Genomic DNA, 226984 nt, shown 5'->3' with positions numbered 1-226984 from the left:
CATGACCGCGGGACTGTCGCTTGGCCTGCTGTGGATTCTGGGGCTGATCAACGGGTTCGGCTTCGGCTGGGTGGGGGCGCTGAGCACACCGGGGAGCATCTGGATCTGGTACGCACCGATCGGCTACCTCGGGCTGGTGGTCGCCACCCTCGCCGGAGCCCTCGGGCTGGACGGGTGGTTCCTGGCCGACCTCGTGCACAAGGCGGCGCGGGTCGCCTCGCTGGCCATCATCGCCCACCAGATCTTCATCGGCAGCCATGCGCGCCTCGTGCGCAGGCTGGCCCTGGCGCTCGCCGCCGTCGTCCTCCTGGCGCCCATCATCCAGTCCTGGTACGTGGTGTGGCTCATCCCACTGTTTGCCGTGACAGGGATCCGCGAGGACTGGCAGGTGAAGACCCTGTACTTCACCGTCTCCTTCTTCATGATCTACGCCATTTCGGACCAGCTGGACATCTTCCCCTACTTCGAGCTCAGCCTGACGGTGGCACGCCAGATCGCCGCCGTGGTGGCCTTCGCCTTCGCCCTGTACCTCGTCTTCCTCGACCCGCGCACCAAGGTTCTCTTCCGCCGGCGGTTCCGGCCCCGCCGGCCGGGAATGCTGCGCTGAGGCCAGCGGATTCCGGGTCCGGTTGGACCCCGACCGGTCTGCGCCGACATCCTCCGGCATGCGGTCACCGTCATCAGCGGTGATACTTGAAGGATGACCGAATTCGAAGAAACCCTGTTCCGCGGCGAATATGAGATCACCGAATGGGACCCTCAGCCCTACGACGTGCAGGGGAGCAGCTGCGAATTGTCCCGGGTGCGGGCCGTAAAGGTGTTCACCGGGGAGATCTCCGGCACGAGCACCGCCGAACTGCTCATGGCGGGCAATAACGTCGGTGCTGGATACGTTGCCTCCGAGCAGTTCACCGGGTACGTGAGCGGACGATCCGGCTCAATGACCGTGCAGCACTGGGGCGTGGCGGAAGGCTCCGAGGCCGCCGCCTCCGGGCACATCGTTCCGGGCTCGGGAACCGATGGACTCGCGGGAATCTCGGGCAAGGCCACCTACTCGCAGGACCCTGACGGCCAGCACCGGCTCGAGTTGAAGGTTTCCTTCGGACCCACCGACTAGGTCCGGCTGCGGAACCCTCCGGCGCCGAATCTCTCCGGAGGGTCGCGCCCCGCATAGTAAACTGGCTGTGATGCCTCCGTAGCTCAGGGGATAGAGCAGGGGCCTTCTAATCCTCTGGTCGCAGGTTCGAATCCTGCCGGGGGCACTCAAGAAAGCGGCCCGACCGGGCGTTCGTCCGGTCGGGCCGCTTTTCGTTAATGTCGGGCCACAACGCCGGCCGCTGTCCGTCAGCCGCTGTCCGTCAGCCGCTGTCCGTCAGCCGCTGTCCGTCAGCGCGGTCCGTCAGCCGCTGTCCGTCAGCGCGGTCCAGCCGTCAGCGCGGTCCGACCACTGCGGCCTAGCTGCCTGCCGTAGCCTGCAGGATTCAGTTCGTCAGGCCGGCCAGCTGACCCCGGGCAGCTTCCGCCAGCAGGTCCGAGCCCTTCCGGTTGGAGTGGATCCCATCGTTGCTGAGTCCGGCGCGCCACGACCCGTCGGCCGCCGCCACCGGGGTGTAGACATCGAGCAGGGGCATGCCCCGGGCCTCCGCGGCAGTCCTGAGCAGCCGGTTCAGCTCGACGGCGAGGGCGGGCTGCGTTTCCGACGGCGGCACGAGGGCAGCGATGGGCGCGGCGCCGCGTGCGGTGATGCCGTCCCACAGCACGCGCACGCCCTCGGCGGCCTGTTCGGGGGACCGTCCCTTTCGGATGTCGTTGGTTCCGGCCTGCACCACCACCAGGTCCGCCTGGCGGACCGCCGCATCGAGGCGGTCGACCAGACCCACTGTCTGCGCCCCGGGGTGGGATTCATAGGGCCCGAGCCGAAGTCCGGGCACGGTGCCCGCAACGACCGTCTGGCGCCACCACGAATGTTTCCCGTGGGCATGGGAGTCCGAGAGGATGCCGATGGTGCGGGCGGCCGCACCCGCGGCGGCCGTGCGGGTGCTGGCTATTCCCGTGCCGGCGGGCAGGGCGACCGAAGCCCGGCGGGCGGCCCTGCGGCGGGCAGCCCGCCGTCGAAGCGCGGCTTGAAAGGCGATCAGTGCCATTGCCGCGGCGGCTCCTGCAGCGGGCAGGATTCCGGTTCTGTGGGTTCGTCCAGCCATAGTGTCCCCTTTCCAGCTCGGGTGTTTCCCCATGCTAACTTCCGGTGCCGGGCCCGGGTGCGCTGGGAAAAGCCAGCCCAGGGGAGAGCCCGTGCCCCACGGATGTCCACATACGCGGCCTGCCCCGGTCGGCCCCGCATGGTTCTGGGGAGACTTGCACCAGGGCCGGCGCTCTGCTGGCCCGGGAGATTCCGGGCGGAAGGAACAGCGATGAACGAGACCATCACGGTGCGGGGATACGTTGCCACGGAGGTGCGGCTGGCGCTCACACCCAGCGGCCTGCCGATCGCAGGGTTCCGCATGTGTACGACCGAACGGCGTTACGACCGGGAGGCTGGGGCCTGGGTCGACGGGCACACGAACTGGTACTCGGTATCGATGTTCCGCCAACTCGCCACGAATGCTTCGGCGAGCCTGAAGAAGGGCGACCGGGTCGTCGTCTTCGGACGGCTGAAGGTACGTCCGTGGTCAAAGGAAGACGGACGGACCGGAACCTCGGTGGAGATCGACGCGGAGTCCGTGGGCCACGACCTGATGTGGGGAACCGCCGCGTACCGGAGGAGTTCCGCGGAGAAGACCGAAAATACCGAGAATATCGAGAAGACCCAGGAACCCGGGGACGGGACGGATGACGCGGTGCCGGAGGGCGTCGACCCTGCCACCGGACAAATCCTTGATGCGCCCGACAACATGGGCACCGCAGAAGGCTCCGACGAAGGACAGGGGCCGGAAGGCGGGGAGGCCGATCTGGCAGACCGTGGAGGAAGGTCAGCTACGAAAGCCGGCGCCACCCACTGATACAGGATGGAGCACCAATTCGCGGAATGTGAGATATGCCGTGCCACGCACTAGCCTTGGTGGTATGGCGGAATTTATCTACACAATGACCAAGGCCCGCAAGGCCGTCGGCGACAAAGTGATCCTCGACGACGTGAGCATGTCCTTCTTCCCCGGTGCAAAGATCGGCGTGGTCGGCCCGAACGGTGCCGGTAAGTCCACCATTCTCAAGATCATGGCCGGTCTCGACACCCCCTCCAACGGCGAAGCCCGCCTGAGCCCCGGCTACACCGTCGGGATCCTGCTTCAGGAGCCCCCGCTCAACGAGGAAAAGACAGTGCTCGGCAACGTCCAGGAGGGCGTCGCGGAGATTTACGGCAAGATCGAGCGCTTCAATGAAATCTCGGAAGAGATGGCGAACCCGGACGCCGACTACGACACGCTCCTGACCGAGATGGGACAGCTGCAGGAGGCTATCGACGCCGCCGACGCGTGGGACCTCGACTCCCAGCTCGAGCAGGCCATGGATGCCCTGCGCTGCCCGCCGCCGGACGCCGACGTCTCGGTGCTCTCCGGTGGTGAGCGCCGCCGCGTCGCCCTGTGCAAGCTGCTGCTCCAGAAGCCGGACCTGCTCCTGCTCGATGAGCCCACCAACCACCTCGACGCCGAAAGCGTGCTCTGGCTTGAGCAGCACCTCTCCGCCTACCAGGGCGCCGTGCTGGCCGTCACCCACGACCGGTATTTCCTCGACCACGTGGCCGAATGGATCGCAGAGGTCGACCGCGGTCACCTCTACCCCTACGAGGGCAACTACTCCACCTACCTGGAGAAGAAGCGGGCCCGCCTCGAAGTCCAGGGCAAGAAGGACGCCAAGCTGTCCAAGCGCCTCACCGAGGAGCTCGAATGGGTGCGCTCGAACGCCAAGGGCCGCCAGACGAAGTCCAAGGCGCGCCTGAACCGCTACGAGGAAATGGCGGCCGAGGCGGAGCGGACCCGGAAGCTTGACTTCGAAGAGATCCAGATCCCGCCGGGACCGCGCCTGGGCAGCCAGGTCATCGAGGCGAAGAACCTGCGCAAGGGCTACGACGAGCGCGTGCTCATCGACGGGCTCTCCTTCTCGCTGCCGCGCAACGGCATCGTGGGCGTCATCGGCCCCAACGGTGTGGGCAAGACCACGCTGTTCAAGACCATCGTCGGGCTTGAGCCGCTTGATGACGGCGAGCTGCGCATCGGTGAGTCCGTCAAGATCTCCTACGTTGACCAGTCGCGCGGCGGCATCGATCCGAACAAGTCCCTGTGGGAGGTCGTCTCGGACGGCCTGGACTTCATCCAGGTCGGCCAGGTCGAAATGCCGTCCCGGGCCTACGTCTCGGCGTTCGGCTTCAAGGGCCCTGACCAGCAGAAGAAGGCCGGCGTGCTCTCCGGTGGTGAGCGCAACCGCCTGAATCTCGCCATGACCCTCAAGCAGGGCGGCAACCTGCTGCTGCTCGATGAGCCCACCAACGACCTCGACGTCGAAACTCTCTCCAGCCTCGAGAACGCGCTGCTTGAATTCCCGGGCTGCGCAGTCGTCGTCTCGCACGACCGGTGGTTCCTTGACCGGGTGGCCACGCACATCCTCTCCTACGAGGGCACCGAGGCCGAGCCGGACAAGTGGTACTGGTTCGAGGGCAACTTCGACGCCTACGAGGAGAACAAGATCGAGCGCCTGGGTCCCGACGCGGCGAAGCCGCACCGGGTCACCCACCGCCGCCTGACCCGCGGCTAAGCCAACGGTCGGCGGCGGACGCCGGCCGGCTCCGGCCGGTCGGCGCCGCGGTCGGCCTGAAAGGGCAGGCCGCACGAAGCATTATCGCAGAAGGACACGGACCGTCCGGTCCGTGTCCTTCTGCGTTGTGCCGGGAGCCGCGGTGCGGTCAGGGCGGAAGCGTCGTCCGGGCCGGCAGCGGGGCGGCCGCCGTGTCGAGCTGCGGTGCTCAGCCCTCCCGGGGGACGCGGACCATGCCCTCCTGCGCCACGCTGGCCACGAGGTCCCCGGCCCGGTTGTAGATTTTCCCGGCGGCGAGCCCGCGGGCGCCCGAGGCGCTGGGGGAGCTCTGCACATACAGCAGCCATTTATCGACCCGGACCGGGCGGTGCCACCACATGGCGTGGTCGAGGCTGGCCACGCTCATTCCGGGGTGGATCCAGCTCAGCCCGTGCGGCCGCAGGATCGGCTCGAGCAGCGTGTAGTCGCTCGCGTAGGCCAGGGCAGCCCGGTGCAGCCCGTCGTCATCGGGCATCGGGCCGAAGGTCTTCATCCAGACGGCGTTGCGCGGCTCGCGGACGCCGTCATTGCTGACGTAGAGCGGGGAGTCGAGGTGGCGGACATCGAAGGGGCGGTCGAAGGCCCAGGCCCGGGCCACCGGGTGGTCGAAGCCGCCCAGCAGGTCGGCGGTGCTCGGCAGCGATTCCGGGTCCGGCACGTCCAGAGGCATCGGGTCTTGGTGGTTCAGGCCCTCGTCGGGTTCCTGGAAGGAAGCGATCATCGAAAGGATCGGTACTCCGTCCTGGTAGGCGTGCGTGCGCCGGGCGGAGAAGGACCTGCCGTCACGGAGGCGCTGCACGCCGAAGGTGATGGGCAGGTCGGCGTCGCCGGCCCGCAGGAAATAGGCGTGCATCGAGTGCACTTCCCGGGTGGGCTCGACGGTCCGGATCGCCGCGATGAGCGACTGTCCCAGCACCTGCCCGCCAAACACCCGCTTGCCCGGCTGGGGGGCCGAGGTCCCAACGAAAATGTCCTCATCGGTCTGCGCGCCGTCGGCGCTGCTCAGGTCGAGCAGGGACAGCAGCGAGATCGTGGGGTCGGTTCGGGGCTCTGCGGCCATGGGGCGGTGTCTCCTCGGGGCGGGTGCGTTCTCCGGATCCTTGGCGCAGGCTTCCGGGCCTACTGCTGACCTTAGACGTACCGATACCGGCGCCTCAAGGCGGCACCCTGCGCTCCGGCCGCCGGTTCCGCCGAATGGTCCGCGGGCGGCGGGTTTGAGAGGATGGTGCCATGCCCCGTACCCTCCCAGTCCTTCTGCCGCCGCGCTGCGGCGACGGTGATACCAACGGACGCACCGCCACGGTCGTTCAGCTCCCGGCTTTCGGCGGACGGTCGGCCCGGGAGTGACGGCGGCACTCGAGTCAACGCATCTCGTCTTCCCCGATGCCCAGGTCTCGGCCGACCTGCGCACCTTCACGGCGCGGGCGCGGTCAACCGACGACGGCGCCGTACGGCTGCAGGCCTCGGGAAGCGTCCTGGCGGCCTACGTCTGCATGCTGCGTCCTGCTGTGCTCGGCGAGGCGATCCCCACGGTGCTGGGACTGCGCACCATGCCCCTCGCCGAGCCGGCCCGGGTCGATGTGACGGTGGCGCTTGCCTCGGTCTCCGACCGGCTGGCGCACATGCGGGACGACGTCGTCTTCGCCGTCCCGACGACGACACTGCGGCAGAACTGGGCCGGGGTGCTGCCGCCCCGCGCCGGCTGGGAGCCCGCTGGGACGCTTGCCACCGATGTTCTCGAAGAGGCGGCAAGGACGGGGATCGCCGACGTCGCCGGCAGCCTTCCCGACCGCGCGGGAGCGCTGATGGTCAACAACCGGCGCGGCACGGTGTGGGGGAAGGCGATCCCCGGAGCCCCCGCGGGCCTGCCGGCGGGAGCCGCCTTCGGCGCCTTCGCCCTGGGGTTCCTCGCCGACGGTGAAACCCCGTCGCTGTTCACCAACGGCCGGTGGACCCGGCTGAGCACGTCGCGGGGCCACGTGCTGGTGCGTGCCGCCGCGGTGCTCTAAACGCCCTCGAGAGGCACGCCTGCGGTCAATCCGCGGCGTTCACCATGGACTGCGCCGCCCGGTCGAGGTAGTCCCACAGGGTCGCTTCGTGCAGGGGAGCGAGGTCCAGGGAGTCGACGGCGGCGCGCATGTGGCGGAGCCAGGCGTCGCGGGCCTTGGGGGTGACCTGGAAGGGAATGTGGCGCATGCGCAGCCTCGGGTGTCCGCGCTGCTCGCCGTAGGTCTTCGGCCCGCCCCAGTACTGCTCAAGGAACAGCAGCAGGCGCTCCTTGGCCGGCCCGAGGTCCTCCTCCGGGTACATGGGCCGCAGGATCTCGTCCTGGGCCACGCCGTCGTAGAAGACGTCGATCAGCTTCACGAAGGTGGGGTGGCCGCCGACCGCCTCGTAGAAGTTGTAGTCGGGCTGGGTGAAGCCCTGCCCGACCTGGATCACCCGGTCCGCCGGCAGGGACGGGCGGCCCGGCGTCAGCGGGATGGTCTCCTGGAGCATCGGCTCGGGTTCGGTCATGGCTTCTCTCCTGCCGTCTCCGGCTGGTCCGCCTGCGCCGGCTCGATGTAGTTTCCCTGCGAGCGGTTGCCCACCTTGGTGATGTCGCCGTTGCGCACGTACCAGATGGCACCGTTCGCATCGACCATGCGCGTGATGCGCAGGCCGACGGACTGCACCACGCCAACGGTCTCGCCGATCTCGATGGTGTCCCCGATACCGTACTGGTCCTCGATGGTGATGAAGAAACCGAGGAACGCGTCCCGGATGACCTCCCGGGCACCGAAACCGATGGCGATGCCGACAATCCCGACGCTGGCCAGGATCGGGCCGATGTTCAGGCCCAGTTCCCCCAGCGCCATCATGATGGCGACGGTGGCAAGGCTCACGCCGGCGACGCTGGTGAGGAGTCCGCCGATGGTTTCGGCCCGCTGGCTGCGCCGGCCCGTGTCCAGGGAGCGGAGCACGGGCTGTGCCCACCGGAAATGGGGCTTCTTGAAGACGTTGTACCCGTTCCGGACCCGGGTCACCGAACGGTGCACCAGGTAGCGGACGATGAGCCAGAGGAGGAGGGCGGCGATCAGGATGAGGACGGCGCCGATGACACGCCCGCCGTAGCCGAGCTCCGGAAAAAGATCCATGCCGGTGTTTGCTGCTTCCTTCGTGGGTGCCGCGGGGCCAGCTCCCGCCCGGTGCGGGTGCCCGGCGGCGCTGCTGTTATTAGGCTACCGCCGGGTCCGCGAGGACCGTGACGGGTTCATGGTCGACCGGGAAGTTCACCGAACGGGCGATGAAGCACGTCGCAGCGGCCTGGGCGTGGATTCCGGTGGCCTTCTCGACGTCCTCCGGTGAGGCGACTGTCACCCGGGGACGGAGGAGAACGCGGGTGAATTCGCCGGTGCCGTCGCGGTTGAGCCGCATGAAGCCTTCGGCGTCGTCGTCGTAGGCGGTCACTGTCACCCCCGCCTTCACCGCCACGTGGAGGTAGGACAGCAGGTGGCACTGGGACAGGGCGGCCAGCAGCAGCTGCTCCGGGTTCCACCGGTCCTTCTGCCCGTGGAAGGTCGGATCGGCGGTGCCCGGAAGGAGCGGCAGCCCGGGGGCGGTGACCTCGTTCTCCCGGCTGTAGTCCCGGTAGCCCGAGGTTCCGGTGCCGAGGTTCCCCGTCCACTTCACCGACACGTTGTATCGGTGTTCGGAGAGGTTCACGGGCTACTGGTCCACGGCCTGGGCGCGCAGCGCCCGCTGCACGCCGTCGCGGTTCTCGAGGATCAGGCGCCGCAGCGACGGAATCTCGTCACCGAGTTCGGCCAGGAACGCGTCGGTCCGCTCGAGCGTGTCCTCGGAGACGAGCCTCGAGGGGTACAGGCCGACGACGATCTGCTGGGCGATCTCGTAGGTGCGCGAGTCCCAGACCTCCCGTACCGAGTCGAAGTATTCCGCGGCGTACGGCTCGAGCAGCGCGGTGTCGTGGACGCGGGTGAAGCCCTGGATCGCCGACCGCTGGGCGGCGTTGGGCAGGTCGCTGCGCTCCACGATGGCGCTCCAGGCGTCGGCCTTGGCCTCCGCGGTCGGCACCGCGGCGCGTGCCAGGGCGGCCGCGAGCTGGCCGGTCGCCGTGGAGTCGACCTCGAGTTCGGCGTCGATCTGCTCGTGCCCGTACCGGCCCCCGGCGACGAGTGAGGTGAGCAGCTCCCAGCGGAGGTCCGAGTCGACCGTCAGCCCTTCGGGGACGGACGTGCCGGTCAGGATCGCCTCGACGACGTCGAGCTGGGCGTCGGTCCGGGCATGGGTGGCAAACGCCTTGATGAACTGGAGCTGCGAGTCCGACCCGGGCCCTGCCGCCTCGGAGAGTTCGAGCAGGCTGTCGGCCACGGCGTCGCTCATGGCCTGCCGGTCCTCGGGGTTGACGTAGAACGTGAGCGTGGCGGCCAGCTGGCGGAGCAGCACGAGGACCACCGAGGAATCGGATTCCTCGCCGATGTTCTGCATGATCAGTTCGACGTAGTTCCGCGCCGGCGTCTCGCCGTCCCGCGCCGCGTCCCAGGCCGAGCCCCACACGAGGGTGCGGGCGAGGGAATCGGCGAAGTTGCGCAGGTGCCGGATGGAGGTGCGCAGCGACGCCGGGTCAAGGCGAATCTTGGCGTAGGCGAGGTCGTCGTCGTTCAGCAGGACCAGGGCGGGCTGGCGCTGCCCGACGGCCTCGGGCACCTCGGTGCGCTCACCGTCGACGTCGAGCTCCATGCGGGCCACCCGGGTCAGCCTGCCTTCGTCGTCGAGGTCGTAGAAGCCGACGGCGAGGCGGTGCGGGCGGATGGTGGGGTAGTCCTCGGGCGCTGACTGCGCGATGGAGAAGGCGGTGATCACCCCGTCCTCGGTCACGGTGAACTCGGGGCGCAGGGTGTTCACGCCCGCGGTCTCGAGCCACAGCGAGGACCACTGGGTGAGGTCGCGTCCGCTGGCCTTTTCGAGTTCGACGAGCAGGTCCTTAAGTTCGGTGTTCTTCCAGGAGTGCCGGGAGAAGTACTCGCGCACGCCCTCCATGAACTTCTCCTGGCCCACCCAGGCGACCAGCTGCTTGAGCACCGAAGCGCCCTTGGCATAGGTGATGCCGTCGAAGTTCACCTGGACGTCATCGAGGTCCTTGATCTCGGCGACGATCGGGTGCGTTGAGGGCAGCTGGTCCTGGCGGTACGCCCAGGACTTCTCGAGCGAGGCGAACGTGGTCCAGGACTGGGTGAACTCCGTCGCCTCCGCGGCGGCCAGGGTCGACATGTACTCGGCGAAGGACTCGTTGAGCCACAGGTCGTTCCACCACTTCATGGTGACGAGGTCGCCGAACCACATGTGGGCCAGCTCGTGAAGGATGGTGATGGCCCGGCGTTCGACCGTGGCCTCGGGGACGCGGGAGCGGAAGACGTAAGTCTCGACGAACGTCACCGCGCCGGCGTTTTCCATGGCCCCGGCGTTGAACTCCGGGACGAACAGCTGGTCGTACTTCTCGAACGGGTAGGGCGTGCCGAACTGCTTCTCGTAGAACTCGAAGCCCTGGCGGGTGAGCTTGAAGATGTTCTCGGCGTCGAGGTGCTGCATGAGGGATCGGCGGGCGAAGACCCCAAGCGGGATGGTGCGCCCGTCCGCGCTCGTCAGTTCGCTGCGCACCGCCTGGTACGGCCCGGCGATCAGGGCGGTGACGTAGGAGGACATGACCGGCGTCGGTTCGAACGACCAGGTGGAGCGTGCCGGTTCCTCACCGGCAGCGGCGGCGGCGACCGGCTCGGGGGTGGGGGAGTTGGAGATGACATCCCAGTGCGGCGGCGCGGTGACGGTGAAGCGGAAGGTCGACTTCAGGTCGGGCTGCTCGAACACCGCGAACACGCGCCGGGAGTCAGGAACCTCGAACTGGGTGTAGAGGTACACCTCGCCGTCCACAGGGTCGACGAAGCGGTGAAGCCCCTCGCCCGTGTTCATATACAGCATGTCGGCGTCGACAACGAGCTCGTTGGAGGCGGCGAGGTCCGGCAGCGCGATGCGGTGCCCGTCGGCGACCGAGGCGGGATCGAGTTCCACGCCGTTGAGGCTCACGCGTTGCACCGTGTCCGTCACGGCATCGATGAACGTTGAGGCGCCCTGGACCGCATCGAAGCGGATCACCGTCCTCGAACCGAACACGCGCTCCCCGCGCATCAGGTCAAGGTTGATGTCGTAGGAGTGGACTTGCAGGAGTTCGGAGCGGACGCTGGCTTCGCTGCGCGTCAGGTTCATGCCGGGCAAGGGGTCGCCTCCAGGGTGGGGAACAAGGACGCCGCGTCGGGGTCGCCCTGCGCAGCGTTTCGTATTCTCTCACTTTTTCCTTTTAAGCACCTCCCTTCGGGGTTCCCGGCCCAGCGCTGCCGGGGAACGGGAGGCCGCGCGGAGGCGGTGGCCGGAACCGGGGGAGACAACGCGGCGGTGCCGGAGCAGTAGGCTAGAAGGCGGAATCACCCCCGACCGAACGGATTGCTCATGCGTGTCCACCTCGCCACAGATCATGCAGGGATGGAGCTCAGCGCCCACCTTGTCGGCCACCTCGGCGCCGCCGGCTACGACGTGCTCGACCACGGCCCGACCGAGTACGACCCCGAGGACGACTACCCGCGCTTCTGCATCAACGCCGCCCTCGCCGTCGTCGCCGACCAGGCCGCAGGTGTGGAGGCGCTCGGGATCGTGCTGGGCGGGTCCGGCAACGGCGAGCAGATCGCCGCCAACAAGGTGCGCGGCATCCGCGCCGCCCTGGCCTGGAACCTCGACACCGCCCGGCTGGCCCGCAACCACAACGACGCGAACGTCATCGCCGTCGGCGGCCGCCAGCACAGCGTCGAGGAGGCGGCCTCGATCATCGAGGCGTTCCTCGCCGAGCCGTTCAGCAATGACAGCCGCCACGTGCGCCGCATCGGCAAGATCGCCGACTACGAGGCCACCGGGGACGTCCCCGACTAGGCCCGCCGGCCCGCGACTGGGCCCGCCGGCCCGGCCGCACCCGCAGCGCACACAAAAACACCCGGACGTCTAAGACGTCCGGGTGTTGTCGTTTCCGAGGGGATGACGGGAATCGAACCCGCGTAATCAGTTTGGAAGACTGAGGCTTTACCATTAAGCTACATCCCCGGATCCCGGGCCTCAGAGGCTCTCCGGAACGCATATAACTACACCACAGGTGGGCTGCATTCGCCAAATGTGCAACGGGGGTCAAAGTTACGTAGACTGGCTCTCGCACTCTCGGGGTGTAGCTCAGCTTGGTAGAGCGCCTGCTTTGGGAGCAGGAAGTCGCAGGTTCAACTCCTGTCACCCCGACTCCGTATGTCGAAGACCCTAGTATTTTCGGATACCGAGTCCTCGTTTTTCAATACGGAAACTATCCCAATCACTCAGGAGTCCTACGCTGTGAAGAGCGCTGTCGAAAACCTTTCCCCCACGCGGGTGAAGCTCAATGTCGAGGTCCCGTTCGAGGAACTCAGGCCGAACATCGACGCGGCTTACAAGACGATCGCCGGTCAGGTGCAGGTTCCTGGATTCCGCAAGGGCAAGGTTCCCCAGCAGCTCATCGACCAGCGCGTTGGCCGCGGCTACGTCATCGAGACCGCCGTCAATGACGGACTCGACGGGTTCTACCAGAACGCCGTCAAGGAGACCGGGATCCGGCCACTGAGCCGCCCCGAGGTCGAAATCACCGAGGTTCCGGACCCCGCCAAGAAGGACGGCCAGCTCGTCTTCACCGTGGAGCTCGACATCCGCCCCGAGGTCGAACTGCCCGACTACTCGGGCATCGAGGTCACCGTCGAGGCCGCCAAGGCATCGGACGAGGACGTCGACAAGGCCGTGGACGAGCTGCGCAGCCGCTTCGGCACGCTCAACTCCGTCGACCGCCCGGCCCAGGACGGGGACTTCCTGACGATTGACCTCAGCGCCAAGGTCGACGGCGAAGAGGTCGACTCCGCGCAGGACCTCTCCTACCAGGTCGGCGCAGGCACCATGCTCGAGGGCATGGACGAGGCCGTCACGGGCCTGAGCGTCGATGAGTCCGCCACCTTCGCGACCAAGCTCGCCGGCGGCGAGCACTCCGGCGCCGACGCCGAGGTCACCGTCACCGTCAAGGCCGTCAAGGAGCGCGAGCTCCCCGAGGTCAACGACGACTTTGCCCAGCTGGCCAGCGAGTTCGACACCGCAGCCGAGCTGCGTGAGGACCTCACCAAGCGCGCCGCCGAAAGCAAGATCGTCGACCAGGGCGTCGAAGCCCGCGACAAGGTCCTCGACAAGCTGGTCGAAATGATCGAGGTGCCCGTCCCGGAGGCCGTCATCACCGAGCAGCTCGAGCAGCACTTCAAGCCCGAGAACGCCGGCAACGCCGGCGAAGAGCACGACACCGAGGAGCACCGTGCGGAGGTGCGCACCAACACCGAGCGGGCCTTCCGCAACGAGATCATCCTCGACACGGTTGCCGAGAAGGAAGAGGTCTCGGTCAGCCAGGCCGAACTGATCGACTACATCGTCTCGACCGCCAGCCAGTACGGCATGGAACCGAACCAGTTCGCCCAGATGCTCGACTCCAGCGGCCAGGTCCCGATGATCGTCGGAGAGGTCCGGCGCCGCAAGGCCCTGGCCAAGGTCCTCGAACTGGCGAAGGTCACCGACTCCAACGGTGACGCCGTCGATCTCACCGACTTCGTGCGCCCCGGCGCCGACGACACCGAGACCGTCGACGTCGATGACACCGTCGAGGACGCGCCCGCCGCCGAGCCCACCGAGGGCGACGACGCACAGCGCGCCTGATCCTCGAGTTTCACCAGCGCGAAAAGACGCCGCGGCCCCCGGGCCGCGGCGTCTTTTGCGTTGCCCCGGCGGCCCCGATTCCGGCCGGAAAGGAGCCGTCCGGGCTGGTGCGCCGTCAGCGAACAGTTCCCGGAGCAGGAGCAAAAATCCGCCGGGCCGGGTTAGTGTCCAATGTGAGACAAACGGACGGGCAGCCCCTTTCGGGGAAGCGCCCGCCAGAGTGAGAGGTTAACGAGAATGGCAACCGAACCAACCACCCCCAGCATGGCGACCGCCGATCCGGGCGGACGCGATGACTACATCTTCAACCGGCTCCTCAAGGAGCGCATCATCTGGCTCGGTTCCGAGGTGCGGGACGACAACGCAAACATCATCTGCTCCCAGCTCCTGCTGCTCTCGGCGGAGGACCCGGAGCGGGACATCTTCCTGTACATCAACTCGCCCGGCGGCTCCGTGACCGCGGGCATGGCCATCTACGACACCATGCAGTTCATCCCGAACGACGTGGTCACTGTCGCCACCGGCCTCGCCGCCTCGATGGGCCAGTTCCTGCTGTCCTCCGGCACCAAGGGCAAGCGCTACGCCACCCCCCACGCGCGCATCCTCATGCACCAGCCCTCCGGTGGCATCGGCGGCACCGCCTCCGACATCCGCATCCAGGCCGAACTGATCCTCCACATGAAGCGGGTCATGGCTGAGCTGACTGCCGAGCAGACCGGCCAGAGCGTCGAGACCATCCTCAAGGACAACGACCGCGACAAGTGGTTCACCGCCCAGGAAGGCCTCGAGTACGGGTTCTTCGACCACATCTCGGCTCACGCCGGCACGGTGTCCGGCGGCGGCGGAACCCACCGCCCGTAAGTGCCTGCAGTTTCCTACCTTTCACAGCCTTTCCACCAGGAGACCCCCATGAACACCAATTTTTCGGCCACGGCCGGGTCGCAGGCACCCCAGATGCCCACAAGCCGCTACATCCTGCCGCAGTTCGAGGAGCGCACGCCCTACGGCTTCAAGCGCCAGGACCCGTACACGAAGCTGTTCGAGGACCGCATCATCTTCCTCGGCACCCAGGTTGACGACGCCTCGGCCGATGACATCATGGCCCAGCTGCTCGTGCTCGAGTCCACCGACCCGGAGCGCGACATCACGCTGTACATCAACTCGCCCGGCGGGTCGTTCACGGCCATGACGGCGATCTACGACACCATGCAGTTCATCCGTCCGGAGGTGCAGACGGTGTGCCTCGGGCAGGCCGCCAGCGCCGCCGCCGTCCTGCTGGCCGCCGGTGCGCCCGGCAAGCGCCTGGCGCTGCCGAACGCCCGCGTCCTGATCCACCAGCCGGCCCTCTCGGGCGGGCAGGGCGGACAGGCCTCCGACCTGGAGATCCAGGCCAACGAGGTGATGCGCATGCGCACCTGGCTCGAGGACACCATCGCCCTGCACAGCGGGCGGGACACCGAGCAGGTCAACCGCGACATCGAGCGCGACAAGATCCTGACGGCGGCCGAAGCGGTCACCTACGGTCTCGTTGACGAGGTTTTGACCTCGCGCAAGATGGTCCAGCCGATGATCAACACGCCGTAAGCTCCACCGGCCGCTCCCGGGCCGGCGCCGATGCCCGTAGTGCCAGGTTTGGCACTACGGGCATTTTGGTACTGAATCGCGGGATCATGTGGCCTAGAGTGGAAACAGCATCCAAGTACCACGTAAGGGGACTGACACATGGCTCGCATTGGTGAGAGCGCGGATCTGCTGAAGTGCTCTTTCTGTGGAAAAAGCCAGAAGCAGGTGCGGAAGCTCATTGCCGGCCCCGGGGTCTACATCTGCGATGAATGCATCGACCTCTGCAACGAGATCATCGAAGAGGAGCTTTCGGAGGTCGCGGACCTCGGCACGTTCGAACTGCCCAAGCCCCGCGAGATCTTCGACTTCCTGCAGGAATACGTGGTGGGCCAGGAGCCCGCGAAGCGTTCCCTCGCCGTTGCCGTCTACAACCACTACAAGCGGATCCAGTCCGGCAGCGCCCCGCGCACGGCCGGAACCCTCACCGGCACGCCCGGTGCCGAGGAAGTGGAGATCGCCAAGTCCAACATCCTGCTGATCGGTCCGACCGGCTGCGGCAAGACCTATCTGGCCCAGACCCTCGCCCGGCGGCTGAACGTGCCGTTCGCGGTCGCCGACGCGACGGCGCTCACGGAGGCCGGATATGTGGGGGAGGACGTCGAGAACATCCTCCTGAAACTGATCCAGGCCGCGGACTATGACGTGAAGAAGGCCGAGCAGGGCATCATCTACATCGACGAGATCGACAAGATCTCGCGGAAGAGCGAGAACCCCTCGATCACCCGCGATGTCTCGGGCGAGGGCGTCCAGCAGGCCCTGCTGAAGATCCTCGAGGGGACCGTGGCGTCGGTTCCGCCGCAGGGCGGGCGCAAGCACCCCCACCAGGAGTTCATCCAGATCGACACGACCAACGTGCTGTTCATCGTGGCTGGCGCCTTCGCCGGCCTCGAGGAGATCATCGGGTCGCGGGCCGGCCGGAAGGGCATCGGATTCGGTGCGCCGCTGAGCTCACTGAAGAACGAGGAAGTCAGCTACGGCGACGTCATGCCCGAGGACCTCCTGAAGTTCGGGCTGATCCCCGAGTTCATCGGCCGGCTTCCGGTGATCACCACGGTGACCCACCTTGACCGTCCGGCGCTCATGCAGATCCTCACCGAGCCCAAGAACGCGCTGCTGAAGCAGTACCAGAAGATGTTCCTGCTCGACGGGGTCGACCTGTCCTTCGAGCCCAAGGCGCTCGAGGCGATCGCCGACCTCGCCCTGGACCGCGGGACCGGCGCCCGTGGGCTGCGGGCCATCATGGAGGAAGTACTGCTTCCGGTCATGTTCGACCTGCCAAGCCGCGACGATGTCGCATCGGTCGTCATCACCGCCGAGGTCGTCGCCAAGCGCGCGGAGCCGACGCTGATTTCGCACGACGTCGTCGCCAAGCGCCGCACCAAGTCCGCGTAGTTCCCCCATCCCCATCCCATAGAAAAACCGCCTGTACCCGGCGTCGGCGCCGTGCCCTACGGGGCCCGGCGCCGCTCTCTTCTGCCGCGGTCCGCCGCGTTCGAATCTGTCCCAACCCCAAAAGGAGTATCCCCATGCAAAATTCCGTAGCCGACAAGGCCGACTTCTGGTTCGACCCGGTGTGCCCGTTCGCCTGGGTGACCTCCCGGTGGATGGGTGAGGTGCAGCAGGTCCGCAGCATCAGCATCGACTGGCACGTGATGAGCCTTGCGGTGCTGAACGAGGGCCGCGACCTTCCGCCGGACTACCGGAGCCTCATGGACTCGGCCTGGGCGCCGGTGCGTGTCCTGATCGCGGCGGAGACGCTGCACGGCGCCCAGTACATCAAGCCGCTCTACGATGCCATGGGCACCCGGATCCACGTCGACGGAAACCGCGACTTCGAACTGGTCATCAAGGAATCCCTCGCGGAGGTGGGGCTTCCGGACGAGCTGGCGGACTATGGTTCGACGGACGAATTCGATGCCCAGCTGCGCGCCTCGCACCAGGGGGCCATCGACCGGGTGGGTGACGACGTGGGAACTCCGGTCGTCGCCTTCAACGGCACCGCCTTCTTCGGCCCGGTCCTCACCCGCATCCCCAGGGGGGAGGAAGCCGGCCGCATCTTCGACGCCGCGGTGCAGCTCGCCGCGTTCCCCGGCTTCTTCGAGATCAAGCGCACCCGCACCGAGGCCCCCAGCTTCGAGTAGGGGGTCGACGCCGCCCTCCCGGCGGCAGACACACAAACGGCCCCGCGCACTGCGCGGGGCCGTTGTCGTTGCGGGTGCCTGGACCCGATGCAAATGCCTACGCGTCGGCGGGCGAGACCTCGGCGGGGACCAGTTCCACCGCGGAGACGGTCAGGTCGCCGTCGCCCTCGGCCAGGGTGAGGTCGCGCGCATTGCCGGCGGCGAGGAGGTCGGGAAGACCAGCCCGCAGGTGCGCCACGCGGGCCGGTGACGCGGTGACGACGGCGGTGGCCACCTCGGTGCGCTGCTTGACCTTCGCCTCGGACTTCGCCTTGCGCACGCCGCCCAGGGCCAGGGCGACGGAGGTGAGCAGCTCGGGATCTGCGCCGTCGAGGCCCTGCAGGGCGTCGGCGGACGGCCACGGCGCGCGGTGCACCGAACCCTGCCGCCACCAGCTCCATACCTCTTCGGTGGCGAAGGGCAGGAACGGGGCGAACAGCCGCAGCAGGGCATCGAGCGTCGTGGCCAGGGCCGTGAGCACCGACTCCTTCGCGTCCTCGCCCGCCGCACCGTAGGCGCGGTCCTTCACCAGTTCCACATAGTCGTCCGTGAAGGTCCAGAAGAAGGACTCGGTGAGCTGGAGCGCCCGCGCGTAGTCGTACTTCTCGAACGCCGCCGTCGCCTGCGCCGTGACCTCGCGCAGCTGCGCCAGCAGGGCGAGGTCGATCGGCTGGGTGACCCGCGGCAGGGCCGAGGGGGAGGCCGAGGCCTCGGTGGCCCCGAGGTTCAGCACGAACTTCGACGCGTTGAGCAGCTTGATGGCCAGCCGACGGCCGATCTTCATCTGGTTGATCTCGTAGGCGGTGTCGGCGCCCAGCTTGGCCGAGGCGGCCCAGTACCGCACCGCGTCCGAGCCGAACTGCTCAAGCACGTCGGTGGGGACCACCACGTTGCCCTTGGACTTGGACATCTTCTTGCGGTCCGGGTCGAGGATCCAGCCGGAGAGCGCCGCGTGGCGCCACGGCGGGGAGTCCTGCAGGGCATCGGCGCGCACCGCGGTGGAGAACAGCCAGGTGCGGATGATGTCGTGGCCCTGCGGGCGCAGGTCGAAGGGGAAGACGCGGGAGAACAGTTCCTCGTCCCGCGACCAGCCGCCGACGATCTGCGGGGTCAGCGAGGACGTCGCCCAGGTGTCGAGCACATCGCTGTCGCCGATGAAGCCGTTCGGCTGGTTCCGGGCGCTCTCCTCGAAGCCGGGGGCCGGCTCGCCGGCCGGGTCCACCGGCAGGGACTCATTGGAGGGCACGATCGGGTTCTCGTAATCCGGTTCACCGTCGGCATCCAGGCGGTACCAGACCGGCACGGGCACCCCGAAGAAGCGCTGCCGGGAGACCAGCCAGTCGCCGTTGAGCCCCTCGATCCAGTTCTCGTACCGGGAGCGCATGAACGCCGGGTGGAAGTCGATCTCCCGGCCGCGGGCGAGCAGCCGCTCGCGCTTGTCGGCGTCGCGGCCGCCGTTGCGGATGTACCACTGGCGGCTGGTGACGACCTCGAGGGGCTTGTCGCCCTTCTCGTAGAAGTTCACCGGGTGCAGAATCTTCGTCGGCTCGCCGTCGAGGTCCCCGCTGGCACGCAGCAGCTCGACGACGGCCTCCTTGGCGCTGAAGATCGTCTTGCCCGCCAGGGCCGCGTAGTTCTCCCGGGCGCGGTCGGTGGCGATCCACTCCGGGGTCTCGGTGCGGATGCGCCCGTCGCGGCCGACCACAGCGCGGGTGGGCAGCTGCAGTTCGCGCCACCAGGTGACGTCGGTGAGGTCGCCGAAGGTGCAGATCATCGCGATCCCGCTGCCCTTGTCGGGCTTGGCCAGCGGGTGCGCCTTGATCTCGACCTCGACGTCGAACAGCGGGGAGGTGACGGTGGTGCCGAACAGCGGCTTGTAGCGCTCGTCGTCGGGGTGGGCCACCAGCGCCACGCAGGCCGGCAGGAGCTCGGGCCGGGTCGATTCGACGTGGATCTTCTGCCCGTCGGGGGTGGAGAAGGCGATGCGGTGGTAGGCGCCGGGCTGCTCGCGGTCCTCAAGCTCCGCCTGGGCCACCGCGGTACGGAAGGTGACGTCCCACAGGGTCGGCGCCTCGGCGAGGTACGCGTCCCCGGCGGCGAGGTTCGCCAGGAAGGCGCGCTGGGAGACGGCCCGGGAGGTGTCGTCGATGGTGCGGTAGGTCAGGTTCCAGTCAACGGAGAGGCCGAGGGTGCTGAAGAGGTCCTCGAAGACCTTCTCGTCCTCGACCGCGACCTGCTCGCAGAGTTCGATGAAGTTGCGCCGGGAGACGGCGTCGAAGTCCCGCTGGTTCTTCGGGGGCTGGGCCGGCGGGGTGTAGCCGGTGTCGTAGGGGACCGAGGGATCGCAGCGGACCCCGAAGTAGTTCTGCACCCGGCGTTCGGTGGGCAGGCCGTTGTCGTCCCAGCCCATGGGGTAGAACACGTTCTTCCCGCGCATGCGCTGGAAGCGCGCCAGCACGTCCGTCTGGGTATAGGAGAACATGTGCCCGACGTGCAGCGAACCCGACGCCGTGGGCGGGGGAGTGTCGATCGAGTACACCTCCTCCCGGGTGGTGTCCCGGCGAAACGCGTACGTCCCGTTGTCTCTCCACTGCTTGGCCAGGCGCGGCTCAAGGCCCTCGAGGGCTGGCTTGTCGGGAACGGTGACGGGCTGGGGGGCGGGCGTGTCTGTGCCCTGAATGTTTTCGGCCATGGTGTCCATTCTTCCATGACGCCCGTGCGTCCCGGCCGCCGCGCCGGGCGCCGGCCGGGGGTTGCTGGCTAGAGTGGGGGAATGAGCACCGAACCAGCGCCAACTCCTGCCATCGGGTCCCCTTCGCGCAGCGCGGACGGGCCCCTGCGCGCCGTCGTCACAGGCGCCAGCTCCGGGATCGGCGCCGCCACGGTGCGTGCGCTGCGCGCCGCCGGGTGGGACGTCACCGCCGCGGCCCGGCGGGCCGACCGGCTCGAACAGCTCGCGGCCGAGACGGGGGCACGGGCCGCCGTCGTCGACGTGACCGACCAGGACTCGGTCGACGCCCTGGTGCGTGAGGTGACCGCCGCCGGGGAGGTGAATGCGGTCATCAACAACGCCGGTGGTGCGTTCGGCATGGAAACAGTGGCCGAGGCACGCACCGCCGACTGGGAGTACATGTACAACGTGAACGTACTCGGGTCGATGCGCATCACCCGCGGGTTCCTTCCGGCGGTGCGCAGCAGCGGGCACGGCAGCTTCGTCTTCCTCACCTCCACCGCGGCCCTCGCCGCCTACGAGGGCGGGGCCGGCTACGTGGCTGCGAAGGCCGCCCAGCAGGCTGTGGCGCGCACCCTGCGCCTCGAGGAGGCCGCCAACAACGTGCGCGTCATCGAGGTGGCCCCCGGCATGGTCCACACCGAGGAGTTCTCCCTCAACCGCCTCGGCAGCTCCGCGGCCGCCGATAAGGTCTACGAGGGCGTCGCGAACCCGCTGAGCGCCGCCGACGTCGCCGACGCCATCGTGTACGCGCTGAACGCGCCGCTCCACGTCAACGTCGACACCCTGGTGCTCCGCCCCCTCGCCCAGGCCGCGAACCACAAGGTCATCCGCGCCACCTGAGGGGCACCAGTTCTGAGGGGCACCGTTTCTAAGGGGCACCGGTTCCCGGGGCTCCAGGCGCGTTTTCCGCGGCCCCGGCGGCGCCCCGGCGTAACCTTCGAACCGGCGCCCGGGCCCCTTTCGACACTCCCGTGCGCGGGCGGCTAGACTTTGGACCATAAGCGTCGAACCGGCAATCACCGGGGAGCTTCCGGAAGAACAGCACGGCGGACCCGCAGGGGCCGCACGGCCCAGTAGAACCGGACGGGTGGGCCCGTCACCGCCTGAAAATGAGTGGCAGCCCTGCGGGGCCGGCCTCCCCGCGGAGGCCCGGCACGCAGCGGCGGCAAGTGAGGTGGTACCGCGGGTTCCGCTCCCGGAGGCCGGCATCCCCGGCCTCCAGGTTCAGAGCACGTCCTCGCAGCAGGATAACCGCCCCTTGTTCTGTCTCCACCGTTGTTCAGGATGAATACATGCCGCAGATCTACCCCAAAGCCACCTCAGCCACCGACTCCGCCCCGGACGGTCAAGGCCAGCCCGAGGGCGCCGGCGCCTCGCCGCGCTTCCCGGAGATCGAAGAGCGGGTCCTGAAGTACTGGGACAAGGACGGGACCTTCCAGGCCTCGATCGACGCCCGCGACGCCGGCGAGAACGGCTCCAACGAATTCGTCTTCTACGACGGGCCTCCCTTCGCCAACGGACTGCCGCACTACGGCCACCTGCTGACCGGCTACGCCAAGGACCTCGTGGGCCGCTACCAGACCCAGCGCGGCCGCCGCGTCGAGCGGCGCTTCGGCTGGGACACCCACGGCCTGCCCGCCGAACTCGAGGCGATGAAGCAGCTGGGCATCACCGAGAAGCGCCAGATCGAGGCGATGGGCATCGATGCATTCAACGACGCCTCCCGCGCCTCGGTGATGAAGTACGCGGGGGAGTGGAAGGACTACGTCACCCGCCAGGCGCGCTGGGTCGACTTCGAGAACGACTACAAAACGCTCAACATCGAGTACATGGAGTCGGTCCTGTGGGCCTTCAAGACCCTTTACGACAAGGGCCTGCTCTACAACGGCTACCGGGTGCTTCCGTACTGCTGGAACGACGAGACCCCGCTGTCCAACCATGAGCTGCGCATGGACGACGACGTCTACCAGGACCGGCAGGACCAGACGGTCACCGTCACCTTCCCGATCCTCGCCGGCGACTCCGAACTCTCGAAGGAACTGGCCGGCACCGCCGCGCTCGCCTGGACCACCACGCCCTGGACCCTGCCCACCAACGCGGCGCTCGCCGTCGGGCCCGACATCCGGTACGCCGTCGTGCCCGACGCCAGGGAAGCCGCCGGCGGGTCCCCCGGCCGCTTCCTGATCGCCGAGGACCTCCTCGGCGCCTATGCCAAGGACCTCGGCTACCCCGACGCCGCCGCGGCCGCAGCGGCCGTCACCGCCATCTACGCCGGCACGCAGCTCGAGGGGCTCACCTACGAACCGCTCTGGGACTACCTCGCCGACCCCGAGGCCGGCGGCTACCGCAACGCCTTCCGCTTCCTCGTCGCCGACTACGTCACCACGACTGACGGCACCGGCATCGTCCACCAGGCCCCCGCCTACGGCGAGGAGGACCAGAAGATCTCCGAGGCCGCCGGCATCCAGGTGATCCTCTCGGTCGACTCCGGCGCCCGCTTCCTGCCCCTGTTCGGCACGGGCCCGCTTGCCGAGATCGCCGGACAGCACGTGTTCGCGGCGAACAAGCCCATCACCCGGGTGCTTCGGGAGCAGGGCCGCCTCGTCCGCCAGGCCAGCTACGTGCACAGCTACCCGCACTGCTGGCGCTGCCGCAACCCGCTGATCTACCGCGCCGTGTCCTCCTGGTTCGTCGAGGTCACCAAGGTCAAGGACCGCATGGTCGAGCTGAATAAGGAGATCAACTGGATCCCCGGCAGCGTCAAGGAGGGCCAGTTCGGCAAGTGGCTCGCCAACGCCCGCGACTGGTCGATCAGCCGCAACCGCTACTGGGGCAGCCCCATCCCGGTCTGGCAGTCCGACGACGCCACCTACCCCCGCACCGACGTCTACGGTTCCCTGGCCGAGATCGAGGCGGACTTCGGCCGGCTGCCCCTGAACAAAGACGGCAAGCCCGACCTGCACCGCCCGTTCATCGACGAGCTCACCCGGCCCAACCCGGACGATCCGCGCTCCCCGGAGGAGGGCGGGTCGACGATGCGCCGCGTCACCGACGTCCTGGACGTCTGGTTCGACTCCGGCTCGATGCCCTACGCGCAGGTCCACTACCCGATGGAGAACGCCGACTGGTTCGCCTCGCACAACCCGGGCGACTTCATCGTCGAGTACATCGGGCAGACCCGCGGCTGGTTCTACACCCTGCACGTCCTGGCCACGGCCCTGTTCGACCGCCCGGCGTTCCGCAATGTGATCAGCCACGGCATCGTGCTGGGCTCCGACGGGCAGAAGATGTCAAAGAGCCTGCAGAACTACCCGGATGTCTCCGAGGTCCTGGACCGCGACGGCTCCGACGCGATGCGCTGGTTCCTGATGTCCTCACCGATCCTGCGCGGCGGGAACCTCGTGGTTACCGAACAGGGCATCCGTGACGGCGTGCGCCAGGTCATCCTGCCGCTGTGGAACGTGTGGCACTTCTTCAGCCTCTACACCAACGCCGCCAACGGCGGTGCCGGCTACGAGGCACGCGCCGTCAGCGCCGAGGCCGCGGCGGGGCTGCGCGAACCGCTCGACCAGTACCTGCTGGCCAACACCGGCAACCTGGTGCGGGAGGTCACCGAGGCCCTCGACGCGTTCAACATCAGCGACGCCAGCGAGTCGCTGCGCCGCTACCTCGACACGCTGACCAACTGGTACGTCCGGCGCAGCCGGCAGCGGTTCTTCGACGAGGACACCGAGGCCTTCGACGTCCTCTACACCTGCCTCGAGGCCGTCTGCCGCGTCGCGGCCCCGCTGCTGCCCCTGATCTCCGAGGAGATCTGGCGCGGGCTCACCGGCGGACGCTCGGTGCACCTCACCGACTGGCCCTCGGCGTCGGAATTCCCCGGCGCCCCGGACCTGGTGGAGCGGATGGACCGCACCCGGCAGATCTGCTCGGCCGGCTCCAGCCTGCGCAAGGCCGCCAACCTGAGGGTCCGGCTGCCGCTCTCGGAACTGATCGTCGTTGCGCCCTCCGCGGAGGGCCTGAGGGGCCAGTTCACTTCGATCATCGCCGACGAACTGAACATCAAGTCGGTGCGCCTGATCGACGCCGACGACGCCTCGCCCGAGGAATTCGGCATCACCCAGCGCCTCGCCGTCAACGCGCGCGCCGCCGGGCCGCGCCTCGGGAAGAATGTCCAGACCGTCATTAAGGCCGCCAAGGCCGGCGACTGGTCCGTTGACGACGACGGCGCCGTCACCGCCGGCGGGGTGGCGCTGGAGCCGCAGGAGTACACGCTGGAGACCGTCGTCGAGAGCGCCGACTCCGACGAGAAGGCCGTCGCTGTGCTCCCCGGCGGCGGGTTCCTCGTCCTCAGCACCGCGGTCACGGACGAGCTGGCCGCCGAGGGCACCGCCCGCGACGCCATCCGGGCCATCCAGCAGGCCCGCCGCGACGCCGACCTGTCGATCAGCGACCGCATCACCGCGGTCGTCGAGACGGCTCCGGCCAGCGTCAAGGCCCTGCAGGACCACGCCCGGCTCATCCAGGACGAAACCCTGACCAACGAACTGATCGTGCGGGCCGGCAACGGCTCGGGCGAGGACTTCCGCGTCACCGTTGAAAGGCACAAGTGAACCCGAACGACGAAGCGCCCCTTGACCAGTTCTCCGTCGAAAGCGTCTACGCCGAGCTGCTGAGCCGCGCCCCCGAGAACAAGATGGAGCCGCGCATGGCTCCGATGTTCCGGGCCATGGACATCCTGGGGGAACCCAACAAGGCGTTCCCGATCATCCACATCACCGGGACGAACGGGAAGACCTCGACGGCGCGGATGATCGAGTCGCTGCTGCTGGCCCACGACCTGCGCACCGGGCGCTACACCAGCCCGCACCTGTCCAAGGTGACCGAACGGATCAGCATCGACGGGGAGCCCGTGCCCGACGAGACGTTCGTGCGGGTCTGGGACGAGATCCGCCCCTACCTCGACATCGTCGACGCCGAACTCGAGGCCGCCGGCGAGCCGCGGCTCACCTACTTCGAATGCGTCACGGTGCTCGCCTTCGCCGTCTTCGCCGACGAGCCCGTGGACGTCGCCGTCATCGAGGTGGGACTGGGCGGGATCACTGACGCCACCAACGTCGGCGACGGCGCAGTCTCGGTGGTCACCCCCATCTCCCTTGACCACACCGACCTGCTCGGGGACACCGTGGAGGACATCGCCTACGAGAAGGCGGGCATCATCAAGCCCGGCGGGTTCCTCGTCAGCGCCGCCCAGCCCCGCGACGCCGCCCAGGTGCTCCTGGAGAAGGCCCGCGAGACCGGGGTGGAGTTCCGCTTCGAGGGTGTCGAATTCTCGGTCGACTCCCGCAGCGTGGGCGTCGGCGGGCAGGTCGTCTCCATCACCGGCATCGCCGGACGCCGGTACGAGGAACTGCTCGTCCCGCTCCACGGCGAGCACCAGGCGCAGAACGCCGCCGTCGCCGTCGCGGCCGTCGAGGCGTTCCTGGGCGGGGGAGCCCGCCAGCTTGAGCCCGACGTCGTGCGTGCCGGGCTGCGGGCCGTGACCTCTCCGGGCCGGCTCGAGGTGGTCCGCACCGCCCCGAGCATCCTCGTGGACGCGGCCCACAACGCCGACGGGGCGCGGGCCGCCGCCCGCGGCATCGCCGAGGCCTTCCAGTTTCCCCGCATCGTGCTGGTCATCGGGGTCCTCCAGGACAAGGACGCCGCGGCCATCCTGGCCGAACTCCACGAGGAGCTGGCCGGGGTGCTTGAGGACGTCGTCCTGACCCAGTCCACCTCGCCGCGCGCGATTCCCGCCGCCGACCTGCTCCCCGACGCCCTGGCGGCCGGCTTCGCCGAGGAGAACATCCACATCGCCGAGCGCCTCGACGACGCCCTCGAATGGGCGGTGATGAAGTCCGAGGAATCCGGCGACCTCGCCGGCGGCATCCTCATCACGGGCTCCATCACCGTCGTGGGCGAGGCCCGGACCCTCCTAGGAAAGTAGGACCATGGCCCGCCTGACCAAGGCCCAGCGCGAGTGGCGTCCGGGAATGCCCAAGAAGCGCCGCTCGATCAAGATCATGTTCGCCTCGACGGTGCTGCTGCTCGAGGCGTTCGTGGTGTTCTTCGGGACCCTCGTCGTCTTCGGCCTGCGCCGCGACGAGATCAACCCGGCCCTCATCCTGGGCTCTGGAGTGGTGCTGAGCCTGCTGCTCGTGTTCACCTGCGCGGTGCTGACCCGCCCGTGGGGCATCGCCGTCGGCTGGGTCCTCCAGCTCACCATCATCGCCACCGGGTTCCTCGAGCCCACCATGTTCCTCGTCGGAATCGCCTTCGCCCTCACCTGGCTCTACGGGATCCGCACCGGCAGGAGGCTGGACCGCGAGAACGCCGAGCGTGACCGCGCCCAGGCCGAGTGGGAGAAGGAGCACCCGGAGGCGGCCGCCGGATAGGCAGCACCCTGCCCGTCTTTAGTAGAGTTCAAGACGGAGCACTTCGATTCCTTTTTCCCACGAACCACTGGAGGACCGCGTGAGCACTGAACGCACCCTTGTACTGATCAAGCCCGACGGCGTCGCGCGGAACCTGACCGGCACCATCCTCGGCCGGATCGAGACCAAGGGCTACACCCTCGTGGACCTGAAACTGATGTCTGCCACGCGCGAACTTCTCGAGGAGCACTACGCCGAACACGTGGGCAAGCCCTTCTACGAGGCGCTCGTCGAGTTCATGCTCAGCGGCCCGATCGTCGCCGCCGTCTTTGAGGGCCAGCGGGTCATCGAAGGGTTCCGTTCGCTCGCCGGGTCCACGGAGCCGACGGCGGCGGCCCCGGGCACCATCCGCGGCGACTTCGGCCGCGACTGGGGGCTGAAGGTGCAGCAGAACCTCGTCCACGGGTCCGACTCGGCCGAGTCGGCCGTCCGGGAAATAGGCATCTGGTTCTCAGCGTCCTGATCCCGCTCCACCGGACTCCCCGGGAAGGGTGAGTGCATGACTGAATACCGACGGCTCGGGTCTTCCGGCCTGAGTGTCTCAACCGTGGGGCTCGGCTGCAACAATCTCGGTCGCCCGGGCACCGCCACGGAAACCCAGCAGGGGACCGACGCCGTCGTCCACGCGGCCATCGATGCCGGGATCACCCTGTTCGACGTCGCCGACATCTACGGCGGGCACCCGGGCCTGAGCGAGGAAATGCTCGGTAAGGCCCTCGGGAAGCGCCGGGACGACGTCGTGCTGGCCACGAAGTTCGGCGCGGACATGCGCGGCGCCAACGGACCCGACTGGGGTGCGCGCGGCTCCCGTCGGTACATCCTGCGCGCCGTCGAGTCGTCCCTGAAGCGGTTGGGCACCGACTGGATCGACCTCTACCAGTTCCACGTGCCCGATGCGGGGACGCCCATCGAGGAAACACTGTCGGCGCTGGATACCCTCGTGAGCGACGGAAAGGTCCGCTACCTCGGGCACTCGAACCGGGCGGGCTGGCAGATCGCCGAGGCCGAGTTCACGGCGCGGCTTGAGGGGCTCACCCCCTTCGTTTCGGCCCAGAACGCGTACAGCCTGCTCGATCGGGAGGCCGAGAAGGAAGTGATCCCTGCCTCCGCCGCGTACGGGCTGGGGCTGCTTCCGTACTTCCCGCTCGCCAACGGGCTGCTGACCGGCAAGTATTCCTCCGGGAAGGCGCCCGAGGGCAGTCGGCTGACCCGGGTCCGCACGCACCTGCTCGAGCAGGCCGATCGAGAGCAGCTCGCGGCCTTCGGTGCCTTTGCGGCGGCCCGCGGGCTGACCGAGGTGCAGGTGGCCTTTTCCTGGCTTGCGGCCCAGCCGACGGTGTCGAGCATCATCGCCGGGGCCACGACTCCGGAGCAGGTGGCCCAGAACGCCGCGGCCGCCACCTGGACGCCGTCGCCGTCGGACCTCGAGGAGCTGGACCGGATCTTCCCGCGAGGCTGAGGTAAGCCGTCGGGCGTCCGTGTCACTGGCTGCGCGGCCGAATGCGACAGCGGTGCCCGAATGTGACGGCCGCACCCGAAAACGACGAACGCACCCGAAAACGACGAACGGACCCGATTTATCGGGTGCGTTCGTCGTTTTGAGGCCCGTGCGTCGTCATGTGGCTTGCCCGTCGGCGTCCGCACCCCGGCCTTGCGCCTGAAAGCGACGGCTGCATCCAAGAACGACGGCGGTGCCTGAAGACGACGGTGGGGCCAGAAAGCGACAATGGGACCCGATTTTGCGGGTATTTTCGTCGCTTTCTGGCTCGGTGACCGATGTGCGGTGTGTTCGTCGCTATCAGGCCCGCCCGTCGACGTCTGTCCCCGGTCTCCTACCTCGGGCGGCCGCGGTGTCAGGAAGCGACGGCTGCACCCGAAAACGACGAACGCACCCGATATATCGGGTGCGTTCGTCGCTATCGGGTGCGTGTGTCGTTATGTGGCGCGTTTGTCGTAATCGGGGGCGGTCTAGCGGAACGTCCGGCCGCGGACCCGCTCGGAGGCCCCCGTGCGGTCGAGGTACGGCGTGATGCCGCCAAGGTGCATCGGCCAGCCGGCGCCCATGATGACGCACAGGTCGATGTCCTCCGGGGCGGCGACGACGCCCTCGTCGAGCATCCTGCCGATCTCGTCAGCGAGGGCGTCCTGCGTGCGCCGCAGGATCTCCTCACTCGACGACGGCGAGGAACCGCGCTCCATCAGGGCCAGGGTGGACTCGGGCACCGTTTCCCGGCCCGACTCGTCCCGAACCCACAGCCCCTTGATGCCGGCGTCGATCAGCTTCTGCTGGTTCGCCGAGACGTGGAACCGGTCGCCGAAGGCCGCGTGCAGCGACTCCTGGACGTGCTGGCCCACCGGCAGGCCCACGAGGGCCAGCAGCCGGAACGGCGTCATCGGCAGGCCCATGGGCCGCAGCGCGTTGTCGGCGGTCTCGGCGTCGGTGCCCTCGTCGAACACCTTGGTGATCTCGCCGAACATACGCCCCAGGATCCGGTTGACGACGAACGCCGGGGCGTCCTGGACCAGGACGGCGTTCTTCTTCAGCTGCTTGGCCAGAGCGAAGGCGGTGGCAAGCACGGCGTCGTCGGTCTTGGGGGCCCTCACGATCTCCAGCAGCGGCATCGCGGCCACGGGGTTGAAGAAGTGGAAGCCGACGACCCGCTCGGGGTGGGCCAGGTCGGTGGCCATGTCGGTGACCGACAGGGAGGAGGTGTTCGTGGCGAGGATGCACTCGGGGGATACGACGGCCTCGACCTCAGCGAAGACCTGCTTCTTGACGCCCATTTCCTCGAAGACCGCCTCGATCACGAAGTCGGCGTCCGCGAAGGCCTCCTTGGAGACCGATCCGGAGACCAGCGCCTTCGTACGGTTGGCAGCATCCTGCGAGAGCTTCTTTTTGCCCAGCAGCTTGTCGACCTCGGCGTGGACGTAGGCGACGCCCTTGTCGACGCGGGCCTGGTCGATGTCGGTCAGGACCACCGGCACCTTCAGCTGGCGGGCGAAGAGCAGCACCAGCTGGCTGGCCATCAGGCCGGCCCCGACGACGCCGACCTTCGTCACCGGCCGGGCGAGCTTCGCATCCGGTGCCCCGGCGGGCCGCTTGGCGCGCTTCTGCACCAGCTCGAGGAACGCGTACACGGTCGCGTGGAACTCGGGGGTCTGCATGAGCTCGGCCAGCGCGATGCATTCGGCCTCGGCGGACTGCTCACGGGTCAGCGTCTTGCCCGCCTCGAACAGGTCGAGGACCCGCGATGGGGCCGGCGCGGCGTTGCCGGTGCGGGCCTGGATGAAGGCCCGTCCCGCGGCGGCGGCGGCATCCCAGTCGGCGTCGCTGTAGGCGGTGAAGCCCGCACGGCGCGCCTCGACGGCCTGCACAGTGGCGGGATCGCCGGCGACGACGCGGGCGGCCCAGGCCAGGGACTGCTCGAGGAAGTCCGCGGGTTCGAAGAGCGCGTCGGCGATGCCGATCCCGTAGGCGGCGGAGCCGTCGAGCATCCGGTTGTTGCTCAGCGGGTTCTCGATCATCACCTTGACCGCGGAGGCTGGCCCGACCAGGCGCGGCAGCCGGTACACCCCGCCCCAGCCGGGGACCAGGCCGATGAACGCTTCGGGCAGGCCGAGTCCGTTGGCTCCGGTGGAGACGGTGCGGTAATCCGCGGCGAGGGCGATTTCGAGGCCGCCGCCGAGGGCCACCCCGTTGATGAAGGCGAAGCTGGGGACCCCGAGGGAGCCGAGCAGGTCGTAGGCCGCGTGGCCCAGCTCGGCCATCGCCCGGCCGTGCTTTTCGGCCTTGAGGGACTTCACCGTCGAGAGGTCGGCGCCTGCGACGAGGAAGTAGGGCTTGCCGGTGATGGCGACAGCGGCGATCTCCCCGCGGCTGCTGCGCTCCTTGAGGCCCTCGAGGGTGCGGCCGAACTCGATCAGGGTGTTCGGGCCAAGGGTGGTCGGCTTGGTGTGGTCCTTGCCGTTGTCGAGGGTGATGAGCGCCAGGGTGCCGGCTCCGCCGGGCAGGGCGACGTCCTGAACCAGGGAGTGGGTGACGATCTCGTTGGGCACCAGCCCGGCAAGTTCCTCAAAGCGTTCGAAGCTCATGCTGCGTCCTGTCCGTAGTCGGCGTGGTGGGGGTTTTCCCAGATGACGGTGGCGCCCATTCCGAGGCCGATGCACATGGTGGTCATGCCGTAGCGCACCGAGGGGTCCTCCTCGAACTGGCGGGCGAGCTGGGTCATCAGCCGGACGCCGGAGGAGGCGAGGGGGTGCCCGACGGCGATGGCGCCGCCGTAGCGGTTGACGCGCGGGTCGTCGTCGGCGATGCCGAAGTGGTCCAGGAAGGAGAGCACCTGCACAGCGAAGGCCTCGTTGATCTCGAACAAGCCGATGTCCTCGATGCCGAGGCCCGCCTGGCGCAGGGCCTTCTCGGTGGCGGGGACCGGGCCGATGCCCATCACCTCGGGCTCGACGCCGGCGAAGGCGTAGGCCACCAGCAGCATGCGCACCGGCAGGCCGAGCTCGGCGGCACTGTCGGCGGAGGCCAGCAGCGCGGCGGTCGCGCCGTCGTTGAGGCCCGCGGCGTTCCCGGCCGTGACCCGGCCGTGCGGGCGGAAGGGGGTGCGCAGCTGGGCGAGGTCCTCCACCGTGGTGCCGGGCCGCGGCGGCTCATCGACGCTGTGGAGGGTCCAGCCTTCGCCGGGCTTCCGGCCCGCGACGGGCACCAGGTCCGGCTGGATCCGGTTCTCCGCGTAGGCGGCGGCGAGCTTGGCCTGGCTGCGGACGGCGTAGGCGTCGGTGCGGTCCTTGGTGATGGCGGGGAAGCGGTCGTGGAGGTTCTCGGCGGTGTTGCCCATGTTCAGGGCCGCCGGATCCACGAGCCGCTCCGACAGAAACCGCGGGTTCGGGTCGGCGCCCTCGCCCATCGGGTGGTTGCCCATGTGTTCAACGCCGCCGGCGATCGCGACGTCGTAGGCGCCGAAGGCGATGCCGGAGGCAGTGGTGGTCACGGCGGTCAGGGCGCCGGCGCACATCCGGTCGATGGCGAAGCCCGGCACGGTGCGGGGCAGCCCGGCGAGCAGGGCTGCGGTGCGGCCGATGGTGAGTCCCTGGTCCCCGGTCTGGGTGGTGGCGGCGATCGCGACGTCGTCGATCCGCTCGGGGGGCAGGGAGGGATTGCGGCGCAACAGGTCCCGGATGCACTTGACCACCAGGTCATCGGCCCGCATCCCGGCATAGATCCCCTTGTCGCCGGCCTTGCCGAACGGGGTCCGTACGCCGTCGACGAAGACGACGTCCCGCACGCTGCGGGCAGCGGCACGGGCAGGGGTGGTTGCTGCTGGTTGGCTCACACTGTGCTCCTCTTTGAGATGTTGATCCGACCTCATGTTACTCATCAGTAACTTAGCGGTGCAAGCGGAGCCGAAACCTTCGCTACCCGGCGGCCTCAACCGGGCCAGCGTCGGGCGCCGCCTTCGGCGTCGAGGCCTTGATGGGAAGCGGGTCGGGCTCCAGGAAGGCCACGGTGATGACCGCCGCAACGCGGTCGATCTGCCAGCGCCGGGCACCCAATTCCGCAAGGGCGGCGCTGATGGTCTCCAGGGTGATCTCGGCGGGCGGACGCCAGGCGATCCGGCGCAGGAAGTCCGGCGTCAGGAGGTTCTCCACCGGCATGTCGAGCTTCTCGGCCTGCGCCGCGATCCGCGGGCGGGCGGTGATGAGCCGGGCGGCCGCCTCGGGATCCTTTTCGGCCCAGACGCGCGGCGGCGGGGGAGTGTTGCTGGAGATGTGAAGGGGTGGGAGGTCCTTGGCCCGGCGCGCGTCGTTGATGCACCGCATCCAGCGGGGTGCTTCCTTCTGGGCGGCGCGGCCGTGGAAGCCCTTGGTGGACAGCAGTTGCGGCACCGTGGCGGGCATCGCCTTGGCCGCGGCGACGATTGCGGAATCCGGGATCAGCCGGCCCGGTGCGACGTCGCGCCGTTGGGCCAGTTCCTCGCGTTCGGTCCACATCCGCCGGACCGCCTCGAGCTGGCGGCGGTCGCGGATCTGGTGGAGCCCCGACGTGCGGCGCCAGGGGTCGGTCTTGGGTTCGGCCGGCGGAGCCGAGCGGATGTGCTCGAACTCCTCCTCGGCGATCTCAAGCTTCCCCTGCCCGTCCAGCAGTGCGGCGAGCTTGCCGCGCAGTTCGCTGAGCACCTCGACGTCGAGGGCGGCGTACCGCAGCCACGGTTCGGGCAGCGGGCGGGTGGACCAGTCGGCCGCAGAGTGTTCCTTGGCGAGGGTGAAGCCCAGCTGGGACTCGATCACCGCGGCGAGCCCGACGCGCGGGAGCCCGGCCAGCCGTGCGGCCAGTTCGGTGTCGAAGAGGCGGTCGGGCCACATGCCGAGGTCCGAGAGGCAGGGAAGGTCCTGGCTTGCGGCGTGAAGGATCCACTCGACGCCCTCGAGGGCGTCGTCGATAATTTTCAGGTCTCCGAAGGGCTCCGGGTCGATGAGCCAGGTGCCGGCTCCCTCCCTGCGGATCTGCACGAGGAAGGCCCGCTGGCCGTACCGGAAGCCGGAAGCACGCTCGGCGTCCACGGCGGCCGGGCCGGTGCCCGCGGCCAGGGCGGCGGCGGCCCGTTCGAGCCCGGCGGGAGTGTCGATGACGAAGGGAACGCCGTCGCGCGGTTCCGTCAGCAGCGGCAGGTCCCCGGCCTCAGGTTCCGTGCCGTTCTCGGGCGTCTCGGTGGGCGGGGCGGCGTCGGCGGGCAGGTCCTGCCGATCGGAATTCTCAAAGCTCATGGTTGTTCCAGTCTATCGGTCGGCCGGACGGGCCTAGCTGCGCCGGTGCGGCAGGGACAGGACGCCCTCGGGGAGGGGCGGCAGCCCCGCGAAGGTGCACACCATGTCGGACCACGCCTCGAGGTGCCGTCGGATCTCCGCGCTGTCCGGTGTCCAGGAGGCCCGCAGCTCGATGTCGATGGTGTCCGGCCGGTCCTCGAGCGTTCCGTAGCTCTCGGAGAGGATGCGGGTCGCCGTCCCGCCGGCGTTGTGGTGGGCGGCCCCGTGGTTTTCGAGCGCCTCCGCGAGCCAGGTCCAGGCCACCGAGCCGAGCAGCGTGTCGTTGCCCATGTCCGGTTCGAGCTGGGCGCGGATGTAGGTGACCACCCGGAACTTGCCGTCCCACACCGCCGAGCCCTGCGGATCGTACAGCAGGATGAACCGCCCGGTGGCGAGCTCCACCGGTTCCTGCGGGAGCAGTTCCGCGCCGGCGGGCCCGTGGACCGGACGCCGCGCCGGCTGGGCCGGCTGGTACACCTCCGCGCCGAGGGCGACCGCGAACGGTGCAAGGCGCGAGGGGGCAGGAATCTCCTCGAGGCGCAGCTCGGTGCGGCAGCGGGCCTCCTTGAGACCGGCAAGAGCCGTTCGGAATTCGTCGGGTGCCTGCGACAGGCCGCCAAGTGCGCTCACCCCCGCAGGCTATGCCATCATGTGCGGCGTGTCGCGGGGGGACTCGCCGCGGTTACCTTTTCGTAACCATAGGCAATGAGCGCCTACGCGCCGACTTCGCGCGCGATGGCCGCCGCGAACGCGTCGACGTCCTCCTCGGTGGTGTCGAACGAGCACATCCACCGCACCTCGCCGGTCGCCTGGTCCCAGTCGTAAAAGCGGAACTGCTTCCGGATGCGGTCGGCGGCTGCCGGGTCGAGGATGGCGAAAACGGCGTTCGCCCGGGTCTCCTGGGTGAGCCGGACGCCGTCGATGCCGCGCACCGCCTCGGTCAGCCGTGCGGCCATGGCGTTCGCGTGGGACGCCGAGCGCAGCCACAGGCCGTCTTCGAGCAGGGCGATGAGCTGGGCCGAGACGAAGCGCATCTTCGAGGCGAGCTGCATGTTCATCTTGCGCAGGTATTCAAGCCCCGTCGACGCGGCGGGGTTGAGCACGACGACGCATTCGCCGAACATCAGCCCGTTCTTGGTGCCGCCGAAGGAGAGGATGTCGACGCCGGCGTCGCGGGTGAAGGCCCGCAGCGGCAGGCCCAGCGCCGCGGCGGCGTTGGCCAGCCGGGCTCCGTCCATGTGCAGGTGCATCCCGCGGTCGTGGCAGTGGTCGGCGATGGCCCGGATCTCTTCGACCGTGTAGAGCGTGCCGAGTTCGGTGGTCTGGGTGATCGAGACGGCCAGCGGCTGGGCCCGGTGGGCGTCCCCCCAGCCCCAGGCCTCGCGGTCGATCAGCTCGGGGGTGAGCTTGCCGTCCGGGGTGGGAACCGTCAGGAGCTTTATGCCGCCGACGCGCTCGGGCGCGGCGTTCTCGTCGACATTGATGTGGGCGGTGGCCGCGCAGATGACGGCGCCCCAGCGGGGCAGGATCGACTGGAGCGACAGGACGTTCGCGCCGGTGCCGTTGAACACGGGGAAGGCCTCGATGCCCTCGCCGAAGTGCTCCTCGAGGAGTTCCTTGAGCCGGGCGGTGTAGACGTCATCGCCGTAGGCCACCTGGTGGCCGCCGTTGGCCGCCGCGATGGCGGCGAGCACCTCGGGGTGGATCCCCGAGTAGTTGTCGGAGGCGAAGCCGCGCTCGTTGATGTCGTGCAGCGGGCGGAAGGTCGAAAGAGTCTCAGTCACTGTCCTATTATCCCCTAGCGGCGCTCAGCCGTCGGCCCTGGCCAGCAGGTCTGCCGGTGTGGTGCGCTGCCCGTTGATGTCGGCGGCGGGCGCGTCGAAAAGTGCAGCGGCGGCCCGGGCGAGGTCGTCGACGTGGGTGTAGCCCGGGAAGCGCCGCTCGGGCTGCGCTTCCCGCATGGCGTCGTCGAGCAGCGCCTTGACGACCAGCGCGGTCGACGCCGCCGCGGACCCGTCGCGGGTGAAGCCGTCGGCGACGGCGCGCAGCCAGGTTTCCACCGAGGCCTTCACGGCGGCGTAGGAGGCGCTGCCCGCGGTGGGGGAGTCGACGGCGGTGGCCGAGACGGCGGCGAGGCGGCCCCGGGGTGAGCGCGCGAGCTGGTCGTAGAAGGCGCGGCTCGTGTTGAACAGGGTGCGGAAGACCGAGTCGTGCAGGAAGGCGTAGTCCTCGTCCGACTGGGTGGTGATGCCCTTGGCGCCGCGCCAGCCGCCGACGAGGTGGATCAGCCCGTCGGCGCCGCCGGTGTCCGCCTCGACCGCGGACGCGAGGGCGTTCACGGCGGCGGCGTCGGTCAGGTCGCACACCCGCTGATCGACGCCGTCAAGGTGTCCGAGGGCGTCCTGGAGCCGGCCGGGGTGGGAGCCGACGGCGATCACGCGCGCGCCGCGGGCGGTGAGCTCCCGGGTCACGGCCACGCCCGAGGCGCTCGTTGCCCCGGCGACGACGACCGTGAGGCCGGCGGGCGCGGGTGCGCCCGCCGGCGAAACGGCGTCCGTCACGCCGATGCTCCGGTGATTCCGGCCGTCGACTCGATGACCGGCTTCATCTTGCGGTCGAGGGCTTCGAAGAACATCGACAGCGGGAACTCGTCGTCGAGCACGGCATCGGTCAGGCCGCGCGGCGGGCCGCTGAGCGGAAGGGCGTCGGGTCCCTTGGCCCAGACCGAGGCCGGGTGGGGCGTGACGGTCTTGGAGACCAGCTCGTAGGCGGCGAGCCAGTGTGCGATCTTGGGGCGGTCGATCGAGCGCCAGTACAGCTGCTCGATCTCCTCGCCCAGGGCCACGACGACGTCGGCGACTTCGTCCCAGTCGATGGTGAGCTTGGTGTCGGTCCAGTGGAGGACGCGGTGCTGGTGCATCCAGGCGAAGAGCAGCTGGCCGCCGAGGCCGTCGTAGTTGCGCACGCGGGAGCCGGTGATGGCGAAGCGGAAGATCCGGTCGAAGATCACCGCGTACTGCACCAGGCGGGCGTGGCGGCGGGTCTCGGGCGAGGCCTCCTCGTCCTTCGCGATGCGCACCGATTCGCGGAACGCGGTCAGGTCGCAGCGCAGCTCCTCGAGGGAGTACAGGAAGAAGGGCATGCGCTGCTTGATCATGAACGGGTCGAACGGCAGGTCACCGCGCATGTGGGTGCGGTCGTGGATCAGGTCCCACATCACGAAGGTTTCCTCGGCCAGCTTCTGGTCGGCCAGGAGTTCGCGGGCCTCCGCGGGCAGGTCGAGGCGGGTGATGTCGGCTGCGGCCTCCACCACGCGGCGGAAGCGGGCGGCCTCACGGTCGGCGAAGATCGCACCCCAGGTGAAGGTGGGGGTTTCGCGGACGGCGACGGTCTCGGGGAAGAGGACGGCGGAGTTGGTGTTGTAGCCCTCGGTGAAGTCGATGAAGCGGATGGGCACGAACAGCCCGTTGGAGTAGTCGCCGGCCTCGAGGTCGGCGATGAACTCGGGCCAGATCACTTCGATCAGCACGGCCTCCACGAGGCGGTTGCTGCTGCCGTTCTGGGTGTACATGGGGAAGAGGACCAGGTGCGCCAGGCCGTCCACGCGGTGCTGCTGCGGCTGGAAGGCCAGCAGTGAGTCGAGAAAGTCGGGGACGCCGAAGCCGGACTCCGCCCAGGCCTCCAGGTCCTTTACCAGGGCGGTGTGGTAGGCGGCGTCGTGCGGGAAGGCGGGGGCGAGTTCGGTGACCGCCTCGATGATCGTTGCGTTGAACTCGGCGGCCTTCGGGCGGTCGGCGGGTTCAGGGACCGATCCGTCCTTGATCTGCAGTTGCTGCAGGGCGCCGGCCGCCGCCTTCAGGCGGAGCCAGGCGGGGTGCTCCGCAAGGGTGGTGGAGCCGAGTGGTGAGGATGCCAGAGTGGTCATGGATGGCTGCTTTCGGAGCGGGCCCCGGCGGGCGGGGCGGTGGATCGGATGCTGATGCGAGCCTAGCAACAAAAAAGCATTGCTTACTCCAAGCAAGCCGTCCAATTAGACACTCTTATGCTGGCGATGCGCCGCCGCGGCCCGAGACCAAGAGGACCTGCGGCTGCCCGCACAAGGCGGCAACCGCAGGTCCTGTTAGCTGTCTCCGGTGGCCAGGCCCGCCCGCCTACTCGGCCGGAACGAGCTTCATGGAGATGGAGTTGATGCAGTACCGCTGGTCGGTCGGGGTCGAGAAACCTTCGCCTTCGAAGACGTGGCCCAGATGAGAATCGCACCGGGCGCAGCGCACCTCGATGCGTTCCATGCCAAGGGTCCGGTCGTGGATGTAGCGGACCTTGTCCTCGGCAAGCGGGGCCCAGAAGGAGGGCCAGCCGCACTGGGAGTCGAACTTCTCGTTGCTGGTGAAGAGTTCCTGGCCGCAGGCCCGGCACTGGTAGACCCCGGCGGTGTAGGAATCGGTGTATTCCCCGGTCCAGGGGCGTTCGGTCCCGGCCTTCCGCAGCACCTGGAACTCCTCGGGGGTCAGTTCCTGGCGCCACTCGTCATCGGTCTTGAAGATTTCGGGCTGAGCGGCGTTTTCTGATGTGGTCATACCTTTGGCAACGATTATGAGTCGCCAATAAATCCCGAGCCGGAATAGAGGTGCAGCACAGGGATCCCCAGGTGGCTCTGCGCACGGTTGGCCCAGTCGGTGTGGAGGGTGTCCGCCACGGCGTGCGGGCGGGTGATCACCACGGCCTGCGCGGCGCCCTCGTCGGCCGCGGCCCGCACGAATTCCTCGACGGCGTTGTCCCCGACGGTGTAGCCCCGTGCCCTCAAACCCGACGCCGCCGCCGTCCGCAGGGAGGCCTCCAGCGCGTCGGCGGCGGTGTGCTCCGGCCGGTGGCCGGAATCACTGCCTGCAACGTCCCGGAACGCCTGGGCGAACTCAAGCATGCTCAGGTGGTGGAAGAACTCGCCGAGCATGCTCTTGTTCCGGTCCGCCGGAACGAGAATGATGAATTCGGCCTCCTCCTCGCCCTGCAGTGTCCTCAGGTTCGCCACATCCGCGTCCTGCAGGGCTTCCTCGGTCAGCACCAGAATGGTTTGAGTCATACCGCCAACAGTAGACCCGGCCCGCCGGGTGCGGGAGGACCGCGGGACGGACCCTGTCCGGCGCCCCGGCGGCGGCGGCGCGCGGAGCGGCCGGACGCACCGGCTTCGACGAAATTGCCCGCTGGACGCCGGAACAGGTGAGAATGGCCGTATGGCATTCCCACCAGCATCACAGGCCACCGCCTCCGCCCCCGCCCCCTGGGTGAAATGGACGGCGTTCGGGATCGGCGTGGGTGCTCTCCTGACGTCGTCGGCGGCCACGGCCGCATCGGCGCTCGCCGCGTACTTCGCGCGCCGGGTCGTGACGCCGGCCCGCACGCGCGAGGAGAACCTGGAGATCCTCGCCGTCACCGGCGCCGGGCAGGACCAGCGGGTGATCCTGCCGGCCAACGAGGACACCACGGTCGAGGGCACCTACAGCCTCTACTTCAACCGGGGGGCCGGCCACGCCCGGATCGGCGCCATCCGCTCCTACAGCCCCCGCGAGGGAACCGTTGAGCGCGACGTCGAGGAGGTGTACGCAGGGGACCTGCGCACCGCCCGGCGCGGCTGGTGGAGCGGGAGCGTCTACCCGACGCCGTCGGGCCTGGGGTTCGCCGACGAGGAGGTCCAGGTGCCGGTGGACGGCGGGTCGGCGCCGGCGTGGCTGATCCGCGCCGAGGCGCCGGCCGAGACCTGGGCGATCATGATCCATGGCAGGGGCGCCCAGCGCACCGAGGCACTGCGGGCGGTGCGCACTGCGCGCAGCGTGGGCCTGACCAGCCTCGTCATCTCCTACCGAAACGACGGCGACGCGCCGTTCGCCCCGGACGGGCGCTACGGCCTCGGCGCGACCGAGTGGCGCGATGTCGAGGCGGCCATCGACTACGCCATCGCCTCCGGCGCCCAGGAGGTGGTGTTGTTCGGCTGGTCGATGGGAGGCGCCATCGCCCTGCAGACCGCGGACCTCTCCCGCCACCGCCGGCGCATCGGCGCGCTGGTGCTCGACGGCCCGGTGGTGAACTGGATCGAGGTGCTCGCCTACCACGCCCAGCTGAACCGGATCCCGGCCCCGGTGGGCCGGCTCGGCCAGTGGCTGCTGGCCAACGACGCCGCCAAGCGCATCACCGGCCTGGCCGCACCCCTCGACCTCAAGAGCATGGACTGGATCTCAAGGGCGGAGCAGCTGACCATCCCCACCCTCATCCTGCACAGCGAGGACGACGAGTTCGTTCCGGTCGCGCCCTCGGTCGAACTCGCCGAACGGAACCCGGCCTTCGTCACCTTTGAGCGGTTCCACCGGGCGCGCCACACCAAGGAGTGGAACGTCGATCCGGCCCGCTGGGAGGAGACGGTCTCACGCTGGCTGGACCGGGTGCTGCACCAGCGCACCCTGCCGGGCGGCAGGCACCCCGGGGCGGAGGCTAGGCCGCAGTCGCCCTGATCTGACGCTTGATCCGGCCCAGCATCGCGCTCATGCCGCGCATGCGCAGCGGCGTGATGGCCCGGGTCAGGCCCAGCCGGTCCGGCACGTCGTCCGGGACCGCAAGGATCTCCTCGGCAGGCAGCCCGTCGAGGCCCTCCATCAGGACTCCGGCGAAACCACGGGTCGTCGGAGCCTCCGGCGGAGCCGAGAAGAAGAGGTTCACCCGGCGCTCGGGCCCGTCGCCCACCTCAAGGGTGAGGAACACGGGGCTCTGGCACTCGACGACCTGCTCGAGCAGTTCGGGATGCTCCCGGAGTCGCTCGGGGAGCTCCGGAAGCTCCCGGGAGAAGTCGAGGAGCAGCTGAAGCCGGTCCGGTTCCGTCAGGTCCTGGAAGTCATCGATAATCTCGGCCAGCTGGGCCGGCAGGGCCGTGCTCATCGCCGGGCCTCCGCCGGACGAACCGGAGCCTCGCCGCGTTCGGGGCCGCGGACGATCGGCACACGCACCGCGTTGCCCCACTCGGTCCAGGACCCGTCGTAGTTGCGCACCCGGTCGAAGCCCAGCAGGTGGGTCAGGACGAACCACGTGTGGCTCGAGCGCTCACCGATGCGGCAGTACGCCACGACGTCGTCGCCGTCCTTTAGGCCCGCCTCGCCGCGGTAGATCGCGTCGAGCTCCTCCCGGCTGCGGAAGGTGCCGTCCTCGGCCGCAGCGCGGCCCCACGGGATGGACGCCGCCGTGGGGATGTGGCCGCCGCGCATGGCGCCCTCCTCCGGGTAGGCGGGCATGTGCGTGCGGGCACCGGTGTATTCCTCGGGGGAGCGGACGTCGATGAGCGGGTTGCCGAAGTGCTCAAGCACGTCCCCGAGGTAGGCGCGCACGCGGGGATCGTTTCGCTCGATCACCGGGTAGTCGCCGGGGCGGACCGCGGTGGCCTCCGTCGTCAGCGGCCGTCCCTCGGCGATCCACTTGTCGCGTCCGCCGTCGAGCAGCCGGACGTCCTCGTGGCCGAACAGTTCGAAGACCCAGAGGGCGTAGGCGGCCCACCAGTTGCTCTTGTCGCCGTAGATGACCACCGTGGTGTCGCGGGAGATGCCCTTGGCGGACATCACGCGGGCAAAGGCCTCACCGTCGACGAGGTCGCGGCGCACCTCGTCGTTGAGTTCGGTGTGCCAGTCGATCTTCACGGCCCCGGGGATGTGCCCGGTCTCGTACAGCAGGATGTCCTCGTCGGACTCAAGGACCACCAGCCCGTCCGTGCCGAGGTGGCCGGCGAGCCAGTCCGTCGAGACGAGCCGGCCGGGGTGGGCGTAGGCAGCGAACTTTTCGGACGAATCTGTTTCGAGCGGCATTAAATGGCTTTCTGCTGGGGGCGGCTTCTCTCTCTTAGCCTAACCACGCCCGGCGCGAATTGCTTCCGGCGCGTAGGAGTCCGGTGCCGTAATGTTGCCTGACGGGCGCGCCGTCGCGCTCCCCATCGCATCCTTCGGCCGGCAAGAGAAAGCACCCCAGATCCGTGGCATCCGTAGAGCACCTGACCGACCGCGCCCCGAAAGTTTCAGTCGAGGACCTGCTCGACGGGTTCTACCCCTCGCCGCGCTTCAAGGACGTGTCGTTCTCCAGCTACCGGCCCGACCCCTCCCAGCCCTCGCAGTCGGCCGCCGTCCGCGGGCTGCGGGCGTTCGCCGCGACCGTCGACGAGCCGGAGCCCAGCGGACTGCGGAAGCTCTTCGGGGCACGGAAGGCGCCCTCCCGTGCGGGGATCTACCTCGACGGCGGTTTCGGCGTCGGAAAGACCCATCTGCTTGCCTCCCTCTGGCACGCGACGCAGGGGCCCAAGGCCTTCGGCACGTTCGTCGAATACACGAACCTGTGCGGTGTGCTTTCGTTCCGCAAGACCGTCGAGTCGCTCAGCGGCTACAACCTGGTCTGTATCGACGAATTCGAACTCGACGATCCCGGTGACACGGTGATGATGTCCCGGCTGATGCGCGAACTCGCCGACGCCGGCGTCAAGCTGGCCGCCACCTCCAACACACTGCCAGGCTCCCTCGGGGAGGGCCGGTTCGCGGCGGTCGACTTCCAGCGGGAGATCCAGGTGCTCGCTGACCAGTTCGACGTGCTGCGGATCGACGGCGAGGACTACCGCCACCGTGGGCTGCCGCAGCCGCCGGCGCCCCTGACCGAATCCGGCCTGCGCGACCACGTCCGGGACTACTCGGGCAACGGCGGGGTGCTGGCCGAGGATGACTTCGGCGACCTCATCCACCACCTCGCCGGCGTGCACCCCAGCAAGTACCGTCAGTTGCTCGACGGTGTGGAGGCGGTGGCATGGCACCGCGTTTCGACGATCACCGAGCAGTCAGTGGCCCTGCGTTTCGTGGTGCTGGCCGACCGCCTCTACGACCGGGACGTTCCGATCTTCGCCAGCGGTGTGCCCTTCGACAACCTGTTCACCGATGAGATGATGCACGGCGGGTACATGAAGAAGTATTACCGGGCGGTCTCCCGGCTCACGGCGCTGGCCCGCCAGGGCGGTTCCGGGGCGTAGCCTGCGGGCCGGAGCCTGGTCCGGCTTAAACAAAAGCGCCGGTTCCGCCTCACGGCGGGACCGGCGCTTCCTTTTTGCGGTACTTAAAGCGATGAGGCCGGAGGAGGTGTAGGTCCGGTCGTGCCGCCGCGCTGCTCGCGTTCGATCTTGTCGACCATCGCCGAGGCCTTCGACTGCACCCCGCGGATGCGCCCGGAGTACTTGCCGCCGGTCCTGCCGTCGACAAAGCCGCCGGCCTTGGTGATGCCGGTCTTGACCTTCTCCGAGTTGGCGCCGATCAGTCCGGTCGCCTTGTCCTTCAACCCACCGGCCTTGCCTTTGAGCCCGTCAAAAACAGACACAGGCACCTCCTTTCCTACCCGGGAACCTGGTGTTCCCTTCGTCACAATCGTAGTGCAAACGGTGCCGGAGCGTCCGGTGCGGGTGCCTTGGCCGGAAGTAGCTTCGGTCGAGGGCGCGGATCGCCGGAAGCGTCCGGGCGGATGGCCGCCCCTCCGAGGGTCCCCTCCCCGTTGAGTGCGCAGCTCACCACGCTTTGAGTGGGACTTAACGGGGTGAGCTGCAGTTTCGCCGGGAGGGGTGCTGCCAGGAAAGCAGGGGAGCCTCGCACCGTGGCCGACGTCGAAGGCGCTGCGGTCACGCTCGAGTGTGCAGGTAACCACGCTTTGAGTGGGACTTAACGGGGTGAGCTGCAGTTTCGCCGGGAAGGATGCCGCGAGGGGCACTGCCTGAAGTGAATGAGAGCGGCACGCAGTGGCCGACGTCGGAGGCGCTGCGGCGGGGCAGTCCCGGCTGTGAGCCGGAAGCGGTGGAGCGGACGACGGGATTCGAACCCGCGACATCCACCTTGGCAAGGTGGTGCTCTAGCCAGCTGAGCTACGTCCGCAAGAGGGCGTCCCTGCGCGGGACCCCGGGTGATATGTGCCTGGCCCTAAGGGGATTCGTTGGCGGGAGGATATTTCCGCTCGCGAAGCCGGGTTGAACCAGTGGTTCAACAATATCGCGCAGTGAAGGGGGAGCCAAATCCAGATCCGGCGGTCTGGCGGGAGCCGCTGGACCGCTTCAACGGGTGTGGAAAGGTGCCGTGGAGCCGGCGGTGGGCCGGAGGGGAGGAAGTGTCCTCCCCTCCGGCAGGAGCATCACGCGATCGTGATGTCGCTCAGGTCGATCTCGATCGGAACCCAGGACAGATCGGGGGTCCGGTCATCGTTGCGGATGTGGATGTGCCGCTTGGTGGGGATGATGAGTCCGTCGACCTCGGCCTCCCCGCGGATGTAGTGGGCGACGGGGGAGTTGCCGTTCACCTCCGGCTGGTAGTCCATCCGGCGCAGGTGGCCCGACGCATCGAAGTAGTACAGCTGAGTGGTGGTGTGGGTGTCGATTGAGGAAGGGAAGGTGACGCTGAGTACGCGCCAGGTCTCGCCGTTCTCGGTCCAGGGCTCCACTTCCTGGGTCTCCACGCCCGGCCAGGTGAAGATGTAGGGCTCCACGAGGTAGTGCCAGGTGGCGTAGCTGCGGAAATAGTACATCTGGGCGAGCGACCACTGCGTTTCGGGGGTGTAGCCCTCAAAGCTGGCCCGGGGGTTGTTCAATTCCTCGACGAGCGTGCCGTCGGCGGCCGTGATGGTGACGCGGTCGGCCTTCCGGTCGTACTCGACGACGCGGCCGGTGCCCTCCTGCGTGTGGCGGGTGCGCTGCTCCTGCAGGTTCGCCTCGACGAGGTCGGTGCCGACGACGTCAGGCTGTCCCTTGAATTCCCAGAACGGACCGCCGTAGGTGATGCGGGCGGTGAAGGTGCTGAGGCTCTTCCAGCGGTCGAGACCGCCGTTCGCTTCAAGGACCTGCTCAAGTAGTGCCGCCATGTAAATACTCCTTTAGGACTAATAGGTACTATTTCGAAATCAACTGGTGGGACCGGCGGATAATTCCCCGTCGGCACGTCGGCACGTCGGCACGTCGGCACGTCGGCACGTCGCAGTGGCTCAGGGGTACCGGAGGCCGGAAGGCGCTCCGCTGGCCTCTGTGTCACTCGTCCAGCGGCTGTCCGACGTGGTGGCCCAGATCCAGTTCGACCCCGTCGGCCTGCTGCAGGCCCCGGGCGAACAGGCTGCGGATCAGCGGCTGGCTCCCAGATCGGCCTGCTGTCGCAAAGAATGCCTGAAGACCCGGCGCGAATTCCTGGTCCTCCGGCAGCGTCGCCCTGTCGACGAGCGCCTTTGTCCGGGACAGGGCCGTCTTGTCGAACCCGGCGATCCGGCGGGCAAGTGCATCGACCTCGGCCTCAATGGCCGCGTCGCTGATGACCCGGTTGACATAGCCGTAAGCGGCGGCGTCCGTGGCATTGACATCATCGGCTCCGAGGAGAATCTCCAGGGCCCGGCCGCGCCCGATGAGGTGTCCTAGCCGTGCCATGGGGCCTCCCCCCGGCACGGCGCCGATACCCACTTCGAAATGGCCGAGAACCGCATGCTCCGACGCGAACCGCATGTCGGTGGCCAGGGCGAACTCACTGCCGGCTCCGCGGGCCCGTCCCCGGATGACGGAGATGGTTGCCACGGGGAGCCTGCTGAGACGGACGAAATTGTCGAGGTACGGGTGGAGGCCCGTCGGTCCCGGCGCCATGTTCGCCACCCTGGTCTTGTCGCTGAGGAGATCCCAGTGCGCCATGAAGAAATCCGGGTTGTCGCTGCGGAAGACGATCACCCGAAGTTCGGGATCCTGCTCGGCGGTGGTGAGCAGGTGGGCGAGTTCGTCGATCGAATCCGGGTCGAAGAGGTTGACGGGACCATTGGCGAAGGTGACCCGCCAATAGGACGGAGAGACGGGGTCGACGGTGAACTGTTTCGTCGTCATGGGCTGACGCTGGCTCCTTGGGTCCGCGGAATTGAGGAGTTCCGGATCGGTTGCGGCTTCGCGGGTGGGGAGGGGGAAGACCGCTTTGGATCGTTCTCGCCGGGATGGGGGCGGCGGATCCGCCGCCCCCGGCCGGTGCTAGTTTCCTGCGCTTTGCCCGCCGTCGACGTGGAGGAACTCGCCGGTGACGAACTGGGCCTGCTCAAGGTAGAGCACGCCGTGTACGACGTCGTCGATGGTTCCCATCCGGCCGACCGGGTGGAGTGCTCCATAGGTGTCATGCGTCTCCTCCGCGTGCAGCGGGGTCTTGATGATGCCGGGGGACACCGCGTTCACGCGCACCCCGCGGGCTGCGTACTCGATCGCGAGTGACTTCACGACGGAGGCGAGGCCGCCCTTGGTCAGTGAAGCGAGGGCGGACGGGACGTTGGAGTTCGCGTTTTCGACCAGGGTGGTCGTGATGTTCACGACGTGCCCCGAGCCCCGCTCGACCATGTTCGCCATGGCCTTCTGGCTGATGTGGAAGAAGCCGCCGAGGTTCACGCGCAGGGCGTTGTCGTAGTCCTCCTGGGTGTAGTCCGCAAACGGCTTCGCGATGAAGATGCCCGCGTTGTTCACGAGCGTGTCCACGCGGCCGAACCGCTCAACGGCCGTGGCAATGACGCGCTCGGCAACCTCGGGGTCCGAGATATCTCCGGCAACGGTGACAAGGTCGAAGTCTTCGGACGGGGCGATCGAACGGGAGTTCGCGACAACCGCATACCCAAGCTTGCGGTAGCCGTCGACGAGGCCCGCGCCGATGCCCTGTGATGCGCCGGTAATGACGGCAACTTTACGTGTTTCCATGGTTTCGATTCCTTTGGTAGACAGTCGGTCAACTACCGACCCGTACAGTTATAGCCGACCAGTCGTTTAATAGCAACCCTACGGGGGGAAACCGAGAACCGGACTCCGGCACCGAGCGGGGGCTGCGGAAGGACGGGATACTGAACGGCAGGGCGTCCTGGCAGCCCCGGCGCCGCAGGAAAGCGCATCCTCCGGCTTCTCCCGGTGGCAACGAAGCTGCGGACCGTACCGTGCACGCGCCTAGGGGTGATTCGAATCACGTCCATCCGGCAACCCGCGGAGCGTGCCTTCTAAAACAAAAGACCCCCGGTTTCCCGGGGGTCTTTCTCGGTGGGCGATACTGGGATCGAACCAGTGACCTCTTCCGTGTCAGGGAAGCGCGCTACCGCTGCGCCAATCGCCCAATTTCCTGCTCTGCAAATCACCTACTGGAGGTGGGGACGGGATTCGAACCCGCGTGCACGGCTTTGCAGGCCGCTGCCTAGCCACTCGGCCACCCCACCGCTATCCAACAAACAGACAGCCGGTTGAACCGGCCATGCAGTGACTTGCGAGCGGACGACGGGATTCGAACCCGCGACATCCACCTTGGCAAGGTGGTGCTCTAGCCAGCTGAGCTACGTCCGCAGAAAGAAAATTTTGAACACCGAAACCCTTGAGTTCCTCGTGTTTTTCTGTTTTCCAACGAGAAAAAACTCTATAGGACTATTCGGGGTTCGTCCAATCGGGCGCGTCTTCGGGTCAACGGCGCGGCACGGGAGTGTCACCGGAGAGTGACAGACTTAAGCCATGACTGAACCGCTGCTCGCCCACTCCACTCCCTACGGACGGATGTATGCGAGGTCGACGTCGGACAAGCCCACCGTCCCGTCGATCACGACCGTCATCGCCCAGGCGCCGTCGTCCCTCGGCGGCTGGTTCGGGCACATGGCGGCGAACGCCCTGGCTGCCGATCCGCGCCTTCCCGGATCGCTGGGCAAACCTGCCGAGCTGAAGCAGGCCGTCCGGGACGCCTCGCAGGCTGCCGAGCGGTACCGTGACGACGCGGCGCTCCGGGGCACCCGGGTGCACAACTACTGCGAGCAGGTGGCCCTGCGTGCCCTCGGCCGGCCCCACACGCTCGACGCCGCGCGGCTCGCCCTCGTGGAGAACGGGGAGGAGGGTTTCGCGGCCCGTTTCGACGAGTGGTGGGAACTCTATGATGTCCGGCCGATCGCCCCGGAACTGACCGTCTGGAATCAGGAGCTCGGGTATGCCGGAACCCTCGACCTTGTGGCCACCATCGGAGGCCGGCTGTGCCTCATCGACTACAAGACCAAGAACACCGACCGCGACGGCTTCGTCAAAGGGCTCGATGACAAAGTGGTCATGCAGCTGGTCGCGGGCATGAAGGCGCAGGAAAGCCTCGTCAACCCCCATCAGGGCGAATGGGAACCGTGGAAGTACGGCGAGCAGCCCCTCCTCCTCGGTGTTGCCGTCGGCCAGACGGAGGTCCGTGCCCTCCGGGCCAATCCCGAGGTGCTGAAGGAGCACTGGTTTCGATTCTGCGCGCTGCGCCGTGCCTGGGAGACCGGCCGGAACGCCGAAACGGCCGGACGGGCGCTGCTTCCCATCGGGCCGCCGCCTCCCCGCGCCGCGGCCGGGGCACCGGCGGCAGCTCCGGCTCCGGCCGCCGGTGCGGACGCCCCGGGCCCGGCCGCGCCAGCTCCGGAAGCGCCGTCCTCCGTCGCGGCCGGCTGACGGTTACCGCAGAGCCCGGGCCGGCTCCCGCCCCGGCCGCGGGTAGGGCAGCGGGCAGGGCAGCGGGCACGACACCTGCCCTGCCCGGACGCGGCCGGCACTTCCCCGGCACTTCCCGCAGCGCAGCGGCGCCGGGGACCGCAGGGCGGCGCGGCGTTCTAGAATGGCTCGAGGGCTTTCGCTTATGGGTCCGAGCCCTCCGCGCACGCCGCAGACCCCCGCAGCGCCCACCCGGGCATCCGCCCGCCGCGCCCAACCAGGTGAAGGAATCCGAACCGAATGGCTGTACTGAGTATCAGGATCATCGGCGACCCGATCCTGCGCACCCCTGCCGCGACGGTGACGAACTTCGGCCCGGAGCTCGAAAAGCTGGTCGCGGATATGACCGAGACGATGCTCGATGTGCAGGGCGTCGGCCTTGCTGCGCCCCAGATCGGTGTGGGCCTTTCGGTCTTCACCTACAGCATCGACGGTTTTGAGGGCCACGTCGTCAACCCGGTGCTCGAGGTGGGGGAGACCCTGCAGCAGGATGGCGCCGTCGAAGGCTGCCTCTCAGTCCCGGGGCTTGGGAACTTCCTTGAGCGTGCCGAATGGGCGAGGGTCCGTGGGCAGGATGTGCACGGGGAGCCGGTCGAAGTCGAAGGCACCGGCATGCTGGCTCGGTGCCTGCAGCACGAGACGGACCACCTGCGCGGAACGCTCTACATCGACCGGCTCCGGGGCGAGGAGAAGAAGGTTGCCATGCGCGCCATCCGCAGCGCTGACTACAACAGCGTGGCAGGCCAGACGGCGGCACAGCGGGCCAAGACCCTCGGCTCGAGCTTCATCAGCGCATCGGCCGCCGGGCCTGCGGGCGCACAGGGGCGTGCGGAGAATTCGGGACGCCGGCTGTGAGGATCCTGTTCGCCGGCACTCCGGCCGTCGCCGTCCCCTCCCTTAACACGCTGTCGGACGCAGGCTTCGAGATCGCCGCGGTGCTCACCCGCGTCGATGCCCCGGTCGGGCGGAAGAGGACCCTGGCCCCGAGCCCCGTGGCCGCCCGGGCCGAGGAGTTGGGGCTGCCCCTGATCAAAGCCAACCGGTTCACTGACGAAGTGGTCGAGCAGCTGGCCGCGCTCGACCTCGACGCCGCGGCAATCGTCGCCTACGGAGGGCTTGTGCCGGCGCGGGCGCTCGAGCTTCCCCGGCATGGCTGGATCAACCTTCACTTCTCGCTGCTGCCGGCCTGGCGCGGCGCCGCACCGGTGCAGCACGCTGTGCTTTCCGGTGATGACATCACCGGGGCGTCCACCTTCCGCCTCGAGCGCGGACTCGACACCGGCCCCGTGTTCGGAACCGTGACCGAAGCGCTGGCACCATCGGACACCAGCGGGGAGGTCCTGGACCGGCTTGCGGACAGCGGCGCCGTCCTGCTTGCGCAGACGCTGACGGCGCTCGGACAGGGCACGGTCGAGGCGGTTCCGCAGCAGGGGGAGGTCAGCCTCGCCCCCAAGCTTTCGATCGATGACGCCCGGATCGACTGGATGCAGCCGGCCGTCGCCGTCCGGCGGCGGATCAATGCCATGACCCCCGAGCCGGGGGCCTGGACGCTCCTTGCGGGCCAGCGCGTGAAGATCGCGCCGGTGCGCCCGGCGTCCGAACTCCGGCCGGCGCGGCCGGACACCGGGTCCGGCGTTCCGGTGGACCTTGCCCCCGGTCGGGTTGAGCTCCGGGACGGCGGCGTGCAGGTCGGCACCGGATCGGAGCCGGTGGTGCTCGGCCGCCTGCAGCCCGCCGGAAAGACAATGATGGACGCCCGTGACTGGGCGAGGGGCGCCCTGGCGCGCGGAGAGTTGGTTTTCGATGTCTGATACCCCAGGAGCGGGTCAGCGGCCGGGCCAGCGCCCGCGCCGTAATGAAAAGGGCAGGGAGCGGAACCGTTCGGGGGAGCGCAGGTTCTCCCAGGCCGCGCCCTCCCAGCGGACCCGGAAGGCCGACCCGGCGCGCCTTGTCGCGTTCGAGGTGCTTCGGGCGGTGGCTGCGGAGGACGCCTATGCGAACCTCGTCCTGCCGGTGAGCATCCGCAAGCACCGACTCGACCGCCGAGACGCAGGGTTCGCGACGGAACTGGCCTACGGTGCCCTGCGCGGGCAGGGGACCTACGATGCGGTGCTCGCCCGCTGCGTCGACCGTCCCCTGGCGCAGCTCGATCCGGCCGTGCTCGACGCACTGCGCATCGGTGCCCACCAGCTCCTCGGGATGCGCGTGCCCGCCCATGCCGCGCTCGATCAGACGGTCGGCCTGGTCCGTGCCGTGATCGGCGCCGGGCCCGCTTCCCTCGTCAACGCGGTGCTGCGCAAGGTGGCCGCCCGCGACCTCGCCTCCTGGATCGGCGATCTGACCGCCGGCCAGACCGACGGCGTCAAGATCGCCTCCCTGACGCACAGCCACCCGGAGTGGATCGTGCGGGCCTTCCGGCAGTCACTTGTTGCCCACGGACGCACCGTCGAGGAGATCGACGAGCTGCTCGAGGCCGACAACGCCGCGCCCGTGGTGAACCTCGTGGCGCTTCCCGGCCTGGGCTCCCTCGACGAAGCCCTGGCCGAGGGCGCCGAACCGGGCCGCCTGGCCGAAGGGTCCGCCTACTTCGCAGGAGGTGACGTCGGACGGCTGGCCGGGGTGCGGGAAGGCACGCTCCGCGTGCAGGACGCCGGTTCGCAGCTGGTCGCCCGCGCCCTCGCCGCCGTCGACCTGCTTCCCGTCGGCGGACCGGAGACCGGAGCCGGGGCCGGCTCCGTTCCGGCGCCCGACGCCGGATCCGAGCGCTGGCTCGACCTGTGCGCCGGGCCCGGAGGCAAGTCTGCGCTCCTCGCCGCGCTGGGCCGCTCGGTGCCCGCGACCCTTGTCGCCAATGAGCCGGTGCCGCACCGCGCGCAGCTCGTCCGTCAGGCCCTGCGTCCGGTGGACGGCGGGACCTGGACGGTGCGCGTCGGCGACGGCCGGGAGGTCGGGCAGGAGGAGCCGGAAAGCTACGACCGGGTCCTGGTCGATGCGCCCTGCACCGGGCTCGGTGCCCTGCGGCGCCGCCCCGAGGCCCGGTGGCGGCGCAAGCCGGCGGACCTCGTGGAGCTCGCCCCGCTGCAGCGCGGCCTGCTTGAGTCCGCGCTCGAGGCCGTGCGCCCGGGCGGCGTCGTCGCCTACGTGACCTGCTCGCCGCACCATGCCGAAACCCTCGCTGTCGTCGAGGACGCCCTGCGCCGTCGGCCGGAGATGGAACTGCTTGACTCCGGTGCGGCCCTCGACGCGGTCAGCATCGGCGGACCGTTGAACTCCGCCCGGCCGGCCGCGTCCGGGACGGGCTCCACGGCGCAGCTGTGGCCGCACCTTCACGGCACCGACGCCATGTTCCTGGCCCTGATCCGCAAACCCCTCTGACTTCCGTTCCGGGACGCAGCGCGCTCCCGCCACCACCAACCGCAAAGGACACCTGTGGGAGCCTGCCGCATCAATCCGAGCATCCTTTCAGCCGACTTCGTGAACCTCGAGCGTGAACTCGGGCGGATCGGCGCGGCCGACGCCGTGCACGTGGACGTGATGGACAACCATTTCGTGCCCAACCTCACGCTGGGTCAGCCGGTGGTGAAGCGGATTCAGGAGGTCAGCGGGCTCCCGCTCGATGTCCACCTCATGATCGAGGACGCCGACCGGTGGGCGCCCGCGTACGCCGACCTCGGTGCGGCGTCGGTGACCTTCCACGCCGAAGCCGCGGCCGCCCCGGTCCGCCTGGCCCGCGAGCTGAGGGCCGGCGGCGCGCAGGCGGGCATGGCGCTGCGGCCGGCCACGTCGGTTGAGCCCTACCTCGACATGCTTGGGGAGCTCGACCTGCTCCTGATCATGACCGTCGAGCCCGGGTTCGGCGGCCAGTCCTTCCTCGATCTGACCCTGCCCAAGATCCGGCGGGCGGCCGAGGCGGTCCGCGGCGGGTCGCTTCCCCTGGCGATCCAGGTCGACGGCGGCATCACCGAAGAGACCATCCTGCGCGCAGCGGAGGCAGGGGCCACGGTCTTCGTCGCGGGCTCCTCGGTCTACGGAGCGGAGGATCCCGGCCAGGCGATCGACCGCCTCCGCCGCGCGGCCGAAGCCGCGGCTGCCGGCCGGTAACCGACGCCGTCCGACCCGGGCGCCTGCCCGGATCGACCTGCCCGGATCGCCCTGCCCGTGGCCTGACCGGGCGGCCGCCATCGCCGACGCCCGCGGGCGGGTGCCCCCAAGGACCGTGCCCTCAACACTGGAGCCGCCGTCGTCGGAAGACGCGCGGCGCCGGGGTGGCTGCCGGGCGGACGGGCCTAACCCGCGGCCGCCTCCGGCGGGTCAGTGATGGTGATCCGCACCGACATGGCCTCCGCCGCCGCCCGCTGCAGCACGGCCAGGCGCGGATCGGGTACGGCGGTGAACGGCAGCCGGGGCAGGTGGGCGTACTGCGCAAGCGCCGGGTGGGCGAGCACTTCGAGGGCCAGGGTGCGGTCGCCGCCCAGCTGGACGCAGTCAATGGGGTGGGCCGAGAAGACCGCCGAAGCGTGTTCCGCCGCCGCCTGGACGAGCGAAGAGGCCTGATTGGCCCGGCGCCGCGCGAACCGCTGCTGCGACCAGCCGCCCGCCGCCGTGCGGGACTGGACATACCGCGTGCCCGTCTTGGAGGCGAGCAGCCTGCCGTGGCGGGCCACCCCCACCGAATAGCCGCCCCGGCGGACCAGGATCAGCGCCACCGCCCGCGGTTCCCCCGCGGCGGCGGTCAGTGCCTGAACCGAGGGCGCCCCAGCGGCCTCCGGTGCCGGAGGAAGGGGTGGAACCAGGACGGCACGGCACCCGTTGGAGGCGTTCAGGGTCAGGGCTCCGTCGGGGGAGCCGGCGTCGATTGTGTATCCGCCGTTGCGCTGTGCGAACCGCTCCAACCAGCCGGCCAGGCGCTCGCCCGAAACGAGGACGGTTCTCGGCTCTGCCATCGTGTCCTCCGCTCCGCCCCGGCCATCCGCCGGCGTCAGTGCTACACAGTAGCCTTGGCAGTGTGAATGATCTATTCAGCGCCGCCGCCGAAGATGAGGACGACGGCTTCCCCGGCGCCGCACCGTCGACCCTTGCCGGTGTCGGTTCCCAGCGGCCGCGGAGCCCCCTGGCCGTGCGGATGCGTCCGCGCTCCCTCGATGAGGTGGTCGGCCAGCAGCACCTCCTCGGCCCCGGGTCGCCGCTGCGCACCCTGGCCGGCGACACCGCCTCCGGAGGACCCGCCGGCCCGTCCTCGGTTGTGCTGTGGGGTCCGCCCGGAACCGGAAAGACAACCCTCGCGCACGTGGTCGCCCGGGGGCAGGGGCGGCAGTTCGTCGAGCTTTCGGCGATCACCGCCGGCGTGAAGGACGTCCGCCGGGTGATGGAAGAGGCCCTGACCGCGCGCGACCTCCACCGCCGGACCACCATCCTGTTCCTCGATGAGATCCACCGGTTCAACAAGGCCCAGCAGGACGCGCTGCTGCCCGGGGTCGAGAACCGGTGGGTCGTCCTGATCGCGGCCACCACCGAAAACCCCTCCTTCTCCGTCGTCGCTCCGCTGCTCTCCCGATCGCTGCTCCAGACCCTCCGCCCGCTGACCGAGGCCGACATCGCCGGGCTGCTGCAGCGGGCGGTCGAGGACGAGCGGGGCCTGGGCGGAACCGTCCGCCTGAGCGAGGAGGCCCTCGAACACCTGGTGCGCCTCGCCGCCGGCGACGCCCGCCGCGGGCTCACCGCACTTGAGGCGGCAGCCGGCGTCGCCCAGTCCGCCGGCGACGGCGCGGGGCCGGTCGTGGTGGAACTCCAGCACGCCGAAAAGGCCCTCGACGTCGCGGCGCTGCGCTACGACCGGGCGGGCGATCAGCACTACGACGTCGCCAGCGCCTTCATCAAGTCGCTTCGGGGGTCGGATGTCGACGCGTCCCTCCACTACCTCGCCCGGATGCTCGAGGCGGGGGAGGACCCGCGCTTCGTCGCCCGCAGGATCATGATCTCGGCCTCCGAGGACGTGGGCATGGCCGATCCGACGGCGCTGCAGACAGCGGTGGCGGCGGCGCAGGCGGTGCAGCTCGTCGGGATGCCCGAGGCGAGGATCATCCTCGCCGAGGCAGTCGTCCACATCGCCACGGCCCCGAAGTCCAATGCGGCGTACAACGGCATCAATGCCGCCATCGCCGATGTGCGGGCCGGGCGGGGCCAGGGCATCCCCGCCCACCTGCGCGACGCCCACTACCCTGGGGCCTCCCAGCTCGGCCACGGCAAGGGATACGTCTACTCCCACGACGAAGCGCACGGCATCGCCGCCCAGCAGTACGCGCCCGATGACCTGGTGGGCCGGGACTACTACCTCCCCACCGACCGGGGGGCCGAACGGGACATCGGAACCCGCCTCGGCCGGCTGCGCAGGATCCTGCGGGGCCGGTAGGCCCCGGCGGAGGGCCCGCCGGGAGGCGCGCTCAGGTGAGGGCGCGCCGCATCAGCACGCGCGGGAAGCCGTTTGAGACCGAGGTGGTGTCGGCGGCCTTCGCGAAGCCGGCCTGCTCGAACAGCGACCGGGTGCCGACATAGGCCATCGTCGTGTCGACCTTCTGCCCGCCGTTGTCCACCGGGTAGCCCTCGACGGCGGGCGCCCCGGAGTCCCGGGCATGCTCCACGGCGCCCTGCAGCAGCGCCGCGGCAACGCCCTTGCCGCGGTGCCCGCCCCGGACCCGAAAGCACCAGACGCTCCACACGGGCAGGTCATCGACGTGCGGGATTTTCGTGCTGCGCGCGAAGGAGTTGAGCTCGGCCCGGGGCGCCACGCCGCACCAGCCCACCACGGTGTCGCCGTCGTAGGCCAGGATCCCGGGCGGAATGGCCCGGCCGCAGAGCTCCTCGACGCGCTCGGCGCGCTGGCGCCCGGTCAGCTCCCGGTTCTCGCGGGACGGCAGCCGGTAGGTCAGGCACCAGCACACCGGAGAATCGGGGTTGCGGGGGCCCAGCAGCACCGCGACGTCCCCGAACCTGTCTCGAGTCGCCGGACGGATCTCGTACTCCATGCCGGTACCCTAGCCGCCCGGGGGCCGGGGAACCATCGGGCGCCGGGCCGGTGGGGGAAGCGGCCGCTGACCATCCCGGGGCCCGCGGACTGCTAGGATTGTGGGTTGACTGGCAAGTAGCGCCGTGCCCGTGCCCCTTCCCTCGAATTTCGAAGGCGGAGGAGCGTGCGCGGAGCTGACTGTAGTACCGGGAAGCGGCCAATCCCGGCTCTCCGCACAAGGAGGCCAGCAACACAGAGAAAGTGCCGTGCATTCAACCGATGCGCCAGGCTCTTTGCCGCAGAAACAGATGAAAGGTAAACGTGGCTAACAACACACGTGCCCGCCGGAAGGTCCGCATTTCGCGTGCCCTCGGCATTGCTTTGACCCCGAAGGCCGAGAAGTACCTCGAGCGTCGCCCGTACGCTCCCGGCCAGCACGGACGCGCCCGCCGCAAGCAGGACAGCGATTACGCCGTACGCCTGCGCGAAAAGCAGCGTCTGCGCGCCCAGTACGGTATCCGCGAAGCGCAGATGACCCGCGTCTTCGAAGAAGCACGCCGCACCTCGGGCCTGACCGGTGAGAACCTCATCGAGCTGCTCGAAATGCGTCTGGACGCCCTCGTGCTCCGTGCCGGCTTCGCCCGCACCATCGCCCAGGCCCGCCAGCTGGTCGTCCACCGCCACATCATGGTCGACGGCGCCCGCGTGGACCGCCCGTCGTTCCGCGTTGCGGAGGGGCAGCTGATCCACGTTCACAGCCGCAGCGAGACCATGGTCCCGCTCCAGGTTGCAGCAGCCGGCGCCCACCGCGATGTCCTGCCGGCCGTCCCGGGCTACCTCGACGTCTCGCTCGAGAAGCTCCAGGCCCGCCTGGTCCGCCGCCCCAAGCGCTCCGAGGTCCCCGTGACCTGCGAAGAGCAGCTCGTGGTCGAGTACTACGCCCGCTAGTTCCGGCTCCGGCGGCTAGCCCGCCGGTTTCGAACAGCAGCCATCCCAATAGCCCGCGGCTCCGGCCGCGGGCTATTGGGTCAGGCACCCCAAATCTTTGCCGCCCGAGGGCGGTTACCTGTGTATGAAGGAGACCGTCCATGTCCGGTGGAGATATTGCCGGCCTCATTGCAGCCGGCGTGTTTGCCGTCCTGGTCGCATTGCTGGCTGTGCCCGTGCTGAAGCTCGGCAGGGTGTTCGACGAGCTGCGCACCGCGATCCGCACCGTGACGGACGAGACGACGCCGCTGATCACCGAGGTGACCAGCACCGTCAGCACCACGCACCAGCAGCTGAAGAACGTCGACGGCATCACCTCCAACGTGTCCGACGCCTCCGCGAACCTTTCCGCGCTGTCCTCCCTGGTCGCCGCGACGCTCGGAGCCCCGCTGATCAAGGTCGCAGCGTTCTCCTACGGCGTCCGCACCGCCTTCGCCGGCCGGAAGACGTCGGCCGGGCGGCGCCGCAGCCGCTGAGCCACCCCACCCGGGCCCGCGGTCCCGGATCAGCAAAAACCGCCGTCAGCACTCGACGAGGAGGATCCCATGATCAGAAGAGCCCTATGGATGGCAGCGGGAGTGGCCATCGGTGTTCTCGCAGTACGCAAGGTCACCGCCGCGAAGGCAGCGCTGGGGCCGGCCGGCCTCAACCGCGCCGTCGGCTCGGCCTCTGACAATATCGCCGGATTCGCCGACGCCTTCCGCTCCGGGATGCGTGAGCGCGAGGCGGACCTCCGCTCGGCGCTCGGCGTCGAACAGCCGGTTACCCCGGCCCCCGCCGCAACGCACCGCTGACGCGGCCGGTGCGCCCCGAACCTGAACCGCACCGGCTCGCCGCGGGCAGCACCGCCCCTGCCGGTCCGAACCCACCTGTCGAACCCGAAGGATCCCCCCGTGAAGTCCCATGAGATCGCAAGCCGCTGGCTGAGCTACTTCGAGAAGAACGGGCACACCGTCGTGCCGTCGGCGTCGCTGGTCTCCAGCGATCCCTCGCTTCTCTTCACGGTGGCGGGCATGGTCCCCTTCATCCCGTACCTCACCGCCCGCGAGCAGGCCCCCTACGACCGGGCGACGAGCGTGCAGAAGTGCATCCGCACCGGTGACATCGAGGAGGTCGGCAAGACCGCACGCCACGGCACGTTCTTCCAGATGGCCGGAAACTTCTCCTTTGGGGACTACTTCAAGCAGGACGCCATCCGGATGGCATGGGAGCTGCTGACCTCCAGCGTCGATCAGGGCGGATACGGCCTGCCCCCGGAGAAGCTGTGGATCACCGTCTACCACGAGGACGACGAGGCCCTGGCTATCTGGCGGGACGAGGTCGGCATTCCCGTCGAGCGCATCCAGAAGATGGGCAAGAAGGACAACTACTGGTCCACCGGACAGCCGGGCCCTGCGGGCCCCTGCTCGGAGATCTTCTACGACCGCGGCCCGGCCTACGGCGTCGAGGGCGGACCCGAGGCCGACGACTCGCGCTACGTCGAGATCTGGAACCTCGTCTTCATGCAGTACCAGCGCGGCGAGGGAACCGGCAAGGACGACTTCGAGATCCTCGGTGAACTGCCCAAGAAGAACATCGACACCGGTCTGGGCCTCGAGCGCCTCGCCATGGTGCTGCAGGACGTCGAAAACATGTACGAGACGGACCAGGTGCGCCCCGTGCTCGACAAGGCGGCAGAACTCAGCGGTCGCGAGTACACCAGCGCCGAGAGCCCCGACGATCCCCACCACACCGACGACGTCCGGATGCGCGTCGTCGCCGACCACATCCGCTCCTCCCTGATGCTCATCGCCGACGGCGTCACCCCCTCGAACGAGGGACGCGGCTACGTGCTCCGCCGCCTCATCCGCCGCGCCGTGCGGGCGATGCGCCTGCTCGGGGTGGAAAAGCCCTGCCTGCCGGAACTGCTGCCCGCCTCCCGCGATGCGATGAAGGGCACCTACCCGGAGGTCGAGAAGGACTTCGAGCGGATCGCCCGGATCGCCTACGCCGAGGAAAAGGCGTTCCTGCGCACCATTGCCTCCGGCACCGCCCGGCTCGAAGAGGCCGTCAAGGAGTCGAAGGCCGCCAACCGGCCGCTGTCCGGATCGGACGCCTTCGCCCTTCACGACACCTACGGCTTCCCCATCGACCTGACCCTCGAGATGGCGGAGGAGGCCGGGCTGGCCGTCGACGCCGAGGGCTTCCGGACGCTGATGCTCGAACAGCGCCAGCGCGCCCAGGCCGATGCCCGCGGCAAGAAGGCGGGGCACGCCGACCTCTCCGTCTTCAACGAGATCCTCGCCACCGGCGAGACGATCTTCACCGGCTACGACGAGCTGACCACCGAGGGCGTCGTCACCGGCCTGCTGCGCGACGGACAGTCGATTCCGGTGGCCTCCACGGGCGCGGAGATCGAACTGGTCTTGGACCAGACGCCGTTCTACGCCGAATCCGGTGGACAGGCCGCCGACGTCGGGCTGATTACCGGCAACGGCTTCGTGGTCGAGGTTCTGGACGTGCAGCGCCCGGTGAAGGGCCTCCACGTCCACCGCGCCGTCGTCCGCGAAGGCGAGATCACCTCCGGCGCCCTGGTCACCTCCACCGTCGACCGCCAGCGCCGCCATGCCGGGGAGCAGGCCCACTCCGGAACGCACATCGTCCACGCCGCGCTGCACCAGATCCTCGGCCCCGAGGCGACCCAGCGCGGGTCCTTCAACAAGGCCGGCTACCTGCGGTTCGACTTCGCGTGGGGTGAGGGCATCAGCTCCGCCGCCCGCAGCGAAATCGAGGAGGTGGCGAACCTCGCCATCCGCAGCAACCACGCGGTCGAGACCAAGATCATGCCGCTTGCGGAGGCCAAGGCCCTCGGTGCCATGGCGCTGTTCGGGGAGGCCTACGGCAACCGGGTGCGCGTCGTCCAGATCGACGGCGACTGGTCCCGTGAACTGTGCGGCGGAACGCACGTCGAATCGACGTCCCTCATCGGGTCCCTGACCCTGCTGGGGGAGCAGTCGGTCGGTTCGGGTAACCGGCGCGTCGAGGCGCTCGTGGGCATGGACGCCTTCCGCCACCTCGCCGCCGAACGGGCCCTGGTGAGCGAGCTGTCGGACATGCTCAAGGTGCCCTCCCAGCAGCTGCCCGAGCGGCTGTCGCTGACCCTGCAGAAGCTGAAGACCGCGGAGAAGGAGCTCGAGCGCCTGCGCAACGAGCAGCTCGCCGCGGCCGCGGCTTCCCTCGTCGGCACGGCGCAGGACGTCGACGGGGTGCGGCTCATCGCCCACGACGCCGGGTCCGTGGCCGGCGCCGACGCGCTGCGTACGCTGGCGCTCGACCTGCGCGGACGCCTGGGCTCCTCAGCGGCGGCCGTGGCCGTGGCCGGCGTCGCCAACGGGCGACCGCTCATCCTCATCGCCACGAACGAAGCGGCCCGGGCCGAAGGCGTCAAGGCCGGTGCGCTGGTGCGCACCGCCGCGGGCGTGCTCGGCGGCGGCGGAGGCGGCAAGGACGACGTCGCCCAGGGCGGCGGTGCGGACCCGGAGAAGGTAGCTGCGGCCCTCGAAGCGGTGCGCGCCGCCGTGGCCGCGCGCTGAAGTGCCTGCTGAGGTGACGGGCGGGTACCCTGCGGGGCCGAAGCTGGGGGTCGACGTCGGCCGCGTCCGCGTCGGCCTGGCCGGCAGCGACCGTGACGGCCTGCTGGCCACGCCGGTCCGCACGCTGTCCCGCGATGCCAAGAAGAACTCCGACGTCCGGGTCCTCGTGCAGGAAGCGCGGGACCGCGGCGCGGTGGAGGTCTTCGTCGGGCTGCCGAAGAACCTAAGCGGCCGCGAATCGGAGTCGGCGGACATGGCGCGCGAGTACGCGCAGCTGCTGGCCGATGCGCTTGCGGCGGCCGGGCTGGAGCTTACTGTGCGGCTGATCGATGAACGGCTCAGCACCGTTTCGGCGCACCGGTCGCTGCGGCAGGCTGGATTGAGCACCCGTGATCATCGTAAGGTAGTGGATCAGGTGGCAGCCGTGGAGATCCTCCAGCATGCCATCGACATGCAACGTTCGCTTGGACGGGACGTGGGGGAACAGGTCAGCGCACGTCTTCGGAGCAGTTCCGGGAACGCATCGGTGGCCGCTATCGAGGAGCCGGTCATTTCGGAGAGCACTTTGAGTGGGAAGGACCAGGAACTGTGAGTTCCCGTTACCCGCAGTCACCCGCGTCCCAGGAGCCGGAAGGCTGGCACGACCCGGACGCCCCCTACGCCCGAGACGGAGCCGAACCTGTCCACCCCGAGCCCGTCGAGCAGTTCTTTGCGAGCCAGGACGTGAGCCGCCGCAGCCGCGTCCGGCGTCCGTCCAAGGCACGCCAACGCCGCCGCCAGCGCCGCACCGTCATCCTCCTTGTTGTCCTGCTGGTCTTCGCCGGCGTGGTCTTCGGCGTCGCCATGATGCTGAGGGACCTCCTCGGCCTCAATGACCTCAAGGACTATCCCGGCCCCGGAACCGGCGAGGTGGTCTTCACCGTCGCCGAGGGCGCCGGGCCCCTGGCCATCGCCGACGCCCTTGAGTCCGAGGACATCGTCGCGGACTCCGGCGAGTTCATCTCCGCGCTCGAGGGGGTCCTCGACGGACGGGAGGTCCAGCCCGGCGAATACGAAATGCGCTACCAGATGGCCTCCGACGACGCCGCGGCCATCCTGGTCGGCGAGGAGTCTGCGAAGGTTTCCTACGCCGCGGTGGCGCGGGACCTGCGCCAGGGCGAGGTGTTCACCATCCTCGCCGAGTCCACCGGGATCCCGGTCGCCGAATTCCAGGCACTCGCCAAGGAACCGGCCCGTTTCGGCCTGCCGGAGCAGGCCCGCAGCCTCGAGGGCTACCTGCATCCGGGCGAGTACCGTTTCAGCGTCGACGCCACAGCACCGGAAATCGTCCAGGAGATGGTCGACAACACCTTCGCCCAGCTCGAAGAGGACGGCATTCAGGATCCTGCCGAGCAGTACCGGATACTGACCATCGCAAGCATCGTCCAGGCCGAGGCCGGGGAGGCCGACTACGCCTCCGTCGCCGGTTCGATCATGAACCGGCTCAAGCCGGACAACACCGAGACCTCGGGGCTGATCCAGTCCGACGCCACGGTCACCTACGGTCTCGATCGGAAGAGCTACGACATCACCCCGGAGGAGAAGGCCGACACCTCCAACCCGTACAACACCTACGCCAACCCGGGGCTGCCGGTCGGCCCGATCGGATCGCCCAGCGAGGAAGCCATCGATGCGGCCGTCTCGCCCGCCGATGTCCCGTTCTACTACTGGGTCACAGTGGACCTCGATTCCGGTGAGACCAAGTTCTCCGAGACGCTGGCCGAGCACGCCAGGTACGTCGCCGAGTACCAGGCATGGTGCGCCGACAACCCCGGCCGGTGCGAGTAGCCGCAGCCGGGGCGGGCGCCGGCCCGGCGCGCGGCGCCGGGCGGGCCGCCGTAATCGGACACCCGATCGCGCACTCGAAGTCGCCGCTGCTCCACGCCGCGGCGTACTCCGGGCTCGGCCTCGACTGGTCCTACACCGCACGGGACGTCGCGCCGGAGGACCTCGCAGCCTTCGTCCGCTCCCTGCGGGCCGACGACCGGTGGCGGGGCCTGTCGGTCACCATGCCGCACAAGGCCGCGATGGCGGCCCTGACCGACGCCAACACGGCCCTCGTTGGGACGCTCGGTGTCCTCAATACGGTCACCTTCAGCGGCGGCCCCGGCCGGCGCGTCCTCACCGGGCACAACACCGACGTCGCCGGGATCACCGGTGCCCTCGCCCATGCCGGTGCGTCGACGCCCCGGAACTGCGTGATCCTCGGCGGGGGCGGCACCGCGGCGGCGGCGGTCGCCGGACTGGCCGGTCTCGGCGCGGACCGGGTCCGGGTATACGTCCGGCAGCCGGAACGGGCGGCCGGTCTCGCCGCCACCGGTGCGGCGCTCGGCCTGGCGGTCGAGGTGCTTCCCTGGGACGGCGCGCCGGCCGGCGTGCGCGGCGCCGACGTGGTCGTCTCAACCCTGCCGCCCCGCGCCGCGGATTCCCTGGCGGCTGCGCTTCCGGCGGACGGCCGGGACGCGGAAGGCCCGGCCGGGGTCCTCCTGGACGTCGCCTACGATCCCTGGCCCAGCGTACTGTCCGCCGCCTGGGCGCGCGCCGGCGGCGTCGTCGTGCACGGCCTGGAGATGCTCCTGTACCAGGCGATTGAGCAGGTGCGCCTCTTCTCCCCGGACGCCGGGCCGCTCCCGCCGTCCGTCATAAACCGGATGTGTGAAGCGATCGGCGTTCCCCTGCGCTGAAGCACTCCCCGGGCCGTGGCAGTATTGAAGGCATGTTGCGTTGGTTGACGGCCGGAGAATCCCACGGCCCCGCTGGAGTCGGAATCCTTGAAGGCATGCCCGCCGGAGTCGAGGTGACGAGCTCCGATATCCAGGCCGCCCTGGCCCGGCGCCGGCTCGGCTACGGCCGCGGGGCGAGAATGAAGTTCGAACAGGACGAGGTGCGCATCCTCGGCGGCATCCGCCACGGGCTCACGCAGGGCGGACCCATCGCCATCGAGGTCGGCAACACCGAGTGGCCCAAGTGGGAGCGCGTCATGTCCCCGGATCCGGTGGACCCCGAGGAGCTGGCCAGCCTGGCCCGCAACGCCCCGCTCACCCGGCCGCGCCCCGGCCACGCGGACTTCACCGGCATGCAGAAGTACGGCTTCGACGAGGCCCGCCCCGTGCTCGAACGCGCCAGCGCCCGCGAAACGGCCACCCGGGTGGCACTTGGCACGGTCGCTGCGCGGTTCCTCGCGGCCCTGGGCGTGCAGCTGGTCAGCCACACCGTCTCCATCGCCTCTGTGTCCGTTCCCTCCGGGGCCCCGGTGCCCGGCCCCGGCGACGTCCTGGCCCTCGACCAGGACCCCCTGCGGTGCTTCGACCGCGCCACCTCCGACGCCATGGTCGCCGAGGTGGATGCCGCCCACAAGGACGGCGAGACCCTCGGCGGCGTCGTCGAGGTCATCGCCTACGGCCTGCCGCCGGGACTGGGCAGCTACGTCCACTGGGACCGGCGCCTCGACTCCCGCCTTGCCGCCGCCCTCATGGGCATCCAGGCCATCAAGGGCGTGGAGGTCGGCGACGGCTTCCTCACCGCCTCCCGCCGCGGCACCGCGGCCCACGACGAGATCCTCCGGAACGGCTCGGGACGCATCGTGCGCGACACCAACCGCGCCGGCGGCATCGAGGGCGGAATGAGCATCGGAGACACCCTGCGCGTCCGCGCCGCCATGAAGCCGATCGCCACCGTGCCGCGTGCCCTGCGCACCATCGACGTCAGCACCGGCGAGGCCGCCACGGCCCACCACCAGCGCTCCGACGTGGTCGCCGTCCCGGCGGCCGGCGTGGTGGCCGAGGCCATGACGGCGCTGGTGCTCGCCGAAGCGGTCACCGAGAAGTTCGGCGGCGACTCCGTGGCCGAAACAGCGCGGAACCTCCGCAGCTACCTCGACGCCATCCCGGAGTCCCTGGGCTCAGCCGCGCACTGATGCCCGGCAACTCTTCACCGGTCGTCTTCACCGGCCCCATGGCGACCGGCAAGACGGCCGTGGGGCGCTCCTTCGCCGCCCGCCGCGGGCTCGACTTCGTCGACACCGACCGCCGCATCACGCAGCGGCACGGCCCGATCCCGGCGATCTTCGAGGCCGAGGGCGAGGACGGCTTCCGGCGGCTCGAGGCGGACGTGGTGCGGGAGGTCCTGGCCGGGGGAGGGCCCGGCGTCGTGGTCTCCCTCGGCGGAGGCGCGGTGCTCGACGCTGGGACCCGCGCGCTGCTCAAGGCCGCACGGGTCGTGTTCCTCGACGCGGACCTTGCGACGGTGCTGCCACGGCTGAACGCCGGAGCGTCACGGCCGATGCTCGCCGGGGACGCCGGCGAACGGTGGGCCACCCTGTACGAACAGCGCCGGCCGCTGTATCTCGAGGTCGCTGACTGCGTCGTCGACACCCGCGGGCGCACGGTCCGCCAGGTCGTCGACGACGTCGAGCGGATACTCGGACCCCAGAAACCTACCGAAAGAAGGACCACCGGACATGGCACCTGAGCCCACGATCATCCCCATCACGGGGAGCACCCCCGAAGCCGCCTACGACGTCGTCGTGGGCCGCGGGCTCCTGGGCCGGCTCCCGGGCATCCTCGGCGAACGCGTGCGCCGGGTCCTGGTCATTCATCCCAGGGCGCTGCGCACCACCGGCGACACGGTGCGCGACGAACTCGCCGACGCCGGATTCACCGCCGTCACCGCGGAGATTCCCGATGCCGAGGAAGGCAAGCACATCCAGGTGGCCGCGTTCTGCTGGCAGGTGCTCGGGCAGAACGACTTCACCCGCTCTGACGCCATCGTCACCGTGGGCGGGGGAGCGGTCACCGACGTGGGCGGCTTCGTCGCCGCCACCTGGCTGCGCGGGGTCAAGGTCGTCCACCTGCCCACCAGCCTGCTCGCCATGGTCGACGCCGCGGTCGGAGGCAAGACAGGCATCAACACCGCCGAGGGCAAGAACCTCGTGGGCGTCTTCCACCCGCCGGCCGCCGTCCTGGCCGACCTTGACGCCCTCGACACCCTGCCGAAGAACGAACTCGTCACCGGCATGGCCGAAGTGGTGAAATCCGGCTTCATCGCCGACCCTGCCATCCTCGACCTCATTGAAGCGGACCCGGCCGCGGTCTCCGATGCCCGCTCCGAGACGGTGCGGGAACTGATCGAACGCACCATCTCCGTCAAGGCCGCCATCGTCTCCGAGGACCTCCGGGAGTCCGGCCGGCGCGAGTACCTCAACTACGGCCACACCCTGGGGCACGCGATCGAGCTGGCCGAGCGGTACTCCTGGCGTCACGGCGCCGCGGTCTCCGTGGGCCTGGTTTTCGCCGCCGAACTCTCCCGCATGGTCGGCCGGCTGAACGACGCCGACGCCGACCGGCACCGCAGCATCCTCGAGTCGCTGGGGCTGCCGGTCACCTACCGCAGGGACCGGTGGCAGGCCCTGCTCGACGGGATGCGCCGCGACAAGAAGGCGCGCGGTGACCTGCTGCGTTTCGTCGTCCTCGACGGCATCGGACGTCCCGGCATGCTCGAGGTGCCCGACACGTCGCTCCTGTTCGCCGCTTACCAGGAAATCGCCTCTTAGGGACGCCCCTGCGCCGCTTTGACCCCAGAGGGTAGACTTGCCTCTGGACTTTTACGCGCTGCGCCGTGCCCTGCGCCCGGGCGCAGCCATCCATTTCCCCGATCGACGAAAGTGAACCTGTGGCCACCACGAATGACATCAAGAACGGCACCGTGCTGAAGCTTGAAGGCAACCTCTGGAACGTGCTCGAGTTCCAGCACGTCAAGCCGGGCAAGGGTGGTGCCTTCGTGCGCACCAAGATGCGCAACATCCTGTCGGGCAAGGTGGTGGACAAGACGTTCAACGCCGGCCTGAAGATCGAAACGGCGACCGTCGACCGCCGCGACTACCAGTACCTGTACAAGGACGGCGAAGACTTCGTCTTCATGGACACCACGGACTACGACCAGATCACCGTGCCGGGCAAGACCGTCGGTGACGCCGAGAACTTCATGCTCGAGAGCCAGATGGTCACCATCGCCATGCACGAAGGGTCCGCCCTGTACATCGAGCTGCCGCCGTCGGTTGTCCTCGAGATCACCTACACGGAGCCCGGCCTGCAGGGCGACCGCTCCACTGGCGGCACAAAGCCTGCCACCGTTGAGACCGGCCACGAGATCCAGGTTCCGCTGTTCCTGACCACCGGAACCAAGGTCAAGGTCGACACCCGCACCGGCGATTACCTGGGACGCGTCAACGAGTGAGTGCACGCAGCAAGGCCCGCCGCAGGGCACTGGACGTCCTCTTCGAGGCCGAGCAGCGCTCGGTGACCCCGCTCGAGGTGATGAAGGCCCGCCGGGAGAAGACCGACATGGTCATCGCCGACTACACCGTCGACATCGTCGAGGGTGTGCTGTCCCACCGCGAGCAGATCGACGAGTACCTCAGCACCTACTCGCAGGGCTGGACGCTTGAGCGGATGCCCGCCGTTGATCGCATGATCCTGCGCATCGGCAGCTGGGAGCTGCTGTACAACGAGGATGTGCCCGACGGAGTCGCGGTCAGCGAGGCCGTGGAACTGGCGAAGATGCTTTCGACCGACGAGTCCCCGGTGTTCATCAACGGACTGCTCGGCCGGCTCCAGCAGCTCAAGCCGACCCTGCTGGCGTAGGCCGGAAGCCAGCGCCGGCACACGGCTGAGAGCGCGGTCCGGCCGTCCTTCGGGGCGGTGGGGCCGCGCTCTCGGTGGTTTCGGGCCCGATCAGCGGCCCAAGAACTCCTTCAGGGCGCCGGCCGTCTCCGCCGGCAGCTCCTCGGGGATGAAATGGCCCGACGGCAGCGCTTCCCCGGTGACCCGTCCTTCGCGCTGGGCCTGCCAGCGTTCCAGCGGCCGGAACAGCCGGTTCACCACGGCGCGCTCGCCCCAGAGCACGTGGGTGTCGCACCGGATCCGATGGCCGCGTTCCCTGTCCTGACGGTCGTGGTTTGGATCGATGCCAGCGTCGGCGCGATGTCGATGACGCACAGCTTCTCCAGCCGGTCGGGGAAATCGAGTGCCAGGCGGTGACCGACCCGGCCGCCCCGGTCATGGCCGCACAGGAAGAAGCGTTGACGGCCCAGGGCGTCCACCACCGCCACGAGGTCCTGGGACGGGCGGCAGCCGCCCTGGCGCCGCAGCATGACGCCCGCCGGCAGGACAAAGGCCGCACGAGCCGGTTACGTCCCCGGCGGCGTCCCCCCGCCGGTGGAGTACCGGCCCGTCCTGATCTGGATATGGCCGCCGCGCACCGAGGCGCGCCGGAGGTCCGACAGCCCGCGCTCGACGGCGGTCCACGGGTGGGCGGCAATGTCGGAACCACCCAGCCGGCAGGCGAGCCGTGCCAGGGGCGCGGCCGCGGCGAACGGCCCGGTGGGCTCCTGCATGTCCACCACTGCGACGGAGGCGCCCGGGGCAACGAGCGCCAGCATGCGCTCCCACGCGTCCTGCCAGGAGGGCATCAGGGAGAGGGAGTAGGTGGCCAGGGCGGCGTCGGACAGGGCGCGTCCGCCGTGGGCGGCCGCGCAGGCGCCGACGGCCGCGGGCCGGAGGGTCGTCGCATCCGCCTGGACCAGAAGGACATTGGCCCACCCGGAACGCTCCGCCCGCCGGCGCGCCCGCCGGAGCATCCCCGGGCTGCGGTCGATGCCAAGGATCATTCCCGCCGGCCCGATCCGCTCCTGGAGCAGGGCGAAGTTGAGTCCGGTGCCGCAGCCGACGTCGAGCACCTGGGCGCCGCGCTGCAGGTCGAGCAGATCCACTGCTTTTCTCCTGCCCGGCCCGTAGACGGGGAATTCGCCCGAGAGCAGGTCGTAGAACGGAGCGAGGACGCTGTACCTGTCGGCGATGGGATTCCTCCTCGGGCCCGGCGGCCGGGACGGCCGTGGGTACAGCATAGGCTGGACGGAAATCCCGGGCCCGACGACGATGGAGGAAGTCAATGGACGTAAGCGGTGAGCCCGTCGACCTGCTGGTGATCGGCGGGGGGACGGCCGGGCTGGTGGGTGCGCGGACGGCCGCCCGGCTTGGAGCCCGCACGGTGCTCGTCGAACGGGCCCGGACCGGGGGAGACTGCCTCTGGACCGGCTGCGTTCCCTCCAAGGCGCTCCTGTCGGCCGCCGAGGGACCGGATGCGCGCCGGCCCGGGTCCGGCACGGCCACCGACTTCGCCGCCGTGCGCCGGCGGGTCGCGGACGCCATCGCGGCCATCGAACCGGAGGACTCCCCGGAGGCGCTCGAGGCCCTGGGTGCCACGGTGGTCTCCGGCACCGCCCGGTTCACCGGACCCCGTGAGGCGGAGATCAACGGCACGAAAATCCGCTTCCGGCAGGCCCTCATCGCCACCGGCGGCGCGCCGATCCTGCCGCCGATCCCGGGGTTGGAGGCGGCACGTCCGGTCACTTCGGAAACGGTGTGGGACCTTGAGGAGCTGCCCGGCCGGCTGGTCGTCATCGGCGGGGGACCCGTCGCCTGCGAGCTTGGGCAGGCCTTCGCGCGGCTGGGCTCCACGGTCACGCTTTTGTCGCGGTCCGGCATCCTTCCCCGGGAGGACCGCGACGCAGCGGCCCTGATCCGCTCCCGCCTGACGGCGGACGGGGTGGAGGTGATCGAGGGTGCCGCCGTCGAGAGGGTCGGCGCCGGGGAAACCGGCAGCACGGTCCATGCCTCGGGCGGACGGAGCTTTGACGCCGATGTCATCCTCGTCGCCGTCGGCCGGGGCCCCCGGACCGCCGGTCTCGGGCTCGGTTCGGCAGGGGTGGAATGCGACGACGCGGGATACGTGCGGGTGGATACCTCAATGCGTACGTCCAATCCGGCGGTCTGGGCCGCCGGCGACGTCACGCCCTACCCCGACTTCACCCACCTGGCCGGAGTCCACGCGAGCACGGCCACCCTCAACGCCGTCCTCGGCGGCCGCCGGACCGTCGACACCACCATTCCCCGCGTCACCTTCACCTCACCCGAGGTGGCGGCCGTCGGCCAAACCTCGCCGTCCGGCAGGGGCTCCACGACGAGGACCATCGAGCACGCCGGCTCGGACCGGGCGATCACCCAGCAGGAGACCAGCGGGTTCACGCGGATCGTCCTCGATCGGCGCGGAAGGATTCTGGGCGGAACCATCGTCGGCCCCCGGGCCGGGGAGTCCCTGGCCGAACTCACCCTCGCCGTGCACCAGAAAATGACGACCCGGGCGCTGACAGCCGTCACCCACCCCTACCCGACCTATAACGACGCCCTGTGGAACGCCGCCATCGCCGAAACCTACGCCCGGCTGGAGAGGCCGCTTCCGCGGGCTGCCCTGAAGCTCCTCGTCGGGCTCAACCGCCGCAGGTCCCGGCGCGCCCGAAGGGACGGACACGGGATTGATTGAATCGGCTGCCATCCTGCTCGCCGGCTTTGCGGCGGGGATGATCAACGCGGCGGTGGGGACCGGAACGCTCGTGACCTTTCCCGTGCTGCTGCTCCTCGGCTATCCCTCGCTGGTGGCCAACATCTCCAACAACATCGGCCTCGTGGCAGGGGGACTTTCGGGGGCGTGGGGATACCGCAGGGAGCTGGCCCCGAACCGGCGGCTGCTCCTTCGGCTGCTGCCGGCATCCGCGGCCGGCGGGGTTGGCGGCGCGCTGTTGCTCCTGGTCCTGCCGGCGGAGGCCTTCGCCGCGATCGTCCCGGTCCTCATCGGCCTGGGCCTGCTGCTGGTCGCCTTCGGGCCGGCTCTCCAGCGGCGGACGGCTCAGCGGAACCGGGAGGGCCGGGGTCCGCAGCCGGGCAGGGGGCACGCCGGGCTGCTGGCCGGGGTCCTGGTCCTCGGCGTCTACGGCGGGTATTTCGGCGCCGCCCAGGGCGTCCTCGTCGTCGGCCTGATGAGCACCGTGACGGCGCTCGCGCTGCAGCAGATCAACGCGGTGAAGAACGTGCTGGTCACCGCGGTCAACGCGGTCGCCGCGGGGATCTTCATGCTCGCAGCGTGGGAGCTCATCGACTGGATGGCGGTGCTGCTGATCGCCTGCGGCTCGCTTGCAGGAGGCTTCATCGGTGCGCGCTACGGGCGCAGGCTTCCCCCGGTGGCGCTTCGAAGCATCATCATCACCGTGGGAACTGTGGCCCTGGTGCGGATGGTTTTCTTCACCTGACGCCGGCGGCTGGGCCAGAGGATGGGGCGGCCCGCTGCGGCCCGGGTCACGATCCGGGGCCGATTCCGCCGAACACGTTCCGCCGCCCCTAGGAATCGGGGATCATATCCGCATGAGCTTCAGGACGTTGATGTCCCTTGGCGCCGCCGCGGCTGTGGTGGTCGTCCTTTCGGGCTGCGGAGCCGATGCCCCGCGCCGGCAGGCTGCACCGGCGGATTCCGTCTCCAACGTGTCCGCCTCCGCCGAGCTGGTAGGGCAGGGAACCGTTCTGCAGAAGGACGGCAGCCCGGCCGAACTGTGCCTGGGGCCGGTGGCGGAGTCCTACCCGCCCCAATGCTCGGGACCGGTCATCAACGGCTGGGACTGGTCCGCGGTGGAGCAGTCGGAGAGCGCCTCGGGGGTGACCTGGGGGACGTATGCGGTGTTCGGGACCTGGGACGGCACGGAGTTCACCTCGACGCGGGCGCCCATTCCGCTGTCCCTGTACGACGCGATGCCGTTCGAGGACCCGCGGTTGTCCGGGGGCAGGACCGGCGCGGGCGACGAGCCGCAGCTCCAGCGCATCCAGCAGGAACTCCACGCCTCCGGCGACCCCGCCGTCCTGAGCTCCTGGACCACCCAGGGCTTCCTGGTGGTCAGCGTGATCTACGACGCCGGCGACATCCAGCGCTCACTCGACGAACGGTTCGGCCCCGACCTGATCCTGGTCCAGCCGGCGCTGCGTCCGGCAGGTTAGGCCGGCCGGCCTCCTGCCGGGTCCCGGCCGGGCTTCGATACTCTAATTGCCGAAAAAATTGCCCGTTGTGCATCCCTACGGGGCCGCCTCCGGGTAGTACCGGTGTCAGCAGAAACGCGCCCGGTCGGGCGACACAAAGGAGTTGTCATGCGAAGAAGCTTGTATACCGTTGGAACCGTGCTGGTGATGGGCGCCGCGGCCATGGCCGGTCCGGCCTCGGCAGCCGAGACCCAGTCCCAGGCATCGTTGTCAGTGTTGCACGCGGTCCCCGACCTGACGGTCGACGTCTACGTCAATGGGGCTCTCACCCTCGATGATTTCACTCCGGGCCAGCTTGCAGGTCCGCTCCCGCTGCCCGCCGGAAACTACCAGCTGGCGGTGACGGCTGCGGACGCCCCGGATGCATCGGCGCCGGTCATCGGTCCCGTTGACGTGACCCTTGAGGCCGGCGGCAACTACACCGCCACTGCCAACCTCGACGCCGCGGGGAATCCGACGGCCAACTTCTACACCAACGATGTCTCCCCCGTGGAAGCGGGCAAGGCCCGGCTGACTGTACGGCATGTTGCCGCTGCTCCGGCGGTGGACGTCCTCGCCGGCGGTGCACCGATCGTCCCGAACCTGAGCAACCCGGGTGAGGCGTCATTGAGCACCGCTCCGGGGACGGTGTCGGCAGCGGTCGCGGCCGCAGGCACCACCGAGCCCGTGATCGGCCCAGCCGACCTCAACCTCGCCGAGGGCACCTCGACGATCGTCTACGCGTGGGGAAGCCTCGAAGGCGGAAACCTCGCGCTGGCCACCCAGGTCATCGAGGGCCTTCAGTCCACTCCGGGGGCTGTCCCAGGCGGCCAGTCCGGTCTGGCCGCACAGAGTGCGGAGAACAATGACGGCGCGGCGCTCGGCCTCGGCCTCGGTGCACTGCTGCTTGCACTTCTGGGGGGCGCCGCGGTGGCAGGCCGGAGGCGCACCGCCCGGGCCTGACACGTTGCGGGGTGTGCGTTGCAGACGGACGCACACCCCGCCCAGCGCACGACCGAGGAACCCATCCTGTGCACCAACAACGAAAATCCTTCGCACTGACTGCGGCGTCGGTCGCGGCCGGCGTGCTCACCATCTGCTGCTCGGTGAGCCTCTGGTCCGCCCCGGCGCCGCAGCAGGGCATGACGGCCGCGGCCGAGGTGGCGTCCCCGCGGGAGGCCGTGGGCCCGGCGTCGCCGCCCGTGCTGCCCGAAACAAACCCGACGCGGAAGCCGACGGGCGCGCCGCCGCCCCCTGTGCCCGTGCTGCCGCCTCCCGAAGAGATCCCGGTCCGGCCGGCCAAGGCCGACGCCGAGCCGCCCCCCGTGCCCCCCGTGTCCCTTGACATCCCCAACACCGGCATTTCCGTCAACGTGGTCGATGTGGGGGTCGACAAGAACGATGCCATGGAGATCCCGAACAGCTTCTGGGAAGCGGGCTGGTACCGCTACGGGCCCGCGCCCGGCTCGAAGGCCGGGAACGCCGTCATCGCCGCCCACGTCGACAGCCAGACCGAGGTGCTGCCCTTCGCCCAGCTCAGGGCCGTGGAGCCGGGCACCGTCATCACCGTCGGCCTCGCCGACGGGCGGTCACTGCGGTATGAGGTGACAGAAGTGAAGAACGTGCCGAAGGCCACCCTCAACGGATCCGAGGTGTTTCGGCGTGACGGCCCCGCCCAGCTCAAGATCATTACGTGCGGTGGAAAATGGCTGCCCGAGAAGGGCGATTACGAGGATAATGTTGTCCTTACAGCCTTGCCCCTCTGAACGCGGTCTCAGTGCAGTCCCTCCGCTGATCAGTTGAACCCCACACCTCCCACACGCCGGGAGGAGGCAGTGAAGGACAGCAGGCCGTCTTTTGGCGCGGTGCCGGGCCCGCACTGCGCTAGAGGAGTGAAGCGTGATCTCTCCAGGCTTCGAGTGGACACCGCAGCTTGACGCACAGTTCTTCGCCGGGGACGAGGAAGCCTTGATCGCTGCCTATCGGCGGTTCGCCCCCTTGGTCTACACCGTTGCCCTGCGGTCCGTGGACGACCGCGCAGTGGCCGCCGACATCACGCAGGACGTGTTCGTGCGGGCCTGGCGCTTCCGGGACAGCTTCGATCCGCGGTCCGGCACGGTGCCGAGGTGGATCTTCGGCATCTGCCGGAATGTGGTCAACGACAGTCTCTCCGCCCGGAGCCGGCACAACCATCTGGTGGCCCGGTGGGGCATGCACACGGATCTCCGGAATTTTCGGAACCGCGCACGGGAAGTGGACGCCGTGACGGACCGGGTGGCCCTCGACACGGAGCTTCAGCTGCTGGGGGAGCCCCGCAGCTCCATCCTGCGGCTCGCCTTCTACGAGGACCTGACGCACCAGCAGATCGCGGCGCTGCTCAATCTTCCGCTGGGGACCGTCAAGAGCCATATCCGCAGGGGGCTCACACACCTTCGCGGGCGGTTGGGCGCCTGGCATGCGGCCTGATACCGGTGCCGTCGGCCGCGCACCCACCGCCAGGGTGGCCCTGCGCAGCGTGGCCGATCCCGCGCATCCGTTGATCGCCTCACACGAGGCCGAGGTACGCGCACGCGTCCTGAAGGCCGCCAGCGCCCTGGTGGACCGGCTGACCTACGACGCCGTCACCATCGATGCCGTTGCCAGGGCCTCGGGGGTGAGTAAGTCGACCCTGTACCGGCACTGGCCATCCCGTCAGCTGCTCGTCCTCGAGGCCTTCACCTACAAGACGAACCTGCTCACCACGGTCGAGGACACCGGCGATGTGGGCCGGGACCTCCACTCCTACCTGGTGTCGCTGACCTACTGCCTGAAGGTCGGCGGGGCGGCGTCCACCGTGGCGAACCTCCTGGCGGAGGCCATCCGCAGCGAGGAATTCGCCGTCCAGTTCCGCCAGACACTGCTGCGCGAACGGCGGCATGGGTTCCTGGTGATCCTGCGCCGGGGCCAGCTCCGCGGCCAGGTCCGCGACGACGTGGACCTGGTGATGGTGATCGACGCGGTCTACGGGGCCCTGCACCACAGGTTGATCGCCACCGGGCAGGACGTCGACGGGCCGTTCCTGCGGGCACTGGCCCGCTTCGCTGTCGAGGGGACCGCCTCCGCACCGTACCGGGAGTCCTACAGGTCCCGGAACTAGGCCGCCGGGTGGAACGATCGGTGCCTCTTCATCCCATTCCTGCCTCGGTCCGGGCCCCGCCGCGCGATAGTGGAACCAGCGCACCACCAGGCGCCGGAACTCCAAGCCATCGAAGGAACCAACAGCATGACGATCAAGGCACAGCCCGGGCGGACGAACATCGGATCGGAGCACCCGGAGCCGTACAAGGCACTCACGGCGGTGGCGAAGCGTGCGGACGAGGCCGCGCTCGCCGAAGGGCTCTCACCCCTGCTGATCGAAATGGTCAAGATCCGGGTCTCCCAGATCAACGGGTGCGCGTTCTGCCTCCGCATCCACACACTGGACGCCCTCGGGAAGGGCGAGAGCGCCGAGCGGTTGAGCCTGCTGCCCGCATGGCGGGAAAGCGGGTACTTCGACGAAAAGGAACGTTCGGCACTTGCGCTGGCCGAGTACATCACGGACATCCGCGACTCCCACTCCCACACGGGTCTCTACGAGTCCGCCGCGGCCCACCTTTCCCCGGGGCAGATGTCCGCGGTGTCATGGGTGGCCCTGGTCATCAACAGCTACAACCGCATCGCCATCAGCAGTGCCTATGAGGTCAACCCCTGACAGTTCGCGGCGGGAGCGCCACCGCGCCGACGCCGGCCGCCACGGCCCGGGGGCAACCCCGGTTCTCTCCTCCGACCCGCAAGGCCGGAGCTCCGTCCCACCGCCCAGCGGGGACGGGTCTTCCGCCCGGGCACCGGCGCACCAGGTGCCCATTCCAGCAGTACCAGCATGAAATTGGAGGCGCAGGTCAATGCGCAGAATCCTCATTATCGGCGGCGGTTACGCCGGTTTCTACGTCGCCTGGCGGTTGGAGAAGTACCTCCGCCCCGGCGAGGCGCAGGTCACGATGGTCGATCCGCTGCCCTACATGACGTATCAGCCGTTCCTCCCGGAGGTGCTGGCCGGGTCGATCGAGGCCCGGCACAGCGTGATCCTGCACCGCCGGCACCTTCGGAAGACCCGCCTGCTGACCGCAAAAGTCAGCTACCTCGACCACGCGGCGAAGACCGCCACGCTCCAGTTCCCTGACGGGCACGAGGACACGGAGACCTACGACATCGTGGTCGTCACCGGCGGCGCGGTCACCCGCACCTTCCCCATCCCGGGGGTCGGCGCGCAGGCCGTCGGGCTGAAGAATATCGAGGAGGCCGTGTTCATCCGGGACACGCTGCTGCGCAATATCGACATGGCCGCGTCACTTCCCCCGGGCCCGGCCCGGGAGAAACTGCTGACCGTCGTGTTCGTCGGCGGCGGATACGCAGGGATCGAGGCCTTCGGCGAGCTGCGGGCGCTGGCCACGGCCACGCTGAAGCGCTACCCGGAACTGAGTCCTGCCGAGACGCACTTCCACCTGATCGAGGCGACCGGCCGGATCCTGCCCGAGGTCTCCGAGGAGACCAGCCGGTGGGTGCTCAGGCATCTTGCCGCCCGCGGGGCGCAGGTCCACCTGAACACCCAGCTCGACTCCGCCGTGGAGGGGACTATCCGGCTCTCCACGGGCGAGGAATTCGAAACAGGGCTGTTGGTGTGGACCGCCGGAGTCCTTGCGAACCCCGCCCTCGCGCGGCACACCGACCTTCCGATCGACGAGCGCGGACGCCTGAGGGCGCGGGCCGACCTGCGGGTGGGCACCGACGACACCCCGGTTGCCGATGCCTGGACGGCCGGAGACATTGCGGCCATCCCCGACCTCTCCGGAGGCGGCGTCGGCGGCTTCACCGTCCCGAACGCCCAGAACGCCATCCGTCAGGGCAAACTGCTCGCCCGGAACCTGCGGGACACCCTGCGCGGCGGCGAGGCGACGAGGTACTTCCACCGCAACCTTGGGGCGGTGGCCACCCTGGGCCTTGGCTCCGGGGTGTTCCAGTCGGGCCCGATCGTGGTCAAGGGATTCCCCGCCTGGGTGATGCACCGCGGATACCATGTGCTGGCCATTCCGACCTGGGAGCGGAAGTGGCGGGTGCTGTGGGGGTGGTGGAACAACCTCTGGCTGGGGCGCGACACCGCCGGACTGCGCGGGCTGCAGACCCCGCGCGGGACGTTCGAGGAGGCCGAATCCTACAGCAGGCCCGCACCCCAGGCGGCTCCGGGAGCGAGCGAAGCACCAACCGTCCGGTAAGCGGGCCCTCCGGGATGGCCTCCTGACCGGCCGGGGCACTTCGCCGCGGCCGGCCCCGGCGCCGGCCCGGGCGGGAACCTACACTGGGCCGATGGATGAGGTCCAGGTGGTGACGACGTCCCTGGGGGCCGTCGAAATCCTGTACCTGCCCGGCGTAAAGCCGCCCGTCCTGTTCTTCCCCGGAGGCCACTGCCGGGCCGGCAGCGACTGCGGGTGGAGCCTCTACACCTCGCTGGGCTACGGGGTGCTCGCGTTCTCCCGCCCCGGGTACGGGCGCACCGACGTGGGTCCGCTGACCGCCGCGGAGTTTCTTCCCGCTGTGGCCGAGAGCGCCCGGCGCCTCGACATCGAGAAGGCCACCGCGGCGGTCGGGGTCTCCTTCGGGGGCCTGCAGGCCATCGCGACGGCCGTGTCGCTTCCGCACCTCCCACCCCGGCTGGTGCTTCACAGCTGTGCCCCGTCGACCCACCCGTACCCCGACTCGCCTCTGCAGGCCCGGATCGCTCCGGTGGTTTTTGGGCCGGCGCTTTCAGGCCACACCTGGAAGGCGGTCGCGCGCAGCGTGGCCACCGACCCCGGGCTGCGGCGCATGGCCGGAACGCTCTCGGACCTTCCGACCGGCGCATGGTGGGACACCTTCCCGGCCGGGGACAGGCAGCGGGCCCGGGAACTGTTCCAGTCAATGGCGTCCGGGTCCGGGTTCGCCAACGACCTGCGCCAGGCCCGCCGTGCCCGATCCTCCTACCGCCGCCGGACCCAGGCCCGCGTCGGCTGCCCCACGCTGGTGACGGCCTCCCGCCATGACGGCGGCGTCGCCTACGCCCACGCCGAGGACTTCCGGGACACCATCCCCACCGCACGGCTGGTGGAGCTTCCGGCGCCTAGCCACCTCTTCTGGCTCGGGCCCAGCCGCGGCGAGGCCGCGGCAGCGGTCCGGGACTTCCTGGCGCCGTCCTGATTCCGCTGAGCCAACCGGAGGTCCGGCTGGAGGGCCGGCCGGAGCGCCGGCCGGAGCGCTGAACCCGGGCCGGTGGCCGCGGTCCGGGTGGAGAGGAACCTACACGGAGAGGAACCTACACGGAGAGGAACCTACACGGAGAGGAACCTACACGGAGGGGACCCTACACGGAGAGGTCGCGGCGGCGGAACGCCGGGACCGCCGCCGCCAGCAGCACCAGGGCGGTGAGGCCCATCAGGAGCAGCGGGTTGCCGTTCAGCGGCACCGACGGCACCGCCGGCACCAGGCCGAAGGGTTCGGCATCAAGAAGGGCCTCCGGGAGCCGGAGGATCGGTCCGTAGAGGCCGATCAGCAGTGAGGCGATCAGGATCAGCCACACCCACCACGATCCCGTCCTCAGGCCGTAGGCCAGCGCCGTCAGGGCCGCGAAGCAGGAAACCAGGGGAAGGTAGGCCAGGGACGCCGCGGTGAATTCCAGCGCCAGGTTCCCCGCACCGGGCCCGACGGCGGATGCCGCCCCGGCTCCCAGGCCGAAGCCGGCGGCCAGCAGCAGCAGCGCGTCCGCTGCGAGGGTGACGGCGAGGCAGTGGAGCAGCAGTCGAGCCCGCCCGGCGCCGGCAGCCAGCAGGAGCGCGGTGCGACCCGAGTCCTCCTCCCGGCGAAGCCGGTTCACCGTGACCACCGCATGGACGGCGACCGCCATCGCGAAGTACCTCAGGAACGCCGAAAGGGTTGCCCTCAGGGCATCCCCGCCCGTCGAACCCCCGATTACCACGGCGAGCTCGGGCCGGGCCTCGAAGCTCTCGACGATGGTCCGGCCCATCGACCCGGTGAGCAGGGCAAAGGCGAAGAGGCCGAGGCACCAGCTGAGGATGCTGCCGCGCTCGAGCCGAAGTGCCAGCCCCGCGGGCGAGGCCAGGGCCCGCGTGGCGCGGCTGGGGCCCGGGCGGGCGGCGAGCAGGCCCGCCCCGAGGTCGCGCCGGGAGGCCAGCAGGTACGCGGCCAGGCAGAGCAGCGCGGCGAGGACCGCCGAGGGCAGCAGCGGCCACCAGCGCAGGTCGACGAAGGCCCGGGTCTGCTGGCTCCACCCGACGGGGGAGAGCCAGGACAATGTGCTCCCACCGACGCGCTGCGCGTCGCCGATCCCGCGGAGGAGGTAGGCAAGCCCGAGTGCCCCTCCCGCCAGGCCCGTGGCGCCGCGGGCCGACTGGCTGAGCTGGGCCGTCACGGCGGCTCCTGCGCCGAAGACAAGGCCGACGGCCGCGACCCCGGCGGCAAGGGCGAGGGAGTCGGCACCGGCAAGTCCGTTGCCGAGCATCGCGGCGGCCAGGACGACGGCGACGGCGCCATTGGCCACCAGCAGGGCGCCGAGGGCGGCCGTAAGCGGGGCGTACCGCCCCACGACGCCCGCCCGCACCAGTTCCGCCCGCCCGGATTCCTCCTCGGCTCTGGTGTGCCGGACCACCAGGAAAATCGACATCAGCGCCGCCGCGACCGCCAGCATGCCCAGTACTTCGTTGGCCAGCATGGCGCCCAGCGTATAGTTCTCCAGCCCGTACCCCGGGCCGGAAAGCAGGGCGCCGGAGGGGTCCTTCAGGATCGCCGCGCGGGTCTGCAGGGCTGCCTGGTCAGGGTAGGCCAGCGGAAGGACCGCGCCGAAGTAGCCGACGAGTCCGCCGAGCGCCAGGGCCCAGAGCGGGACCCGGAGGCGGTCCCGCAGCAGGGCAAAGCGGAACAGCCTCCCCGTTCCGGTGAGGTCGCCGGCGGCGCGGGCATCCCGGAACCCGTCCCGCTGCCCCCGGGGAGGGGCCGCCGTGCTCATGAGCGTGCGCCCTGCGCGTCCGGACTGTACTGGTGGACGAACAGTTCCTCGAGGGTGGGCGGCGTCGAGGTGAGGCTGCCTATGTCCAGGGGCAGGAGATGCTCAAGCACCGCGGGCAGGGCGCCGTCCTCGACGCTGAAGAGCAGGCGCTCGCCGTCCCGGCGGACGTCGTGGACCCCGGGCAGCAGGGCGACACCCGACGGGTCCTTCCCGCACACCACGGACACCGCCGCTCGGGCCAGGTGCCGCAGCTCACTGAGGGCGCCGGATTGAACGGTCTGCCCCTGACGGATGATCGTCACCCGGTCGCAGAGGGTTTCCACCTCGGCGAGGAGGTGGCTTGAGAGCAGCACGGTGCGTCCGGCCGCCTTGGCCTCCCGAACGCAGTCCTGGAACACCCGCTCCATCAGGGGATCGAGGCCGGAGGTGGGTTCGTCGAGCACGAGAAGTTCGACGTCGCTGGCAAGCGCCGCGACGAGTGCGACCTTCTGCCGGTTTCCCTTGGAGTAGGTGCGGGCCTTCTTGCTCGGGTCGAGATCGAAGCGCTCGAGGAGTTCGCTGCGGCGCCTGCCGTCGGCGCCCCCGCGCAGGCTCACGAGGAGATCGATCGCCTCGCCGCCGGTGATCTTCGGCCACAGGTTCACATCCCCGGGAACATAGGAAAGCCTGCGGTGGAGCCGCACAGCCTCGGTCCACGGGTCCTCCCCGAAGAGCCGAACCGTCCCGGAGTCGGCCTTCACTGCGCCGAGGAGGACCCGGATGGTGGTCGACTTGCCGGCTCCGTTGGGGCCGAGGAAGCCGTGGACCTCGCCGGCCTCAAGCCGCAGGTCCAGTTCGTCAAGTGCCCGGACGGCACCGAAGTTCTTGCTCAGTTTGTGCACGTCAATGACGGGGCTCACGGGATGCTCCTGGTGGAAGGGCCGGGGTCAGCGGGGGGATTCTTCCTGCGGAGGGTCCGGAACGTACATCAGGTAGGAGTCGAGCATCGAGCGGTCGGTGGTGAGTCCCTGGGAGAAGAGTTCGAGGGTCGGCGATGCGTGGCGTTCGAGGTAGCCGCGGAGGATCGCGGAAAAGTCGTGGGGGTCCTGCGGCGGGTGCACGCTGAGATCGAGCAGCACCGAGCCGAACCCCTGCAGGGCCAGGCAGCGGGCACGGGCCTTCTCGTCGCGGGAGGGGCGGATGGTGCCCGCTGCCACTCCTTCGGCGAGCCACCCCTCCACCTCCTCGGCGAAGTGGTCGAGGAAGGACCCGGCGGCGGATCCGCCCTCCTGGAGGCAGCGGATGGCGTAGGCCAGGAGGTGGGCGGACTCCTCGACGGTGGCCAGGCCCATCAGGCCCTCGACCGCCGCCGGCCCGCCCGTTGCCTGGGTCTTGTAGGAACGGATCTGCTCGAGGACGTAGCCGTCGCAGGCTTCCCGGAGCCCGTCCTTGGAGCCGAAGTGGTGAAGGACCAGGGCCGGGCTCACCCCGGTCTCCCTTGCGATGGCACGCAGTCCCACCCGGAAGCCGTCGCGCCCGTACAGCCGGACCGCGGCGTCGCGGAGGCGCGCCCTGGCCGTCCGGTCCTCCGGGCGGTCAGCTCGAACGAAAGCGCCGGCTGAACGCATGTTCAGCATGCTAACCACCTGCACAGCGGCGCACTAGGGCCGAAAGGACCGGTCCTGTCCCCGGCCGGGCCCGGCAGGGCTCAGGGGCGTGCCGAGGCCAGCGAGAAGAGCCGAGACCGGTGGTGGGTCGCCGAATCTAGGAGAGCGCGTTCCTCGGCGGCATGCGCGGCCCGTGGCCGGCCGTTGACCATCCGCTGGCGGGTGAAGGCGAGCCGGGTGGCAGCCCGGATGAAGGCCTTCATCTCGCTGCGGGCGCCGAACGACCCCGCCCAGGCGAGGGCCTGGGTCCGCCCCGGACCGGTGGCGAGCATCGACACCTCCTGGGGGGTGAACCAGCCGGCGTCGACATAGTCACCAAGCCGGGATTCGGTCAGCCGGCGCTCGGCCCGCCGGATCAGCACCACCGCGACGATCGCCACGCAGAACAGCGGGACCTGGACGAGCAGGTAGAAGGAGAAGAAATCGTCGAACAGCAGCACCGTCCCGCCGTTCCAGAGCATGTGCCCGGCGATGGCGGGAACTAGGCCCAGGAGGAAGGCCGGCAGCAACCGGGCCGGGCCGCCGCCCCGGCTGACTGCCCGGCCCACCACGAAGCCCAGGGCGGCGGTGAACATCACGTGGGCAAACGGCGAGAACAGCCCGCGCAGCACGAACACGCCGACGACCGCACCCAGGGTTCCCGACTCAAGGATGGCCGAACTGAAGTACAGGATGTTTTCGGTGAAGGCGAACCCCGCGGCGATGGTGCCGGCATAGACGATGCCGTCCACCGGCCCATCGAAGTGGCTGCGCTGGGAGTAGACGAGGATCAGCACCCCGAGTCCCTTCGCGAATTCCTCGACGACCGGGGCCTGCAGGACCGGGCCGATGATGTCGGTCGAGGTTGAGTCAAGTGCCACGCTGAGCAGGCCGAGGACGTAGTTGCCCAGCAGCAGCGTCACGACCACCGAGATTCCCGCACCCCACAGGAAGGCGAACAGCAACGCCCCGCGGGGCTCCGGATCCCAGCGGTCGATCCAGCCGATGCCGAGGGCGCAGATAGCCAGCGGCACCAGTGCCAGCACCGCGCACAGCACCAGCGCCGTCGTACCAAGGGACTGCGACAGGAACCAGGCGAGCGCCGCGAGCACCAGCGCGGTGACGAACAGCAGCACGACGTTGAGGGCGCCGGATCCGCGCCTCACGGGCCGGTTCCACACCGGAGGCGGGGGAGCGGGTTGGTCCCACTGGGGCGCCGGCGGTGCCGAGCGCTGGGTTGAGGCCTCCCACCAGGAAAGCCCCTGGGGGCCGGGGCGGGCCGAGCCGGACGGATCGTAAAGCGACATACGCCCAGACTATTCGCCCGAAGTCCTGTGATACTTTTGAGAACGCAGCCAACCTTTAAATGCCGTCCTGTGAGGCGGGGAAGGAGGAAGCGTGATATGACCGTGCCCGCACCGCATGCCGGAGCCGCACCGCGCGTTGTTCTCGCCGAAGCCGATATAGACCGCGCGCTCACCCGCATCGCCCACGAGATCCTCGAAGCCAACAAGGGCTCCTCTGACCTTGTGCTCCTCGGTATTCCCCGCAGGGGCTTCCCGCTGGCCCAGCGCCTCGCCCGCCGCATCGGCGCCGTCGATCCGTCCATCGACCCCCGGGCCATCACCGGCCAGCTCGATGTCACCATGTACCGGGACGACCTCCAGCGCAATCCCACCCGGCCGCCGCGGGCCACCCAGCTCCCGCCGACGGGGATCGACGAGAAGGTCGTGGTCCTCGTCGATGACGTCCTGTACTCCGGGCGGACCATCCGGGCCGCCCTTGACGCACTGGCCGACCTGGGCCGGCCCCGCATCGTGCGGCTCGCCGTCCTGGTTGACCGCGGGCACCGGGAGCTTCCGATCCGCGCCGACCATGTCGGCAAGAACCTCCCGACCTCCTCGGCCGAACGGGTCCGGGTGCACCTCGAGGAGATCGACACCGTCGCCGGACGCCCGGTGAACGAAGTGGTCATCGAGGGCGGCGCATGAAGCACCTCCTCTCCACCCATGACCTCGCCCTGCACGACGCGCTGCGCCTGCTCGACACCGCCGAGGAAATGGCGGCCGTGGGCGAGCGCGAAATCAAGAAGCTGCCCGCCCTGCGCGGGCGTACCGTGGTGAACCTGTTCTACGAGGACTCGACGAGGACCCGGATCTCCTTCGAGGCCGCCGCCAAGCGGCTCTCCGCGGACGTCATCAACTTCGCCGCCAAGGGCTCCTCGGTCTCCAAGGGCGAATCGCTCAAGGACACCGCCCAGACGCTCGAGGCGATGAGCGCCGACGCCGTCGTCATCCGCCACCCCGCCTCCGGCGCCCCAGCCCGCCTGGCCGCGTCGGGCTGGATCGACGCGGCGGTCCTCAACGCCGGCGACGGAACGCACGAGCACCCCACCCAGGCGCTGCTCGACGCCTTCACGCTCCGCCGCCACTGGGCGAAGGTGGCCGGCACCGGCTCTCCCGGCAGCGACCTCACCGGCATGCGGGTCCTGATCGTGGGGGACATCCTCCACTCGCGGGTTGCCCGCTCCAATGTGTGGCTCCTGAAGACCCTCGGCGCGGAGGTGACGCTGGTGGGCCCGCCCACCCTGCTCCCCGTGGGGGTCGACACCTGGCCCTGCACCGTGCGGTACAACCTGGACGAGGCGCTCGCCGACCGGCCCGACGCCGTCATGATGCTCCGGCTGCAGGCCGAACGGATGAACGCAGCGTTCTTCCCCTCCACCCGGGAGTACTCCCGGCGCTGGGGGTTCGATGACGCCCGCCTCGCGGCGCTGGACACCCTGGGCCTCGGCGACACGGTCATCATGCACCCCGGACCCATGAACCGCGGCCTGGAGATTTCGGCCGCCGCCGCCGACTCGGTCCGCTCAACCGTGCTGGCCCAGGTGCGCAACGGCGTCTCGGTGCGCATGGCCGCGCTGTACCTGCTGCTTGCCGGCGGCACCCACGACGACCCGGCCGCGCCGGCCGTCCGCGAGAACCCCGCACTTTCCCCCACGAAGGAGCCCGCAGTATGACCGGTGCAGAACCGACACCCGGACACGGGTACCTGATCCGGGGCGCCTCCCCGCTGGGCGGACCCCGCCAGGACCTGCTGATCCGGGACGGACTCATCGCGCGGGTCGGCCCCGGCGCCGCCCCGGATTCCGGAACGCAGGTGATCGACGCCGACGGGCTGATTGCCCTGCCCGGCATGGTCGACCTCCACACCCACCTGCGCGAGCCCGGCCGCGAGGATGCCGAAACCGTTGAAACCGGCTCCCGCGCCGCTGCACTGGGCGGTTTCACCGCGGTTCACGCCATGGCCAACAGCTCGCCGGTGGCCGACACCGCCGGCGTCGTTGAACAGGTGTACAGCCTCGGGGAGCGCGCGGGCTGGGTCGAGGTCCGCCCGGTCGGCGCCGTCACCGTCGGCCTGGCGGGGGAGCGGATGGCCGAACTCGGCGCCATGGCCGAATCCCGCGCCAGGGTGCGTGTCTTCTCCGACGACGGCATCTGCGTCTCCGACCCCGTCCTGATGCGCCGTGCCCTCGAGTACGTGAAGGCCTTCGACGGTGTGATCGCCCAGCACGCCCAGGAGCCCCGGCTCACCGAGGGGGCGCAGATGAACGAGGGGGAGGTCTCCGCCGTCCTGGGCCTGACCGGCTGGCCGGCGGTCGCCGAGGAGAGCATCATCGCCCGCGACGTGCTCCTGGCCCAGCACGTGAACTCCCGGCTGCACGTCTGCCATGTCTCCACCGCCGGGTCCGTCGAGATCCTGCGCTGGGCCAAGGCCCGAGGCATCCGCGTCACCGCCGAGGTCACCCCGCACCACCTGCTGCTCACCGACGACCTCGTGCGCAGCTACGACCCCGTCTACAAGGTGAACCCGCCGCTGCGCACCGCCGACGACGTGCAGGCCCTGCGTGAGGCCCTCGCCGACGGCACCATCGACGCCGTCGGAACCGACCACGCCCCTCACCCCAGCGAGCACAAGGAATGCGAGTGGGCGCAGGCGGCCATGGGCATGACTGGCCTCGAGACCGCCCTGTCCGTGGTGCAGCACTCCATGGTGGAGACCGGACTGCTGGACTGGGAGGGGTTCGCCCGCGTCACCTCCACCCGGCCCGCGGAGATCGGGCGGCTGGCCCACCAGGGCAGGCCGCTGGCCGAGGGCGAACCGGCCAACCTCATCCTGGTGGACCCCGCGGCGCGCTGGACGGTCGACCCGTATCGGATGGCGACCATGGGGCGCAACAGCCCCTTCGCCGGGCTCCAGCTCCCCGGCCGGGTCCAGGCCACGTTCTACCTCGGCCACCCCACCGTCCTCGACGGCGCCCTCAATGCGCCGCTCACCCCTGCTGCAAAGGAAACCGCGTGGACTGGCTAGGCCCGCTCAGCCTCACCCTCCTGATCGTCGGTGCCGTCTTCGCCCTGATGGCCGTGGGCTGGCGCAACCGGCTGCGCCGGCAGGCCGCGGTGCCCGCCCCACCGGCCGTCCCGGCCGACCCCGGCCCGGAGCTGTACCGGACCGAAGGCCAGTACGTGGCCACGACGACGGCGGGGGACTGGCTCGACCGCATCGCCGTCCACGGCCTGGGAGTGCGTTCCGAGGCTGTCGTCACGGTGCACCCCGACGGCATCCTCCTGGCCCGCCGGGGCGCCCCGGACGTGTACGTGCCGCGGAGCGACCTCACCGGGGTCCGCCTCGAATCGGGCATGACCGGCAAGTTCGTCGAAAAGAACGGCCTGGTCGTGCTCTCCTGGCGGCTCAACGGCGAAGGCGTCGACACCGGGTTCCGCACCCGCCACGCCACCGACAAGGCCCAGCTCCTCGCGGCGGTCGCCGCCCTCACCCCAGCCACCCCACCGTCGAACGATTCCCCGACTGATCTCGAAGGCAGGAACTTCAAGTGAACCAACCCCCCACGTCCCCGGCAGCGGCGGTGCTCGTCCTCGAGGACGGCAGGTCCTTCCGCGGCCGCAGCTACGGCGCCGAGGGCACGGCCCTCGGTGAGGCGGTGTTCGCCACCGGCATGACCGGCTACCAGGAAACCATCACCGACCCCTCCTACGCCCGCCAGCTCGTGGTCCAGACGGCACCCCACATCGGCAACACCGGGGTGAACGCCGCCGACGCCGAATCACGGCGCATCTGGGTGGCAGGCTACATCGTGCGAGACGCGGCCCGCCGCCCATCCAACTGGCGCTCCGAACTCAGCCTCGACGCCCAGCTCCGCGACCAGGGTGTCGTCGGGATCGAGGGCGTTGACACCCGCGCCGTCACACGCCACCTGCGTGAGCGCGGCGCGATGAAGGCCGGGATCTTCTCCGGCGCCGCGGCCGCCCTGCCCGCCGCACAGCTGCTGGAGCAGGTCCGGGCGCAGCAGTCGATGGCCGGAGCGCGCCTCGCGGAGGAGGTGAGCGCCGAGGCGGTGTACACCGTCGAACCGGCCGACCACGGGTGGGACGGCGAGCCCCGATTCACCGTCGCCGCCCTGGACCTCGGGATCAAGACTATGACGCCTCGACACTTCGCCCAGCGCGGAGTGCGCACCGTCGTCTTCCCTGCCGACACCTCCTTCGAGGAACTCACCGAGGCCGGCCCGGACGGCGTGTTCATGTCCAACGGCCCCGGGGACCCGGCCACGGCCGACGTGCAGGTCGAGCTGCTGCGGCGGGTCCTTGAGCGGCGGATCCCGTTCTTCGGCATCTGCTTCGGCAACCAGATCCTGGGCCGGGCGCTGGGCTTCGGCACCTACAAGCTGCGCTACGGCCACCGCGGCATCAACCAGCCCGTCCTGGACCGGCGCACCGGCCGGGTCGAGATCACCTCCCAGAACCACGGGTTCGCCGTCGACGCCCCGCTCGAGGGCCCCGTCGAGGCGCCGCACGGCGGCTTCGGCCGCGTCGAGGTCAGCCACATCAGCCTCAACGACTCGGTCGTCGAGGGGCTCGCGTGCCTTGACCTTCCCGCCTTCTCCGTCCAGTACCACCCCGAAGCGGCAGCCGGCCCCCACGACTCGGCCTACCTGTTCGACCGCTTCATCGACCTGATGGCTGCCGCTCAAGGCACGCAGATCAGCCCCGCAAGCACCGCCCCGAGCACCCCCCAGGAAGAGAACTGATGCCCCGCAGAACCGACCTCAAGAGCGTCCTGGTCATCGGCTCCGGCCCCATCGTGATCGGGCAGGCCGCAGAATTCGACTACTCGGGCACCCAGGCACTGCGCGTGCTCAAGGAGGAGGGCCTGCGGGTCATCCTCGTCAACTCGAACCCGGCCACCATCATGACCGACCCCGAGTTCGCCGACGCCACCTACGTCGAACCCATCACCCCCGAGGTGGTCGCCAAGATCATCGAGAAGGAACGCCCCGACGCGCTCCTTCCCACCCTCGGCGGGCAGACCGCGCTGAACACCGCCATCGCCCTGGACAAGAACGGCATCCTCGAGAAATTCAATGTCGAGCTGATCGGCGCGAACATCGCTGCCATCGAGCTCGGCGAGGACCGGGAGAAGTTCAAGGGCGTCGTCGAACGCTGCGGCGCCGAATCGGCCCGCTCGGTGATCGTCCACACCCTGGATGAGGCCCTGGCCGCCGCCGGCGACCTCGGCTACCCCATGGTGGTGCGGCCCTCCTTCACCATGGGTGGACTCGGCTCCGGCCTGGCCCACACCGAGGCCGACCTGCGCCGGATCGTCGGGCAGGGCCTCCAGTACAGCCCCACCAGCGAGGTGCTGCTCGAGGAGAGCATCCTGGGCTGGAAGGAATACGAGCTGGAGATGATGCGGGACAAGAACGACAACGTCGTTGTGGTCTGCTCCATCGAGAACTTCGACCCGGTCGGGGTCCACACCGGCGACTCGATCACCGTGGCCCCCGCACTCACCCTGACCGACCGCGAGTACCAGCGGCTGCGCGACATCTCCATCGCCGTCATCCGCGAGGTCGGCGTGGACACCGGCGGCTGCAATATCCAGTTCGCCATCGAACCCTCGACCGGCCGCGTCGTCGTGATTGAGATGAACCCCCGCGTCTCGCGCTCCTCGGCCCTGGCCTCCAAGGCCACCGGCTTCGCCATCGCGAAGATCGCCACCAAGCTCTCCCTCGGCTATACCCTCGACGAGATCCCCAACGACATCACGCAGAAGACGCCGGCCTCCTTCGAGCCGACCCTCGACTACGTGGTGGTGAAGGTTCCGCGCTTCGCCTTCGAGAAGTTCCCCGCCGCCGACACCACGCTGACGACCACCATGAAGTCGGTCGGCGAGGCCATGGCGATGGGCCGCAACTTCACCGAGGCGCTGCAGAAGGCCCTGCGCTCTCTGGAGCAGAAGGGCTCCCAGCTGTCCTTCGCCCCCGTGCCCGCCGGGGAGGTCCCCGGCCTCATCGAGGCGGCGAAGCGGCCGACGACGGAACGGCTCTCCCAGGTCCAGCGCGCGCTGCTGGGCGGGGCGAGCGTCGAACAGCTCCACGAGGCCACGGGCATCGACCCGTGGTTCCTTGACCAGCTGGTCCTGCTCAACGAGACCGCCGAGCAGGTGCGGACGGCCGGGAACCTGAGCGAGGACGTCCTCCGCCTCGCCAAGCGCCACGGCTTCTCCGACGAACAGGTCGGCGCCCTGCGGCACATCCCCGACGCGGTGGTGCGAGGGGTCCGGCACGCCCTCGGGGTGCGCCCGGTCTTCAAGACCGTCGACACGTGCGCCGCCGAGTTCGCCGCCTACACCCCGTACCACTACTCCTCCTACGACGAGGAGGACGAAGTGGCCGATCACGCCCAGCCCTCGGTGATCATCCTCGGGTCCGGGCCGAACCGGATCGGGCAGGGCATCGAGTTCGACTACTCCTGCGTGCACGCCTCCATGGCGCTGCGGCAGGCCGGGTACGAGACGGTGATGATCAACTGCAACCCCGAGACGGTCTCGACCGACTACGACATCTCCACCCGCCTCTACTTCGAGCCGCTCACGCTCGAGGACGTCCTCGAGGTGATCGCCGCGGAGCAGCGGACCGGGGGAGTGATGGGGGTCTTTGTCCAGCTGGGCGGGCAGACGCCGTTGAAACTGGCGCAAGAACTGGCCGACGCAGGCATCCCCATCCTGGGGACCTCGCCGGAGGCCATCGACCTGGCCGAGCACCGCGGGGCCTTCAGCCGGGTGCTCGACGCCGGCGGGCTGATCGCCCCGAAGAACGGCACCGCCGTGTCCTTCGAGGACTCCAAGAAGATCGCCGACGAGATCGGCTACCCCGTGCTGGTGCGCCCCTCCTACGTGCTGGGCGGGCGCGGCATGGAGATCGTGTACGACGAGCCGAACCTCTCGCGCTACATCGCCAACGCCACCGAGATCACCGCCGACCACCCTGTGTTGATCGACCGGTTCCTCGAAGACGCCATCGAGATCGACGTCGACGCCCTCTACGACGGCACCGAGATGTACCTGGGCGGAATCATGGAGCACATCGAGGAGGCCGGCATCCACTCAGGAGACTCCGCCTGCGTGCTGCCGCCGATCACCCTCGGCGCCGACGTCCTGGAGCGGGTCCGGACGGCGACGCTGGCCATCGCCGAGGGCGTGGGGGTGCGCGGGCTGATCAACATCCAGTTCGCCCTGGCCTCCGACATCCTCTACGTCCTGGAGGCGAATCCGCGTGCCTCCCGCACCGTGCCGTTCGTTTCCAAGGCCACCGGCGTGCAGCTCGCCAAGGCGGCGGCGCTGATCGGCGTCGGGGTCAGCATCGCCGAACTGCGCAATGAGCACCACCTGCTGCCGCAGCGGGGCGACGGCGGGTCCCTGCCCTTCGACGCCCCGGTGTCGGTGAAGGAAGCCGTGCTGCCTTTCAGCCGGTTCCGTACCCCCGAGGGCGTGGTCGTCGACTCGCTGCTCGGCCCGGAGATGCGCTCCACCGGTGAGGTCATGGGAATCGACAAGTACTTCGACACCGCCTTCGCCAAGAGCCAGGCCGCGGCGAACGCGGCCCTGCCGATCGCGGGCAAGGTCTTCGTCTCCGTGGCCAACAGGGACAAGCGCTCAATCATCCTGCCGGTCAAGCGCCTCGTCGACCTGGGCTTCCAGATCGTCTCCACCGGCGGCACCGCCGATGTGCTCCGGCGCAACGGCATCAGCGCCACTACGGTGCGGAAGGTCGCCGAGGGCGCCGGGGCCGACGGCACGGGCACCGTCGTCGACCTGATCACCAGCGGCGGCATCGACATGATCATCAACACGCCCTCCGGCGGGCAGGCCCGCGGCGACGGGTACGAGATCCGGGCGGCGGCGACCTCCTACGGGCTCCCCGTCGTCACCACCATCCCCGAGGTCGGGGCCGCCGTGCAGGCGATCGAGGCCATGCGCTCCTTTGAATGGTCGGTGACGAGCCTTCAGGAACACGCGGCGAACCTGCGCGCCTCAACGGAGGCCCAGCATGCCTCCTAGCACCGGCACCCGCCCCGAGGGCGCGCCCCGCGAACCGTTCGGGGTGCGCCTTGCGGCCGCGCGGCGGCGACGCGGCGGCCTGTGCATCGGGATCGACCCGCACCCTGCCCTGCTGGCGGCCTGGGACCTGCCGGACAGCCCGGCGGGCCTTGAGCGGTTCTCGCTGACGGCGCTGGAGGTCCTCGGGCCCGAGGCTGCGGCCCTGAAGCCGCAGGTGGCCCTGTACGAGCGGCACGGCTCCAAGGGCCTGGCCGTGCTCGAGACGCTGCTGGCCCGGGCGGCGGAGGCGGACGTGCTGACGATCGCCGATGCCAAACGGGGCGACATCGGCTCAACCATGACCGCCTACGCGGAGGCCTGGCTGGCAGAGGGCGCGCCGCTCGCCGCGGACGCCGTCACCCTCAACCCGTACCTCGGCTTCGAATCCCTGCGACCGGCCCTCGACCTGGCTGAAGCCACCGGCCGGGGGGTGTTCGTCCTTGCGCTCACCTCCAACCCCGAGGGGGCCTCGGTGCAGCACGCCGGCGGCGCGGAATCGGTGGCGTTGAGGATCGTGCGGGCCGCCGCTGCGGAAAACCGGGCGGCGTCGGCGGCCGGAGCCCCCGGGTCCGTCGGCCTGGTCATCGGCGCGACCGTCGGGACCGCCGTGAAGTCCCTCGGCCTTGACCTCGGTGCGCTGAACGGGCCCATCCTGGCCCCCGGCGTGGGGGCCCAGGGCGCGGGCCCCCGCGAACTCGAGGCGAGCTTCGGCGCCGCCCGTCCCCTGGTGCTGCCGACCTCGAGCCGGGCCGTCCTCGCGGCGGGGCCGGATCCGGCACGGCTGCGGGAGGCTGCGCGGACCGCCCGCCGGGAACTTGATCCGCTTCCTGCAGCGGATTGATTTCGGGCCGAGCGAGGCGATAGGTTCAAAGCCAGCCCAATCCACCAGACCAGCGGTGACCGGTACTTCGCCGGCCGCCGTCTACTGCAGGGAGCACTTGTGAGCCTGAAGCCTTTGACGGACGTCGAACGAACTCAGGCGCGGAAGAAGGCCACCGCCGCGCGGGCGGCCCGCGCGGAAATTAAGTCGAGCCTCAAAGCAGGTAAAGTCTCAGTAGCGGAAGTCATCGAGAGCAGCACCGATGACGAGGCCGTGGGGCGGCTGAAGGTCCTGGACCTGCTCAAGGCCCTCCCGGGCGTGGGCGACGTACGGGCGGCGGCCATCATGAGCGCCGTCGGTATAGCCCCCACCCGCCGCGTGCGCGGGCTGGGAATCCACCAGCGCAAAGCGCTCATTGACCATTTGAACGATTCGAACCCTGGCTCCGCCAGGAAGTGAGGAACTACGTGTCGAAGCCGCGGCTGACAGTACTGGCCGGGCCTACGGCCGTGGGCAAGGGGACCGTCTCCACCTATATCCGGGACAACTATCCCGACGTGTGGCTGTCGGTGTCGGCCACCACCCGGCCCCCGCGCCCCGGCGAGGTCCACGGGGTCCACTACTTCTTTGTCTCCCCGGAGGAGTTCGACGCCCTCGTCGCCGACGGCCAGCTGCTCGAATGGGCCGTAGTGCACGGCCGGAACCGGTACGGCACCCTGCGCAGCACCGTTCAGGAGGCCATGGACGAGGGCCGGTGCGTGCTCCTGGAGATCGACCTGCAGGGCGCCCGGCAGGTCAAGGAGACAATGCCGGAGGCCAATTTCGTGTTCCTGGCCCCTCCCACGTGGGAGGAATTGGTCCGCCGGCTGATCGGACGCGGCACCGAAAGCACCGAGGAACAGCAGCATCGGCTGGAAACAGCTAAACTGGAGCTTGCCGCCGAACCGGAGTTTGACCACACCGTGGTCAATGACAGTGTCGAACACGCGGCTGACGAGCTTGTTTCGCTGATGGGACTGCGCCCCCTGCAGCGCTAAAGCGCAGGCCATGAATAAGTAACAGCTCAAGTAACAGCTAATTTTTGGAGATATTCCGTGTCAACACAGCCCGAAGGCATCATCAACCCGCCGATCGATTCGCTCCTTGAGGCATCCGACTCGAAGTACGCCCTGGTCATCTACGGTGCCAAGCGCGCCCGCCAGATCAACGCCTACTACTCGCAGCTCCACGAGGGCCTCTTCGAGTACGTCGGCCCCCTGGTCGACACCCGGCTGAACGAGAAGCCGCTGTCCATCGCCCTGCGCGAGATCGACGAGGGAATGCTCGTCGCCGCCCCCATGGAGCAGGCCGAGTAACGGCCCCGACGGGCAGGATCCGAACGTGAGGGTAGTCCTCGGCGTTGGAGGAGGGATCGCGGCGTACAAGGCCGCATCCCTCCTCCGCCTCTTTACCGAGGCAGGCCACGAAGTCACAGTCATCCCGACGGACAATGCCACGAAGTTCGTCGGCGCCGCGACCTGGGAGGCCCTCTCCGGGCGCACTGTGAGCAACAGCGTCTTCGACGACGTGGAAAAGGTGAATCACGTCCGGCTCGGGCACGAGGCCGACCTGATCGTGGTTGCCCCGGCCACCGCGGACATCCTCGCGCGCGCCGCCGCCGGGCTGGCCAACGACCTGCTCACGGGCACGCTGCTGATGGCCTCCGGGCCGGTGTTCATGGCCCCGGCGATGCACACCGAGATGTGGCGGCATCCCGCAACCACCGCGAACGTTGCCCTCCTGCGCTCCCGCGGGGTCCACGTGATGGAGCCGGCCACCGGGCGCCTGACCGGGTCCGACTCCGGGCCCGGGCGGCTCCCCGAGCCGGCCGACATCTTCGCCGCCGCCCTCGCTTTCCACCGCCGCCGCACCGGTGCCGCCGCCGGCCCGCTGGCCGGACGCACCGTCACCATCACCGCGGGCGGCACCCGAGAGCCGCTCGACCCCGTGCGCTTCCTCGGCAACCGGTCCTCCGGCAAGCAGGGGATGGCCCTGGCCGAGGCGGCGCTGGCCGCCGGCGCGTCGGTGAACCTCATCGCCGCCGCCGTCGAGGTGCCGGCCCCTGCCGGGGTGCACCTGACCCGCGTCGAGACGGCCCTTGAGCTGCGCAGCGCCGTGCTTGCCTCGCTCGCGGACTCCGACGTGCTCATCATGGCGGCCGCCGTCGCCGACTTCCGCCCGGCGGAGGTGGCGGAGTCGAAGATCAAGAAGACCGACAACGCGGTCGAGCCCGTCCTGCAGCTGGTGCGCAACCCCGACATCCTCGCCGAGAGCGTGCTGCGGCGCACCGACTCGGGAGGCCCGGCGGTGATCGTGGGTTTCGCCGCCGAGACGGGTGACCCGGACACGGACCCGCTGACGCACGCCCAGCTGAAACTCAAACGCAAGGGCTGCGACCTGCTCGTTCTCAACGTCGTCGGCCGGGACCTGGTCTTTGGTTCCGACACCAGCGCCGCGCTCATCCTGGCGGCGGACGGCAGCGAACCGGAGCCGGTCCAGGGCAGCAAACGCGAGGTCGCCGAGGCGGTCCTCGCCCGCGCCGCGGCGGCGCTGAACGCCTGAACCCGCGCGGTTCCTGTTACGCCGCCCGCACCTTACGAACCCGAACCAAGTAGAGTGAGCACGTGAATCCTGCCAGCCCCAATCCTGCCGCGCTGCGGCTTTTCAGCTCCGAGTCGGTCACCGAGGGCCACCCGGATAAGATCTGCGACCAGATCAGCGATGCCATCCTCGATGCCATGCTCCAGGCGGACCCTGACGCCCGGGTGGCCGTGGAGACACTGGTCACCACCGGCCTGGTCCATGTCGCGGGCGAGGTCACCACCGAGGCGTATGTCGAGATCCCCGAGATCGTGCGCAACACGATCCTGGGGATCGGCTACGACTCCTCGGCCAACGGCTTCGACGGCGCCCGGTGCGGCGTCTCGGTTTCCATCGGTCAGCAGTCCCCGGAAATCGCCTCCGGAGTCTTCCACTCGCTCGAGGTGCGCGAAGGAAAAGGCCTCGACCCCTATGACGCCCAGGGTGCCGGCGACCAGGGCATCATGTTCGGCTACGCCAGCGACGAGACCCCCGTGCTCATGCCCGCGCCGATCTGGCTGGCGCACCGGCTCTCGGAGCAGCTGACGGCCGTGCGCAAGGACGGCACGCTTCCCTACCTGCGGCCCGACGGCAAGACCCAGGTCACCATCGGCTACGACGGCGACACCCCGGTCTCGGTCGACTCCGTCGTCATCTCCTCCCAGCACGCCGCCGAGGTTTCCCTCGACGAGCTGCGCGCGGACCTCGTTGCCCATGTCATCAACCCGGTCCTCGAAACCTCCGACCTCGATGCCTCCTCCGTGCGGCACATCCTCAACCCGGGCGGCGCCTTCGTGATCGGCGGTCCGGTCGGGGACGCCGGCCTGACCGGCCGGAAGATCATCGTCGACACCTACGGCGGAAGCGCCCGCCACGGCGGGGGAGCCTTCAGCGGCAAGGACCCCTCGAAGGTCGACCGTTCGGCCGCCTACGCCATGCGCTGGGTCGCCAAGAACGTCGTGGCCGCAGGTCTGGCCCGCCGGGCCGAAATCCAGGTCGCCTACGCCATCGGCATGGCGCATCCGGTCGGGATCTACGTCGAGACCTTCGGCACCGAGACGGTCGACCCCCTGGGGATCGGCAGGGCGATCCGGGAAATTTTCGACCTGCGCCCGCTCGGCATCATCAACGCCCTCGACCTCAAGCGGCCCATCTACCAGAAGACCGCGGCCCACGGGCACTTCGGCCGGGAGGACGAAGGGTTCAACTGGGAGCTGACCGACCGCGTCGACAAGCTGCGGAGCTACTTCAACGCCTGATCGGCGGCATAATTTCCCTATGACCACCAGCACGGGCGCCGACGGCGGGCAGCTGTCACTGCTCCATGGCTTCGGCGCGCCGCGCCTGCCCTCGGGCAGCCCCGGCGCGGCGAAGACCAACCCGGTGGCGCAGGTGATCCTCGAATCCCCGCTGCCGCACCTCGACCGGGTCTTCGACTACTACGTGCCGGAGGAACTCGACGGCGAGGCGGTGCCCGGCGCCCGGGTGAAGGTCCGCTTCGCCGGGCGGGAGCACACCGGGTACATCGCCGGCCGCATCCCGTCCTCGGAGGCCAAGGCCACGCTGCTTCCCCTCGCGAAGGTGGTCTCCTCCCACCCGGTCCTGACCCCTGCCGTCCTGGAGCTGGCCCGGGCAGTGGCCGCGCGCTTCGCCGGGACGGTCAGCGACGTCCTGCGGGCGGCGGTGCCTCCGCGGGCGGCGCGCGTGGAGAAGGAGTTCGACGGCATGCCGGCCGCGGCCGCGGGACCGGTGCAGCTGCCCGCTGTAGTTCCCGCCCGCTCCGCCGGTTCGGGCAGCTACAGCCGGTACGTGCACGGGGAGGCGTTCCTGCTGCACCTTGCGGCCGGGGAGTCCCCGCGCGCGGTGCTGACGACGGTCGGCGGGTACGGACCGCAGTCCTGGCCGGAGGAGATCGCCGACGCGGTGGCCGCGGTGGTCACCAGCGGCCGAGGCGCCGTCGTCGTCGTTCCCGACCAGCGCGACCTTGCCCGAGTGGAGGCGGCGCTGGTGCGCCGGCTGGGTGAAGAGGCGGTGGCCCGGATGACGGCGGAGGACGGGCCGACACCGCGCTACCGCAGTTTCCTGCGCCTGCTGCATGGGCAGGCCCGGGTGGCCGTCGGCACCCGGTCGGCGGCCTACGCGCCCGTGCGGGATCTGGGCCTGGTGGTGCTGTGGGATGACGGCGACGACCTTCACTTCGAGCAGCGGGCGCCCTACCAGCACGCCCGCGAGGTGCTGCTGCTGCGCGCCGAACAGGAGGGGACGGCGGCGCTGATCGCCTCGGTCTCCCGCAGCACCGAGGCGCACCGGCTCGTCGAGACGGGGTGGGCGCGGTCGATCCACGCCGAGCGCTCCGAGATCCGCCGCCGGGTCCCGCGCGTCCAGCACGCCACCGACGCCTTCCAGCTCGAGCGCGACCCCCTCGCCGCGCAGGCACGGATCCCCTCGGCCGCCTGGCGCGCTGCCCAGGACGGGCTCACCCGGGGCCCGGTGCTGCTCCAGGTGGCCCGCACCGGGTTCTCCCCGGCGACCGCCTGTGCCACCTGCCGTCAGCCGGCCCGCTGCCGGCACTGCACCGGTCCGCTGGCGCAGCAGAGCCGCGGAGGCATCCTGGGCTGCCGGTGGTGTGGGCGCCCCGACCCGAACTGGCACTGCCCCACGTGCGGGGGCACCGCGATCCGGGCCACCGTGGTCGGCGCCACCCGTACCGCCGAGGAGCTGGGTCGGGCCTTCCCCGGAACCGCCGTCGTCTCCTCGGCCGGCGAGCACATTGTCGACACCGTGCCGGACACTCCGGCGGTGGTCATTGCCACCCCCGGGGCCGAGCCCGTCGCCGAGGGCGGCTATGCCGCCGTCATCCTGCTCGACGGCACGGCTATGCTCAGCAGGGAGTCGATGCGGGCCGGGGAGGACACCCTCCGTCGCTGGTTCGCGGCGGCCGTGCTGGCCCGTCCGGCCGGCGAGGGCGGCCTGGTGGTCGTTTCGGCCGACGACGACACGACCGCGGGGCACCTCGTGCGCTGGGATCCGATGGGCGCTGCGGCCCGCGAGGCGGCGCTGCGCCACGAACTGGGCCTTCCTCCGGCGGTCCGGTACGCGGCGCTGACCGGAAGCCGTGAGGCACTGGCGGCCTTTATGGAGGGAATCGAGCCGGACCTGTTCCTGCGCACCGTCGGGCCGGTTCCGGCGCCGCCGCCGCCGTGGCGGGCCGCCGAAAGGGATCCAGGCCACCTCGCCGGCGATGGGGCGAGCCGGCTGCTCCTGTTCTTCAACTACCGCGGAGCCGCTGCGGCGGTCGGGGCGCTGCGAACCCGCCGCGCGGTGCTTTCGGCCCGGCGCACCACCGAGCCCGTGTCCATCCGCTGCGACGCCCTGGACCTGCTGTAGCCGGGCGGGTCCGGCGCCCGCAGGCGCCGCGCCTCAGGCCGAGATGTCGGCGACCGTGGCCTGCAGGCCCGCGATGAGCTGATCGGCGTCCACCACGGCCCCGACACCGTGTTCGCCGCTGCCCATGCCGATCCGCCGGCCGGCGATCCGTTCGTCGGCGAACACCGGCCAGGTCATGGCGCTGCCGAGCGGGGTGATGGTGCCGCGTTCGTACCCGGTCACGGCAAGGGCCACGGATGCGTCGGGGAGCAGGAGCTTGTTGACGCCCACCACTGCCCGAAGCTTCGGCCAGGCGATCTGCCGGTCCAGGGGGACCAGCGCGAAGAGGAAGGTGCCGTTATGGCGCTTGACCAGCATCGATTTCACGAAGTCTGCCCGGTCGAGCCCGAGCTCGGCGGCGTGTGTGCGCTCCACGAATTCGACGGAGATGCCCCGTGCGGCCGCGTCGGCTTCCACCCGTTCCCGTCCCGTTTCCACCAGGAACCCCTCCTTCTGCTGCCCGGCGGGATCCGCAGCTTCGCGGTCCCGCCGGGCTTGTGTCCGACAGACTGGGCGGCACGCCGCCGGTTGCGGCTCAGGCGCGCCGACGCCTAGGCATCGCCCATCATGAGGCCCTCGATCGAGTGCTTCTGGGTGATCGGCGTCAACTCGTCCACGATCGGGCAGCTCAGGTGGTTCCGGACGCGCTCGGGGAGCGCGTCGGAGAACTTCCGGGTGACCGCCATGTCGTGGTGCTCGGCATTACCCGCGCCGGGGGCGTCCACCCCGAGCACCAGGACCGGCCGCGACTTCTGTGAGAAGTTCTGGGTGCCCCGGTGGATGGTCAGCGCCGAGCGGGCGGAGATGTCACCCATCTTCGGGTACTTCCGCTGCGCCAGCGCTTCGTAGCGGCCGTAGGCCGACTTCGGGGGGAACATCTCGTGGTCGAATTCCTCCGGCAGATCCCACTGGGTGGTGGGGGCCACCTCGAAGGGCCCCATGTCCTCCTCGGTGTCGACGGCCGTGAGGTTAAAGGCCAGCGAGGTCAGGCGTCCGCCCTCCCGGGTCTCCTCCGGCATGGGGAAGTCCCGGTGCCACGGCTGGTTGACGGCGCCGGCACCGGGGATGTCGAAGCCGAGCTCGACGAACTGGTAATCCGGGCCGAGCACGGACTCGCAGACCATCCGCACCCAGGGGTGGTCGACAAGCTCAAGCCAGCCCCGCATCTGCTCAGGGTGGATCTCCACGTAGTGGCGGTTCGGTCCCCGGCCGACGGCGCCGCCGGGCCGGGAGAGGGCCTCCTTGAAAGCGACGTCGATGTCTTCGGCCATCTGCTGTGCCCACTCGCGGGAGAAGGCGCCCTTCCGGGCGATGATTCCGTCCGTGTAGAGCCCGCTCACGGCGGCCACCACTTCCGCATCGGCGCCGTCGGGGATCGGGATGTCCAGCGGCTCAACGCTGTTGGCGAGATTTGTCATGAGGTCCTTTTCCATTGACTGCTGTGGCATGAAAGCCTCAATCTTATCCGTCAGGCGGAGGCAGCGAAGAGTTCGCAGGCGGTGTCGTAGTACCTCGTGGACACCCCGAGGTGCCGCATTCCGATCCTCCCGCACACCCGCTGCGAGCGCAGGTTCAGCGGATGGGTGACCGCGACGACCCGCTGCAGGCCCTGCGCGAAGCCGTGCTGCAGCACGGTGGATGCCGCCTCGGCTGCATAGCCCCGGCCCCAAAAATCCGGGTGGAAGTGCCACCCGATTTCGGTCTCGCCGTCCGGATCGGGCACTCCGGTGGACAGGGGAATCGGTTTGAGCAGGAGCACCCCGGCCAGCCGCCGGCTTTCCTTTACCTCCACCGCCCAGATCCCGTGCACCCCGTCGTCCCGCCGGCGCCAGGCCTCGAGGCGCTCACGCGCTTCCGCCGGGTCCGCCATGAGCTGCGGCGTTCGGCCGATAAAGCGCTGGACCTCAGGGCGCGAATAGAGGTCGAGGACGAAGCCGGCATCCTCCTCCGTCCAGTTCCGCAGGGCCAGGCGGTCCGTGGAGTAGGTGAGCATTTCTCAAGTCTGTCACTCCCGCCGAAAGCGGGCGGCGGAGATCCAGCCGCCCGAAAGGCCCGGCCGCCGGCCGGGCGTCCAGCACGGTTCCGGGGGCAAGAAAGTAGTAGACAGAGCAGTTCGCTGCTCCGTAGCCTCATGTGGGTCAGATGTGAAACATGAGCAAGATGTCACAAATTGAGACATTGGCAGAGCCGCCGGAGCATGGTCCGGAACAGGAGACCAGTTGCGTATCCCTTCCCCCCTTCGATCCGTGCTGACCGCTGCCCTGGTGGTCCCGGTCCTGCTGTCATCGACGGCTCCGGCCATGGCACTGCCGGCGCCCCCGCCGCCCGCCGCCCCACCGCCCCCCGCCCCGGCCGGTTTCGCCAGCGCCGAGCGGGACGGCGCCCCGACCCGATACCTTGTCCGGTTTGCGCCCGGCTCCGACGTTGCCGCGCAGGCGCGGGACCTGCGCTCACGCGGCGTCGGCGTTGGGCGCACCTTCTCGACCGCGGTGCGGGCCGCCGTCGTGACTGCGACCCCGGGCCAGGCCGCCGCACTTGAGCGGAAGGCCGGGGTCGCCGCCGTTGAGGTTGACGCACCGGTTCGACTCTCCGCAACGCAGTATTCCGCCCCGTGGGGCCTCGACCGCATCGACCAGCGGGCCCTTCCGCTGTCCGGAAAGTACTCGGCTTCAGCAACCGGTGCGGGCGTGAGCGCCTATGTGATCGACACCGGCGTGCTGGGTTCGCACAGGGACTTCGGCACCCGCGTCGCACCCGGCTGGAGCGCCGTGCCGGACGGGTTGGGCGCCGAGGACTGCAACGGACACGGGACGCACGTCGCCGGAACCGTCGCGGGGGCCTCCTACGGTGTCGCCAAGTCCGCAACCATCATCCCGGTGCGGGTGCTCGACTGTGCCGGGTCCGGCTACACCTCCGACGTGGTGGCGGGGCTTGACTGGGTCGCCGCCCACCATCCGGCGGGCACCCCAGCGGTGGCCAACCTCAGCCTCGGCGGCGGAGTCAGCACGACCGTGGAGGCGGCCCTGCAGGGAGTCATCAATGACGGCGTGACGGCGGTCGTGGCGGCAGGAAACTCTGGGGAGGACGCCTGCGACGCCTCCCCGGCGCGGGTCCCGGCCGCACTGACCATCGCCGCCAGCGACCGTGCAGACGCGCAGGCGACCTTCTCCAATGTCGGCACCTGCGTCGACCTGTACGCACCGGGAGTGGGCATCACCTCCGCCTGGCACACCTTGTCGACCGGCGTCGCCGCGGTCAATGGCACCAAAACCATCTCCGGGACCTCGATGGCGGCCCCGCATGCCGCCGGCGCCGCGGCCCTGTTGCTTTCACGGAACCCCGCGCTCACCCCCGCCCAGGTGTCGGCGTCACTGATCGGCAATTCAACCCCCGGGCGCATCACCGGTGCGACCACCGGCACGCCCAACCGGCTGCTGTACTCCGACGCGGTCGCCCCCGCCGTCACCGCGCGCACCCCCGGAATCAACGCCGTCAGCGTTCCGATGGCGAACAACCTATCGGTGACCTTCGGTGAGGCTGTCCAAGGCGTCGGTGCCGGCTCCTTCGTGCTGAAGGACGCCGCAGGGTCCGTTCTTCCCGCGGCGGTGACCTACAACGCCACGACCCGCACAGCGGTGCTGAATCCGGGTTCGGACCTGGCAGTCGACCGTAAGTACACGGCGACGCTAGCCGGTGGCACCTCCGCCATCCGGGATGCCGCCGGCAATCCGCTGGCGACCTCGACGTGGGTCTTCACCACCGGGCCCGCCCCCACCGTGACTGCCCGCATCCCGGGCATCAACGCCGTCGGGGTCAAGCGCGGCGCGAACATCGCGGCCACCTTCAGCGAGCCGATTCAGGGTGCAGGGACCACCACGGTCCGGCTGAAGAACACGGCGACCGGCGCAGCGGTGTCAGCGACCGTTACACCGAATGGCACCACGAACCAGTGGATCCTCAATCCCGGGGTCACCCTGGCAGCGAACACGCGGTACACCGTCACGCTCACCGGAGGAACCACGGGCATCCGGGACGCGGCCGGAAACCCGTCGGCCAGTTCGAGCTGGACCTTCACCACCGGCTCCCTCTAGGCGCCATCCGACCGGCCGGAACCTCGACCGGCCGGAACCTCGACCGGCCGGAACCCCGGCCGGTCGAGGTTCCGGGAAAGCCCTCGTCGGCACGTAGACTCTCCTCGCGCCGTTCATGCCACGGCGCGCCACGAGCAACACGATGGGGGAATCAGCGGTGCGGAAGTTTACAAGGATCGAACGAGGCACGCTTTGGGGCGCGGTCTGGGTCTCACTGGCCGTTGCCGCCGGCGTAGTGATCGGCACCGGCGTGCAGGTGGCCTCGCTGTGGCAGGGCGACTTCACCGGGTCAGTGCCGCTGGTCAACGGTCACGTCCCGGAGTTCGCTGAGGAGAATCCGTTCGTCGTTGCCGGCGGGTACGAAAGCGCCTTCATCACCGTGCAGGATCCTCCGATCGGCGCGCTGGTCATGCTGACGGTGGCGGCGGTGATCCGGTGTGCCGCGGGCGTGGCGGTCTGTGCCGCGGCCGCATTGCTGAGCCACCGCCTCCTTCAATTCCGTCCCTTCGCCAAAGCGGTCTCCTCCTCCCTGGCTGCCAGCGGGGTTGTTCTGATCCTTGCCGCGGTGATCCCGGGCATGCTCGAGGCGATGGCGACCACCACCGTCGCAGACTCCCTCGGGTTGCTTGTGCCATTCGCGGATGGTGACGTTGAAGGGATCGCACTGACGGGCCCGGCGGTCGAGCTCCCCGGGCTCACGGTAGGAGTTCTCCTGATCCTGGTTGCCACGGCCTTCCAGCTGGCTGAGCGCACCCGGCAGGCGGTCCCCGCCCCGGCTTGAGTCGGGCGGAGGCCTCTCCAGAGGGCGGCGCCGTCAGGTTTGTCGTGAGCCTTCGTTCGGTTCGACCAGCGCCCTCTCCGGGCTTCCCGTACTCCGCAGGGCGTCGAGGGAGATCCTGCCTGCCCAGAACAGCAGGACGCCGACGGCGAGCCCGGTGAGGGAGAAGAGGTTGTTCCCCACGATCAAGGAGTAGCTGCTGAGCAGGATCAGCAGGACGGGCAGGAGGAGAGCCGCCGCGCCGAGAGCCATCGACGGCCGGCGCGGGCCCGCCGGCCCTGAGGTGCGGAGGTTGTCGAGGGTCGCGTTGAGGAGCTGGGCCGCGAACGCGAGGAAGATGGCGGCCAGGACACCGGCCGTCACCGGGGCCGGCTTCCAGCTGGTCAACCAGCCGGTCACCGCCGTCAGGACAAGGATTCCGACCAGCGGTTCGGTGCGGACCAGGCCCGAAGGCGGTCCTCCTGCCTGAGCTCCGCGCGCAGCATCTCTCGTCCCCACCGGTTCCCCCTGACCGTGCGGGAATCCCCAGTGACCCGCCGCGTGCAGCCAATGTAGCACCGGGGCGCCCAGATGCAAGGAACCCCCGCCGCCGGCCTCAGTAGCCGGCCGGGGAACCGCCGGTGGAGTCGTCCGCGGTGTACTCGGCGGCCAGGGCTTCGGAACCGCGCGCCAGGAGGGCGACGTCGGCCCCGACGAGGAGAAAGGAGGCACCGGCGTCGAGGTAGCCGCGCGCCGTTTCGGGCCGGAAGGCGTTGACGCCGGCCGGCGTGCCGGCGGCGTGGGCGGCGCGCAGGCACTTCTCGACGGCGGCGCGCACGTCCGGGTGTTCCTGTTCCCCGAGGTGCCCCATCGACGCGGCGAGGTCCGACGGGCCGAGGAAGATCGCGTCGACCCCGTCCACGGCGAGGATGTCCTCGACGGCGTCGACCGCCGCCGTGGACTCGATCTGGACGGTGACGCTGATGGTTTCGCCTGCGCGCGCCAGGTAGCCGGGGATCCGGTTCCACCGGGCGGCCCGGGCCAGGGCGGAGCCCACACCGCGCACGCCGGAGGGCGGGTAGCGGGTTGCGGCGACGGCCGCCGCGGCCTCGGCGGCGGTGTTCACCATTGGCACGAGCAGGTTCTGCACGCCGAGGTCAAGGTACTGCTTGATGAGCACCGTGTCGTTGGCCGGTGGGCGGACCAGGGTGGTGATTGGGTACCCGTTGATGGCCTGGAGCTGGGCGAGGATGGATTCGAGGCCGTTGGGGCTGTGTTCGGCATCCACCAGGAGCCAGTCGAGGCCGGACCCGGCGCAGATCTCGGCGACCAGGGGGCTGCCGGAGCAGACCCACATGCCGGCCAGCGGGCGGTCCGCGGCGGCCAGTGCCTCCCGGAAGGTGGCGTCGGGTGCTAGTCGAAGCGGCATGTGATGCTCCCCAGGGGTCCGTAGTCGGCGTGGATCGTATCTCCGGGGTCGACCCAGAGCGGCCGGGTGAAGGAACCGGCGAGGATGGTGTCTCCGGCCTTCATGCCCTCCCCATGGGCGGCGATCTTGTTGGCGAGCCAGTGCACCCCGGCGGCGGGATGGTTCAGGACGCCGGCGGCCACGCCCGTCTCCTCGACCGTCTGGTTCTTGTAGAGGATGGCGGCCACCCAGCGCAGGTCGACCGCCTCCGGGCGCACCGGATTGCCGCCGAGCACCATGGCGCCCATAGCGGCGTTGTCGGCGATGGTGTCCACAATCGTGCGTCCCTCCATCTCGATCCGGGAATCGAGGATCTCCAGGGCGGGCACGACGTAGTCGGTGGCGTTGAGGACGTCGATGATCGTGCAGCCCGGTCCGGCGAGGTCGGTCTTGAGTACGAAGGCCAGCTCCACCTCCACCCGGGGACGGGTGTACCGGTCCCACTGCACCGAGCACCCGGATTCGAAGACCATGTCGTCGAAAATCGCACCGTAGTCGGGCTCGGTGATGCCCGTGGCCGCCTGCATTGCCCTCGAGGTGAGACCGATCTTCCGGCCCACCAGCCGGCGGCCGGCGTCCTCGCTGCGCTGTCGCCACAGGCGCTGGACGGCGTAGGAGTCCTCGACGGTCATGGCGGGGTAGCGGGCCGTGAGCAGGGGAACCGGGGTGCGGGACCGTCCAGCTTCAAGCAGTTCGTCGGCTATCGATTCGATGGTGGCCGGATTCAGCATTCGGTGCTCCATTCAGCAGCAGGAAGGGGAGGCGCCCTCGGCGGGCCCCGGGGTCAGAGCTGGGCGCCGACCTTGAATCCCTTGTCCTCCCCGCCAGGCTGGCGGGTGTAGGAGAAGCCGTCGGCGCCGACGGTGACAGCCATTTCGCTCTTGTCCTCGCGGGCCACGACGGGCTGGGGGTTGCCGTCGAGGTCGAGCACGAGAGAGGCCTCGGTGTACCAGCTGGGGACGACGGGGTTTCCCCACCAGTCCCGGCGCTGGTTGTCGTGCACATCCCAGGTCACCGTGGGGTTGTCGGGGTCGCCCGTGTAGTAGTCCTGCGTGTAGATCTCGATCCGGTGCCCGTCCGGGTCGAGGATGTAAAGGTAGAACGCGTTGGAGACCCCGTGCCGGCCGGGCCCGCGTTCGATCCGGTCCGAGATCCGCAGGGCCCCCATCTTGTCGCAGATCTGGATGATGTTGTGCTTTTCGTGCGTGGCGAAGGCGACGTGGTGCATGCGCGGGCCGTCGCCGCCGGTCAGGGCGGTGTCGTGGACGGTCTGCTTGCGGTGCAGCCAGGCGGCGTAGGTGACGCCGTCGGAATCCTGAATGTCCTCGGAGACCCGGAAGCCGAGGTCCTCGAGGTATTTGCGGCCGCGGGGGACGTCGGGGGTGACCTGGTTGAAGTGGTCGAGACGGACCAGTTCTCCGGCGGAGTAGAGGTCGTAGCGCTGGGTCAGGCGTTCGACGTGCTCGGTCTCGTAGAAGAATTCGTAGGGGAAGCCCAGCGGGTCCTCGACGCGGACCGAATCGCCGATCCCCTTGGTGAACCCTTCCGGGCGGCGCTCGGTGCGGCAGCCCAGTTCCTTGTAATACGCCTCCGCGGCGTCCACCTCGGCGGGCGACTTCACCCGGTAGGCGAAGGCGGCGACGGCCGCCACGGGCCCCTGCCGCAGGACCAGGTTGTGGTGGATGAATTCCTCGAGGGAGCGCAGGTAGATGGTGTTTTCGTCCTCCTCGGTGACATGGAGGCCGAGGACGCCGACGTAGAACTCGCGGGACCGTGCGAGGTCGGTGACAACGATCTCCATGTAGGCGCAGCGGACGATGTCGGGCGCCGGGAGGGTGGGGGTGGGAACGAAGCCGGTCATTGGAGTTCTCTCTTCTTCGAGCAGGTGAGGGAGGTGCGGTGGGTGCTGGTTTCAGCCTTCGTTGGCCGCGGAGGCCTCGACGTTTCCGAATTTCGGGGTGTGGACCGGGCCGAGGCTGATGTGGACCGCCTGCTGGTCGGTGTAGAAGTCGATGGAGCGGTACCCGCCCTCGTGGCCCAGCCCGGAGGCCTTCACCCCGCCAAAGGGTGTGCGCAGGTCGCGCACGTTGTGGCTGTTGAGCCAGACCATGCCTGCCTCGACGCCCTGGGAGAAGGTGTGGGCACGCGTGAGGTCCTGCGTCCAGATGTACGCGGCGAGCCCGTAGCGGGTGTTGTTCGCCAGGGCGAGGGCCTCGACGTCGGTGTCGAAGGCGGTGATCGCGACGACGGGGCCGAAGATTTCCTCCTGGAAGATCCGGGCGTCGGGGGAGACGTCGGCGAACACCGTCGGGGCGATGTAGTTGCCCTCCGGCAGGTGCTCGGGGCGGCCGCCGCCGGCCAGGAGCCGGCCTTCGGTCTTGCCGATCTCCACGTAGGAGGCGACCTTCTCGAAGTGCACTGGGTGGACGAGGGCCCCGACCTCGGTCTTCGGATCGTGCGGATCGCCCACGACGATGTTCTTCGCCCGGGCGGCGAACCGTCCGCAGAACTCCTCGTACACGGCGCGTTCGACGAGGATCCGGGAGCCTGCCGTGCAGCGCTCGCCGTTGAGGGAGAAGACGCCGAAGAGGGCCGAGTCGATGGCGGCGTCGAGGTCGGCGTCGGCGAACACCACGCAGGGGGACTTCCCGCCGAGTTCCATCGACAGGCCCTTGAGGCGGTCGGCGGCGTTGCGGAAGATCGTCTGTCCGGTGGTGGTCTCGCCGGTGAAGGAGATCAGCGGCACGTCCGGGTGTTTCACGAGGGCGTCCCCGGCCTCCTCGCCGAGGCCGTTGACGAGGTTGAACACCCCGTCGGGCAGGCCGGCGTCCCGGAAGATCTGCGCCCAGAGCGACGCCGACAGCGGGGTGAACTCGGCCGGCTTCAGGACGACCGTGTTGCCGGTGGCCAGGGCCGGCGCGAGCTTCCAGGATTCGAGCATGAAGGGGGTGTTCCAGGGGGTGATGAGGCCGGCGACGCCGATCGGTTTCCGGTTCACGTAGTTGATCTGGGAGCCGGGCACCTTCATCGCGTCGTCGAACTGGGCCACGATGAGGTCGGCGAAGAAGCGGAAGTTTTCCGCCGCGCGCAGCGCCTGCCCCTTGGCCTGGGTGATCGGCAGGCCGGTGTCGAAGGTTTCGAGTTCGGCGAGCCGGGATTCCTGCGCCTCGACGGCGTCGGCGATCCGGTTGAGGACCCGGGCGCGTTCGCGCGGCTTCATCGTCGGCCACGGGCCCTCGAGGAAGGCCCTCCGGGCGGCGGTGACGGCCCGGTTGACGTCCTCCTGCTGACCGGCGGCCGCGGTGGCGTAGGTGGTGTTGGACACCGGGTCCAGGACGTCGAAGGTCTGCCCGCCGAGCGAGTCAACGAACTCCCCGCCGATGTAGTGCTGGATATGCGAGGGCAGCCCCTCCGGAACGTGCTGGCCGAGTGCTGTGCTGCTGGAGGTCGTCATTGGAGGTTCCTAACTGGAATCGGCGGCAGAGGACTGCGCGAGGTAGGCGTCAAGGGTGGCACTGCGGTGGAGGCGGGCGGCCTTCTCGATGGCGTCGGCGTCCGCCTGCGACTCGATGAGCCGCAGCAGCGCTTCATGCTCATCGACGGACTCGGTGGCGCGGCCGGGAACGAAGCGGAAGGTCGAGGATCGCAGGGAGGCCAGCCGGTTCCAGCCGCGGTGCACGAGGTCAAGGATGTGCGGGTTGGGGCAGTGCTCGAACAGGACGCTGTGGAACTCCTGATTGAGCCGGGTGAAGCGCACCGGGTCAAAGTCCTCCAGGCAGGCGCGCATCTCCTCGTTGACGCCCCGGGCCCGGGCGATGTCAGCGGCCCCGAGCAGGGGTGAGGACAAGGCGGTGGCCGCGCCCTCGATGATGCTGAGGGTCTGCATCGTGTAGAGGTATTCGGTGGGATCGATTCCCGCCACGGTGGCACCGATATTGCGCTCGAAGGTCACCAGGCCTTCGGCCTCGAGCCGGCGGATCGCCTCACGGATCGGCACAACGCTCACCCCCAGGTCCCCGGCGATCCGCGCGAGCACCAGCCGGTGACCGGGGGAGTAGGTGCCCTCGACGATGCGGGCCTTGATGAGCGCGTAGGCCTGCTCGGACTTGCTGCCGGCGGGCGCCGCCGGAACGGCCTCAGCCACGCTCCGCCGCCCACTGGTCATACCGGGTGCGCCAGGCGGCGTTCAGGGGGTAGAGCCCGTCGACGCTGTGGCCCTGTTCGACCATTTCGGCGATAAACGCTTCCTCGCGCTCCTGGGCGATTGAATCTCCGGCGAGTTCCCCGGCGAGTGCCGGCGGGATCACCAGGATGCCGTCGGCGTCCGCGACGATGATGTCGCCGGGCTGGACCGTGGCGCCGCCGCAGGCGATGGTGATGTCGGTGTCCCACGGGATGTGCCGGCGGCCGAGGACGGCGGGATGGGGATTGGCGTAGTAGGTGGGCATGTCCAGGGCGGCCACGGCGGAGACATCCCGGACCCCGCCGTCGGTGATGATGGCTGCGGCGCCGCGGACCTGGGCGCGCAGGGCCAGGATGTCCCCGACGGTGCCCGTTCCCTTTTCCCCCCGCGCCTCCATCACCAGGACCTCGCCCTCGTTGACGGAGTCGATTGCCCGTTTCTGCGCGTTGTAGCCTCCGCCATGGCCGGCAAAGAGATCCTCCCGGTTGGGCACGTACCGCAGGGTGCGGGCCAGCCCCACGATCCGCTTTTCCGGGCGGGTGGAGGTGAGCCCGTCAATGCTCACGTTATTGAGCCCGCGCTTGCGGAGCTGGGAGGACAGGGTGGCGGTGGAGACGCTTTCAAGCGCCGCCTTCAACGCCGGGGTGAGGACCGGTTCCGGTGTCGGCAGGCCCGCGGCTTCGCGGGATCCATACGCTTCCTCCCGCTGGAGGTCATCGGCCCGGGGGAGAGCGCCGAAGTCAGCGAAGTGAACCGATCCCTGCTCGACGCGGGTGAGCAGCCGCCCGGAGGTGGGCCCGGGGCTCCCGTCCGCCGTCCGGGCGTCCGAGACTTCTACCTCGATGACGTCGCCGGGCGCGGCGACCGAGGCCCCCGCGGGGGTGCCGGTGAGGATGATGTCACCGGGCTCAAGGGTCAGCAGCTGGGACAGGTCGGCGATGAGCCGCGCGAAGGGAAAGAGCAGGTCCGCGGTGGTGTCGTCCTGGACCAGGGCGCCGTTGTGCCAGGTGCGGATGCGCAGGGAGGCCGGATCCACAGAGTCCGCGGGAATGAGGCCGGGGCCGATGGGGGTGAACCCGTCGCCTCCCTTGGACCGCAGGTTGGAGCCCTTGTCCGCGTACCGCAGGTCGTAGACGCCCAGGTCGTTGCCGGCGCTCACCCAGCCGACGTGGCTCCAGGCGGCGTCGATGCCGACGCGGCGTGCCGGCCTGCCGATGATCAGCGCGATCTCGCCCTCGAAGCCGAGGAGTTCACAGCCGGCCGGGCGCTCGACGGGGGATCCGCTGAGCGCCAGGGAGGACGGCGGCTTGAGGAAGTAGGAGGGCTGCTCCGGGGTGCGTCCCCGCTGGGCGGCCCGGCTCGGATAGTTGAGGTGCACGGCGATGACCTTGCGGGCCGCGGCCAGGGTGGATTCGGTGGCCAGTTCCAGGGGGCGCTCCTCAGGCAGTACGAAATCGTATACGAAGCCTAGGAGGAGCCGGAGGGCACGTCAAGGACCGGAGGTACGCCGCTCCGACCAGGGAAATGGAGAGCCACCGCCCGGTCCGCCGTTCGACCCCCGGAGTGCCGGGAAGCCGGGCCTTGTCCGCTCACCGGCCCGGCAGTAGCATCAGCCGTACGATAGTCGAACGAGGCGTTCGATAATCGAACTTTCACCACAACGAAGTGAGGAAGCCCGTGCAGTTCCACCACCACGGATACGTCTCGGGTGATCCCCGCATCCAGCCGGCGGCCGGTACCGGCATCGACCGCCCCGAAGAGCTTCCCGACGAGGTCGACGTACTGATCGTCGGCACCGGCCCCGCCGGCATGATCACCGCCGCCCAGCTGTCCCAGTTTCCCGGGATCACCACCCGGATCGTGGAGCGGCGCGATGCCCGGCTCGCCATCGGCCAGGCCGACGGTATCCAGGCACGCAGCGTCGAGACCTTCCAGGCCTTCGGCTTCGCCCAGCGGATCACCGAGGAGGCGTACCGCATTGTCGAGATGGCGTTCTGGAAGCCGGATCCCGCTGATCCCGCGCGGATTATCCGCACCGCCCGCCCCGAAGACGACCCGGCGGTGATCAGCGAGTTCCCCCACCTCATCGTCAACCAGGCGCGCGTGCTCGACTACTTCGCGGAATTCATGAGGAACTCCCCGACTCGAATGACCCCGGACTACGGCTTCGAGTTCGAGGACCTCGAGGTCACGGGTGACGGGGCGTACCCGGTGAAGGTGACGCTGACGCACACCGCGGGGGAGCGGGCGGGCACTCCGCGTACCGTGCGGGCCAAGTACGTGGTCGGCGCCGACGGTGCCCGGAGCCGGGTGCGCCGGGCGATCGGCTGCACCCTGGCCGGCGACCAGGCCCGCCACGCCTGGGGCGTGATGGACGCGCTGGCGGTCACCGACTTCCCCGACATCCGCCTCAAGTGCGCCATCCAGTCCGGTGGGGGCGGCAGCATCCTGCTCATTCCGCGCGAGGGCGGGCACCTGTTCCGCATGTACGTCGACCTGGGCGAGGTCCCACCGGACGACAACGGTGCCGTGCGCCGGACCACCCTCGAGCAGATCATCGCCAAGGCCAACACGATCCTCAGCCCCTACACGCTCGATGTGCGCCACGTCGCGTGGCACAGCGTGTACGAAGTGGGCCACCGCCTCAGCGACCGGTTCGACGACGTCCTCCCCGAGGAGGTGGGACTCCGCACACCGCGGGTCTTCATCACCGGGGACGCCTGCCACACGCACAGCGCCAAGGCGGGCCAGGGCATGAACGTATCGATGCAGGACGGGTTCAATCTCGGCTGGAAGCTCGGGCATGTGCTGGAGGGGCGCAGCCCCGAGGCCCTGCTGTCGACCTATTCGGCGGAGCGCCAGGTCGTGGCGAAGAACCTCATCGAGTTCGACAAGGAGTGGTCGACGCTCATGGCCAAGAAGCCGGAGGAGTTTGAGGACCCGTCCGAGCTCGAGGACTTCTATGTGCGCACCGGCGAATTCCCGATGGGCTTCATGACCCAGTACTCGCCCTCCCTCCTGGTCGCCGAACCAGCGCACCAGGACATCGCTTCAGGATTCCCGATCGGCAAGCGGTTCAAGTCCGCGCCCGTCGTGCGCGTGTGCGACGGCGTTCCCCTGCACCTTGGCCACCAGGCGACCGCCGACGGCCGCTGGCGGATCTACGTCTTCGCCGATGCGGCCGCACCGGGGGCCGGATCCGGTGCGGCGGCGCTCGCCGACTGGATGGCCAATGCGGCGGAATCCCCGCTCGCGGCCACCCCGCAGGGCCTCGACCCCGACGCGTGGTTCGACGTCGTGGTCATTCACCAGCAGAAGCACACCCAGATCGACATCGGGGATGTGCCGGGCGTCTTCCAGCCCCCGGTCGGGCCTTTCGGGCTCACTAACTACGAAAAGGTCTACGCGGTGGACCCGGCGGCGGACATCTTCGACCTGCGGAGCATCGACCGGGCCGGTGCGGTCGTCGTCGTCCGTCCGGACCAGTACGTGGCGAACGTTCTTCCGTTGGCGGCCACCGCCGAGCTGGCCGCGTTCTTCGCACCCCAGCTCCTCGCCCGCCCGGTCGGGAGCGCGTGAGCAGGATGGGCATCGGGGAATCGGCGGTGTCCCCGGGCGTCACCGCCCCGAAGGCCACGGCGTCGTCCACGTCCCAGACCCTCTCGCGCGGCATCCGGGTCCTCGAAGTGCTCGCCGAGTCCACCGCCGGGATGACCATTGCCGAGATCGCCGGCTCCCTGGGGGTCCACCGCTCCATCGCCTACCGCATTCTCCGCACCCTCGAGGATCACTCCCTCGTGCTCAGGGACGACGGCGGACGGTTCTGGCCCGGCCCGGGGCTGGCGGCCCTGGCCAGGGGGGTGGCGCGGAAGCTGCAGAGCGCGGCGCTGCCCGAGCTCACGGCGCTGTCCACCTCCCTCCAGATGAGCGCCTTCATCGCCGTGTGGGACCGCCGCCAGTGCGTCACCCTGGTGGCCGTCGAACCGCCCCGCGGCGAAGGGGCGCTCGTGCAGCGGCCGGGCACCCGGCATTCCTTCACGGCGGGAGCACCCGGGATCGCGATCCAGTCGGCGCTGACCGAGGAGCAGTGGGAGCAACTGGCGCCGGGGGAGCCGTACCGGAAGGAGTCCCGGACGGCGGCCCGCACCGGCTTCGCCTTCAGCCGGGACGAGGTGATTCCCGGTGTCAGTTCGATCGGCGCCCCTATCCGCGTCACCGGGCAGCTTCCGGCAGCCCTTGCGGTTGTCTACCTGAGCAGCGAGGTGCCGGCTGAACAGATCGGCGCCCGCGTCTGCGTTGCCGCGGCCGCCATCGAGCGGATCCTGAGGTAGCCGGAACGCCGGGCCCGGACCGCTGTCGGGCCGCAGGGCCCCACCGTGCCTTGTGCGGCGGCCGGTGCACCCAATCACGGCAGGCGGACCCGAAAACGACAGGCGCGCCTGATATTTCCCGTTCGGTCGTCGCATTCGGGGGCGCTGGTCGCATTTTGGTTCGCGGTGCACCCGGAACTGACGAATGCACCCGGAATTTCGGGTGCGTTTGTCACTTTTCCCTGCGCGGCAATTGGGCTCTTCTTGAAAATTGGGCCGACAAAGTCCTGTCATCCTCCTTGAGAGTCCCTAGGCTAAGGGATATGGCCATCCTTCACAGAGCAACGCTGCGCCCGACCAAACTGGAGCTCCTCGCCGACTGGCTGCCCGCCCAGCCCTGGTGGAGAAACAACAGCGTCACCGATCTGCAGAAGGTCGCCTCGTTTCGGTTCGACGACCCGGACGGCGAGGTCGGCGTGGAAACCCTCCTTGTCACCACCGGCCGGGAGGTGGTGCAGGTTCCCCTGACCTACCGCTCGTCACCCCTCTCCGGAGCGGAGATCGGTTTCGTCGGCGCCATGGACCATTCGGTCCTGGGGCAGCGGTGGATCTACGACGCCTGCGTCGACCCCGTCTACAGTGCGGTGGTTTTGGCGGCGCTGCTCGGCGGCCCCGCCCAGGCTGATGAGTTCGTCGACGTCGACGGCCGCCTTGAGCCGTCCGTCCAGTCGGCGAGCACCACCGTGCTCCGCGGTCTCCCCGTGCCGGATCCCGCGCCCGGTGACGGCCTGGCAGGGATGGAGACTCCTGTTACCGGACGGGACCTCGACCTCGTCCTGTTCCGGGTGCCCGACCTCTCCGGGCGTATCCGGGGACCGCTCGCGCTGGTGGGCACCTGGCCCGGCCAGGAACCGCCCGTGCAGTTCCTCGCCGGCACTCTCCGCACGGCCTGATATCCCAGCGATGGCCCCCGTCCGTGTCCCCGGCGGTGTGAAGGACGTCAGCTCAGGGCGTCGCAGAGAGCGTCCGCGGTCTCCAAGGTGGTGGTCCTGAACCCGCAGTACGCGCTGAGCTCCTCATCGACAACCACGGCATCGGCGTCGGAAACCAGACGGAGGGGCTCCGCCGTGCCGCAGGCGCCGCGGCGGGCGGAATGAATTTTCCTCAACTCCCGAGCCGGGAAAAGAACGGGAAATGCGCGCCGTTACGGGTGGGACTGGGCCTAATTGCTATATCGACATGCCTTCTGTACTTTTGGACGCACAGCGGTCTTCCGGGTGAAACTCAGACGATTCCCAGTTCTCTTTGAGTCCTGATGCATCAAGACCAGCGGCCACTCTTCCAATCGGTGTCCACGGGCATTGCAGCGCCCGTATTCGGGCGCCGAATGGAGGGTGCCGCAAGCTGGCACCGCGGGGACGGCCCGCGGGGCATTTCCGGGCTTCAGGAGAATAAACAGTGATGACTTCAAGGAAATGGGCCGCAGCGGGTTCCGCGGCGGCCGTCTTAGCCGGAGGGCTTTTCCTCGGCACGCCGGCAGCCACGGCCGCGCCGGGGGACGCCGGATGCCTGACGGCCGCGGGCGCGTTCAACTCGGCGCTGGCCGGGGCGGGAATCACCGCGGCGTCCGTGACGCGGCTCGAAACGGCCGCCGCCGCCATCACGCAGGCCGAAGGGGCCTACTCCGCGCTCGTCGAGGTCGCCGCCGCGGAAACCGGCCCGGCTCTCGAGGCCGGTTACCTGGAGTTCGACGCCGCCGCACTGGCGCTTGAGGACGCCGAGCTGAAGCTGGCAGCGGCCGTGAAGTCCGGGGACCCGCTGGCGATCGAAGCCGCCACGGCGGCCCTTGCCCCGGCCCAGACACGCTTCGACCAGGCGGAAAGCGCCCTGCCCGGCCTCGAGGCGGCCTTTGACGCCTCAATCGATACGCCGGAGATCGCAGCGGCCGAATTGGTTCTGGACCAGGCGTTCGCCGAGTTCGAAATGGCCCTCGCCGGGATCGAGATCGACGAGGCCACCATGACGAACCTCCTTGCGCTGTTCAAGGTATTCCTCGCCGCCTGCGAGGGGCAGACCGGGCTGCCGCCCGTCGTGGTTCCCCAGCCCGTCCTTGCTCCGGCGGCCCCGCCCGTCGTTGCGCCGGCTCCCGGAAAGACCAACGTGGGGCTGAACATCCAGACCGCTGCGGTCTCGACCTCCGAGGACAATGCGGGCACTGCCCTGCTGGCGGGCCTGCTCGCCGCGGGCATCGCCGTGCCGGCCGCGGCCGCCCTGCGGATCCGCAGCCTCAAGCGCGGCAGCTAGCCCCAGCGCCGTTCCGGTGCCCGCGGCGGCACCGGGACGGCGTTTGCGCTGCGGCTTCGCCGGTGCCGGCGTCTCAGCGGCTCCGATGCTCCTTGATCGCCGCCTCGGCCGCGTCGATCAGCTGCCGGGCCGAGCGGTCCCAGGTGTAGGTGGCGGCCTGGGCCAGGCCGTCCGCGGACGCCCGGGCCCACCGCCCGGGGGAGCCCAAAGCGCGGACGGCGTCGGTGAGGGCCGCCGGGTCGTCCGGGTCGACCAGGAGGGCAGCCCCGCCGCCCACCTCCCGGAAGATCGGGATGTCGCTGGCGATGACCGGGGTTCCCGCCGCCATCCCCTCGATCACCGGCAGCCCGTAGCCCTCGGCCTTTGACAGCGTGATCAGCGCCGTCGCGGTGGCCAGGAGCCGGTTGTACTCCTCGTCGCTGACGCCATTGTGGAAAACGACAGTGGCGCCGGCCGGGATCAGGGCCTCAAGCTCGGCCTGGCGTTCGCTCGAGATCCTGCTGAGCAGGTGCAGGGTGTACTCCCCGAGTCCGGCCATTCCCGCCAGGAGCGTTTCGACGTTCTTGTAGGGCATGAACGAGCCCATGTAGAGGAGGGATTTCTCCGGTTCGACCGCTGGGTCGCGGACGACGTCGGCCTCCTGCGGGGCGTTGCCGACAATGTGAACGGGCCGCCGGGTCAGAGCGTGCTCACGGATCAGGGAGGCGGTGGTCTCGGAGATGGTCGCCACGACGTCTGCGCGGTTCAGCAGCAGCCGCTGCGGCCAGTAGGCCAGGTGGTAGAGGCGCCACAGTGCCCGCACCGGCAGCGGAAGAAAGGGCGGGGGCGCGGGATTGGTGTAGTAGATCAGATCGTGGAGGGTCAGGATCAACGGGTACTTCCGGCCCCAGGTCCCCATGGTCTGCAGGGGGCTGACGACGACGTCGGGGCGCAGGCGGTTCACGGTCCGCGCCACCAGGAGCTCGGCGGGGGAGAGTGGGCTGTTGACCAGGACGTACGGCACGTCGGGAAGCAGCGCCAGCTGCCGCGGATCGCTGATGAGCATCGTGACCTCGGCCAGCTTGGAGACGGCACCGATCAGGCTTGCCCCATAGCGGCTGATTCCATCGTGGTGGTCGGTCCGCGTGAAGCGCGCATCGATGAGGATTTTCACTGCCGGCCCTCCTTCAGGAAGGCCGTGATCAGGGCCGCGGCCTCGAGCGGCTTTTCGTAGTGCACGAGGTGTCCGGTACCCGCAAGGACCTCCAGCCGCGCCCCGGGGATCATCGCCGCGAGGCGGCGCTGTCCTTCGAGGGACCCCAGGTCGTCGAGTTCGGCGGCGATCAGCAGGACCGGGCCCGTCAGATCGGTGGCGCTGTCCCGGACCGTGGCACCGATCGAGGCCCGGAAGGCCTCGAGGACCACCCTGCGCTCCGCGAACGCACTGAAGTAGCGGGCGTGCTGGTCATGGATGTACGCGCGCAGCGCCCGGTCCCGGGTCTTGGCCATGAAGATGCTCATGACGCGCACGATCAGGGGGTTGGTCAGGAGTGCCATGCCGGTCCGTTCGGGCAGGCGGGCGCCGGCGGCGTAATACAGTTCCGCGGCCCGGGACGCCAGGCGGCTCGATCCCTCGAGGGCGGGTTCGCAGATGGGGTTGACCAGGATCAGGGCGGCGGTGCGGCCCGGGTTGTCCGCGGCGAACCGAGCCGCGATGACCGAGCCGAAGGAGTGCCCCAGCAGGACTGTTGAGGGCCCGAGTCCCAGCACCTCGAGGCTGTGGCGGACAAACCGGGCATAGGCGGTAACGTCGTGGCGGCCGGCCAGCGCCTCCGACGCACCGAAGCCGGGAAGGTCGGGCACGATCACGCGGTAGCCGGGCAGCCCCTCGACGATCCGCAGCAGCCCGTGGTGATCGCCCCGGAAGCCGTGGACCAGAAACATCACCGGTGCCGCCGCATCCTGGCGGGCGGCAGGCCGGCCGGCGTGCCCGAGCGGTGCGAAGTCCCAGTACCGCTGCAGCCTCCCCTCCCAGGGAACGGTCCGTACCTGTGCGGTCCGCGGCGCGGCAGCCGGCGCGGCCGGTTCGGCTGCGGCGGGCCCGGTCCCGGCATCAGGGCCGCGGCGCCTCACGAGTTCACCCGGTCGGGGTGGGAGCCGAACCGGTGGCCCCGCTCCAGCCCGTCGAGGGCCGCGCGGTGGTCCGGGGCGAGGGTGAAATCGAAGAGGTCGAGGTTGCCCTGGATCCGCTCGGCGCTGCTCGCCTTGGGGATGACGAGGTTCCCGCCGTCGAGGTGCCAGCGCAGGATCACCTGGGCCGGAGTGCGGCCCAGGTCCGCAGCGATACCGGTGATGACCGGGTCGGTCAGCACGTGGCCCCGTCCGAGGGGACTCCACGCCTGGGTGGCGATGCCATATTCGACGTGGAAGGCTCGGAGCTCGTGCTGCTGCAGGTAGGGGTGCACCTCGATCTGGTTCAGTGCGGGCACCACCCCGGTTTCGCCGAAGAGCCGCTCGAGGTGGGGCCGCTGGAAGTTCGACACCCCAATGGCCCTCACCCGGCCGTCCCGGTAGAGCTGCTCGAGGGCCCGGTAGGTCTCGACGTACAGTCCGCGCTCGGGCATGGGCCAGTGGATGAGGTAGAGGTCGAGATACTCAAGGCCGAGGAGTTCGAGGGAGGAGTCGAAGGCCCGGAGCGTCGAGTCATAGCCCTGGTCCCGGTTGAAGACCTTCGTGGTGACGAAGATGTCGCTGCGCTCCAGTCCGCCGGCCAGCGCCCGGCGCACCGCCTCGCCCACTCCCGCCTCGTTGCCGTACATGGTGGCGGTGTCGAGGGTGCGGTAGCCGGCCTCGAGCGCCAGCGTGCAGAGGTCGGCGGTGTCGGCGGGAGGCACCTTGTAGACGCCGTACCCCACGGCATCGATTTCCACGCCGTTGTTCAGGGGAACTTTGGGGGCTCGTTGCATGGAACGACTCTACCGATCTGCGCGGGACGTGCCGGCCAGCCGCGCTGGAGCACCGGGCTGCTCGTCGGCCGCGAGCTGCACCAGCCGGCGGGCGGAGGCCTCATCCAGGATCAGGTCCGTTGCAAGGCCCGCGGCCAGTGCCCCCCGCAGTCCATTGATCTTCGTCTCCCCGGACACCACGCAGATCCGACGCCGGACCTCCCGGAGGCGGTCGAGGTCGGGGCCGGTGCTGCGCTGATTGAGCAGGATGTCCCGGTGGCTGCCGTCCTCCCGAAAGAACATCGTGGCCACATCCCCGACCACCTCGTCCTCGGCGAGCTGCGCGAGATCCTCGTCGTCGAGGTATCCGCCGCTGTACACGTGGCTGGGGATGCCGGCGTCGATCGAGCCCACGCCGAAGACCGCCACCGTCATCCGGTGCTGGAGGTCGAGGATGCGCCGCACACTGCGCTCGTTCCACATGGCCCGCTTGGTTTCGGCGTGGTCGAAGAAGGCGGGCACAGGGAACTGCTCAACGCGCGCGCCGTAGGCCTGGCCGAAGCGCCGCAGGATCTCACTGGCGTAGGTGATGCCGGTCGTCTGGGTGTTTCCGGCCCCGTTGAGCTGCACGATCGTGCTGTCGTGGATGTCCTTGCGGGTCAGGTGGTGGCTGACGGCGCTCAGGGTGGAACCCCAGGCGACGCCGATGATCGCGTTGGAGTCCATCAGCGGGCTGATCGTGCGCGCCGCCTGGATGGCCACGCGCTCGAGTGACTCGGAGTCGCTCACGCTGTCAGCGACCGGCACCACGTGCGCCTCCACGCCGAAGCGGCGGCGGATCTGCTGTTCAAGGACGGGTGCGCGTTCGGCGGGGTTGTTGACCGAGATCTGCACCAGGCCGGTCTGGCGCGCCAGGGACAGCAGCCGGGACACCGTGGAGCGGGACGTCCGCAGCTCCCGGGCGATGGCGTTCATCGTCAGGTCCTGCAGGTAGTACATCTGGGCCGCGCGGAGGGCGTCCCCGGACCGGGGGCCGGCGCCCTCCCCGTCGATCGGGATCCGGCGGGGGCGGGGGAGTTCACGGGGTTCCACGTGTCCATTCTCACCCCGTTCGTGCACGTTTGTGCAATCTGGTTGACTGCTATTCTCAAACTTCAAAGAATGGGTCGGGCAGTCCCCCATCAGCAGCAATCTTTACGGTTACGGAGTAGTGCCTTAATGAACACCGTCGACAGCAACAGTGCCACCGGCAATGTCAGCGAACCGCGGAGCGAGGTGAAAAAGCTTCAGGAGCGCCCCCGTGCCTCGGTACTCATCATCGGCGGAGGGATCAACGGCGTCGGCACCTTCCGCGACCTTGCGCTGCAGGGCGTCGACGTCGCCCTCGTCGAGCGCGGCGATTACTCCCAGGGCGCCTCGGGCGCCTCTTCCCATATGATCCACGGCGGCATCCGGTACCTCGAGAACGGGGAGTTCCGGCTGGTGCGCGAATCCGTCGTCGAACGCAACCGCCTCCTGCGGGTCGCGCCCCACTATGTGAAGCCCCTCCAGACGACCATCCCCATCTTCAGCACCTTCTCCGGCATCCTTGCGGCCCCCATGCGCTTCCTCACGCACAAGCAGGGAAAGCCCACCGAACGCGGCGCCTTCCTGATCAAGGTCGGGCTGAGCCTCTACGACTCCTTCTCCCGCGACGGCGGCTCGGTGCCCCGGCACAAGTTCGTCGGCCGGAAGAAGTCGCTGGCCCTCATGCCGGACCTGCGCCCCGACGTGAAGTACACCGCCACCTACTTTGACGCATCCGTTCACAACCCCGAGCGGCTCACCCTCGACGTCCTGCGCGACGGCCAGCTGGCCAATCCGGAGGCACGCGCCGTGAACCACGTCAACGCCATCGGCGCCTCCGACGACGGCGTGGTGCTGCGCGATGAACTCACCGGCACCTCCTTCACCTTCGAGGCCGACGTCGTTATCAACGCCACCGGGGCGTGGGTCGACGGCACCAACGCGGCCCTCGGCGCCGAAAGCTCCTTTATGGGAGGCACCAAGGGCTCGCACATCGTCATCGACTCCAAAGCGCTCCTCGAGGCCACCAACGGCCGCGAAATCTTCTTCGAGCACACCGACGGACGCATCGTGCTGATCTACCCCATGGGCGACCGCGTGCTGGTCGGAACCACCGACGTCGACGCAGACATGAGCGTGCCCGCCGTCACCACCGACGAGGAGATCGACTACTTCTTCGACCTGGTCCACCATGTCTTCCCGACGATCAAGGTCGGCCGGGAGGACATCGTGTACAGCTTCTCCGGCGTCCGGCCGCTGCCGCGCCACGATGACACCTCGCCCGGCTTCGTCTCCCGCGACTACCGCATCGAGAAGCGCGAGGAACAGCGCGGCGGCCGCAAGGTGACCACGCTGAGCCTCGTGGGCGGCAAGTGGACGACGTTTCGGGCGCTCTCGGAGCACCTGGCCAACGACACCCTCGCCGTCCTCGGGCTTGCCCGGAAGACGTCGACGGCCAACCTCGCCATCGGCGGAGGCAAGGGCTTCCCGGCCGGTGAAAAGGCGGAAAAGCAGTGGATTGCCGCCGCGGTCCGGCCCGGCTACGACGAGGAGCGCGTCGGGGTTCTGCTCACGCGCTACGGTGCGCGTGCCACCGACGTGCTCGAGTTCCTTGCGCAGGGAGAAGATTCCGTGTTCAGTTCCACTAAGGAACTAAGTTCTCGGGAGGTGGAGTACATGGTGCGCAACGAGCAGGTCGGTCATTTGATCGACATCCTGATCCGCCGCACCTCGCTTGCTTTCCGCGGTCTGGTGACCGCCGAACTCCTCGCCGAACTGGCCGCGGTGCTCGCACCGCTGCTGGGCTGGGACAAGGAGGCCGCGGCAGCCGAGATCCGCCACGCCGAGGCGGTCCTCGCCGACGCGCACCGGGTCGAGGTTCGAAGCTTGATCGCCTAGCGGAAGGTCCGCGGGGGGATCGGCCCCGCCGCCCTGGGCGGTGGGGCCATCCAACGGCAGGTGTTGCCGGGGGAAGGGGGCCGCTCAGGCGGCGGCACCTGCACACAAGTAAATACACACAAGGAGTCAAAGATGTCTCTTGAAGTATTTGTTGCCGAAACGTTCGGCACCATGATGTTGTTGCTGCTCGGTTGTGGTGTCGTAGCCAACGTTGCCCTTGCAAAGACAAAGGGTAACAACGGCGGCTTCCTGATGGTCACCTTCGGGTGGGGGCTCGCTGTCTTCGCCGGCGTCTACGTCGCGGCCCTGTCCGGGGCCCACCTGAACTTCGCCGTCACCGTGGGCCTGTGGGTGAACGGCGACGTCGAGTCCTTCGCCTCGGGCGTGGACAAGAACTTCGGCAACGCGCTGGGGTACCTCGCCGCCCAGATGATCGGATCCATCCTCGGTGCAATCGTCTGCTGGCTGGCGTACAAGCAGCACTTCGATGACGAGCCGGAACCCGCCAACAAGCTGGGTGTCTTCTCCACCGGTCCCGCCATCCGCTCCTACGGCTGGAACCTCGTCACCGAGATCATCGGCACGTTCGTCCTCGTTTTCGTGATCATCGCCTTCGGTTCGACGCCGACGGGGCTTGGCCCCCTGGCTGTCGCCCTCCTCGTCGTGGGCATCGGTGCCTCCCTCGGCGGACCCACCGGGTACGCCATCAACCCGAACCGCGACCTCGGCCCCCGCATCGCCCACGCCATCCTCCCCATCAAGGGGAAGGGCGGCTCCGACTGGGGCTACGCCTGGGTGCCGGTGGTCGGCCCCATCATCGGCGGCATCCTCGCCGGCCTGATCGTCCAGCTGGTCGAGTTCCCCGCGCTCCCGGCGTAGGGTCGACGTCCGCCCGCCCGGTGCCGTCCGCACCGGGCACAATCCGACATCATCTCAACAAAGGAGTAGGAAATGTCGCAGTACGTTATCGCTATCGACCAAGGCACGACATCGAGCCGGGCCATCGTGTTCGACCACAAGGGGGACATCGTCTCCTCGGGTCAGAAGGAGCACGAGCAGATCTTCCCCAAGGCGGGGTGGGTCGAACACGATCCCGCCGAGATCTGGGACAACACCCGTGAGGTCATCGGCAGTGCCCTGTCCAAGGCGAACCTGACCCGCCACGATATCGCCGCGGTCGGCATTACCAACCAGCGCGAGACCGCCGTGGTGTGGGACAAGACCACAGGCAAGGCGGTCTACAACGCCATCGTGTGGCAGGACACCCGCACCCAGAACATCGTCGATGAGCTGGCGGCCAACGGCGGCGTGGAGCGCTATAAGGACAAGGTCGGGCTGCCCCTGGCCACCTACTTCTCCGGCACCAAGATCAAGTGGATCCTCGACAATGTCGACGGTGCCCGCGAGAAGGCGGAGGCCGGGGACCTCCTGTTCGGCAACACCGACTCCTGGGTCACCTGGAACCTCACCGGCGGCACGGACGGCGGCGTGCACATCACCGACGTCACCAACGCCTCGCGGACCCTGTTCATGGACCTCGAGACGCTCTCCTGGGACGAATCGATCCTCGCGGACTTCGGCGTTCCGCTGTCAATGATGCCCGCCATCAAGTCCTCCTCGGAGGTCTACGGAAAGGTCCACGGTTCCCAGCTGCTGCGCGAGGTTCCGGTGGCCGGCATCCTCGGTGACCAGCAGGCGGCGACCTTCGGCCAGGCCGCTTTCGCCAAGGGCGGTGCCAAGAACACCTACGGCACCGGCAACTTCATGATCGTGAACACCGGCGAGGAGATCGTCCACTCGAAGAACGGCCTGCTCACCACGGTCTGCTACCGCCTCGGGGACGCCAAGCCGGTCTACGCGCTCGAAGGTTCGATCGCCGTCACCGGGTCGCTCATCCAGTGGCTCCGCGACAACCTCGGCCTCATCAAGAGTTCTCCCGAGGTGGAGCAGCTCGCGACGACGGTTGATGACAACGGCGGCGTGTATATCGTCCCGGCGTTCTCCGGCCTCTTCGCCCCGTACTGGCGTGCGGACGCCCGCGGCGCGATCGTCGGGCTGACCCGCTTCGTGAACAAGGGACACATCGCCCGTGCGGCGCTGGAGGCCACGGCCTTCCAGACCCGCGAGGTGCTGGACGCGGCCAACGCCGACTCCGGGGTGGACATGGAGGATCTTCGGGTCGACGGCGGCATGGTGGCCAATGACGCCCTGATGCAGTTCCAGGCGGACATCCTCGGCATCCCGGTGATCCGGCCGAAGGTCACGGAGACCACCGCGCTCGGTGCCGCCTACGCGGCGGGCCTCGCCGTCGGCTTCTGGAAGGACACCGACGAGCTCGCCACCAACTGGTCCGAGGACAAGCGCTGGAACCCCTCAATGGACGACGCCGAGCGCGAGCGCCAGCTGCGCCTCTGGAAGAAGGCCGTCACGAAGACCTTCGACTGGGTCGACGAGGACGTTTCCTAGCGCCGGATCCCCTCGGCAGCACAGGCGCCCGTCCACCAGCGGTACCGGTGGGCGGGCGCTTCTGTGCTCCTGCAGCGAAATCGCCGGGGAAGCCGGGAGTTCTGCGCTAAGGTTGTTCCATGTCAACTCGGCGACTTCTTCCCTAGCCGCACGCGATCAGCGTGCGGCGGCCCCTCCCTGGACGAGGGGCTTTTGTGTGTCCGGGCCGGAATTCGACGCGGCCGGCACGCGGGAACGAATGACGATGAGGCAATCGCGAAGAATGACAGGACAGGGTTCAAGACAGTGAGCACACCTTCCGAGGCGGGACAGCCCGACGAGAACACCTACGACTTCGCCGCCATGGAGGCCCGATGGCCGGCGGTGTGGGATGAGCTGGAATTGTTCAAGCCGCTCGACGACGGCTCACGCGAGCGCCGGTACGTGCTCGACATGTTCCCCTACCCCTCGGGTGACCTTCACATGGGCCACGCCGAGGCCTTCGCCATGGGCGACGTCGCCGCCCGCTGGTCGCGGCTGCAGGGCTATGACGTGCTGCACCCGATCGGGTGGGACTCCTTCGGGCTCCCGGCGGAGAACGCGGCCATCAAGCGCAACGCGCACCCGGCCGAGTGGACCTACGCGAACATCGATACGCAGGCCCACTCCTTCAAGCGCTACGCGATCAGCGCCGACTGGTCCCGCCGGATCCACACCTCCGATCCCGAGTACTACCGCTGGACGCAGTGGTTGTTCACCCGGTTCTTCAACAAGGGCCTCGCTTACCGGAAGAATTCGCCGGTCAACTGGTGCCCCAAGGACCAGACGGTGCTCTCCAACGAGCAGGTCATCAATGGGGCCTGCGACCGCTGCGGGACGATGGTCACCAAGAAGGACCTGAACCAGTGGTACTTCAAGATCACCGACTACGCCGACCGCCTGCTGCGGGATATGGACCAGCTGAAGGGCCACTGGCCCGAGCGCGTGCTGGCGATGCAGCGCAACTGGATCGGCCGTTCCGAGGGCGCCACCGTGCGCTTCACCATCGAGGCAGCCGATGACCGGCCGGCCCACGACGTCCCGGTGTTCACCACCCGCCCCGACACCCTTTACGGGGCGACCTTCTTCGTCGTCGCCGCCGACACTCAGCTGGCCCTCGACCTGGTCACCGCCGAGCACCGGCCGGCCCTCGAGGAGTACCGGGAGCAGGTCAAGAAGCTCTCCGAGATCGAGCGCCAGTCCACGGAACGCGAGAAGACCGGCGTGTTCACCGGCCGGTACGCCGTCAACCCGCTCAACGGGGAAAAGCTGCCCGTCTGGGCCGCCGACTACGTGCTGGCCGACTACGGCACCGGCGCGATCATGGCCGTTCCCGCCCATGACCAGCGCGACCTGGACTTCGCCCGGGCGTTCGGCCTGCCGGTCCGCACCGTCGTCGACACAGGCGCTGAGGACCCGGCGGTCACCGGCACCGCGACCGCCGGCGAGGGCGTCCTGGTCAACTCCGGCGAGCTGACCGGGCTGGACAAGTCCGCCGCCATCGCCCGCGCCGTCGGGCTGCTCGCAGCGCAGGGCACCGGCGAGGAAACGGTCAACTTCCGGCTGCGCGACTGGCTGCTCTCGCGCCAGCGGTACTGGGGAACCCCAATCCCCATCATCCACTGCGCCACCTGCGGCGAGGTTCCGGTGCCTGACGAGCAGCTGCCGGTCACCCTGCCCGAGGGCCTTCACGGCTCCCAGCTGAAACCGCGGGGCGTCTCGCCGCTGGCCGCCGTCGAGGACTGGGTCAACGTGGCCTGCCCGTCCTGCGGCGGGCCCGCCAAGCGGGACACCGACACCATGGACACCTTCGTGGACTCCTCCTGGTACTTCCTGCGGTTCATCACCCCGGACCTGGAGACGGCTCCGTTCGACACCGACGCCGTCAACCGGTGGATGCCGGTCGGCCAGTACGTCGGAGGCGTCGAGCACGCCATCCTGCATCTCCTCTACAGCCGGTTCTTCACCAAGGTGCTCTTCGACCTGGGCCTGGTGGACTTCACCGAGCCGTTTTCCTCCCTGCTGAACCAGGGGCAGGTGCTCAACGGCGGCAAGGCCATGAGCAAGTCCCTGGGCAACGGGGTGGACCTCGGGGAGCAGCTCGATAAGTACGGGGTGGACGCCGTGCGCCTCACCATGATTTTCGCCTCCCCGCCGGAGGACGACGTCGACTGGGCCGACGTGTCGCCGTCGGGCTCGGCCAAGTTCCTGGCCCGCGCCTGGCGCCTGGGCGCCGACGTCACCAGCGCCGCGGGCGTCGACTTCGCTGCGGGCGACAGGGGCCTGCGCTCGGCCACCCACCGCACGCTGGCGGACGTGCCCGAGCTCATGGGCGCCAGCAAGTTCAATGTCGTCATCGCCCGGCTGATGGAGCTGGTCAACGCCACCCGCAAGGCCATCGACTCCGGCCCGGGCGGCAGCGACCCGGCCGTCCGTGAGGCGGCCGAGACCGTTGCGGTGCTGCTGGGCATGTTCGCCCCGTACACCGCCGAGGATCTGTGGGAGCGGCTGGGCCACAACCCCGGGGTGGCCACCGCCGCCCTGCCGGCCGTCGAGCAGGACCTGCTGGCGCAGGAGTCCGTCGTCGCCGTCGTGCAGGTCCAGGGCAAGGTCCGCGACCGGCTCACCGTGTCACCCGACATCACCGAGGACGAGCTGCGGAGCCTGGCCCTTGCCAGCGAGCAGGTTTCCCGGATCCTCGACGGCAGGGGCATCCGCACGGTCATTGTGCGGGCGCCCAAGCTGGTCAACATCGTGCCCAGCTGAGCATGGCAAGCGACGGACTCCCGGCCGCAGTCGTGACCGACTCGGCGGCCGGGTTCCCGCCGGGCTGGCTCGACGGGCCGGGGCGCGCAGGGGGAGTCACGGTGGTTCCCCTGCCGGTGCTGATCGCCGGCCAGATCTACAGCGACGGCGGGGACTCCCTGGTTGAGCCCCTGACCATCGCGCTGGCGCAGGGCTCGGAGGTGCGTACGTCCCGCCCGTCGCCGGGTCAGTTCGAGCGTGCCTATCGGGCCCTGGAGGCCGAAGGCCATTCGGGGATCATCTCCATCCACCTCTCCGGGGCCCTGTCCGGGACGGTCGACGCAGCACGGCTGGCGGCTTCCTCGGTCGGCATTCCCGTCGAGGTGATCGACAGCCGCACCGCCGGGATGCCGCTGGGCTACGCCGCCGTGGCCGCGCTGCAGTCCCTGCGGCGGGGGGCGAGCCTTGAGCGCAGCGCCGCCGCCGCGGCCATCGTCTGCCGCACCTCGGAGCTCTATTTCTACGTGCCGAGCCTTGACCAGCTGCGCCGCGGCGGGAGGATCAGCGCCGCGGCGAGCTGGCTGGGCAACGTCCTCTCGGTCAAGGCGCTGCTGAAGATCCAGGACGGGCGGGTGGTCCCCGTGGAGAAGGTGCGCACGGCCGACCGGGCCCTCGACCGGCTCCTCGAGATCGTCCAGGGTGCCGCTGCCGCCCGGTCAGGCGGCAGCGAGATCACGGTTCATCACTTCGGGAACGACGACGAGGCCGCCGGGTTCGCCGCCCGGCTCGAGTCAGGCCTTCCCGGCACCCCTGTCTCCCTGGCCCGCTGCCCGGCGGTCCTGGCGGCGCATGCGGGCCTCGGCGTGATGGCCGTGGCTGTCGTTCCCCGCCCGTTGTCCGCCTAACGCCAGGGCGGCGCCCTTTCGCCTGTGGTTCCTGCCAGCCAGCCCGGAGGGACAGCCCCGTGGTGACGGGCGGGACCTTGGGTTGGCCCATCGGCCGCCACACCATCGGGCGGTGAGCGCCGGGGTCACCGCGGAGGCGGGCGGTGGCTCGACTCTCCGGCCCCGTCGTAGAGCGCAGCCGGATCCTGCCCGCCCTGGTCAAGACGGAAGGGAGGGTACTCGTCGCGCATGAGGGCCGTGTAGGTGATGGTCCGGTAGGTCCAGCGGTTGATGCCGAGAATGAACTCAAACAGGGGCCGGTGGTACCGGCCGGTGAACAGCAGGATGAGCACCGCGACGAGGACAAGCAGTCCCAGCAGGGACGGCCCCGCACCGGTTTCATAGGTGACCCCCAGGTCTTCGGTCTCAATCCAACGGGTCGTGTTCGAACCCGTGAAGGCAGCCACGATCAGCAGGTGCGGTATGGCCAGGAGCCACCACTTGACCAGCACCAGGCCGCGTGAGAGCCGTGCCGGGTACTCGACGTCGTAGTCGGCTGGATAGTCCGTCTTGGCCAGGGTGAAGGGTGGATATCTGTCCGTTCCCGCAGCCGCATATGCGTAGAACGCCACGCGCCAGTTCCAGCGCACCACCCCCACGTTGAAGTAGAAGAGCGGCCGCGGGTAGCGGCCGGTGAACAGGATGGAAAAGCCGGCGACGATCGTGATGATTCCGAACGCGAACCAAAGGAAGAACAGCAGGATGAAGTGCGGGATGGCCAGGAACCACTTGATCAGCCACTTCCATCGGGAAAGGACCGGGTCCAGCTGTCCTACGAGCCTGGCAGGGTAATACCGGGATCCAGCGACGACGTCGGGAGCCTCGACGGGCCGGGCAGGTGCCGCACCGGCTACTGCCGCCCGATCCACTGCCGCCCGGGCGGGCCCCGGCCCGGGCAGGGCCGCCCCTTGTCCTGTCGCCCCTTGTCCTGTCGCCCCTTGTCCTGTCGCCCCTTGTCCTGTCGCCCCTTGTCCTGTCGCCCCTTGTCCTGCTGATCCAGGTGCCGCTGATGTCCCTGCCGGTCCGGCCACCCCGCCGGGCGCGACCGGAGGGGCGGCGTCCCGTCCCAGCCCCATGGCTCCGAGGATCAGCAGCGGAATGCCGACGAGGAGCAGCACGGAGCCTGCGATGAGCAGCCCTCCGGCGAGAGGGCCGAAAAGTTCGGACCGGAAGCCTGCCTGCAGATCCGCCGCCACACCAGCACTGGCATCGGCGTTCATCACGACAACCGTCCAGGACCCCGGCTGGATGTTCCAGTCGATCTCCTGCTGGCCGGGCCCCGAGCCGGCAGCAACCCAGAAATCCTGCTCCGCCGGCGGTTCCGGCTGGGCCGCTCCCTCCACCTCCCTGTACTCGACACGGAAGGGCCGGTTTTCCACCTCCAGCACCTGGGAATAGTTGGAACCGGCAAGGTAACGCTCCACCTCCTCCCGGGGAGCAATACCGACGAAAATTTCATGTCCCGGGTTGGCCGACTGCGCCAGCACCCTGATGCTGCCCACGTCAAAGGGCAGTGAGCCGGGCAGGTCCTCGTTCCGGAGCTCCTCGACCTCCCCGGCGGTGATGGCGCGCGAATCGACGGAGAAACGCTCCTGAGGAGAGCTGAGGTACCCGCCGTCGTTCTGCGCGGCACTCACCAGCGACGAGCCGATGCCGCCAGCGAGCAGGCCCAGTCCGGTCATCGCCAAGAGAATGCCCGCAACGAGCAGGATGATGGAACGGGTTTTCATCGACTTCCTCCTTGCCCCACGGATTCCCTGATGTCCGATACGGCCCACGGGTCCACACCGCCCGGGAGAGTGGCCGCAGCGCGTTCGCCCCTGATCCGTTGGAAGCGGGAGTTTCCCTCGTCCGGGATGCCCGGGCCCGACGGCCACGTGATGGATTCGGACGTGGACACCGGTGCCCGATGGGCGGGTGACCAGCAAGCGCCATGCGCGCCCGGGGCTGGTCCTGGCGTCGCGGCCCCTCTCGGGGCGCCCCCTTCAACCTGACGTACTTTCAGCGTCCGCTCCCGGACCGGCTCCTGCTAGGGCCGAAAGTCACGGTCGGGGCCCGAACCTTCGCTTGGATGATTCCCGGACGCCCTCCGTGTCGTTGCCTACCTCCAGATGGCCGGATGCGCCGCACGGCAATCCACGATTCGGTGACGTGCGTCCAGAGGGTGGAGCCGACGGCCGCGGACAGCAATCCATCCCGCCCGTTATCCACATAGCGCCAGCGCGGGGCCGCCCCACTCGGGGCTCGTGCCTACCGTGGCCTATGCCACGACACCGCTGGGCCACCACCGCTGCCACTTTCCCTCTGCGACCTGCCGCGGGCGGGGGCGGTGGCTCAGCCGGCGCCTTTCCGCCGGGCCGCGCGGGTCGCGCCGCCGCTACCAATGCCGGCGGCACCGCAGAGCCGGGACCGGCGGCCGGCACCGTGAGCGAGGCGTCGAGCGGCACGTCCGCTTCAACCGCCGACAGTTCCGACGATTCGTCAGATACCGTCGTCGCCGTGACCGGCGAGGCTGCCGGAACGTCATCCGGCCCGGGTGGCCCGCCGCGCCGTGGCAGTCCGGATGACCTAGCCGAGGTCGGGGCCGAGGTGGCGCCTCCGCGGACCCGCCGGTGGGCTGCGGCTCGCGGGGCCTCCCTGGTGTTCCTGGCTCTGGCGCTGACCCTGGGCGCTGGACTGTTTTTCGTCCGCAGCGAGGCTGCGCCGCCGGTTGCGACCATCCCGCTCTCGTCCGAGGAGCAACGGTCAGGCTCCGGGGAGGAGACGGAGCGGGGTAGGGTGCGGAGCACGGAGGCAGCGTCCGGTTCCACACAGGGACCAGCGCCGCCAAGCCCGCCGTCAGCCGACGGGGTTGCGCCAGGAACCGCCGGATCCGAAGGTCATTTTGCCGACGGCAGCGGGGTGACGCCCCGCGAAGGGGATGACCCGGCAGACGAGACGGGTGGCGTCTTTGTGCATTTGACCGGCGCGGTGGTCTCGCCCGGGGTGCGGGAGGTTCCGCAGGGCTATCGGTTGTACCAAGTGCTCGAGTTGGCCGGGGGTGCCACTCCGGAGGCGGACCTCGCCGCAGTGAACCTGGCCGCCGTCGTGGTGGACGGGGGCCAGGTCCACGTGCCGCGGAAGGGCGAAGCGGCTCCGCCGGGGCCACCGGCGGTCTCCGGCGGGCCGGTGACCGGCGGCCGGATGCCGGGAGGCGGAACGGGGCCCGGGGGCGCCGGCGCCGGGATGCCTGAGGGCATGGTCAACCTCAACACCGCCGATGCCCCCGCCCTGGAGATGCTGCCCCGCGTGGGCCCGGTCCTCGCGGAGCGGATCATCGCGTGGCGGACCGAACACGGGCCGTTCGCAAGGGCCGAGGATCTCGACGCCGTCCCGGGGATCGGGCCCGCCCTGCTCGAGGCGATGCTGCCCCTCGTGGTGGTGCGGTGACCTGGCGTGCACTACCGCGGGCCTTCCTCGGCATCGACGCATCGACCCAGGCCGTTCCGCCGCGGGAACCTGACCTCCCGACCGACTTCCGCCTGGCCCCGGCCGCCGCCGCGGCATGGACGGCCGCGGCGCTGGCGACCCGGCTGCCGGCGGAGGAAGCCTCAGCCTGGGGTGCCGTGGTCGCGTATGCGGGCCTGACCGCCGGTCTGCTTTGCTTTGCATATCGCGGGCGGGTCGCTGCGGCACTGCTGGTCCCGCTTCTCCTGCCGCTGGCCGCGGGGTGCCTGGTCATGCTCGCGGCCAGCGGAAGCCTTGCAAGGTTCACTGCGGGTCCTGTGGACGAGGCGGCCCGCGAGAAGGCCTTCGTCACCGTCATCCTCCGCCCGTCCAGCGATGCCGCTCCTGTTCGGGCCGACTACGGGGAAGCTCGCTATATCCTGCGCGCCATAGTGGCCGCGGGCTCCCGCTCCGGGCGATCCTTCACTGCGGCGTCGCCCGTGGTGGTATTCGGGGACGGGCATTGGGAGCGGATCGGCAGGGGCGACACGGTGCGCTCCCTGGGGAGGCTGCGCTCTCCTGACCGGCCCGGCAGGGAGGTGGCGGTGTTCCTTCCGGCCGCTCCACCCGTGGTGGAACCTGCACGGGGAGCGGAGAACTTCACTCGGGACCTCCGCCGCGAATTCAGCAGCCGGGCTCTCGCCCGTGAAGCGCAAGACGGCGGGCTGCTTCCCGGAATGGCCATCGGAGACCGCTCGGTGCTCGATGATCGGCTTGAGGAGGCGATGAAGGCCACCGGTCTGACCCACCTCACCGCGGTGTCCGGCACAAACTGTTCGTACGTGCTGGCCTTTGCCTTTTTGGCTGCCCGCGCGGCGAGGTTGCCCCGGCCGGCCGCCGCAGGTGCCGCGCTCCTCGCGCTGGGTGCCTTTGTCTTCCTCGTCCGCCCCGAACCGAGTGTGCTGCGCGCCGCGGTCATGGGAGCCATCGGGATCTTCGCTGTCTTGACCGGCAGGGGGAGGATGTCCCTGCCGCTGCTGTTCCTGACAGTGATCGTGCTCCTGGCCGCGGACCCGTGGCTGCACTCCTCCTATGCCTTCCTGCTGTCCGTGTCGGCCACAGCGGGGCTGATCCTCATCGGGCCGCTCCTCTCCTCGCGCTTCGCAGCGGTCCTCCCGGTCTGGGCCGCCAGGCTGCTCGCTGTGCCGGTGGCGGCCCAACTGGCCTGCACGCCGCTGCTGGTGATGCTGCAGCCCTCCCTGTCCGTCTATGCGGTGCCCGCCAATGTCGCCGCGGCGCCGGTCGTGCCGTTCGTGACGATCGCCGGGATGCTCGCTGTTGCCGCCATCGCCGTCTGGCCGCCCGCCGCGGAACCGCTTCTGGCGCTCGGGCAGCTGGGGTCCGGCTGGGTGGCCACCGTTGCCCGGGTGGGCAGCGGTGTGCCCTTCGCGCAGGTGCCCTGGCTGCCGGGGGCGCCCGGCGCCGCCCTCGCTGCCGCACTGTCCCTGCTGGTCGTGCTCGCCGTCGCCGCCGCCGTGCGCCCGCAGCGTGCAGCCGGACCACGCCGGGCGGTGGTCCGGTTCGGAGCCGCGGCTCTGTGCCTGGTGATCGGCTGCGCCCTGGGGGCCGCCGGAGTGATCCTGCTCCAGCCCCGGTCGGGTGTCCCGGCGGGCTGGGTGGTGGCCGCTTGCGACGTCGGGCAGGGCGACGCGTTCGTGGTCAATACCGGGCCCGGGCGCGCCCTTGTCATCGACGCGGGTCCCGATCCCGGTGCAGTGGATGAATGCCTTGCGGATCTGGCGGTCACGGTGGTGGACCTGCTGGTGGTCACCCACCTCCACGAGGACCACTACGCGGGGGCGGCCGGGGTGTTCGAGGGACGGCAGGTGGGGGAACTGCGCTACTCATCGGGTGAACCGTCACTGCCCCGTGAGCTCAGTGTCCTCGCCCGGGCCGCAGGGCTCGAACCGGTGCGCATCGCCGCCGGAGACTTCGGCCGGGCCGGGGGAGTGCAGTGGGAAGCGCTGTGGCCGCCCGGGCCGCGCACCGGTCCGGCCGATTCGGGTCCGTCGGCCGGGGCTTGGTATGGCAACGAGAACGACGCCAGTGCCGTGCTCCTCGTCGAGATTCCTGGTCCCGTGCGGCCGGCTACCGTGCTGTTTACCGGCGACATTGAGCAGGAGGCCTCGCGGCGGCTGCTCTCCGGGTATCCGGAGCTGGCCCGGGCCGGGGTGGACGTCCTCAAGGTTCCGCACCACGGCGCCCGGAACGGCGGCACGGCGATCATCAAGGCGCTGCGCCCCGGTGTTGCCCTCATCTCATCGGGGGAGGGCAATGACTACGGCCACCCGCATCCGCAGGTGGTGGCCGACCTGCGCCGGCAGTCCGTCTACGCGGCGCGCACCGACCGGCTCGGCACCTTCACCATTGCCCTCGGCACTGCAGGCCTGGAGGTGAGGACCCTGACCGACTGAGTAATCGACCGGGCTTCGAAGAGTCGAATTGAATGGGCAACCCTGTGCCACGCCCGCTGAGAACGGCAGGGTCACGACGGCAATCGCCCTTACTTCCGGGGAGGATGGCGCCTCTCAGCTCATGTGGATGATGAGCCCGGACAAGCTGCATCTCGTCTGGCTTCACTAGTTCCCGCTCGCAGGAGGGCCTTGACCCCGGTCGAGCGGCGTCTGCAGGCTTTGCACTTCGCCTGCCGGATCCTACTGTGGAATGGCCCACTGCCCGCCCGGCCATTCCACCGCTAGGATCCCCATGTCGTCGCCCACGTCCCGACCCTCCCTCATGCGCTCACGCTCGAACGCTGAGTCGCACCGGGTGTCATTCGTCGAGTTGTTCTTCGACCTCGTCTTCGTCTTTGCCATCACACAGATCTCCCACGGGCTCATCGAACATCCGGACGGCGGAACTTTCACCCGGACCCTCGTGCTGACGATGGCCATGTGGTGGGTGTGGGTGTACACGACGTGGTCGATGAACTGGTTGAGTCCGGAGCGGTCGCTGATCCGGGTGGTGCTCATCGCCGCGATGCTGATCGTCCTGCTGATGTCCAGCGCCATACCGGAGGCCTTCGACGAAGGTCGGGGGCTGATCTTCGCACTGGGCTATACAAGTCTCCAACTCGGTCGCGCAGTATTGATGGTAACCGCGCTACGTCACCATGATGCAGCGCTGAGCCTGAGCTACATCCGGACGTCGACCTGGTTCGCGATGTCGGCCGTGCTTTGGATCCTCGGCGGCCTCGCTCCATCCGAGGATCGCCTGTACTTCTGGGCCGCGGCAATCGCGATCGACCTGGTGGCACCCCTCTTCCGCTACTGGCTGCCGGTCTTGGGATCGACAGCGCCGTCCGTATGGACCGTCTCCGGGGAGTACATGGCCGAACGCACGGGCCTATTCATCATCGTGGTTCTGGGGGAAACGATCATCGTCACGGGCACGGCATTCGGCGAGCTCGAGGGCAATCCGACGCAGGTGAGCGCCTTCCTCTCGGCTTTCGCAAGTACTGTTCTGATGTGGCTGCTGTACTTCGCCCACGACGAGAGCCGGGGCCGGCGCTTCATCAACGCCTCCCAGAACTCGGCCATGGTCGCCCGATCGGCGTACACCTGGGCTCCCGTGGTCCTCGTCCTCGGGCTCGTGCTTACCGCAGTTGCAGATGAACTCGTCCTGCTTCACCCAAGCGACAACATCGGGACTGAGGATCAGTACATTCCGACGAACCTGCTGATTTTGACGGCATCATCCGTCTATCTGCTCGGCAACCTCCTGTTCAAACGAGCCATCGGCCGGCCGTGGCTGGTATCCCATATCGCCGGGATCCTCGCGCTCGCAGGCCTCGTCGCCGCCTCGAATGCTCTTTCGCCGCTGGCCATGAACTGGACGAGCAACGCCGTGCTGCTGGCAGTCATCGTGTGGGACTACCGCACCCGGTCCCTCGACGACAGCACCAGTGAGGACAACGGAGAGAACTCTGCAACCATCGACTAGCCGCGCTGCGGCGGGTGGGCCTGTGGGTAGCTTTGCCGGAGGTCGGCGGCATGGCACAGTGGGTCGGTAAGCAGTTCGAGCAGGAATGAAGGTATCGTGGCCACCAAGTCAAGCAGCAGCCGCCCCTCGGGGAAATCCCAAACGGTGTCCTGGCGGGAGGCACGCCCGGCGCCCGTCGTCCTGCTCAGCGGACCGGAGGACTACCTGGCCTCAAAGGCCTCCGAGCTGATCCGCACCCAGGTGCGTACCGCCCAGCCCGGTGCGGAACTCGTCACCCTCGATGCCGCCGCCTATGGTGCCGGCAGTCTCGGCCTGCAGTCCAGCCCGTCGCTGTTCGGGGACTGGAAGATCATTGAGGTCGCCGGGCTCGCTTCAATGAACGATGACTTCCTTCAGGATGCCCTCGCCTACCTCGCGGATCCGGCGCCGGACGTGGTGCTGGTGCTGCGGCACAGCGGCGGTAACCGCGGCAAGAAGCTCCTTGACGCCATTGCCGCGAGCGGCGGAGTCAGCGTCGACTGCCAACCGCTGAAGAAGGACGCAGACAAGGCCGACTTCGTCTCCGCCGAGTTCCGGCTCGCCCGGCGCCGGATCGACGGGGACGCCGTCCGTGCCCTGGTCGCCGCCGTCGGATCGCAGCTTTCCGAACTCGCCGCGGCGTGTCAGCAGCTGATTGCCGACACCGTCGGGGACGTCACGTCGGAAGCGGTGGAGAAGTATTACGGAGGCCGGGTCGAGGCGACCGGCTTTAAGGTCGCCGACGCCGCCCTCGCCGGGCGGACGGCGCAGGCCCTGTCGATGCTGCGCCATGCCCTGGCGACGGGGGCCGATCCGGTCCCGCTGGTGGCGGCCCTCGCCATGAAGGTCCGTGCCGTCGCAAAGGTCCACGGGGCGTCGGGCTCCTCCGCCCAGCTGGCGCGATCGCTGGGCATGGCTCCGTGGCAGGTCGACCAGGCACGCCGGGAAGCCCAGCGGTTCTCCTCCGAGTCCCTCGCACGGTGCGTGCGCGCCCTCGCCGACGCCGATGCCCAGGTCAAGGGCGGGTCGCGGGATCCGGTGTATGCGGTGGAACGCGCCGTCACCATCATCGCCCTCGGGGACCGCTGAGCGCCGGAGGCAGCCCGGCGCAGTCCGTCCGGCCGGACCCCGGCTTCCTTGGCGGCCGCTGTGCCGGGCCGTCATTGGGCGGGCCGTGAATGAGCAGGACCCTAAATGGGCCGGACTCTAAGCGGGCAGGTCCGTTAAAGACCTGTGGCCGGTCCCGAGGGACCGGCCACAAGCGTAAAAACCATGGGAACGCTTAGAGCGCGTTGACCTTCTTGGAGATGGCCGACTTGCGGTTCGCTGCGTTGTTCTTGTGCAGCACACCCTTGCTGACAGCCTTGTCGAGCTTGCGGCTGGCAGTCTGCAGCGCGGCCGCGGCGGCGTCCTTATCAGAGGAATCCAGGGCGGTGGTTACCGCGCGGATCGCCGTCTTGAGCTCGGACTTCACCGAGTTGTTGCGCTGCCTCGCCTTTTCGCTGGTGAGGATGCGCTTCTTCTGGGACTTGATATTTGCCACGTATGAGAACTTTCTTTGTATTGCGGACTGGTCGTGAGGGAATTTCGGTCCAACCATGAACTGAGCGGCGTGGGGATACCGTGTGGCGATTGGTCCAAAGTGCCCGTCGACCTGCGCGGACACACAGCTAGCTATCTTAGCAGAGTTCGACCGGTCCTGCGGTGGGCGGAGCCTGGCGGGCCCCGTCAGGTGCGCGGGATGCGCCCGACGACGGCGTCGAATGCGGCTCTCGGGAGGACAGCGCCGTTGCGCCGGATGGCCGCCGGCTCGATGCGGAGGATCCGGTCCACCCGCACCTCGCTCGGGCGGCGCTTCGGATCCCAGGGTCCCGTGCCGATGTCCACGTACCGCGCGTCGGCGGAGCGCCCGTTGTTGCGGTCCCGCGAGGTGAGCGCAAGGCCCAGAAGCTGCCGCCGGTCCCGCCCGATGAGTAGAACGGGACGGTCCTTGCCCTGGCTCGGGTTCTCCTCGTAGGGCACCCAGGTCCAGACGATCTCGCCCGGGTCGGGGCGGCCGTCGGGCCGCGGCGAGTAGGTGAAGCGCCCGCGGGCAGGAAGCCGCCGCGTCGCTGCGGGGCCGGACTTGCCCGCCGGCGTCGTGGGGGAGGACGCGCGCCGCAGCAGGCGCGCTGCCGCCCGGGACCATCGGAGCAGTGCGGAAGCATCGATTGCCATGGATCCACAGTAGCGGGGCACTGCCCGTTGCCCCGGGCGCTGCGTTCGGCCGGTAAGGACAGGGCGTGGGACACTAGTAGGGCAACGGATGCCCGACGACGATCGGTCCCTTGTCAACCGTCCCGCAAGAGTGAGGAACCCACGTGTCACCCATGGCCCGCACCGCTCCGGTGCCCGCCGCCACTGATCCGGCGATCATTCGGAACTTCTGCATCATCGCTCATATCGATCATGGGAAGTCCACGCTGGCGGACAGGATGCTCCAGCTCACCGGCGCGGTGGAGCAGCGTGACATGAAGGCCCAGTACCTGGACCGGATGGACATCGAACGTGAGCGTGGCATCACGATCAAGTCCCAGGCCGTCCGGCTCCCATGGGAGGTCGACGGCACCGCGTACGCCCTCAACATGATCGACACGCCCGGCCACGTCGACTTCACCTATGAGGTTTCCCGGTCGCTCGCTGCGTGCGAGGGCGCGATCCTGCTCGTCGACGCGGCGCAGGGCATCGAGGCGCAGACGCTCGCAAACCTGTACCTGGCGATCGAAAACAACCTCACGATCATTCCCGTACTGAACAAGATCGACCTGCCGGCTGCCCAGCCGGAGAAGTACGCGGCGGAACTGGCGAGCCTCATCGGCGGGGAGCCCGAGGACGTGCTGATGGTGTCCGGGAAGACCGGCGTCGGCGTCGAGGCCCTGATGGACAAGATCGTGCGCGACCTTCCGGCGCCGACCGGGGATCCCAACGCACCGGCCCGTGCCATGATCTTCGATTCGGTGTACGACACCTACCGCGGCGTCGTGACGTACGTGCGGGTGGTTGACGGGAAGCTCAGCCCCCGCGAACGCATCCAGATGATGTCGACCCGCGCGAGCCATGAGCTCCTCGAGATCGGCGTCAGCTCCCCGGAGCCCAAGCCGTCCAAGGGATTGGGCGTTGGCGAGGTCGGCTACCTGATCACCGGCGTGAAGGATGTCCGCCAGTCCAAGGTGGGGGACACGGTTACCAACCTCGCGAAGCCTGCGGCGGAGTCGCTGGGCGGCTACCAGGACCCGAAGCCGATGGTCTTCTCCGGTCTCTACCCCCTCGACGGTACTGACTATCCGGTGCTGCGTGACGCCCTCGAGAAGTTCACCCTCAACGACGCCGCCCTCGTCTACGAGCCCGAGACGTCAGCGGCGCTGGGCTTCGGATTCCGCGTCGGGTTCCTCGGGCTGCTGCACCTTGAGATCACGCGCGAGCGCCTCGAGCGTGAGTACAACCTCGATTTGATCTCCACGGCGCCGAACGTCGAGTACGAGGTGACCCTTGAGGACAAGCGTGTCCTGAAGGTCACCAACCCCAGTGAGTACCCGGCGGGTAAGATCGCCGAGGTGCGCGAGCCCATGGTGTCGGCGACCATACTGGCGCCGTCGGAATTCATTGGCGCCATCATGGAGCTGTGCCAGCAGCGGCGCGGCGTGCTTGGTGGAATGGACTACCTGTCGGAGGACCGCGTCGAGATCCGGTACCGGCTGCCCCTGGCCGAGATCGTCTTCGACTTCTTCGACCTGCTGAAGTCCAAGACGCGCGGCTATGGGTCGCTCGACTGGAAGGCCGACGGCGACCAGGTGTCGGACCTCGTCAAGGTCGACATCCTCCTGCAGGGCGAGCAGGTCGACGCCTTCAGCGCTATCACCCACCGTGACAAGGCCTACGCCTACGGCGTCATGATGACGGGCAAGCTGCGCGAGCTCATCCCGCGCCAGCAGTTCGAGGTGCCCATCCAGGCAGCGATCGGATCGCGCATCATCGCCCGCGAAAGCATCCGCGCCATCCGCAAGGACGTTCTGGCCAAGTGCTACGGCGGCGATATCACCCGGAAGCGCAAGCTTCTCGAAAAGCAGAAGGAGGGCAAGAAGCGCATGAAGATGGTCGGGCGGGTCGAAGTACCCCAGGAGGCCTTCATTGCGGCTTTGTCCTCCGATGAGTCGAAGGACAAAGCCAAGAAGTGACGATTGGAAACACCCCCTCCATCCGGAGGGGATCCGGTGCCTAGCGCACTGCCCCTCGGACTCCCGGCGCCGTCGGACGGAGTCCTGCCCGAGCAGGCGCGCGAGGGCGCGGCTGAACGGAATTTCGGACTCTACGTCCACATTCCGTTCTGCGCCGTCCGGTGCGGCTACTGCGACTTCAACACCTACACCGCCACCGAACTGGGCGGCGGCGGCTCCCAGGACCAGTACGCCGGGACAGTCCACCAGGAGCTCACTTTGGCCGGCCAGGCGCTTGACGCCTCCGGTGTGCCCCGGCGGCCGCTCTCGACGGTGTTCTTTGGCGGCGGCACCCCGACCCTGCTTCCGGCGTCGGACCTCGCCGGCATCCTCTCCGAGGCCGTGGCCCAGTGGGGGCTGGTCGAGGGCGCGGAGGTCACCACCGAGGCGAACCCCGATTCGGTGACCGAGGAATCGTTGCAGATCCTCGCGGCGGCCGGTTTCACGCGGGTGTCCTTCGGCATGCAGTCGGCTGTTCCCCATGTCCTGAAGGTCCTCGACCGGACCCACTCGCCCGAGCGGGTCCCGCAGGCCGTCGATTGGGCGCGGCGCGCCGGCCTGAAGGTCAGCCTCGACCTGATCTACGGCACACCGGGGGAGTCCCTTGAGGACTGGCGGCATTCGCTGACCACGGCCCTGTCCTACGGGCCGGACCACATCTCCGCCTACGCCCTCATCATCGAAGACGGGACGAAGCTCGCCGGGCGGATCCGCCGCGGCGAGGTGCCACCGATCGACGACGACGACCACGCCGAAAAGTACGCCCTCGCGGACGAACTGCTCACCGCCGGCGGCCTCCAGTGGTACGAGGTCAGCAACTGGGCCCGCACCCCCGCCGACGAGTGCCGCCACAACCTGGCGTACTGGCGGGGAGACGACTGGTGGGGCGCCGGACCGGGCGCTCACTCACACGTCGGCGGCGTCCGCTGGTGGAACGTGAAGCATCCCCGGGCCTACGCCGCCGCGCTCACGCCCGGCACCTCCCCCGCAGCGGGCCGCGAGGTGCTGAGCGATCACGACCGGTACGTCGAGGACGTCTTGCTGCGGGTGCGGCTGCGCGAGGGGCTTGCGGTCGACCGGCTTGAGCCGGCGGGACGGCACGCCATCGCAGGGCTCATCGCCGACGGCCTCATCGAAGGGGCGGATGCCATCCGCGGCCGGCTGCGGTTGACGTGCAACGGCCGGCTGATGGCCGACGCCGTTGTGCGCCGCCTCCTGCCGGACTAGGAGCGCAGGGACGGTTTCCCGGCTTTGGCCGGGAGGCGGAACGGGTCAGCGCAGCGGGCGCAGGTTCAACGCGTACCGGTAGGGCCTGCCCCGGTTGACCTGGATGCCGGCGGCTACGGAGCACACAGCGATACCGACCCAGATCAGCGCGTTGACGACCGCGAACACCCCACCGAGCACGGGCATCAGCGAGAGCAGCCACGCCACGAAGGCCAGGAGAGTGGGGGGAAGCGTGAAGTTCAGCGCCTCCTTCGATTCCTGGGCGGTGAAGGGGCCGCGGTCCTTAAAGATCAGGTAGATCACCAGGGACGGCACAAACCCAAGAATGCCGCCGAAATGCGCCAGCGTCGCAAACTGCCGGTCCTGGGGCGCCGTGAGGGGCAGGGCCGTGGCGGGTGCTCCTTCATAAGCAGACCGGTTTCCGCCAGTTCCGGAGTTCTGGGGTTGATCGGCAGTGTTTGGCAACGAGTTTCTTCCTTTGCAGCGAGGCGGGTTGACCCCGGGACTTACTCTAAGGGTACTTGCTGCCGCGCGCCGGCGGCATCAGGATCCGGGAGAGCCGGCGGTGAGGAAGTCGATGACCTCCTCGACCCGGCCCAGCAGGGACGGCTCGAGGTCGGCATAGGACTTCACGCTGCCGAGGATCCGCTTCCACCCGTGGGCGACGGCGGCCTGGTCCGTGGAGGGCCAGCCGAGTCCGGCGAGGATGCCCGTCTTCCAGTCCTGCCCGCGCGGGACCACCGGCCAGGCGGCGAGCCCCAGCGCGCCGGGCTTGACCGCCTGCCACACATCCACGTAGGGGTGCCCCACGATCAGGACGTTGCCCCGGGCGCCGGGCAGGGCCATCGCCTCCTGGGCGATCCGCGACTCCTTCGTTCCGGGCAGGAGGTGGTCCACCAGGATCCCGAGCCGCCGCTGCGGACCGGGATCGAAGGCCCTCACCGCCCCGGCCAGGTCGTCCACACCATGAAGGGGTTCGACGACGATCCCCTCAAGCCGCAGGTCCTCGCCCCACACCTTCTCCACCAGTTCGGCGTCGTGCTGGCCCTCGACCCAGATCCGGCTCGCCCGGGCGACACGGGCCCGGGCGCCCTCAACCTTGACGGAACCGGAGGCGGTCCGCGTGGATGACTTCACCGGAGCGGCCGTAGGGGCGACGACTTTCACGGGGTCGCCGTCGACGAGGAAACCGTGCCCCAGCCGGAAGGTCCGACGCTTGTCGCGGCGGTCCTCGAGGACCATCACATGGAGTCCGCCGGACTTTTCCACCCGCACGACGGCGCCCACGAAGCCGCTCTGGACGTCTTCGAGGACGAGGCCGGGCTCGGCCGGAACCTCCGGCAGGACAGTGCGTTTGGGGGCGGAAATGTCCTGGGCCCCCCAGGCGAAGTCGGCCACCCTGATCTCGCTTCCGTGTGCGCCGACGCACAGTTGCTGCCGGTCTTTCCAATGCTAACAATCGTCCTGAACGTACTAGACTTAGCACTTAGGTGTGTCGAGTGCTAACCAGGGACGGGGCGCTCCGCCCAATTTCAACGCGACTGCGGAGGTGAACGAGATGAGCGAACCACGACGGCTCGAAGTGCTGCAGGCCATTGTTGAGGACTACGTGCATACCCGGGAACCGGTCGGGTCGAAGGCCCTGGTGGACCGGCACCGGCTCGGTGTCTCCTCGGCGACCATCCGAAACGACATGGCCGTGCTTGAGGAGGAGGGGCTGATCACCGCCCCCCACACGAGTTCGGGACGCATTCCCACGGACAAGGGCTACCGGACGTTCGTTGACCGAATCTCCGACGTGAAGCCCCTCTCGGCGGCCGAGAAGCGGGCCATCCAGACGCTCCTCGAGGGCGCCGGCGACCTCGACGACGTCATGGACCGCACCGTGCGGCTGCTGGCGCAGCTGACCAACCAGGTGGCCGTGGTCCAGTTCCCCCGGCTCGGCGGTGCCGCCGTCCGGCATATCGAATTCGTGCTCCTGGCGCCCCGGCAGATCCTCGTGGTCCTGATCGCCACCAACGGCACGGTGCAGCAGCGGGTCGTCCCCGTCTCCTCGCCGATCGAGGAAGCCGAACTGGCCGAGCTCAAGCAGCGGATCCTGGCCCGGGTGACCGGGGTGGCGCTGTCCTCCCTGCCCAAAGAGCTCGCCGCAGCGGCCGCCGTCCTGCCGCCGGCCCTTGGTGCCGCCGGAGCGGCGCTGATCTCCACCCTGGAGAGTCTCGGCGGAATGAGCCGTGAGGACCGCATTGTGATGGCGGGGACAGCGAACCTGGCCCGATCCACAGTAGACTTTCCCCTCAGTATCGGACCGGTGCTCGAAGCCCTCGAGGAGCAGGTGATCATGCTTCGGCTGCTCTCGGAGATGGATCAGGACGCCCGCGGCATCTCGGTCCGGATCGGCAGCGAGAACCCCTACGGAGGTCTTTCGGAGGCGTCGGTGATCGCCACCGGCTACGGGCCGGACGCCACAGCGAAGCTCGGCGTCCTCGGTCCCACCCGGATGGATTATCCCGGGACGATGGCGGCGGTGCGGGCGGTGGCGAGGTACCTGTCGCGGGTCCTCGCCGAATAGCGCATGAACCAAGCCGGATAAGCACAGTAAAGCAAAACAAGGCCGGATAACACGGCCGGATAGCAAAGGCTGACACACGACGTCGGCCGGACCCGGAACCCGGGCCGGCAGGTACGCCGGTCAGCCGAACAACGTGTTCTACAGGAAGAGATGTGCAGGAGTGAGTAATCACTATGAGGCGCTCGGTGTGTCGCAGGGCGCGAGCAGCGAGGAAATCAAGAAGGCCTACCGGAAGCTCGCGCGCAAGCTCCACCCGGATGTGAACCCGGGCCCGGATGCCTCCGAGGAGTTCAAGCGCGTCAGCCACGCCTACGAGGTGCTCTCCGACCCGCAGAAGCGGCGGGTCTACGACACCACCGGCAATGAGAACGGAACCGACAACGGCTTCGGCTCGGGCTACTCCGGCTCTGGATTCGCCTTCCAGGACATCTTCGAGACCTTCTTCGGAGGAGGGGGCCCCAGCGGCCCGCCCTCGCGCACCCGCCGGGGCCAGGACGCACTGATCAACGTGCGGATCGACCTCAAGGACGCGGTCTTCGGCATCAATAAGAAGATCGAGGTCGACACCGCGGCCGTCTGCCCCACCTGCGACGGGACCTGCTGCCAGCCCGGCACCTCACCGCAGACCTGCGACATCTGCGGCGGCTCCGGCCAGGTCCAGCGGGCCGTGCGCTCCATCCTCGGCCAGGTCATGACCAGCGCCACCTGCGGCACCTGCCAGGGTTTCGGCACCGTCATCCCCAACCCGTGCCACGAGTGCAAGGGCGAGGGCCGCATCCGTGCCCGTCGCAGCCTGACCATCAAGATTCCGGCCGGCGTCTCGACCGGCACCCGGATCCAGCTCAGCGGCCAGGGCGAGGCCGGCACCGCCGGCGGCCCGCAGGGCGACCTCTACATCGAGATCCGGGTCAACACCGACAGCACCTTCCTGCGCGACGGCGATGACCTCCATGTCACCATGAGCGTCCCAATGACGGCGGCCGCCCTGGGCACCTCGGTGAACCTCGACACCTTCGACGGGGAGCAGGAGCTCGCCATCAAGCCGGGCACCCAGTCCGGTGAGGTCGTCACCCTCCGCGGCCTCGGCGTCACCCACCTGCGCGGGCAGGGACGCGGTGACCTCCAGGTCCATCTCAACGTGGAGACCCCACGCAACGTCGACGCCGCCCAGGAGGAACTCCTGCGCCGCCTCGCCGAGCTGCGGGGCGAGGAGTCGACCGAGGGTCAGCTGGCCAGCAGCGGCTCCGGGGTCTTCGCCCGGCTGCGGGAGCGGCTGGGGAACCTCTAGCAGTGACCTATCCGCTGTTCTTCGGCGAGCCCGCCGCCGTGCGGTCCGCCCGCGTGGGTTCGGTGTTCGTCCTCGGCGGCGACGAGGGGCGCCACGCTACGACGGTACGCCGCCTCGCCCCGGGTGAGTGGGTCGACGTGGCCGACGGCGCCGGTTTCCGGCTCCGGGGCACGGTGACCGACGGGAGTGCGGGCACGCTCGCGGTCCGCGTCGAGTCCGCCGAACAGGAGGAGCCTCCACGGGAAAAGCTGGTACTGATCCAGGCCCTGGCGAAGGGCGACCGTGATGAGCAGGCCATCGAGGCCGCAACCGAGCTCGGCGTCGATGCGGTCGTGCCGTGGCAGGCCGAGCGGAGCATCGTGAGGTGGCGGGCGGAGAAGGCCCTCAAGGGGCAGCGGAAATGGGAGGCGGTCGTCGCCGGTGCGGCGAAGCAGTCCCGGCGGGCGTGGATTCCCGAGGTGTACCCCATGCTCGACTCGGGGCGGCTCCCCGCCTGGTCCGCACGCTTCGACCGGGTGTTCGTGCTCTCGGAAACCGCGGGAGAGGGCCTGGCCCTGCTCGCGGCAGGACCCTCCCAGGGCGGCACGACGGCGGTCATCGTCGGGCCCGAGGGCGGGATCAGTGAGCGCGAGCTGCTGGCCCTGCAGGAGGCCGGAGCGGCCGCCGCCCGGCTGGGTCCGCACGTCCTGCGTTCATCCTCGGCCGGTCCCGCCGCCCTGGTGCTGCTGAACCACCTGCTGGCCCGCTGGTAGGGGCAGGGCCACCCGGCCGTTCACTTGATTTCGATGGTCTTGGTGTCGGCGAATTCCTCGGCGTCGCCGGCGCCGAGGCGGAACACCGCGATTTCGTAGCGCCCCGGCGGCAGCGCCACCGTGAACTCGTACTCCCCGGTGGTGCCCGGGGAGCCGTCCAGCTCGGCCTTGCCTTCCTTCACCGTCGCCCCCGGCACGCGCTGGCCCGGTGTGGGCATGATCCCGCCCTTGAGCCGGTCAAGCGAGGTGATCCGCCAGTTCAGCGTGGACGAATCCGACCGGCCGGAGCCCGACACGACGACGGTCGAAGGGTCGCGGACGTCGCCGTCCTGCGGGTTGATGATCCATACCGGCGCAACCAGGGACGGATCGCGACGCAGCTCGCCGTCGAGGGCCGCCCCGGCAGGACCGCTGGAACCAGCCTTGCCGTCGACGAGCAGCACCACGCTGCTCGTCTCCCCGGCGCCGATCAGGCCGGCATTGGCGGCCGCCGCCGTGGCGGTGAAGACAAGCTGCTGGATGGCCAGGTGGGCCCGTGAGCTGTGGAGCCCCGGCCGGAACGCGTCCGCGGACAGGTCGACGGTGATGACGTTCCGCGCGGAGATCGAGGTCGTCACCATGGAGGCGGGCTCCCACAGGCTGTGGAAGTCGGGGTCGAATGGGCGGCCGGCGGTCATCAGGCGCACCGCGTCGGCGATGGGGTCACCGACGCTTTCCGGCGCCGCCTCACCGGTGAACTCGCGGTAGAGCAGGGCCGATCCGCTGCTGTCTCCCACCCAGTACACGGGCAGGATGCCATCGGAACCGATCTGCTCGCCGGAGGCGCTGCCCGCTTCGGCAAGCGGCCCGGCGGGCAGGACGTTCGACGACCCGGACTGCGGGGGAGCCGGAGGATCGGGGGTGCAGGCCGGCAGGAGCAGCACGCTGGTGCACAGCAGGACGCCGGCTGCGGGAACGAGGAGGCCGCGGAGGCCGAGGCGGCTCCGCCGAAGGGGATCCCGTGAATTCATGCTGAGGGCCTCCTTCACCGATCGGTATGCTGTGCGCCGTTCCGGTGAAGCCGTTGTGCGGCACGGACTGCGGGTTTCTGCGCCGGTTCCTACGGGGACGGCGTATAGGTCAAGCGTTGCACAGCGCGGGGCCGTCGAAGCCTCTGAGTCGGTCCATTGCGCGGACTGAAACGGTATCGATACCGAGATGTTGCGGACTTGGTATGTTCGCTCCAGGCAGCGCCCCCGGTGCCTGCCGGACCCATAAAACAGTCACTGCCGCCACACCATGACGTAAGATTAGGGGGCGGGCGAGCATGCTCCGCCGGAGCTGGGACACCGGAACCGGCAGGAAGCGGACCCCGCGGCAGGGGCGGAATCCATAACAGCGCGGGGCACCAGCAGCCGTGGCGGAAGACAGCGACAAGGGGCGATTGAAGGCCGTACGGCCGTACTATGAGCGAATCTTCAACCGGTATAAACGCAGCGGGGCTCGATACGAGGGTTGTGCACTTCGACTCCGGGGAACAGATGGTTCAGGCCCTGGGCACCAACGACGAAGCGCTCAAGCTGATTGAGGCGACCTTCCCCGGGATCAACCTCCAGGCCCGCGGCAACGAACTGTCGATCACCGGACCCGCCGCCGACGTCCTGCGCACCGAACGGCTGATGTTCGAGGTCCGCACGATGGCCCTCAACAACACCGTGGTCAATCCGCAGGTCCTCGAACAGCTCATCACGATGCTTCGGACCCAGAGCGTGGGCCGGCCCTCGGATGTGCTCTCGATGAACATCCTCTCCTCGCGCGGACGGACGATCCGGCCGAAGACCCTGAACCAGAAGAGCTACGTCGATGCCATCGACCGCAACACCATTGTGTTCGGCATCGGACCGGCAGGCACCGGCAAGACCTACCTCGCCATGGCGAAGGCCGTCCAGGCCCTGCAGCAGAAGGAAGTCAACCGGATCATCCTGACGCGCCCGGCCGTCGAGGCGGGGGAGCGGCTCGGCTTCCTCCCGGGAACGCTCAACGATAAAATCGACCCCTATCTGCGCCCGCTCTACGACGCGCTCCACGACATGATCGACCCGGATTCCATCCCGCGGCTCATGGCCGCAGGCACCATCGAGGTGGCACCCCTGGCCTACATGCGCGGCCGGACCCTCAATGACGCGTTCATCATCCTCGACGAGGCGCAGAACACCACGCCCGAGCAGATGAAGATGTTCCTCACCCGCCTGGGCTTCGGATCGAAGATGGTCGTCACCGGCGACGTCACCCAGGTCGACCTTCCCGGCGGCACCAAGTCGGGCCTGCGCATCGTCAACGACATCCTCCGGGGGGTCGACGACGTGTTCTTCAGCGAACTCGACGCCTCCGACGTCGTCCGGCACCGCCTCGTCGGCGACATCGTCAGCGCCTACAGCCGCTGGGACGAAGCGCAGACGGCCGAGCGGGAGTCGGCCGCCGACGGTGCTGTGACGTCGGTGCGCCGCGCTAGGACGGGGACCAAATGAGCATCGAGGTCAACAACGAGTCCGGTGTCGCGGTCGACGAGGAATCGCTTGTCCGGCTTGGGAACTTCCTGATCGACAGCCTGTTCGTCCACCCCGACGCCGACCTGTCGATCATCCTTGTGGACACCGAGGCGATGGAGCGCCTGCACGTCGAGTGGATGGACGAACCCGGCCCCACCGATGTGCTCTCCTTCCCGATGGATGAGCTGCGCCCGGGCACGCCGGGCCGGATCACCCCGGCAGGGGTGCTGGGTGACGTCGTGCTGTGTCCGGAGGTCGCCAAGTCGCAGGCCGCCGCCGCGGGCCATTCCACCCAGGAGGAGCTGCTGCTCCTGACCACCCACGGCATGCTCCACCTGCTGGGGTATGACCACGCGGAACCCGAGGAGGAGAAGGAGATGTTCGGACTGCAGCGCCAGCTCCTCAGCGACTTCCTCGGCCGGCAGGCTCCCCGGGAGACCCGGGCTTGATCATCTCGCTCCTTGCCGTCATGGCGCTGGTCTTCCTGTGCGTGGCGGCGCTCGTGACCGCTGCCGAGGCGGCCTTCACCTACCTGCCGCGGCACGAAGGGGAAACGCTCGTCCAGGAATCGCGCAGTTCGGCGCTGCGGGGAATCCTCGCTTCGCCCGCTGCGCACATGCACGCACTGCGTTTCTGGCGGGTCTGGTTCGAGATGGCCGGAGCGGTGGCCGTGGCCATCCTCTTCCACGATGTGCTGGACAACGTGTGGCTGGCAGGCCTGCTCGCCACCGCGGTGATGGCCGCCGTCGGCTTCGTCCTCGTCGGTGTCTCGCCGCGCCAGTTCGGGCGCGCCCACGCCACGGCCGTCGTGCAGTTCACCGCCGGTTTCGTCGCCTTCCTCTGCGGCATCCTCGGCCCGGTGCCGCGCTGGTTCGTCGCCATCGGCAGCATGGTGACCCCCGGTGCCCCCCGCGACGAGGCCGCGTTCTTCACCGAAGAAGAATTCCGCGAGATGCTCACGCGGGCATCCGACGCCGAAATGATCGAGGACAGCGAGGCCGAACTGATCCACTCGGTGTTCGAACTCGGGGACACCAAGGTCCGCTCGGTGATGGTCCCGCGCACCGACATGGTTTCCCTGGAGAGCGGCTCCAGCCTCGACGAGGCCCTGTCCCTGTTCCTTCGCTCCGGGTACTCCCGGGTGCCCGTGATCGGGGAGGACTCCGATGACATCCGCGGCATCCTCTACCTCAAGGACGTCGTGGCCGAGCTGCACGGCCGGGCCCCGGAGCGGCAGAGCCGCACCGTTGACGGCATCTGCCGGGAGGCGCGCTATGTCCCCGAGTCCAAGCCGGTCGGGGATTTCCTGCAGGAACTGCAGCGGGAGTCGACCCACGTTGCCATCGTCATCGACGAATACGGCGGAACCGCAGGGCTGGTGACCCTTGAGGACCTGATCGAGGAGATCGTCGGGGAGATCGTCGACGAGTACGACTCGGAGGTGCCCGAACAGGAACAGCTTTCCGACGGCGGCTACCGCGTCAGCGCCCGCATGAGCATCGACGACCTGGGCGAGCTTTTCGGCGTCGAACTCGAGGACGAGGAGGTCGACACGGTGGGTGGACTTCTCGCCAAGACGCTGGGGAAGGTGCCGATTGTCGGCAGTGAGGTCACAATTGAAGGTATCGGCCTGCGGGCCGAGCGGCTTGAAGGCCGGCGGAACAGGGTTTCACACATCATCGCCTTCGCGCGGGACAACGACCGCGGCGGGAATTTGCAGATCGACGAACAGGAAACGGCGGAAGAATATGAGCGGCGATAAGCACCGGGCGGGATTCGTGTCCCTGGTGGGGCGGCCGAACGCCGGAAAATCAACGCTGACCAATGCGCTGGTGGGGCAGAAGGTCGCGATCACCTCGGCCAAGCCGCAGACCACCCGCCACACCATCCGCGGCATCGTCACCCGGGAGGACTCGCAGATCGTCCTCGTCGACACCCCCGGCCTGCACCGTCCGCGGACCCTGCTGGGCCAGCGCCTCAATGACCTGGTGGCGGACACCCTCGCCGAGGTCGACGCTGTCGGCTTCTGCATTCCCGCCAATGAAAAGATCGGGCCGGGCGACCGGTTCATCGCGCAGCAGCTCGCCCGGCTGAACCGCAAGCCCCTCATCGCCGTCGTCACTAAGACGGACCTCGTCGACCGGGCGGCGCTCACCGAGCAGCTTCTGGCGGTGGCGGCCCTGGGCACCGAGGTCGTGGGCCCCGAGGGCTGGGCCGACGTTGTCCCGGTGTCGGCCGCCGACGGGTACCAGGTCGACACGGTGGCCGATGTCTTCAGCAAGCACATGCCCGAGTCGCCGGTGCTGTATCCGGGCGGGGAGCTGACCGACGAGCCGGAGGCCGTGATGATCGCCGAACTGGTCCGGGAGGCCGCGCTCGAGGGGGTGCGGGACGAACTGCCCCACTCGCTGGCCGTCGTCGTCGAGGAGATGATCCCCCGGGAGGGCCGCAGCGAGGACAACCCGCTGCTGGACATCCACGTCAACCTCTATGTTGAGCGTCCCTCCCAAAAGGCCATCATTATCGGCAAGGGCGGCGCCCGGCTCCGGGAGGTCGGCACGAACGCCCGGCGCGGCATCGAGGCGCTGCTGGGCACGAGGGTCTACCTCGACCTCCACGTGAAGATCGCGAAGGACTGGCAGCGGGACCCGAAGCAGCTGGTCCGGCTCGGATTCTGACGGGCACATCTCTGACCGGGCACGTCCTGGCTTAAACTCTCGTTGGTCCTGTAGGACCTCTGGTGGCGCACGGCGCCGCCCGTACTATTCTGAGCCCAAGGAGGCTGTATCCGTGAGTGAACAAAGCGGTTTATCGGCGCCGGTTCCTGCCGGTCCGCCGCCCGGCCGGCACCTGCGCCGGTCCAAGGGCCGGCGGGCGCTGCAGGCGGCGGCCTTTGCACTTTCCGCGATGCTCCTCGCGGCGGCGGCCTTCGCCGCGGTCCAGGTCTTCCGTCTGCAGTCCAATGTGGAGACGCAGCCGCTGAACCTCGGTGCCGACCAGGAGGATAAACTTCCCGTCGACCTCAGCACCGACCCCGTGCAGATCCTCATCCTCGGCAGCGACACCCGCACCGGGAACAGCGGCGAGTTCATCGGGGGAGAGGACCTCTCCTCCGGCAGCGGCAACTCCGACGTGATGCTGCTGGTGAACCTCCCGGCTGACCGTTCGAGCGTCTCGGTGGTCAGCCTCCCGCGGGACCTCCTGGTTCCGCTGCCGAGCTGCGAGGACCCTGAGACCGGCGAACCGTCCCCGGCCATGGATCTGGGCCAGCTGAACACGGCCCTGAACTCCGGTGGACCCGGCTGCACCGTCGCCGCGGTCAATGAGCTCACCGGGCTCAGCGTCGACCACTTCATGAACGCCGACTTTAATGCGGTGAAGGAGCTGTCCAAGGCCGTCGGCGGCGTCGAGGTCTGCGTCACCGAACCCGTTGAGGACGAATACTCCGGGCTGAGCCTGCCCGCCGGAACCAGCGAGGTGGAGGGCGACCAGGCCCTGGCGTTCCTGCGGACCCGCCACGGATTTGGCGACGGCGGGGACGAGGGCCGCATCCGCGCCCAGCAGTCGTTCATGGCCTCCCTGGCCCGGAAGGTCCAGGAAGAGGGAACCCTGACCAACCTGCCCCGCCTCTACTCGATTGCCGAGACCCTCACGAAGAACCTCACCGTCGACGAAGGCCTGTCGCAGGTCACCGAGATCCTCAAGCTTGCCGACCGTGTGAAGAACGTGGACCTGGCCGACATCGCCTTCGTGACGCTTCCGACGATCCCGTGGGACCAGGATCCAAACCGGCTGGTACTCGATCCCGGGCCCGCCGAGGAGCTGTTCGCGGCCCTGCGCGAGGACCGGAGCCTCACCGGCCCGGAACCCACGGCCTCAGCCTCGCCCGGGGCCGGAACCGCCCCTGCCTCCCCGCCGGCCTCACCGGCCGCCCCCGCGGCCCCGGCGTCGCCGGAGGCTCCGGCGATCGACCCGGCGTCGGTGCCCCTGCTGGTCGTCAACGGCACCGACAGTCCCGATCGGGCCGCAGAACTGCAGCAGATCCTCCGCGGCGAGGGCTACACGCTGGCCAACACGCTGCAGTCGACCGAAATCCCGTCCACCCAGGTGCTCTTTGGGCCGGGGTACGAAGCGGCGGCGGCAGAACTTGGGACCCGGTTCGGCATCGCCGATGTCCAGCTCGTGCCCAGCGCCGCGGTCACCGGCATCGAGCTGTCGGTCGGCGCCGACTTCGCCTCAGGGTCGAAGGTCGCCTCGGCGGGCCTCGACGACGGCCTGAAGGGCCAGACGGCGGAGCAGGCCACCTGCCAGGCGGCCTCCGGACTCTAGGACGGGAACGCGCGGCACCGGCCTTCGGGGCCGGTGCCGCTCACGGTCACCAGATGCGCACCCGCTCCTCCGGCTCGAGCCACAGTCCGTCCCCGGGCCGGACCGAGAACGCGTCGTGGAACTCATCGAGGTTGCGCACCACCTGGTTGCAGCGGAACTCGTTGGGGGAGTGCGGGTCGACGGTGATACGGCGCGACGCCTCCTCCGGGCGGATCTTCTGGCGCCAGCACCGCGCCCATGAGGCAAAGAACCGCTGGGTCCCAGTCTGCCCGTCGATCACCGGAGCGTCCTGCCCGCCGAGGCTCAGCCGGTAGGCGGTGTAGCTGATGCCCAGGCCGCCGAGGTCGCCGATGTTCTCGCCGAGTGTCAGCTCCCCGTTGACGGTGAGGTCCGGCGCCTCTGTGGGGGACAACGCCGCGTACTGGTCCACGAGCCGCGAGGTGAGGGCGTCGAATGCGGTCCGGTCGGCGTCGGACCACCAGTTCTCAAGGGCTCCCCGGCCGTCGAACTGGGAGCCCTTGTCGTCGAAGCCGTGGCCGATCTCATGGCCGATCACGGCCCCGATCGCTCCATAGTTGTCGGCGGGGTCGGCGTCGAGGTCAAAGAACGGCGGCTGCAGGATGGCCGCAGGGAACACGATCTCGTTCATCGTCGGCATGTAGTAGGCGTTGACCGTCTGCGGGGTCATCAGCCAGGCTCCACGGTCGATCGGGCCGCCCAGCCGGTTCAGCTGGCGTACGTGTTCAAACTCGTAGGCCCGGCACACGTTGCCGTAGAGGTCCCCGGCCTCGATCACGAGCGGACCGTAGTCGATCCATTCGTCGGGGTAGCCGATCTTGGTGGTGAACAGTGAAAGCTTTTCCTGGGCCCGGGCGCGGGTCTCGTCGGTCATCCACTCGAGCGAGTCGATGCTGAGCTCGTAGGCCTTGATCAGGTTCGCGACAAGCTCCAGCATCTTCTCCTTGGCATTGCCGGGGAAGTGGCGCTGAACGTACTCCTGGCCGACCGCTTCGCCCAGTGCCCCCTCGACCAGGGACACCGCGCGCTTCCACCGGTCCTTCAGCTGGGGGGTGCCTCCAAGGTGCGTTCCGTAGAAGGCGAAGACGGCATCGACGAAGCGCTCGTCGAGGTAGTCCGACGCATGCAGCAGCACCCGGGTCGTCAGCCAGTGCTTCCAGGTGGACAGCGGGACCTCGGCGAGGGCGGCCTCGACCGCTGCCAGGTAGGCGGGCTGGGAGACCACCAGTTCCGCGGCCAGGGCCGGATCGCCGGTCACCGTGTCGAGCCACGGCCCGGTGAAGGGAGCCAGCCCGGCCGCCTCGGCCAGGGTGGAGAGGTTGTAGGTCTTCTGCGGGTCGCGCCTGTCCACGGTGCTCATCGACGCGGCAGCGAGGCGGGTCTCGAGGGTGAAGACGGCAGCCGCAGCGGCACCCGGGACGGCGGTGCCGGCCAGGCCGAGCAGCGTCTCCAGGAGCTCCGTGTACTTCGTCCGAGATTCGGCGAAGCGCTCCTCCCGGTAGTACGACTCATCCGGCATGCCCAGCGCCGACTGGTAGAGGTGCAGCAGGTAGCGTTCGGGGTTTCCGGCGTCGTTGCTCACGTAGGGCGCGGTCAGGCCCTGCACGCCGCTGCGCGTCAGCTCGGCCGAGAGGCGCACGAAGCCGCCGATGTCGGTCACCGCTTCGATCCGGGCCAGCCGCTCCTGCACCGGGGTGATGCCCAGGGCCTCGACGCGGTCGGTGTCCATGAAGTCCGCGTAGAGCGTGCCGATCTTCGCCAGCGAACCGTCAACGTCGGAGGCGGAGGCCGCGGACTCGACAATCCCGCGCACCGCGAGCTCGGCGGCGTCGGCCAGCTGGGTGAACACCGCCTCCCGGGCACGGTCCGCGGGTATCTCCGTGTTCCCCAGCCACTCGCTGTTGACGTACCGGAACAGGTCGTCCTGTGCGCGGACGGGGTCCTTTGCGGCGTGTTCTTCGCTGCCGGCGGGCTTCATCGCTACTCCCTCTTCTGAATGTTCGACGTGCGGCGCGCCCGGGGCGGCGGGCCGGCCATACGGCGGCGGAGCCGTTTTCCGGAGGCGCCGGACGCCCCTTAAAGCCATCCTATGCGCGTGCTATCGTGAGATTGTGCGCGCAAAGACGACTCTTCTTATGTGCCGCGGCGAGGCCTCCTAGGACTTTCGAGCTACAGGCCAACCCTCGCTGCGGTGTCTGTGTTGCCCGGCCGCCAGCCTCTAAACGGTTCAAGAGAAAAGGCCCATCGTCATGCAAAACGCACAGCTGAGTTCGGGAATGCCGTTCTGGAAGTACACCCCGTTCCAGGATCAGATCACCGTTGAACTCCCGGACCGCACCTGGCCGGACAAAGTCATCACCAAGGCCCCGCGCTGGTGCGCGGTGGACCTGCGGGACGGCAACCAGGCACTGATCGACCCCATGAGCCCCGAGCGCAAGCACAAGATGTTCGACCTGCTGGTGAAGATGGGCTACAAGGAGATCGAGGTCGGGTTCCCGTCGGCGTCGCAGACCGACTTCGACTTCGTCCGCCAGCTCATCGAAGGCGACCGCATCCCCGACGATGTCAGTATCCAGGTCCTCACCCAGGCGCGCGAGCACCTCATCGAGCGGACCTACGAGTCCCTTGAGGGCGCCGACCGCGCGATAGTGCACCTCTACAACTCAACCTCGATCCTGCAGCGGCGTGTGGTGTTCAACCAGGACCGCGACGGCATCGTCGACATCGCCCTGACCGGCGCGCGGCTCTGCAGGAAGTTCGAGGAGAGCCTGAAGAACACCCTGGTCACCTACGAATACTCGCCCGAGTCGTTCACCGGGACCGAACTCGAGTTCGCCGCCCGCATCAGCAACGAGGTGGCTGCGGTGTTTGAGGCCTCGGCGGACCGCCAGATGATCCTGAACCTGCCGGCAACCGTGGAGATGGCCACCCCGAACGTGTACGCGGACTCCATCGAATGGATGAGCCGCAACCTGGAGAACCGCTCCAACATCATCCTCTCGCTCCACCCGCACAACGACCGGGGCACCGGCGTGGCGGCGGCGGAGCTCGGCTACCTCGCCGGCGCCGACCGCATCGAGGGCTGCCTGTTCGGCAACGGGGAGCGCACCGGCAACGTCGACCTGGTGACCCTCGGCATGAACCTCTACAGCCAGGGCATCGACCCCCAGATCGACTTCTCCGACATGGACTCCGTGCGGCGCACCGCCGAATACTGCAACCAGCTCTCCGTGCCCGAGCGATCCCCCTACGGCGGGGACCTCGTGTTCACCGCCTTCTCCGGCTCCCACCAGGACGCCATCAAGAAGGGCTTCGAGGCGATGGAGCGCGACGCCGGGGCCGCCGGCGTCAGCGTCGACGAAATCCCGTGGGCGGTTCCCTACCTGCCGATCGACCCGAAGGACATCGGACGCAGCTACGAGGCCGTCATCCGCGTGAACTCCCAGTCGGGCAAGGGCGGGGTCGCGTACCTGCTGAAGCATGAGCACAGCCTCGACCTGCCGCGGCGGGCGCAGATCGAATTCTCCGCCGTTGTGCAGCGGCGCACGGAGACCGTCGGCGGGGAGATCAGCGGTTCCGAGCTGTGGACGGTCTTCCAGGACGAGTACCTGCCGGCCCGGGCCGACGGCGGCACCCGCTGGGGCCACTACGAGCTCACTTCGGTCAACACCGACACCGCCGGAGACGGCTCCCTGAAGCTCACCGCCACGCTGATGGTCAACGGCGTGCAGCAGCGGCGCTCGGCCGAGGGCACCGGGCCGATCGACGCGCTGCTCGACATCCTCGGGCAGGACGGCGTGGACGTGCGGGTCCTCGATTACACCGAGCACGCCCTGTCTGCTGGCGGGAACGCACGCGCCGCGGCGTACGTCGAGTGCGCCGTCGGCGGGCGGGTGCTGTGGGGTGTCGGCATCGACGCGAACACCACGATGGCGGCGCTCAAGGCGGTCATCTCCGCCGTCAACCGCGCCGTGCGGGACAGCGCCTAGGGCCCTTCCTCCCCCGTTGGTGGGAGACTTGGAGTATGTCCAAAATGTCAGCTTCCCGTACCTACCGCGCCGAAGGCGTGGTGCTGCGGACCTACAAGCTGGGGGAGGCGGACCGCATCATCGTCCTGCTCACCCGCGAGCACGGGCAGGTGCGGGCCGTCGCCAAGGGCGTGCGGCGTACCAGCAGCAAGTTCGGCTCGCGGCTTGAGCCGTTCATGGCGGTGGACCTGCAGCTGGCCTCCGGGCGGAACCTCGATGTGATCACGCAGGCGCAGACCAAGGGCGCCTACGGGCACGGCATCGCGGCCGATTACGGCCGGTACACCGCGGCGGCCGCCATTGCCGAGACGGCCGAGCGCCTCACCGACACCGACGGGGAGGCCGCCAGCGCCCAGTACGGCCTGGTCGCCGGCGCGTTCTCTGCGCTCAGCCGCGGGCTGCACCCCTCCGAACTGATCCTCGATTCCTACCTGCTGCGGGCCCTGGCCACGGCCGGCTGGGCGCCGAGCTTCACCGACTGCGCCCGGTGCGGAGAACCCGGTCCGCACTCGGCGTTCTCGGCGCCCCTCGGCGGGGCCGTGTGCTCCGCCTGCAGGCCGCCCGGGTCGGCGTCGCCGGCGCCCGGCACCATGGAGCTGCTGGCAGCCCTGCTGTCGGGGGACTGGGCCGCCGCCGATGCCTCCGAGAACCCGGCCCGCCGCGAGGCGGCCGGGCTCGTGGCGGTGTATCTTCAATGGCACCTTGAGCGGGCCGTGAAATCCCTTCGACATGTGGAGCGTGTGTGACCCCGAACCGAACCCCTTCCCCTTCGCCGACGGCACCCTGGCCGCACCCGAGCGGGGCGCGGCCTCCGCGCCTGCCCGCGGAGCTGGTGCCGCGGCATGTCGCCATCGTGATGGATGGGAACGGACGCTGGGCCAACGAGCGCGGCCTGCCCCGCACCGAAGGGCACCGGGCGGGGGAAGCCGCGCTGCTCGATGTCATGGCCGGGGCCATCGAGATCGGCGTTCAGCACGTGTCGGTGTACGCCTTCTCCACCGAGAACTGGAAGCGCTCCCCGGAGGAGGTGCGGTTCCTGATGGGCTTCAGCAAGGACGTGCTGCGCCGGCAGCGTGACCAGCTCAACGAGTGGGGGGTGCGCATCCGGTGGGCCGGACGGCGGCCGCGCCTGTGGCGCTCGGTGATCGCAGAGCTCGAAGAGGCCGAGGAACAGACCCGGGGCAACTCGACGTGCACGCTCACCATGTGCGTCAACTACGGCGGCCGGGCGGAAATCGCCGACGCGGCGCGGGCCATCGCCGAGGAGGTTGCCGCGGGGAACCTCCGGGCGTCCTCGGTGAACGAGAAGACCATTCAGCGCTTCCTCGACGAACCCGACCTTCCCGACGTCGACCTCTTCCTGCGCACCTCCGGCGAGCAGCGGCTTTCGAACTTTCTGCTGTGGCAGTCCGCCTACGCCGAGATGGTGTTCATGAACACGCTGTGGCCCGACGTGGACCGGCGGACCCTGTGGCGGGCCATCGAGGAGTATGCCTCCCGCGACCGCCGCTACGGAGGCGCCGTCGACGCCGCCGCGGGCCTGCCCGCCTGAGACCCGGCCGCCCGACGCCCGCCCGACGCCCGGACCCTTACCTCCGCGCGGCCGGGCCGGCGTACCGCAGCCAGCGGTCGAGTTCGGCATAGACCTCGGCACGCACCTCCGGGCGGGACAGCAGGACGTCGTGAAGGGCGCCGTCGAACCGTGAAAGGGTGACCCTGCGGCCCAGGCCGGTGGCCCGGCGGACCATCACCGACACGTCGAGGATGCTGTCCGCTTCGAGCATTGCCGTACTCCAGGTCGGGCTGACCGCCGAGCGGGCCGAGGCGAGCACCAGCACCGGCACCTCGAGGGACAGCCCCCGGGCGACGGCTGCGTGGCCGGCGAGCACCGCGGTGAGCCACCCGGCCCGGATCGGGAAGCCGAACTCCGGGCGCCACCGTCGGTCAAGGTTCCACTCGCCGTCGGCCTCACTGCTGATGCTCCGCCAGTAGTAGCCGAACTCGGGCAGCCGCAGGCGTGCCTTGGGCCGGAACCTCACGAGGGGTTCGAGCAGGCCCTGGGTGGTGTTGCGGAACAGCGCGCTGCCCTGGGTGTCGAGCCAGGGACTGTTGAGGATCAGGGAGGCGACCCGGCCGGGATGCCGGTCCGCCCACAACACCGCGGTCAGGGCACCCGTCGAGTGGGCCATCAGATTCAGCTCCACCACCGCGCCGGGCCCGTGGCGCGACCGGATCTCCTCCTGCACCGCGGCGAGGGCCGCCTCCAGGTCCGAGTCGTATTCCTGCAGGTCCCGCACGTAGCCCGGCGTCTGCCACTCCCGCAGGCTCCTGCCGTACTTGCGCAGGTCGAGGGCGAAGAACTCGATGCCCCGCTCCGCGCAGAACTCGGCCAGTTCGGTGTGAAAGAAGTAGTCGCTCCATCCGTGAAGGTAGAGCAGGGCCGGAATCCGCCGCGGCTCCGGGGTCCGGCCGGAGGCCCGGGCCAGCGCCGCCCCGAGGGCCCGGCGGAAGCGGTCCGCGGGCCGGCGCGCGGGCACACCACGGTGGGCGACAAGCGTCGCGCAGCAGGGCCCCTCCTCGTCGGGCTCAAGATCGAGCGTGAGCCTGCCGTAGGCCGGGCCGAGGTGATCGGGCTCCCACGTTCTCTCCATTGCCCCCGGTTCTTCCGAAAAGTCCCGTCCGAGTTGTTCGGGCGGCTGTCCTCATGGGAACTTTAGAGCATGCAGATCTATCCGGCCTTCTTCCGCCTCGCCTTCTCCCGCATGGACGCGGAGCGCGCGCACCGGATCGGCTTCGGGCTGATCCGGCTGGTGGGCCGGACTCCGGCCGGCTGGCTGCTGCGGCGCTACTGCAGCCCGCGCGCCGACCTGCAGACCACCGCCTTCGGCGTCGTGTTCCCCTCACCCTTCGGCCTGGCCGCCGGCTTCGACAAGGGCGGCCACGGCATTTCGGCGCTGACGGCCCTGGGCTTCGGGCACATCGAGGTGGGGACCGTCACCGGCAGGGCCCAGCCCGGCAATCCGAAGCCGCGCCTGTTCCGCCTCGAGGCCGACCGCGCGGTCATCAACCGGATGGGCTTCAACAACGACGGCGCGGCCGCCGTGGCCCCCCGGCTCGCCGCGGCGCGGGCCCGGCTCGAGCGCACCTACCGCTCGAACCGTCCCATCGTCGGAGTGAACATCGGCAAGACCAAGGCCGTCGACCTCGCCGACGCCGTCGGCGACTTCCTGCTCAGCACCGAGGCGGTGGCGCCGGCGGCGGACTACCTCGTCGTGAACGTCAGCTCACCCAACACCCCGGGCCTGCGGCTCCTGCAGAACGTCGAATCGCTGCGCCCGCTCCTGAAGGCGGTGCGTGCCAAGGCCGACGAGGCGGCGGGCCGGCACGTGCCCCTGCTGGTGAAGATCGCTCCGGACCTGATGGACTCCGACATCGACGACATCGCCGCCCTGGCCCTCGACCTGAAGCTCGACGGCATCGTTGCCACCAACACGACCATCACCCGCAGCGGACTCACCACCGACGACGCAACCGTGATGTCCAAGGGCGTCGGCGGGCTGAGTGGAGCGCCCCTGAAGCAGCGCTCCCTCGAGGTGCTCAAGCGCCTCCGCGCCGCCGCCGGGGAGGACCTTCCCATCGTGTCGGTGGGCGGGGTGGAGACCGCCGAAGATGTCCTTGAACGGCTCGACGCCGGCGCCACCCTGGTTCAGGGCTATACCGCCTTCCTCTATGAGGGTCCACTGTGGGCGGCGCGGATCAACCGCGGGCTCGCCCGGGCCTTCCGCAGCCGCCGGGACTAAACAACGCCCGAATTCGAACCACCCGGGTTAACCAACCGCGCCCGGCCCCTGCAGGGACCGGGCGCGGACGAGGGTGCGGGCGCGGGGCGCCGGATCGGACCCGGTCGAACTGCCGGCTAGACGGGGTAGTCCCCGCGCTTGACCTGGGGCTTGGGGAGCCGCAGCCGGCGCAGCTGCAGGGCCCGCGTTACCCCGTACCAGAGGTCACCCGCGTTCGGGGCCCCGAATTTTGCCGTGAGGCGCTTCTTCAGCGTGCGGCGCAGGAAGAAGCAGTCGACGATCACGGCCATGATCAGCACCCAGAACCCGAGCAGCACGGCGCTCTGCACCTCGACGGTCTGGATGAAGCTGAGCACGACGAAGATGAGCGCGGCGATCATGAGGAACTCGCCGAGATTCCAGCGGGCGTCGACGAACTGCCGGATGTAGCGGCGGTTCGGGCCCTTGTCCCGCAGCGGCAGGTACCGCTCCTCGCCGGTGTTCAGGGCCTCCCGGATCCGCAGGCGCTGCTCGGCGGCGGCGTTGCGGCTCTGGCTGCGCGCCGCCCGGCGGTCCTCGGGAACCAGCGGCCGTTTGCGGGCGGCCTGCTGGACGCTGCGCTTCGGCGTGGGCGCGCCCTTGCCGGCGCTGCGCTGACGGTCCTCCCGCTCGCGGCTCGCGCGGTCAATGACATCCTGGGCCACGGGGGCGTCCTTCTTTCGTCCAAACACCCCCTCAGGATACCTGTCGGAGGGCCCTCACCTGTACGGGTAGCCCACCCGCCGGCGCGCTCCCGGGGACGCCCGCCCGGGGCTGCGGGGCCGGCAGGAGCGTGTGTAGGGTCGAGACATGACTTCTCCCGAACCGGCCAACGCGCCGTCCTCCCTCCCCGACCATCCGGCGGAGGAGCTGCGCCGCAGCGTCTCCGCCGCCTTCCCCGCCACCGTCGACCAGCTCAAGGCCCTCGTCGGCATCCGGGGCATCGCCTGGGAGGCCTTCGACGCGAGCGAACTCGACCGCAGCGCCGAGGCCATCGCCGCGCTGATCCGTGACTCCGGCGTCGAGGACGTGCAGATCCTGCGCGTCGACAACAACGGCGTCCCCGGCGGGCCCGCCGTCGTCGCCCGCCGCCCGGCGGCACCGGGCCAGCCGACCGTGCTGCTGTACGCGCACCACGACGTCCAGCCCCCGGGCGATCCGGACCTGTGGGAGAGCGACCCCTTCACCGCCGTCGAACGCAACGGCCGCCTCTACGGCAGGGGAGCGGCCGACGACAAGGCAGGCGTCATGGCCCACGTCGGCGCCCTCCGCGCCCTCACCGAGGTGCTGGGCGACCGCTTCGGCGTCGGGGTCACCCTGTTCATCGAGGGGGAGGAGGAGGCCGGGTCGCCGACCTTCCGCACGTTCCTGGAGACCCACCGCGACCTGCTGGAGGCCGACGGCATCGTCGTCGCGGACTCCAGCAACTGGAAGGTCGGCGTTCCCGCCCTGACCACCAGCCTCCGCGGCCTCGTCGACGGCACTATCGAGGTCCAGGTGCTCGACCACGCCGTCCACTCCGGCATGTTCGGCGGCCCCGTCCTCGACGCGCCGACCCTCCTGGCCCGGCTGATCGCGACCTTCCACGACGACGCCGGCGACATCGCGATCGCCGGCCTGGCCGGCGGCGACAACGCCACGGTCGACTACAAGGAGGAGGACTACCGGGCCGACAGTTCCGTCCTCGACGGTGTGCAGCTCGCGGGCACCGGGTCGATCGCCTCCCGCCTGTGGCACAAGCCGGCCCTGTCGATCATCGGCATGGACATGCCCAGCGTCGCGCTGTCCTCAAACACGCTCCTGCCGCGGGCCCGTGCCAAGTTCAGCCTCCGGCTGGCACCCGGGCAGGACCCGGAGCAGGCGATGCAGGCGGTCCGGGCCCACGTCGAGGCCGCTGCGCCCTTCGGCGCCCGCGTCACCTTCACCCCCGGCGAGACCGGCAGCCCGTTCTCGACCGACACCTCCGCCCCCGCAGCGCGGCTCGCCCTCGCCTCACTGGAGGAAGCCTGGGGCGTAGAGGCCGTCGAAGCCGGAATGGGCGGCTCCATCCCGTTCATCGCCGACCTGACCGAACTCTTCCCGGCGGCCCAGATCCTGATCACCGGGGTGGAGGACCCGGATTCGCGGGCGCACAGCGCCAACGAATCCCTGCACCTTGCGGAGTTCGAGCGGGCCGTGCTCGCCGAAGCGCTGCTGCTCGCCCGCATCAACGCGGGCGGCCTCTCCAACTCCTGACCGGACCGCCCTGCTCCTCCGCCGGCAGGCCACCGCTGCGGCCGGGGGAGCAGGGTGTCCCCACTCACGCGCCTCCGGTGTTAACCGCGCGGGATGCGCGGCGTACCATGGAAGGGACTCCAGAACGCCGCAAGCGGTGTTCAGCAACGGATCCAGGCTAGGAGAGACACCATGAGCACCACCACGCCAGAGACCACCACGGCCCCCGACGAGACGACGGCTTCGCTTCCCGAGCACGATGTGCAGCTCTCCGAGGTCGCCGCAGGCAAGGTGCGCAGCCTTCTCGAGCAGGAAGGCCGGACCGACCTCCGCCTCCGCGTGGCCGTCCAGCCCGGCGGCTGCTCCGGCCTGATCTACCAGCTGTACTTCGACGAGCGGGTCCTCGACGGCGACGCCGTGCGCGACTTCGACGGCGTTGAAGTAATCGTTGACAAGATGAGCGTTCCCTACCTCTCCGGTGCCTCGATCGACTTCGAGGACACCATCTCCAAGCAGGGATTCACCATCGACAACCCGAACGCCGGCGGATCCTGCGCCTGTGGTGATTCCTTCCACTGACCTGCGGTTTTGGGGGGCCCGTGGCACGCTGAAAGGCACGCCACGGGCCCTTTCGCATGTCACACGATGGCTTCGACGGCGGGTAAGCTCTACAGTGAGTAGTAAAACTGGAGGGGCACCCCGAACTGCATCAGATCGCGGGTGGCAACGCACGTAGAAAAGGATGGTCCGTCTGTGAGTTCGCAGGACCGAACCGGCGGCAAGAGCGCCAGGATCGCAAAGATTTCCAGCATTTCGCTGGCCGGGGCGCTGTTGCTGTCCGGTTGTTCAACGGAAGCCCAGAATGGCTGGCTGCCGGGGGACAGGAACACCACCAACCACACCGGGCTGATCACCGACCTGTGGGTGAATTCATGGATCGCGGCTCTCGTGGTCGGCGTCATCACCTGGGGCCTCATCATCTGGTGCATGGTTGCCTACCGGCGCCGGCGCAATGACACCGGCTACCCGCGCCAGCTCAGCTACAACCTGCCACTCGAGATCTTCTACTTGACCATCCCGCTGTTCATGGTGCTGGTGTTCTTCTACTTCACCCAGCGCGACCAGGGCATCATCGACACCCGCGTTGAGAACCCCGACGTGATCATCGACGTCCGCGGCAAGCAGTGGTCCTGGGACTTCAACTACGTGAAGGAAAACAAGTACTCCACCGGAGTGCAGGCCGAGCTGACCGGCGAGCCCGGCATCCCGGACAAGCTGCCCACCCTCTACCTGCCGGTCAACAAGAGCGTCGAGCTTCAGCTCCGCGCCCGCGACGTCCAGCACTCCTTCTGGGTGCCGGCCTTCCTGCAGAAGCGTGACCTCTACCCTGGCCGCGTCAACTACATCAACCTCACCCCCACCCAGGAGGGGACGTTTGATGGAAAATGCGCCGAACTCTGCGGCCAGTACCACTCGGAAATGCTTTTCAACGTGGCAGTCGTCTCTCAGGAGGAGTTCGACGCCCGGATGGAAACCCTCGAGGACGGCCAGCTCGGTGACGAGTATGACCGCGACTCCTACCCGGACACCGACCCCGACTTTGACCCTGCCAGGAGCAGCTGATGTCCACCTACGAATACACACTTGAGGAAGCCGGCACAGTAGCCGCTCCACGCGTCGTACCGCGCTCCAAAGGCCGCATCGTCGTCAACTGGATCACCTCGACCGACCACAAGACCATCGGGTACATGTACCTGATCGCCTCCTTCGTCTTCTTCTGCTTTGCCGGGGTCATGGCGCTGGTGATCCGGGCCGAGCTGTTCGAGCCCGGTCTGCAGATCCTGCAGACCAAGGAGCAGTACAACCAGCTGTTCACGATGCACGGCACGATCATGCTGCTGATGTTCGCCACCCCGCTGTTTGCCGGGTTCGCGAACGTCATCATGCCTCTGCAGATCGGCGCACCCGACGTCGCCTTCCCGCGCCTGAACGCGCTGGCGTTCTGGTTCTTCCTCTTCGGCAGCACCGTCGCCGTCTCCGGCTTCATCACCCCGCAGGGGGCTGCGTCCTTCGGCTGGTTCGCGTACACGCCGCTGTCGAGCACGACGTTCTCGCCGGGCGTCGGCGGTGACCTGTGGGTGTTCGGCCTCGCGCTGTCGGGCTTCGGCACCATCCTCGGTTCCGTCAACTTCATCACCACGATCATCTGCATGCGCGCCCCGGGCATGACCATGTGGCGGATGCCGATCTTCACCTGGAACACCCTGGTGACGGCCATCCTCGTCCTCATGGCGTTCCCGCCGCTGGCCGCCGCGCTGTTCGCCCTTGGTGCGGACCGCCGCTTCGGTGCCCACATCTTCGACCCCGAAAACGGTGGCGCCATCCTCTGGCAGCACCTGTTCTGGTTCTTTGGACACCCCGAGGTGTACATCATCGCCCTGCCGTTCTTCGGCATCGTCTCCGAGATCTTCCCGGTCTTCAGCCGCAAGCCCATCTTCGGCTACAAGGGCCTCGTCTACGCGACGATCGCCATCGCCGCCCTCTCGGTCACCGTGTGGGCCCACCACATGTACGTCACCGGTGCGGTGCTGCTGCCGTTCTTCGCCTTCACCACGATGCTCATCGCCGTCCCAACCGGCGTGAAATTCTTCAACTGGATCGGCACCATGTGGCGCGGTTCGATCACCTTCGAAACCCCGATGCTGTGGAGCCTCGGCTTCCTGGTGACGTTCCTCTTCGGCGGCCTGACCGGCATCATCCTGGCCTCGCCTCCGCTGGACTTCCACGTTTCGGACACCTACTTCGTGGTCGCCCACTTCCACTACGTGGTCTTCGGCACCGTCGTCTTCGCGATGTTCGCCGGTTTCTACTTCTGGTGGCCCAAGTTCACGGGCAAGATGCTCAACGAGCGCCTCGGCAAGATCCACTTCTGGCTCCTGTTCCTCGGCTTCCACGGCACCTTCCTCATCCAGCACTGGCTGGGCGTCATCGGCATGCCCCGCCGGTACGCGGACTACCTGCCCGAGGACGGCTTCACCGCGATGAACCAGTTCTCCACCATCGCCTCCTTCGTCCTCGGCGCCTCGCTGATCCCGTTCTTCTGGAACGTGTACATCACCTGGCGCACCGGCAAGAAGGTCGAAGTTGATGATCCCTGGGGCTTCGGTGCCTCGCTCGAGTGGGCCACCTCCTGCCCGCCGCCGCGCCACAACTTCACCTCGCTGCCCCGGATCCGCTCGGAGCGCCCGGCGCTGGACCTGCACCACCCGGAGCTCCAGCAGCAGCACACCGACGAATCCGCCGCCGGCAAGTTGCTCGGCGCCGCTTCCCGGAAGGACGCCACCCAGTGAAAATTGAGACACGCCTCTTCTCCCTCCTCGCGCCGTTCTTCTTCCTGGTCGGCACCATCTACGGGTTCCTCGTGGAATGGCAGGAACCCGTTGGGTTCCTCGGGCTGTACCTGACCGGTGGCCTGGCGCTCATGATCGGGTTCTACCTCGGGTTCACCGGCAAGAGGGTCGGCATGCGGCCGGAGGACCGGCTCGACGCCGAGATCCACGAAGGCTCCGGCGAGCAGGGGCACTTCAGCCCCTGGAGCTGGTGGCCCCTGTTCCTCGGCCTGTCGGCCGCGGCCGGATTCCTCGGGCTGGCAGCCGGCTGGTGGATTCTCTACATCGGCCTTGGCTTCACCGTGATCGCCCTGGTCGGCTGGGTGTACGAGTACAGCCGCGGGGCACACGCCCACTAAGCTCCCAACCCCGCAGAACCCGAAGGACCCGCACCCCGGTGCGGGTCCTTCGGCGTTTCGGGGCACCGCCGCCGCGGAAGAATTTCGATAGACTCGGAACCACCCGGCGGTCGGCTGCCGGGCCCCGGAACTACCACCATGGAAAGCTGGCAATTGTGGCGGCGACCGCTCCTAAGCTCCTAGGGGTGCCGGTCCTCGATGAGGCCTCACCCGTGGCCAAGCACGTGCAGTTGCGCGAAATACTGAGGTCCTACATCCTAGAGCGGGCCGCGCCCGGCTCGCCGATTCCCTCCGAGCGCCAGCTGTCCATGCACTTCGGCGTCGCCCGGATGACGGTGCGCCACGCGATCGACGCCCTGGTCGCCGAGGAAGTCCTGGAGCGGATCGTGGGCCTGGGGACGTTCGTGGCCCATGCAAAGGTGGACCTGCAGATGAAGCTCACCTCCTACAGCGAGGAGATGCTCCGCCGGGGCATGGTCCCGGATGCGCACGTGCTCAGCTTCGAGCAGATCGGCGCCACACCCCTGATCGCGCGGGAACTGCAGCTCGAGCTGGGGCAGCCGGTGGTGCGTTTCCGGCGGCAGCTGCTCGCCGACGGCGAGCCCATGAGCGTCGACGAGAACTTCATTCCGGCGCACCGGGTGCGGGGAATCCTCGATGACCCTCCGCCGGCTTCCCTCTACAACGTTCTGAGCGAGAAGTACGGGCTGGTCATGGAGTGGGGGGAGGACACCATCGAGGCGACGGCGGCCTCACCGTCCATAGCACGCCTCCTGAACGTCGAGATGGGTGCTCCGCTGCTCAAGATCCAGCGCCACGCCTACGTTGCCCGCGCCATGGTTGACTACTCCGTGTCCTACTACCGGGCCGACCGCTACAAGCTCTGGGTGCCGCTGCAGCGCCCCGGCGTGCGCACGCCACGGGCGTACACCTCCAACAGGCTGCGCTAGGCCACCTCCGCCCTCCCGGTAGCTCCTGGGGCTTGTAGGGTCTTCCTGTGCGCTCCTCTCGCGCCTCCCTGCGCCCTCCTCGCGCCCTCCTCGCGTCCTCCCGTGCGCTCCTCGCGTCCTGCCATGCGTTGGGGACTTCGGGCGCGTTGGGGACTTCGGGCGCGCTGGGCCGCCGGCCGCGCGTCCTGGCGTCGCAATATCCCCGCCGAGTTGGCACCTAACCACGCTCAGATCGCGCGGAAGCGTGGTCATCTGCAGTTTCGACGTCGTGTGCGCTCTCGAATAGGGAGCGCCGGCAAGCAACATCCGTCGAGTTGGCAGATAACCACCCTTAGAACGCGGGGAAGCGTGGCGATCTGCAGATTCGGCGTCATTTGCGCTTAGGGGCGGTGGTGTAGGGCGGGCCTCGACGTCGCCGTCGCCGGCGCCGGGCGCCGGTGGACGTCGACGGGTCGCGCGTGGGAGCGCTGGCACAGCAACAGCCCCGTCGATTTGGCAGACGACCACCCTTAGAACGCGCGGAAGCGTGGTGATCTGCAGAGTCGGCGTCATCTGCGCTTAGGGGCGATGGTGTAGGGCGGGCCTCGACGTCGCCGTCGCCGGCGCTGCTGACGGGGACGGAAGTCGACGGCCCACGCGTAGGCAGCGCTGGCACAGCAATAGCCCCGCCGAGTTGGCACGTAACCACGCTCAGAACGCGCGGAAGCGTGGTGATCTGCAGTTTCGACGCCGGGGGGATGCAAAAGGGCCCGGACAGCGAATGCTGTCCGGGCCCTTTCAGGCTGGCGGTGCGGCCGGCCTAGTGGCTTGCGATCGACTCCCGGTCCTGGGCGCCCGCGATCTCGCCGTGGTGACCGGAGTGCGCCGCGGTCAGTTCCGACGGAGTGACCGGGGCGACCCGGTCCTCGAAGAAGAACCGTGATGCGCGGCTGCGCAGCTTCTCCGAGCGGCTGACGTGGCCGTTGGCATCCGCCACGGGGGCGTAGACCTGCGGGGACTCAAAGCTGACCAGCTGGTAGCGCTTGTACTCGTCGACCGGCTCGTGCACCTCGATGAACTCGCCGTGCGGCAGGCGGACGATGCGCCCGGTCTCCCGGCCGTGCAGGGCGATCTCGCGGTCCTTGCGCTGCAGGGCCAGGGCCACGCGGCGGGCGATCATGAAGCCGATGATCGGGCCGACGACCACGAGGATCCGCAGCCAGTAGGTCACGTCGTTCAGGGAGACGAGGAAGTGCGTAGCGATCAGGTCGGAGCTCGCAGCGGCCCACATGACGCAGTAGAACACGACGCCGGCGACGCCGACCCCGGTGCGGGTGGGGGCGTTGCGGGGACGGTCGAGCAGGTGGTGTTCCCGCTTGTCCTTGGTCACCCAGGACTCGATCCAAGGCCAGGCGAGCATCAGGGTGAAGACGATGCCAGCCGGCACGAGCGCCGGGAAGAGCACGTTCAGCGAGAGCGTGTTGACGCCCCAGGGGAACGGAATGTTCCACTCGAAGTCCCAGTTCCCCACGGTACCCGGCATGAGGCGCAGCGCGCCGTCGACCCAGCCGATGTACCAGTCGGGCTGCGTACCTGCCGACACGGGGGAGGGGTCGTACGGGCCGTAGTTCCAGATCGGGTTGATCGTGAACGCTGCGGAGATGGCGGCGACGATGCCAAAGACGATGAAGAAGAATCCACCGGCCTTTGCGGCGTAGACCGGGCCGACCGGGTAGCCAACGACGTTGGTGTTGGTGCGTCCCGGGCCGGGGTACTGGGTGTGCTTGTGGATGACCACCATGAACAGGTGCATACCGATCAGCAGCAGGATGACGGCCGGGATTAGGAGGATGTGAAGGACGTAGAGACGTCCGATGATCGCGGTGCCGGGGAACTCTCCACCGAAGAGGAAGAAGCTGATGTAGGTTCCGACCACCGGGATGGACTTCACGACGCCGTCGATGATGCGCAGGCCGTTGCCGGACAGCAGGTCATCGGGGAGCGAGTAGCCGGTGAAGCCGGCGGCCAGGCCCATGATGAGAAGCGTGGTGCCGACGACCCAGTTGAGCTCGCGGGGGCGGCGGAACGCACCGGTGAAGAAGACGCGGAGCATGTGCACGGCGTTCGCTGCAACGAACAGCAGCGCCGACCAGTGATGCACCTGGCGCATGAAGAGGCCGCCGCGGACGTCGAAGGAGATGTCCAGCGAGGAGGCGTAGGCCACCGACATCTCAACACCACGCAGGGGCAGGTAGCTGCCGTCGTAGTGTGTCTCCGCCATCGAGGGGTCGAAGAAGAAGGTGAGGAAGGTCCCCGAGATCAGCAGGATGACGAAGGTGTACAGCGCCACCTCGCCGAACATGAAGGTCCAGTGGTCCGGAAAGATCTTCCGGCCGAACTCCTTGACCATTCCGGAGCCGCCGACCCGTGAGTCGACGAAGTTGGTGACCCGGCCGACGCGGGTTTTTGGTTGGTAGGCGTTTATCGCGGTTGAGCTGCTCATGGTCAGCCTCGCTCCCAGAAACTAGGTCCTACGGGTTCTTGGAAATCGCTCCTGGCAATGAGGTAGCCCTCATCGTCAACGTCGATGGGAAGCTGGGGGAGCGGTCGTGCGGCCGGGCCGAAGATGACCTTGCACTCTTGTTCGAGGTCAAAGGTCGACTGGTGGCACGGGCACAGCAGGTGGTGGGTCTGCTGTTCGTAGAGCGCTACCGGGCAGCCAACGTGCGTGCAGATCTTAGAATACGCAACAATTCCGTCGTATCCCCAGTCCTCCCGGCCTTCCGAGGGGTTCAGGGATTCGGGGTCCAGGCGCATCAGCAGGACAACAGCCTTCGCCTTCTCCTCGAGCTTGTTCTCGGCCTCGTTGAGGCCTTCGGGGATGACGTGGAAGGCCGAACCGACGGTGACGTCCGAGGCCTTGATCGGGGTTCCGCTGGGGTCACGGGTGAGGCGCATGCCGGCGTCCCAGAAGGTGTGCTTCAGGGCGTCACCCGGCAGCGGGCCGAGATCGCGGAAGATCGCGATGGCGGGCAGCGGGGCCAGGAGCGCCGCACCGATGAGGGTGTTGCGGATCAGCGGGCGGCGCTTGATGCCGCTCTCGTCGAGGATCGTGCCGACGATCTGCTCGGCCTCCGCGCGGTCCTTCTCGTCGGTAACGGCGTGGCGTTCCTCGGTCAGCTCGTGGTCAGGCATGAGCGTCTTGGCCCAGTGGACGATGCCGACGCCGATGCCCAGCATCGCGAAGGCGGTGCCCAGGCCGAGGGCGAGGTTCTGAAGCCGCAGTTGCTCGATAGTGTCGTTCAGCGGAATGAAGAAGTAGGCAAAGAAGAACAGGAGCGTGCCGAGTACGGAGATGAAGAACAGGAGGGCAACCTGCCGCTCCGCCCTCTTCTCGGCACGTGGATCCGTGTCCGCAAGCCGCGGGCGGTGCGGCGGGAGGCCCGGGTTGGTGAACGTGTCGACCCCGCCCTGGCCCGGCGTAGCTACGGTGACCGACGTATCCGGGCTGCCGTGACTATTGTCGGCCATGATCCCTCTTATCCTTCTTTAGATGCTTCAATGTGTAATTCGTGTAAACCGGGGTGCTGGATGGGTCCAGCAGATCAGGACGACCGCGACGTAAGCCAGACCGTGAAGGCGATGACGACGCCAAGGCCGGCGACCCAGATGAACAGGCCTTCGGAGACCGGGCCCAGCGACCCGAGGTCGGCTCCACCCGGGGAACCCTGCTCTTCGATGGTCTTCAGGAACGCGATGACGTCCCGCTTGTCCTCGGGGGAGATGTTCGCGTCGTTGAAGACGGGCATGTTCTGCGGGCCGGTGACCATGGCCTCGTAGATGTGCTTCTCGCTCGAGCCTTCAAGCGAGGGGGCGAACTTGCCGCGGGTCAGGGCACCGCCGGCTGCCGCAGCATTGTGGCACATGGCGCAGTTGACGCGGAAGAGTTCTCCACCGTTGGCGGGATCACCTTCGGAGGCGTCGAGGATTTCCTCGTCGGGGATGGCCGGACCGGCGCCCAGGGTGGCGACATAGGCGGCGAGCTGGCGGGTCTGCTCTTCGGTGAACTGAACCGGCTTGACCTGCGCCTGCGGGCCGTCCATCTGAAGCGGCATGCGTCCGCTGCCGACCTGGAAGTCAACCGAGGCGGCACCAACGCCGACGAGGGAGGGGCCCGCCGAGGAGCCCGAGGCGCCCAGGCCATGGCAGGAGGCGCAGTTGGCGGCGAAAAGCTTTTCGCCTTCCTCGGCGTCATTCGCGGAGAAGGACTCGGTCTGGGCCTGGGCCTGGTTGGCTGAGCTTGCTGCGGAGTAGATTCCGCCGACCATGAGCAACGCCATCAGCAGCAGGGCGATTGCTGCTAGGGGGTGGCGCCGCCTCTGAGATAGTGCCTTCACGCGATGGTTCCTGTCTTCTGTAATGCCATGGCTGCTGTGCTTCCTCGTCGAATTCTACCTCTAGTAGAAAAGTCTACCTCAGGAGGCTATTTGAGGAAGTAAATAATGATGAAGAGTCCGATCCACACGACGTCGACAAAGTGCCAGTAGTAGGAGGTCACGATGGCCGACGTCGCCTCGAAGTGGCCGAAGCGGCGGGCGGCGTAGGCGCGCCCGATGATCAGCAGGAATGCGATGAGGCCGCCGAGTACGTGTAGGCCGTGGAAGCCGGTGGTGATGTAGAAGGCCGAGCCGTAGGAGTCCGAGGACAGCGACACACCCTCGGAGACTAGCTGGGCGTATTCGTAGGCCTGGACGGCGACGAAGATGCCGCCGAGGACGAACGTGAGGAAGAACCACTCAACCATGCCCCAGCGGCCGACGGAGAAAAGCCCTCCGGTGCGCCGCGGCTGCAGGCGTTCGGCGGCGAAGACGCCGAACTGGCAGGTGACGGAGCTGGACACCAGGATGATGGTGTTGATCAGCGCAAACGGCACGTTGAGCTTCTCGGATCCCTCGGCCCACATCTCGCCTGAGGTGGACCGGAGCGTGAAGTACATGGCAAAGAGGCCGGCGAAGAACATCAGCTCGCTCGAGAGCCACACCACGGTTCCGACGGAGACCATGTTGGGACGGTTGAGCGCGGGATGTGGGGCGGCGCTTGGGGCTTGGGTCGCAGATGTCACGAACTCATTATGGCTCTAAAAGTTCCCACTTCACCAACGACTGAGGCCTTGCGGCGCGTCCAAATCGGCACCTAAGGCCGCGTGATCCGCATAACGGCGCGGAAGTAGGAGGGTGATGACTTTCTACAATTCGTAGATAACCTAGGAGTGTGACCACTACTTTGCGCGCTGACGAGGCCAAACAGTCATGGCCGCCGCTGTTCTCAGCCCTCATTTCGGGGAGGGATCTGACCGCCGCGGAGGCCGGCTGGGCGATGGAAAACATCATGTCCGGCGAGGCGACCCACGCGCAGATCGCAGGCTTCCTGCTCGGCCTGCGCGCGAAGGGGGAGTCGGTCGGCGAGCTCACCGGGCTCGTCGAGGCGATGCTAGGGCGCGCCCGGCGGATTTCGGTCACCGGCCCGGCCCTTGACATCGTGGGAACCGGAGGCGATGGGCTGAACACGGTCAATATCTCCACCATGGCGTCCCTGGTGGCCGTGGGCGCCGGGGCGAGGGTGGTGAAGCACGGCAACCGGGCGGCGTCGTCGTCCTCCGGGGCTGCAGATGTGATCGAGGCGCTTGGGGTCCGGCTGGACCTGAGCCCCGAGGACGTGGCGCAGTGCGCCGAGGAGGCGGGGATTACCTTCTGCTTCGCCCAGGTCTTCCATCCCTCGATGCGGCATGTTGCGGTGCCGCGGCGCGAGCTCGGGGTGCCGACCGCCTTCAACTTCCTCGGGCCGCTGAGCAACCCCGCCGGGGTGCAGGCCCAGGCCCTTGGCTGCGCCGATGCGCGCATGGCGCCGCTGATGGCCGGTGTCCTCGCCGCCCGGGGCGTGCGGGCGCTGGTCTTCCGCGGCAGCGACGGGAGGGACAAGCTGACGACGAGCGGATCCTCAACCATCTGGGAGGTGCGTGGGGACCGGATCACCGAGCAGGTGGTTCATCCCGGGGACTTCGGCGTCGCCGAAACCGGTGTCGACGCCCTCCGCGGCACCGATGCCGCCGGCAATGCGCAGATCGTGAGGCGCATGCTCTCCGGCGTGGAGGGGCCGATCCGCGATGCCGTGGTCCTCAACGCAGCGGCCGGCCTCGTGGCGCTCGATGAGGACCACGAGGGGCCGCTGGTTGACCGTATCCGGGCCGCCACCGTCCGGGCGCGCGAGTCGATTGATTCAGGCGCCGCGCTGGCCGCCCTTGAACGCTGGGTCGAGGTCAGCGCCTCGCTCTGAGCGCCCCCGCCCTCAGGAAGGGGCTGCGGTCGGCGCGTCGATGCGGGCGCGCGGTGGCCCGCCCTGGCCGGTGCTAGCTGTCGAAGCCGAGGGAGAAGGCGGCGTCCAGGTCGTGCTTGGAGTAGGACCGAAAGGCGATCTGCGTCGTCGTTGACTCCACTCCCTCGACCTTCGAAAGGCGGTCGGCGATGACGTCGGCGAGGTCCTCATGGCGGGACACCCTGGCCATGGCGATGAGGTCCCATTCGCCGGTCACCGAATACACCTCGCTGATGCCTTCGATTTCGGAAATTTCCTGCGCGCACTCGGGGATGCGCGCCGAATCCGTCTGGATGAGGACAAAAGCGGTGATCATGGTCGGCCTTTCCACTGAGATGGGTACTTCCTCACCGTACCGCTTGGTTTCCGCGACGGGCGTGGGCACGCCCGCGGCCCCGCACGGCGGCGGCCACCAGCAGGCGCGGCAGGAGCAGCAGCAGTCCCAGCACCACGAGGGTGACCACCTGGAAGCTCAGGGCCACACCGCCCCCGGTGAGGAACCGCAGCAGCAGGCCGCCGGCCACGGTGGTGATCCAGATTCCGACACCCGTCGGCCACAGGCGCCGCGGCGTCCGCCAGGCGCGCAGGCCCATCCATCCCGCGAAGCAGGCGACGACGAAGGGCGCCGCCGTTGCCGCGATTCCCGCGACGCTCAGGCCGTGCTCGTGGGTGCTGCGGCCGGAGACCGCGAAGAGGATGATCGCGGCAACGTCGACCGCCAGCCAGGGCCAGAGCCCGTGCATGGGTCGGGATGCCGTGTGCGGGGATGCCATAGGACAACTTTAAGGCCTCCTCGGGTCCGGGTGGCGCGCTAACCGGCCAGTCCCGCCAGCGCGAAGATAGCTGCGGCGATCACGAAGCCCATCACGCCGATCAGGGTTTCCATGACCGTCCACGTGGCCAGGGTGGTCTTGACGTCCATGCCGAAGAAGCGGCCGACGAGCCAGAACCCCGAGTCGTTGACGTGGGAGACAACCACCGATCCGGCGGCGACAGCGATCACCAGCGCGGCCAGCTGCAGGCCGTTGAACCCCGCATCGGCGACCGCCGGTGCGATGAGCCCCGCAGTGGTGGTGAGGGCGACCGTCGCGGATCCCTGGGCGATGCGCAGGATCGACGAGATCATGAAGCCGGCGACGATGAGGGGAATGCCCACCCCGCCGAGCACGTCGGCGAGGGCCGCGCCGATTCCGGACGTGCGGAGCACCCCACCGAACATGCCGCCCGCGCCGGTGATGAGGATGACCGAGCAGACAGGACCCAGCGAGGATTCGAGGAGTTTCTCGAGGTTGCTCCCGGTGGTGCCCCGGCGCCGGCCCAGGACGAACATGGCGACGAGGACCGAGATCAGCAGCGCCACGGGAGTCTCACCCAGTGCGCGGAGGATCTGGTACCAGGAGGCGTCTACCGCAGAGGCGGGCAGCAGGCCGCCTGCGGCCGCGGTGTTCAGGCCGGTGTTGAGGAAGATGAGAACCAGCGGCAGCAGGAGCACGCCGACTACCGTGCGGAAGCGCGGCGGGTGTGTTTCGGCCTCCGCGTCCGCGTGGCCGAGCAGTTCCGGAACGGGAAGCACAAGCTTGCGGCCGGTCCGCAACCCGTAGAGGTAGGCGGCGACGAACCAGGTGGGAATTGCGGTGATGAGTCCGGCGATGACGACGAGGCCGACGTTCGCTTCGAAGAACGTCGATGCGGCGACCGGGCCCGGATGGGGCGGCAGGAAGATGTGCATCACCGAGAACGCGCCGGCCGCAGGGAGGCCGTAGCGCAGTACGCCGCCGCCAAGGCGGTGGGCGACGGCGAAGACGACCGGCAGCATTACCACGAGGCCGGCGTCGAAAAAGATCGGGAAGCCGAAAATCAGGGACGCCAGTCCGAGCGCGAAGGGAGCCCGGTGTTCTCCGAATCTTCCAATGAGAGAGTCGGCGAGCGATTTCGCGCCGCCGCTTGTCTCGACGATCCGCCCCAGCATCGCGCCCAAGCCGACCAGCAGCGCGACCGTGCCCAGCGTGGTGCCGAAACCGTTGATGAGGACCGGCACCACCTGGTCCGCCGGGATGCCCGTGGCGAAGGCGGTTGCGAGGCTGACCAGGATCAGGGCGAGCAGCGCGTGGAGGCGCAGCTTGATGATGAGGAACAGCAGGACGGCGATGGCTGCTGCCGCGATGAGCAGCAGCGGACCTGCACCGAGTGTTTGGGTCCAGCCTTCGATCTCCATGAATTTCCTTCCAATCACCTGGGCAGGTTGTACCGGGCAGGGCGTGGCGCCGCAGGCCGGATCGAACCGGCAGCCTGCGCGTCGGTTGATCCTACCTTTCGGGCAGCCGCTGTCCCGGACGCAGGGCCGGTGTCCGCACAATCCTGCCGGCACGCCGACGGCAACGGGCAGGTTCGGAGGGTCCGCACCTGAGGATTGCCGGTGGGTGGCGCACCCCTAGCCCACGACAGGGAAAAGCGGATAGGTCCTGCGAATGTATTGATGAAGTGCAGGTGCAGGTGTTCAATGATCCCAGTGCTCCACGGTCAGTGGATCCGTCAACGACGACGGCCCTGTCGAGCACAGGCCGGGCCTTACCTCCCGCGCTGACCTCGACCGAAGGAGGCACGATGCTCAATCGACGACTGACCGCCGGGTCGGTGCTCATGACGGCCCTGCTGGCCGTCACCGGGTGCACCGGCTCCGGGGAAACCTCGGAGGACGACGGCGCCCTGATCGTTTGGACGACGGAGGACGTCGCCGAGCGGGTGGCGACCCAGCAGGCGATCATGGACCGCTTCACCGAAAGCACGGGCACTGAAGTCGAGCTCGTCGCGATCGCCGAGGACCAGCTGTCGTCGGTGCTTTCGTCGTCCGCAGCGGCCGGGGAGCTGCCCGACGTGATCGGCGCCCTGTCCCTGAACGGAATGAACCAGCTGTACACCGACGGCCTGCTGGACACCGGTGCGGCAGCCGACGTCGTCGAGGAGCTGGGAGCCGATACCTTCTCGGCCCGTGCGCTCGAGCTGACCTCCGCGGAGGGCGAGCAGCTCTCGGTACCCAGCGACGCGTTCGCGCAGCTGCTGTACTACCGCAAGGACCTCTTCGAGGAGGAGGGCCTGGACGCGCCCGACAGCTACGAGGCCATCGAAGCCGCCGCCAAGGCCCTCGACGCCGAGGGAATGGCCGGGATCGTGGCCGCAACGGCTCCCGCCGACTCGTTCACTCAGCAGACCTTCGAGCAGATTGCCCTGGCCAACGGGTGCGAGCTGGTCGATTCCGAAGGTGAGGTCACCCTGGACAGCAGCCAGTGCGAGGACGCATTCAGCTTCTACGGAAACCTCATCCGGGACTACTCCGTTCCGGGCAACCAGGACGCGGACACCACCCGTGCCAGTTATTTCGCCGGCGAGGCAGCGATGACCGTATGGTCCTCCTTCATGCTCGACGAGCTGGCCGGCCTCCGCAACGATGCCCTGCCGACCTGCCCCGAGTGCGGGGATAACCCTCGATTCCTTGCGGAGAACACCGGGATCGTCAGTGCGATCCAGGGCCCTGAGGGGGAGGAACCTGCCGGGTACGGGGAGGTCGTCTCCTGGAACATCCTCAACGACGCATCGGCCGAGGCTACGGATCTGGTGACGTTCATGATGAGCGAGGGCTATGAGGACTGGCTCGGGGTGGCACCGGAGGGCAAGCTGCCGGTGCGCCTTGGAACCGCCGATGCTCCCACCGAGTACGTGGACGCCTGGCAGTCCCTCGAGGCGGGGGTGGAGACCCGGGCGCTGCTCTCCGATATCTATCCTGCCGAAACCCTGCAGGCGCTGACGGAGAGCACCGACACCTTCAAGCGCTGGGGCATTCCCCAGGGCCAGGGAGCCCTGGCCGCGGCCGTGGGCGGCCAGTTCATCGCCCCGCAGATCGTGGCCCAGATGATTAGTGCGGGCAGCAGCGGCGCGGACGCCGCCGCACAGGCGCAGGAGGAGGCCGAAGGTCTCAAGGCCGATCTGGGCCAGTAGCTTGCCACCACCTGCGCGGTCGCCATTCGGTATCCGCCCGCTGTAAGGAGCGCTATGTCCGCACTTCCCCTTCGGCCACCCCGACGACGCACCCTGGCCCAGCGCGACGCCCGCACCGGTATCGCCCTGATGTCGCCCACCCTGATCATCGTGCTCGCGGTCGTCGTCGTGCCGCTGCTGTGGTCGATCCTGATTGCATTCCAGCAGCTCAAACTGCTGGAAATTGGCACGGCCAACCCGTTCCGGTCCCTGACCCTGGCGAACTTCGAGCGGGTCTTCGCCTCCGGCGGGCTCTGGGCGAGCCTCGGCACCACGCTCATCTACACGGCAGGGTCGGTCCTGCTGTCCATCGGCATCGGGCTGCTGGCGGCAATGGCCGTGCGGCGGCCGTTCCGGGGACGGAACTTCGTGCGGGCTGCGTTCCTGCTGCCGTACGTGGCCCCGGTTGTGGCGGTGACCTTCGTGTGGCGCACCATGCTCAACCCGCAGTTCGGCATCGTGAACGAGGTGGGCCAGTCCACCTTTGGGTGGGCCGACCCCATACCGTTCCTTTCCGAAGCGCAACGCACGGTGGAGTTCCTCGGAGCGCAGTTTCCGATCCCCACCGCGCTGCTGACCGCCATCGCCTTCGAGGGCTGGCGGTACTTCCCCTTCGCCTTCCTGTTCCTCATGGCCCGGCTTGAGGCACTGTCCGCGGAGTCGGAGGAAGCGGCGCTCGTGGACGGGGCGAGCCCCCTGCAGACCTTCCGCTACATCATCCTGCCCCAGCTGATGCCCGTCATCGCGCTGCTCGCGGTGCTGCGCACCATCTGGACGTTCAACGAGTTCGACGACATTTTCCTGCTGACCGGCGGAGCAGCCGGAACCGGGGTCGCCAGCGTCCGGGTGTACGAGTTCCTCACTGTCCAGCGCAACGTCGGTGCCGCCGCGGCACAGTCGCTGGTCCTCGCGGTCGTGCTCGTCCTGATGCTGGCCGTCTATCTGTATCTGATGCGCAGGAGGGGAGAACGGCTGTGAGCGCACCCACCACACCCGGAACACAGACAAGTTCGGTGCCCGCGCCGAGGCCGCCGGAGGTTCAGCGGGTCCGGGGGTCCCGCCGGCACGAGATCGAACGGCGCAGCCTGCGCATCCTGCGGTGGGTGGTCATCATCGGCCTACTCATCGTCACGCTGTTGCCGTTCTACTACATGGTGCTGCTCTCTCTCCGGCCGATCGAGGCACTGCTGCGCAACCCCAGCTCGCTCATCATTCCGCCGGCGGAGTTCACCCTGTCCTCCTACCAGCAGGTGCTCACCTCGACCGCCGCCGGTGGCCAGGGTTTCGGACGGTTCATCGCCAACAGCGCCCTGGTCGCGGTCAGCGCCGTCATCATCTCCCTGATTGTCGCCGTCCCCGGGGCCTATGCGATCGCCCGCCTGCCGTTTTTCGGCCACCGGCAGGTGAACGCGCTCTTCCTCGCCGCGTACCTGTTCCCCGCCATCGTCATGGCGATCCCGCTCTTTGTGCTCTTCACCCGAGTGGGCCTGCGCGGCTCGCTGGTGGGCTTGGTCCTGGTGTACATCGCGCAGACGGTGCCCGTGGCGATCTATATGCTCCGCAACTACCTCGACACCGTGCCCGTCGCCGTGGAGGAGGCAGGGCTCGTCGACGGGCTCACCCGGATCGGGGTGCTGCGGCGGATCAGCCTGCCCCTCGTGATGCCCTCGATCATGGCCACCGGGCTGTTCATTTTCATGATCGCCTGGAATGAGTTCCTTTTCGCGCTGCTGTTCCTCGTCGAACGGCGTGAAAGCTGGACCGTCTCCCTGGGCCTTTCACAGCTCTCGGGCAGCGCCGAGATTCCCACCACGGTGCTGATGGCCGGCTCGGTCGTCCTGACCCTGCCGATTCTCATCCTGTTCTTCTCGACCGAGCGGCTGCTGACCGGCGGGCTCACTGCCGGTGCAGAAAAGGGCTGATCCGCAGCGGCGGGAATCAGGCGGTGCCGACCCTCCGACCGGAGATGGCCTGCGGCCGGAATCCGATGAACCGGGTCCGGAAGCCTCCCGCCCAGGGCTCCTCCGTGGAACGGCCCCACAGGGTCTTCAGCAGGTCTTCATCGTCGACCGATTCCGGGCGTCCCTGCGCGAGCACCGTCCAGCCGGCCATGGCCTCGGGCTGCACATCGTCGACCTGGAAGGCGGATGAACCGAGCGGTGCCCGCCCGAGCTCGCCTTCCTCCGACGTCCTGAAGTAGATTCCGCCGTCGTGGGTCAGGTAGTTCACGGGGAAAATGTAAAGCGATCCCTCTTTCATGAACCCGATGCGGCCGGTCCGCCGCGTGGAAAGCAGCGCCCAGCATTCGTCGGGGGAGAGATCAGCGGAGGCGTGGAGGGTGCCTGGCATTTCCCAGTATTCGTTGTCGAGGTGTTCCACCCGGAGTCCTCTCGGAAGGCTTGAGCCAGGAGCAGACGCCCCCGGCCGTGGCTAGCCCTCCCTAGGCTACCCACCCCGGGCCTCCCTGTGCAGTCCCGGCCGGGGCCCTTTCTCCGGCCCCGTGCGCCGACCCCTCGGAGGCCATCCGGAGGCCTCCGGCACCAGAGGCCGTTGGACCCTGTGCGTGCCGGCGGTGCGGTGGGACCCTCGAGGCAGCGCGGGGACCGTCGGTGTCCGGGACGCCGGCCGGTGAGGAAGAGAAGGGAACCACGATGACGGCGCTGGAAAGTCCACGAACGGGGACGCCGGGGCACCGCGCGGAGCCTCCGGCACCGGGACCCGGACCCGCGGGCAGGGCGGTGGGGGTGCCGTTCCGTGGGTGAGGTGCTTCCGCTCGTGGTCGGCTTCGACGGGTCTCCGGCCGGCCGGGCCGCGGTGGAGTGGGCCGCACGGCGCGCCGGGTCCTTGGGCAGTCCGGTGACGCTTGTCCATGCGGTTCATGAGTACTGGATGACTCCTCAGTCCGGGAGCTACGGTGTGGTGATTGCGGCGGCGCGCGAACTCCTTGAAGACGGCGTGCGCCTGTGCGCGGCGGTCGCCCCCGGGGTCCTGGTGCGGACTCACACCCACAGCGGGGACGTGGTCCGCGCCCTCAGCGATTTTTCGGAGGCGGCGGAGATGGTCGTGCTCGGCTCCGACAAGAGCGACCCGGCCTCCGGCCAGTTGATCGGTGCGGTGAGCCAGCAGGTCGCCGTGATGAGTCTTTGCCCGGTGGCCGTCATCCCCGTCCCCGACGGCGGTGAACGCTCCGGCGTGGTGGTGGGCACCGATGGGTCCCCCGAAGCGGTGCAGGCGGTCGACTCGGCTGCCCGGGAGGCGGCGTGGACCGGCCAGGACCTGCTGATCCTTACCTCCTGTGCCGTGCCGTCGTCCGAGACCTGGGCGGAGCGGCCCGGTGGGGAAGCCTTTGAAGCCCTCGTGGAAGAGCACCGGAGGCTCCTTGACCGCGCCTCCGCAGCGGTCGAAGCGGAATTCCCCGGGGTGCGCGTCCGGGTCCACTTGGAGACTGTGGAACCGGCGGCGGAAGCGCTGCTGCGCGCCGCCGCCACCGCCCAGCTGCTGGTGGTGGGAAGCCTGGGGCGGGGCGGGCTTCGACGCATGATGCTCGGCTCGGTGAGCCACAGGGTCCTGCTGAACCTCAGCTGTCCGACGCTCGTCACCCGTCCGGCGGTGCCGGCCCCTGCCTGACCTGCCTCGCTACTCGTCCCGCGCGGCTGCGCGCGAGGCGGTCTGGGGGGCCTCGGCGACGGTGAACCTGCGCCCGGTGACGCCGTCCGGCGTGACCCGCACGAATCGGTCCTTCCGCCCGGACTCCCAGGGGTGGACGGGCAGGTCGATGGTGTCAAGCAGTTCCTTGGTTGTCGAGATGGAGCGTGCTGTGCCCTTGACGACCACACTCCAGGCCTTGGTTCCGCTGTCGTCGAGCCCGTCGGCTTGAACCGCGATGGGCGCCTCGTCAATGGCTGCACGCGCCTTGGTTCCCTCGGAGGTTCGGAAGACCACGGTGCCGTGATCGACCTGGAAGTTGACCGGGAAGATCTCGGGCTGGCCCTCGACGCACAGGGCCAGCCGTGCCACCGAGGTGGTGCGCAGGAGGCGCCAGCACTCGTCGGCTGTAAGGACTTCGGTCTGCTCCGCTGCGGGTTCCATACGGCCAGCCTAGGAGCCCGGCCGCCGGTTGGACAGCGCTAAATCTCCCTCGTTCGACGGCGGGGCCACGCAGCGGACCGGGAGGTCCGGAAGGGCGGCACCGACGCACAGGACCAAAGTCCCTTTCCACGAAGGGGCGGGCACTCGATGCTTGAAGGGTTCGATGCTTGACGCGGCGACCAGGGTGCAGGAGGAACCATGGAAGGGAAGGCAGGCGGGAAGGCCCGCGCAGAATGTCCTCGAATGGGCAGGCCGGGGCCAGCCGCGGCGGTGGCGGCATGAACGGCCCCGCACTCCCGGTCCTCGTAGGCTACGACGGATCCGACGAGGCCGGCACGGCCGTCCGGTGGGCCGCACGGTACGCCCAGAGCAGCTCACTGCCGCTGACCGTGGTGCACTGCTGGATCTGGCCGCTGTTCACCCACAACCTCGGCCCTGTCCGGGGCGTGGAGGGCAGCGGTCTGCGCCACGCCGCGGAGGCCGCTCTGGAGGAGGGTCGGGAGATCGCGGCGGAGGCAGCCCCCGGTCTGGGGGTCGACACCCGCCTGGTGACCGGGTATCCCGCCGCCGTGATGACGACCCTGTCCCGAAACGCCTCCATGGTGGTCTCCGGCAGCCGTGGGCTCGGCGGTTTCCTCGGCCAACTGGTGGGTTCGGTCAGCCTGCACCTGGCCGCGGGAGCCCACTGCCCCGTGGCGGTGATCCGCCAGACGCCTGCAGAGGGTGCACCCGTTGTTGCCGCCGTTGACGGTTCCGAGGAAAGTCTGGGGGCCCTGGTGCTGGCCTGCCGCATCGCCTCCCAGCACGGTGCCGTGCTGGAGGTCGTCCATGTGGGGCAGGACCTTCCGGCCTCGCTGCTGCGCCGGCGCACGCAGCCGGCACCGCAGGACGAGTCGATCCTGCGTCGGGCCGTCGACCTGGCGCACGCAACGGAGCCCGAACTCACCGTTAAAGAGGTACCGCTGATGAGCCGGTCGGTGCCCGGAAGCCTGCTCAAGCTGACCGGCGATGCCTTCTGCCTCGTCCTCGGCGCGAAGGGAATGGGTGGTCTCGGTACGCGCCTCGGCTCGACGGTCCACGCGGTGCTTCACCACTCGAAGGGGAACGTGGTCATCTGGCGGAGCACCGCGGCTCCGGCCACGGATGCGTCGGGCGATGCAGGGGAGGCGGAGCAGTAGGAATCCCGCCTGCCGGACCGGCGGGTCAAGGTGCTGTTCCTTACCGACGACGGCCGGGCGCTCCACCGCAGCCTGTGGGCCCGGCTCATGGACAACTCTCCGGTTGCCGAGGGGCTGAACGAAGCGGAGCAGGAAACGTTGAAGATGCTTCTGCAGAAGCTGGAGCGCGCCGGCGGGTAGGAGGCTGCCCGTGTCCATCCCGGGCGATCACTAGGATCGAAGAATGGATCGCGGGGCCGGTCGTTTCCCGGCAGGGCGGCCTGGAGGCTGGGCTTCAGGTGCGGGAGAGCGGGCCGGGGCGCCGGACCATGCGCAGATCGAGGACTCCTCCCTCGATCTTGCTCCCGCCGTCGAGTTCGAAGCCGTACTTCCGGTAAAACGCCTGGGCCCGCGGGTTTCGCTCCGCGACCCACAGCGTCGTCACTTTGTCTGGGTCGATCACGGCGTGCAGCAGGTCGGTGCCTGTCCCGGAGCCGTGGTGTTCCGCAAGGAGATACAGGACATAGAGGTGCATGAGATCCGGATCGTCATCCGAGGGCCCCGTCATCGCGAGGCCGACGAGCGGCCCGCCGTGCTCGGCGACGGCGATGCGTTGGGTGGCCCACCGCGGGTCGGTGAACGCGTTTAGCCACTGGCGTTCGCGGGCTGCGGGGAAACCAGGATCATCGAGTACCGCATCGGGCACGAGGCCGCGGTAGGTCTCCTGCCACGACTGAACATGGACCCGCGCCATCGCCTGGACGTCCTCGACGCGCGCAGCACGGACCTCGATTCCTTTGGACATACGAGGAGCATAGGGGGGAACCGCGGACCGGTCGGGATACGCCGCGACCCGGCGCGGCGGCCTCACGGAACGCCCCGGCCGGACCGCAGGGGATTCCGGGGGAGGGCGTGCTCGGGGCGCCGGCACGAAGGCCGGCGTTCCGAGTCAGCGGTTGCGGCTAGCTGGCCAAGAAGCGCAGCAGGATCTCGTTGATCTCCGCTCCGTGCGTCCAGAGCATGCCGTGCGGCGCGCTGCGCCCTTCGGTACGTCGGGCTAACCGGCGCTCGGACCCCGACGGAGCTTTGACACGCGCTCGGGCGGGCTCACCCCCGCAGGGCGGCCGCCTCTCCCACCCAGCGGGCATAGCGTGCCCAGGGATCGTCGACGCCCGCCGCGAGGGTGCGGATGTGTTCCTCGAGTGCCGGCGCCGGCTCGAACCACTCGGAGCGGTTCAGGCGCCAGCGCGCAAACTGTTCGTGGCGCCGGTGCTCGACGAGCCGATCTCCCCGCTCGAATGCCAACACCTCGTCATGCCATAGCCGTGCGAGCCGTTGGCGCGGGTTCGCCGTCGTACCGATCTTGATCCGGTCCTGAAAGCGGATGTAGTAGACGACGTCGACCCGCGGAGGCGGCAGGTCCCCGTCGGGGGCGTCCCCGACGCGCCATTCACAGGCCGCGCAGACCCAGCCGGAGGGGTAGACCACGCCGATCCGCGACCCGCAGGCCAGACAGGGCCCGGGCAGGACGTCGGTGTGGCCCAGCTCGGTATCCGCCCAGTCCAGCACGGCGGCCACGTGGGCGGGGCAGAGCGGAAACGGGGAGTCGCCCGCGGGCCGGCCGCAGGGGCGCCCGTCGCCGCCGGGCAACACGCAGTGGCGGTCGCTCCGCGCGGAATCGTACATACGTTCGATTCTGTCGTCCGTGACCCCGGTGCGCAAGGCGGGCTGGCGCCGCGCGATGTCGACGGTCAGGGCGCCAACTCGACGGCGGGGACTTGGATGGCGGGTCTGGGGCCGGCCTCGTGGTCTTCCCGGTTCTCAAAGACATGCGGGGAGTCCTGCGCCGGGTCCGCGGCGGCCCTGGCCGTGTCACACTGGCGCATGAGACTCAAGCAGTACCCGCTCCGCGCAGTGAGTGAGCACGAGCTGAACAGGTTGGATCGAGACGTCTGGCCGGCGACTCTCGCCCCGGTCCGCCAGTTGCTCGACGACGGGCTGGACCTTGCACCGGCCACCGTGCTGGTGGGGGAGAACGGCTCAGGCAAGTCCACGATCATCGAAGCGCTCGCCCTGGCGTACGGGCTCTCCGCTGAGGGAGGATCAACCGGTGCCCGGCACAGCACGCGCGCATCGGAATCCGCGCTCGCCGAGCATCTGCAGCTGATTCGCAATGCAGGTGCGGCTCGCCGCGGGTACTTCCTGCGCGCCGAGACCATGCATGGTTTCTACAGCTATCTCGAGGCAAACCCAAGCCTGTATCGGCCCGACCTCACCTTCCACGAGATGTCCCACGGGGAATCCTTCCTGGAGCTTGTCGGGGACCGTTTCAAGGGTCCCGGACTATGGATTCTTGACGAACCGGAATCGGCGCTGTCGTTCTCGGGATGCCTGGCGTTGTTGGGCATACTCAAGGACAAGGTCGCCACGGGTCGGTCTCAGGTGGTCATGTCCACCCACTCACCGCTGCTCGCCGCGCTGCCGGGCGCACGGATTTTGGAACTGGGGGAGTGGGGCTATCGCCGCCGGGAGTGGCACGAGCTGGACCTGGTGGTCAACTGGCAGCAGTTCCTCACCGCTCCGCAGCGGTATCTACGGCACCTCTGAAGGCGGTCGTCACGACGTCGGTCCAAGGCGGCGTCTGCTTCGTCCTGTTCCGCTCAGTGGCTTCCCCCGTTTTCGACCTGGCGGGCGAAGCGTGAGCTACGCGGTCCGGGCGGCTTCCAGGGCTGCTGCGCATAAGCGTTGCGTCGCGTGCACGGTGCGGGCGAGGGCCTCTGGGGCCGCACCGGTGCTGTTGAAGATGCCGTCGATGGAGGCTACTCCGGCCCGGGTCAGGAGCGTCTTCTCGTTGGAGGGCCACTGACCCCGGGCGGCCAGGACGGCGTGCGCGGCGTGGGTCGCGGCCTGCGCGGTCAGTCCGAGGCACTGGGCGAAGCGGCCGGCCCTCGCGTGGGCATTTCCGGCGTAGTCGAAGAGGTGGCTGGCGGAGGCCCACCAGGCGTCGGACGCGGCCACCCGCAGGGTGTCGGGGTAATGCGGCCGGGGGAGCTCCCCGTACAGCACCCGGTTCACGCTCAGCTCCCCGACGACCAGGTAGGAGGGGATGCCGGCGAGGTGGAACAACAGAGGCTCCACCCGGAACCTGCCGTGTTCGGCCTCGGAAATTTCGTGCTCGACGGACACCAGGTCCCGGTAGTGCACGTCGACCCGCCTCCCCTCGATGGTCAGCCAGGCGCCTCCATTGAATACGCCACCGCCCCACCCTCCGATGTCCGACACCTCGCCCGGCCATCCGACATTGCGCAGGTCCTCAGGGTCGAAGCGGCCGCGGTAGTACAGGCCGAGATCCCAGTCGCTGGAATCGGTGTGCGTTCCCGCCGCGCGTGAGCCGCCCAATGCCACGGCGTGCACCCCCGGCAGGGAGGCGAGGGTGTCCACTACCGACTCGAGGAACGCGGGGTCATCCATGCCCGCAGTCTATGCAGCAGCGGCGGGCCCTGCCTGGAACGAGTTGACGTCCGGCCCGGTCAGAAGCGGGCAGAGAAACCGCCGTCGGCGAAGAGAAGCTGCCCGGTGATCCAGCGCCCCTCCGGGGAGACAAGGAACGAGACGACGCCGGCGATGTCGGCGGGCGTGCCGAGGCGGCCCAGGGGGTGGCGGGGCGTCAGGGTGTTGCGCAGGTCCTCGTTCATCCAGCCGGTGTCGATCGGGCCCGGGCTGACGACATTGGCGGAGATACCGCGCGGGCCGAATTCGCGGGCCGCGGAGATGACGATGCGGTCAAGGGCTCCCTTGGAGGCGCCGTAGGGCAGGTTGCCGGTGGTGTGGTCGCTCGTGAACGCGATAATGGCCCCGCCGGAGGGTGGTGCCTGCCGGGCGAAGGCGGCGATCAGCAGCAGGCTGGCGCGGGCATTGACCGCGGTGTGGAGATCGAAGCTCTCCGCGGTGGTGTCGAGGATCCCCGTTTCGACATCGTGGGCGTGGCTCAGGATGAGCGTGCTGACCGGCCCGCGGTCCCGCGTGACGGCGGCGAAAAGTTCGTCAGGGCCGGTCGGTCGGGACAGGTCGCAGGGGTAGTCCGTGGTGTCCAGGTCGCTGGTGGCTACCTCCCACCCGTCGGACTTCAGCCGGGGTACGATCCCTGCGGCGATGCTGTTGCTGCGGGCGGCGCCGGTGACGAGGGCAAGAGGCATGCCTTCTACGGTAGTCCAACTCCAGGCCGGCTCCGGCGGGGCCGCGGCAGAACCGCAGTGGCGCAGGCGGCGCCGCGCCCTTGCGCCCGGCGATCCCCGTGTGCCTATAGTTGGTCCATGTTCCTGTGATCCTCGTTCCTCTCCTGCGTCCGCGGCCGGTGCCCGGCGGGAGGTCGATCGACGTCGAGGATCCCCATGACCGCTTCTTCATTTTCCCGTCCCACCCGCGCCGCTGCGCACCTCTGGGTTGAGGGCATCTCCATCTCGTTCGGTGCCCGGCGCGTACTCACCGATGTCTCCTTCACCGTTTCAGCGGGCCGGACCGGTGTCATCGGGGACAACGGATCGGGCAAAACCACCCTGCTGCGAATCCTCGGCGGTCTGCTGGCGCCCGATCGGGGAACGGTGTCTGTGACGCTTCCCGGTGTCGACCGGCCCCGCATCGGGCTGCTGCACCAGGAACCTCCCTTTGGGCCGGAAGCATCGATTGCCGAAGCGCTGGAATCCGCCGTGGCTCCCGTCCGTGCCGCCGCTGACGCGGTCTCCGCCGCGGGGTTGGCTCTTGCGCGGCGCCCGGACGATGGGGCGGCGGTTACCGAATACGCGGAGGCACTGGCGGCCGCGGAGCGCATCGGCGCCTGGGATGTGGATGCCCGCATCCCGGCCATAGTGACGGGTCTCGGCCTCGCGGGCCTGCCGTCCGACCGGAAAACGGGGCAGCTCTCCGGGGGACAGCGCTCACGCCTGTCCCTGGCCTGGCTGCTGCTGAGCAGGCCCGACGTGCTCCTGCTGGACGAGCCGACAAACCACCTCGACGACGACGCCGCCGGCTACCTGCGCAATCTGGTGGTGTCGTGGTCGGGACCGGTGCTCATCGCCAGTCATGACCGGGCGTTCCTCGACGAGGTGGTGACGTCGCTACTCGACCTTGATCCTGCGCCGCTGCCCCACGCGGTGACCGAACCCCTGGTCGGGGACGGCGATGGAGCGGCCATCGGCGTGGTGCGGTTCACGGGCACGTACACCGAGTATCTTCACGCCCGCCTCGATGCCCGGGAACGGTGGGCCCGCCGATACCGCGACGAACAGGCGCAGCTCTCGCGGCTGCGAGCCGCGGCCCCCTCCAACTACGTGGTGGGACATGAGGACTGGTCGCCGCGGTCCGAAGCCCGCAGCTCGGCCAAGTTCTACTCCGACCGGAATGCGAAGACGGTTTCCCGGCGGGTCAACGACGCGCGGGCCCGCCTTGAAGTCCTTGAGGAGCGGCAGATCCGTAAGCCGCCCCGGGAACTTCGCTTCCAGGGACTCACCGCAGGCGGGGGTTCCGGGCCGGGCCGACAGCTCGCCGGGCCGGTCCTCACGGTTGCGGGGGCCGCCGTCGCCGGCCGCCTCGGTGCCACCTCGCTGACCCTCAGCGCGGGGGAGAAGGTGCTGATCACGGGACCCAATGGATCGGGCAAATCCACGCTGCTGCTCCTGCTCGCCGGAGAGCTTCTCCCTGATTCCGGAACGGTGACGGCGGCACCCACCCTGCGGGCCGGCCTCCTGGCCCAGGATGTCGACCTGCCCGACCCCCGCGGGCGCGGCCCCGGACGCACCACGCGGCGGGTCTACGAGGACCTTGTGGGGGAGGCGCGCGCTGGCCAGGTTCCGCTTTGGACCTTCGGCCTGATTGCACCGCGGGACGAGAACCGGCCCGCTGCGGCGCTCAGCGTCGGTCAGCAGCGCCGGCTCGCACTGGCCGTGCTGCTTGCCGACCCGCCCGAGGTGCTGCTCCTCGATGAACCCACCAACCATCTCTCACTTTTTCTCGCCACCCAGCTGGAGGCAGCGATCCCGAACTATCCGGGCGCCGTCGTCGTCGCCTCTCACGACCGGTGGCTGCGCCGCACCTGGAAGGGGAGGCAGCTCAGTCTCACCGGGGCGCGGTGACGCTCAAGGCCACAGCGCGATGGCGAGGACTCCGGTGGCGAGGAGGAGGAGCGCAAGGGCCGCGGGGATCGACCGTTTGAGGGTGCCCGTGGAGAAACGGTCGTAGACGGACTGGAGGCGGGCCCGGACCTTTCCGCCGTGCGCCAGGCCGAGCGCCAGGAGGATCAGGCAGGGAATGCAGTAGACGATCGAGTATCCCGCGAGCACCAGCAGTCCCGCGGTCAATCCGGTGTCGGCGTCGATGAGCCGTTCTATGGCGATGAAGTAGGGGAAGGCGTTGGGAAGGTCAGCGCCGGTCATCAGCACCCCGAGGGGGAAGGCAGTCCCGACACCGAACCAGGACGGCAGGTTGACGCCCTTCCGCGAGCGGTCCTTGAACCGTCGAATGCCGGCTGTGAAGAGGGCGGCCGCGGCGATGAGGAACACGATCCGCCGCAGCCAGACGAGGCCGTCTCCCACCATGCCCGCGGCCGCATCGGCGCCGAGGAAGATCACGGCTCCCAGCACGGCCACGGTGCTCATGGCACCGAGGACGAAGGTGATGGCCGATGCCAGCGGCCGCATGCGCACCGTCAACAGGATCAGGGTGATCGCCACGATCGTGACGGGATTGAAGGAATCCGCGATCGCGAGCCCAGCGATGGCGGCGAGCAGCCCCCCGCTCAATTCCGGCCCGTCCTCGGCTTCAACCACTCGAGCACCGATTCCAGCGGCGGCAGCCGGTCGCCGGTCACCGAGTTCATGACGATGCCGTCCCCCAGGAGCCGGATGGCGGCCGCCGCCACCGGGTCGCCCACCTCGTCGGCGATCAGGCGTTCCCACCGCTGGGTCGCTTCCGCCGACCGCCTGAGCAGGGCCTCCGTCGTCGAGCCGGAGTCGGTGAAGGACACCAGCAGGGCCCGGTACAGGTCGGCGTCCTCCCGCGACATGGACAGGCGCAGCCACGTCTCGGTCACGTTCCCGCGCTCGACCGCGGCGGCCAGTGCCTCGTCCATCGCCTCGATGGCCTGGGCGGCGATGCCGTCAAGGAGCGCGGCCCTTGAGCGGAAGTGATGCATGAGTCCGCCCTTGGAGACTCCCGATGCCGTGGCGACTGCGCCGAGGGACGGGACGGAACCGGCCTCGATGGCAAGCCTCCGTGCGGTCTGGAGGATGCGTTCCCGATTGCTCATGCAGGAATGCTAACACAACCGACCGACCAGTCGGTCGTGTAACCGATCCCGCAGAACTGCGGCGCTTCACCTTCGCCGGGCGGGTCGCCCCGCCTTAGGACGCCGCCACCGGCGCTACGGGAGGGATACGCGGTCCACCACAATCAGCGGCGTGACGTAGTGCTCGGTGACGTACCCGCCGAGTCGGTGTATTTTGTCGGCAGTGATACTCCAATTTTCTCTGTGAGCCAGAGTTCAAGCGATCGCCTGTCGCTCCCTGGAGGGGCGGTGATTCCGTGCGTCCCGGAAGGGAGCTCCGCAGCGAGTTCCCCGAGCCTCCGGCCCCTCACCGACGTCACCCCTGGAGAATCTCATGCGCCCAGCACCAACGTCCTCCACCACGGACACCCCGCCTCCCCTTGACCGGCGCTCCCTGCGTCCGGATTGCACGAATTGCTTCGCCCTCTGTTGTACCGCCCTTGGTTTCTCGCGGTCCGCAGATTTCGCCGTCGACAAGCCGGCCGGAACGCCATGCCGGAACCTCGCCTCCGACTTCTCCTGCACCATCCATGAGGCCCTCCGGCCGCGTGGGTTCCGCGGCTGCACCGTCTTTGACTGCTTCGGGGCGGGCCAGCGCGTCTCCCGGGGACTGTTCGGAGGAATCAGCTGGGCCGCGGACCCGGAGTCGGGGATGGACATGTTCGCCGCGTTCAAGACCGCGCGGCAGCTTCACGAGATGCTTTGGTACCTTGAGGAGGCCCAGGGCCGGACCTTTGACCCGGAGGCCCGGCATCGGGCGGGCCGGCTGGGGGCGACAATCGAGGCGGCCATGGGCGGCGGGGTGCAGCAGCTCCTGGGTTTGGATGTTGAGGAAGTGCATGCCAGTGTCCGGGCGGTCCTCATAGAGATCAGTGAGGAAGTGCGGATGTCCTACTCCGCAGCCGGCCGCGAGCATCTCGATGCCGCGCTGGTGCCGGGCGCGGACCTGATCGGCGGGAATCTCAGGTCGAGGCGGCTGTGCGGGGCGGACCTCCGCGGTGCGTACCTGATCGGGGCGGACCTGCGGTTCAGCGACCTCTCCGGCGTCGACCTGCTTGGGGCCGATCTCCGCGACGCCCGCCTCGACGGCGCGGATCTCTCCCGGGCCCTGTACCTGACCCAGTCCCAACTGGACGCAGCGGGAGGCAGCCGGGCCACCCGCCTCCCGGCCGACCTGAAGATGCCCGCCCACTGGGGGGACAGCTGAAGGAGATCGACAGGCCCCAGGCCAGCTACGGCCGGACCCATTCCAGTCCCTTACTGCCCGGGTTCGTACCCGATCAGCCAGTGGACTCCATGACGGTCGATGACCTGACCATCGGAGGCACCCCACGGCTTCGGCGAAAGCGGGTCGACGACGTCGCCGCCGACAGCGAGCCGGTCGAACCACCCGTGGAGCGTGTCTGGTTCAGCCGTGCCGAGCAAGGAGAGCATGACGCCTTCGAACCGAACACTCTTCTCGCCCGCCGCCGCATCGGAACCGGCCAGATCGACCACGCCGCTGAGCACTCCGTGCGCTATCGCGTCCGCAGGTCCGTCGGTCCGGCCGAAGTCCTCGAAGGTGTGAAGGGAGAGCGTGCCGCCGAAAACGTCGGCGTAGAAGCCCAGCGCGTCACGGGCGGTGCCGGGGAAGCTGAGGTAGATCTGCGGGGCCGTCATGGGCACAGTCTACAAATCCGCCGCGGCAACGGTACCTGCGCGGAATCGCTCCAACCCCCGCGGGAATTCCGTCGCGGTTTGATCCGGAGGATCCGCTGCGCCACTCGGCCCCCTGCGTGCAGGCCATTGCGCCCGGCCGTTGCATTCCGGCTACCCAGTGTTACTATGTACCGGTACCTAGCAACAATGATTAGCGAAGTGAGGCTTCCTATGGGTAAGCAGACGACGGAGATGCTCAAGGGGGTCCTCGAGGGGATAGTGCTGGCGATGCTTTCCTCCCGGCCCGCCTACGGGTACGAGATCACGGCGTGGCTGCGGGACCAGGGCTTCACCGATATCGCCGAAGGAACCATTTACGCGCTGCTGGTGCGGATCGAACAGCGGCACCTTGTCGATGTGGAGAAAGTCCCCTCGGAGAAGGGACCTCCGCGCAAGGTGTACTCCCTGAACGCTCAAGGGCAGGAATATCTCAACGAGTTCTGGAGGACCTGGAGCTTCCTCATCGAACGTCTCGAACAGCTCCGCGAAGGAGAGAAGTGATTATGCACAACTGGATCGAGACTGTCACCGGCTCGCTCGGGCAGAAGAAGCAGTACAAGCTGTACAGAGCGCGCATCGAGGCCCTGCCCGAGCCGTACGGCACCGTTGCGAAAGCCGTGCAGCGGTACCTCATGTACTACGGGGGCGCTACGGACGGCGAGACTCTACTGACCATGATGGGCGACTCCGTCGACCTCTGGGAACGCGCCGCCGAGGACGGCACTGCGGTGCGCACCATCGTGGGCGAGGACCCGGTCGAGTTCGCCGAAACCTTCGCCCAGGCCTACAGCGGCAAGCAGTGGATCGATAAAGAACGCGCGCGGCTGACCAAGGCCATCGACGACGCGGAGCGGGACCGCAATGACGGCTGAGACGGCCATCCGGGTGCGCGGTCTGCGGAAGGCGTACGGGGACGTGCACGTGCTGAGGGGGGTCGACCTCGACGTGCCGCGGGGGAGTGTTTTCGCTCTTCTCGGATCGAACGGCGCGGGCAAGACCACCGCGGTGAGAATCCTTTCAACCCTGTTGACGGCGGATACAGGCACGGCCACCGTTCACGGCTTCGACGTCGCCGCGCAAGCCGCCGAGGTGCGGGAGGTCATCAGCCTCACCGGCCAGTTTGCCGCCGTTGACGAGATTCTCAGCGGTCGGGAGAACCTGGTGCTCGTCGCCAGGTTGCGGCACCTCAAGAACGCAGGCAGGATCGCCGACGAGCTGCTTGCGCGGTTCGCGCTCGCCGACGCCGGGAGGCGCAGGGCCTCGACCTATTCCGGAGGCATGCGGCGGCGTCTTGACGTTGCGATGAGCCTGATCGGCAACCCGCCGGTGGTGTTCCTCGACGAACCAACGACAGGGCTCGACCCCGAGGGGCGCATGGAGGTGTGGCGGACAGTGAAGGATTTGGCCCGGGGCGGCGCAACTGTCCTGCTCACCACCCAGTACCTGGAGGAGGCCGAACACCTCGCCGACCGGATCGCCATCCTGCATGAGGGGCGCATCATCGCCAACGGCACCCTCGCTGAGCTGAAACAGCTCATGCCCGCAGCCACAGTCGAGTACGTCGAAAAGCAGCCGGGCCTCGAGGAGATTTTTCTGGCCATCATCGGCACCGCGGGAGGCGGCCGCGAGGCTGCCCGGGACGGTGCCGCCGCCTCTGACTGGAAGGAAAGAAGATGACCATCCGCGCTCTCGGTGATACCGCCGTCCTGACCGGACGGTCCCTGCGCCACATCGTGCGCAGCCCGGACACCATCATCACCACCGCTGTCATGCCCATCGCCTTCCTGCTCTTGTTCGTGTATGTCTTCGGCGGCGCCATCGACACCGGCTCCGGGTCCTACGTGAACTACCTGCTGCCCGGCATCCTGCTGATTACCGTGGCCTCAGGAATCGCCTACACCGCCTACCGGTTGTTCCTTGACCTCAAGGGCGGCATCGTCGACCGGTTCCAGTCGATGCCCATCGCACGGTCGTCCGTGCTGTGGGCGCACGTGCTCACCTCGCTGGTGGCCAACGCGGTCTCGCTCATCGTCGTTGTGGGGGTTGCGCTGCTGATGGGTTTCCGCACCGGGGCCGGTGTCTCCTCGTGGCTTGCGGTCACCGGCATCCTGACCGCCTTCACGCTGGCACTGACCTGGATCGCAGTGGTGGCCGGTCTCTCGGCGAAGTCGGTGGACGGCGCAAGCGCATTCTCGTATCCGCTCATCTTCCTGCCATTCATCAGCTCCGCCTTCGTTCCTACCGAGACCATGCCCGGGCCGGTGCGCTGGTTCGCCGAGAATCAGCCGGTTACTTCGATCGTCAATACCATTCGGGGCCTCTTCGCCCAGCAGCCCGTCGGAGATGACATCTGGGCTGCCGTCGGCTGGTGCGTGGGAATCCTCGTTGTCGCCTACGGCTGCTCGGCGGTGATCTACCGACGCAGGGTCGGCTGATCGCACTGCACCGACCCCCATACGGGTGCGCTGAACGGCTGCCTTCCGTCGTTTCCCTCCGCGGCGAACCCGCATAGGGTGAACCTCATGGACCCGAGTGAGCAGTTCGAGGCGGAGCGCCCCCGGCTCGTCCGCATCGCTGCCGGTCTGCTCGATGATCGAGCCGAGGCTGAGGACATCGTCCAGCAGGCCTGGCTGCGGTTCGACGGCACGGGGGCCGAAATCGCCAGCGTGCCCGCCTGGCTCACCGTCGTGACGACACGGCTGTGCCTGGACCGTCTCCGCGCCAAGGTTCCCGAGCCCACTGAACCGATGGAGCTGCCCGAGGCGCAGTTCGCACCGGACCCGGCGGACCGGGTGGTGCTGGCCGATTCGGTCGGAGTCGCGCTGCAGGTCGTCCTCGAGCGCTTATCCCCTGCGGAGCGGGTGGCGTTCGTGCTGCATGACACCTTCAGCGTGGACTTCCACACCATCGCGTCCGTCCTCGATGTCTCATCGATGGCCGCCCGCAAGCTGGCCTCACGGGCGCGGTCGAAAGTGTCGGCGGTGGCGCCGCAGGGGACGCCGGCCGACTGGGAAGTGGTCGATGCCTTCCTGTCCGCCGCCAGGGGCGGCAACTTCGCGCGCCTTGTCCACCTGCTGGCGCCCGACGTCCTGGTCACCGCCGACGCCGAGGCCATCGCGGCGGGTACTCCCCACCGGCTTGAGGGCCGGGATGAGGTCGCCGCGATGTTCGACGGCGCGGCCAAAGCCGCCCTGCCGGTCTTCCTGGGAGATCGTCCCAGCGCGGCCTGGTTCCACCGCGGTCAGGCCCGCGTGGTGTTCGATTTCACCATCGCGAACGGGGTTGTGCAGGCGATCACCTTCCGCGCGCAGCCGGACGTGCTGGCATCCCTGACGCGGCGGGAGGCTGCCGCACGCAGGTAATCCGCAGGCTTCCCGAACTTCCAGTGCCCGGTGGTCACATCTGCGGCGCGGCATCCGTCATAGGAATAGGACTCGCGATGCGGTCCCGGATCCAATCGATAGAAGAAGAAGGAACCCGCGATGAAAACCATGACCTGCAAGCAACTCGGCGGCCCCTGTGACCTGGCGCTGAGCGGAGACACCGCCGACGACGTCATCCAGGCCCAGGACCGGCACCTCCGCGACGCCGTGAAGTCCGGCGACTCCACCCACCAGGAGGCCCACGAAGCGATGAAGGGGCGGTGGAGGAATCCGGTCAAGGGGATGGGGTGGTACCGCAACACCAAGAAGGCCTTCGCATCGCTGCCCGAAGGCTGAGATAGCCCGGCGCCGGCACGGACCACGGAGGATGGCCGCAACGGCCGTTCACCGCGTTCCGCGCCGGACCTGCCCGCTCCCCGACACGGCCAGCAGGGGTTGGCCCGGAGCCCACCAAGCGCGAAGATGAGGAAGTCACCAGAATAATCCCCCGGGAGGCAGTTCGACGGACATCGGCACGGAGGTAGCTGTGTGCTCGAAGGCGTTGAACCGCGCAGTCGAGAACGAGGAGCCCCCATGCACCGCAGCCGCCTGTCCACAATCCTGATCGACGCCCCGTCCGATCAGGCCGATGCGAGCGCGAGCTTCTGGTCAAGCGCGCTTGGGGTGCCGGCCCAGAGTCCGCCCGGGGAACCGCAGTTTCGAACCCTGCAGGACTGTGTGCCGAACCTTGTCGTCGCGGTGCAGTCGGTCGAGGACTCCGTCCGCTACCACGTGGACATTGAGACGGATGACGTCCAGGCGGAGGTGGCCCGGTTGACCGCTTTGGGCGCCGTGGAGGTCTCGAGCTGGCAGGGGTGCCACACCCTCCGCGCCCCCGGCGGCCACCTGCTGTGCGTCATTCCGGTCCACAGCGACGAGCAGATATTCGGTGCCCTGTCCCGCACCTGGTCATGACAACGTGGCGGCGTGTTTACAGCGCCGCGGCCGTGATGTTGTCGAAGAACCGCGATTTGTCCGCTTCGACGTCCGTGCTGGTCCGCTTCAGGTGGTTGTACTGCTCCCGCGCAGCGGCGCTCTGTCCCATCCGTTCCCAGGACCGGACGAACCTCAGGTCGTGTTCGGAACCGACCACGGTGACCGCCACACCGACCGGAGGGGTCGAGGCCCTTTCGAAGACGGCGAACCAGGAGGTCCAGATCTCCGTCCGGGCAGCAGCGAAGAGGCCCGGAAGCCGGGAAACCGCCACTGGGAAGTCGTCCGCCGTGACCCGGAGGTGAAGGTCGATATCCCCTTTGGTGAGGAGGCCCGCCAGGCTGCTCCCGCCGGTAAGGAGCAGGTCGCCCGGCACTCCTTCGGCGATCAGCTTCCTGCGCTCCTCGGCGAGCGCGGCGACCGCCTGGTCGACGGTTTCCGGTGTGGTGAGTTGCCAGCGGGTCACGGAGTTCTCCTTTCGGCCGCGCACCCGCACGTGGGAACCGCGGGTCTGCACGATAGGTCGGTTTCTCCAATTCTGCCCGGTCCGCGCGTCGGAGGGTGCAGCTCCGCGGCCGGCTGGGTCCTTCCCGGACCGCCTCCGGCACACCGGCGGAGGGACCCGACGTCGGGCCAACCGCCCGTCGGCGGGTAGCCGCGGCCCGCTTTGCCGTGGCTGTGTGGCGGAATGGGATGCAGTTCGGTACCGTGAGCAGGCCGGGAAGGAAGTACCCGCCGCACCGCTGGGGTGGGGCGGACCTGGCAATCCGAGAAGCTGCGGTCCGCAGCGCGTGCGAAAAGGTCTCAATCTCATGAATGTTCAGGCGCTTCATCCTGCCCGTATTGGTGCCCGGCCGGCTGCCGGCTAACGCCCCGTGGACACAACGAAAACCCACCCGCCCCGCACTCCCGAGCCGCGCCCGCGCCGGCAGCCTGCTCCGAATTCCGCTACCACGCCCTCGGGGGAGGGAATGTCCTCCCGCCCGACCGCTCCCGGCCCGGCAGCGAGAGGACGCTTCCACCGGACGGTGGGCCTGGTCATTGCCGTCCTGGCGGCTGGAGCGGCGGCCGCACTGTGGGCAGCGGTGGCCGTCGGTGGGCCCTCCCAGGTGGAGGGTCCGGCCAGCGGCGTCATCCTGGGGCTGTGGCGCGTGCTGTACAACACCGACACGCCACCGGTCCGTGTGCTGGCCATCGCCATGGCCCTGGCGGTGCTGTTGGCGGCCGGCGTGGCGCTGCTTGAACATCGCATCGCGACGCGGTCGCGCCGTTCGGCCAATCCGGTCAGCACTCCGCTGGCACCGCGCATCGTGATGGCCGCGACGAGGGGTGTCTATTCCGGCCCGGTCAGCGTCACCGTGCTGATCCCGGCGCACAACGAGGAGGCCTCGCTGCCGGCCACCATCGCGTCGCTTCGGACCCAGTCACACCCCCCGGAGCGGATCATCGTGGTTGCGGACAACTGCACCGACGCCACGGTCGCGCTGGCCCGCCGCGCCGGGGTCGAGGTGTTCGAGTCGGTCAACAACAGCCGGAAGAAGGCCGGTGCCCTGAATCAGGCGCTCACCTGGATTCTCCCGGGCCAGGGCCCCAACGACGTCGTGATGGTCATGGACGCCGATACCCGGATCGACGACGGATTCCTTGCGGCGGCCGTACAGCGCTTCACTGATGACCGGGCGCTGATGGCGGTCGGAGGCCTGTTCTACGGAGAGCCGGGACACGGGCTGCTGGGCCAGTTCCAGCGCAACGAGTACATCCGCTACAGCCGGCAGATCCGGCGCCGACGCGGACGGGTGTTCGTCCTGACCGGGACGGCGTCGCTCTTCCGTCCTGCCGCGTTGAGAACCGTCGCCGAGCAAAGGGGGATCTCGATCCCCGGCACCAACGGGGATGTCTACGATACGGCGGCCCTCACCGAGGACAATGAGCTGACGATCGCGCTGAAGTCCCTGGGCGCGCTGATCGTCTCACCGCACCAATGCACTGTTGTCACCGAATTGATGCCCAGCTGGTCCATGCTGTGGGCCCAGCGGCTCCGGTGGCAGCGCGGGGCCCTTGAAAACATCGGCGCCTACGGCGTGACGCCGCAGACCCTGCGGTACTGGGTGCAGCAGCTCGGCATCGGGTACGGGGTCATTGCCCTCGGCTCCTACCTGCTGCTCGGAGTCCTTCTGGTGCTTTCCCTCGATGAGTGGGTCTGGTTTCCGTTCTGGCTGGGCCTTGGTGCCCTGTTCATGATCGAACGGGTGTGCACCGTCTGGAAGGGCGGCTGGCGTGCCCGCCTGCTGGCCGCGACGCTCCTCCCCGAACTCTGCTTCGATATGTTCCTCAATGTCGTCTACGTCAAGGGCATCATCGATATCTCCCTTGGCCGTGCAGCGGACTGGAAGCACGTTCCCCATACCAGCGCACTGGACGGAAAGGAGGCGGCATTGTGATTGGTGCCCTGTACGTGCCCAAGGGGCTTGTCTTCCCCGAAACGATCCTGCACAGCGAACTGTTCGCCGTTCTGGCCACCTTCGTGGCCATCAACACCGTCATGTACGCAGCGCTGGCCATCGTGAAGGTGCTGCCGAAGGTTCACGCACCCGGGTGGATGCGCTCCCGGGGGGAACGCAGCGAAACCCGCAGCATCCACCCCGACATGCCCTCCTGAGCGCGCTCCGCTCAGGCGGGGCCGTCGGGGGCAAGCTCCACGTTGTAGGAGCGGATTTTTGCCACCCGCCCCTCGACGAAGTCATAGATGTCGCAGGAGGCCACGCGGCTCAGGCTACCGTCGGCACCGGCGTACCGGGCGATGCTGTCCACGATGACTGATTCGCCGGCGGTTAGAACCCTGAACTGCTCGAAGTCGGTGTGCACGTCCTTGAGGTCCTGGGCGAGGGACTTACCGATACGCGCCACCGATACGCGCCACCGATACGCGCCACCGCGGGCTTGCCATGGACGTCTTCACCTCCGACAAGTTCCCAGGCAACGTCATCATCCAGCGCGGGAAGGGCGTCCTCGAACCTGTGGCCCGAGAACGCCCTGGCTACCGTCTTCTGAGTCATCTGCATAGCGCCGCCCTCCCACGTCGTCCGAGGGCACTTGGTCCCGGATTCCCCTCCCATTGAACCCTCTCGTCGGCAGTGCAGGCTACGGTTCCAGGGCTCCGGACTTCACCCTGCGTCGTTGCTCAACCTTCGCCTAGCCGTCGGATCGGCACCAGACGAACCCATTCGGCCGATCATCCTTGCCGTCCCACGGTGAGGAGCTGAATGATTGAGTGGCGGTGGTGCGGGGTCGGCCGAGGGTTTTCGAGGGGATGTAATGAGGCTTTTACTGGTGACGGCGGGGACGCGGGGCGACGTCGATCCCTTCGCAGTGCTCGCCCGTCGGGCACTGCGGGCAGGGCATGAGGTGCGCCTTGTTGTTCCGGACAATTCCGGAGTGGACACCTCGGGCATCGACGTCGCCAGTCTGGGTGTCGATTACAGCCAGTGGATCGAGCACCAGGGCGTTTCCGTTGGTGCCGCGCTTCGCTCGTACCGCTCGGTGGTGCGCCCGGCCATGCGCCGGGTAATGATCGAGTCGGCGAAAGCGGCCGTTGAGTATGCCCCTGACGTGCTGGTGGCGCACCCGAAGATTCTTTCAGCGCCGCTGGCTGCCAATGCACTCGGAATTCCTTTCGTGTGGGTGGAGATGGTGCCGGTGCTGACCCCAACGCGCGCGTTCCCCGCCGCGGGAACCATCAGCCGAGACTTGGGCCGGCTCAACCGGTTCACCTACCGGGCTGCTGCCGGGGGTGCGGCCATGTTCCGCAGGGATCTGTCGGAGGTGGCGAAGCTCGTTGGCCACCGAGGCGGCCGTATTGCGCCGCCCGCGGCAACGCTGATGCCTATCAGCCCGGCGATCCTGCAGCGCCCTCCGGATTGGCCGGCCACGGTTCACCTCACCGGACCGTGGCGACAGCCAGCGACAGGAGTCCTCCCCGGTCAGGTCGCCGACTTCATCGCGGGTGGGGACTTTGTCTATGCCGGTTTCGGCTCGATGGCTGCGGGGGATCCAGTCGCCCGAGCACGGGAGGTGGTGGGCGGTATCCGCAGGACCGGTGCGCGTTCCCTTATCGCTACCGGTCTGGGCGGCCTGTCCGTGCCCCCTGAGGTGCTCGGTGACGATGTGTTCGTGACCGACTCCGTCACCCATGACCTCGTCCTGCCTCTGGCCGGGGCTGCCGTGCACCACGGTGGGATCGGGACCGTTCAGGCGGCTCTGGCAGCTGGAACCGTGTCGGTCATCGTGCCGTTCATCGCAGATCAGCCCTTCTGGGGAGCCCGGCTTCATGAACGCGGGCTCGGCCCTTCACCCATTCGGCAGCGTGCACTTACCTCGGACCGCCTTGCGGCCGCCCTGTCACAGGCGGGGGAGTACCGCCCAGCGGCGCAACGGGCGGCACGCGCCATGGCGGAGGAGGACGGCCCCGCCGCTGCTGTGGACATCATCGAGACACTCCACCGCTAAGCCTGATCGGCCGCTTTAGCGGCGCCCTCCCTCGGGCCGGGACGACGCGCGGTTCTACGGAGGCGCGTCGTCGACGTCCATGTCGCCACGGAGACCGAGACCGCGCAGATAGAGCGGGTCACCTGCCACTTCGAATGGGCGTTGACCAACGGTGAAACCCAACGCCTGGAACCCCTGCTCAAGTTCGGGTGCCTCCCTCGGCCGGAGCGGCCGGGCCCCCAGTGGTCTTGGAGACAGGATCTGCAGCGGTGCGCCGACTGGTCCACCGGTCCGTCCCCGCAGCTGCTGGAACCGGAACCCCGAGTCCGTGAGTGCGAGGCACCCCGCCCTCCAGCCGCGTGGCGTCGGCGTTCATCAGGTGAGCCTAGACGAAACCCGGTCGCCCATGGGGCACAGATGGACTGCGTTCCGCGGTGCTTCCGGTAAGGCCGGCTCGATGGCTCTCTCGGTCGGTCCGGTCACGGCTAACTAGTGATCTTCGGACCCCGCACGGCCGGTATCCCGGTCCTTTCTCGGAACAGTTACCACGAACCAAATGATGCCCAGGTAGAACAAAGCGCCCGCAACCACGGCCGGCACCGGGCCGAAGGCGGTGTCCACAAGCAGGCATATCGGCGGAGGGAAGACCAGGAGAAGCAGGCGCCATGTAGTCAGTTCACGGCCGGTGATGTTCCAGTTCCGCTTATTCGACCGTCCGTTGGGCTCCCTCATCCCTGGAGACTACATTTCGCTGGACCCGCCCGCTGCGACTTCCGCCGCGACAACACCTCAGAGGGGCGCCGTGGGTCGCCGCCCGACGCACGGGTCAATACAGGTCTACAGGTCTGCGGGTCCGTGAGGGAAACCATCACGGGGTGAAGGATGACCCGCATTTGCACGGGTCGGGGTGGTCCTCTGCATAGACTCCCTGAATGGATACGAGCCGGATTGCGATCGACTGGGCCGTTGCGCGCGAAACCAACCGTGCCAACTGGGAAGACCGGGTGCCCCTGCACGAAGACGCATACGGGATTGAGCAGCTGGATGATCCCAGCCATCTGACCTCGGTCGTCCGCACTGACTTGGCGGCGCTCGCACCCTTCCTGCCGGGTGGAACGGTCTCCGGCCTGGATGTATGTCATCTGCAGTGCCACATCGGTACCGACACGCTCTCGCTGGCAAGGGCAGGCGCCCGGGTCACCGGCGTTGACTTCTCTCCGGCAGCCCTGCGATCCGCAGCCGGCCTGGCGGATCGGCTCGGCATCGATGCGACGTGGGTCGAAAGCGATGTCCTCGAGGCCCGTGCCGCTGTGGCCGGAGATTTCGACCTTGTGTACACCAGCATTGGAACCATCAACTGGTTGCCGGACTTGGGCCGTTGGGCGAGCCAGGTGGCAGGGCTCCTGCGGGATGGAGGATCGTTCTACATCAGGGATGGACACCCTGCTCTCTACTCCATTGATGAGCACGCCGACAGGTTGCAGCTTCGCTACCCGTACTTCGGCAACGGCCACGCGCAACTCTGGGACGACGCGACCACGTACGCCGGAGACGGCACGGTGGGTCACCAGCGGACGTATCAGTGGGCGCATCCGTTGTCCGAAATCATCAACTCTCTCATTGGGGCGGGCCTTCAGATACTTCGTGTCGAGGAGGGTGAAACACTGCCATGGAAATTCTCTCCCCGCATGGTCGAGGTGCCCGGTGGTTTTGCCTGGCCGGTAGGCGAGCGCGACCTCGTGCCGTGCACGTTTACGGTCATTGCGCGGAAGCCGTGACTTTCGCGTTGCCCCAGCTTGAGCAGGCCTTCCGCCGGTCCTGCGGTGCAGACCGCGCTCGCCGACCAAAGGATTGAGTGATCGCTGATCGGTCAACCCCACCAGGTACGGTCCCAGCGCCGCCGCCAATCCTCCGAAGGCGTGCGCGGACGCATTGCCTGATGGCTTGAGGCACCGTCCAGTGCGGGCTTACGGTGTGGATTATGTATTTGGAAAACCTCGTCTTCGACGCAGCCGAGCCGCAGCGGCTGGGCAGGTTCTGGGAGGCAGCCATCGGCGGCGAGCGGCTTACCGACGAGTCTGACGCTTTCGAGACGCGGCTGGCGGTCGAGGGCGGACCGGTGCTCGACCTGTGCTTCCAGCGCGTCACCGAACCTCATTCCGATTCAACTCCCCGGCTCCACCTGGACCTCGCCGGTGGAGCGCGTCAGCTCGAAGAGGTTGATCGGCTGATCGCGCTGGGCGCACGGCACCTGGACATCGGCCAGGGCGACGTGCCGTGGGTGGTACTTGCCGACCCCGAGGGAAATCCTTGCTGCGTCATGGAGGACCGTGATGCGTACGTCGGCACTGGGCCGATTGCAGGGCTTCCGCTGGACTCCGCCGATCCGAACCGCGACCTTGAGTTTTGGTCCTGGCTGACCGGTTGGACCCCGGGGCCCGGCACGTCCCTCCGCCATCCCTCGCTGCGAGGCCCTCTCCTTGAGCTGTGCCCCGAAGTGGTTCCCAAGGGTCCGGAAAAGAACCGGCTTCACCTCGACATCCGGTTGGAAGATGGAGACGATCCGGATGCGGTCGCGGCAGACATCGCGAAGCGCGGCGGCCGGGAACTCCACCCGGGCTGGGGAGACCTGCCGTGGCGGATCTACGCGGATCCATCGGGCAATGAGCTGTGCGTGCTGCCGGCGCGGTCGTAAGGCACAGCCACATGGGCGAGCATCCGGCCCTCGGGCCGGCCGCTCCCCGTCTACCTCAACGCAGGAGCAGCATGAAGATCATGGACATGGCAACCCGGCTCGTCGCCTGTCTCACGACGGGGGTGTTCCTGACCTCCTGCGCCGGCACGGGGGACAGCCCCGCTCCCGCCGCCTCCGCCGGACCTGCCGCACCCGCGTCGACGGTCTCGCCCGCACCGGCCACGACGGCGGGGCCCGCGGCGGAGCCCGGCCAGACAACAGACTCGGAGGGTCCTCGGGTCGTCACTGACGGGCTTGAAGCGCCCTGGTCCGTAGTCCTCCTTGACGGGGTGGCATTGGTAAGTGAACGTGACAGCTCCCGGATCCTAGAGGTCTCCGCCGATGGCGCGCAGCGCGTCGCCGCGACCATCGAGGGAGTCACTGGCACGGGGGAGGGAGGCCTGCTGGGGCTGGCTGTGGATGCAGAGCGGCGACTCTACGTGTACTCGACCGCAGCCGATGGCAACCGCATCCAACGATTCCCCATCACCGGGGCTCCGGGTGCATTGGGACTTGGCGAAGCCGAAACCCTCCTGACGGGCATCCCAGCGGCGAGAAACCACGACGGCGGGCGCATCGCCTTCGGTCCCGACGGCATGCTGTATGCCACCACGGGAGATGCGGGCCAACCTGATGTCGCGCAGGACCGGACATCCTTGGGTGGGAAAATCCTTCGGATGGAAGCGGACGGGAGTGTCCCTGAGGACAACCCATTCCCCGGCTCCCTTGTCTACAGCTACGGCCACCGGAACCCGCAGGGACTCACCTGGGACGACGCCGGCACTCTTTACGCGGCCGAGTTTGGGCAGAACACCTGGGATGAACTGAACGTCATCACGCCCGGCTCAAACTATGGGTGGCCGCTCGTCGAAGGCATCGCGGGATCAGAGGAATTCACCGACCCCGTCCAGCAGTGGACACCGGAAACGGCCAGCCCGAGCGGCATCACCCATCTCAACGGAACGATCTACATTGCAAACCTCCGCGGGAGGGTTCTGCGCGCCGTGCCCGTCGAGGACCCGAGCACGTCAACCGAACTTTATGCCGGCGACTACGGTCGCATCCGCGACGTCATTCCCGGTCCGGAGAACACCTTGTGGATCCTCACCAGCAACACCGACGGCCGTGGAAGGCCCGGCGCGGACGACGACCGCCTCATCAGTATTCCACCCGAGTTGCCCTAAGCGACCAGTCCTCACCGGCTCGATTGACGGCTCACGATCTCATTGATCCAGATCGGAGCAAAGGGTGAGGTGCAGTTCGGCGGGGTCGGGTAGTCCTTCAGCACTTCGAGTCGCTCCCCGATGGAGATTGCGCGGCTTCGGTAGTTCTCGTGTGCAATACCGACCTGCGCCAGGGTGTGGTTCATCGCCCATTGCAACCGGTCGGGAGCCTCTTTCATCTCCGCCTCAATTATGTCGAGCAGCCCGGGCAGGTCGAGCCCTTCCGGCTTCTTCACCACCCGCTCGCTGGTCAGGGCCCATCCCGCGCTGGCGACGAAGGGATCGGCGTCGTCGATCCATTCGACGCGGAGCTGCTCGGCGTACGGACTCACCTTGACCACGTAATTGACGAGCCAGTCCTGCACCTTTGGAGCGCCGGCTTCGCGCAGCATTGCGTCCAACTCATCGTGCCCGAACTCCTTCGGCCGGCAGATGAGGAGGGCCAGCAGGCGCGCCGCGGTGTCGCCGGTGGCCCACAGCCCCTTGGACAGATCATGCTGGGTCTTCAACCGCTTCGCGATGCCCCGCAGCTTGGTGAGATTCACCCCGTGGTCATCGCCGTGCTTTTCGTTCACCGCGCGCATCCGGGGATCCTCGAGCGAGGCAAGTTCGGCCATTAGCTCGTCCACTGTTGTTCCCGTCATAAGTGCCTCCGTCTGTAGTCGTGGCCGCCAGCCCTCCACCTGAACATCATCGGACACGTCGTCCCAGGGGCGGTATCCGTCCTGATCGATTCGCTCGCAGGGATTATGCCGAGCATCATGATCTTTATGCGAGGAGTTCGCAAGACCGCCCCGTGTGGTCAAGAGCCGTCCCGGACCCCGGTGAGCCTATGCGAGTCGAAGGAGATGCCGCTGAACGTGGCCGTGGTTCCCTTTCCCGACGGCGATTGGGCCGCGAAGCCTATTTCGACGCCGACAGGTGCCGGGTCGCCCATGGCGAAATACCGGACCATGCTCCACCGATGTCCGTCGACCGAGGCGTGCATGGCGAATGCCCGGCCGAGGCGGGAGATCCTCAGGAAGGTTCCTGAGCGATCGATGGGCCAACTGTCGCAGTCATCGGATACCCCGTCCCGGGTGACAACCGAAACCACCCGGCTGGTCCCGCTGGGGTCAAGCTCTGCGCATACCTTGAACCAGTTGAGCGGATCGATGTACCCAATCAACACACCGGAGTCGAAGTCGCTGACAAAGACCGGGCTCACGAACGCGCTCAGTGAAAAATCTCCCGTCACCGCGGCGACGAAACGCTCAGCATTGAAAGTACGTGACGACCCGTCGGGATTCAGGAACATATCTGCCCCAGCATCGGCGGAAAGGACCACATCCCCGCCCCGAACCAGGGGACGGACTTGCGCCCGGGGCCCCTCACCGGTCAGTGGGAAGGGCAGGGGGCAATTGTCAGTTCTCGGGTCTCGTTCACTACCCAAACCTACCGGTCGGAACGGTTCGTGGATTGCCTTGGTGAGACGTCGGCAGAGCTGTTCATGCACGTCATGGACCCAACTCCGACAGCGATCGCTCCCGATAGGGTTGCTCCCCATGCACCTCGGCTAGAAACCGCTGAACCCCACGAAAACGGACAGATACAGGGCGCAGCCACACCACAGGAATGCCATCGCGGCGACGGCTAGGCTGCCCCGCCAGGGTTCTTCCTTGAACAGAATGCCGGGTTTCAAGCTTAGAAATATCAGGGCCAGAAAAGGAGCGAAAAGAAGCACTGCAACGGTGACCATAAACGTTTGTGCCCAGAGAGTGGCGTCGACAGCAAACGATTGGTAGATCTTTATTGCGAACCAGGTGCCAGCCAGCCCGGCAAGCAGCAGGCTCGCCGTCACCGCCATGGTCCGGACAAAGACTAATTTCACCATCAGGCCCCCAACGGTCACAGCGAACTTCTCCATACGCTACCGGTCAAGCGCCCGCGCAAGGTAATTGCCTGCCTGGGAGGCTCCGGAAGTATCTGCCGCTAATTGCGGGCACCGCATTGAGGGGGTGGCATGGCCGGCCGCGGTTTCCCGGGCGGGGAATTGTCCTCGTGCCTGACCCCAGGGGCCCATAGTTTCCGATGATCACACCGTGCGGTCCCTGACGGCGGCATAAAGCAGCATGTCCCGGCGCACTCCGGCGATTTCCTGATGGCTTCGGAGGAGTCCCTCGCGCTGAAACCCGGCGTGGTCCGCGCTGCGGACCGAGGCAGTATTCCAGGGCTCAATATAGAGTTCCACCCGGTGCAGTTCTGGAATGGTCCAGACGAAATTCAGCAGTGCCAGCAGCGCGCGGGCTGCAATCCGCCGGCCACGCTCTGGGGGGATCACCGCATAACCGGCCTGGGCGCGGCCCTTGTTCAACTCCCGCGTCCACAGACCTATCTGGCCGACGCAGCGGCCCGTTTCGGCGTCGGCGATAGCAAAGGAGAATCCCGTTCCCTCGCGATGGCGCTGACGTTGGCGTTCAAGCCATGCCAGGGCCTCCTCGAGCGACGCGTGGGCGGGCAGGGTGCCGGTAGTGGGGACGTATGGGTCGCGGGAAAGTTCCACGGCCATTCCGGCGTCAGCGTCGCGGAACCGGCGAAGGAGCACACCTGCGTGCCGCGGATCATCCACGGGCCACTCCGGTATCGCGAGAGGGACGCCCATTGTCTCAGCCGTAGTGAGCGGTGATCGTGCGGTCCGATCCATTCATTGTTACGGTCCCGCCGTAGGGCAGGATCCACTGCGGACGGGTATGGCCGAAGGGGACCCCGACGCAGACGGCGGCCTCGGGGTTGTAGCGGGTGATCTCTTCGATCACGGTTTCCCGCTGGGCCGTCCGGAGGCGGGAGCGCTCCTCAGCACCGGGCCGGTGCTCGAAGCTGCTGGTGGGTGGCCTTGCGACGAGTACTGCGTCGACGGCGTCGAGGATGCCGCGTTCGCCGAGCGCGCGGACCCACCGTTTCACCCGGTCTGCAGGCGGCAGTTCCTCGCTGGTTTCCAACAGCAGAATGGCGCCGTGGAGGTCCTCGACCGCCGGTAGCTGGTCGGCCAAAGCGAGCTGGTCGATGACTTCGAGGCATCCGCCCCAGGTCCTGCCCGACACGACCCGCTCCGGTCCGGCCCAGACCCAGGGCTCGGTGGGCTCCCTCTCACCGAACTCGACGAGCGCTCGAGGATCGCGCCAGTCCTGGCCGAAGTCCTCGGATTCGCCTGGATCGGTGATGGTGAGCTCACCGCCGGTCATCAGAGCGGCTTTCAGGGAGGCGAGGTGAACCTCGTCGATGCGCGGACCCGGACCGAGGTGGACCTGGGTAGAGCCGCCGTAAAAGCCGCTGATACCGTGCGACCAGAGCCAGTTCAGCAGGTTGGTGTTGTCGCTGTAGCCGAGGAAGATTTTGGGGTCGGCTCGGGCGAGGCCGGCGTCCAGGTGCGGGATGACGGTGATTTGATCGTCGCCGCCGACCGTGGCGAGGATGGCACGGATCGTGGGGTCGGCGAAGGCCGCGTTGAAATCGGCGGCACGATCCTCGGGGGATGCACCGAGCTGCCGGGTCGTTGGGAACTCCACAGGTACAAGGCCGGTTACGGCCGCGAATCGGGTCATGGCCTGTTCGTGGACCGCGGGGGCGAATCCCGGGGCCGCGAATGACGGCGACAGGATCGCCACCCGATCGTCCTCACGGAGTTTCGATGCCGGCTTGGTGGGTCCCCATATTTTCATCCCGCCAGTCAAGCACACCGGCAATGTCCACGACTTCAGCCGCGCGTCCAGTGTGCCCGGGCAGAAGTGGCGTTAGAGTCACCTGACGAGCGACGGACTGCAGCCGCGAGGGGGACGTTGATGAACGGGCATGCGGGATCACCCCTGGTCAATCACAGCGTTGGTCTTGTGGGGCCTCTTCGCGTGGGCGGTTGCCGCGCAAGGTCCGCAGTTTCCTTTATTGCCGCTCTTCGCTACGGCATTCGCGGTGCTGCGGTTTTGTCAGTGGCGCCGCCAGTAGGGTGGACGCTCCTCAAGTGCGAAAGATGGCCGGTCGAAGATGAGCCACCGACAACCCGGTCCTCATGCATCAGATCGATGTGGGAAGGCACCGGAGGTAGCAGGGAGAAACTTAGACAGTTCGTGGTCACCGAGGATGCGCGCCAGAGTACTTCGCCCCAGCGTGCTCAGTCCTGGATTCGACCGCCGGTAGTACCAGACCAACCCCATCGCCTGCTGGAAGGCCCACGCTGCCCCACGCCACCACTCAAGATCGGTGCAGGGCAGCCCGCGGCGAAACCATGCCCGACCCTCTGCATCCAGCAGGTGCCATACGGCGACAAAATCGAGAGACGGGTCAGCAGGAGCGAAACCGCCTCCATCGAGGACCCCGACCAGCCGCTCGCCCTCGACCAGGAGGTTCCCAGGAATCAGGTCGCCGTGCGTCATGACGTCGGGGGCGGCCGCCGGCAGGATTCGAAATTCAGCCCAGAGGGCACGGAGCCGGTCGACCGGAAGGAGGCCCTCGCTCTCGCGGAAACAAGTGTCCATCCATCCATCGGAGTCCTGCAGATCTCCGCCTCGGCCGGTACCTGCGAAGCGGCGCCCTCCGATGTCGGCGGTTCGCAGGGCGTGCACGAGGTCCGCGAGATCGTGTGCAAAAGCTTTGGAGTTGGCCAGGCCGCCGGGTGTTGCCACATGCCCGGGCAACCAGGTCTGCACCGACCACGGCAGGGGGTAACCGTGGCCTGAAGCGCCTTCCGCAACGCGCACGGGCGTGGGAAACGGACAACAAGCGTTCAGCTCGCGCATTGCCGCTGCCTCACGCTCCAGTTCGGCCCGCATACCGGCCGGGTCAGCGGAGCGAAGAGGGAAGCGCGCGGTGAGGTCGGACCCGATCCGATAGATGGCGTTGACCGTCCCCTCCGTCCGGACGCGGCGCACCTGCTCGAGGCGCCACTTGGGGAACTGCTCGACGATCAGCCTGCAGGCTGTTTCCTGGTCGAGGAGGAGCTGGTCATCGTGCATCACCATGCAGGCGACATTAGCTGATCCCCAGGCGGGATCCGCGGCCCCTTCCGCCGGCCGACCCAAACCTCCCGGACGCGCGGCGGAACCCCGCCGGTGAGCAGGAGTGCCGGGGACGGCGTGGTTCAGCGCAGGATGAGGTTTGGGTGGAGTGAGGCCCATCCCAGCCCGGCATACTCCTCGGCGTCGTAGCCGTCCGGGGCAAGCATGACTTCGACGTCCGGCGTGGTGACTCCGACAGCGGGCGTAAGGGCGCCTTCGATGTATCCACCGCAACCGATGATTGCCTCGCCATCCTGATCGATGACCAGGCAGATGGACCGCTCGAACTCATCGGCGGGCCGGGCGATGTAATACGACCGTCCGTCCTGCTCGGCCAGGAAGCGCATGGTGTCCAGGGCGACGACGCCCTCCGTGTCGAGGGATACGGGCTGGTCCTCATCGAAGGGCGTATTCTCGAGCACCGAGAATGCGGTGGTCGCACTGCAGCCGGCCAGAACCCAGACGAGTGCGAGGGCAGCTACCGCCCGTACCGGGCCGCGCTCATTCATTGATTTCCCCCTGATATTCCCGATTCGCCCGTGCCTTTCCGATACCCGGTCGCACCGACGCTAGCCCGACCTAATCACGGCCGCAGCACTTGGGAAACCGGCGGGTGGGCTCGGATCGGTCATCGTTACGGGTTCGCAACCGGCCGATGGAGTACCGGCCTGGTTTAGTGGATTCCCCGGAGATCGATCCCGCCCGCTGGTTATCGAAAACAGGGATGCAAAAGGGCAGCGAATTGGGGCGAATACCGAATCGCGTGCGTCCCTCCACCAATAAGAATGCCGTTATTGCTTGTTTCGGTGACATAAGTGACCTACATTGAGCGGACAGCGACCGCAGGGGTATCAGAAGTATCTTTCTTCTGAAGCCTTTGAATATCCGGTCAGCGGATCACACTGTTTCGTTCTTGTGGGGGGCCGCACGCTGTGCCCTCGGGGATGGCCCGGGGGATACTACGTGTTTCAGGAGACGCGCATACATGATCACCAATAAAAAATGGGTTGCAACGGGATCAACGGCCACCCTTATCGCCGGCGGGCTGTTCTTTGGAGCTCCGGCGGCTTCCGCTGCACCGGGCGATGCCGCCTGCCTGCAGGCTTCCGTCCAGTTCAACGCGGCACTCAATGCCGCGGGGATCGACGTGGCATTCGTCAACCAGCTTGAGCTCGCGACCGCGGCTGTGGTTACTGCCGGCGAGAACCTCGCCACCGTCACGGCGACGCTGAACGTCGAGGGGCTGGCGGTTGAGGCCGAGACCACCGCAAAGGCTGCTGCGGACTTGCAGCTGGCGGTTGCAAATGCAGAGGACGCGGTCACGGTCGCGGTCGACGCTGCAGTCATCGCCGATACTGACGGCGACGGAGACCCCGAGAACGACCCGGCTGTCGTCGAAGCCCGTGCGGCGCTGGAAACGGTGCGCGGCCAGGAAGCGGCCGCGATTGAGGCTTCCGCCATCGCGGGTGCCGCCTACGAGGCTGTGCTTGCGGATCCGACACTGCTGGCTGCTGAGGCCGCTTTTGAAGCGGCCGTCGTCCAGGTAGATGCTCTCATTGCACAGCTCAGTGGCAATGAAGCCCTCGCGGCGGAACTCATTGCGCTGTTCAAGGCGTTCCTGGCGGCGTGTGACGCCGGCGCCATCGGAGTCACTCCGGTTGTCAACCCCACCGTGCCGGTGACGGTCATCCCCACCCCCACCGGCACTAACAAGGGCATGAACGTCCAGACCGCCGCCGCGACCGAGGACAACAGTGCGGCCCTCGCCCTCATTGCGGGACTGCTCGCGGCCGGCGTTGCAGTTCCCGTGGCCATGGCCGCACGTATGCGCCGACTCGAGCGCGCCCAGCGTTAGCTCGCCCGACTGTCCCGGCGCGGGCCGCTGTCCTCACACCGTGGTCCCGCGCCGGGGCAGTGCGCCATCTTTCGCCCTGCCTCCCCGCAGCCCCCTGAGCCCGGTCAGTCGACGAAATCCGGGCTTTTTTCATTCTTCAGCCGGATTAGTGGCCGGCGTTTTTCCGTCCTTTCCAGGCCATTTCGGCGTCGCACAAAGATTTCGAAGATGGATGCAACTTTCCGGGTCTGGGCGGACACTACAGGGTATGGGGGACATGAATTCTGATGACGGCGGCCTGTGGTCGCGCAGCCTGGCCGGTGACGGCGAGGCCTTCGGTGTGCTGTTCGACCGTCACCGCGACCGGGTGTACCGGCACGCCTACCGGCTGGCGCAGAACCAGCCCGACGCCGAGGACGTGAGTGCCGCGGCGTTCCTGGAACTGTGGCGTCTGCGGACCAGGGTGCGCCTGGTGGAGTACTCGGTGCTGCCGTGGCTGCTGGTCACTACCACCAACTGTGCCCTGAACCTCCGTCGCTCCAGGCGGCGTTACGAGGCCCTGCTGAGGAGTGTTCCGCACGCCCCGGCGGCGGCGGACCCGGCGGATATCTTCCTGAGCGACGACCCTTTTCAAGGCGTCAACGAGCACCTCGCCTCCGCGTTGCGGGCGCTCAAATCCGTTGACCTGCAACTGATCACCCTGGTCGTGCTCGAGGGCTACGACCTCGCGTCGGCGGCCGGGATCCTGGGGCTGGGACCGGAGGTCGCGAAGACCCGGCTGCACCGGGCCCGGCACCGGCTCCGAGAGCACCTGCCCGGCCTCAACGCACCCCGACAGCTCACGCTCTTGGAGGAGGGTCAACCATGAACCTCGAACGGATGGACGACAACTTCGCCCAGAAACTGAGAAGCGTCCTGGTCGAGCAGGTCAACGCCTCCTCGCCGGCCCGTGTGCGGAGGCGCCGCTGGTGGGTCGGGGTTGGAGTTTTCGCCGGCGTCGGGCTGGTCGGGGGAGTGGGCGCGGCTTCCGCCGGGTTCTTCACGGTGCCCGGTGCGGACATCGTCACCGAGGTCGCGGCCCCGGCGGAGGGAGTTCACACCGGAACGCAGACAGTGGATCTCGGCCCGGCTCCGGAGGGGGCGACCCATATCTCCATGGAGCTGGCCTGCCTGAGCGCCGGCACCCTGTACGCGGAGGGCGGGGCGTCCATGAGTTGCAGCCCCAACGGGATTGATGGGTGGGGCGGATTCACCATCGCTTTGCAGCCCGGGAAGCACTCGACCGAGATCCGCACCAGCACCCCGGAAATGCGTTACCGCCTGAGGGCCACGTATGTGAACCAGACGCCGACCGAATGGGCGGTCAATGAGAACGGGGATACCTACGGCGCTCCCAATGACAGGGGCGAGCCGGACCTGCTCTCCGTCATCGCTACCAACGGAAAAGTCGGCTACTCGTACGCGCAGGAACTGGATGAGGCGTCGGGCCGGACTGCCTCGGAGGAGTTCACCAGCCCGGAGGATGCCCGGGTCTGGCAGGAAGCGCGGCTGGGGAAGTCCTTCGCTGTACCGGTGTACGAGGCGGACGGCGAGACGGTGATTGGTGAGTTCGTCATTGAGGGCCCGCCGGACATGAGGGAGGACCCCTAGGAACCTGACCCATCGCCGCAGAACGGTCATGCTCGTCTATGCTGTCCGGTGACCCCTGTCACGCGGTGCGTGATGCGTGGGGTGATCATTCCGGTGAATCCACTCCGAGCCCTGCTTCAGCGTGGTGCAGCCGGGTCACTACAAGGGGGTATTGACGATGGATCAGTTCACTGCCGGCAGGTCGGACAACGTGCTGTACCTGAGGTGGACGTCCGGTATCCACATCACGCACCCAGTCGCCGTCAAAGCCGCGCGCGACTTGGAGGTGCTAAGCGCAGGGGACAACCTGCCCCTGATCGTGGAAATGGGCGGCATTGATGGACTGACGCTTCAGGCGCGTTTGGGCATGAATTCCTACCGCGGCTTCGCCCGGGTGGCGCTCATTGGAGACGGCCCCGTCGATGAAGTGCTCGCGGGCTTCGCCCATGCCTCCCCGACGAGCACCCGCTACTTCACTTCCGAGGCTGAGGCCCTGCACTGGATCCAGGCGCCCGAGCTGGATGCCCGGAAGGAGCCGGCTGCCTACCCTACGCGTCCGGCGGTGGTTCCCTGAAGCACTTGCCTCAGACGCCAGGGCAGTATTTGGGAACGCAGCAGCGGCGAATGGCGCACTTTCAAGACGCTAGCCGGCGCCCTGATGGCGTTCAGCAATGGCCAGTGGTGTGCAGATATTCGGCATGCTGTTGGCGGTGCACAGCCGGTATCCTCCGGGGCGGATGCTGTCGGGGATGATGAGGGTGTCCGGACCCGGTCCGGCGATTCCTATGTCCTCCCAGCCTCTGCCCTCGCCGTCGTCGACCGACCACCAGATTGGGGAGCCGGAGCCCTCGTGGGCCCCGGTCGTGGCGCTCAGGAAATATCGTGCATGCCAGACGTCCCCGTACTGTTCCTCCAAGACCCAGGCGATTCCGCGCTCCGTTTCCTGAGGGAACCGGATGCTGATGGTCTGTCCGGGGTTGGCTGGGGAAGTCGAGATTTCGAGAAGCTCAGGACGCATCTGCGCCGCGGGGTCATGCGCACCGAGCCCTTTGGCCCCTGCCGGGCCGCAACCGGCCAGCAGCACACCGAGGAGAACTGAAGCAGCTGCTGGAAGCAACTGCTTCGGTCGTGGTTTGGCAGGATATCCGCTCACGGAATCAACCTCCTTCAGGGATGCTAACCGCACCGAGGAATAGCCGGCGGCTTCAGCGGGATAACGAATCGGCGGCTATTCAAGCGGGACCGCCAAAATTCCTGAGATGCCGGGGTGCATATTCCAGGCGTGAAGGGCCTGCTTTTGGACTGAAACTCGGGGGAGTTCATGAACCGCGTCTACGCATCGATTGCCCTCGGGTTAGCCAGCGGTCAAACGTCCACCATGAAAGCATGGGTCCTCAGAACGGCTTTATAGACCTTTGTTGGCCCCGCGCCGCAGCTGAAGTCGGACGAGACGCGCGGATCTCCAAGAATGTATCTGGCCATGAGACGCAGTGTAGCGGTTGGTTCCTTCACCGAAAGGCTGTTGGAAGAGCGTCACATGGGTGTTCCTCCAGTGGAACGTTGGGGAAGTCTGCCAGGGCAGGAGCACATTTGCTATTGATAATGATTTGCATTTAGCCTGATGGCATGCCGATATCCCCCCGCATCGTTTCCCTGTCCACGGCGATGGCCGCAGCCCTTGCTCTAAGCTCATGCGCCACCCCCGGATCTCCCGCGCCCGACGCCGGCTCACCCGCGAATCCTGCATCGTCCCCCGCCGGGGAGCCGGGTGGAAACACCGACCGTCAGGAGGTGGATGCACTGGACCCGCGGGCGGTGCTGACCTTCGACGGCGGCCTGATGACAGTGGACACCGAGACCGGTGAGGTGGTCGCACAGACCAAGTCGGAAGGCTTCCTGCGGTTGAACAACGCTGGGGACGGCCGGCACGTGCTGATCAGCGCCGGCGACGAGTTCCGCATCTTCGACAGCGGCCTGATCGCCGACGGCCACGGGGATCACGACCACTACTACAAGACGGCAGCCGCCATGACCGGCGCCAGCATCGAGGCCCCCGAGGCCGCACACGTCGTTGCGCACGAAGGCAGGACCGCGCTCTTCGCGGACGGGACCGGAGGGATCACCGTGATGGATTCCGCCGCCTTCAGCGACGGCAAGGTGACTCCCGACGAGGCTGAGGAACATTCCGCTGGCGCTGCCCACCACGGCGTCGCCGTTCCGCTCAGCAGCGGGGACCTGCTGCTGACCCAAGGCACCGCGGAGGCGAGCAACACGGTTCAGGTGGTCTCTCCCGAAGGCGACGTCGTGGCCGAAACCACCGACTGCCCGGGCGTCCACGGTGAAGCCACCGCCCAGCCCACCGATCAAGGAGATGTCGTGACCCTGGGCTGTGAAAACGGTCCGGTCATCTACCGCGACGGCGCGTTCCACAAAGTGCCCGTGGAAGAGCAGTACCAGCGTTCGGGCAACCAATTTGGCAACCACGGCTCACCGATCGTGCTCGCCGACTACAAGACCGATCCCGACGCCGAGCAGGAACGGCCCACCCGGATCGGGCTGATCGACACCCGCGCCGCGTCGATGAAGACCGTGGACCTAGGCTCGCGCTACTGGTTCCGCTCCCTCGCCCGCGGGGCAGACGGTGAGGCGCTGGTTCTGACCTACGACGGCGAACTGAATGTTCTAGACGAGGAAACCGGCGCCATCATCCACCAGGTCAAGGTCACCGCGCCCTGGGAGGAGCCGGAGGAGTGGCAATCAGCTGCACCGGCCGTGAAGGTCGGCACCGACGGATTCGCCTACGTGACCGAGCCCGCCACCAAGAAGCTCCACGTGATCGACGTCGCCGCCGGCACCCTCGTCAACAGCTTGGACCTGCCCGAGACACCTGTGGAACTCGCGGTCCTCACCGGGGAGGAGGAAGCACCTGAACACGACCATGCCGACGGCGAAGGCCACGAACGGGTTGAGGAACAGGGCAAGTAGGCCAACCTTGGCCACCGACATGTTCCGGCCGGGTGACCTAGCGCGGCACCCGGCCGTTGACTCATCATGTCCAAGCCAACCATCACCCAACGTCTGAGGCACTGCCGTGCGGTTGGGTGTTCAGCGGGTCAGCGCGTGAATCTGGTCCGCGGATAAAGACTGATCAGCGTACAAGAGCATTGTCGCCGTCGGGTCGGGATCATGGTTGTCCTGTCCCTGCCAGACCTGATGGAGCCCCGCTCGCTCGACTGCTTTTCGTGATCGTGTGTTGCGGGTCGCCACGACAGCCGTGATGGGCAGATCGGGCCGTACTGCCTGCGCCCGCTCCATACCGGCTGCGGCAATCTCCTGGGCGTATCCGCGGCCCCAGTCCTGTGGGCGCAGGCTGAAGGACAGGTTCCAGGTGGTGTTGGCCCAGAAGTTGCAGCCGCCGATACCGACCAGTTCACCCACTGAAGAGCCATTGAGGTGTCGCACTACCCATAGCCCGTGCCCGTGCTCGTGCCATTCGGCGATCCGCCGCTGGAGAGCTGCCTTGGTGTGTTCGATCGAGGGGTGGGCCAGCATGGGGTCAGCCTCCGCGAGGCGAGGGTCCGAGTACATTTCGAACAACTCGTCAGCGTCGTCAGGAGTGGGCCGGCACAATGCGAGCCGGCCGCTCTCGGTTTGCGCACCTCGGCCATTGGGACGTGCGTCAATTTCCGCATCCGGCTCTTTTTCAGACATTCGTCCAGTATCCCCGGTGCAGCCGGTTCATTTTTTCCGGGTCAGGTGGAGGTACACCACCGACCTTGTCCATGACGGGCCGCTTACCTCCCGGAGGGCTGGGTCTCGCTGCTCCGTTGCAGTTCCGGCGCGAGGACCCGGATGACGACTGCGGCGCCGATCAGGGTGGTGCCCATGGGAATCAGCGCCCAGCGGATCAGTCCTGCGAGGAGCTCGATTGCTCCAACTCCGATAGAGGCCGAAGGGCCGACAGCCTCGGCAAGGAGCCCGAGCAGCGGCGGGAGCAGCACGAGTACAAATCCACCGGCGACAATCAGGGCAATTCCCCACTGAACGCACTTCTTAGCTGCTGATTCCATTGTTCCCCCAAATAACGAGCAGTCGTATGTTCGCCGAGTGTAACGGTTAGCCGTTCTCGAAGTCGTCAATCAACCACCGGACAGCACCTGATCCGAGCCCCTGATCTTGGTAATCGCCCGTCTGGTAGGCCTCCATCGCCCTTAGCCAGACCGACCATTGGACCCAGTGGACGACGTTTTTCGTCTCGGTATACGTAATCCAGAGACGATCTACGGTGCTGCCTGGGAGCCGGACGCGAGCCCCATAACGAAGGCGAGGAGTACCATCCAGATTTTCGAACTGCGCGATCAGGAAACCGTAAGCCACCTCGGCTGTGATCAGTCTCAACCCAGTGAGGTTCGGTTCAAAGTCGAACACTTCGCGGGTTGCTTTGAGGTAGTCCTCCGCCCGGGGCCCAATCGGCGAGATAGTCATTGACGCATTGTCGCCTGAAACCGCATTCATACGTAGACGGGCACCGATACGGGGTGGCCACTGGGGGTGAAGTGCGTCTTTTCCGAGGATGCCCCCGAATCTGCGCAGGGGCTAGCTGTGGCAGTGGCCGCCCGAAGCTGGTGCGTTCGGTGGGACATCAAGGACAGGACTGCGGTCGAAGAAACCTTCCGGCCGAAGCTTGAAGCCAACTGTGTCCACCGGCATGATCGGCCAGTCCTCCATGCGCGGAAAATGTGTCAGACCGAAGGTGTGCCACACCACGAGGTCCTGCCCGTCGATGTCGCGGTCCTGGGCCACATAGGCCGGCAGCCCGGCTCCGCCGACGTGCTGGTTGACGAAGTCGCCGGTGGGGTAGCGCTCATCCTCAGCGAACCGGGTCACCCAGAGGTCCTTGGTGGCGAAAGCCGCACGCCGGGCAATCGAAGAATCTGGGGCGGCTAGGAGGGTGGGCTGCCCCTGCGCATGCAGCTTGTAGGCGACGGGTTCCCCTAACCGGTTGCGGGACTCGGGGTTGGAGATCACCCAGGTACGGCCGTTTCGGGAGTCTGCCTCACGCACGCTCTCCGACTCTCTCGTAAGGGCAGTCCGCTTCCGCGAGAATGCGTTGCCGCGCGGATTGTCGTGCCCAAGGGGTTGCCGGACAACGTCTTCTTCCTCGACCCGGTTGGTGAAGCCGTCGACCGCCATATCGAGACGGGCGCTGAAGAGGTGCTGATGGAACGGGGCCCCCAGGCCGGGCGCGAGCTGGGACATGTTCGCCGATGCACTCTCGGAGTACGCGCTGGTGAAAACGACGCCGGTCGCTTTCGCCTCGAACTCGATGGTGCCGTCCAGATAGAGGTACCAGTAGAACCCGTAGTCGTAGTTGCCCACGGTGGTGAAAAAGGAAATGACGAGACGTCGGTTGCGGCGGGTGTAGTTGATCCCGGACCAGAGGTCGCTGTGCTTGGCGAGAATTCCCCAGTCCTCCTCGTGCATGCAGATCGCGTTTCGGATTTCGCGCGGGTTTCCGAAGGCATCGCTGATCACCGGACTGAGGTAGGTAATGTGGCCCAGGCAGTCGCAGCCAAGTTCGAGCGAATTGGCGTACTGACCCACGAGGTACTCGCCGGTGTCAAAGTAGTTCTGCCACGACCGGACGGGCGACGGGTCGCCATACGGAACCACCATCTCCGCGATGGAGGCCCGCTTGATAATGGGCCGATCCCGGCCGTGGTCATTGAACGAGAGGTTATGAAGGACCACCCCCTCGCGGACATCAAAGCCAACATCGACACTCCAGTTCTCCCACTCGACGTGGTTGCCGTTCGTTACGGCGAAGCTCGGCCCCTCGGGCTGGGTGATACTGATCGGTTTCTGGCTGGTGCGCAGCGGCCCCGTCAGCTCGGGGTCCGTGTAATTTCCGTGCTCCTGCGGCACGGGCATAGGCCCGAGATCCAGAATCTGGGTAACCACTCTGCTGACGACGTCGACGTAGGCAACCAGCCCGTCAATCGGGTGTGCCCACGCGCTGTCCGTCTCGTGCTCCTGGACGAACGCGAGCCCGCGGAGGATCCGGCGGCCCTTTTCCTCTGCGTATTCGAACACCCCCGCGGAAAGCGGTGCGACCCTGACGTTGGAGACGTCGAGATTTCTGTCGGCGAGGGCGGCCAGCCATCGGTCATCGGTGGACAGCAGCTCCTCCACTACAGCGAACTCCTCTTCGAGTACGGGGAGTTCACCGGTGGCCGAGGTGTCGAGCTCCACCGTGGAAAGCACCTGTCCGGTGGTTGTGGAGACGACCACATCCAGCGGAGCCGAGCCGGAGATGTCGTGAAGAAAGACTCGGAAGCGGCGGCCGTCGTCGCCTGCAGCCGATGCGCGGCCCGGATCAACGAGTCCGAGGTACGCGATCCTCCTGGTTGACCCGAGGAGGTCGTGGTCCCGAAGGATCTTCTGCACGTCGACGATTTCTTCGGCTGTGGCCAGAGTGTAAGAATTGACGGTCGCTGTGGGGGACGTAGTCATGGCATCCTCAGTCGGGTAGTTTTTCTATCTCCGTAGAATATGCGCGCTGTAGTGTGGATCACAAGAGTTCAGAGCAGGGAGAAAAACAAGTGCCGAAGATCGTCGACCATGACCAGCGCCGGTTGGAGCTCGTGGACGCCACCTGGCGGATCATCGCCCGGCGGGGGATGGAGGGTGCGACCATGCGCGACATTGCGGTTGAGGCCGGCTTTTCCAATGGGGCTTTGAAGCCCTACTTTCCCACCAAAGACGACCTGCTCACCTTCGCCTTTCGCCACGTCTTCAACCGCACCAACCAACGGATTGCCTTGTCCACCTTCAATCAGACAGGCATAACCGCAATTCGGGCCCTTGGTTTGGAGGTGCTGCCCGTAGATGAGGAGAAGGTCAGCGAAGCCCGCATCGTCATTCCGTTCTGGCAGAAGGCCATCACCGATTCGCACAAAATGGCTATCCACCGGGAGTCAATGGCGCAATGGCGCCTCGCACTGATGCGCCACCTCGGGGAGGCGCGGCAGGCGGGGGTCATCACGACCGGTGTTCCGGATGACGTGATCCGGGAACAGCTCATGAACTTGTGTCTGGGCGCACAGATCACCGCCGCCCTAACGGGACCGGAGGAGAACCTTCCGTCCTATATCCATCAGCTGGATGGCTTCCTGGCGAACCTGTGACGTCTTAAATTCGACCGTTGTGGAAAATCCAGACCGGGTTTACTCTGTAGCAAATGTGTCCTACGACACATCCGCCTACGAAGTGGAGCACCATGAAAACCTACGACGCGCTTCTCGCCTCGATCACTCGGGAATCGGGCCCTACCCGCACCATTCTGGATCCGGCAACCGGTGAGGCCGTCGGCGAGGCACCCGTCCACACCGTCGAAAATCTTGAAGCCGCGATCTCCGCGGCGGAAGCGGCCCAGCCCGCATGGGCAGCGCTCGGACACGAAGCGCGCAGTGAGGCGCTGCTGAAGGCTGCCGATGCCATCGACCGCTCCGCTGAGGAACTGGCCAACCTTCTCTCCCGCGAGCAGGGCAAGCCCCTCAACGGGCCCAACGCCCGTTTCGAGGTCGGCGCGTGCTCGGCATGGCTGCGCGCAGCCGCCACCACAGAACTGGAGCCCCAGACCGTAGCCGACGACGGGGAGACCTTCGCCCAGATCCACTACCGCCCCATCGGCGTGATCGGGGCAATCGGACCCTGGAACTGGCCGATGATGATCACCATCTGGCAGATTGCTCCAGCGCTCCGGATGGGAAACGCCGTCGTCGTCAAACCGTCGGAGTACACGCCCCTGAGTGTCCTTGCACTGGCGCACGTGATCAATCAGGAGCTGCCGGCCGGCCTCCTGACGGTAGTCTCAGGCGATCGCGAGGTGGGCGCGCGGATGACCGAGCACCCGGCGATCGGGAAGATCATGTTCACCGGATCTACTGCGACGGGCAAGGCGATCATTAGGTCCTCGGCCGACAGCATCAAGCGCCTAACGCTCGAACTGGGCGGGAATGACGCCGGCATCGTCCTGCCGGATGCCGACCCTAAGGCGATCGCGGAAGGACTTTTCTGGGGCGCCTTCATCAATACCGGACAGACCTGTGCCGCGTTGAAGCGCCTCTATGTGCACGAGGACATCTATGACGACGTCTGTGAGGCGCTGACCGCCATCGCTGAGGTGATGCCAATGGGCGTCGGGCTTGATGAAACGAGCGTCCTCGGCCCGCTGCAGAACAAGGCCCAGTTCGACATTGTGACCCGCCTGGTGGACTCCGCGAAGGACTCCGGAGCGCGCGTGCTTATTGGCGGTAACCCGAATCCAGACCAGCCAGGGTACTTTTACCCGACGACTCTGGTTGCCGACATTGACAACGAGAACCCACTGGTGGCCGAGGAGCAGTTCGGCCCGGTCCTGCCGATCATCCGCTATAGCACCGTCGACGAGGCCATCACCAAGGCGAACGCCCTGGAGGTAGGCCTGGGCGCATCAGTGTGGTCCTCCGACGTGTCGGCCGCACGCGAGGTGGCTGCGCGAATCGAGGCCGGCACTGTGTGGATCAACAAGCACGGCGCAGTCGACCCCCGCGTCCCGTTCGGCGGCATCAAGCAGTCCGGCTACGGTCTGGAGTTCGGTGTTGAGGGCCTGAAGGCCGTAGCAGTTCCGCAGGTAATCAACGGATAAGAGCTTCACAAGCAAGCAAGCAAGCAAGCATGCAAGCAGGAAGCGACGCGGGGCGGATCCGCAGCACACCATCTCGGTGCGTTGTGTCCGTCCCGGGCTCTCCATGGGCGGAGCGCGGGCTAGTTGAGGTGACGGCGACCGAAGTCCGTCCTTCATGCTCCCACTAGGCACTTCATTGGCCGATATCCATCAGCACACCAACTATCCGAGGATTGTTGCGCCTTTCACAACGTCGTCGGGAAGGCTCATCGAGGAGACAGTTCATGGACCGAACCGAAACGATCGCCTCCGGTGGATCGAGCTCTACCAATGAATCAAGGACGACGCTGCGACGGGGGCGGCTTGGCGTCATCGGCGTTGTCTTCTTCGTCGTAGCCGCTGCGGCGCCTCTCGTCGGAATGACCGGAGCCGTGCCGATCGCCATCGTACTGGGAAACGGCGCGGCCGCCCCAGGCGCCTACCTGGTCGTCGGGCTGACACTTCTACTGTTCAGCGTCGGCTACTCCGCGATGAGTCAGCGCGTTACCAATGCCGGTGCCTTCTTCGCCTACATCGGCCGAGGCATGGGAACTCACCTCGGTCTCGGCTCCGCGTTCGTGTCGTTGATCGCCTATGTCGCCATTCAGCTCGCAATCTTCGGCTTCTTTGGCGGCTTGATGGCGGGGCAAATCGGTGCCCTTGGACTTGACCTGCCGTGGTGGTTTTGGACACTGATCGCATGGGCGGTCATAACCGTCCTGTCGCTGGCAAGCGTCGATGTCGGAGCGAAAGTGCTTGGAGCGTTGATGCTGCTGGAGGTTCTCTCGCTCGCGATCACCGCCGCCGCAATTCTTATCGACGGCGGTCCCGAGGGTTACGACTTCGCGGCTTCCTTCTCGCCGCAGGCCATCCTGGCAGGCGGACTGGCCGGTTCGGCCGGAATCGCATTTGCCTTCGCGTTTGCCTCCTTTATCGGATTCGAAGCCACGGCCATCTATGGCGAGGAATCGAAAGATCCGAAGCGAATCGTCCCGCGGGCCACCTACCTGGCGGTTGTGCTGATAACGGCTTTGTTTGCTGTCACTGCTTTCGCGCTGGTGACGGGCATGGGAGCGTCCAAGGCAGTCGAAGCCACGGTGACTTACTCGACGGTGGACGAAGTTCCGCTTGCCGATCCCGCCGCGGTCCTGTTCACCCTGGCCTCCGAATACGTTGGCGGATGGATGGCCACGCTCATGAGCATTCTTGTGCTCTCGAGCCTGTTCGCCGGACTCCTGGCATTCCAAAATGCAGCCAGCCGCTACGTCTTTGCTCTAGGACGTGGCGGGGTGCTTCCCGGAGGGTTGGCAAGGGTCAATGCCAAGGGCGCTCCCCAGAGTGCTTCACTTGCGACATCCGCCGTCACGGGCGCGGTTATCCTGCTCTTCACGCTTTTCCAGCTTGAGCCGATCCTGAACATGTTCTACTGGTTCAGCGGCCTGGCAGTGGTGGCGATCGTGCTCATCGAGGCGCTGGTCTGTCTCGCCGTTATCGCCTACTTCCGCAAAAATAAGGGCGAGGAAGGCATTTTCACTACAGTAATCGCGCCGGTCGTGGCATTTGTCGGGCTCCTGGTGGGTGAATATCTCCTCATGTCGCGCTTTGGCCTGTTGGCCGGCACAACCGCGGAGGGCGTGGATCCCTCGGTGCAGCCGTGGGGACTAAGCCCGCTGGGCTGGGTCCTGATCGCACTACCCTTCGTGGTCCTTCTTGCCGGCTATCTCTTCTCACGCATCGCCGGGCCAGAAAATGAAGAGTTTGTCCGCGACGAGCTGTCCTGAGCGACCGCGGGGGTGGTAGCGGCGGGTGTGCCCTTGATGTCGGGTGCAAGCCCGAGAGCGGGCTAGAGCGTGATGGTGAGCGGCTTGCGCGGCTCCACACAGGATGCCCGCTCCAGGCCCACAGTGCCTCGTGCCCGGTTGTTCCTGCCGGTGTCGTCGCACCAGTCGACATTGTGCGGGGTCGCGGTGACGGCCGCTTCTCCGACCGCCATCTGGGCCGGGACACGGAAGGTGTACGTGAACGCGCCGGCATCGGTCATTGGAGCTGTCACGTTGATGACCTCGACGCCTCGTTCATCGGTGACAACTACCTGAATCTGCGCGTTTTCTCCGTACCGCGGATTGCAGTCGGCCTCTGGTGCTGCAACGGTTACCATCTCTCCCGGCGTCGCGTCGGTTGGAGTGACAGAGTAGTCGGGCGGGAAGCAGGGCGGTTCGGCGAACATGTAAGAGGAGCATCCGCTGGCGACGGTGATTAACGCAGCCCCGACCACGGCGGCAAGGGCAAACCGCCCTTCGGTCCTGCTGCTGGACCACCTGAACGGAATCTTCATGACCCCTATTGTGGTGCCGACTGCGTGTGGTTTCCCCGATAACCGACATTCGTTTCCGTACCGTTGCGCTTCCTGCCGGCCCGGCGGACGCTCCAGCTGGGTTATGGTTCTTGAACTGCCCATGGGGGGTGGGGAACCGGGGAAGACCATGCGATCGCGAATTCTGTTGTGCTGTGCCGTTGCTGCCACCACGTTCCTCGCGGGATGTGGAGTTGCTGCCGACCCGCCCGCACGGTCGGCATCTCCCGGGTCCAGCGCGCCCGTGCAGCCGTCACCGGAGTCTGCGCGGTCTGAGGGCGATCTGACCGGAAGGACGATGGCGGGGGAGCCATCCCGGTTCATCGGTCAGGAGGATATGGCCGCGAACAGACTCAGGGCGATTGAGGAATTTCCCGAAGAGCTGCCGGACGGTTTCTCGTGGTCGACCGAGTCAGTTGGCGCCGTCTCTAAAGATCAGGACGTTGTGATCGAGGAGGGGGTTGAGGAGGTCGCTGTCGCCGATTACTGGCTCTGTGCCTGGATGGCGGAATACATTGGCGCCGCCGATTCCGGTGATTCGGTGCGCGAGGATGCTGCCATGGCTGAGATCGAGAAGTACACGTCCCTGCCGATAATTGAGACCGTGCATCAGAACCCGGAAGTGTTTGAGGCATCGCTGGTAAAGACGGCCCGCCGCGGCGACACGGCGAATCTGCGGGAGTTCTTCAAGTCGTGCCGTGTGCAGGGGAATGCAGGTGCTCGCTAGTTCTGGGGCCGGGGAGAAGGCCAGTCACGAATGTGGGAGAGCCTCTGGCGGATCTCATGGATAAGCATTATCAGCGTTGACAATGTTCGCACGGGCGATAACGTTGACACATGACCACTTTGATCCTTCAAGAAGGGCACCTGCGGCTCCGTCTCGTGATCGGCGCTGCAGAGCCACTTGCAACTACGGCAGGGGTCATGGACGCATTGCATCGACTGCTGCCACTTGAGACGCGGACAGGGTCCGGAGAGTGATGGTCCTGCCTGAAAGACACGGACGCGGCTCCGCGGCCCGAATCTTTGGCCTCCCGCTGCTCCGGCCGAACCGAGGCACCCCGCTGGCGCAGCCCGTGCGCTCGTCACCGACAGCCCTGGCCGCTACGGTCACCGGCCCCGACGGTGCGCCGACGTGCATCATCCTGCACGGAGTCGGTACGACAAGCTGGATGTGGCGGGGCTTAGTCGATCGGCTAGAGGGCGCTGTCCGCCTGGTCATGGTCGACTTACCCGGTCATGGCCACAACGCCTCTCGACCGTGGGTATCGATCGACGATACGGTCCTCGCCCTAACCCAGATCATTGACGAGACGACGGTTGACGGTATCGCACACGTGGTGGGGCTGTCGTTGGGCGGTTACCTCGCCCTCGAGATCACAGCCGCGCACCCGGAAAAGGTGGAGAGTGCCTTGGTCAGTGGCGTCAACGTACTCCCTTTTCCACGCCCCAGGCTGATGCGGGCCACCGGTCACCTGATGGCCTCCTTTGTACGCAGCGGGGTGATGCTGCGTGCCAATGCGCGGTCGCTGGCTATCCCACCAGAGGACTACCAGGGCTACGTCGCCGCCGCCCGGTCCATGGCCAAGGGCACGTTCACCGCGATCGGCGAGGAACTCATGAACTATCGGCTTCCGGCCACCGCAGCCACCTGTCCCACACGGGTCCTCGCCACCGCCGGGGCGAACGAGCACCCTCTCATCCTTGAGTCACTCACGAAAATTGCCGCCGCTTTCCCGCATGCGCAAGCACGAATCGCACCCGCGGTCGGACACGCGTGGAACGGCCAAAACCCGGACCTTTTCGCCCAGACCGTACTGGCACACATCACGTCACAACCGCTCCCAACGGAGCTCGCAGACCCTGACCTGGCAGGAAACTACGCCCGCCCGCGCAGCGGCCCCTTCAGTGTGATGAGGGCGCAGCAGGTCCGTGATCCTGAAGAGCGGACTTCAGGCAGCAGAGCTCGTCGGCGATTGTCCCCGGTGGACCGTTACGACGGCGGCCGCGATGCCGAGCAGCACAACCGCGCCCAGGGTGGTGCCAAAAGCGACCAGTATCGCCCCTACCATCCACAGGCCAGTCACATCGCTGACGGCCGCCGTGCCGATCCACGCGAGGGTGAAGGAAACCGGGAGGACCACTAGAGCGACGCCAAAGGGCAGAAGCCGGTAGGCAAGCCCTGCCACCACAATGCCGCACAAGAACGCTCCCACTCCCTGCCAGACTTCGTATGGTCCGGCCATTTCGCCGGTGGACGCGTCGTACTGGTACTCGGTATCCCATGCAAACCAGCCAACCCAGAGTCCCGCGGACAGGAGTGCGATCAGGACGACGGACGCCCATTGCCGAGCGGGCGATTGATGGTGGTTCCGTGTCAGGTGCATGCCTCACTGTAAGACATCACTTCCGCTTGTCCGGGTGCACACGGCCTGCCGGCGCATTCGCCTACGCGCTTGGGTCTTGCTCCAGCGGATGATTCGTCAGCTTTGCGGCGACGCCGTCGTGGACGAGCCGGTGAGCCGCTGTGTCGGGCTTTCGCGAGGCCTGGTCCGTCACGCGCGCGGTGAATTCATCGGCGAGCGTGAGGCGGGGATAGGCGGAGAGAACCTCTCGCACGAAGCCGTGTGGAAGGACGTCCGCTCGGGAGCCACTGATGTCCAGGCCCGTTGCGACCTCCAGCAGGTACCCCTCCACATCCATTGCGGGATCCACCGACGGCCAGTTGTGCCGCACGATCACCTCGAGTGCGCGCTGTCGTCGGTCGGGCGGCCAGCCGGCGCCAGCGGTGAGCGCGACCGCCACGTGCCCGCCGGCTTCCTCGTAGGAGAGCGCAACGTTGTCAAAAGCAGGGACGATCCCGATGTCGTGCAGCATTGCGGAGGTGTACAGCAGCTCATGATCTACGTTCTGCCGTTCCTCGAGCAGGGCGAATGCCTCTGCCCACAGCCAGGATCGGATCACGTGGTTGAGCAGCGCGGGAGAATGATACGAAGCTGCCAGTTCGAAAGCGGCCCGGGCTGCCTGGGTGCTTGGAGCGGTGAAGTCGTGCAGACGCATAGAGACATCGTCGCAGACGAACGCAAGCGACCCGGGGAAGTCAGAATGGCTCCGGGGGCCGGATCAGTCTGTGCCCAGCGCCGCTTCCAGTCCGTCCAGAATCACCTCGAGGCCGTACTCGAATTCCTCGGTGTAGTCGTAGCCGGGCTTCAAAACGTGAGTGTTCACGAATTCCGCAAGGTTCGGATACTCATTGGCGGGGAAGGGCTCGAACATGTGCTGCGCCATGGCATCCATGTCAGCGTCGGTATCGAACGGCATATTCATCCGGGTGAGGGCGAAGCCGTAGATGTAGCCATCCAGCAACGAGTAGGCGTGTGCCACCATGGCGATGTCGAAGCCGGCCGAGCGGAGTTTGCCGATCACTGCGTCGTGGTGCCGCAGGTTCGCCGGCCCGGGCCGCAGGCGGGACTCCATCAACCCGATTGCCCACCGGTGGCGTGCAAGAGCATCACGAAGTAAGAGGGCCCGTTCTCGCATTGCTGGTTTCCAGCCGGCACCACCGAGGGGGAGTGCGATCTCGCCGAAAACGACGTCGATCATCGCATCGATGAGGTCCTCCCTGTTTGCCACGTGGCGGTAGAGAGCCATCGGCGCAACATTCAGTGCCTTCGCGACATGGCGCATCGTCAGCCCCTCCAGCCCCGCACCGTCGGCATGCTGAACGGCGGCCTGCACGACCCGTTCCCTGGTCAAGGGGGTTCGGGCGCTCTCTGTGTTACTCGTCGCCACCGGCATCGACGCTCCTTTCTTGGTCAGCAGCCGGTTCCCCAACTGCTTTGCCCTAACTGTGTACTTAGTACGTTACCAGATGTACGCTGTACGCACGACGTGGATCTGCCCGCGTTCTCACACGGAAGGGATCAGCCATGACGTCTCCGAACGGCATATTCTCCGAGGCTCCGGGAGGGCTGCCGCCGGCCTCCCTTAAACGCCTGGCGCGGATCGCGGGGGTGTTCTACCTGGCGGTGGGAATCACGGGGGGCTTCTCCGAGGGCTTCGTGGATCCCTCGTTGCATGTAGCAGGTGACGCGGCGGCCACCGCCGGGAACGTAGTGGCCAACCCAGGGCTCATACGGCTGGGCGTCGTTGCCCACCTCGCGGATGCGGTCTTCTTCCTTCTTACCGCCGTGACGCTCTACCTTTTGCTCAAGCACGCAGGGAAGCATGCTGGCCGGCTGATGGTGGTGGCCGTGATCGTCGCCGCCGGCATCATCTCGGTCAGTGCGGTTTTCACCTTTGTATCGCTTCAGGTGGCTACGGACGGTTCCTACGCAGCGGCGCTCGGGCCGCTGGGCTCCGATGTGCTCGTGTTTCTCCTGCTGGAGATCCAGCACTACGCCGTCCTCGCCGCACAGGTCTTCTTCGGCCTGTGGCTGGCACCCCTCGGGTACCTCGCCGTGAAGTCCAGACTGTTCCCCAAAGCGCTCGGCATCGTCCTGATCCTGGCCACGGTCAGTTACCTGACCGACGTCATCGCCGCGTTCGGTTTCCCGGACCTCGCCGGGCAGGTCCATGTGTATCTCGGCATCGTGCCCGCCATCGGGGAGATTTGGATGGTCCTGTACCTGCTCACCGTTGGGGTGCGTACTCCACGCCCTGCCCATCCAGCAGCCGCTCAGTTTGCTCCCGTCTCCGCATGAAGGCGATCACCAGCCGCACTTATGGCGCGCCAGAGACCGTCCGCGTAGAAGAGATTCCCACCCCCGTTCCGAGAGAGGGCGAGGTGTTGATCCGCACCTTTGCCACCGTCGTTTCCGGCGCCGAATGCACTGCCCGGGCCGGCCGGGACCCCTTCGCCCGGCTCTACTTCGGCCTGGTGCGGCCGCGTTTTCCGGTCCTGGGGACCGGCTTCGCCGGCGAAGTACGGGCCGTCGGAAGTGCGGTGGTCAAGTTCAGTATCGGAGACCGGGTCATGGGATCGGTGGGACCGCGTCTCGGGGCTCATGCCGAGTACGTCACCGTGTCCGAAGACGGCGTCATCGCCTCGATGCCCGAGGGCTTGGTGCCTGCGGACGCCGTGGCAGTCCTTGACGGCGCCCTCACCGCGCTGCCCTTCCTCCGGGACGCCGCCGGGCTGAAGGCCGGACAGTCCATTCTGATCAACGGTGCCTCTGGCGCGGTGGGTACGGCGGCCGTCCAGCTCGCC

217 protein-coding genes, 7 tRNA genes and 1 pseudogene (2 of these 225 only partly in view) are annotated in these 226984 nt (G+C 68.3%); 132 read left to right on the top strand and 93 right to left on the bottom strand.

Going from position 1 to position 226984, the window contains the following annotated elements; all coding sequences use genetic code 11:
• The 3 genes from mptB to I6N91_RS03120 form a co-directional block, all read left to right on the top strand.
• A protein-coding gene (gene mptB, locus I6N91_RS03130) for a polyprenol phosphomannose-dependent alpha 1,6 mannosyltransferase MptB (protein ID WP_198810476.1) crosses the window boundary here: on the top strand, nucleotides 1-607 show its end. It extends 914 nt beyond the left edge of the window; the window shows 607 of its 1521 coding nt (coding positions 915-1521); its start codon lies beyond the left edge, outside the window; its stop codon occupies nucleotides 605-607.
• A gap of 93 nt (nucleotides 608-700) precedes the next feature.
• Nucleotides 701-1117 carry a DUF3224 domain-containing protein gene (locus I6N91_RS03125; RefSeq protein ID WP_198810474.1) on the top strand — a complete coding sequence of 139 codons (417 nt, stop codon included), beginning with the start codon at nucleotides 701-703 and terminating at the stop codon, nucleotides 1115-1117.
• A gap of 72 nt (nucleotides 1118-1189) precedes the next feature.
• A tRNA-Arg gene (locus I6N91_RS03120) sits at nucleotides 1190-1262 on the top strand.
• Between the two features lie 219 nt (nucleotides 1263-1481).
• On the opposite strand, the gene I6N91_RS03115 is transcribed toward I6N91_RS03120, so the two are convergent.
• Nucleotides 1482-2201, bottom strand: coding sequence for an SGNH/GDSL hydrolase family protein (locus I6N91_RS03115; RefSeq protein WP_233091382.1), 720 nt, complete (start codon nucleotides 2199-2201; stop codon nucleotides 1482-1484).
• 210 nt (nucleotides 2202-2411) lie between these two features.
• Between I6N91_RS03115 and I6N91_RS03110 the strand changes: the two genes are divergently transcribed.
• Both I6N91_RS03110 and ettA read left to right on the top strand, forming a co-directional pair.
• Complete coding sequence (locus tag I6N91_RS03110; RefSeq protein WP_198810472.1) at nucleotides 2412-2999, top strand: single-stranded DNA-binding protein; 588 nt, start codon at nucleotides 2412-2414, stop codon at nucleotides 2997-2999.
• Between the two features lie 64 nt (nucleotides 3000-3063).
• Nucleotides 3064-4746, top strand: a complete 1683-nt coding sequence (gene ettA / locus I6N91_RS03105) for an energy-dependent translational throttle protein EttA (RefSeq protein ID WP_198810470.1) — start codon at nucleotides 3064-3066, stop codon at nucleotides 4744-4746.
• A gap of 208 nt (nucleotides 4747-4954) precedes the next feature.
• On the opposite strand, the gene I6N91_RS03100 is transcribed toward ettA, so the two are convergent.
• Nucleotides 4955-5845, bottom strand: a complete 891-nt coding sequence (locus I6N91_RS03100) for an acyl-CoA thioesterase II (RefSeq protein WP_198810468.1) — start codon at nucleotides 5843-5845, stop codon at nucleotides 4955-4957.
• Between the two features lie 283 nt (nucleotides 5846-6128).
• On the opposite strand from I6N91_RS03100, the gene I6N91_RS03095 reads away from it, so the two are divergent.
• On the top strand, nucleotides 6129-6794 hold the full coding sequence (locus I6N91_RS03095; protein ID WP_198810466.1) for a hypothetical protein: 666 nt from the start codon (nucleotides 6129-6131) through the stop codon (nucleotides 6792-6794).
• Between the two features lie 25 nt (nucleotides 6795-6819).
• Here I6N91_RS03095 and I6N91_RS03090 read toward each other — a convergent pair whose 3' ends face one another.
• The 4 genes from I6N91_RS03090 to pepN all read right to left on the bottom strand — a co-directional run bounded on the left by I6N91_RS03090 (nucleotide 6820) and on the right by pepN (nucleotide 11046).
• On the bottom strand, nucleotides 6820-7302 hold the full coding sequence (locus I6N91_RS03090; protein WP_269823041.1) for a globin: 483 nt from the start codon (nucleotides 7300-7302) through the stop codon (nucleotides 6820-6822).
• Complete coding sequence (locus tag I6N91_RS03085; RefSeq protein ID WP_198810464.1) at nucleotides 7299-7922, bottom strand: mechanosensitive ion channel family protein; 624 nt, start codon at nucleotides 7920-7922, stop codon at nucleotides 7299-7301. The genes I6N91_RS03090 and I6N91_RS03085 overlap by 4 nt, the downstream gene beginning before the upstream one ends.
• Nucleotides 7923-8001: 79 nt before the next feature.
• Nucleotides 8002-8490, bottom strand: coding sequence for an OsmC family protein (locus tag I6N91_RS03080; RefSeq protein ID WP_198810462.1), 489 nt, complete (start codon nucleotides 8488-8490; stop codon nucleotides 8002-8004).
• A 3-nt stretch (nucleotides 8491-8493) separates the two neighbouring features.
• Nucleotides 8494-11046, bottom strand: a complete 2553-nt coding sequence (gene pepN / locus I6N91_RS03075) for an aminopeptidase N (protein WP_198810686.1) — start codon at nucleotides 11044-11046, stop codon at nucleotides 8494-8496.
• A gap of 240 nt (nucleotides 11047-11286) precedes the next feature.
• Here pepN and I6N91_RS03070 point away from each other — a divergent pair, with 240 nt between their 5' ends.
• Nucleotides 11287-11760, top strand: coding sequence for a ribose-5-phosphate isomerase (locus tag I6N91_RS03070; protein WP_198810460.1), 474 nt, complete (start codon nucleotides 11287-11289; stop codon nucleotides 11758-11760).
• 97 nt (nucleotides 11761-11857) lie between these two features.
• Here I6N91_RS03070 and I6N91_RS03065 read toward each other — a convergent pair.
• Nucleotides 11858-11928: transfer RNA gene (locus I6N91_RS03065), tRNA-Gly, on the bottom strand.
• Nucleotides 11929-12040: 112 nt separating this feature from the next.
• Between I6N91_RS03065 and I6N91_RS03060 the strand changes: the two genes are divergently transcribed.
• The 6 genes from I6N91_RS03060 (at nucleotide 12041) to I6N91_RS03035 (ending at nucleotide 17354) form a co-directional block, all read left to right on the top strand.
• Nucleotides 12041-12114, top strand: a tRNA-Pro gene (locus I6N91_RS03060).
• Nucleotides 12115-12204: 90 nt separating this feature from the next.
• Nucleotides 12205-13590 (top strand): trigger factor, encoded by a 1386-nt coding sequence (gene tig, locus I6N91_RS03055; RefSeq protein WP_198810458.1) that lies wholly within the window; start codon nucleotides 12205-12207, stop codon nucleotides 13588-13590.
• A 264-nt stretch (nucleotides 13591-13854) separates the two neighbouring features.
• The gene (locus I6N91_RS03050; protein WP_198810684.1) at nucleotides 13855-14451 is read left to right on the top strand and encodes an ATP-dependent Clp protease proteolytic subunit; all 597 of its coding nucleotides are present in this window, start codon (nucleotides 13855-13857) and stop codon (nucleotides 14449-14451) included.
• A 48-nt stretch (nucleotides 14452-14499) separates the two neighbouring features.
• Nucleotides 14500-15174, top strand: a complete 675-nt coding sequence (locus tag I6N91_RS03045) for an ATP-dependent Clp protease proteolytic subunit (RefSeq protein WP_198810456.1) — start codon at nucleotides 14500-14502, stop codon at nucleotides 15172-15174.
• Nucleotides 15175-15312: 138 nt separating this feature from the next.
• Nucleotides 15313-16605, top strand: a complete 1293-nt coding sequence (gene clpX / locus I6N91_RS03040) for an ATP-dependent Clp protease ATP-binding subunit ClpX (RefSeq protein ID WP_198810454.1) — start codon at nucleotides 15313-15315, stop codon at nucleotides 16603-16605.
• A gap of 134 nt (nucleotides 16606-16739) precedes the next feature.
• Complete coding sequence (locus I6N91_RS03035; protein ID WP_198810452.1) at nucleotides 16740-17354, top strand: disulfide bond formation protein DsbA; 615 nt, start codon at nucleotides 16740-16742, stop codon at nucleotides 17352-17354.
• A gap of 97 nt (nucleotides 17355-17451) precedes the next feature.
• Here the strand turns inward: I6N91_RS03035 and valS are convergent, their stop codons facing one another.
• Nucleotides 17452-20085 (bottom strand): valine--tRNA ligase, encoded by a 2634-nt coding sequence (valS, locus tag I6N91_RS03030; protein ID WP_198810450.1) that lies wholly within the window; start codon nucleotides 20083-20085, stop codon nucleotides 17452-17454.
• 81 nt (nucleotides 20086-20166) lie between these two features.
• Here valS and I6N91_RS03025 point away from each other — a divergent pair, with 81 nt between their 5' ends.
• From I6N91_RS03025 to I6N91_RS03000, 6 genes are all read left to right on the top strand, one after another.
• On the top strand, nucleotides 20167-20967 hold the full coding sequence (locus tag I6N91_RS03025; protein ID WP_198810448.1) for an SDR family oxidoreductase: 801 nt from the start codon (nucleotides 20167-20169) through the stop codon (nucleotides 20965-20967).
• Between the two features lie 452 nt (nucleotides 20968-21419).
• Complete coding sequence (ileS, locus tag I6N91_RS03020; protein WP_198810446.1) at nucleotides 21420-24740, top strand: isoleucine--tRNA ligase; 3321 nt, start codon at nucleotides 21420-21422, stop codon at nucleotides 24738-24740.
• Nucleotides 24737-26113 carry a folylpolyglutamate synthase/dihydrofolate synthase family protein gene (locus I6N91_RS03015; protein WP_307843215.1) on the top strand — a complete coding sequence of 459 codons (1377 nt, stop codon included), beginning with the start codon at nucleotides 24737-24739 and terminating at the stop codon, nucleotides 26111-26113. Before ileS ends, I6N91_RS03015 begins: the two co-directional genes overlap by 4 nt.
• A gap of 4 nt (nucleotides 26114-26117) precedes the next feature.
• Complete coding sequence (locus tag I6N91_RS03010; RefSeq protein ID WP_198810444.1) at nucleotides 26118-26561, top strand: DUF4233 domain-containing protein; 444 nt, start codon at nucleotides 26118-26120, stop codon at nucleotides 26559-26561.
• Between the two features lie 79 nt (nucleotides 26562-26640).
• Nucleotides 26641-27063 (top strand): nucleoside-diphosphate kinase, encoded by a 423-nt coding sequence (gene ndk, locus I6N91_RS03005; RefSeq protein ID WP_198810442.1) that lies wholly within the window; start codon nucleotides 26641-26643, stop codon nucleotides 27061-27063.
• 36 nt (nucleotides 27064-27099) lie between these two features.
• The gene (locus I6N91_RS03000; protein ID WP_198810440.1) at nucleotides 27100-28059 is read left to right on the top strand and encodes an aldo/keto reductase; all 960 of its coding nucleotides are present in this window, start codon (nucleotides 27100-27102) and stop codon (nucleotides 28057-28059) included.
• 509 nt (nucleotides 28060-28568) lie between these two features.
• On the opposite strand, the gene I6N91_RS02995 is transcribed toward I6N91_RS03000, so the two are convergent.
• The 9 genes from I6N91_RS02995 to I6N91_RS02955 all read right to left on the bottom strand — a co-directional run bounded on the left by I6N91_RS02995 (nucleotide 28569) and on the right by I6N91_RS02955 (nucleotide 38490).
• Nucleotides 28569-30692 carry a 3-hydroxyacyl-CoA dehydrogenase NAD-binding domain-containing protein gene (locus tag I6N91_RS02995; RefSeq protein ID WP_198810438.1) on the bottom strand — a complete coding sequence of 708 codons (2124 nt, stop codon included), beginning with the start codon at nucleotides 30690-30692 and terminating at the stop codon, nucleotides 28569-28571.
• Nucleotides 30689-31939 carry an acetyl-CoA C-acyltransferase gene (locus I6N91_RS02990; protein ID WP_307843214.1) on the bottom strand — a complete coding sequence of 417 codons (1251 nt, stop codon included), beginning with the start codon at nucleotides 31937-31939 and terminating at the stop codon, nucleotides 30689-30691. Before I6N91_RS02990 ends, I6N91_RS02995 begins: the two co-directional genes overlap by 4 nt.
• A gap of 82 nt (nucleotides 31940-32021) precedes the next feature.
• Nucleotides 32022-33371 (bottom strand): HRDC domain-containing protein, encoded by a 1350-nt coding sequence (locus I6N91_RS02985; RefSeq protein ID WP_198810436.1) that lies wholly within the window; start codon nucleotides 33369-33371, stop codon nucleotides 32022-32024.
• Nucleotides 33372-33404: 33 nt separating this feature from the next.
• A complete protein-coding gene (locus I6N91_RS02980; protein ID WP_120165399.1) occupies nucleotides 33405-34040 on the bottom strand; it encodes a DUF3000 domain-containing protein in 636 nt (211 codons plus the stop codon).
• Nucleotides 34041-34123: 83 nt separating this feature from the next.
• On the bottom strand, nucleotides 34124-35194 hold the full coding sequence (locus I6N91_RS02975) for a low specificity L-threonine aldolase (RefSeq protein ID WP_198810434.1): 1071 nt from the start codon (nucleotides 35192-35194) through the stop codon (nucleotides 34124-34126).
• A 24-nt stretch (nucleotides 35195-35218) separates the two neighbouring features.
• Nucleotides 35219-35971 carry an SDR family oxidoreductase gene (locus I6N91_RS02970; RefSeq protein ID WP_198810432.1) on the bottom strand — a complete coding sequence of 251 codons (753 nt, stop codon included), beginning with the start codon at nucleotides 35969-35971 and terminating at the stop codon, nucleotides 35219-35221.
• Complete coding sequence (locus tag I6N91_RS02965) at nucleotides 35968-37335, bottom strand: DUF6421 family protein (RefSeq protein WP_198810430.1); 1368 nt, start codon at nucleotides 37333-37335, stop codon at nucleotides 35968-35970. Before I6N91_RS02965 ends, I6N91_RS02970 begins: the two co-directional genes overlap by 4 nt.
• Nucleotides 37336-37561: 226 nt before the next feature.
• Nucleotides 37562-37987 carry a peptide-methionine (R)-S-oxide reductase MsrB gene (gene msrB / locus I6N91_RS02960; RefSeq protein WP_198810428.1) on the bottom strand — a complete coding sequence of 142 codons (426 nt, stop codon included), beginning with the start codon at nucleotides 37985-37987 and terminating at the stop codon, nucleotides 37562-37564.
• Nucleotides 37988-38001: 14 nt separating this feature from the next.
• A complete protein-coding gene (locus tag I6N91_RS02955) occupies nucleotides 38002-38490 on the bottom strand; it encodes a hypothetical protein (protein WP_198810426.1) in 489 nt (162 codons plus the stop codon).
• A gap of 151 nt (nucleotides 38491-38641) precedes the next feature.
• On the opposite strand from I6N91_RS02955, the gene I6N91_RS02950 reads away from it, so the two are divergent.
• Nucleotides 38642-39913, top strand: coding sequence for a S9 family peptidase (locus I6N91_RS02950; RefSeq protein ID WP_198810424.1), 1272 nt, complete (start codon nucleotides 38642-38644; stop codon nucleotides 39911-39913).
• Here the strand turns inward: I6N91_RS02950 and I6N91_RS02945 are convergent.
• Together I6N91_RS02945 and I6N91_RS02940 are read right to left on the bottom strand one after the other, a co-directional pair.
• Nucleotides 39894-40334, bottom strand: a complete 441-nt coding sequence (locus tag I6N91_RS02945) for a SufE family protein (RefSeq protein ID WP_198810422.1) — start codon at nucleotides 40332-40334, stop codon at nucleotides 39894-39896. The two genes, I6N91_RS02950 and I6N91_RS02945, sit on opposite strands and share 20 nt — an antisense overlap.
• Nucleotides 40331-41248, bottom strand: a complete 918-nt coding sequence (locus I6N91_RS02940) for a sulfurtransferase (RefSeq protein ID WP_198810420.1) — start codon at nucleotides 41246-41248, stop codon at nucleotides 40331-40333. Before I6N91_RS02940 ends, I6N91_RS02945 begins: the two co-directional genes overlap by 4 nt.
• 164 nt (nucleotides 41249-41412) lie before the next feature.
• Here I6N91_RS02940 and zapE point away from each other — a divergent pair, with 164 nt between their 5' ends.
• Nucleotides 41413-42447 (top strand): cell division protein ZapE, encoded by a 1035-nt coding sequence (gene zapE, locus I6N91_RS02935; protein ID WP_198810418.1) that lies wholly within the window; start codon nucleotides 41413-41415, stop codon nucleotides 42445-42447.
• Between the two features lie 83 nt (nucleotides 42448-42530).
• Here zapE and I6N91_RS02930 read toward each other — a convergent pair whose 3' ends face one another.
• From I6N91_RS02930 to I6N91_RS02895, 8 genes are all read right to left on the bottom strand, one after another.
• Entirely contained in the window at nucleotides 42531-42788 is a 258-nt protein-coding gene (locus I6N91_RS02930) for an antitoxin (RefSeq protein ID WP_159616845.1), read from the bottom strand.
• Nucleotides 42789-43256: 468 nt separating this feature from the next.
• Nucleotides 43257-43333, bottom strand: a tRNA-Gly gene (locus tag I6N91_RS02925).
• Nucleotides 43334-43586: 253 nt separating this feature from the next.
• Nucleotides 43587-44309: a hypothetical protein gene (locus I6N91_RS02920; protein WP_198810416.1), complete on the bottom strand. Its 723-nt coding sequence runs from the start codon at nucleotides 44307-44309 to the stop codon at nucleotides 43587-43589.
• 163 nt (nucleotides 44310-44472) lie between these two features.
• Nucleotides 44473-45300, bottom strand: coding sequence for an enoyl-CoA hydratase/isomerase family protein (locus tag I6N91_RS02915; RefSeq protein WP_198810414.1), 828 nt, complete (start codon nucleotides 45298-45300; stop codon nucleotides 44473-44475).
• Between the two features lie 138 nt (nucleotides 45301-45438).
• A complete protein-coding gene (locus I6N91_RS02910) occupies nucleotides 45439-46146 on the bottom strand; it encodes an SDR family NAD(P)-dependent oxidoreductase (RefSeq protein ID WP_198810412.1) in 708 nt (235 codons plus the stop codon).
• Between the two features lie 331 nt (nucleotides 46147-46477).
• Nucleotides 46478-46549, bottom strand: a tRNA-Val gene (locus I6N91_RS02905).
• A gap of 26 nt (nucleotides 46550-46575) precedes the next feature.
• Nucleotides 46576-46649 (bottom strand) — tRNA-Cys (locus I6N91_RS02900).
• Nucleotides 46650-46699: 50 nt separating this feature from the next.
• A tRNA-Gly gene (locus I6N91_RS02895) sits at nucleotides 46700-46773 on the bottom strand.
• A gap of 162 nt (nucleotides 46774-46935) precedes the next feature.
• Here I6N91_RS02895 and I6N91_RS02890 point away from each other — a divergent pair.
• From I6N91_RS02890 to rpe, 5 genes are all read left to right on the top strand, one after another.
• A complete protein-coding gene (locus I6N91_RS02890) occupies nucleotides 46936-47886 on the top strand; it encodes a PD-(D/E)XK nuclease family protein (protein WP_233091381.1) in 951 nt (316 codons plus the stop codon).
• A gap of 279 nt (nucleotides 47887-48165) precedes the next feature.
• Nucleotides 48166-48780: a peptide deformylase gene (def, locus tag I6N91_RS02885; protein WP_198810410.1), complete on the top strand. Its 615-nt coding sequence runs from the start codon at nucleotides 48166-48168 to the stop codon at nucleotides 48778-48780.
• Nucleotides 48777-49736 (top strand): methionyl-tRNA formyltransferase, encoded by a 960-nt coding sequence (locus I6N91_RS02880; RefSeq protein WP_198810408.1) that lies wholly within the window; start codon nucleotides 48777-48779, stop codon nucleotides 49734-49736. The genes def and I6N91_RS02880 overlap by 4 nt, the downstream gene beginning before the upstream one ends.
• Nucleotides 49729-51300 (top strand): RsmB/NOP family class I SAM-dependent RNA methyltransferase, encoded by a 1572-nt coding sequence (locus I6N91_RS02875; RefSeq protein ID WP_198810405.1) that lies wholly within the window; start codon nucleotides 49729-49731, stop codon nucleotides 51298-51300. The genes I6N91_RS02880 and I6N91_RS02875 overlap by 8 nt, the downstream gene beginning before the upstream one ends.
• Nucleotides 51301-51354: 54 nt before the next feature.
• A complete protein-coding gene (gene rpe / locus I6N91_RS02870) occupies nucleotides 51355-52026 on the top strand; it encodes a ribulose-phosphate 3-epimerase (protein WP_198810403.1) in 672 nt (223 codons plus the stop codon).
• Nucleotides 52027-52211: 185 nt separating this feature from the next.
• Here the strand turns inward: rpe and I6N91_RS02865 are convergent, their stop codons facing one another.
• Nucleotides 52212-52868 carry an acVLRF1 family peptidyl-tRNA hydrolase gene (locus I6N91_RS02865; RefSeq protein ID WP_198810401.1) on the bottom strand — a complete coding sequence of 219 codons (657 nt, stop codon included), beginning with the start codon at nucleotides 52866-52868 and terminating at the stop codon, nucleotides 52212-52214.
• 62 nt (nucleotides 52869-52930) lie between these two features.
• On the opposite strand from I6N91_RS02865, the gene I6N91_RS02860 reads away from it, so the two are divergent.
• On the top strand, nucleotides 52931-54334 hold the full coding sequence (locus I6N91_RS02860; protein ID WP_198810399.1) for a replication-associated recombination protein A: 1404 nt from the start codon (nucleotides 52931-52933) through the stop codon (nucleotides 54332-54334).
• Between the two features lie 31 nt (nucleotides 54335-54365).
• Here I6N91_RS02860 and I6N91_RS02855 read toward each other — a convergent pair whose 3' ends face one another.
• Nucleotides 54366-54947, bottom strand: coding sequence for a GNAT family N-acetyltransferase (locus tag I6N91_RS02855; RefSeq protein WP_198810397.1), 582 nt, complete (start codon nucleotides 54945-54947; stop codon nucleotides 54366-54368).
• 302 nt (nucleotides 54948-55249) lie between these two features.
• On the opposite strand from I6N91_RS02855, the gene rpsD reads away from it, so the two are divergent.
• The 12 genes from rpsD to nusB all read left to right on the top strand — a co-directional run bounded on the left by rpsD (nucleotide 55250) and on the right by nusB (nucleotide 66167).
• Nucleotides 55250-55876 carry a 30S ribosomal protein S4 gene (gene rpsD, locus I6N91_RS02850; protein WP_120165419.1) on the top strand — a complete coding sequence of 209 codons (627 nt, stop codon included), beginning with the start codon at nucleotides 55250-55252 and terminating at the stop codon, nucleotides 55874-55876.
• 140 nt (nucleotides 55877-56016) lie between these two features.
• Nucleotides 56017-56391 carry a DUF948 domain-containing protein gene (locus tag I6N91_RS02845; RefSeq protein WP_198810396.1) on the top strand — a complete coding sequence of 125 codons (375 nt, stop codon included), beginning with the start codon at nucleotides 56017-56019 and terminating at the stop codon, nucleotides 56389-56391.
• Nucleotides 56392-56460: 69 nt separating this feature from the next.
• A complete protein-coding gene (locus I6N91_RS02840) occupies nucleotides 56461-56709 on the top strand; it encodes a DUF6167 family protein (protein ID WP_233091380.1) in 249 nt (82 codons plus the stop codon).
• 99 nt (nucleotides 56710-56808) lie between these two features.
• Nucleotides 56809-59487: an alanine--tRNA ligase gene (gene alaS, locus I6N91_RS02835; RefSeq protein ID WP_198810395.1), complete on the top strand. Its 2679-nt coding sequence runs from the start codon at nucleotides 56809-56811 to the stop codon at nucleotides 59485-59487.
• A 13-nt stretch (nucleotides 59488-59500) separates the two neighbouring features.
• The gene (ruvX, locus tag I6N91_RS02830) at nucleotides 59501-60079 is read left to right on the top strand and encodes a Holliday junction resolvase RuvX (protein WP_198810394.1); all 579 of its coding nucleotides are present in this window, start codon (nucleotides 59501-59503) and stop codon (nucleotides 60077-60079) included.
• A complete protein-coding gene (mltG, locus tag I6N91_RS02825) occupies nucleotides 60076-61314 on the top strand; it encodes an endolytic transglycosylase MltG (RefSeq protein ID WP_198810393.1) in 1239 nt (412 codons plus the stop codon). The genes ruvX and mltG overlap by 4 nt, the downstream gene beginning before the upstream one ends.
• Nucleotides 61305-62210, top strand: a complete 906-nt coding sequence (locus I6N91_RS02820; protein ID WP_307843213.1) for a shikimate dehydrogenase — start codon at nucleotides 61305-61307, stop codon at nucleotides 62208-62210. The genes mltG and I6N91_RS02820 overlap by 10 nt, the downstream gene beginning before the upstream one ends.
• Nucleotides 62211-62242: 32 nt before the next feature.
• A complete protein-coding gene (aroC, locus tag I6N91_RS02815) occupies nucleotides 62243-63442 on the top strand; it encodes a chorismate synthase (protein ID WP_198810391.1) in 1200 nt (399 codons plus the stop codon).
• Nucleotides 63442-63996 carry a shikimate kinase gene (locus I6N91_RS02810; RefSeq protein WP_198810390.1) on the top strand — a complete coding sequence of 185 codons (555 nt, stop codon included), beginning with the start codon at nucleotides 63442-63444 and terminating at the stop codon, nucleotides 63994-63996. Before aroC ends, I6N91_RS02810 begins: the two co-directional genes overlap by 1 nt.
• Nucleotides 63986-65077, top strand: a complete 1092-nt coding sequence (aroB, locus tag I6N91_RS02805; protein WP_198810389.1) for a 3-dehydroquinate synthase — start codon at nucleotides 63986-63988, stop codon at nucleotides 65075-65077. The genes I6N91_RS02810 and aroB overlap by 11 nt, the downstream gene beginning before the upstream one ends.
• 119 nt (nucleotides 65078-65196) lie before the next feature.
• Nucleotides 65197-65760: an elongation factor P gene (gene efp, locus I6N91_RS02800; RefSeq protein WP_120165428.1), complete on the top strand. Its 564-nt coding sequence runs from the start codon at nucleotides 65197-65199 to the stop codon at nucleotides 65758-65760.
• A complete protein-coding gene (gene nusB, locus I6N91_RS02795; RefSeq protein WP_198810388.1) occupies nucleotides 65757-66167 on the top strand; it encodes a transcription antitermination factor NusB in 411 nt (136 codons plus the stop codon). The genes efp and nusB overlap by 4 nt, the downstream gene beginning before the upstream one ends.
• A 90-nt stretch (nucleotides 66168-66257) precedes the next feature.
• On the opposite strand, the gene I6N91_RS02790 is transcribed toward nusB, so the two are convergent.
• The 3 genes and pseudogenes from I6N91_RS02790 to I6N91_RS02785 all read right to left on the bottom strand — a co-directional run bounded on the left by I6N91_RS02790 (nucleotide 66258) and on the right by I6N91_RS02785 (nucleotide 67429).
• Complete coding sequence (locus I6N91_RS02790; protein WP_198810387.1) at nucleotides 66258-66521, bottom strand: alpha/beta fold hydrolase; 264 nt, start codon at nucleotides 66519-66521, stop codon at nucleotides 66258-66260.
• A 44-nt stretch (nucleotides 66522-66565) separates the two neighbouring features.
• Nucleotides 66566-66676 (bottom strand): annotated as a pseudogene (locus I6N91_RS17545) (alpha/beta fold hydrolase); the annotation flags it as partial.
• A 36-nt stretch (nucleotides 66677-66712) separates the two neighbouring features.
• A complete protein-coding gene (locus I6N91_RS02785) occupies nucleotides 66713-67429 on the bottom strand; it encodes a class I SAM-dependent methyltransferase (protein ID WP_198810386.1) in 717 nt (238 codons plus the stop codon).
• 44 nt (nucleotides 67430-67473) lie between these two features.
• On the opposite strand from I6N91_RS02785, the gene I6N91_RS02780 reads away from it, so the two are divergent.
• The 10 genes from I6N91_RS02780 to I6N91_RS02735 all read left to right on the top strand — a co-directional run bounded on the left by I6N91_RS02780 (nucleotide 67474) and on the right by I6N91_RS02735 (nucleotide 76667).
• The gene (locus tag I6N91_RS02780) at nucleotides 67474-68904 is read left to right on the top strand and encodes an NAD(P)/FAD-dependent oxidoreductase (protein ID WP_198810385.1); all 1431 of its coding nucleotides are present in this window, start codon (nucleotides 67474-67476) and stop codon (nucleotides 68902-68904) included.
• A complete protein-coding gene (locus tag I6N91_RS02775) occupies nucleotides 68897-69667 on the top strand; it encodes a sulfite exporter TauE/SafE family protein (RefSeq protein ID WP_233091379.1) in 771 nt (256 codons plus the stop codon). The genes I6N91_RS02780 and I6N91_RS02775 overlap by 8 nt, the downstream gene beginning before the upstream one ends.
• Before the next feature lie 112 nt (nucleotides 69668-69779).
• Entirely contained in the window at nucleotides 69780-70403 is a 624-nt protein-coding gene (locus I6N91_RS02770) for a hypothetical protein (RefSeq protein WP_198810384.1), read from the top strand.
• Between the two features lie 147 nt (nucleotides 70404-70550).
• The gene (locus I6N91_RS02765) at nucleotides 70551-71384 is read left to right on the top strand and encodes a DUF4397 domain-containing protein (RefSeq protein ID WP_198810383.1); all 834 of its coding nucleotides are present in this window, start codon (nucleotides 70551-70553) and stop codon (nucleotides 71382-71384) included.
• 68 nt (nucleotides 71385-71452) lie between these two features.
• The gene (locus I6N91_RS02760; RefSeq protein ID WP_307843212.1) at nucleotides 71453-72187 is read left to right on the top strand and encodes a class F sortase; all 735 of its coding nucleotides are present in this window, start codon (nucleotides 71453-71455) and stop codon (nucleotides 72185-72187) included.
• Between the two features lie 133 nt (nucleotides 72188-72320).
• Complete coding sequence (locus I6N91_RS02755; RefSeq protein WP_198810382.1) at nucleotides 72321-72887, top strand: RNA polymerase sigma factor; 567 nt, start codon at nucleotides 72321-72323, stop codon at nucleotides 72885-72887.
• Nucleotides 72877-73557, top strand: coding sequence for a TetR/AcrR family transcriptional regulator (locus I6N91_RS02750; protein WP_198810381.1), 681 nt, complete (start codon nucleotides 72877-72879; stop codon nucleotides 73555-73557). Before I6N91_RS02755 ends, I6N91_RS02750 begins: the two co-directional genes overlap by 11 nt.
• Before the next feature lie 126 nt (nucleotides 73558-73683).
• Nucleotides 73684-74151, top strand: coding sequence for a carboxymuconolactone decarboxylase family protein (locus I6N91_RS02745; protein ID WP_198810380.1), 468 nt, complete (start codon nucleotides 73684-73686; stop codon nucleotides 74149-74151).
• 190 nt (nucleotides 74152-74341) lie between these two features.
• Nucleotides 74342-75709, top strand: a complete 1368-nt coding sequence (locus tag I6N91_RS02740; RefSeq protein ID WP_198810379.1) for an NAD(P)/FAD-dependent oxidoreductase — start codon at nucleotides 74342-74344, stop codon at nucleotides 75707-75709.
• 91 nt (nucleotides 75710-75800) lie between these two features.
• Nucleotides 75801-76667: an alpha/beta fold hydrolase gene (locus I6N91_RS02735; protein ID WP_198810378.1), complete on the top strand. Its 867-nt coding sequence runs from the start codon at nucleotides 75801-75803 to the stop codon at nucleotides 76665-76667.
• A 163-nt stretch (nucleotides 76668-76830) separates the two neighbouring features.
• On the opposite strand, the gene I6N91_RS02730 is transcribed toward I6N91_RS02735, so the two are convergent.
• From I6N91_RS02730 to I6N91_RS02715, 4 genes are all read right to left on the bottom strand, one after another.
• The gene (locus I6N91_RS02730) at nucleotides 76831-78489 is read right to left on the bottom strand and encodes a polyketide antibiotic transporter (RefSeq protein ID WP_198810377.1); all 1659 of its coding nucleotides are present in this window, start codon (nucleotides 78487-78489) and stop codon (nucleotides 76831-76833) included.
• Nucleotides 78486-79388 carry an ABC transporter ATP-binding protein gene (locus I6N91_RS02725; protein WP_198810376.1) on the bottom strand — a complete coding sequence of 301 codons (903 nt, stop codon included), beginning with the start codon at nucleotides 79386-79388 and terminating at the stop codon, nucleotides 78486-78488. Before I6N91_RS02725 ends, I6N91_RS02730 begins: the two co-directional genes overlap by 4 nt.
• A gap of 27 nt (nucleotides 79389-79415) precedes the next feature.
• Nucleotides 79416-80096, bottom strand: coding sequence for a TetR/AcrR family transcriptional regulator (locus I6N91_RS02720; protein WP_233091378.1), 681 nt, complete (start codon nucleotides 80094-80096; stop codon nucleotides 79416-79418).
• Nucleotides 80097-80176: 80 nt separating this feature from the next.
• Nucleotides 80177-81421, bottom strand: a complete 1245-nt coding sequence (locus I6N91_RS02715) for a PrsW family intramembrane metalloprotease (protein ID WP_198810374.1) — start codon at nucleotides 81419-81421, stop codon at nucleotides 80177-80179.
• A gap of 96 nt (nucleotides 81422-81517) precedes the next feature.
• Between I6N91_RS02715 and pyrR the strand changes: the two genes are divergently transcribed.
• From pyrR to I6N91_RS02650, 13 genes are all read left to right on the top strand, one after another.
• Complete coding sequence (gene pyrR, locus I6N91_RS02710) at nucleotides 81518-82105, top strand: bifunctional pyr operon transcriptional regulator/uracil phosphoribosyltransferase PyrR (protein ID WP_198810373.1); 588 nt, start codon at nucleotides 81518-81520, stop codon at nucleotides 82103-82105.
• The gene (locus tag I6N91_RS02705; protein ID WP_198810372.1) at nucleotides 82102-83133 is read left to right on the top strand and encodes an aspartate carbamoyltransferase catalytic subunit; all 1032 of its coding nucleotides are present in this window, start codon (nucleotides 82102-82104) and stop codon (nucleotides 83131-83133) included. Before pyrR ends, I6N91_RS02705 begins: the two co-directional genes overlap by 4 nt.
• Complete coding sequence (locus I6N91_RS02700) at nucleotides 83130-84485, top strand: dihydroorotase (protein WP_198810371.1); 1356 nt, start codon at nucleotides 83130-83132, stop codon at nucleotides 84483-84485. The genes I6N91_RS02705 and I6N91_RS02700 overlap by 4 nt, the downstream gene beginning before the upstream one ends.
• Entirely contained in the window at nucleotides 84473-85012 is a 540-nt protein-coding gene (locus tag I6N91_RS02695; protein ID WP_374058902.1) for a hypothetical protein, read from the top strand. Before I6N91_RS02700 ends, I6N91_RS02695 begins: the two co-directional genes overlap by 13 nt.
• Complete coding sequence (gene carA, locus I6N91_RS02690; RefSeq protein WP_198810370.1) at nucleotides 85009-86223, top strand: glutamine-hydrolyzing carbamoyl-phosphate synthase small subunit; 1215 nt, start codon at nucleotides 85009-85011, stop codon at nucleotides 86221-86223. The genes I6N91_RS02695 and carA overlap by 4 nt, the downstream gene beginning before the upstream one ends.
• Entirely contained in the window at nucleotides 86223-89534 is a 3312-nt protein-coding gene (carB, locus tag I6N91_RS02685; protein WP_198810369.1) for a carbamoyl-phosphate synthase large subunit, read from the top strand. The genes carA and carB overlap by 1 nt, the downstream gene beginning before the upstream one ends.
• Nucleotides 89524-90414 (top strand): orotidine-5'-phosphate decarboxylase, encoded by an 891-nt coding sequence (pyrF, locus tag I6N91_RS02680; RefSeq protein ID WP_198810368.1) that lies wholly within the window; start codon nucleotides 89524-89526, stop codon nucleotides 90412-90414. The genes carB and pyrF overlap by 11 nt, the downstream gene beginning before the upstream one ends.
• A 99-nt stretch (nucleotides 90415-90513) precedes the next feature.
• The gene (mihF, locus tag I6N91_RS02675) at nucleotides 90514-90852 is read left to right on the top strand and encodes an integration host factor, actinobacterial type (RefSeq protein WP_198810367.1); all 339 of its coding nucleotides are present in this window, start codon (nucleotides 90514-90516) and stop codon (nucleotides 90850-90852) included.
• Between the two features lie 8 nt (nucleotides 90853-90860).
• A complete protein-coding gene (gene gmk, locus I6N91_RS02670; protein ID WP_120165449.1) occupies nucleotides 90861-91430 on the top strand; it encodes a guanylate kinase in 570 nt (189 codons plus the stop codon).
• A 57-nt stretch (nucleotides 91431-91487) separates the two neighbouring features.
• Nucleotides 91488-91748 (top strand): DNA-directed RNA polymerase subunit omega, encoded by a 261-nt coding sequence (gene rpoZ / locus I6N91_RS02665; protein ID WP_120165450.1) that lies wholly within the window; start codon nucleotides 91488-91490, stop codon nucleotides 91746-91748.
• Nucleotides 91749-91773: 25 nt separating this feature from the next.
• Nucleotides 91774-92994 (top strand): bifunctional phosphopantothenoylcysteine decarboxylase/phosphopantothenate--cysteine ligase CoaBC, encoded by a 1221-nt coding sequence (gene coaBC / locus I6N91_RS02660; protein ID WP_198810366.1) that lies wholly within the window; start codon nucleotides 91774-91776, stop codon nucleotides 92992-92994.
• A 62-nt stretch (nucleotides 92995-93056) separates the two neighbouring features.
• Nucleotides 93057-94271, top strand: a complete 1215-nt coding sequence (gene metK / locus I6N91_RS02655) for a methionine adenosyltransferase (protein ID WP_307843211.1) — start codon at nucleotides 93057-93059, stop codon at nucleotides 94269-94271.
• A gap of 19 nt (nucleotides 94272-94290) precedes the next feature.
• Nucleotides 94291-96399: a primosomal protein N' gene (locus I6N91_RS02650; protein WP_198810365.1), complete on the top strand. Its 2109-nt coding sequence runs from the start codon at nucleotides 94291-94293 to the stop codon at nucleotides 96397-96399.
• Between the two features lie 33 nt (nucleotides 96400-96432).
• Here the strand turns inward: I6N91_RS02650 and I6N91_RS02645 are convergent, their stop codons facing one another.
• The 3 genes from I6N91_RS02645 to I6N91_RS02635 form a co-directional block, all read right to left on the bottom strand.
• Nucleotides 96433-96876, bottom strand: coding sequence for an aminoacyl-tRNA deacylase (locus tag I6N91_RS02645; protein ID WP_198810364.1), 444 nt, complete (start codon nucleotides 96874-96876; stop codon nucleotides 96433-96435).
• 113 nt (nucleotides 96877-96989) lie between these two features.
• Nucleotides 96990-97856, bottom strand: coding sequence for a phytanoyl-CoA dioxygenase family protein (locus I6N91_RS02640; RefSeq protein ID WP_233091377.1), 867 nt, complete (start codon nucleotides 97854-97856; stop codon nucleotides 96990-96992).
• Between the two features lie 50 nt (nucleotides 97857-97906).
• Nucleotides 97907-98431, bottom strand: a complete 525-nt coding sequence (locus tag I6N91_RS02635; RefSeq protein WP_198810362.1) for a GNAT family N-acetyltransferase — start codon at nucleotides 98429-98431, stop codon at nucleotides 97907-97909.
• Between the two features lie 226 nt (nucleotides 98432-98657).
• On the opposite strand from I6N91_RS02635, the gene I6N91_RS02630 reads away from it, so the two are divergent.
• Together I6N91_RS02630 and I6N91_RS02625 are read left to right on the top strand one after the other, a co-directional pair.
• The gene (locus tag I6N91_RS02630) at nucleotides 98658-100529 is read left to right on the top strand and encodes a S8 family serine peptidase (RefSeq protein ID WP_233091376.1); all 1872 of its coding nucleotides are present in this window, start codon (nucleotides 98658-98660) and stop codon (nucleotides 100527-100529) included.
• 157 nt (nucleotides 100530-100686) lie between these two features.
• A complete protein-coding gene (locus I6N91_RS02625) occupies nucleotides 100687-101310 on the top strand; it encodes a hypothetical protein (protein WP_198810361.1) in 624 nt (207 codons plus the stop codon).
• A gap of 33 nt (nucleotides 101311-101343) precedes the next feature.
• On the opposite strand, the gene I6N91_RS02620 is transcribed toward I6N91_RS02625, so the two are convergent.
• The 7 genes from I6N91_RS02620 to I6N91_RS02590 all read right to left on the bottom strand — a co-directional run bounded on the left by I6N91_RS02620 (nucleotide 101344) and on the right by I6N91_RS02590 (nucleotide 108315).
• The gene (locus I6N91_RS02620; protein WP_198810360.1) at nucleotides 101344-101805 is read right to left on the bottom strand and encodes a hypothetical protein; all 462 of its coding nucleotides are present in this window, start codon (nucleotides 101803-101805) and stop codon (nucleotides 101344-101346) included.
• A 97-nt stretch (nucleotides 101806-101902) separates the two neighbouring features.
• Complete coding sequence (locus I6N91_RS02615; protein ID WP_198810359.1) at nucleotides 101903-102715, bottom strand: HpcH/HpaI aldolase/citrate lyase family protein; 813 nt, start codon at nucleotides 102713-102715, stop codon at nucleotides 101903-101905.
• Nucleotides 102700-103485 carry a 2-oxo-hept-4-ene-1,7-dioate hydratase gene (gene hpaH / locus I6N91_RS02610; RefSeq protein WP_198810358.1) on the bottom strand — a complete coding sequence of 262 codons (786 nt, stop codon included), beginning with the start codon at nucleotides 103483-103485 and terminating at the stop codon, nucleotides 102700-102702. Before hpaH ends, I6N91_RS02615 begins: the two co-directional genes overlap by 16 nt.
• A gap of 53 nt (nucleotides 103486-103538) precedes the next feature.
• Complete coding sequence (hpaD, locus tag I6N91_RS02605) at nucleotides 103539-104615, bottom strand: 3,4-dihydroxyphenylacetate 2,3-dioxygenase (protein WP_198810357.1); 1077 nt, start codon at nucleotides 104613-104615, stop codon at nucleotides 103539-103541.
• Between the two features lie 51 nt (nucleotides 104616-104666).
• Entirely contained in the window at nucleotides 104667-106208 is a 1542-nt protein-coding gene (gene hpaE / locus I6N91_RS02600; RefSeq protein WP_198810356.1) for a 5-carboxymethyl-2-hydroxymuconate semialdehyde dehydrogenase, read from the bottom strand.
• 9 nt (nucleotides 106209-106217) lie between these two features.
• Nucleotides 106218-106919, bottom strand: coding sequence for a GntR family transcriptional regulator (locus I6N91_RS02595; protein WP_198810355.1), 702 nt, complete (start codon nucleotides 106917-106919; stop codon nucleotides 106218-106220).
• Nucleotides 106891-108315 (bottom strand): fumarylacetoacetate hydrolase family protein, encoded by a 1425-nt coding sequence (locus I6N91_RS02590; protein ID WP_374058901.1) that lies wholly within the window; start codon nucleotides 108313-108315, stop codon nucleotides 106891-106893. The genes I6N91_RS02595 and I6N91_RS02590 overlap by 29 nt, the downstream gene beginning before the upstream one ends.
• 299 nt (nucleotides 108316-108614) lie before the next feature.
• Here I6N91_RS02590 and I6N91_RS02585 point away from each other — a divergent pair, with 299 nt between their 5' ends.
• The 3 genes from I6N91_RS02585 to I6N91_RS02575 all read left to right on the top strand — a co-directional run bounded on the left by I6N91_RS02585 (nucleotide 108615) and on the right by I6N91_RS02575 (nucleotide 112200).
• On the top strand, nucleotides 108615-110516 hold the full coding sequence (locus tag I6N91_RS02585; protein WP_198810354.1) for an FAD-binding monooxygenase: 1902 nt from the start codon (nucleotides 108615-108617) through the stop codon (nucleotides 110514-110516).
• A gap of 5 nt (nucleotides 110517-110521) precedes the next feature.
• The gene (locus tag I6N91_RS02580) at nucleotides 110522-111268 is read left to right on the top strand and encodes an IclR family transcriptional regulator (RefSeq protein WP_198810664.1); all 747 of its coding nucleotides are present in this window, start codon (nucleotides 110522-110524) and stop codon (nucleotides 111266-111268) included.
• 302 nt (nucleotides 111269-111570) lie between these two features.
• On the top strand, nucleotides 111571-112200 hold the full coding sequence (locus tag I6N91_RS02575; RefSeq protein ID WP_198810353.1) for a hypothetical protein: 630 nt from the start codon (nucleotides 111571-111573) through the stop codon (nucleotides 112198-112200).
• Nucleotides 112201-112247: 47 nt separating this feature from the next.
• Here I6N91_RS02575 and I6N91_RS02570 read toward each other — a convergent pair whose 3' ends face one another.
• On the bottom strand, nucleotides 112248-112415 hold the full coding sequence (locus I6N91_RS02570; protein ID WP_198810352.1) for a hypothetical protein: 168 nt from the start codon (nucleotides 112413-112415) through the stop codon (nucleotides 112248-112250).
• 293 nt (nucleotides 112416-112708) lie between these two features.
• On the opposite strand from I6N91_RS02570, the gene I6N91_RS02565 reads away from it, so the two are divergent.
• Nucleotides 112709-113551 (top strand): hypothetical protein, encoded by an 843-nt coding sequence (locus tag I6N91_RS02565; RefSeq protein WP_198810351.1) that lies wholly within the window; start codon nucleotides 112709-112711, stop codon nucleotides 113549-113551.
• Between the two features lie 73 nt (nucleotides 113552-113624).
• Here I6N91_RS02565 and I6N91_RS02560 read toward each other — a convergent pair whose 3' ends face one another.
• The 4 genes from I6N91_RS02560 to I6N91_RS02545 are packed head-to-tail and all read right to left on the bottom strand — an operon-like array spanning nucleotide 113625 to nucleotide 117474.
• Nucleotides 113625-114704, bottom strand: a complete 1080-nt coding sequence (locus tag I6N91_RS02560; RefSeq protein ID WP_198810350.1) for a glycosyltransferase family 1 protein — start codon at nucleotides 114702-114704, stop codon at nucleotides 113625-113627.
• On the bottom strand, nucleotides 114701-115663 hold the full coding sequence (locus I6N91_RS02555; RefSeq protein WP_307843209.1) for an alpha/beta hydrolase: 963 nt from the start codon (nucleotides 115661-115663) through the stop codon (nucleotides 114701-114703). The genes I6N91_RS02560 and I6N91_RS02555 overlap by 4 nt, the downstream gene beginning before the upstream one ends.
• Nucleotides 115660-116496, bottom strand: coding sequence for an aldo/keto reductase (locus tag I6N91_RS02550; RefSeq protein WP_198810349.1), 837 nt, complete (start codon nucleotides 116494-116496; stop codon nucleotides 115660-115662). The genes I6N91_RS02555 and I6N91_RS02550 overlap by 4 nt, the downstream gene beginning before the upstream one ends.
• 9 nt (nucleotides 116497-116505) lie before the next feature.
• Nucleotides 116506-117474: a sugar-binding transcriptional regulator gene (locus I6N91_RS02545; RefSeq protein ID WP_198810660.1), complete on the bottom strand. Its 969-nt coding sequence runs from the start codon at nucleotides 117472-117474 to the stop codon at nucleotides 116506-116508.
• A gap of 219 nt (nucleotides 117475-117693) precedes the next feature.
• Here I6N91_RS02545 and I6N91_RS02540 point away from each other — a divergent pair, with 219 nt between their 5' ends.
• The 5 genes from I6N91_RS02540 (at nucleotide 117694) to I6N91_RS02520 (ending at nucleotide 125573) form a co-directional block, all read left to right on the top strand.
• The gene (locus tag I6N91_RS02540; protein WP_198810348.1) at nucleotides 117694-119439 is read left to right on the top strand and encodes a glycerol-3-phosphate dehydrogenase/oxidase; all 1746 of its coding nucleotides are present in this window, start codon (nucleotides 117694-117696) and stop codon (nucleotides 119437-119439) included.
• Between the two features lie 132 nt (nucleotides 119440-119571).
• A complete protein-coding gene (locus I6N91_RS02535) occupies nucleotides 119572-120318 on the top strand; it encodes an MIP/aquaporin family protein (protein ID WP_198810347.1) in 747 nt (248 codons plus the stop codon).
• A gap of 72 nt (nucleotides 120319-120390) precedes the next feature.
• Complete coding sequence (glpK, locus tag I6N91_RS02530) at nucleotides 120391-121905, top strand: glycerol kinase GlpK (RefSeq protein WP_198810346.1); 1515 nt, start codon at nucleotides 120391-120393, stop codon at nucleotides 121903-121905.
• A 285-nt stretch (nucleotides 121906-122190) separates the two neighbouring features.
• Nucleotides 122191-124689, top strand: coding sequence for a leucine--tRNA ligase (gene leuS, locus I6N91_RS02525; protein ID WP_307843208.1), 2499 nt, complete (start codon nucleotides 122191-122193; stop codon nucleotides 124687-124689).
• Nucleotides 124690-124691: 2 nt separating this feature from the next.
• On the top strand, nucleotides 124692-125573 hold the full coding sequence (locus I6N91_RS02520; protein ID WP_198810345.1) for a DegV family protein: 882 nt from the start codon (nucleotides 124692-124694) through the stop codon (nucleotides 125571-125573).
• Between the two features lie 125 nt (nucleotides 125574-125698).
• On the opposite strand, the gene I6N91_RS02515 is transcribed toward I6N91_RS02520, so the two are convergent.
• Nucleotides 125699-127342 (bottom strand): DUF4389 domain-containing protein, encoded by a 1644-nt coding sequence (locus I6N91_RS02515; RefSeq protein WP_198810344.1) that lies wholly within the window; start codon nucleotides 127340-127342, stop codon nucleotides 125699-125701.
• Between the two features lie 1171 nt (nucleotides 127343-128513).
• Between I6N91_RS02515 and I6N91_RS02510 the strand changes: the two genes are divergently transcribed.
• The 4 genes from I6N91_RS02510 (at nucleotide 128514) to holA (ending at nucleotide 134147) form a co-directional block, all read left to right on the top strand.
• The gene (locus I6N91_RS02510; RefSeq protein ID WP_307843207.1) at nucleotides 128514-129041 is read left to right on the top strand and encodes a helix-hairpin-helix domain-containing protein; all 528 of its coding nucleotides are present in this window, start codon (nucleotides 128514-128516) and stop codon (nucleotides 129039-129041) included.
• Nucleotides 129038-131512 (top strand): ComEC/Rec2 family competence protein, encoded by a 2475-nt coding sequence (locus I6N91_RS02505; RefSeq protein WP_198810343.1) that lies wholly within the window; start codon nucleotides 129038-129040, stop codon nucleotides 131510-131512. Before I6N91_RS02510 ends, I6N91_RS02505 begins: the two co-directional genes overlap by 4 nt.
• Before the next feature lie 292 nt (nucleotides 131513-131804).
• Nucleotides 131805-133040 (top strand): low temperature requirement protein A, encoded by a 1236-nt coding sequence (locus I6N91_RS02500; RefSeq protein WP_198810342.1) that lies wholly within the window; start codon nucleotides 131805-131807, stop codon nucleotides 133038-133040.
• Nucleotides 133041-133136: 96 nt separating this feature from the next.
• Entirely contained in the window at nucleotides 133137-134147 is a 1011-nt protein-coding gene (gene holA, locus I6N91_RS02495; protein ID WP_374058900.1) for a DNA polymerase III subunit delta, read from the top strand.
• A 193-nt stretch (nucleotides 134148-134340) separates the two neighbouring features.
• Here holA and rpsT read toward each other — a convergent pair whose 3' ends face one another.
• Both rpsT and I6N91_RS02485 read right to left on the bottom strand, forming a co-directional pair.
• Nucleotides 134341-134601: a 30S ribosomal protein S20 gene (gene rpsT, locus I6N91_RS02490; RefSeq protein WP_120165482.1), complete on the bottom strand. Its 261-nt coding sequence runs from the start codon at nucleotides 134599-134601 to the stop codon at nucleotides 134341-134343.
• Nucleotides 134602-134786: 185 nt separating this feature from the next.
• Complete coding sequence (locus tag I6N91_RS02485; protein ID WP_198810341.1) at nucleotides 134787-135275, bottom strand: type II toxin-antitoxin system PemK/MazF family toxin; 489 nt, start codon at nucleotides 135273-135275, stop codon at nucleotides 134787-134789.
• A gap of 143 nt (nucleotides 135276-135418) precedes the next feature.
• Between I6N91_RS02485 and lepA the strand changes: the two genes are divergently transcribed.
• Together lepA and hemW are read left to right on the top strand one after the other, a co-directional pair.
• Nucleotides 135419-137272 carry a translation elongation factor 4 gene (gene lepA, locus I6N91_RS02480; RefSeq protein WP_198810340.1) on the top strand — a complete coding sequence of 618 codons (1854 nt, stop codon included), beginning with the start codon at nucleotides 135419-135421 and terminating at the stop codon, nucleotides 137270-137272.
• Nucleotides 137273-137308: 36 nt separating this feature from the next.
• Nucleotides 137309-138538: a radical SAM family heme chaperone HemW gene (gene hemW, locus I6N91_RS02475; RefSeq protein WP_198810339.1), complete on the top strand. Its 1230-nt coding sequence runs from the start codon at nucleotides 137309-137311 to the stop codon at nucleotides 138536-138538.
• A gap of 45 nt (nucleotides 138539-138583) precedes the next feature.
• On the opposite strand, the gene I6N91_RS02470 is transcribed toward hemW, so the two are convergent.
• Both I6N91_RS02470 and I6N91_RS02465 read right to left on the bottom strand, forming a co-directional pair.
• The gene (locus tag I6N91_RS02470; protein WP_198810338.1) at nucleotides 138584-139003 is read right to left on the bottom strand and encodes a DUF4870 domain-containing protein; all 420 of its coding nucleotides are present in this window, start codon (nucleotides 139001-139003) and stop codon (nucleotides 138584-138586) included.
• Between the two features lie 78 nt (nucleotides 139004-139081).
• On the bottom strand, nucleotides 139082-139936 hold the full coding sequence (locus I6N91_RS02465) for a DUF3097 family protein (RefSeq protein ID WP_198810337.1): 855 nt from the start codon (nucleotides 139934-139936) through the stop codon (nucleotides 139082-139084).
• A 160-nt stretch (nucleotides 139937-140096) separates the two neighbouring features.
• Between I6N91_RS02465 and hrcA the strand changes: the two genes are divergently transcribed.
• The 3 genes from hrcA to I6N91_RS02450 all read left to right on the top strand — a co-directional run bounded on the left by hrcA (nucleotide 140097) and on the right by I6N91_RS02450 (nucleotide 143150).
• Nucleotides 140097-141110, top strand: a complete 1014-nt coding sequence (hrcA, locus tag I6N91_RS02460; protein ID WP_198810336.1) for a heat-inducible transcriptional repressor HrcA — start codon at nucleotides 140097-140099, stop codon at nucleotides 141108-141110.
• A gap of 160 nt (nucleotides 141111-141270) precedes the next feature.
• Nucleotides 141271-142398: a molecular chaperone DnaJ gene (gene dnaJ / locus I6N91_RS02455; protein WP_198810335.1), complete on the top strand. Its 1128-nt coding sequence runs from the start codon at nucleotides 141271-141273 to the stop codon at nucleotides 142396-142398.
• 2 nt (nucleotides 142399-142400) lie between these two features.
• Complete coding sequence (locus tag I6N91_RS02450; protein ID WP_198810334.1) at nucleotides 142401-143150, top strand: 16S rRNA (uracil(1498)-N(3))-methyltransferase; 750 nt, start codon at nucleotides 142401-142403, stop codon at nucleotides 143148-143150.
• A 20-nt stretch (nucleotides 143151-143170) separates the two neighbouring features.
• Here I6N91_RS02450 and I6N91_RS02445 read toward each other — a convergent pair whose 3' ends face one another.
• Nucleotides 143171-144160, bottom strand: coding sequence for a GerMN domain-containing protein (locus I6N91_RS02445; RefSeq protein WP_198810333.1), 990 nt, complete (start codon nucleotides 144158-144160; stop codon nucleotides 143171-143173).
• Nucleotides 144161-144595: 435 nt separating this feature from the next.
• Here I6N91_RS02445 and I6N91_RS02440 point away from each other — a divergent pair, with 435 nt between their 5' ends.
• The 5 genes from I6N91_RS02440 to I6N91_RS02420 all read left to right on the top strand — a co-directional run bounded on the left by I6N91_RS02440 (nucleotide 144596) and on the right by I6N91_RS02420 (nucleotide 150007).
• A complete protein-coding gene (locus tag I6N91_RS02440; RefSeq protein ID WP_198810332.1) occupies nucleotides 144596-145657 on the top strand; it encodes a PhoH family protein in 1062 nt (353 codons plus the stop codon).
• Entirely contained in the window at nucleotides 145654-146127 is a 474-nt protein-coding gene (gene ybeY, locus I6N91_RS02435) for an rRNA maturation RNase YbeY (RefSeq protein WP_198810331.1), read from the top strand. Before I6N91_RS02440 ends, ybeY begins: the two co-directional genes overlap by 4 nt.
• A gap of 20 nt (nucleotides 146128-146147) precedes the next feature.
• Complete coding sequence (locus I6N91_RS02430) at nucleotides 146148-147440, top strand: hemolysin family protein (protein WP_374058909.1); 1293 nt, start codon at nucleotides 146148-146150, stop codon at nucleotides 147438-147440.
• A complete protein-coding gene (era, locus tag I6N91_RS02425; RefSeq protein ID WP_120165494.1) occupies nucleotides 147427-148356 on the top strand; it encodes a GTPase Era in 930 nt (309 codons plus the stop codon). The genes I6N91_RS02430 and era overlap by 14 nt, the downstream gene beginning before the upstream one ends.
• 112 nt (nucleotides 148357-148468) lie before the next feature.
• Complete coding sequence (locus I6N91_RS02420; protein WP_198810329.1) at nucleotides 148469-150007, top strand: LCP family protein; 1539 nt, start codon at nucleotides 148469-148471, stop codon at nucleotides 150005-150007.
• Nucleotides 150008-150053: 46 nt separating this feature from the next.
• Here I6N91_RS02420 and I6N91_RS02415 read toward each other — a convergent pair whose 3' ends face one another.
• Nucleotides 150054-152003, bottom strand: a complete 1950-nt coding sequence (locus I6N91_RS02415) for a M13 family metallopeptidase (RefSeq protein WP_198810328.1) — start codon at nucleotides 152001-152003, stop codon at nucleotides 150054-150056.
• Between the two features lie 271 nt (nucleotides 152004-152274).
• Between I6N91_RS02415 and leuA the strand changes: the two genes are divergently transcribed.
• The 3 genes from leuA to I6N91_RS02400 are packed head-to-tail and all read left to right on the top strand — an operon-like array spanning nucleotide 152275 to nucleotide 155605.
• Nucleotides 152275-154014, top strand: coding sequence for a 2-isopropylmalate synthase (gene leuA, locus I6N91_RS02410; protein WP_198810327.1), 1740 nt, complete (start codon nucleotides 152275-152277; stop codon nucleotides 154012-154014).
• Nucleotides 154015-154049: 35 nt separating this feature from the next.
• Nucleotides 154050-154799, top strand: coding sequence for a DNA repair protein RecO (recO, locus tag I6N91_RS02405; RefSeq protein WP_198810326.1), 750 nt, complete (start codon nucleotides 154050-154052; stop codon nucleotides 154797-154799).
• On the top strand, nucleotides 154796-155605 hold the full coding sequence (locus I6N91_RS02400) for an isoprenyl transferase (RefSeq protein ID WP_198810325.1): 810 nt from the start codon (nucleotides 154796-154798) through the stop codon (nucleotides 155603-155605). Before recO ends, I6N91_RS02400 begins: the two co-directional genes overlap by 4 nt.
• A gap of 37 nt (nucleotides 155606-155642) precedes the next feature.
• Here the strand turns inward: I6N91_RS02400 and I6N91_RS02395 are convergent, their stop codons facing one another.
• A complete protein-coding gene (locus tag I6N91_RS02395; RefSeq protein WP_198810324.1) occupies nucleotides 155643-156704 on the bottom strand; it encodes an alpha/beta hydrolase in 1062 nt (353 codons plus the stop codon).
• A 69-nt stretch (nucleotides 156705-156773) separates the two neighbouring features.
• On the opposite strand from I6N91_RS02395, the gene I6N91_RS02390 reads away from it, so the two are divergent.
• Complete coding sequence (locus I6N91_RS02390) at nucleotides 156774-157853, top strand: quinone-dependent dihydroorotate dehydrogenase (protein ID WP_198810323.1); 1080 nt, start codon at nucleotides 156774-156776, stop codon at nucleotides 157851-157853.
• A gap of 116 nt (nucleotides 157854-157969) precedes the next feature.
• On the opposite strand, the gene I6N91_RS02385 is transcribed toward I6N91_RS02390, so the two are convergent.
• Nucleotides 157970-158563, bottom strand: a complete 594-nt coding sequence (locus I6N91_RS02385) for a DUF3043 domain-containing protein (protein ID WP_198810322.1) — start codon at nucleotides 158561-158563, stop codon at nucleotides 157970-157972.
• Between the two features lie 118 nt (nucleotides 158564-158681).
• On the opposite strand from I6N91_RS02385, the gene I6N91_RS02380 reads away from it, so the two are divergent.
• The 6 genes from I6N91_RS02380 (at nucleotide 158682) to I6N91_RS02355 (ending at nucleotide 164783) form a co-directional block, all read left to right on the top strand.
• The gene (locus I6N91_RS02380; RefSeq protein ID WP_198810321.1) at nucleotides 158682-160106 is read left to right on the top strand and encodes a dipeptidase; all 1425 of its coding nucleotides are present in this window, start codon (nucleotides 158682-158684) and stop codon (nucleotides 160104-160106) included.
• Between the two features lie 171 nt (nucleotides 160107-160277).
• Nucleotides 160278-160664, top strand: a complete 387-nt coding sequence (locus tag I6N91_RS02375) for an iron-sulfur cluster assembly accessory protein (RefSeq protein ID WP_159616677.1) — start codon at nucleotides 160278-160280, stop codon at nucleotides 160662-160664.
• Nucleotides 160665-160838: 174 nt separating this feature from the next.
• Nucleotides 160839-161708, top strand: coding sequence for a cytochrome c oxidase subunit II (gene coxB / locus I6N91_RS02370; protein ID WP_198810320.1), 870 nt, complete (start codon nucleotides 160839-160841; stop codon nucleotides 161706-161708).
• Entirely contained in the window at nucleotides 161708-163435 is a 1728-nt protein-coding gene (gene ctaD / locus I6N91_RS02365; protein ID WP_198810319.1) for a cytochrome c oxidase subunit I, read from the top strand. The genes coxB and ctaD overlap by 1 nt, the downstream gene beginning before the upstream one ends.
• The gene (locus tag I6N91_RS02360) at nucleotides 163432-163833 is read left to right on the top strand and encodes a cytochrome c oxidase subunit 4 (RefSeq protein WP_198810318.1); all 402 of its coding nucleotides are present in this window, start codon (nucleotides 163432-163434) and stop codon (nucleotides 163831-163833) included. The genes ctaD and I6N91_RS02360 overlap by 4 nt, the downstream gene beginning before the upstream one ends.
• Nucleotides 163834-164018: 185 nt before the next feature.
• Entirely contained in the window at nucleotides 164019-164783 is a 765-nt protein-coding gene (locus I6N91_RS02355) for a GntR family transcriptional regulator (RefSeq protein ID WP_307843206.1), read from the top strand.
• A 799-nt stretch (nucleotides 164784-165582) separates the two neighbouring features.
• On the opposite strand, the gene I6N91_RS02350 is transcribed toward I6N91_RS02355, so the two are convergent.
• The 4 genes from I6N91_RS02350 to I6N91_RS02335 form a co-directional block, all read right to left on the bottom strand.
• Nucleotides 165583-167265, bottom strand: coding sequence for a ubiquinol-cytochrome c reductase cytochrome b subunit (locus I6N91_RS02350; protein ID WP_198810317.1), 1683 nt, complete (start codon nucleotides 167263-167265; stop codon nucleotides 165583-165585).
• 2 nt (nucleotides 167266-167267) lie between these two features.
• Nucleotides 167268-168293 carry a ubiquinol-cytochrome c reductase iron-sulfur subunit gene (locus tag I6N91_RS02345; RefSeq protein WP_198810316.1) on the bottom strand — a complete coding sequence of 342 codons (1026 nt, stop codon included), beginning with the start codon at nucleotides 168291-168293 and terminating at the stop codon, nucleotides 167268-167270.
• Between the two features lie 74 nt (nucleotides 168294-168367).
• Nucleotides 168368-169159: a c-type cytochrome gene (locus I6N91_RS02340; protein ID WP_198810315.1), complete on the bottom strand. Its 792-nt coding sequence runs from the start codon at nucleotides 169157-169159 to the stop codon at nucleotides 168368-168370.
• Between the two features lie 86 nt (nucleotides 169160-169245).
• On the bottom strand, nucleotides 169246-169884 hold the full coding sequence (locus tag I6N91_RS02335; protein WP_374058898.1) for a heme-copper oxidase subunit III: 639 nt from the start codon (nucleotides 169882-169884) through the stop codon (nucleotides 169246-169248).
• A 149-nt stretch (nucleotides 169885-170033) separates the two neighbouring features.
• Between I6N91_RS02335 and trpD the strand changes: the two genes are divergently transcribed.
• Nucleotides 170034-171095 carry an anthranilate phosphoribosyltransferase gene (trpD, locus tag I6N91_RS02330; RefSeq protein WP_198810314.1) on the top strand — a complete coding sequence of 354 codons (1062 nt, stop codon included), beginning with the start codon at nucleotides 170034-170036 and terminating at the stop codon, nucleotides 171093-171095.
• A 73-nt stretch (nucleotides 171096-171168) separates the two neighbouring features.
• Here trpD and I6N91_RS02325 read toward each other — a convergent pair whose 3' ends face one another.
• Genes I6N91_RS02325 through I6N91_RS02315 form a run of 3 tightly spaced genes read right to left on the bottom strand, consistent with a single transcriptional unit; the run spans nucleotide 171169 to nucleotide 173349 of the window.
• Complete coding sequence (locus tag I6N91_RS02325; RefSeq protein WP_120165513.1) at nucleotides 171169-171450, bottom strand: Lrp/AsnC family transcriptional regulator; 282 nt, start codon at nucleotides 171448-171450, stop codon at nucleotides 171169-171171.
• 31 nt (nucleotides 171451-171481) lie between these two features.
• Nucleotides 171482-171907 carry a DUF3054 domain-containing protein gene (locus I6N91_RS02320; RefSeq protein WP_198810313.1) on the bottom strand — a complete coding sequence of 142 codons (426 nt, stop codon included), beginning with the start codon at nucleotides 171905-171907 and terminating at the stop codon, nucleotides 171482-171484.
• 38 nt (nucleotides 171908-171945) lie between these two features.
• Nucleotides 171946-173349 (bottom strand): GntP family permease, encoded by a 1404-nt coding sequence (locus I6N91_RS02315; RefSeq protein ID WP_198810312.1) that lies wholly within the window; start codon nucleotides 173347-173349, stop codon nucleotides 171946-171948.
• A 389-nt stretch (nucleotides 173350-173738) separates the two neighbouring features.
• Between I6N91_RS02315 and I6N91_RS02310 the strand changes: the two genes are divergently transcribed.
• The 3 genes from I6N91_RS02310 to I6N91_RS02300 are packed head-to-tail and all read left to right on the top strand — an operon-like array spanning nucleotide 173739 to nucleotide 177088.
• Nucleotides 173739-175127: an ABC transporter substrate-binding protein gene (locus I6N91_RS02310; RefSeq protein ID WP_198810311.1), complete on the top strand. Its 1389-nt coding sequence runs from the start codon at nucleotides 173739-173741 to the stop codon at nucleotides 175125-175127.
• Between the two features lie 54 nt (nucleotides 175128-175181).
• Nucleotides 175182-176144 carry a carbohydrate ABC transporter permease gene (locus I6N91_RS02305; protein WP_198810310.1) on the top strand — a complete coding sequence of 321 codons (963 nt, stop codon included), beginning with the start codon at nucleotides 175182-175184 and terminating at the stop codon, nucleotides 176142-176144.
• Nucleotides 176141-177088, top strand: a complete 948-nt coding sequence (locus I6N91_RS02300; protein WP_307843205.1) for a carbohydrate ABC transporter permease — start codon at nucleotides 176141-176143, stop codon at nucleotides 177086-177088. Before I6N91_RS02305 ends, I6N91_RS02300 begins: the two co-directional genes overlap by 4 nt.
• Nucleotides 177089-177104: 16 nt before the next feature.
• On the opposite strand, the gene I6N91_RS02295 is transcribed toward I6N91_RS02300, so the two are convergent.
• Complete coding sequence (locus I6N91_RS02295; protein ID WP_198810309.1) at nucleotides 177105-177545, bottom strand: pyridoxamine 5'-phosphate oxidase family protein; 441 nt, start codon at nucleotides 177543-177545, stop codon at nucleotides 177105-177107.
• Nucleotides 177546-177920: 375 nt separating this feature from the next.
• On the opposite strand from I6N91_RS02295, the gene I6N91_RS17450 reads away from it, so the two are divergent.
• Nucleotides 177921-178793 (top strand): universal stress protein, encoded by an 873-nt coding sequence (locus I6N91_RS17450; protein WP_198810308.1) that lies wholly within the window; start codon nucleotides 177921-177923, stop codon nucleotides 178791-178793.
• Nucleotides 178794-178802: 9 nt separating this feature from the next.
• On the opposite strand, the gene I6N91_RS02285 is transcribed toward I6N91_RS17450, so the two are convergent.
• Nucleotides 178803-179255 carry a pyridoxamine 5'-phosphate oxidase family protein gene (locus tag I6N91_RS02285; RefSeq protein ID WP_198810307.1) on the bottom strand — a complete coding sequence of 151 codons (453 nt, stop codon included), beginning with the start codon at nucleotides 179253-179255 and terminating at the stop codon, nucleotides 178803-178805.
• A 233-nt stretch (nucleotides 179256-179488) separates the two neighbouring features.
• Between I6N91_RS02285 and I6N91_RS02280 the strand changes: the two genes are divergently transcribed.
• Together I6N91_RS02280 and I6N91_RS02275 are read left to right on the top strand one after the other, a co-directional pair.
• Nucleotides 179489-180433 (top strand): universal stress protein, encoded by a 945-nt coding sequence (locus tag I6N91_RS02280; RefSeq protein ID WP_233091373.1) that lies wholly within the window; start codon nucleotides 179489-179491, stop codon nucleotides 180431-180433.
• A gap of 30 nt (nucleotides 180434-180463) precedes the next feature.
• A complete protein-coding gene (locus I6N91_RS02275; RefSeq protein ID WP_198810306.1) occupies nucleotides 180464-180613 on the top strand; it encodes a hypothetical protein in 150 nt (49 codons plus the stop codon).
• A gap of 94 nt (nucleotides 180614-180707) precedes the next feature.
• On the opposite strand, the gene I6N91_RS02270 is transcribed toward I6N91_RS02275, so the two are convergent.
• A complete protein-coding gene (locus tag I6N91_RS02270) occupies nucleotides 180708-181217 on the bottom strand; it encodes a GNAT family N-acetyltransferase (protein WP_233091372.1) in 510 nt (169 codons plus the stop codon).
• Nucleotides 181218-181519: 302 nt separating this feature from the next.
• Nucleotides 181520-182098 carry a GIY-YIG nuclease family protein gene (locus I6N91_RS02265; RefSeq protein WP_233091371.1) on the bottom strand — a complete coding sequence of 193 codons (579 nt, stop codon included), beginning with the start codon at nucleotides 182096-182098 and terminating at the stop codon, nucleotides 181520-181522.
• Between the two features lie 198 nt (nucleotides 182099-182296).
• Between I6N91_RS02265 and I6N91_RS02260 the strand changes: the two genes are divergently transcribed.
• Nucleotides 182297-183019, top strand: a complete 723-nt coding sequence (locus I6N91_RS02260) for an AAA family ATPase (RefSeq protein WP_198810305.1) — start codon at nucleotides 182297-182299, stop codon at nucleotides 183017-183019.
• A 96-nt stretch (nucleotides 183020-183115) separates the two neighbouring features.
• Here I6N91_RS02260 and I6N91_RS02255 read toward each other — a convergent pair whose 3' ends face one another.
• Together I6N91_RS02255 and I6N91_RS02250 are read right to left on the bottom strand one after the other, a co-directional pair.
• Nucleotides 183116-183883: a nucleotidyltransferase domain-containing protein gene (locus I6N91_RS02255; protein WP_198810304.1), complete on the bottom strand. Its 768-nt coding sequence runs from the start codon at nucleotides 183881-183883 to the stop codon at nucleotides 183116-183118.
• Nucleotides 183884-183942: 59 nt separating this feature from the next.
• On the bottom strand, nucleotides 183943-184608 hold the full coding sequence (locus I6N91_RS02250) for an SDR family oxidoreductase (protein WP_198810303.1): 666 nt from the start codon (nucleotides 184606-184608) through the stop codon (nucleotides 183943-183945).
• A 195-nt stretch (nucleotides 184609-184803) separates the two neighbouring features.
• On the opposite strand from I6N91_RS02250, the gene I6N91_RS02245 reads away from it, so the two are divergent.
• Nucleotides 184804-186540, top strand: a complete 1737-nt coding sequence (locus I6N91_RS02245) for an ABC-F family ATP-binding cassette domain-containing protein (RefSeq protein ID WP_198810302.1) — start codon at nucleotides 184804-184806, stop codon at nucleotides 186538-186540.
• A 3-nt stretch (nucleotides 186541-186543) separates the two neighbouring features.
• Here I6N91_RS02245 and I6N91_RS02240 read toward each other — a convergent pair whose 3' ends face one another.
• Both I6N91_RS02240 and I6N91_RS02235 read right to left on the bottom strand, forming a co-directional pair.
• Complete coding sequence (locus I6N91_RS02240; protein ID WP_198810301.1) at nucleotides 186544-187233, bottom strand: GAP family protein; 690 nt, start codon at nucleotides 187231-187233, stop codon at nucleotides 186544-186546.
• Nucleotides 187203-187712: a TetR/AcrR family transcriptional regulator gene (locus I6N91_RS02235; RefSeq protein WP_198810300.1), complete on the bottom strand. Its 510-nt coding sequence runs from the start codon at nucleotides 187710-187712 to the stop codon at nucleotides 187203-187205. Before I6N91_RS02235 ends, I6N91_RS02240 begins: the two co-directional genes overlap by 31 nt.
• 352 nt (nucleotides 187713-188064) lie before the next feature.
• On the opposite strand from I6N91_RS02235, the gene I6N91_RS02230 reads away from it, so the two are divergent.
• On the top strand, nucleotides 188065-188937 hold the full coding sequence (locus tag I6N91_RS02230; protein ID WP_198810299.1) for a pentapeptide repeat-containing protein: 873 nt from the start codon (nucleotides 188065-188067) through the stop codon (nucleotides 188935-188937).
• Nucleotides 188938-188987: 50 nt separating this feature from the next.
• Here the strand turns inward: I6N91_RS02230 and I6N91_RS02225 are convergent, their stop codons facing one another.
• The gene (locus I6N91_RS02225; RefSeq protein WP_198810298.1) at nucleotides 188988-189389 is read right to left on the bottom strand and encodes a VOC family protein; all 402 of its coding nucleotides are present in this window, start codon (nucleotides 189387-189389) and stop codon (nucleotides 188988-188990) included.
• A gap of 210 nt (nucleotides 189390-189599) precedes the next feature.
• On the opposite strand from I6N91_RS02225, the gene I6N91_RS02220 reads away from it, so the two are divergent.
• The 7 genes from I6N91_RS02220 to I6N91_RS02190 all read left to right on the top strand — a co-directional run bounded on the left by I6N91_RS02220 (nucleotide 189600) and on the right by I6N91_RS02190 (nucleotide 193765).
• Nucleotides 189600-189929, top strand: a complete 330-nt coding sequence (locus I6N91_RS02220; RefSeq protein WP_198810297.1) for a PadR family transcriptional regulator — start codon at nucleotides 189600-189602, stop codon at nucleotides 189927-189929.
• Nucleotides 189929-190300, top strand: coding sequence for a DUF1048 domain-containing protein (locus I6N91_RS02215; RefSeq protein WP_198810640.1), 372 nt, complete (start codon nucleotides 189929-189931; stop codon nucleotides 190298-190300). Before I6N91_RS02220 ends, I6N91_RS02215 begins: the two co-directional genes overlap by 1 nt.
• Nucleotides 190290-191105, top strand: coding sequence for an ABC transporter ATP-binding protein (locus I6N91_RS02210; RefSeq protein ID WP_198810296.1), 816 nt, complete (start codon nucleotides 190290-190292; stop codon nucleotides 191103-191105). Before I6N91_RS02215 ends, I6N91_RS02210 begins: the two co-directional genes overlap by 11 nt.
• A complete protein-coding gene (locus tag I6N91_RS02205; protein WP_233091370.1) occupies nucleotides 191102-191863 on the top strand; it encodes an ABC transporter permease in 762 nt (253 codons plus the stop codon). The genes I6N91_RS02210 and I6N91_RS02205 overlap by 4 nt, the downstream gene beginning before the upstream one ends.
• An 87-nt stretch (nucleotides 191864-191950) precedes the next feature.
• Nucleotides 191951-192790, top strand: coding sequence for a sigma-70 family RNA polymerase sigma factor (locus tag I6N91_RS02200; protein ID WP_198810295.1), 840 nt, complete (start codon nucleotides 191951-191953; stop codon nucleotides 192788-192790).
• A 120-nt stretch (nucleotides 192791-192910) separates the two neighbouring features.
• Entirely contained in the window at nucleotides 192911-193147 is a 237-nt protein-coding gene (locus I6N91_RS02195; protein WP_198810294.1) for a hypothetical protein, read from the top strand.
• A 237-nt stretch (nucleotides 193148-193384) separates the two neighbouring features.
• Nucleotides 193385-193765 carry a VOC family protein gene (locus I6N91_RS02190; protein WP_198810293.1) on the top strand — a complete coding sequence of 127 codons (381 nt, stop codon included), beginning with the start codon at nucleotides 193385-193387 and terminating at the stop codon, nucleotides 193763-193765.
• Between the two features lie 16 nt (nucleotides 193766-193781).
• Here the strand turns inward: I6N91_RS02190 and I6N91_RS02185 are convergent, their stop codons facing one another.
• Nucleotides 193782-194249, bottom strand: a complete 468-nt coding sequence (locus I6N91_RS02185; RefSeq protein WP_198810292.1) for a hypothetical protein — start codon at nucleotides 194247-194249, stop codon at nucleotides 193782-193784.
• 505 nt (nucleotides 194250-194754) lie between these two features.
• Between I6N91_RS02185 and I6N91_RS02180 the strand changes: the two genes are divergently transcribed.
• Nucleotides 194755-196224, top strand: a complete 1470-nt coding sequence (locus I6N91_RS02180) for a glycosyltransferase family 2 protein (RefSeq protein ID WP_198810291.1) — start codon at nucleotides 194755-194757, stop codon at nucleotides 196222-196224.
• Nucleotides 196221-196442 (top strand): hypothetical protein, encoded by a 222-nt coding sequence (locus I6N91_RS02175; protein WP_307843204.1) that lies wholly within the window; start codon nucleotides 196221-196223, stop codon nucleotides 196440-196442. The genes I6N91_RS02180 and I6N91_RS02175 overlap by 4 nt, the downstream gene beginning before the upstream one ends.
• An 11-nt stretch (nucleotides 196443-196453) precedes the next feature.
• Here the strand turns inward: I6N91_RS02175 and I6N91_RS02170 are convergent, their stop codons facing one another.
• On the bottom strand, nucleotides 196454-196690 hold the full coding sequence (locus I6N91_RS02170; protein WP_198810290.1) for a hypothetical protein: 237 nt from the start codon (nucleotides 196688-196690) through the stop codon (nucleotides 196454-196456).
• Between the two features lie 408 nt (nucleotides 196691-197098).
• Between I6N91_RS02170 and I6N91_RS02165 the strand changes: the two genes are divergently transcribed.
• The 4 genes from I6N91_RS02165 to I6N91_RS02150 all read left to right on the top strand — a co-directional run bounded on the left by I6N91_RS02165 (nucleotide 197099) and on the right by I6N91_RS02150 (nucleotide 202186).
• On the top strand, nucleotides 197099-198289 hold the full coding sequence (locus tag I6N91_RS02165) for a glycosyltransferase (RefSeq protein ID WP_198810289.1): 1191 nt from the start codon (nucleotides 197099-197101) through the stop codon (nucleotides 198287-198289).
• Between the two features lie 911 nt (nucleotides 198290-199200).
• Entirely contained in the window at nucleotides 199201-200046 is an 846-nt protein-coding gene (locus I6N91_RS02160) for a bifunctional 2-polyprenyl-6-hydroxyphenol methylase/3-demethylubiquinol 3-O-methyltransferase UbiG (RefSeq protein ID WP_198810288.1), read from the top strand.
• A 203-nt stretch (nucleotides 200047-200249) separates the two neighbouring features.
• The gene (locus I6N91_RS02155) at nucleotides 200250-200963 is read left to right on the top strand and encodes a VOC family protein (RefSeq protein WP_198810287.1); all 714 of its coding nucleotides are present in this window, start codon (nucleotides 200250-200252) and stop codon (nucleotides 200961-200963) included.
• A gap of 71 nt (nucleotides 200964-201034) precedes the next feature.
• Nucleotides 201035-202186 (top strand): sorbosone dehydrogenase family protein, encoded by a 1152-nt coding sequence (locus I6N91_RS02150; protein WP_233091369.1) that lies wholly within the window; start codon nucleotides 201035-201037, stop codon nucleotides 202184-202186.
• Between the two features lie 11 nt (nucleotides 202187-202197).
• Here I6N91_RS02150 and I6N91_RS02145 read toward each other — a convergent pair whose 3' ends face one another.
• The 7 genes from I6N91_RS02145 to I6N91_RS02115 form a co-directional block, all read right to left on the bottom strand.
• Entirely contained in the window at nucleotides 202198-202869 is a 672-nt protein-coding gene (locus I6N91_RS02145; RefSeq protein WP_198810286.1) for a DNA alkylation repair protein, read from the bottom strand.
• A gap of 158 nt (nucleotides 202870-203027) precedes the next feature.
• On the bottom strand, nucleotides 203028-203771 hold the full coding sequence (locus I6N91_RS02140; protein ID WP_269823040.1) for a DUF1349 domain-containing protein: 744 nt from the start codon (nucleotides 203769-203771) through the stop codon (nucleotides 203028-203030).
• 9 nt (nucleotides 203772-203780) lie between these two features.
• Nucleotides 203781-204131, bottom strand: a complete 351-nt coding sequence (locus I6N91_RS02135) for a hypothetical protein (protein WP_198810284.1) — start codon at nucleotides 204129-204131, stop codon at nucleotides 203781-203783.
• Nucleotides 204132-204299: 168 nt separating this feature from the next.
• Entirely contained in the window at nucleotides 204300-204866 is a 567-nt protein-coding gene (locus tag I6N91_RS02130; protein WP_198810283.1) for a GNAT family N-acetyltransferase, read from the bottom strand.
• A gap of 4 nt (nucleotides 204867-204870) precedes the next feature.
• Entirely contained in the window at nucleotides 204871-205923 is a 1053-nt protein-coding gene (locus I6N91_RS02125; RefSeq protein ID WP_198810282.1) for a S66 peptidase family protein, read from the bottom strand.
• 342 nt (nucleotides 205924-206265) lie between these two features.
• Nucleotides 206266-207216, bottom strand: a complete 951-nt coding sequence (locus I6N91_RS02120) for an aminoglycoside phosphotransferase family protein (protein ID WP_233091367.1) — start codon at nucleotides 207214-207216, stop codon at nucleotides 206266-206268.
• Nucleotides 207217-207335: 119 nt separating this feature from the next.
• A complete protein-coding gene (locus tag I6N91_RS02115; protein ID WP_198810281.1) occupies nucleotides 207336-207761 on the bottom strand; it encodes a hypothetical protein in 426 nt (141 codons plus the stop codon).
• A gap of 476 nt (nucleotides 207762-208237) precedes the next feature.
• Here I6N91_RS02115 and I6N91_RS02110 point away from each other — a divergent pair, with 476 nt between their 5' ends.
• From I6N91_RS02110 to I6N91_RS02095, 4 genes are all read left to right on the top strand, one after another.
• Nucleotides 208238-209107: a hypothetical protein gene (locus tag I6N91_RS02110; RefSeq protein WP_198810280.1), complete on the top strand. Its 870-nt coding sequence runs from the start codon at nucleotides 208238-208240 to the stop codon at nucleotides 209105-209107.
• A gap of 256 nt (nucleotides 209108-209363) precedes the next feature.
• Entirely contained in the window at nucleotides 209364-209954 is a 591-nt protein-coding gene (locus tag I6N91_RS02105) for an RNA polymerase sigma factor (protein ID WP_233091366.1), read from the top strand.
• Complete coding sequence (locus I6N91_RS02100; protein WP_198810278.1) at nucleotides 209951-210736, top strand: peptidase M56 family protein; 786 nt, start codon at nucleotides 209951-209953, stop codon at nucleotides 210734-210736. Before I6N91_RS02105 ends, I6N91_RS02100 begins: the two co-directional genes overlap by 4 nt.
• Nucleotides 210737-210893: 157 nt before the next feature.
• Complete coding sequence (locus tag I6N91_RS02095; protein ID WP_198810277.1) at nucleotides 210894-211289, top strand: STAS/SEC14 domain-containing protein; 396 nt, start codon at nucleotides 210894-210896, stop codon at nucleotides 211287-211289.
• 69 nt (nucleotides 211290-211358) lie between these two features.
• Here I6N91_RS02095 and I6N91_RS02090 read toward each other — a convergent pair whose 3' ends face one another.
• Nucleotides 211359-211868, bottom strand: a complete 510-nt coding sequence (locus I6N91_RS02090) for a hypothetical protein (protein ID WP_198810276.1) — start codon at nucleotides 211866-211868, stop codon at nucleotides 211359-211361.
• Nucleotides 211869-212341: 473 nt separating this feature from the next.
• Here I6N91_RS02090 and I6N91_RS02085 point away from each other — a divergent pair, with 473 nt between their 5' ends.
• The gene (locus I6N91_RS02085) at nucleotides 212342-213700 is read left to right on the top strand and encodes a hypothetical protein (protein ID WP_198810275.1); all 1359 of its coding nucleotides are present in this window, start codon (nucleotides 212342-212344) and stop codon (nucleotides 213698-213700) included.
• Between the two features lie 120 nt (nucleotides 213701-213820).
• On the opposite strand, the gene I6N91_RS02080 is transcribed toward I6N91_RS02085, so the two are convergent.
• The 4 genes from I6N91_RS02080 to I6N91_RS02065 form a co-directional block, all read right to left on the bottom strand.
• Complete coding sequence (locus I6N91_RS02080) at nucleotides 213821-214426, bottom strand: GNAT family N-acetyltransferase (RefSeq protein WP_198810274.1); 606 nt, start codon at nucleotides 214424-214426, stop codon at nucleotides 213821-213823.
• Nucleotides 214427-214509: 83 nt separating this feature from the next.
• Entirely contained in the window at nucleotides 214510-214785 is a 276-nt protein-coding gene (locus I6N91_RS02075) for a hypothetical protein (protein ID WP_198810273.1), read from the bottom strand.
• 46 nt (nucleotides 214786-214831) lie between these two features.
• A complete protein-coding gene (locus I6N91_RS02070) occupies nucleotides 214832-215200 on the bottom strand; it encodes a hypothetical protein (RefSeq protein WP_198810272.1) in 369 nt (122 codons plus the stop codon).
• A 111-nt stretch (nucleotides 215201-215311) separates the two neighbouring features.
• Complete coding sequence (locus tag I6N91_RS02065) at nucleotides 215312-217228, bottom strand: primary-amine oxidase (protein WP_198810271.1); 1917 nt, start codon at nucleotides 217226-217228, stop codon at nucleotides 215312-215314.
• An 89-nt stretch (nucleotides 217229-217317) separates the two neighbouring features.
• Here I6N91_RS02065 and I6N91_RS02060 point away from each other — a divergent pair, with 89 nt between their 5' ends.
• From I6N91_RS02060 to I6N91_RS02050, 3 genes are all read left to right on the top strand, one after another.
• On the top strand, nucleotides 217318-217902 hold the full coding sequence (locus tag I6N91_RS02060; RefSeq protein WP_198810630.1) for a TetR/AcrR family transcriptional regulator: 585 nt from the start codon (nucleotides 217318-217320) through the stop codon (nucleotides 217900-217902).
• Nucleotides 217903-217994: 92 nt separating this feature from the next.
• Nucleotides 217995-219404, top strand: a complete 1410-nt coding sequence (locus tag I6N91_RS02055; protein ID WP_198810270.1) for an aldehyde dehydrogenase family protein — start codon at nucleotides 217995-217997, stop codon at nucleotides 219402-219404.
• A gap of 263 nt (nucleotides 219405-219667) precedes the next feature.
• Nucleotides 219668-221203: an APC family permease gene (locus I6N91_RS02050; protein WP_198810269.1), complete on the top strand. Its 1536-nt coding sequence runs from the start codon at nucleotides 219668-219670 to the stop codon at nucleotides 221201-221203.
• Nucleotides 221204-221265: 62 nt separating this feature from the next.
• Here the strand turns inward: I6N91_RS02050 and I6N91_RS17010 are convergent, their stop codons facing one another.
• Nucleotides 221266-221757: a hypothetical protein gene (locus I6N91_RS17010; RefSeq protein ID WP_233091365.1), complete on the bottom strand. Its 492-nt coding sequence runs from the start codon at nucleotides 221755-221757 to the stop codon at nucleotides 221266-221268.
• 316 nt (nucleotides 221758-222073) lie between these two features.
• Between I6N91_RS17010 and I6N91_RS02040 the strand changes: the two genes are divergently transcribed.
• Both I6N91_RS02040 and I6N91_RS02035 read left to right on the top strand, forming a co-directional pair.
• Entirely contained in the window at nucleotides 222074-222502 is a 429-nt protein-coding gene (locus I6N91_RS02040) for a hypothetical protein (RefSeq protein WP_233091364.1), read from the top strand.
• Nucleotides 222503-222755: 253 nt separating this feature from the next.
• Complete coding sequence (locus tag I6N91_RS02035; protein ID WP_269823043.1) at nucleotides 222756-223922, top strand: alpha/beta fold hydrolase; 1167 nt, start codon at nucleotides 222756-222758, stop codon at nucleotides 223920-223922.
• Nucleotides 223923-224223: 301 nt separating this feature from the next.
• Here I6N91_RS02035 and I6N91_RS02030 read toward each other — a convergent pair whose 3' ends face one another.
• Entirely contained in the window at nucleotides 224224-224835 is a 612-nt protein-coding gene (locus I6N91_RS02030; RefSeq protein WP_198810266.1) for an HD domain-containing protein, read from the bottom strand.
• 63 nt (nucleotides 224836-224898) lie between these two features.
• Nucleotides 224899-225513: a TetR/AcrR family transcriptional regulator gene (locus I6N91_RS02025; RefSeq protein ID WP_307843202.1), complete on the bottom strand. Its 615-nt coding sequence runs from the start codon at nucleotides 225511-225513 to the stop codon at nucleotides 224899-224901.
• A gap of 191 nt (nucleotides 225514-225704) precedes the next feature.
• Here I6N91_RS02025 and I6N91_RS02020 point away from each other — a divergent pair, with 191 nt between their 5' ends.
• The gene (locus I6N91_RS02020) at nucleotides 225705-226478 is read left to right on the top strand and encodes a DUF4386 domain-containing protein (RefSeq protein ID WP_198810264.1); all 774 of its coding nucleotides are present in this window, start codon (nucleotides 225705-225707) and stop codon (nucleotides 226476-226478) included.
• Nucleotides 226475-226984 carry the 5' portion of an NAD(P)-dependent alcohol dehydrogenase gene (locus tag I6N91_RS02015; RefSeq protein WP_198810263.1) on the top strand. The gene runs 477 nt beyond the window's last position, so only the first 510 of its 987 coding nucleotides appear in the window; it begins with the start codon at nucleotides 226475-226477; its stop codon lies beyond the right edge, outside the window. The genes I6N91_RS02020 and I6N91_RS02015 overlap by 4 nt, the downstream gene beginning before the upstream one ends.

Source organism: Arthrobacter sp. MSA 4-2, from assembly GCF_016405885.1.
Taxonomy (GTDB): domain Bacteria; phylum Actinomycetota; class Actinomycetes; order Actinomycetales; family Micrococcaceae; genus Arthrobacter_D.
Note: the sequence above shows the minus strand (reverse complement) of the source record. Positions and strands in the feature narration are given on the sequence as shown.

Bases quoted from the DNA above. Each gene is read 5' to 3' on its own strand.
- I6N91_RS03125 (WP_198810474.1), top strand. From the start codon at position 701: ATGACCGAATTCGAAGAAACCCTGTTCCGCGGCGAATATGAGATCACC.
- I6N91_RS03115 (WP_233091382.1), bottom strand. From the start codon at position 2,201: ATGGCTGGACGAACCCACAGAACCGGAATCCTGCCCGCTGCAGGAGCC.
- I6N91_RS03110 (WP_198810472.1), top strand. From the start codon at position 2,412: ATGAACGAGACCATCACGGTGCGGGGATACGTTGCCACGGAGGTGCGG.
- ettA (WP_198810470.1), top strand. From the start codon at position 3,064: ATGGCGGAATTTATCTACACAATGACCAAGGCCCGCAAGGCCGTCGGC.
- I6N91_RS03100 (WP_198810468.1), bottom strand. From the start codon at position 5,845: ATGGCCGCAGAGCCCCGAACCGACCCCACGATCTCGCTGCTGTCCCTG.
- I6N91_RS03090 (WP_269823041.1), bottom strand. From the start codon at position 7,302: ATGACCGAACCCGAGCCGATGCTCCAGGAGACCATCCCGCTGACGCCG.
- I6N91_RS03085 (WP_198810464.1), bottom strand. From the start codon at position 7,922: ATGGATCTTTTTCCGGAGCTCGGCTACGGCGGGCGTGTCATCGGCGCC.
- pepN (WP_198810686.1), bottom strand. From the start codon at position 11,046: ATGAACCTGACGCGCAGCGAAGCCAGCGTCCGCTCCGAACTCCTGCAA.
- I6N91_RS03070 (WP_198810460.1), top strand. From the start codon at position 11,287: ATGCGTGTCCACCTCGCCACAGATCATGCAGGGATGGAGCTCAGCGCC.
- I6N91_RS03050 (WP_198810684.1), top strand. From the start codon at position 13,855: ATGGCGACCGCCGATCCGGGCGGACGCGATGACTACATCTTCAACCGG.
- I6N91_RS03045 (WP_198810456.1), top strand. From the start codon at position 14,500: ATGAACACCAATTTTTCGGCCACGGCCGGGTCGCAGGCACCCCAGATG.
- clpX (WP_198810454.1), top strand. From the start codon at position 15,313: ATGGCTCGCATTGGTGAGAGCGCGGATCTGCTGAAGTGCTCTTTCTGT.
- I6N91_RS03035 (WP_198810452.1), top strand. From the start codon at position 16,740: ATGCAAAATTCCGTAGCCGACAAGGCCGACTTCTGGTTCGACCCGGTG.
- valS (WP_198810450.1), bottom strand. From the start codon at position 20,085: ATGGCCGAAAACATTCAGGGCACAGACACGCCCGCCCCCCAGCCCGTC.
- I6N91_RS03025 (WP_198810448.1), top strand. From the start codon at position 20,167: ATGAGCACCGAACCAGCGCCAACTCCTGCCATCGGGTCCCCTTCGCGC.
- ileS (WP_198810446.1), top strand. From the start codon at position 21,420: ATGCCGCAGATCTACCCCAAAGCCACCTCAGCCACCGACTCCGCCCCG.
- I6N91_RS03010 (WP_198810444.1), top strand. From the start codon at position 26,118: ATGGCCCGCCTGACCAAGGCCCAGCGCGAGTGGCGTCCGGGAATGCCC.
- I6N91_RS03000 (WP_198810440.1), top strand. From the start codon at position 27,100: ATGACTGAATACCGACGGCTCGGGTCTTCCGGCCTGAGTGTCTCAACC.
- I6N91_RS02995 (WP_198810438.1), bottom strand. From the start codon at position 30,692: ATGAGCTTCGAACGCTTTGAGGAACTTGCCGGGCTGGTGCCCAACGAG.
- I6N91_RS02985 (WP_198810436.1), bottom strand. From the start codon at position 33,371: ATGAGCTTTGAGAATTCCGATCGGCAGGACCTGCCCGCCGACGCCGCC.
- I6N91_RS02965 (WP_198810430.1), bottom strand. From the start codon at position 37,335: ATGACCACTCTGGCATCCTCACCACTCGGCTCCACCACCCTTGCGGAG.
- msrB (WP_198810428.1), bottom strand. From the start codon at position 37,987: ATGACCACATCAGAAAACGCCGCTCAGCCCGAAATCTTCAAGACCGAT.
- I6N91_RS02955 (WP_198810426.1), bottom strand. From the start codon at position 38,490: ATGACTCAAACCATTCTGGTGCTGACCGAGGAAGCCCTGCAGGACGCG.
- I6N91_RS02950 (WP_198810424.1), top strand. From the start codon at position 38,642: ATGGCATTCCCACCAGCATCACAGGCCACCGCCTCCGCCCCCGCCCCC.
- I6N91_RS02945 (WP_198810422.1), bottom strand. From the start codon at position 40,334: ATGAGCACGGCCCTGCCGGCCCAGCTGGCCGAGATTATCGATGACTTC.
- I6N91_RS02940 (WP_198810420.1), bottom strand. From the start codon at position 41,248: ATGCCGCTCGAAACAGATTCGTCCGAAAAGTTCGCTGCCTACGCCCAC.
- I6N91_RS02920 (WP_198810416.1), bottom strand. From the start codon at position 44,309: ATGGCGGCACTACTTGAGCAGGTCCTTGAAGCGAACGGCGGTCTCGAC.
- I6N91_RS02915 (WP_198810414.1), bottom strand. From the start codon at position 45,300: ATGACGACGAAACAGTTCACCGTCGACCCCGTCTCTCCGTCCTATTGG.
- I6N91_RS02910 (WP_198810412.1), bottom strand. From the start codon at position 46,146: ATGGAAACACGTAAAGTTGCCGTCATTACCGGCGCATCACAGGGCATC.
- I6N91_RS02890 (WP_233091381.1), top strand. From the start codon at position 46,936: ATGACTGAACCGCTGCTCGCCCACTCCACTCCCTACGGACGGATGTAT.
- def (WP_198810410.1), top strand. From the start codon at position 48,166: ATGGCTGTACTGAGTATCAGGATCATCGGCGACCCGATCCTGCGCACC.
- I6N91_RS02875 (WP_198810405.1), top strand. From the start codon at position 49,729: ATGTCTGATACCCCAGGAGCGGGTCAGCGGCCGGGCCAGCGCCCGCGC.
- I6N91_RS02865 (WP_198810401.1), bottom strand. From the start codon at position 52,868: ATGGCAGAGCCGAGAACCGTCCTCGTTTCGGGCGAGCGCCTGGCCGGC.
- I6N91_RS02855 (WP_198810397.1), bottom strand. From the start codon at position 54,947: ATGGAGTACGAGATCCGTCCGGCGACTCGAGACAGGTTCGGGGACGTC.
- I6N91_RS02845 (WP_198810396.1), top strand. From the start codon at position 56,017: ATGTCCGGTGGAGATATTGCCGGCCTCATTGCAGCCGGCGTGTTTGCC.
- I6N91_RS02840 (WP_233091380.1), top strand. From the start codon at position 56,461: ATGATCAGAAGAGCCCTATGGATGGCAGCGGGAGTGGCCATCGGTGTT.
- aroC (WP_198810391.1), top strand. From the start codon at position 62,243: ATGTTGCGTTGGTTGACGGCCGGAGAATCCCACGGCCCCGCTGGAGTC.
- I6N91_RS02810 (WP_198810390.1), top strand. From the start codon at position 63,442: ATGCCCGGCAACTCTTCACCGGTCGTCTTCACCGGCCCCATGGCGACC.
- aroB (WP_198810389.1), top strand. From the start codon at position 63,986: ATGGCACCTGAGCCCACGATCATCCCCATCACGGGGAGCACCCCCGAA.
- I6N91_RS02785 (WP_198810386.1), bottom strand. From the start codon at position 67,429: ATGCTGTACCCACGGCCGTCCCGGCCGCCGGGCCCGAGGAGGAATCCC.
- I6N91_RS02780 (WP_198810385.1), top strand. From the start codon at position 67,474: ATGGACGTAAGCGGTGAGCCCGTCGACCTGCTGGTGATCGGCGGGGGG.
- I6N91_RS02770 (WP_198810384.1), top strand. From the start codon at position 69,780: ATGAGCTTCAGGACGTTGATGTCCCTTGGCGCCGCCGCGGCTGTGGTG.
- I6N91_RS02765 (WP_198810383.1), top strand. From the start codon at position 70,551: ATGCGAAGAAGCTTGTATACCGTTGGAACCGTGCTGGTGATGGGCGCC.
- I6N91_RS02750 (WP_198810381.1), top strand. From the start codon at position 72,877: ATGCGGCCTGATACCGGTGCCGTCGGCCGCGCACCCACCGCCAGGGTG.
- I6N91_RS02745 (WP_198810380.1), top strand. From the start codon at position 73,684: ATGACGATCAAGGCACAGCCCGGGCGGACGAACATCGGATCGGAGCAC.
- I6N91_RS02740 (WP_198810379.1), top strand. From the start codon at position 74,342: ATGCGCAGAATCCTCATTATCGGCGGCGGTTACGCCGGTTTCTACGTC.
- I6N91_RS02735 (WP_198810378.1), top strand. From the start codon at position 75,801: ATGGATGAGGTCCAGGTGGTGACGACGTCCCTGGGGGCCGTCGAAATC.
- I6N91_RS02730 (WP_198810377.1), bottom strand. From the start codon at position 78,489: ATGAGCACGGCGGCCCCTCCCCGGGGGCAGCGGGACGGGTTCCGGGAT.
- I6N91_RS02720 (WP_233091378.1), bottom strand. From the start codon at position 80,096: ATGCGTTCAGCCGGCGCTTTCGTTCGAGCTGACCGCCCGGAGGACCGG.
- I6N91_RS02715 (WP_198810374.1), bottom strand. From the start codon at position 81,421: ATGTCGCTTTACGATCCGTCCGGCTCGGCCCGCCCCGGCCCCCAGGGG.
- pyrR (WP_198810373.1), top strand. From the start codon at position 81,518: ATGACCGTGCCCGCACCGCATGCCGGAGCCGCACCGCGCGTTGTTCTC.
- I6N91_RS02705 (WP_198810372.1), top strand. From the start codon at position 82,102: ATGAAGCACCTCCTCTCCACCCATGACCTCGCCCTGCACGACGCGCTG.
- I6N91_RS02700 (WP_198810371.1), top strand. From the start codon at position 83,130: ATGACCGGTGCAGAACCGACACCCGGACACGGGTACCTGATCCGGGGC.
- carB (WP_198810369.1), top strand. From the start codon at position 86,223: ATGCCCCGCAGAACCGACCTCAAGAGCGTCCTGGTCATCGGCTCCGGC.
- pyrF (WP_198810368.1), top strand. From the start codon at position 89,524: ATGCCTCCTAGCACCGGCACCCGCCCCGAGGGCGCGCCCCGCGAACCG.
- I6N91_RS02650 (WP_198810365.1), top strand. From the start codon at position 94,291: ATGACCACCAGCACGGGCGCCGACGGCGGGCAGCTGTCACTGCTCCAT.
- I6N91_RS02640 (WP_233091377.1), bottom strand. From the start codon at position 97,856: ATGACAAATCTCGCCAACAGCGTTGAGCCGCTGGACATCCCGATCCCC.
- I6N91_RS02635 (WP_198810362.1), bottom strand. From the start codon at position 98,431: ATGCTCACCTACTCCACGGACCGCCTGGCCCTGCGGAACTGGACGGAG.
- I6N91_RS02615 (WP_198810359.1), bottom strand. From the start codon at position 102,715: ATGCCGCTTCGACTAGCACCCGACGCCACCTTCCGGGAGGCACTGGCC.
- hpaH (WP_198810358.1), bottom strand. From the start codon at position 103,485: ATGCTGAATCCGGCCACCATCGAATCGATAGCCGACGAACTGCTTGAA.
- hpaD (WP_198810357.1), bottom strand. From the start codon at position 104,615: ATGACCGGCTTCGTTCCCACCCCCACCCTCCCGGCGCCCGACATCGTC.
- hpaE (WP_198810356.1), bottom strand. From the start codon at position 106,208: ATGACGACCTCCAGCAGCACAGCACTCGGCCAGCACGTTCCGGAGGGG.
- I6N91_RS02595 (WP_198810355.1), bottom strand. From the start codon at position 106,919: ATGACCAGTGGGCGGCGGAGCGTGGCTGAGGCCGTTCCGGCGGCGCCC.
- I6N91_RS02580 (WP_198810664.1), top strand. From the start codon at position 110,522: ATGGGCATCGGGGAATCGGCGGTGTCCCCGGGCGTCACCGCCCCGAAG.
- I6N91_RS02575 (WP_198810353.1), top strand. From the start codon at position 111,571: ATGGCCATCCTTCACAGAGCAACGCTGCGCCCGACCAAACTGGAGCTC.
- I6N91_RS02565 (WP_198810351.1), top strand. From the start codon at position 112,709: ATGACTTCAAGGAAATGGGCCGCAGCGGGTTCCGCGGCGGCCGTCTTA.
- I6N91_RS02550 (WP_198810349.1), bottom strand. From the start codon at position 116,496: ATGCAACGAGCCCCCAAAGTTCCCCTGAACAACGGCGTGGAAATCGAT.
- I6N91_RS02545 (WP_198810660.1), bottom strand. From the start codon at position 117,474: ATGTACTACCTGCAGGACCTGACGATGAACGCCATCGCCCGGGAGCTG.
- I6N91_RS02540 (WP_198810348.1), top strand. From the start codon at position 117,694: ATGAACACCGTCGACAGCAACAGTGCCACCGGCAATGTCAGCGAACCG.
- I6N91_RS02535 (WP_198810347.1), top strand. From the start codon at position 119,572: ATGTCTCTTGAAGTATTTGTTGCCGAAACGTTCGGCACCATGATGTTG.
- glpK (WP_198810346.1), top strand. From the start codon at position 120,391: ATGTCGCAGTACGTTATCGCTATCGACCAAGGCACGACATCGAGCCGG.
- I6N91_RS02520 (WP_198810345.1), top strand. From the start codon at position 124,692: ATGGCAAGCGACGGACTCCCGGCCGCAGTCGTGACCGACTCGGCGGCC.
- I6N91_RS02515 (WP_198810344.1), bottom strand. From the start codon at position 127,342: ATGAAAACCCGTTCCATCATCCTGCTCGTTGCGGGCATTCTCTTGGCG.
- I6N91_RS02500 (WP_198810342.1), top strand. From the start codon at position 131,805: ATGTCGTCGCCCACGTCCCGACCCTCCCTCATGCGCTCACGCTCGAAC.
- I6N91_RS02485 (WP_198810341.1), bottom strand. From the start codon at position 135,275: ATGGCAATCGATGCTTCCGCACTGCTCCGATGGTCCCGGGCGGCAGCG.
- hrcA (WP_198810336.1), top strand. From the start codon at position 140,097: ATGAGCGAACCACGACGGCTCGAAGTGCTGCAGGCCATTGTTGAGGAC.
- I6N91_RS02445 (WP_198810333.1), bottom strand. From the start codon at position 144,160: ATGAATTCACGGGATCCCCTTCGGCGGAGCCGCCTCGGCCTCCGCGGC.
- I6N91_RS02440 (WP_198810332.1), top strand. From the start codon at position 144,596: ATGAGCGAATCTTCAACCGGTATAAACGCAGCGGGGCTCGATACGAGG.
- ybeY (WP_198810331.1), top strand. From the start codon at position 145,654: ATGAGCATCGAGGTCAACAACGAGTCCGGTGTCGCGGTCGACGAGGAA.
- I6N91_RS02430 (WP_374058909.1), top strand. From the start codon at position 146,148: ATGGCGCTGGTCTTCCTGTGCGTGGCGGCGCTCGTGACCGCTGCCGAG.
- era (WP_120165494.1), top strand. From the start codon at position 147,427: ATGAGCGGCGATAAGCACCGGGCGGGATTCGTGTCCCTGGTGGGGCGG.
- I6N91_RS02415 (WP_198810328.1), bottom strand. From the start codon at position 152,003: ATGAAGCCCGCCGGCAGCGAAGAACACGCCGCAAAGGACCCCGTCCGC.
- leuA (WP_198810327.1), top strand. From the start codon at position 152,275: ATGCAAAACGCACAGCTGAGTTCGGGAATGCCGTTCTGGAAGTACACC.
- recO (WP_198810326.1), top strand. From the start codon at position 154,050: ATGTCCAAAATGTCAGCTTCCCGTACCTACCGCGCCGAAGGCGTGGTG.
- I6N91_RS02395 (WP_198810324.1), bottom strand. From the start codon at position 156,704: ATGGAGAGAACGTGGGAGCCCGATCACCTCGGCCCGGCCTACGGCAGG.
- I6N91_RS02390 (WP_198810323.1), top strand. From the start codon at position 156,774: ATGCAGATCTATCCGGCCTTCTTCCGCCTCGCCTTCTCCCGCATGGAC.
- I6N91_RS02380 (WP_198810321.1), top strand. From the start codon at position 158,682: ATGACTTCTCCCGAACCGGCCAACGCGCCGTCCTCCCTCCCCGACCAT.
- I6N91_RS02375 (WP_159616677.1), top strand. From the start codon at position 160,278: ATGAGCACCACCACGCCAGAGACCACCACGGCCCCCGACGAGACGACG.
- ctaD (WP_198810319.1), top strand. From the start codon at position 161,708: ATGTCCACCTACGAATACACACTTGAGGAAGCCGGCACAGTAGCCGCT.
- I6N91_RS02350 (WP_198810317.1), bottom strand. From the start codon at position 167,265: ATGAGCAGCTCAACCGCGATAAACGCCTACCAACCAAAAACCCGCGTC.
- I6N91_RS02345 (WP_198810316.1), bottom strand. From the start codon at position 168,293: ATGGCCGACAATAGTCACGGCAGCCCGGATACGTCGGTCACCGTAGCT.
- I6N91_RS02325 (WP_120165513.1), bottom strand. From the start codon at position 171,450: ATGATCACCGCTTTTGTCCTCATCCAGACGGATTCGGCGCGCATCCCC.
- I6N91_RS02320 (WP_198810313.1), bottom strand. From the start codon at position 171,907: ATGGCATCCCCGCACACGGCATCCCGACCCATGCACGGGCTCTGGCCC.
- I6N91_RS02315 (WP_198810312.1), bottom strand. From the start codon at position 173,349: ATGGAGATCGAAGGCTGGACCCAAACACTCGGTGCAGGTCCGCTGCTG.
- I6N91_RS02310 (WP_198810311.1), top strand. From the start codon at position 173,739: ATGCTCAATCGACGACTGACCGCCGGGTCGGTGCTCATGACGGCCCTG.
- I6N91_RS02305 (WP_198810310.1), top strand. From the start codon at position 175,182: ATGTCCGCACTTCCCCTTCGGCCACCCCGACGACGCACCCTGGCCCAG.
- I6N91_RS02285 (WP_198810307.1), bottom strand. From the start codon at position 179,255: ATGGAACCCGCAGCGGAGCAGACCGAAGTCCTTACAGCCGACGAGTGC.
- I6N91_RS02280 (WP_233091373.1), top strand. From the start codon at position 179,489: ATGTCCTCGAATGGGCAGGCCGGGGCCAGCCGCGGCGGTGGCGGCATG.
- I6N91_RS02270 (WP_233091372.1), bottom strand. From the start codon at position 181,217: ATGTCCAAAGGAATCGAGGTCCGTGCTGCGCGCGTCGAGGACGTCCAG.
- I6N91_RS02265 (WP_233091371.1), bottom strand. From the start codon at position 182,098: ATGTACGATTCCGCGCGGAGCGACCGCCACTGCGTGTTGCCCGGCGGC.
- I6N91_RS02260 (WP_198810305.1), top strand. From the start codon at position 182,297: ATGAGACTCAAGCAGTACCCGCTCCGCGCAGTGAGTGAGCACGAGCTG.
- I6N91_RS02255 (WP_198810304.1), bottom strand. From the start codon at position 183,883: ATGGATGACCCCGCGTTCCTCGAGTCGGTAGTGGACACCCTCGCCTCC.
- I6N91_RS02250 (WP_198810303.1), bottom strand. From the start codon at position 184,608: ATGCCTCTTGCCCTCGTCACCGGCGCCGCCCGCAGCAACAGCATCGCC.
- I6N91_RS02245 (WP_198810302.1), top strand. From the start codon at position 184,804: ATGACCGCTTCTTCATTTTCCCGTCCCACCCGCGCCGCTGCGCACCTC.
- I6N91_RS02235 (WP_198810300.1), bottom strand. From the start codon at position 187,712: ATGAGCAATCGGGAACGCATCCTCCAGACCGCACGGAGGCTTGCCATC.
- I6N91_RS02230 (WP_198810299.1), top strand. From the start codon at position 188,065: ATGCGCCCAGCACCAACGTCCTCCACCACGGACACCCCGCCTCCCCTT.
- I6N91_RS02225 (WP_198810298.1), bottom strand. From the start codon at position 189,389: ATGACGGCCCCGCAGATCTACCTCAGCTTCCCCGGCACCGCCCGTGAC.
- I6N91_RS02220 (WP_198810297.1), top strand. From the start codon at position 189,600: ATGGGTAAGCAGACGACGGAGATGCTCAAGGGGGTCCTCGAGGGGATA.
- I6N91_RS02210 (WP_198810296.1), top strand. From the start codon at position 190,290: ATGACGGCTGAGACGGCCATCCGGGTGCGCGGTCTGCGGAAGGCGTAC.
- I6N91_RS02205 (WP_233091370.1), top strand. From the start codon at position 191,102: ATGACCATCCGCGCTCTCGGTGATACCGCCGTCCTGACCGGACGGTCC.
- I6N91_RS02200 (WP_198810295.1), top strand. From the start codon at position 191,951: ATGGACCCGAGTGAGCAGTTCGAGGCGGAGCGCCCCCGGCTCGTCCGC.
- I6N91_RS02195 (WP_198810294.1), top strand. From the start codon at position 192,911: ATGAAAACCATGACCTGCAAGCAACTCGGCGGCCCCTGTGACCTGGCG.
- I6N91_RS02190 (WP_198810293.1), top strand. From the start codon at position 193,385: ATGCACCGCAGCCGCCTGTCCACAATCCTGATCGACGCCCCGTCCGAT.
- I6N91_RS02180 (WP_198810291.1), top strand. From the start codon at position 194,755: ATGTCCTCCCGCCCGACCGCTCCCGGCCCGGCAGCGAGAGGACGCTTC.
- I6N91_RS02165 (WP_198810289.1), top strand. From the start codon at position 197,099: ATGAGGCTTTTACTGGTGACGGCGGGGACGCGGGGCGACGTCGATCCC.
- I6N91_RS02160 (WP_198810288.1), top strand. From the start codon at position 199,201: ATGGATACGAGCCGGATTGCGATCGACTGGGCCGTTGCGCGCGAAACC.
- I6N91_RS02155 (WP_198810287.1), top strand. From the start codon at position 200,250: ATGTATTTGGAAAACCTCGTCTTCGACGCAGCCGAGCCGCAGCGGCTG.
- I6N91_RS02150 (WP_233091369.1), top strand. From the start codon at position 201,035: ATGAAGATCATGGACATGGCAACCCGGCTCGTCGCCTGTCTCACGACG.
- I6N91_RS02145 (WP_198810286.1), bottom strand. From the start codon at position 202,869: ATGACGGGAACAACAGTGGACGAGCTAATGGCCGAACTTGCCTCGCTC.
- I6N91_RS02140 (WP_269823040.1), bottom strand. From the start codon at position 203,771: ATGGGGAGCAACCCTATCGGGAGCGATCGCTGTCGGAGTTGGGTCCAT.
- I6N91_RS02135 (WP_198810284.1), bottom strand. From the start codon at position 204,131: ATGGAGAAGTTCGCTGTGACCGTTGGGGGCCTGATGGTGAAATTAGTC.
- I6N91_RS02130 (WP_198810283.1), bottom strand. From the start codon at position 204,866: ATGGGCGTCCCTCTCGCGATACCGGAGTGGCCCGTGGATGATCCGCGG.
- I6N91_RS02125 (WP_198810282.1), bottom strand. From the start codon at position 205,923: ATGAAAATATGGGGACCCACCAAGCCGGCATCGAAACTCCGTGAGGAC.
- I6N91_RS02120 (WP_233091367.1), bottom strand. From the start codon at position 207,216: ATGGTGATGCACGATGACCAGCTCCTCCTCGACCAGGAAACAGCCTGC.
- I6N91_RS02115 (WP_198810281.1), bottom strand. From the start codon at position 207,761: ATGAATGAGCGCGGCCCGGTACGGGCGGTAGCTGCCCTCGCACTCGTC.
- I6N91_RS02110 (WP_198810280.1), top strand. From the start codon at position 208,238: ATGATCACCAATAAAAAATGGGTTGCAACGGGATCAACGGCCACCCTT.
- I6N91_RS02105 (WP_233091366.1), top strand. From the start codon at position 209,364: ATGAATTCTGATGACGGCGGCCTGTGGTCGCGCAGCCTGGCCGGTGAC.
- I6N91_RS02100 (WP_198810278.1), top strand. From the start codon at position 209,951: ATGAACCTCGAACGGATGGACGACAACTTCGCCCAGAAACTGAGAAGC.
- I6N91_RS02095 (WP_198810277.1), top strand. From the start codon at position 210,894: ATGGATCAGTTCACTGCCGGCAGGTCGGACAACGTGCTGTACCTGAGG.
- I6N91_RS02085 (WP_198810275.1), top strand. From the start codon at position 212,342: ATGCCGATATCCCCCCGCATCGTTTCCCTGTCCACGGCGATGGCCGCA.
- I6N91_RS02080 (WP_198810274.1), bottom strand. From the start codon at position 214,426: ATGTCTGAAAAAGAGCCGGATGCGGAAATTGACGCACGTCCCAATGGC.
- I6N91_RS02075 (WP_198810273.1), bottom strand. From the start codon at position 214,785: ATGGAATCAGCAGCTAAGAAGTGCGTTCAGTGGGGAATTGCCCTGATT.
- I6N91_RS02070 (WP_198810272.1), bottom strand. From the start codon at position 215,200: ATGACTATCTCGCCGATTGGGCCCCGGGCGGAGGACTACCTCAAAGCA.
- I6N91_RS02065 (WP_198810271.1), bottom strand. From the start codon at position 217,228: ATGACTACGTCCCCCACAGCGACCGTCAATTCTTACACTCTGGCCACA.
- I6N91_RS02055 (WP_198810270.1), top strand. From the start codon at position 217,995: ATGAAAACCTACGACGCGCTTCTCGCCTCGATCACTCGGGAATCGGGC.
- I6N91_RS02050 (WP_198810269.1), top strand. From the start codon at position 219,668: ATGGACCGAACCGAAACGATCGCCTCCGGTGGATCGAGCTCTACCAAT.
- I6N91_RS17010 (WP_233091365.1), bottom strand. From the start codon at position 221,757: ATGAAGATTCCGTTCAGGTGGTCCAGCAGCAGGACCGAAGGGCGGTTT.
- I6N91_RS02040 (WP_233091364.1), top strand. From the start codon at position 222,074: ATGGCGGGGGAGCCATCCCGGTTCATCGGTCAGGAGGATATGGCCGCG.
- I6N91_RS02035 (WP_269823043.1), top strand. From the start codon at position 222,756: ATGGTCCTGCCTGAAAGACACGGACGCGGCTCCGCGGCCCGAATCTTT.
- I6N91_RS02030 (WP_198810266.1), bottom strand. From the start codon at position 224,835: ATGCGTCTGCACGACTTCACCGCTCCAAGCACCCAGGCAGCCCGGGCC.
- I6N91_RS02020 (WP_198810264.1), top strand. From the start codon at position 225,705: ATGACGTCTCCGAACGGCATATTCTCCGAGGCTCCGGGAGGGCTGCCG.